This window comes from Agromyces mangrovi (genome assembly GCF_030296695.1).
Classification (GTDB): Bacteria; Actinomycetota; Actinomycetes; order Actinomycetales; family Microbacteriaceae; genus Agromyces; species Agromyces mangrovi.
In genome coordinates, this window is record NZ_AP027737.1 from 3,351,021 (window position 1) to 3,579,585 (window position 228,565).

Below are 228,565 nucleotides of genomic sequence, written 5' to 3' on the forward strand. Positions count from 1 at the left end.
GAGAACGCCGGGCCGAGGGCTGCGCCCAGCATGACGTCGCCGCCGAGCCCGCCGCGCCGGTAGCCCGCGTCGAGCAGTCGGCCCCCGCCCGCCTGGAGGCCGGTCGCGAGCTGGATGCGCTCCCACGTGCGCGGCATCGCGAGGGTCAGGCCGAAGACGGCGACGATCACGCCCGAGATGAGCTGCCAGACGAGCAGGGGCACGCCGAGGAGGGCGGTCGTGGCCTTGAGCAGCATCGTGAACGCCACGACCGAGACGGCGAGGCTCGCGGCGATGACGAACGGGCGGTACCAGGAGCGCTCCGCCGTCGCCGCATCCGACGAGGTGCGCACCACGGAGCCGCCGACGATCACCGGCAGCAGGGGCAGCACGCACGGGGCGAGCACGGTCAGCACGCCCGCGGCGAACGAGGCGAGGGTGAGGGCGAGCACGGGGTGTCGTCAGCTCCCGGCGATGCCGAGCGCGGCGAGCGACGGCGCGAGCACCGGCTGCTCGTAGGCGACGTAGCGGTCGATCAGCGCGCCCGAGTCGTCGACGTGCACGAGCGTGGTCTGCAGGGTGACCCCGTACTTCGCCCGGAGGTCCTGGTTCGAGTCGTAGTCGACCTTGAGCACCGTCACGCCGTCGGGCACGCCCGCGCCCTGGATGTCGGCCTCGAGCGCGCGGCACTGGGGGCACCAGGTCGCGTGGAAGAACAGCACCTTCTCGCCCTCCGCGGCCTCGAGCGTGGCGGGGGAGTAGTCGACGTAGGCGCCGGGCGTGGCGGCTGCCTCCTCGGACGCCTCCGCGGGCTCCTCGGTCGGGGCGGGCGACTCGGTCGCCGCGTCCTCGGTCGGGGCGGGCGCCTCGGCGGTGGCGCTGGGGCTCGCGGTGGACGCGGTATCGGTCGCGTCGCCGCCGGTGGAGGCGAAGACGACGGCGATCGCGACCCCGCCGGCGACGAGCGCGCCGACGACGATGAGGGCGATGTTCCGGGGGTTCACGGGGCCCATTCTGGCATCCGCTGCCGCGCGTTCCCGCAACGGCCGAGGGGCCGTCACCACCCCGTAAGGATTGGCGACGGCCCCTCGGGCACGTGCGTCGGACGCGTCAGGCGGTGCGGAACGCGGCGACTGCGTTGTGCCCGCCGAAGCCGAACGAGTTGCTGATCGCGAGCGCGTCGCCGTCGCCCAGCGGGCGGGGCTCGGTGACCACGTCGAGCGGGATCTCCGGGTCCTGCTCCGACAGGTTGATCGTCGGCGGCATGACCCGCTCGGACAGCGCGAGCACCGTGAACATCGCCTCGATCGCGCCCGCGCCGCCGAGCAGGTGCCCGGTGGACGACTTGGTCGCGGTGACGGCGATGTCGTCGAGCCCGTCGCCGAACACGCGGCGCAGGGCGTTGTACTCGGCGATGTCGCCGACCGGCGTGCTCGTGGCGTGCGCGTTGATGTGGCGCACGTCCGACAGCTCGGCACCGGCGTTGCGCACGGCGGCGATCATGGCGCGAGCGGCCGCCGAGCCCTCGGGGTCGGGCGCGGTGATGTGGTACGCGTCGCTCGTGATCGCTCCGCCGAGCACCTCGGCGTAGATGCGGGCGCCACGGGCCTTCGCGTGCTCCTCCGTCTCGAGCACGAGCGCGGCCGCGCCCTCGCCGAGCACGAAGCCGTCGCGGCTCACGTCGTAGGGCCGGGAGGCGACCGCGGGGTCGTCGTTGCGGCGCGAGAGCGCCTGCATGGCGGCGAACGAGGCGATCGGCAGCGGGTGGATGGCCGCCTCCGAGCCGCCGGCGATCACCACGTCGGCCAGGCCGTCCTGCAGGTGGTCGTACGCGTTGACGATGGCCTCGGTGCTCGAGGCGCACGCCGAGACGACGGTGCGGATGCCGGCGCGGGCGTGCAGGTCCATGCCGATCGCCGCGCCCGGGCCGTTCGGCATGAGCATCGGCACGGTCATCGGCAGCACGCGTCGCGGGCCGCGCTCGCGCAGGGTGTCCCACGCGTCGAGCAGCGTCCAGACGCCGCCGATGCCGGTCGACCAGTCGACGGCGAGTCGCTCGGGGGCGACCTCGGGGGCGCCGGCATCGGCCCAGGCCTCGCGGCCGGCGACGAGGGCGAACTGGCTCGACGGGTCGAGCCGCTTGGTCTCGTGGCGCGCCAGCACGTCGGCGGTCGGCACGGTCGCCTGTGCGGCGAAGGTCACGGGGAGCTCGTGCTCCGCGGCCCAGTCGGCCTCGATGGCGCGAGCACCGGAGGTGCCGGCGAGGAGGGCCTTCCAGCTGTCGACGGCGGTGCCGCCGAGCGGGGTGGTGGCGCCGATTCCCGTGACGACGATCTTCTTGGTCATGACGATGGACTCTCTCGGGGAGGGGGTGGCGGGGGCATGTCGTGGGGCCGGCCGACGAGCGGCCGGCCCCACTCGACGCGACTAGGCCTGGGCCTTGACGATGTAGCCGACGGCGTCGCCGACGGTCTTGAGGTTCTTGACCTCCTCGTCGGGGATCTTCACGTCGAACTTCTCCTCGGCGTTGACCACGATGGTCATCATCGAGATGGAGTCGATGTCGAGGTCGTCGGTGAACGACTTGTCCAGCTCGACCGTGTCGGTCGCGATGCCGGTCTCGTCGTTGATGAGCTCGGCCAGGCCGGCCAGGACTTCTTCGGTGGACAGTGCCATGGTGCGTTTCTCCTTGTGATGTCGCTCGTATGACCGGGGTTCAGTCTAGAGGGGGTGGATTGCGGCTCAGGGAAGAACCACGACTTGCGCGCCGAACACGAGGCCGGCGCCGAAGCCGATCTGCAGGGCGAGGCCGCCCGACAGCTCGGGGTGCTCGGTCAGCAGGCGGTGCGTCGCGAGCGGGATGGATGCGGCAGAGGTGTTGCCGGTGGTCTCGATGTCGCGGCCGATGACGACCGTGTCGGGCAGGCCGAGCTGCTTGGCGAACTCGTCGATGATGCGCATGTTGGCCTGGTGGGGGATGAAGGCGGCGAGATCGGATGCCTCGACGCCGGCGGCCTCCAGGGCCTGCTTGGCGACCTTGGCCATCTCCCAGACCGCCCAGCGGAACACCGCGGGCCCCTCCTGGCGCAGCGTCGGCCAGGCCGCGGTGCCGTCGCGGAACTCGGTGAGCTTGGCGTTCATCGAGACGACGTCGGCCTTCGAGCCGTCGGAGCCCCACACGGTGCGCGAGATGCCGGGCGTCTCGCTCGGGCCGATCACCGCGGCGCCGGCGCCGTCGCCGAGCAGGAAGGAGATCGAGCGGTCGGCCGGGTCGACGACGTCGGAGAGCTTCTCCGCGCCGATCACGAGCGCGTAGTGCGCGGCGCCGGTGCGGATGAGCGCGTCGGCCTGGGCGACCGCGTACGCGTAGCCGGCGCACGCGGCGTTCGAGTCGTAGGCCGCGGCGGGGTTCGCGCCGACGCGGTCGGCGACGATCGCGGAGATCGACGGCGTCTGCAGCGTGTTGCTGATCGTGGCGACGATGACGAGGTCGATCTCGGCGGGGTCGACGCCCGAACGTTCGATGGCCTCGCGGGCGGCCTCGGTCGCGAGGTCGACGGCGCCGATCTCGGCGCTGGCCCTCGTGCGGGTGACGATACCGGTGCGCTGGCGGATCCACTCGTCGGAGGAGTCGATCGGTCCGATCAGGTCGTCGTTCGGCACGATGCGGTCGCCGCGGGCCGCGCCCATCGCGAGGATGCGCGTGTACGCGGGGCCGGTCGCCTGCTTGAGGGTGGGGGTCGTCATGCGATGCTCTCTGGTCGGGGGCGGATGCCGGTCAGGCGGCGTCGAGGAGGTCGCGGGCCGCGGCCAGGTCGTCGGGCGTCTTCACCGCGACCGCCGGTACGCCGCGGAGTCCGCGCTTCGCGAGTCCGACCAGCGCGCCGGCCGGTGCCAGCTCGATGATGCCGGTCACGCCGCGGTCGGCGAACGACTCCATGCACAGGTCCCAGCGCACGGGGGACGAGACCTGGCCGACGATGAGCTCGAGGTAGCGGGCGCCCGAGTCGACGATCGTGCCGTCGTTGTTCGTCCAGAGCGGGAGGGCGGGGTCCTGCACCTCGAGCGACGCGGCCGCTTCGGCGAGCCGGTCGACCGCGGGGGACATGTACGCGGTGTGGAATGCACCGGCGACCTGCAGCGGCACGACGCGCGCGCCGCGCGGGGCGTCCTCGGCGAGCTTCGCGAGCGCATCGCGACTGCCTGCGACGACGACCTGGCCGCCGCCGTTGACGTTGGCGGGCGACAGGCCGAGCTCGGCGAGCTTCGCGTCGAGCGCGTCCGCCTGGCCGCCGAGCACCGCGCTCATGCCGGTCTCCTCGAGCGCCGCGGCCTCGGCCATGGCGGCGCCGCGCACCGCGACCAGGCGCATCGCATCCTGCTCCGAGAGCACGCCCGCGCCCGCGGCGGCCGTCAGCTCGCCGACCGAGTGGCCGGCGATGCCGCCGATGCGGTCGCGCCCGCCGTCGGCGGTGAGCGCGCGCAGCGTCATGAGGCCGGCGGCGACGATGAGCGGCTGCGCGACCGCGGTGTCGCGGATCGTGTCGGCGTCGCTCTCGGTGCCGTGGCGCACGAGGTCGACGCCGGAGGCATCCGACAGCTCGGCCAGATGGGCGGCGTACGACGGCTCTTCGAGCCAGGGCGAGAGGAAGCCGGGGGTCTGGGATCCCTGACCCGGGCACACGACGACGATCACCGTTCCAGTCTGCCAACGGCGCGCACGGCGCGAGTGTGCACTCTCGACAAGGCTCGGCACGGACCGTTGTCCGGATGCCACATGGTGCAGCGGGTCAGGTCAGGAGCGGCGCACGGGCGTGTCGTGGTCGCTCATGGACCCGATGATGAGCGCGGCCTGCAGGATGAGGGCCTCGCGCGCTCCGGTGGCATCCCACCCGATGACCTCCGAGACGCGCTTCAGGCGGTAGCGCACCGTGTTCGGGTGCACGAAGAGCTCGCGGGCCGTCGCCTCGAGCGAGCGGCCGTTGTCGAGGTAGCACCAGAGCGTCGTGAGCAGCTCGGTCGAGTGCGCTTGGAGCGGGCGGTAGATGCGGTGGACGAGCGTCGCACGGGCCAGCGGGTCGCCCGCGAGGGCGCGCTCGGGCAGCAGGTCGTCCGCGTGCACCGGGCGGGGGGCGTGTCGCCAGGAGCGGGCGACCGCGAAGCCGGCGAGTGCCGCGCGGGCGCTCTTCGACGCGTCGACGAGGTTCGGCACCTCGTGGCCGAGCACCAGGTGGCCGGGGCCGAAGTGCGGTTCGAGCGCCACCGCGATCTCCATGAAGCTGAGTGCCGCGGACGTGCCGATCTGCTCGTCGGCGTCGCGACTGCGTGGGTCGGCGCGCCCGACGACGAGCACGAGCCGGGAGCCCTGCACGCCGATGAGCACGTCGGCGGCCATGTGCCGCGCGGCCCGACGCACCTGATCGACGTCGAGCGACTTCGGTGTCGTACCCACGAGCACCGCGACTTCGCCGTGGCCGTGCCAGCCGAGCGCCGCGATGCGGCTCGGCAGCTCCTCGTCGTACTCGCCCGAGAGGATCGAGTCGACCACGAGCGCCTCGAGGCGCGCGTCCCAGAGGCCGCGCGCCTCGGCAGCACGGGCGTAGACGTCGGCCGCCGCGAAGGCGATCTCGCGCGAGTACAGCAGGATCGCCTCGCGCAGCGGCTCGCCGCCGTCCTTGACACGTTCCTCGACGACCTCGACGGTCACCCGGATGAGCTGCAGCGTCTGCTGCAGGCTCACCGATCGCAGCAGTTCACGCGGGGCGGCGCCGAACACGTCGGCGGCGATCCACGGCGTCGAGCGCGGGTCGTCGAACCAGGCGATGAACGAGGTGATGCCCGCCTGCGCGACGAGCCCCACGGCCGAACGGCGGCTCGGCGGCATGTCGCCGTACCACGGCAACGTGTCCTCGAGGCGCTTGAGCGTCGCGGTCGACAACTCTCCGGAGATCGTCCGCAGCCATGCGAGCGTCTCCGCCTTCGTCCGGTTGGGGGCCACTCGGCTAGCTCTCGCCCCCTGCGGTGCCGGTCGTGCCGGCGTTCACGTCGAGCAGGCGGTACTTCTCGATCGCCTGCGCCGGGATGCCCCGGTCGATCTCGCCGCGCTGGGCGAGCATCTCGAGCGTGCGCACCACGACCGACGGGCCGTCGATGGTGAAGAACCGGCGTGCGGCCGGGCGGGTGTCGCTGAAGCCGAAGCCGTCGGCGCCGAGCGTCGCGTACTCGCCGGGCACGTACGCGCGCACCTGGTCGGGCACCGCGTGCATGTAGTCGGTCACCGCGACGAAGGGGCCCTCGCTGCTCGCGAGCTTGCGCGTGAGGTACGGCACCTGCGGCGTGGCATCCGGATTCAGGAAGTTGTGCTCGTCGGCGGCGAGGCCGTCGCGGCGCAGCTCCGTCCAGGAGGTCACCGACCAGACGTCGGCCGAGACGCCCCAGTCGTCGGCCAGCAGCTGCTGCGCCTCGAGCGCCCACGGCACCGAGACGCCCGAGGCCATGATCTGCGCCTTCGGACCCTGCACCGAGGAACCCGAGATGCGGTGGATGCCGCGCTGGATGCCCTCGACGTCGACGCCCTCGGGCTCGGCGGGCTGCACGATCGGCTCGTTGTACACCGTGAGGTAGTACATGACATTCGGGTCGGGGTGCGAGCCGCCGTACATGCGCTCGAGTCCGGCGCGCATGATGTGGCCGATCTCGTAGCCGTAGGCCGGGTCGTAGGTGACGACCGCCGGGTTGGTCGAGGCCAGGAGCGGGGAGTGGCCGTCGGCGTGCTGCAGGCCCTCGCCGGTCAGCGTCGTGCGACCCGCGGTCGCGCCGATGATGAAGCCGCGCGCCATCTGGTCGCCTGCGGCCCACATGGCGTCGCCCGTGCGCTGGAAGCCGAACATGGAGTAGAAGACGTAGATCGGGATGAGGGGCTCGCCCTCGACCGAGTACGACGTGCCGACGGCGGTGAACGCCGCCATCGCGCCGGCCTCGTTGATGCCGACGTGCACGAGCTGGCCCTGCGGGCTCTCCTTGTACGCCAGCAGCAGCTCGCGGTCGACCGACGTGTAGTGCTGGCCGTTCGGGTTGTAGATCTTCGCGCTCGGGAAGAACGCGTCGATGCCGAAGGTGCGCGCCTCGTCGGGGATGATCGGCACGATGCGGTTGCCGAAGTCCTTGGCCCGCATGAGGTCCTTCAGCAGGCGCACGAAGGCCATCGTCGTGGCGATCTCCTGGTGGCCCGAGCCCTTCTTCGAGATCGCGTACGCCGAGTCCTCCGGCAGCGAGATCGCGGTGTGCTTCGTCCGTCGCTCCGGCAGGTAGCCGCCGAGCTCGCGCCGGCGCTCGTGCAGGTACTGGATCGCCTCGTCGTCCTCGCCCGGGTGGTAGTACGGCGGGAGGTACGGGTTCTCCTCGAGCTGCGCGTCCGAGATCGGGATGCGCATGGTGTCGCGGAACGTCTTGAGGTTGTCCAGCGTCATCTTCTTCATCTGGTGGGTCGCGTTGCGGCCCTCGAACGACGGGCCGAGCCCGTAGCCCTTGATGGTCTTGGCGAGGATGACGGTGGGCTGGCCCTTGTGCTCGGTCGCTGCCTTGAACGCGGCGTAGACCTTGCGGTAGTCGTGGCCGCCGCGCTTGAGGTTCCAGATGTCGTCGTCGGAGAGGTCCTTGACGAGCTCGAGCGCGCGCGGGTCGCGACCGAAGAAGTTCTCGCGCACGTAGGCGCCCGACTCGGCCTTGTAGGTCTGGAAGTCGCCGTCGGGGGTGACGTTCATGAGGTTGCGCAGGGCGCCCTCGTCGTCGCGGCCGAGCAGGTCGTCCCACTCCCGACCCCAGACGACCTTGATGACGTTCCAGCCGGCGCCGCGGAAGAAGCTCTCGAGCTCCTGGATGATCTTGCCGTTGCCGCGCACCGGGCCGTCGAGTCGCTGCAGGTTGCAGTTGATGACGAAGTTGAGGTTGTCGAGGCCCTCGTTGGCGGCGACCTGGAGCTGGCCGCGGCTCTCGACCTCGTCCATCTCGCCGTCGCCGAGGAACGCCCAGACCTGCTGGTCGCTCGCGTCCTTGATTCCGCGGTTGGTCAGGTACTTGTTGAGTTGCGCCTGGTAGATGGCGTTGATCGGGCCGAGCCCCATCGACACGGTCGGGAACTGCCAGAACTCGGGCTGCAGACGCGGGTGCGGGTAGGAGGGCAGCCCGTTCGGCGCGTGCGACTTCTCCTGGCGGAAGCCGTCGAGCTGGTCGGAGGTGAGCCGGCCCTCGAGGAAGGCGCGCGCGTAGGTGCCGGGGAGGCGTGGCCCTGGATGTAGATCTGGTCACCGCCGCCCGGGTGGTCCTGGCCGCGGAAGAAGTGGTTGAAGCCGACCTCGTAGAGCGCGGCCGACGACGCGTACGTCGAGATGTGGCCGCCGACGGCGATGCCGGGGCGCTGCGCGCGGTGCACGAGCATCGCCGCGTTCCAGCGGATCCAGGCCCGGTAGCGGCGCTCGAGCGCCTCATCGCCGGGGAACTCCGGCTCGTTCTCCGGGGCGATGGTGTTCAGGTAGTCGGTGGTGGGCACCATCGGCACGCCGAGGTGCAGCTCCTTCGAGCGCTTGAGCAGGCTGAGCATGATCTCGCGCCCGCGCTGGTGCCCCTGCGACGCGACCAGCGCGTCCAGGGACTCGGACCACTCGGCCGTCTCCTCCGGGTCGGAGTCCATCTGGGTGGCGGAGTACGGGTCCTGGTCGTTGACAGTCACACTCGACCTCTCTCTCGTGGCAGATCATGCCGGAATGCGCGCACGTACGGTCGGGTCACGCCGCGCGGCACACCTAGTCATCCTAGAGTCTCGTCGCAGGGCCGGCGCGAATCGAGTCCGTCGGACGCGGCGGCCGCCGCCGCCCGGCGGTAGACTCGTCCGGTCGCGCGAGCGACGAGGGCCTTTAGCTCAGTTGGTAGAGCGCCACGTTTACACCGTGGATGTCATCGGTTCGAGCCCGGTAGGGCCCACTCGAACGTCACGTCCGGGGAGGGGCAGGACTCATGGAACTCGGTGCATTCTCGGTGAGCCTGGCGGTGCGCGACCTGGCGGCGAGCCGCGACTTCTACGCGCGACTCGGCTTCGATGCCGTCGGCGGCGACGGCGAGCAGTGGCTGATCCTGCGCAACGGCACGACCACGCTCGGGCTGTTCCAGGGCATGTTCGACCGCAACACCCTGACGTTCAACCCCGGCTGGGACGCGCAGGGCGAGCCGACCGACGGCTTCACCGACATCCGCGAGCTGGAGCGACGGCTCGACGAGGCCGGCGTCGAGATCGTGCAGCGCACGGAGGCCGGCACCGAGGGCCCCGCGCACCTCATGCTGATCGACCCCGACGGCAACCCGGTGCTGCTCGACCAGCACCGCTAGCGGTCGGGGGCCCCGCGCTAGGCTGGCGATCGTGCCCATCACCCTCGCCGACGCCGTCTCCACCGCACACGGGCTCTGGCCGTTGGACGGGGCCGAACCGTGGGACGCCCCGGGCCTCGTCAGCGGGGATCCGCGCGCCGAGGTCGCGCGCGTGCTGCTCGCCGTGGACGCCGTCGAGTCGACCGTCGCCGAGGCGGTCGACGGCGGCTACGACCTGTTGCTCACCCACCATCCGCTGCTGCTGCGCGGGGTCACCTCGGTCGCCGAGGACCGCTACAAGGGCGCGCTGCTCGCCCGGCTGATCCGGGGCGGATGCGCGCTGCTCGGCGCCCACACGAACGCCGACGTCGTCGAGGAGGGCACGTCGGCGGTGCTCGCGACCGGGCTGGGCGTCGCGGACGCGCGACCGATCGTGCCGGGCGCGGACCCCGCCCGCGGCCTCGGCCGGGTCGGCGACCTCGCCGACCCCGTGCCGCTCGGCCGGTTCGCCAGGCGCGTGCTCGACCTGCTGCCCGCGACCGCGGGCGGCGTGCGCGTGGCGGGGGAGTACGACCAGCCCGTGCGACGCGTCGCGGTCTGCGGCGGTGCGGGCGACTCGCTGCTCGCGCACCCCGAGGTGCGCGCCGCCGACGTCTACGTCACCGCCGACCTGCGACACCACCCCGCCTCCGAGTCCCGCGAGGAGACCCTCGCCGCGGGCAGCGGCCCGGCCCTCGTCGACGTCTCGCACTGGGCGAGCGAGTGGCTCTGGCTCGACGCTGCCGCGGCGCAGTTCCGCGAGGCGCTGCCCGGCGTCGTCGTCGACGTGAGCGAGTCGCGGACCGACCCGTGGGACTTCGCCGTCGTACACTGACGACTCCGGGGCATCCGCCCGACCCGACCGAGGAGATCACGTGAAGGCCACTCCCGCAGCGCAGCAGGAGCTCCTGCGCCTCCAGGCGCTCGACACCCGACTCCAGCAGATCGCCCACCGGCTGGGCTCACTGCCCCAGGCGGAGCAGCTCGCCGAGCTCGGGCGGCGCGACGACGCGGCGCGACGACGTCGCACCGAGGCGTCCGGCGCGCTCGACGACGCACGGGCCGAGCTGAAGCGGGTCGAGTCGGACGTCGACGTGGTCGAGGCGCGCATCGTGCGCGACGACGCGCGGCTCGCCGCGAGCACGTCGGTCAAGGACGTCGCCGGCCTCGAGTCGGAGCTCACCTCGCTGCGGAAGCGGCTCAGCGACCTCGAGGACATCGAGCTCGCGGTGATGGAGCGCGTCGAGGAGCTCGAGCGCGACGTGCACGGCATCGACGACGAGCGCGAGGACATCGGGAGCGAGGTCACCCGCGTCTCAGACGAGCGCGACGAGGCGGCCGGCGCCCTCACGACCGAGCGCGACCAGGCCTCGCGCGACCGCGCGGCAATCGCCGAGGGGCTGCCCGACGACCTCGAGGCGTTCTACGAGCGGCGTCGCGTCGCCGGCGGCGGCATCGGCGCCGCGCTGCTCCGACAGCGCACCTGTGGCGGCTGCACGATCACGCTCACCGGGTCCGACCTCGAGGACGTGCGGCGCGCCGCCGACGACGAGGTGCTGCAGTGCCCCGACTGCGACCGCATCCTCGTGCGCACGGACGAGTCCGGCCTCTGAGCGCCCGGCGCACCCGCGGGCGGTACGCTGGTGGGTGCGAGCGGGTCGGCAAGACGGTCGCGTCGCCCGAGCGATCGGGCGCCGAGGAACGTCCGGGCTCCGCAGGGCAGGACGGTGGGTAACACCCACCCGGGGCAACCCGCGAGACAGTGCCACAGAAAGCAGACCGCCACGGGCTCCGGCCCGCGGTAAGGGTGAAACGGTGGGGTAAGAGCCCACCAGCGGCCGCGGTGACGCGGTCGGCTCGGCAAACCTCGTCCGGAGCAAGGCCAGACAGGGAACCATGGGGCTGCCCGTCCCGTTCCCGGGTGGGCCGCTGGAGGGCCGCGGCAACGCGGCTCCGAGAGAGATGGCCGTCCAGCCGGTGTCGCGCAAGCGCCCGGTGAACAGAACCCGGCGTATCAGCCGGCCCGCTCGCCCCTCAGTCGTCCGACGGTCCGGCGCCCGCGGCCCACTCGGTGCCGTACTCGACCGCCATCGCCGCGGCGCCGAGGATGCCCGCGTTGTTGCGGTGCACCGCGGGCACGATCCGCGTCTGCAGGTCGAGCAGCGGCAGGAAGTGCTCGTGCTTCTTGGAGACCCCGCCGCCCACGATGAACAGGTCGGGGGAGAAGAGGAACTCGACGTGCGAGTAGTACCGCTGCAGGCGCTTCGCCCAGTGCTCCCAGCTCAACTCCTTGCGCTCCATCGCGGAGTACGCGGCGCGATGCTCGGCGTCCTTCCCGTCGATCTCGAGGTGGCCGAGCTCGGAGTTCGGGATGAGCACGCCGTCGTAGATGAGCGCCGACCCGATGCCGGTGCCGAGCGTGGTCATGATGACGAGCCCGCGTTCGCCGCGAGCCGCTCCATAGCGCGACTCGGCGTAGCCGGCGGCATCCGCGTCGTTGATGAAGTGGATGGGCACGCCCAGCTCCTGCTCGAACATCGCCTCGGCCGGCAGCCCGATCCACTCGTCGGAGATGTTCGCGGCCGACATGGTGCGGCCGTGGTGCACGATCGCGGGGAAGCAGACCCCGATCGGGATCTCGCCGTCGTGCCCGAGCGTGCCGAGCAGGTCGCGCGTCGCGTCGAGGATGTCCTTCGGCTCACCGCCCGCCGGGGTCGCGACCTTCACCCGGTCGGAGACGAGTTCGCCGGCCTCGACGTCGACGATCGCCCCCTTGATGCCGGTTCCGCCGATGTCGATGCCGATGGCCCGTACGTCGCCCATGTGAGCACCATAGCGCGCAGCCGTCGACGCCGGGGAGGGGCGTGGCGGGCGGGCGTAGGATCAGGGGTATGACGTCCCAGGGGGAAGATCAGTACTGGTACAACATGAAGACCGGCGAGGTCGAGCACGGGTTCGTCTCGCCGTCGGTCGATCGGGTGGGCCCGTTCCCCACGGAGGGGAGGCCGCGATGGCCCTCGAGATCCTGCGTGCGAACAGCGCGAAGTGGGCCGAGGAGGACGCCGCCGACGACGCCTGAGACGGATGCCCCGGGGCGGCCCGGCTCTTGGGAGCAGCTACTCGTAGCTGTGCTCGGGCCCGGGGTACTCGCCGGAGTCGACGTCGGCCCGCCACGCGCGCGCCGCGTCGCCGAGCGTCTGCGCGAGGTTCGCGTACTGGCGCACGAACTTCGGGATGCGCCCGGTCGTGAGGCCCGCCCAGTCTGTCCAGACGAGGAGCTGGCCGTCTGTGTGCGGCCCGGCGCCGACGCTGATCGTCGGGATCGCCAGCGTCTCGGTCACGCGCTTCGCGGCATCCGCCGGCACCATCTCGAGCACGACCGCGAACGCGCCCGCCTCCTGCACCGCGACCGCGTCGTCGACGAGACGGTCGGCCGCGTCGCCCCGACCCTGGATGATGTGGCCGCCCAGCCCGTGCTCCGACTGCGGCGTGTAGCCGACGTGTCCCATCACCGGGATGCCCGACTGCACGATGCGCTCGATCTGCGGGGCGCTGCGCCGACCGCCCTCGAGCTTGACCGCGTGCGCGCCCGACTCCTTCATGAAGCGCACCGCGGTGTGCAGCGCCTCCTCCGGCCCCGACTCGTACGAGCCGAACGGCATGTCGGCGACCACGAACGCGCGCGTCACGGCCTTCGCCACGGCGCGGGTGAGCGGCATGAGCTCGTCGACCGTCACCGGCAGGGTCGTGTCGTAGCCGAGCACGTTGTTGCCCGCGGAGTCGCCGACGAGCAGGAAGTCGATGCCGGCCTCGTCGAAGATGCGCGCGGTCAGCTGGTCGTAGCTCGTGAGCCCCGTGATCGCGATGCCCTGCTCCTTCGCGTTCTGGAAGTGCCGGGTGCGCACGCGACGCGGGCCGGCCGCGCGGGCCGCCCCACCGCCGTAGGGGTTCTGCTCGCCCCCGGCGGACGAGGCGTCGACGTTGGGCTCGGGCAGCTCTGGCATGCGGCAAGTCTAGCCACGCGGCGGAGGCGCTCGGCCGGCCGGAACGGGTGGGCGGGACGTGCCGACGCGCTCCCCGAGGTGGCTCGTGGGCGGGCAGTGGAGCCAGTAGCCTAGACGGAGCGAGAGAGGGTGTTGATGGACAAGCAGCGGGACTTCGTGCTCCGGACCATCGAGGAGCGGGGCGTCAAGTTCGTCCGGCTCTGGTTCACCGACGTGGTCGGCACGCTGAAGTCGGTGGCGATCGCGCCGGCAGAGGTGGAGGGGGCGTTCACCGAGGGGCTCGGCTTCGACGGCTCCGCGATCGAGGGGCTCACGCGCAGCTACGAGTCCGACCTCCTCGCGCATCCGGACCCCACGACGTTCCAGACGCTGCCCTGGCGCGGCGACATCGACCCCACGGCGCGCATGTTCTGCGACATCACGACGCCCGACGGCGAGCCCGCTGTCGCCGACCCGCGCAACGTGCTGAAGCGCACGCTCGAGAAGGCGGCCGACGCCGGGTTCACCTTCTACACGCACCCCGAGATCGAGTTCTACCTGCTGAAGTCGTCGAAGTTCGGCACCGAGGGTCCGCAGCCCGTCGACTCCGCCGGGTACTTCGACAACGTGCCCGGCGGCACCGCACACGACTTCCGCCGCCGGTCGGTGCGCATGCTGGAGGACCTCGGCATCTCGGTGGAGTTCAGCCACCACGAGGCGGGCCCCGGCCAGAACGAGATCGACCTGCGCTACGCCGATGCGCTGGCCATGGCCGACAACATCATGACCTTCCGCACGGTCGTCAAGGAGGTGGCGATCGAGCAGGGCGTGTACGCGACGTTCATGCCGAAGCCGTTCTCCGACCAGCCGGGGTCTGGCATGCACACGCACATGTCGCTGTTCGAGGGCGACTCGAATGCGTTCTTCCAGCAGGGCGCGCAGTACCAGCTGTCGACCATCGGCCGGCAGTTCATCGCGGGGCTGCTCCGCCACGCCAGCGAGATCAGCGCCGTCACCAACCAGTTCGTCAACTCCTACAAGCGCCTCTGGGGCGCCGACGAGGCGCCGAGCTTCATCACCTGGGGCCACAACAACCGGTCCGCTCTCGTGCGCGTGCCGCTGTACAAGCCCAACAAGGGCCAGAGCGCCCGGGTCGAGTACCGCGCGATCGACTCCGCGGCGAACCCCTACCTGGCCTTCTCGCTCATGCTCGCCGCCGGTCTCAAGGGCATCGAGGAGGGCTACGAGCTCCCCGAGGAGGCCGAGGACAACGTGTGGTCGCTCACGGATGCGGAGCGCCGGGCGCTCGGCTACCGGTCGCTGCCGGCGAGCCTCGACCACGCGATCGAGTACATGGAGGGTTCCGAGCTCGTCGCCGAGACGCTCGGCGAGCAGGTCTTCAACTACGTGCTCGCGAACAAGCGCCAGGAGTGGCGCGAGTACCGGAGCCAGGTGACCCCGTACGAGCTCCAGCGCAACCTGGAGATCCTCTAGCGACGGCGTCGGAGACACGGATGCGCGGCAGGAGCCAGAGCCTCACCGCACTCGCCCGGCTGGGTTTCGACGACCTGAGCGCGGGAGCCGAACGCCTCACCGCGGTCGGTGAGCTGCTGGGCGTCGACGAGGACGCCTGCATCGAGGTCGTGCGGCATGCCGCCGACCCCGACCAGGCGTTGGGGCTGCTGCAGGACATCGCCGAACGCGGAGTCGACCGCGTCGCGGCGCTCGTCGCCGACCCGACCGCCGCGGCCGCGCTCGGACGCCTGCTCGGCGCATCACGAGGGCTCGGGCAGTTCTTCGAGCGGCATCCGGAGGAGCTCGAGCTGCTGCGCGCGCGTCCCGTGCCGCCGGCGACCGCCGCCGAGTATCGCGAGCGGATGCTGGAGGCCATCGACGGGCTCGGCTACGGCGGCCTCGACGACGCGGAGACGGCGTGGCCCGCCCTGCGCACGCGCTATCGCCGGCTGCTCGCACAGATCGCGCTCTACGACCTGAGCTCCGCCGACGCGGTCGACGTGCTCGACCGCGTGGCCGCCGGGCTCGCCGACCTCGCGGGCGCCACGATCGACGCGGCGCTGGAACTCGCCCGACGGGCGCACTCGCGCCGCGACGGCGACCCTGCAGCGCCCGCGCGCTTCCCCGAGGCATCCGTCGCCGCCACCCGGCTCGCCGTGATCGGCATGGGCAAGGCCGGCGCGCGCGAGCTGAACTACGTCAGCGACGTCGACGTCATCTTCGTCGCCGAATCGGCAGACGAGGAGGCCGTGGCGGGGCCGGTCGCGATCGACATCGCCACGCGCCTCGCCATGACCATGATGCGGGCGCTGAACGGAGCATCCGTGGAGCCCCCGCTCTGGGAGGTCGATCCGAACCTGCGCCCGGAGGGCAAGGACGGCGCGCTCGTGCGTTCGCTCGAGTCGCACCTGACCTACTACGACCGCTGGGCCAAGACCTGGGAGTTCCAGGCGCTGCTCAAGGCGAGGCCGATCGCCGGTGACGCCGAACTCGGCGCCAGGTACGTCGCCGGGGTCGCCCCGAAGGTGTGGTCGATCGCCTCTCGCGAGAACTTCGTCGAGTCGGTGCAGAAGATGCGCGAGCGGGTGACCGAGCACATCCCCGATGACGAGGTCGACGTGCAGTTGAAGCTGGGGCCCGGCGGCCTGCGCGACATCGAGTTCACCGTGCAGCTCCTGCAGCTCGTGCACGGCCAGGCGGACGACACCGTGCACCAGCGCGGCACGGTCGCGGCGCTCGATGCGCTCGCCCTCGCGGGCTACGTGGGTCGCGTGGAGGCAGCCGAGTTCACCCGCGACTATCGCGTGCTGCGCGTGATGGAGCATCGCCTGCAGCTCGCGCGCCTGCGACGCACGCACCTCATGCCGCGCTCGGACGAGGAGATGCGGCTGCTCGCACGCGCGACCGGTCTCGCATCCACCGCCGAGGAGCTGCGCCGTCTCTGGCAGGCGACGCGGTCGCGCGTGCGCGGCCTGCACGAGCGGCTCTTCTACCGTCCACTGCTGTCTGCCGTCGCCGCGCTGCCCGAGGAGGGGCTCGAGCTCACGAGCGAGCAGGCCGCGGCCCGCCTGCAGGCGATCGGGTTCCGCGATCCCACCGGGGCGCTCGCGCACATCGCCGCACTCACGAACGGCGTGTCGCGGCGCGCGGCGATCCAGCGCCACCTGCTGCCGGTGCTGCTCGAGTGGTTCGCCGATGGCGCCGACCCCGACTACGGCCTGCTGGCGTTCCGGCGGCTCAGCGACCGGCTCGGCACCGCCCACTGGTACCTGCGGTTCCTGCGCGACTCGACAGCGGCGGCGCTGCGGCTCACCCGCGTGCTCTCGGGCTCGCGATTCGTCGGCGAGCTCCTCGACCTCGCGCCGGAATCGGTGGTGTGGCTGGACGACGCCGACGAGCTGCGACCCCGCACGATGGCCGACCTCCGCGAGGAGGCGCAGTCCGTGCTGGCGCGCCACTCCGACCCCGAGGCGGCGGCGAAGGTGCTGCGCACCATGCGCCGTCGCGAGGTGCTCCGGCTGGCCTTCTCGGCCATCGTCGGCACCTGCACCGTCGACGAGCTCGGCTACGGACTCGCCGACGTCACCCAGCAGCACCTCGAGGCGGTGCTGGAGGCGATCCGTCGCCCGGCGGGCGAGCAGGGTGACGGCATCGAGTTCGGCGTGATCGCAATGGGCCGGTTCGGCGGGCGCGAGCTCGGCTTCGGGTCGGATGCCGACGTGATGTACGTGTTCCGTGCCGCCGGGGCCGAGCCGCAGGAGGCGCAGCAGCGCGCCCAGTTCCTGGTGTCGGAGCTGCAGCGGTTGACGGCGGACGCGCGGCTGCCGCTGGACCTCGACGCCGACCTGCGACCCGAGGGCCGCAACGGCATCATGGCGCGCTCCCTCGACGCCTACCGCGCGTACTATGCGCGCTGGTCGCTGACCTGGGAGGCTCAGGCGCTGCTGCGCGCTCGCGGCGCCGCGGGTGACGCGGCGCTGCTCGCGGAGTTCGAGGAGCTCGCCGACGCGATCCGGTACCCGGCCGTGATCGGTGAGCAGGAGGTGCGCGAGGTGAAGCGCATCAAGGCGCGCGTCGAGAGCGAGCGCCTTCCGCAGGGCGCCGACCCGGTGCGCCACCTGAAGCTCGGACGCGGGTCGCTGAGCGACGTGGAGTGGTTCGTGCAGCTGCTCCAACTGCGCAAGGCGACCGATGAGCCGTCGCTGCGCACGACTTCGACGCTGGAGGCCCTCGCGAGCGCCGCTCGGGCCGGATTCGTCACCGACCACGACGCCGGGATCCTCCGCGAGGCGTGGATCATCGCGTCGCGTGCGCGCTCGGCGCTCACGCTCTGGCTGAACAAGACCACGGATGTGCTGCCCGTCGAGCGCACGCAGCTCGAAGGCGTCGCCCGCCTGCTGGAGTACCCGCCCGGCTCGGCGAGCCAGCTCGAGGAGGACTACCTCTCGGCCACCCGTCGCGCCCGGCGCGTGTTCGAGCGCGGCTTCTACGGCGAGCCCGAGCGGCGCCAGCCGAGCACGGGCTGAGCCGGTCGCATCCGCCCGCGTACCCCGTCATCGAGTCGCCCGGGGAAACGCCGACGGGCCGTACCACCGAAAGTGGCACGGCCCGTCGGGGATGTCAGGCGATCAGACGCCGAAGTACAGCTCGTACTCGAACGGGTGCGGCCGCTGCGCGAGCGGCTTGATCTCGTTCTCCATCTTGTAGTCGATCCAGGTCTCGATGAGCTCCGGCGTGAAGACGCCGCCCGCGAGGAGGAACTCGTGGTCGGCCGCGAGGGCCTCGAGCGAGTCCTGCAGCGAGTTCGGGACCTGGGGGATGTTCTTGGCCTCCTCGGGCGGGAGCTCGTAGAGGTCCTTGTCGACCGGCTCGTGCGGCTCGATGCGGTTCTTGATGCCGTCGATGCCGGCCATGAGCTGGGCTGCGAACGCGAGGTACGGGTTGCCCGATGCATCCGGTGCCCGGAACTCGATGCGCTTGGCCTTCGGGTTCGTGCCGGTGATCGGGATGCGGACGGCGGCCGAGCGGTTTCCGGCCGAGTAGACCAGGTTGACCGGTGCCTCGAAGCCCTTGACCAGCCGGTGGTAGCTGTTCAGCGTGGGGTTCGTGAACGCGAGCACCGAGGGAGCGTGGGCGAGGATGCCGCCGATGTACCAGCGCGCGATGTCGGACAGTCCGCCGTAGCCGGCCTCGTCGTAGAACAGGGGCGAGCCCTCGTTCCACAGCGACTGATGGGTGTGCATGCCCGAGCCGTTGTCGCCGAACAGCGGCTTCGGCATGAAGGTCGCGACCTTGCCCCACTGGTTGGCGGTGTTCTTCACGATGTACTTGAACTTCAGGATGTCGTCCGCGGCGTGGACCATCGTGTCGAACCGGTAGTTGATCTCGGCCTGGCCACCGGTGCCGACCTCGTGGTGCGCACGCTCGAGCACGAGACCCGACTCGATGAGCTTCAGCGAGATGTCGTCGCGCAGGTCGGCCTGCTTGTCGACGGGCGAGACGGGGAAGTAGCCGCCCTTGTAGGGGGTCTTGTTGCCGAGGTTGCCGCCCGGCTCCTCGCGACCGGTGTTCCAGGCGCCCTCCTCCGAGTCGACGGAGTAGAAGCTGGAGTTCTGCTTCACCTCGTAGCGCACGTCGTCGAAGATGTAGAACTCGGCCTCGGGGGCGAAGTACGCGGTGTCGGCGATGCCGGTCGACGCGAGGTACTTCTCCGCCTTCTTCGCGACCTGACGCGGGTCCTTCGCGTAGATCTCGCCGTTGCGCGGGTTGTAGATGTCGAACACCATGATGAGCGTGCGCTCGGCGCGGAAGGGATCGATGTAGGCCGTGCTCACGTCGGGGATGAGCTGCATGTCGGACTCGTGGATGTTCGCGAAACCGCGGATCGACGAGCCGTCGAAGAGCTGGCCGACGGTGAAGAAGTCCTCGTCGACGGTCGACGCCGGGATGTTGAAGTGCTGCTGCACACCCGGGAGGTCGGTGAAGCGGATGTCAAGGAACTTGACGTCCGTCTCCTTGATGAACGAGAGCACTTCGGACGAATCACTGAACATGTGGCGTTTCTCCAAGTTGGGGGAGGGGACCGGACGACTACCTCGGTGCAGCCGATCCGACGCTATCGACCGGCGGTTTCCCGGCCATGACACTAATGTTTCCGGCATGTTACGTGGAGGGCAACCGTCTAGACTCGTCCGGTGCCCCAGAACCCCGCCGCAGCCAGCGAGATCCCACCCAGCGAATGGCCCGGCGAACGGCTCGGACTCCCGGAGTCGGGCACGGGCTCGGTGGGGCGCGTCGGGCGGCGCATCCTCGCCCTCTGCATCGACTGGGCGATCGCCAACCTGATCCCGCTCATCTGGGCGTCGTACGCGACGAACGTGCACTCCTGGTCGACGCTCGCGCTGTTCGCGATCATGCAGGTCGCGTTCATCCCGACCATCGGCGGCAGCATCGGCCACCGGATCACCGGCATGCGCGTGATCGCGCTCGAGGGTGGCTGGGTCGGCCTGCGCAGGCCGCTCGTGCGCACCCTGCTGCTGGTCATCGTCATCCCGGCGCTCGTCTGGGACTCCGACCAGCGCGGCTTCCACGACAAGGTCGCCGGAACGGTGCTCGTCCGCTCCTGAGGCTCGGCCTCCGGCTCAGCGCACCTTGCCGCGCTGCGGACGGGCCTTCATCGGGTCGATCCCCTTGGGGATCGGCAGCTGCGTCTGCAGCGACGTGAGGCGGTTGTTCACCGCGACGACCTCGGCCTTGGTGAGCGACTTCTTGAGCGACTTCAGCGACTTGGGCAGGCGGTGCAGCGGGATCGCGCCGTCCTCGCGTCCCACGCTCAACTGCGTGATCGGCACGTTCGGGAGGATGCGGGCGACCTTGCGCTGCTCGTCGTCGAGCATGCGCTTCGTGCGCGAGGGGGCACCCTCGGAGATGAGCGCGACGCCGCCCTTGCCGACGGCCCGGTAGATCGCGTCCTGGGTCTTGCCGTTCACCGCGACGGGCATCTCGTTGCCCACCCACCCGCGGCGGAGGCCCGACTTGAGGACGGCCCCCACTGCCCCGGGCTGCCCCTCGATCTGCGAGTAGGCGGCGCGTTCGGCTCGGCGGCCCAGGATGACCAGTGCGACGAGGATGCCGCCCAGCACTCCGGACAGGATGAACATCGAGATGGTGAACCAGTTGCCGTTGCCCAGGAAGAGCGAGAGCACCACGGCGACCAGCACCGGCAGCAGGAACCCGAGCAGGATGAGCCACGGCGCCGTCGAGTCGTGCCGGCGGGTCATCTGGAAGACCTGCCACATCTGCTTGAGCCGGCCCGGCTCCTTCGTCGACGACTTCTTGCTGCGTGCCATGGTCTCTAGGATACCGGCGCGCGGGAGTGGCGCCGACCGCGGCCGAGGGCGTCCGGCGACGCCCTCGGCGAACAGTCAGACGACGGCCTGCTCGAAACCGAGCGCCGCATCCGCGAGGTGCTCGAGCTCGGGCGGGATCTCCCGTCCGCTGCGACGCATCGACTGCGCCCAGAGCCGCCCCGCCCGGTACGACGAGCGCACCAGCGGGCCCGCGAGCACCCCGAGGAATCCGATCTCCTCGGCCTCGTCGCGGATCTCGACGAACTCCTCCGGACGCACCCACCGGTCCACCGGCAGGTGACGCGGGCTCGGTCGGAGGTACTGGGTGATCGTGATGATGTCGGTCCCGGCGGAGAACAGGTCGCGCAGGGCCTCCGACACCTCGTCGCGCGTCTCGCCCATGCCCAGGATGAGGTTCGACTTCGTGATGAGCCCCGCGTCGCGCCCCTGCGTGAGCACGTCGAGCGAGCGCTCGTAGCGGAAGGCGGGGCGGATGCGCTTGAAGATGCGCGGCACCGTCTCGACGTTGTGCGCGAAGACCTCCGGTCGGGCCGAGAACACCTCGTTCAGATGCTCGGGGCGTCCGGAGAAGTCGGGCACGAGGATCTCGACGCCGGTACCGGGGCTCTGCCGGTGGATCTCGCGGATCGTCTCGGCGTAGAGCCAGGCGCCCTCGTCGGGCAGGTCGTCGCGCGCCACGCCCGTGACGGTGGCGTAGCGCAGGCCCATGGTCGAGACCGATTCCGCGACGCGTCGCGGTTCGTCGGTGTCGTAGTCGGCGGGCTTGCCCGTGTCGATCTGGCAGAAGTCGCACCGACGGGTGCACTGGGACCCGCCGATGAGGAACGTCGCCTCGCGGTCCTCCCAGCACTCGTAGATGTTCGGGCAGCCGGCCTCCTGGCAGACCGTGTGCAGGTCCTCGCTCTTCACGAGCGACTGGAGCGATCGGAACTCGGGCCCCATCTTGGCGCGGGTCTTGATCCACTCGGGCTTGCGCTCGATGGGCGTCTGCGCGTTGCGGACCTCGAGTCGGAGCATGCGACGGCCGTCGGGGGCGGTGCTCATGCGACCACCTCCTCGCGCTCGAACTCGGCGACGAGCCGGTCGCGCACGGCGTCCACGAGGTCGGACGGATGCGTCGGATGCCCGATCACGCGCGAGATCGTCGTCACGCCGGCGTCGCGGATGCCGCAGGCGACGATGCGCCGGTACGGCTCGAGCGAGTTGCTGCAGTTGAGGGCGAACCCGTGCATGGTGACGCCCTCGGCGACCCGGACGCCGATCGCGGCGATCTTGTCCTCCGCGCCGGGCGGGCCGACCCAGACGCCGGACCTGCCGTCGACGCGACGACCGTCGACGCCGAGCGGGGCGAGCACGTCGATCAGCACCTGCTCCAGGCGGCGGACGTAGCCGACCACGTCGATCGGCTCGGCCAGCCGGATGATCGGGTAGCCGACCAGCTGGCCGGGCCCGTGCCAGGTGATCTTGCCGCCGCGGTCCACGTCGACGACGGGGGTGCCGTCGACCGGTCGCTCGTCGGGAGACGTGCGCTTCCCGGCGGTGTAGACGGACGGGTGCTCCAGCAGGAGCGCGGTGTCGGGGCGTTCGCCCGCGACCACCGCTCGATGGACGGCGCGCTGAAGGTCGAGACCCTCGATGTACGGCACGGAGTTGGCGCTTAGCCCCGCGACGATGACGTCGAGCATGCTCACAGTCTAGGTGCCGTGTCCTCCACACCGGCCGGTACGGGCGGATGCGTGCGAAGTCGTTGCGTCCGCGAGCCCGCCCGCGTGCGCGCCGGAACGCTGGTGCGCATGGAACGGACGGAGCCGGCGCTCGCGGGCGGGTACCGCCTGGTGCGTCGCTTGGCGACCGGCGATCGCTGCGTCGCGTGGCTGGCATCGCCGGGAGCGGACGACGCGGATGCCGACGGGCCCGTCGTCGTGCGCGCCTATCCGCCGGGGCACGCACCCGACGCCGTCGCGCTCGAGGCGGAGGCGATGGCGCGCACGCCCGGCGGCGTGCTGCCGGCCCTGCTCGATGCGGCGAGCGATGGCGAGTCCGCGTGGCTGGTGGTGGAGCAGCTCGAGATCGGCCTCCCCGAGCTGCTCGAGCGACGCGCGTGGGCACCCGGTGAGGCGGTGACCCTGCTCGCGGGCGTGCGGGAGGCGCTGCTGGCGCTCGACCGGGCCGGGCTCGCGCTCGCTCGGCTCGCACCGGGGCAGGTCATGCTCGACCGAGCTGGTCGTCCGCGCCTGATCGGGCTCGGTGCGCTGCGTCGGGCGGGCGACGCCGCCGGCGGGGGATCGGTGCCCCTGCGACGCGAGGCCATGGCCGCGTACGCCGGACTGGTGCGCGCGCTCGCGGCACGGGTCGCGAGGCCGGACGGGCTCGACGGCCTCGCGGCCTGGTGCGACGCCGTCGCGTCGTCCCGTCCGTTCGCACGCGACGACGCCGCATGGGAACGCGCGGTGTTCGCGGTCGCCGCGCCGGCGCCCATCCGGCTCGACGCCTCCGCAGGGCTCGGTCGAGCGGATGCTCCGCTCCAGCCCTCGGCCGTCGAGCTCGACGGCCCCCGGTCCGCGGAGTCGCCGACGGCGGTGGAGGCGGCGCCGGACGACGGTTCCGGCGGCCACGCGGCGGCATGGGCCGGCATCCTCCAGCTGCCCGAGGAGTCGGCGGCGGCGTGGGAGCGGGCACTCGACGACGGAATCGCAGGCCGAATCCGCACCGCGCTCCGTGCACGACGGCGCCCGCTCGTCGTCGGCGGGGCCGTCGCTGCGTCGGCCCTCGTGCTCGCCCTCACCCTGCTGCCGCCCGTGGGAGCGGCCGACGCGGTGCCCGGTGCGGGGGAGGAGGTGTCGGTCGTCCCGGACGGTGGGCCTGTGACAGGCGAATGGTCGGACGACGGTGCGTGGCAGCCGCCGGGCCCCGACGTCGAGGCGGCCGCGGCAGCCCGATCCCTGCTGGAGGAGCGCATCCGCTGCCTCGCCGCACGCTCGGCGGGGTGCCTCGGCCGGGTGTTGCAGCCGGGATCGGCCCTGGAGCGCGACGACCTCGCCGCGCTCCGCTCGGCGGACGACGGCGCGGAGCTGCACGCCTCCCTGCTCGTGCCGCCCGCCGAGGTCGTCGTGGTGGACGAGCTCGGCGACGTCGTGCTGGTGCAGGTGACGTCGACCGTCCCGGACACGCCACCGGCCTCGGCCCTCGTGGTGAGGGGCGAGGCCGGGTGGTCGTTGCGGTCGATCTGGGGCTAGATGCCGAGGTCGCCCTCGAAGTCGCCCTCCTCCAGGCGGTCCTTGACCGCGGTGAGGAAGCGGGCCGCGTCGGCGCCGTCGATGATCCGGTGGTCGTACGACAGCGCGAGGTACACCATCGAACGCACGGCGATGGCGTCGGTGCCGTCCTGGCTGACGACGACCGGGCGCTTGACCACGATGCCGGTGCCGAGGATGGCGGTCTGCGGCAGGAACACGACGGGGGTGTCGAACAGCGCGCCGCGCGAACCGGTGTTCGTGAGCGTGAACGTGCCGCCGGCCAGCTCGTCGGGCTTCAGCTGGTTGTTGCGGGTGCGCTCGGCGAGGTCGGCGATCTGGGCCGAGAGGCCCGCGATGTCGTGCTCGCCGGCGTTCTTGATCACCGGGGTGAGCAGGCCGCGCTCGGTGTCGACCGCGATGCTCAGGTTCTCGGTGTCCGGGTAGACGATCGAGTCGCCGTCGACGGTCGAGTTGATGATCGGGTACGCGCGCAGCGCCTCGATCGCCGCGAGGGCGAAGAACGGCATGAACGACAGCTTGTTGCCGGTCTCCTCGAGGAACGCCGCCTTGGCCTGGTCGCGCAGTCGCGCCACCTTGGTGACGTCGACCTCGACCACGCTCGTGAGCTGCGCGGTCGACTGCATCGACACCACGGCGCGCTCGGCCACGACCTTGCGCAGGCGGGTCATGGCCTGCGTCGTGCCGCGCAGCGGCGACGGCTCGGGGCGCGGCTTCGGCGCTGCGGCCGCGGGAGCGGCGCCAGCGGTCGAGCGCGCGTCGAGCACGTCCTGCTTGCGGATGCGGCCGCCGACGCCCGTGCCGGTCACGGTCGAGAGGTCGACGCCCTGCTCGTTCGCGAGCTTGCGGACGATCGGCGTGACGTAGCCGCTGCCGGCGTGTGCGGGAGCCGACGACTCCGAGGCGGCGGGTGCGGCCGGAGCAGCCGGGGGAGCGGGCGGGGCCGCGGGTGCCGCAGGCGCAGCGGGTGCGGCCTTGGGCTCCGGCTCGGGCTCCGGCTCAGCCTCCGGCTCCGGCTCCGGCTCCGGCTCTGCTTCAGGCTCGGGCTCAGCCGCGGGCTCAGGCTCGGGCTCCGCCGCGGGCTCCTCGGCGGCCGGCTCGGATTCCTCGGCGGACGCGCCCGCACCCGAGCCGTCCCCGATCGTCACGAGCGGCGTGCCGACCTCGACCGTCTCGTCCTCCTGGACGAGGATCTCCTCGATCGTGCCCGCGACCGGCGAGGGGATCTCGGTGTCGACCTTGTCGGTCGAGACTTCGAGCAGCGGCTCATCCACCTCCACCTGGTCTCCGACGTTCTTCAGCCATCGGGTGACCGTGCCTTCGGTGACACTCTCACCGAGTGCCGGGAGGCTGACGGATTCGCTCATGCGATTGACTCCTTCACAGCGTGTGCGCTTCTTAGCTTATTGGTGTGTCTCGGGCCGCGCGGGGTCACATCGCGTGGAGCGGCTTGCCGGCGAGCTTGAGGAAGGCCTCGCCGAGCGCCTCGTTCTGCGTCGGGTGCGCGTGCAGCAGCGGGGCGACGTCCTCGGGGTACGCCTCCCAGTTGACGGCCAGCTGGGCCTCGCCGATGAGCTCGCCGACGCGGGCGCCGATCATGTGCACGCCGACGACGGGGCCGTCTTCGACGCGCACGACCTTGATCGAGCCGCTCGTGCCCAGGATGTGGCTCTTGCCGTTGCCGCCGAGGTTGTACTCGTAGCTCGACACCTTGTCGTCGCCGAACTGCTCCTTGGCCTTCGCCTCGGTGTAGCCCACCGACGCGACCTCGGGGTCGCAGTACGTGACCTTCGGGATGTTGACGTCGTCGACGACGATCGGGTTCTGGCCGGCGAGCTCCTCGGCGACGAAGATGCCCTGCTGGAACCCGCGGTGCGCGAGCTGCAGGCCGGGCACGATGTCGCCCACGGCGTAGACGCCGGGCACGCTGGTCTCGAGGCGGTCGTTCGTGAGCACGAAGCCGCGGTCCATCTCGATGCCGACCTCCTCGTACCCGAGGTTGTGGGTGGCGGGGCCGCGGCCGACCGCGACGAGCAGCAGGTCCGCCTCGACGGTCGAGCCGTCCTCGAGGGTCACGACGACGCCGCTGTCGTCCTGGGTGACGCCCTGGAAGCGCGTGCCGAGCTTGTACTCGATGCCCCGCTTGCGGAACGCCCGCTCGAGCTGCTTCGAGACCGACTCCTCCTCGTTCGGCACGAGGTGGGGGAGCGCCTCGATGATCGTCACGTCGGCGCCGAACGAGCGCCAGACGCTCGCGAACTCCACGCCGATGACGCCGCCGCCGAGCACGGCGACGCGACGGGGCACCCACTCCAGCTGCAGCGCGGTCTCGCTCGTGATCACGCGTCCGCCGATCTCGAGGCCCGGCAGCGTGCGCGAGTAGGAGCCGGTCGCGAGCACCACGTTCTTGCCGGTGATGGTCTGGTCGCCGACCTCCACGGTGGTCGGCGAGGTGAGACGGCCCTCGCCCTCGACGACCGTGATGCCGCGCGCCTTGACGAGGCCCTGCAAGCCCTTCCACTTGCTCGAGACCACGCCGTCGCGGTAGGCGTTCACGGCGGGCATGTCGATGCCCTCGAACGACGCCTTGACGCCGAACTTCTCGGACTCCTTGGCGCCGTCGGCGATCTCGGCCGCGTGCAGCAGGGCCTTGGTCGGGATGCAGCCGCGGTGCAGGCACGTGCCGCCGAGCTTGTCCTTCTCGATGAGCGCGACGCTGAAACCGAGTTGCACGGCGCGCAACGCCGCGGCGTACCCTCCGCTGCCTCCACCGAGAACGACGATGTCAAAATTCTGCTCGGACACCCGGATATCTCCCTTGCGCACCAGATCTGCGACACGGTCTGCCGCACGGATCGATGGCCCGCCGACAGGCTGCACGGGCGAGTCGTTCTCGCCCCACACGACCTTACTACCCGTCGGAGGGGGCGGCGCGCGGTGCGGCATGCACGCGAAGTGTTCGCTCTGGGCATGGTCGCACGCGGTGCCGACGGGCGGCCCGCGGCATCCGCGTCGTTAGCATTGAAGGCATGCGAGACCCCCGCGAACTGTACGAGCTGGTGGCCGGCGTCGAGGTCCCCGAGGGCTCCCGCTGGTCGCGGGGCTCACCGGCTTCGCCGACTCGGGCGCGGCCGTGTCGCAGTTCACGACGTACCTCGTCGACACGCTCGACACCGAGCTGGTGGCCGAGTTCGACGTCGACGAACTGCTGGACTATCGCGCCAGGCGCCCGGTGATCACCTTCGACCAGGACCACATCTCCGACTACGAGCCCCCGCGACTGCGACTGCACCTCGCCGCCGACGAGCTCGGGCGTCGCTTCCTGCTGCTTACGGGCTTCGAGCCCGACTTCCAGTGGGAGCGGTTCGTCCGGGCGGTGCTCGACCTCGTCGACCGGTTCGGTGTCGAGACGGCGACCTGGGTGCACGCCATCCCCATGCCCGTGCCGCACACCCGCCCGATGGGCGTGACGGTGAGCGGCAACCGGGAGGACCTCGTCGAGTCGATGTCGATCTGGCGCCCGCACACGCAGGCCCCGGGCAACGCCCTGCACCTGCTGGAGTACCGGCTTCGCGAGCGCGGGATGCCGATCGCGGGCTTCGTGCTGCTCGTGCCGCACTACCTGGCCGACACCGAGTACCCGCTCGCCGCCGTGTCGGCGCTCGAGAGCATCAGCGCCGCGACCGGCCTGATCTTCCCGACCGATGCGCTGCGCGAGCAGGGCCGCGAGTTCGTCGGGCGCATCGACGAGCAGGTGGGGGAGAACGGCGAGCTCGCGAAGCTGGTCGGCTCCCTGGAGGAGCGACACGACGCGTACATGGAGGGCACGTCGCTGCGATCGCCGCTGACCGACGAGGCCGGCGAGGTGCCGAGCGCGGACGACATCGCGGCCGAACTGGAGAAGTTCCTCGCCTTCCGTCGCACGCGCGACGACGACACGCCGCGCGGATAGGCGGCCGAGGGGAATCCGCCGCCCCGAGAGCGGGTTATAATTGTAGGAAGGACCCGGTCAAGTCGGCCCGTTCGCGTTGCCCCCGGCCTCGCATCGACTTGACATGGGCCTTTGTAATGTCCGAAACGATCGTGCGGCCCGAGAGTCGGGCCCGGCGGCGTGCCGTCGCATCGATCGGACCCGAGAGGTTTCCGCATGGCACAGACCGAAGCGAAGCAGGACGCGCCTGCCACGAACGCGAAGTCGACCGCAGCGACCAAGTCGCGCAGCACCACGGCGACTGCGGGCGGCACCGCGAAGAAGGCGCCCGCGAAGCGCACGACGACCAAGTCGACCGCCGCGAAGTCGACCGCATCCAAGTCCACCGCGGCCAAGGGCACCACCAAGCGCACGACCGCGAAGGCCGCGGAGGAGACGCCCGCCACCGAGAAGAAGGCACCCGCGAAGCGCGCGGCGACCGGCACCCGCCGCAAGGCCGCGCCGAAGGACGCCGACGAGGACGAGGTCGACGCTCCCGACGCGGAGGACGCGCACGACGGCGACAACGACTCGGACGACGGCGACGCCAAGGCGCCCAAGGTGGAGGCGCACCCGACGGGTGCCATCGTGCTCCGCGCCGTGGACGAGGACGACGACGTGCCCGTCTACTCGACCCAGATCACGGGTGCGACCGCCGACCCGGTGAAGGACTACCTGAAGCAGATCGGCAAGGTCGCGCTCCTGAACGCGGCCGAGGAGGTCGAGCTCGCGATGCGGATCGAGGCGGGCCTGTTCGCCGAGGAGAAGCTGTCGCACATGTCCAAGGAGGAGCAGCGCAGCCAGCTCGGCCGCGAGCTCGCCTGGGTCGCGAAGGACGGCCAGCGCGCGAAGTCGCACCTGCTCGGCGCGAACCTCCGCCTCGTGGTCTCGCTCGCGAAGCGCTACACCGGACGCGGCATGCAGTTCCTCGACCTCATCCAGGAGGGCAACCTGGGCCTCATCCGTGCGGTCGAGAAGTTCGACTACACGAAGGGCTTCAAGTTCTCGACCTACGCGACGTGGTGGATCCGCCAGGCGATCACCCGTGCCATGGCCGACCAGGCCCGTACCATCCGCATCCCGGTGCACATGGTCGAGGTCATCAACAAGCTCGCCCGCGTGCAGCGCCAGATGCTGCAGGACCTGGGCCGCGAGCCCACGCCCGAGGAGCTGTCGAAGGAACTCGACATGACGCCCGAGAAGGTCGTCGAGGTGCAGAAGTACGGCCGCGAGCCGATCTCGCTGCACACCCCGCTCGGCGAGGACGGCGACAGCGAGTTCGGCGACCTCATCGAGGACACCGAGGCGGTCGTGCCGGCCGACGCGGTGGGCTTCACGATGCTCCAGAAGCAGCTCGAGAGCCTGCTCGACTCGCTCTCCGAGCGCGAGGCGGGCGTCATCCGCATGCGCTTCGGCCTCGGTGACGGCCAGCCGAAGACGCTCGACCAGATCGGCGACACGTTCGGCGTGACCCGCGAGCGAATCCGGCAGATCGAGTCGAAGACGATGGCGAAGCTGCGCCACCCGTCGCGTTCGCAGTCGCTCCGCGACTACCTCGAGTAGGCCGCGGGTGCGCTACGCGCCGGCGATCCTCGTCGGCCGGTTCGTGCGATTCCTCGCCCGGCTCCGAAAGCCCGGCGGGGGATCGGCGGTGCCCGGCCTCGTGGTCAACCGCATCGCCCCCGGCTACCTCCCGCACGCGCTCGGCGCATTCCCCGACGGCCTCGTGGTCGTCTCCGGGTCGAGCGGGAAGTCGACCACGACGAAGATGCTCGTCGCGGTGCTGCGCGCGCACGACCGCTCGGTCTTCACGAACCCGTCGACGGCGAACATCGCGCAGGGCCTGACCTCGGCGCTGCTCGAGCGGGCCGACGTGCGCGGGCGCGTTCCCGGCGACCTCGCCGTGCTCGAGATGGACGAGGGCCACGGCGCGCGCGTGACGGCGGACCTGCATCCCGACGTGGTCGTGCTCACCAACGTGATGGTCGACCAGATCGACCGGTTCCACGACTCCGAGGCGGTCGCGGGGATGCTCGCTCGCATCGCGTCCCGCGCGACGAAGTCGATCGTGCTGAACGCCGACGACGCGTATCTCGTGCAGGTCGCCGCGGCGGCCGAGCGCGGCGTCGCGGTCGAGCGCTTCGGCGTGAGCGCGGAGGTGCTGGCGGCCGCCCCGCGCGGGCTCGGCAACGCGCGCACCGCAGGTGAGCGACTCGCGGCGGGCGACGGCGTGCGCATCGTCGGCCTCGCCGGCGACGTGACGACGCTCGAGCTGCACGGACGCGCGGTCGACGTGCGGCTGCCCTCGCGGGGCATCCACTACGCCGTCGACGCCGCCGCCGCGGTCGCGGGCGCACGGGCGATCCTGGGTCGCGACTTCGACCTCGACGCCGCGGCGCGCGCCGTGAGCGAGATGCCGGCCGTGTTCGGGCGCGGCGAACGCGTGACCGTGCGCGGCACCGAGGTGGAGTTCGTCCTCGTGCAGAATCCTTCGAGCTTCCAGCTCAACGTCGACGGCATCGTGCCGGGCACCGAGCAGATCCTGTTCGCGATGGGCTCCGACGTGCGCGACCCGTCGTACTTCTGGCCGGTCGACGCGTCGGGCCTCGGCTCGGTGCGCGTCGTCTCGGGGTCGAAGGCGCTCGAGGCGGCGCTCCAGCTCGCCTACGACGGCGTCGAGGTCGGCCGGGTCGAGCCCGACCTGCCGACGGCCCTCGACGAGTTCCTCGCGCTTCCCGCGCCCGAGCACGGCGTGAAGACCATCGTCTTCACCGCCGACTCGATGCGCCGCACCCGCGCCCACCTCGGCCTCGCCGAGGCGAAGGAGGACGCATGACGACGCTGTCGGTCGTGAGCCTGTTCCCGAGCCTGCTGAACGTCAACGGCGATGCCGAGAACGGTGACGTGCTCGCCGCCCGCGCACGCTGGGCGGGGCTCGACGCCATGCACCTGCGCGTCGAGGAGGTCGGTGCGCTGCCGGTCGAGCCGGACGTGATCGTGGTCGGTTCGGGCACGGATGCCTCCGCCGAGGCCGCGATCGAGCGCATCGCACCGCTGCAGGACGAGCTGCGGCGCTGGGCGACCGAGGGCGTGCCGATCCTGGGCGTCGGCACCGGCATGGAACTGCTCGGCTGGGGCATCGAGTTCGCCGACGGTCGCACGATCGAGGGGCTCGGCATCGTGCCGGGTCGAGCGGTGCCCCGCGAGTCCCGCGTGAGCGACGACCTGGTCGTGCGCACGAAGCACGGCCTGCTCGTCGGGTACGAGAACCACGCGCGCGACTACGTCGGTGCGGAAGGCTCGCCGCTCGGGCGCGTCGTGCGCGGCAGCGGCAACGGCCGCGACTCCGGGCAGGAGGGCGTGGTGATGGGCTCCGTCATCGGGACGCACCTGCACGGCCCCGTGCTCGCGAAGCAGCCGGCCCTGGCCGACGCGATGCTCGCCGCGGCGGCCGAGCGGCGCGGGGTCGCCTACGCCACGGGCGGGCCGGCCTCGGAGGCGGACGGCTACGCCGAGCGAGCGCGCGCGATCATCCTCGAGCGACTGGGCGTCTCCGAGCGCTGAGCGCGTGCCGCGCGATCCGGCGTAGGAACGACGGCGGCCCGCCGACGATCTCGTGATCGCCGACGGGCCGGGTGGGTCGTGGTGCGCGCTACGGGCGCGACTCCGAGACGAGGCGGCTCGACTCGTCGTGCCAGCTGTGCGCGATCTCGGACAGCTTCTCCTGGTGCTTGCGGCCGTGGTGCGCGCAGAACAGCAGCTCGCCGCTGTTCACGACGACGCGGATGTAGGCCTGCGCGCCGCAGCTGTCGCAGCGGTCCAGTGCGGTGAGCTCGTACGACGGCTCGAGCTCATCGACCGCACCATCGGTCTCCGGGTATCGGGTCATGGCTCCTCCTTAGTACGTGCACCGAATTCCTAGGGTGCATCCATGAAAGCACGGCCGACCTGTGCGTTCGTCCTGCAGCGGCGGTATTTCGCTCAACGCGTACAGTCGGCGAGCGGATGCCCCGAGGCGGGGTGTCGGCGTCGGCCCGGCGCCCGGCGCGCGGGTAGTCTGGACGGTCGTGAGCGCAGACTATTCCGCCAGGCACCTCTCCGTACTCGAGGGTCTCGAGGCGGTGCGCAAGCGCCCGGGCATGTACATCGGCTCGACCGATTCGCGCGGCCTCATGCACTGCCTGTGGGAGATCATCGACAACTCGGTCGACGAGGCGCTCGCGGGTCACGGGTCGGAGATCGAGATCGTGCTGCACCGCGACGGCAGCGTCGAGGTCCGCGACCAGGCGCGCGGCATCCCGGTCGACGCGGAGCCGCGCACCGGGCTCTCCGGCGTCGAGGTGGTCTTCACCAAGCTGCACGCCGGCGGCAAGTTCGGTTCGGGCTCGTACGCCGCCTCGGGCGGACTGCACGGCGTCGGGGCATCCGTCGTCAACGCACTCTCGGAGCGTCTCGACGTCGAGGTCGACCGCGACGGCCGCACCTGGGCGATGTCGTTCCACCGCGGCGAGCCGGGCGTGTTCGACGACAACGGGATGAAGACGCCCGACGCACCGTTCACGCCGTTCGAGCTCTCGAGCGAGCTGCGCGTGGTCCGCAAGGTCGCCAAGAAGACGACCGGCACCCGCGTGCGGTACTGGGCCGACCGGCAGATCTTCACGCGCGACGCCGCGTTCCTCGCCGAGGAGCTGATCGGGCGCGCCCGGCAGACGGCGTTCCTCGTGCCGGGCCTCGGCATCTCGATCCGCGACGAGCGCGGCGAGGAGCCGGAGACCACGCACTTCAAGTTCGACGGCGGCATCTCGGAGTTCGCCGAGTACCTCGCGACCGACCCGGCCGTCACCGACGTCTGGCGGCTCGAGGGCTCGGGCACCTTCACGGAGACCGTGCCGGTGCTCACCGAATCGGGCGCGATGGTGTCGACCGAGGTGGAGCGCGAGTGCGTGGTCGACGTGGCGCTGCGCTGGGGCAACGGCTACGACACGACCGTGCGCAGCTTCGTGAACATCATCGCGACGCCGAAGGGTGGCACGCACCTCGCCGGGTTCGACCAGGGGCTCATGCGGGTCATCCGCGCCCAGGTGGAGCAGAACGCCCGCCGGCTCAAGGTCGGCAACGACAAGCTCGACAAGGACGACGTGCTCGCGGGGCTCACCGCAGTGGTCACCGTGCGCCTGGCCGAACCGCAGTTCGAGGGGCAGACCAAGGAGGTGCTCGGCACGCCGGCCGTGCGCGCGATCGTCACGAACGTCGTCGCGACGGCGCTGCGCGAGCGGTTCGCCTCGACCGCGCGCCCCGACAAGTCGCAGTCGGCCGCGCTTCTCGAGAAGGTCGTCGCCGAGATGAAGGCGCGCATCTCCGCGCGCACCCACAAGGAGACCCAGCGGCGCAAGAACGCGCTCGAGAACTCGACGCTGCCGGCGAAGCTCGTCGACTGCCGGTCGAACGACGTCGCGCACAGCGAGCTGTTCATCGTCGAGGGCGACTCGGCGCTCGGCACCGCGAAGCTCGCGCGCGACAGCGAACACCAGGCCCTGCTGCCGATCCGCGGCAAGATCCTCAACGTGCAGAAGGCGTCGATCGCCGACATGCTCGGCAATGCCGAGTGCGCCTCGATCATCCAGGTGATCGGCGCCGGTTCGGGCCGCACCTTCGACATCTCGATGGCGCGCTACGGCAAGGTCATCATCATGAGCGACGCCGACGTCGACGGCGCGCACATCCGTACGCTGCTCCTGACCCTGTTCTTCCGCTACATGCGCCCGATGATCGAGGAGGGGCGCGTCTTCGCGGCCGTGCCGCCGCTGCACCGGGTCGTGGTCATGCATCCCGGTTCGAAGCCGAACGAGACGATCTACACGTACTCCGAGCCCGAGCTCGACGCCGTGCTGAAGGGCCTCGCGCGCAAGAACCGGAAGTACCAGGACCCGATCCAGCGCTACAAGGGCCTCGGCGAGATGGACGCCGACCAGCTCGCGGTGACGACCATGGACCCGAGCCACCGCACGCTGCGCCGGGTCGGCATCCGCGACGCCGAGCAGGCGGGCCGCGTCTTCGAGCTGCTCATGGGCAACGAGGTCGCGCCGCGCAAGGAGTTCATCGTCGAGAGCGCGGCCGCTCTCGACAAGGAGCGCATCGACGCCTGAACCGGCCTCGGCCGGGTGAGGGCGACGGATGCCCCGTGGCATCCGTCACCGTCTCTGCGCGTTCGAGCGAGGACCGCCGGATCAGCCGACGCGGCGGCCGATGGCGCCGACGACCTTCTCGAGCGGGGTGCCCGAGGCATCGCGCTTGGCGCCCGGCTCGGGCAGCGTGCGGGTCGACCCGTCGGTGCCGACGGCGAGCGCCGGCTCGGGCCCGACCCACGCGACCGACAGCTCGGACTCGCCCTTGAGGAAGCGCTGCGCGCGCACACCGCCGGTGGCCCGCCCCTTGCCGGGGAACTCGGCGAACGCGCTGACCTTGCCGGAACCCGGATCGGTGCCCATGAGCGTCTCGCCGCCTGCCGCGACGGTCGCCACGATCGCCCGCTCGACCTCGTCGGGCGCGAGCGCGGTGAAGTGCACCACGCGTGCGTCGGCGCCGAGCTTGATGCCGGCCATGCCGCCGGCGGCCGCGCCCTGCGGGCGCACGGCGGAGGCGGGGAAGTGGAGCAGCTGCGCGTCGGACGCGACGAACACGAGCTCCGCGTCGTCGGGCGCGGGGACGGCGGCGACCAGCGCGTCGCCGGGCTTCAGGGCGATGACCTCGAAGTCGGGCTTGTTCGGGAACGCCGACGGCACCACGCGCTTGACGACGCCCTGGGCGGTGCCGAGCGCGATCGGCACGTCGCCCGCGAGCGGCACGACGGCGAGGATCCGCTCGGAGCGGTCGGGGAGCGCGAGGTAGTCGTGCACCCGCACGCCCGCGCCGAGCTGCACGGAGTTCGGCGGCAGACCGGGCAGCTCGAGCGGCGAGAAGCGCACCAGGCGGCCGCGCGAGGTGATCGCGCCGATCTCGGTACGGCTCGTGGTGTCGAGCGACGAGCGCACGGCGTCGTGCTTGCTGCGACGCTTCGGCTCGGTGATCACGGGCGGGCCGTCCTCGCCGACGGGCAGGTCGACGCGCGCGATGCGGTCCGTCGCGCCGAGGAACACGCGGCACGGCACGTCGGCGTGCTCGAGGTCCTCGGGAGCCTGCTTGCGCCGCTTCGCGCCAGCCGGCTGCTGCTTCGCCTCGGTGAGCAGCGTCCGCCTGGGCGACCCGTACTTCTCGGCGACGTCGCCGAGCTCGTCGGCGACGAGCGTGCGGATCGCGAGTTCGCTCGCGAGCAGTTCCTCGAGCTCGGCGATCTCGGCGAGGAGGGTGTCGCGTTCGGCCTCGAGCTCGATGCGCGAGAACTTCGTGAGGCGGCGCAGGCGCAGCTCGAGGATGTACTCGGCCTGCAGGGTGCTCAGGTCGAACACGTCGATCAGTCGGCTGCGCGCCTGCTCCGTGTCATCCGACGTGCGGATCACCTGGATGACCTCGTCGATGTCGAGGATCGCGATCAACAGGCCCTCGACCAGGTGCAGGCGGTCCTTGCGCTTGGTGAGGCGGTACTGCGAGCGACGAGTGACGACGCTGACGCGGTGCCCGATGTACACCTGCAGCAGCTCGCGCAGGCCGAGCGTCTGCGGCTGGCCCTCGACGAGGGTCACGTTGTTGATGTTGAACGAGTCCTCGAGGGGAGTCAGCCGGTACAGCTGCTCGAGCACGGCCTGCGGGTTGAACCCGGTCTTCACGCCGATCACGAGGCGCATGCCGCGCTTGCGGTCGGTGAGGTCGGTGACATCCGAGATGCCCGTGATCTTCTTGGCGTTGACCCCGTCCTTGATCTTCTCGATCACGCGCTCGGGGCCGACCAGGTAGGGGAGTTCGGTGACGACGAGGCCCGACTTGCGGGCGGTGAGCTGCTCGACGCTGACCTTCGCACGGGTCTTGAACGAGCCGCGGCCGGTGGCATAGGCGTCGCGGATGCCGCCCAGGCCGACGATCGTGCCCCCGGAGGGGAAGTCGGGGCCGGGCACGAACTCCATCAGCTCGTCGAGGCTCGCCTCCGGGTTGGCGATGAGGTGCTGCGCCGCCGCGGCGACCTCGTTGAGGTTGTGCGGGGCCATGTTGGTCGCCATGCCGACCGCGATGCCGCTCGCGCCGTTGACGAGCAGCCCGGGGATGGCCGCGGGCAGCACCTCGGGCTGCAGGAACGAGTTGTCGTAGTTCGGCACGTAGTCGACGACGTCCTCGTCGAGGCTCTCGACCATGGCCAGCGCCGGCGGGGCGAGGCGCGCCTCGGTGTAGCGGGGCGCCGCGGGGCCGTCGTCGAGCGAGCCGAAGTTGCCGTGCCCGTCGACGAACGGCACGCGCAGGCTGAACGCCTGGGCCATGCGCACGAGCGCGTCGTAGATCGCGGCGTCGCCGTGCGGGTGCAGGCGGCCCATGACCTCGCCGACGACGCGCGCCGACTTCACGTGCCCGCGGTCGGGCCGCAGGCCCATCTCGCTCATCTGGAACAGGATGCGGCGCTGCACGGGCTTCAGTCCGTCGCGCGCGTCGGGCAGCGCGCGCGAGTAGATGACGGAGTAGGCGTACTCGAGGAACGAGCCCTGCATCTCGGAGGAGACGTCGACGTCCTCGATGCGTTCGGCGATCTGGTCGTCTGCGGGCAGGTCAGGCGTTCGGGACATCCGTGCTCTCGGTCGGGCGTGCCGGGTCGGCACGGTCGTTCGCGGGGGTCGCGCCGGGCTGTGCGAGACTGGGCGCGATGCGAGCCATGCTACCCGTCGCCGCCCCCGATGCCCCGCGGCTCACCGACGTGCTGGCGAGTGCGATCGCGAGCGTGCGCGGCGAGCCGAACCGGCTGGCGCTCGGCCCCGCCGAGGTGGCGATCGTGGTGCTCGTCGACGGGCTGGGCGCGCACAACCTGCGTGCTCGCGCCGGCCATGCCCGCCGGCTCTCGTCGAGCTTCGGCAAGCGCGACGTGGTGCGCACGGTGTTCCCGTCGACGACCGCGGCGGGCATCACCTCATTCACGACCGGACTCGAGCCGGGGGAGCACGGCATCATCGGGTACCGCGTCTTCGACGCCTCCGCCGATCGCACGGTGAACCTGCTGAGCGGGTGGGAGGCCGATCGCACCGACCCGCTCGCCTGGCAGCCGCACGCGACGCTGTTCGATCGGTCCGTGGAGCAGGGCGTGCGGGCCGTGGCCGTCGGCCCGGGCCGCTATCGCGCGTCGGGCTTCACGCGGGCCGCGCTGCGGGGCGCCGAGTACCGCGCCGCCGAGTCGATCGAGGACCGCTTCGCCGCCGCGCGCGAACTCGCCGAGGAGGGCGGGCCGGCGGTCGCCTACGTGTACGTGCCCGAGCTCGACATGGCCGCGCACGCGGTGGGCTGGGAGTCCGACCGCTGGCTGGCCGAGCTCGAGCGCGTCGACGCCGCGTTCGGCGACCTCGAGCGCGGGATGCCCCGGGGCACGGGCCTGCTCGTCACCGCCGACCATGGCGTCGTCGACGTCGCCGCGCACAAGCACGTGCTCATCGACCGGGACCCGGCGCTCGTCGACGGCGTGCGCCACGTGGCGGGCGACCCGCGGTGCCTCTACCTGACGTTCGAGCCCGACCTCGATGCGGCTGGGCGCGAGGCGCTCGTCGCGCGCTGGCGCGCAGCGGAGGAGCACCGCGCGTGGGTGCTCACCCGCGAGGAGGCGATCGCGTCGGGCGCGTTCGGACCCGTGGCATCCGCCGCCCTGGCCCGCATCGGCGACCTCGTCGTCGCCGCGCGGTCGCTGGTGGCGTACTACGACGGGCGCGACCCGAACCCGGGGCCTCGTGCGATGGTCGGCCAGCACGGCTCGGCCACCGATGAGGAGGTGCGGGTCCCGCTCATCCGTGCGGGAGCGTACGCCCGCTGAGGCGACTCAGCTCGGGTACTGGCCGCGCTTGACCTGCGGCTTCGGCAGGCGCATGGGGCGCAGCTGGAGTGCGCGCATGGCCGCGTACCAGCGGATGCCGCGCTCGACGCGCGTCTCGCCGAACTTCGCGGCCAGCTTCTTGCGCAGCGACCGGCCGAGCCAGAGCACGTCGAGCACCGCGGCGATGAAGAACACCCACAGGCCGAGGGTGCCGATGACCTGCGTCTCGTAGCTCGGGATGAAGGTCAGGATGATGACGAGGAACATCACGGGGATGAGGATCTCGCCCAGGCTGAAGCGCGCGTCGACGTAGTCGCGGATGTACTTCTTCTGCGGCCCGCGGTCGCGCTGCGGCAGGTAGCGCTCGTCGCCGGCGGCCATGCCCACGCGGGCCCGCTCGCGCGCCTCGGCGGCCTTCGCCTTCTGGATGCGGGCCGCCTCCTTGCGGTCGTTCGGCACGAGCGGCCGCTTGCGCGCGGCCTCCTGCTCGCGGCGGGAGGGAGTGGGTACGCCCTTGCCCTTGGTCACCGGCGCCTGCTCGGCGTCGTCGCCGGTCGATGCCTGGTCGGTCTCGTTGCTGGGGGTCTTGGCCACGTCTGATCCTCGGATTGCTGGTGGCCTTAAGATTACCCGCATGCACCAGCCTGCCCCGAACGGGAGCGACCAGCCGTCCGCCGACGACCGCGAGGAGCGCATCCGGGAGGCGGTGGACGCCGGCTTCCCGACGACCGTCGCCGAGCTGTCGGGGCTCGTGCGCATCCCCTCGGTCGCGTGGGCGGGGTTCGATCACGCGCACGTCGCCGCGAGCGCCGAGGCGGTCGCCGAGCTGCTGCGCGGAGTCGACGTGTTCGAGACCGTCGAGATCGCGCGGGCGCCGATGGAGGGCAGCGCCGAGCTCGGCCAGCCCGCGGTGCTCGCCCGCCGCGCGGCGCGCAACGGCCGCCCGACCGTGCTGCTCTACGCGCACCACGACGTGCAGCCGCCCGGCGACGACGCCGGCTGGGACTCGCCGCCGTTCGAGCCGACCGCGCGCGGCGACCGCCTGTACGGACGCGGTGCCGCCGACGACAAGGCCGGCATCATGGCGCACGTCGCCGCGATCCGCGCGCTGGTGGCTGCGGGCGGCGACCCCGACCTCGGCATCGCGCTGTTCATCGAGGGGAGGAGGAGGACGGCTCGCGCTCGTTCGCCAACTTCCTCGAGCTGCACCGCGACGCGCTGGCCGCCGATGCGATCGTCGTGGCCGATTCCACGAACTGGGACGCCGAGACGCCGGCGCTCACCGTCGCCCTCCGCGGCAACGTCACCTGCCGGGTCACGGTGTCGACCCTCGCGCATGCCTCGCACTCGGGCATGTTCGGCGGCGCCGTGCCCGACGCGATGATGCCGATGGTGCGCCTGCTCGCGTCCTTGCACGACGACGACGGCGCGGTCGCGGTCGAGGGCCTGCGGTCGATCGACATGGAGACCCCGCCGTACGACGAGGCGCAGCTGCGGGCCGAGGCGGGACTGCTCGACGGCGTGACGCCCGTCGGCCGCGGCACGATCCCGCAGCGCCTCTGGGCGCAGCCGGCGATCACGGTCACCGGCACCTCGGCGCCGCGCCTCGTCGACGCCTCGAACACGCTCTCGCCGTCGGTGACCATGAAGCTGAGCGTCCGGGTCGCGCCCGGCCAGTCGGCGACGGAGGCCGCCGAGGCGCTCGAACGCCACCTGCGCACCCACGTGCCGTTCGGCGCGCACGTCGAGATCGACGAGGTCGTCACGGGCGACCCGTTCCTCGTGGACACCGACGGCTGGGCGGTCGACGCGGTGCTCGAGGCGATGGCGGATGCCTGGGGGAGGGCGCCCGTGCAGACCGGCATCGGCGGCTCGATCCCGTTCATCGCCGACCTCACGCGCGTGTTCCCCGAGGCGCAGATCCTCGTGACGGGCGTCGAGGACCCCGACTCGCGCGCGCACAGCCCGAACGAGTCGCTCCACCTCGGTGCGTTCAAGCGGTCGGTGCTCACCGAGGCGCTCTTCCTGGCGCGCCTCGACGCACGCGGCGCCTGAGCGCGAACCGGGACCCCGCGGCATCCGCCCGGGGTAGAATCGCAGCGGACACCACGTCAGCCGCGATCGATCGAGGAGCACCATGACGCAGACCATCCCCGCCGAGACGGCCGCCCATGGCGTCAGCCTGAGCGACAACGCCGCAGCCAAGGTGAAGAGCCTGCTCGAGCAGGAGGGTCGCGACGACCTGCGCCTGCGGGTGGCGGTGCAGCCGGGCGGATGCTCCGGGCTGATCTACCAGCTCTACTTCGACGAGCGGCTGCTCGACGGCGACGCCACGGTCGACTTCGACGGCGTCGAGGTGATCGTCGACCGCATGTCGGTGCCGTACCTCGACGGCGCGGCGATCGACTTCGAGGACACGATCCAGAAGCAGGGCTTCACGATCGACAACCCCAACGCGCAGGGCAGCTGCGCGTGCGGCGACTCGTTCCACTGACCTGAACCCACCGAAGCGGGGGCGGCCCGAGGGCGCCCCCGCTTCGTCATGCCCGCATGCGCCCCGGCCGGTCGCGACGCGGCAGCCTACCGTGCACACGGCAGGCGGCGCGTCGGAGTAGGCTAGGGGACGATCACCACTTCACTGAGAAGTGCCTACGAATCTCCCGAAAGGTCACCGGTGCGCCAGAACCGCCGTCTCCGATGGGCTGCTCTTCCGATCGCAGCGACACTCACAATCGTCCTCGCCGGATGCACGCAGGCGCAGTTGAACGGTTTCCTCCCGGGCTTCATCGAGGGTGAGGCGCCCACGACGAACCAGACCGAGCGCATCTCGGGCCTGTGGGTCACCTCGTGGATCGTGCTGCTGGTGGTCGGCGTCATCACGTGGGGCCTCACGATCTGGGCGGTCGTGGTGTACCGCCGCCGCCGCGGCCAGACCGGCCTGCCGGTGCAGCTGCGCTACAACATGCCGATCGAGGTGTTCTACACCGTCGTGCCGCTCATCCTGGTGCTCGGCTTCTTCGCCTTCACGGTGCGCGACCAGAACGAGATCGAGGCGCGGTTCGAGAACCCGGACGTCACGGTCGAGGTCATCGCCAAGCAGTGGGCGTGGGACTTCAACTACGTCGACGAGAACGTGTACTCGCCCGGCATCCAGGGCCAGCCCGAGGAGGACGGCTCGCTGGTGGAGTCGGAGGTGCCGACCCTCGTGCTCCCGGTCAACCAGCAGATCGAGATCGAGCTGGAGTCGCGCGACGTGATCCACTCCTTCTGGGTCGTCGACTTCCTCTACAAGAAGGACATGTACCCGGGCAAGACCAACTACATGTCGATCGAGCCGATGCGCGAGGGCACCTACGCCGGCAAGTGCGCCGAGCTCTGCGGCGAGTACCACTCGCTGATGCTCTTCAACGTCGAGGTCGTCTCGCAGGCCGAGTACGACGCCTACATCGACTCGCTGCGCGCGGCCGGCCAGGAGGGCCAGCTGTCGAGCGAGTACGACCGCAACCAGAACCTGCCCGGCACGGGCGCGCCCGAGCTCGTCGAGCACGAAGAGGAGAACTGAGCGACATGAGCACCACTGCCGCACCGGCCAAGCCGAGCGCGAGTCCGTCGCCGTTCGGCCCTCCTCCGCGGAGCGCAAGGGCAACATCCTCGTCAAGTGGATCACCTCGACCGACCACAAGGTCATCGGGTACCTGTACCTGATCACGTCGTTCATCTACTTCTGCATCGGCGGCGTCATGGCGCTGATCATCCGCGCCCAGCTGTTCGAGCCCGGCCTCGAGATCCTGCAGACCCGTGAGCAGTACAACCAGCTGTTCACCATGCACGGCACGATCATGCTGCTGATGTTCGCGACCCCGCTCTTCGCCGGCTTCGCGAACGTGCTCATGCCGCTGCAGATCGGCGCGCCCGACGTCGCCTTCCCGCGACTGAACGCGCTGGCGTACTGGCTCTTCAACTTCGGCTCGCTCATGGCCGTGGCCGGCTTCCTCACCCCGCAGGGTGCGGCGTCGTTCGGCTGGTTCGCGTATCAACCACTCGCATCCACGACGTTCTCACCGGGTATCGGAGGAAACCTCTGGATGCTCGGGCTCGGCCTCTCGGGCTTCGGCACGATCATGGGTGCGGTCAACTTCATCACCACGATCATCACGATGCGCGCGCCCGGCATGACCATGTTCCGCATGCCGATCTTCACGTGGAACACCCTCGTGACGTCGATCCTGGTGCTGCTCGCGTTCCCGGTGCTCGCCGCCGCGATCCTCGCCGCCTCGGCCGACCGCATCTTCGGCGCGCACATCTACGATCCCGCCAACGGCGGGGTGATCCTCTGGCAACACCTGTTCTGGTTCTTCGGCCATCCGGAGGTCTACATCATCGCGCTGCCGTTCTTCGGCATCGTGTCGGAGATCTTCCCGGTGTTCAGCCGGAAGCCGATCTTCGGGTACAAGACGCTCGTGTACGCGACCATCGCCATCGCCGCGCTGTCGGTCACGGTGTGGGCGCACCACATGTACGTCACCGGCTCGGTGCTGCTGCCGTTCTTCGCGCTGTTGACGATGCTGATCGCGGTACCGACGGGCGTGAAGATCTTCAACTGGATCGGCACGATGTGGCGAGGGTCGATCACGTTCGAGATGCCGCTCGTCTGGTCGCTCGGCTTCCTCATCACGTTCGTGTTCGGCGGCCTCACCGGCGTCATCCTCGCCTCGCCGCCGCTCGACTTCGCCGTCTCCGACAGCTACTTCGTCGTGGCGCACTTCCACTACGTCGTGTTCGGCACGGTCGTGTTCGCGATGTTCGCGGGCTTCTACTTCTGGTGGCCGAAGTGGACGGGCAAGATGCTCAGCGAGCGCCTCGGCGCCTGGCACTTCTGGCTGCTGTTCATCGGCTTCCACACGACCTTCCTCATCCAGCACTGGCTGGGCGTGGTGGGCATGCCGCGCCGGTATTACTCGTACCTGCCCGAGGACAACATCACCTGGATGAACCAGCTGTCGACCATCGGCGCGATGATCCTGGCCGTGTCGATGATCCCGTTCTTCCTGAACGTCTTCATCACCGCCCGTCGTGCGCCCAAGGTGACCGTGAACGACCCGTGGGGCTACGGCCGCTCGCTCGAGTGGGCGACCAGCTGCCCGCCGCCGCGGCACAACTTCACGTCGATCCCGCGCATCCGCTCGGAGTCGCCGGCGTTCGACCTGAACCACCCCGAGGCCGCCCTTCCGATCGGCATCGGGCCGGCCAAGGACGCACCGGATGCTCCGACCTACGAGGTCACCGAAGGGAAGGTCAAGTAGATGCGGGCCAATGTCGCCATCTTCTGGGTGATCGGTGCGTTCTTCGCACTCGCCGATGTCGCGTACATCGTGTGGTCGATCCTCGAGACCGGCGAGCCGGAATGGGTCGGCCTGGTCGCGATCGCACTGAGCGCGGTACTGGCGGCGTTCATCGCCTTCTACCTGGGCCGCGTGCACAAGGCCCAGGGCGGCGAGCTGCCCGAGGACCGCGTCGACGCGAACATCGACGACGGTGACGCCGAGCTCGGCTTCTTCAGCCCGTGGAGCTGGTGGCCCATCATGCTCGCGGCCGCCGCAGCGCTCGGCTTCCTCGGCCTCGCGGTCGGGTTCTGGATCACCTTCATCGCGCTGCCCGTGGTCGTCCTCAGCCTCGTCGGCTGGACCTACGAGTACTACCGCGGCAACTTCGCCCGCTGAGCGGGGAGCGCACGTCGTACGCGTGTCGCCCCGACCGGAATCGGTCGGGGCGACACGCGTTTCGCGTCTCAGCCTGCGCGGGTGAAGACGAGGAGCTCGACGTCGACCGTGACGGGCCCCGCGAACCGCGCAGGTCGGCCCGTGGAGGCGTGATGGGCGGACGGACCCATCTGCACCAGGTCGTCGGCGAGGGGCGTCGACGCGGGCAGCTCGCCGGCCACGCGGGTCGCGTCGTGGAGGCGGAGGCCGGCTTCTGCGGCATCCGACCGCACCTGCTCGCGCTTGCCCGACTGCACGTCGATCATGCCTCCGGCACCGCGCAGCTCGGCCAGGTGACTCGGTGACGGGATCACCGTGATCAGGCGCCCGCCCGGCGCGAGCACCCGTGCGAACTCGGGCAGGTTGCGCGGCGCGAACACGTTCAGGGCCCGGTCGACGACCCCCGTCGCGATCGGCAGCGGCGACCAGAGGTCGAGCACGACACCGAGGGCGGGGGCAGCGGATGCCTCGCGCACGCGCCGTACGGCCGCCCTGACGGCCTCGGGGGAGAGGTCTGCGACGAGTGCCGTGGCGGGCGCCTGCAGGCCCGCCAGCGACGTGGAAGCGTACTGACCGGTGCCGCAGCCCAGGTCGGCGAGCACCGCGCCCTCCGGCGCGCCATCGGCGACCGCGTCCGCCACCGCGCCTCGCAGCTGGCGGTACGGTTCGCTGTCGAGCACGCGCTCGCGCGCAGCGAGCATCTCCGCGGTGTCGCCGCGCACATTCGGGCGCTTGCGCGGGAAGAGCGTGAGGTAGCCCCGTCGGTTCGCGTCGAATGCATGGCCGTCGGCGCAGCGGACGGTGCCGTGCACGTCGCCCCCGAGCGGGGAGACGCAGAACGGGCACCGCAGCAGATCGACGATGGGTCGATCGGTCATGCGGTGCCCGATCCGGGGTGGTGCGACTAGTGGTGGTCGGAGTGCGACGCCTCGAGCTCGGCCCGCGTGACCGGCGCGATGCGGTCCTCGAAGAACCAGCGCGAGAATCCGGCGCGCATCTTCTGCCAGACCGAGATCTTGCCGCGGGCATCCGGGCGGATCATGAGCGGCGCGTAGCTCTCGTAGCTCACGAGGCGCCAGCGGTCGTACTCGTCGAGGGGCTGGTGCACCTCGATGAACTCGCCGCCGGGCAGCTTCACGATGCGGCCGGACTCGTAGCCGTGGAGGACGACCTCGCGATCCTTCTTCTGCAGGGCGAGGCACACGCGCTTCGTGATGAAGTACGCCAGGAACGGCCCGAGGATGACCACGGCCTGGAGGGAGTGGATGACTCCCTCCATCGTGAGCTTGAAGTGCGTCGCGATGAGGTCCGAGCTCGCCGCCGCCCAGAGGCCGGCGTAGAACGTGACGCCCGCGGCACCGATGGCGGTGCGGGTCGGCGCGTTGCGCGGACGGTCGGCGATGTGGTGCTCGCGCTTGTCGCCGGTGATCCACGCCTCGATGAACGGGTAGATGAACACGAGGCCGAGGAACACGAGCAGGCCCACGAGCGGCACGAGGATGTTGAACGACCACGTGCGCTCGAGCCAGACGAACTCCCACCCCGGCGGGATGAGCCGCAGGGCGCCGTCGGCGAAGCCGATGTACCAGTCGGGCTGGGTACCGGCCGACACGGGGGACGGGTCGTACGGGCCGTAGTTCCAGATCGGGTTGATCGTGAACAGCGACGCGATCAGCGCGAGGACACCGAAGACGATGAAGAAGAAGCCACCGGCCTTCGCGGCGTACACCGGGAGGATGGGCGGGCCGACCGCGTTCTGCTGCGTCTTGCCGGGTGCGGCGTACTGGGTGTGCTTGTGCACGACCACGAACAGCAGGTGCACCGCGATCAGCGCGACGATGATGGCCGGCAGCAGCAGGATGTGCAGCGTGTACAGGCGGCCCACGATCGCCGTGCCGGGGAACTCGCCGCCGAACAGCAGGAACGAGGTCCAGGTGCCGATCACCGGCATGCCCTTGATCATGCCGTCGATGATGCGGAGGCCGTTGCCCGAGAGCAGGTCGTCGGGGAGCGAGTAGCCCGTGAAGCCCTCGCCCATTGCGAGGACGAAGAGCACGAAGCCGATGACCCAGTTCAGCTCACGCGGCTTGCGGAACGCACCCGTGAAGAAGATGCGGAGCATGTGCAGGCCGATGGCCGCCACGAACAGCAGCGCCGCCCAGTGGTGCATCTGGCGCACGAAGAGGCCGCCCCGCAGGTCGAAGGAGATGTCGAGCGTCGACGCCATGGCGACCGACATCTCGATGCCCTTGAGCGGCACGTACGAGCCCTCGTAGTGCACCTCGGCCATCGACGCCTGGAAGAAGAACGTCAGGAAGGTGCCCGAGATGAGCACGACGACGAAGCTGAAGAGCGCGATCTCTCCGAGCAGGAAGGACCAGTGGTCGGGGAAGGCCTTGCGGCCGAGCTCCTTGACGACGGTCGAGATGCTCGTGCGCTCGTCGATGTAGTTCGACGCGGCCGCCGTGAAGCCGCCCTTGCGCTTCTCGGGGGCGCTGGTGGTCGGTGCTGCGGTGCTCAATGACGCTCCCAGAAGCTCGGGCCGACGGGTTCGGTGAAGTCGCTCTGCGCGACGAGGTAGCCCTCGTCGTCGACCGCGATGGGCAGCTGGGGGAGCGGCCGCTTCGCCGGGCCGAAGATGACCTCGCAGTGGTTCGCGACGTCGAACTGCGACTGGTGGCAGGGGCAGAGCAGGTGGTGCGTGTGCTGCTCGTACAGAGCCACGGGGCATCCGACGTGCGTGCAGATCTTGGAGTACGCCACGATGCCCTGGTACGACCAGTCGGCGCGGTCGGGGGCCTCGTTGAGCTCCTCCGGGTTGAGGCGCATGAGGAGCACGGCCGCCTTGGCCTTCTCCTCGAGCTTGTGGTGCTCGAGTTCGTTCAGGCCCTCGGGGATGACGTGGAAGGCGCTGCCGATGGTGACGTCGGACGCCTTGATGGGCACGCCCGACGGGTCGAGCGTCAGGCGCGTGCCCTGTGCCCACATGGTGTGGCTGAGCAGCTCCACCGGGTCCTGGTCCTGCGGCGCGAGCCCGCGGAAGAGCACGACGGCGGGCAGCGGGAAGACCACGAGCGCACCGATGAGGCTGTTGCGGATGACGGAGCGGCGGCTGAAGCCCGACTCCTGGTCGGCGTCCTGGAACACCTTCACCGCGCCCGCGCGGGTCTCCTCGGAGCCGCGGACCGGGTGACGCTCATCGACGAGTTCGACGTCGTGCATGAGCGCCTTGGCCCAGTGCACCGCGCCGAAGCCGATCGCGAGCAGGGCGAGCGAGACGCCGAGGCCGAAGAACAGGTTGTTGAGACGGACGTCGAAGACGTTGTTCGACTCCATCGGGAAGATCATGTACGCGGCGATCGCCCACACGCTGCCGACGATCGACAGGTAGAACATCGTGTAGACGGAGCGCTCCGCCGACTTCGCCTTCTTCGGGTCCTCGTCGGTGACCCGCTTGCGGTGCGGAGGGAATCCGGGGTTCTCGAATCCGTCCGCGACGACCACTGCGGTCCCGGGGGAGGCGGCGACCTCCTGCTCGTGCGATGACGAGCCGGCAGCGGCGATGTCGGTACCGCCGTTGTCGTCCTGTGCCATGGTTCTCCTTCTTACGCTTCCTCGTCGCCCGTGCGCCTAGTTCGACTTCGCCGTGATCCACACGGTGATCGCCACGATGGTGCCGAGACCGAAGATCCAGATGAAGAGTCCCTCGGACACGGGGCCGAGCGAGCCGAGCTCGAATCCACCCGGGGAGCGGTTGTCCTGGATGTACTGCAGGTAGGTGATGATGTCGCGCTTGTCTTCCGGCGTGATGTTCAGGTCGTTGAACACCGGCATGTTCTGCGGGCCCGTGACCATGGCCTCGTAGATGTGCACGCCCGAGACGTCGTTCAGCGCGGGGGCGTACTTGCCCTCGGTGAGTGCGCCGCCGGCGCCGGCGACGTTGTGGCACATCGCGCAGTTGATGCGGAACAGCTCGGCGCCGTTCGCGGCGTCGCCGCCGCCGTTGACCAGGCTGTCTGCGGGGATGTCCGGGCCGGGGCCGAGGGATGCGACGTAGTAGGCGAGCTGCTTGGTCTGCTCATCGGTGAACTGGACCGGCTTCTGCTCCGCCTGCGGGCCCTGCATCTGCATGGGCATGCGGCCGGTGCCGACCTGGAAGTCGACCGCGGCGGCGCCGACGCCGACGAGGCTCGGGCCGGCCTCCGTGCCCTGGGCGTCGAGGCCGTGGCACGTGGCGCAGTTCGCCTGGAAGAGCTTCTTGCCCTCCTCGATGGTCTGCTGCGACGTCGCCTCGACCTCGGCCTGTGCGGTACCCGTGCTGAAGGCGGCGTACGCGCCGCCCGTGAACACGAGGCCCAGGGCGAGCAGTGCCACGGTGGCGAGCGGGGAACGTCGTCCCGTCCGACGCTTCGAGCTGGTCATCGTTCTCTTCCTGTTGCGGTGCATGCGGATGTTCGTGGGCTCCCCGAGCGTCATTTGAGGACGTAGATGACGAAGAAGAGGCCGATCCAGACGACGTCGACGAAGTGCCAGTAGTACGACACGACGATCGCGCTCGTCGCCTCCTTGTGCCCGAAGTGCGAGACCGCGTAGGCACGGCCGACCACGAGCAGCATGGCGATGAGGCCGCCGGTCACGTGCAGGGCGTGGAAACCGGTGGTGAGATAGAAGGCCGAGCCGTAGGCGTTCGAGTCGAACGCGATGCCCTCGGAGACCAGCTGCGCGTATTCGAGCACCTGGCCCGACACGAAGATGGCGCCGAGCACGTAGCTCAGCAGGAACCACTCGACGAGGCCCCACTTCATCAGGTTGAACGGCCCACCGGTGCGGCGCGGCTGGAAGCGCTCCGCAGCGAAGACGCCGAACTGCGCCGTGAACGAGGAGGCGACCAGGATCGCCGTGTTGATCGCGGCGAACGGGACGTTCAGGCGGTCGGCCTCGAAGTTCCAGAGCTCGGGTGACGTGGACCGCAGCGTGAAGTAGATCGCGAAGAGGCCGGCGAAGAACATCACCTCGCTGCCGAGCCAGACGATCGTGCCCACCGCGACGGTGTTGGGCCTGTTGATCACGGGCGGTGTGGCCGCAGGGGCGATTGAAGAGCTCGTCACGCTCCCCATTATGGCCGATTTCCGAGGGCGGTTTTGAGCAGGGTGGCGGACGTGTCTCCGAAACGCATGGGAACGACCCCTGAATCCCGCCGTGAACGGCCCGTGAATCCGCAGGGAATCGGCTCTGGCTAGGATCGTGGCATGCCCGAGACCCCCACCTGGCCGTCGGTCCTGACCGCCCTCCTCGACCGCGAGGACCTGAGCGTCGCCGATGCGGCGTGGTGCATGGAACAGGTGATGACGGGCGACGCCACACCCGCCCAGCTCGCCGCCTTCCTCGTGGCGCTGCGTGCGAAGGGGAGACCGTCGACGAGGTCGTCGGGTTCCGCGACGCGATCCTCGACCACGCGGTCGCGCTCGACGTCGACCCGATGGCGCTCGACATCGTGGGCACGGGCGGCGACCGCGTCGGCACGGTGAACGTGTCGACCATGGCATCCATCGTCGCGGCGGCATCCGGAGCCCCCGTGGTCAAGCACGGCAACCGCGCCGCCAGCTCGGCGTCGGGGTCGTCCGACGTGCTCGCCGCGCTCGGCGTCGACCTGGGCATCGACCCGTCGCGCGTGGCATCCGTGCTCGACGAGGTGGGCATCACGTTCGTCTACGCGGCCGCGTTCCACCCCGGCTTCCGGCACGCGGGCCCCACGCGCGCCGACCTCGGCATCCCGACCGTCTTCAACATCCTCGGACCGCTCTGCAACCCGGCCCGCGCCGAGGCGTCGGCGGTCGGGGTGGCGCAGCTCGACCGGGTGCCGCTCATCGTCGGCGTCTTCCAGACCCGCGGCGCGACCGCACTCGTGTTCCGCGGCGACGACGGGCTCGACGAGCTGACGACGACCGGGCACAGCCACATCTGGGAGGTCTCGGGCGGCACGGTGCGCGAGCACGACCTGGACCCGCGCGAACTGGGCATCGCCCGCGCCGACATCGCCGACCTGCTGGGCGGCGATGCGGCGCACAACGCCGGCGTGGTACGCGAGGTGTTCGGCGGCGCCGCCGGGCCCGTGCGCGACATCGTGCTGCTGAACGCGGCGGCGGGTCTCGTCTCGTACGCGCTCGCCCGCGATCCCTCGCAGCTGCAGCGGAGCATCCTCGACCGGTTCCGCGAGCAACTCGCGGTCGCCGCGGAGGCGATCGACTCCGGTGCGGCCGCGGCCAAGCTCGACGCGTGGGTGCGGGCGACCGTCAGCTGACGTCCTCGTCGACCCAGTCGAAGGTCTTCGTCACGGCCTTGCGCCACTGGCGCATGAGGCGTGCGCGCTCCTCGTCGTCGATGGCGGGCTCCCAGCGGCGGTCCTCGCGCCAGTTCGCGCGGAGCTCGTCGAGGTCGCTCCAGACGCCGGTCGCGAGCCCCGCGGCGTAGGCGGCGCCGAGCGCGGTGGTCTCGGCCACGACAGGGCGCACGACGGGCATGCCGAGGATGTCGGCCTGGAACTGCAGCAGGGTGTCGTTGGCGGTCATGCCGCCGTCGACCTTCAACTCCGTGGGCGGGGTGCCCGTGTCGGCGATCACGGCGTCGAGCACCTCGCGCGACTGGAACGCGGTCGACTCGAGCACCGCACGGGCCAGGTGCCCCTTGTTGACGAAGCGGGTGAGGCCGACGAGCGCGCCCCGGGCGTCCGGGCGCCAGTACGGGGCGTAGAGGCCGGAGAAGGCGGGCACGAAGTACGCGCCGCCATTGTCGTCGACGGTCTTCGCGATGGTCTCGATCTCAGCGGCATCCGAGATCAGGCCCAGGTTGTCGCGCACCCACTGCACGAGCGAGCCGGTGACCGCGATCGACCCCTCGAGCGCGTAGTGCGGCGGCGCATCGCCGAGGCGGTACCCGACCGTGGTGAGCAGGCCGTTGGCCGAGCGCACGATCTCCTCGCCCGTGTTCACGATCAGGAAGTTGCCCGTGCCGTAGGTGTTCTTGGACTCGCCCGCGTCGAACGCCGCCTGCCCGAAGGTCGCCGCCTGCTGGTCGCCGAGGATGCCGGCGATGGGCGTCTCGCGCAGCAGGCTCGACGGTGCCGCGGTGCCGTAGACCTCCGACGACGAGCGGATGTCGGGCAGCATCGCCCGCGGCACGTCGAACGCCTCGAGGATCTCGTCGCTCCACTGGAGCGTCTCGAGGTCCATGAAGAGGGTGCGGCTGGCGTTCGTGACATCCGTGGCGTGCACCCCGCCCGTGGGGCCGCCGGTGAGGTTCCAGAGCAGCCAGGTGTCGATCGTGCCGAACAGCAGCTCGCCCGCCTCGGCGCGCGCCCGGGCGCCGTCGACGTGCTCGAGGATCCACGCGAGCTTCGTGCCGGCGAAGTACGTGTTGAGCGGCAGGCCGGTCGTCGCGGCGAACCGGTCGCGGCCCCCTCCGCGGCCAGCCGGTCGACGATCGGCTGCGTGCGCGTGTCCTGCCAGACGATCGCGTTGTACACCGGGAGCCCGGTGGTGCGGTCCCACACCACGGCCGTCTCCCGCTGGTTCGTGATGCCGATCGCGCGGATGTCGTGACGGGTGATGCTCGCCTTGCCGAGGGCCTGGCCGATGACCTCGCCGGTGTTGCGCCAGATCTCGATGGGATCGTGCTCCACCCAGCCGGCGCGGGGGAGGATCTGCCGGTGCTCCAGCTGGCCGGTCGAGACCGTGCTCCCGTCGCGGTCGAACACCATCGCACGCGTGCTCGTGGTGCCCTGGTCGATCGCGATCACGTACTCGCCCATCAGCGTGCCTCCCGGTCGCGCATCGACGCGCGGCATCCACGATACCGACGCGGCCCGTCGCCCGACAGCGTCGGCTTCGGGGCTGACGCCCCGCCCGCAGGCGGCGTAGGTTGGGCTCGGGTGCCGCATCGCCGCGCAGCGCCCGCGGCGCACGAGGGGAGGGCCATGAAGAAGCTGATCAACGACCCGGTCGACGTGGTCGCGGAGTCGCTGGCGGGGTTCGGCACGGCGCACGCCGACATCGTCCGCGTGGTGGCCGACCCGCTGCACGTGGTGCGGCGCGACGCGCCGGTGGCCGGGAAGGTGGCGCTCGTGAGCGGCGGGGGCAGCGGCCACGAGCCGCTGCACGCCGGATACGTGGGCCACGGCATGCTGGACGCCGCCGTGCCCGGCGCGGTGTTCACGTCGCCCACGCCCGACCGCATCCTGGCGGCGATGCAGGCGGTGGACGCCGGCGCGGGCGTGCTGCTCATCGTGAAGAACTACACCGGCGACGTGCTGAACTTCGAGACCGCGGCCGAGCTCGCGGTCGCGCAGGGCATCGACGTCCGCACGGTGATCACCGACGACGACGTCGCCGTGACGGACTCGCTGTACACGGCCGGGCGCCGGGGCACGGGCGGCACCGTCCTCGTGGAGCGCATCGCGGGCGCGGCGGCGGAACGCGGCGACGACCTCGACGCGGTCGCGTCCATCGCCGCGGGCGTCAACGCGGACGCCCGGTCGATGGGGGTCGCGCTGACGCCCTGCACCGTGCCCCACTCGGGCGAGCCGAGCTTCACCCTGGCCGAGGACGAGATGGAGTTCGGCATCGGCATCCACGGCGAGCCGGGGCGCGAGACGCTTCCGATGGAGGCTGCCGACCGGATCGTCGACCGGCTCCTCGACGTGATCCTGCCCGACCTGCCCTTCGCCTCGGGAGACCGCGTGCTCCTCATGACCGACGGCATGGGCGGCACGCCGCTGGCCGAGCTGTACATCGCGCACCGGCGCGCGTCGGAGCGACTGGCGGAGGAGGGCATCGAGGTGGCGCGATCGCTCGTCGGCGACCACGTGACGGCGCTCGAGATGCAGGGTTGTGCACTGACGGTGCTGCGCCTCGACGACGAGCGCATCGAGTTGTGGGATGCTCCCGTGCAGACCGCGTCGTTGCGGTGGCGGCGCTAGCGGCGGCGCCGAGAGTGAGGAGTGGCATGGACGTTGACAGCAACTGGGCGACCGACTGGGTGCGACGGAGCGCCGACGCCGTCGCCGCGCACAAGGCCGACCTCGCCGCGCTCGACCGCGCGATCGGCGACGGCGACCACGGCGAGAACCTCGACCGCGGCTACCAGGCCGCGCTCGCGGCGCTCGACGGGCTGGGCGACGACGCGACGCCGGCCGATGCGCTCATGCTCGTCGCGACCACGCTCATCTCCAACGTCGGCGGTGCGGCCGGCCCGCTGTACGGGACGGCGTTCCTGAAGGCATCGGGCGCCGCCCAGGGGCTCGACGAGCTCGGGCCGTCGGACGTGGTTGCGATCCTCACCGCGGCACGCGACGGCATCGTGCTGCGCGGCAAGGCCGAACCGGGCGACAAGACGATGGTCGATGCGTGGACTCCCGCGGTCGAGGCGGCGAGCGCCGCCGCTGCGGCCGGGTCGGACGTGCGAGCGGTGCTGGAGGCCGCGGCGGGTGCGGCCGAGCAGGGCGCGGCCGACACCGAGCCGCTCGTCGCCCGGAAGGGGCGGGCGAGCTACCTGGGCGAGCGGTCGGCCGGGCACCGCGACCCGGGGGCCGAGTCGACCGCGCTGCTGCTGCGCGCAGCGGCCGAGGCGGCGGCGGATGCGGCGGAGCGCCGTGGCAGCTGACCCGAACGCGCCCAGGGTCGGGCTCGTGTTCGTCTCCCACTCGGCGGCCATTGCCGACGGATTGGTGGAGCTCGCCCGTCAGATGGCGGAGGACGTGGTGCTGGTCGCCGCGGGCGGCACCGACGACGGCGGCATCGGCACGAGCTTCGCGAAGGTCTCGGAGGGCATCGCGCGTGCGGACGCGGGCAGCGGCGCCGCGGTCCTGTTCGACCTGGGCAGCGCGGTGCTGACCGCCGAGACGGCGCTGGACTTCGTCGAGGACGACCAGCGGGCGCGCGTGCGTGTGGTGGATGCGCCGCTGGTCGAGGGCGGTGTCGCCGCGGCGGTGGCGGCGCAGACGGGCGGCACGCTGGACGAGGTGGTCGCGGCCGCGAGCGGCGCGGCGCGCGGCGAGGCGGCGGGCGAATCGCCGCCCGCCGACCCGGGCCGGCCGCGATACGAACGCACCGTCACGCTCCGCAACGAGGCGGGCCTGCACGCCCGCCCCGCGGCCGAGTTCGTACGCCTCGCGAGCACCTTCGACGCGCACGTGTTCGTCGACGGGAAGGACGCGAAGAGCCTGTTGGCGATCATGTCCCTGGGGGCGGTGCGCGGCGACGACGTCACCATCTCGTCCGACGACACGCGGGCGCGCTCCGCGGTCGACGCGCTCGCGGAGCTCGTCGAGTCGGGCTTCGGCGAGGCGTGACCGGGGTCAGTTGCCGCCCGCGACGCGGATGTCGGCACCGGTCGTGTACGACGCGTCCGTGCTGAACAGGTAGGCCACGGCTCCGGCGATCTCGTGCGGCTCGCCCGCTCGGCGCATCGGGATGTTCGGCGCGCGCTCGTCGGGCGCGTTCGGCCGACCGGCATCCGCGTGGATCTCGGTGTGCGTCGTACCGGGCGAGACCGTGTTCACGCGCACGCCGACCGCGGCGAACTCCTTGGCGAGCCCGGTCGTGAGCGCGTTGAGCGCCGCCTTGCTCATGGCGTACGGCACGTAGGTGTGCGGCGCGCCGCTCGTCGCGGCGCCGGAGGAGATGTTCACGATGCATCCGCCCTCGCCGCCGCGGTCGGTCGCCATGTGCGCGATCGCGTCCTTCGCGAGCAGGAGCGGCGCGAGCACGTTGACGTCGAGCACGAGCTGCGCCTCGTCGTCGTCGACGTCGAGGAACTCGCCGATGCGGCCGGTGATGCCGGCGTTGTTGACGAGTCCGGTGATGCGCCCGAAGTGGTCGAGCACCGACGGCACGAGGGCCCGCACCTGCGCGAGGTCCGCGAGGTCTGCGTGCAGCACCGCCACCTCGCTGCCCGCAGCGCGGCACTCGTCGGCGACCTCGCGTACCTCGTCGGCGCGCACCCGGTAGGTGAGCGCGAGGTCGTGCCCGTCGGCGGCGAGCCTGCGGGCGATCGCCGCGCCGATGCCGCGTCCGCCGCCGGTGACGAGGGTGACGGGGCGTGGGGCGGATGCTGCGGGGTCGGCCATGCGCCCACGATATGCCCGAACGCCGGGGCCGGAGAACTGCACGAGGAACGTGCCGACCGCCACGACGCCGAGCGCCGCCCACTGCAGCGGGGCGAGTTGCTCGGCGAGGAAGATCGCCGCGAGCATCGCGATCTGGATGAGCATCGTGTTGTTGATGGCCGCGGACGGCGCGGCGCGGAGGGTGCGCAGGGTGTGGTTCCAGAGGGTCCACGCGATCGCGGTGTTGACGACGGCGAGGACCGCGATGATCGCCCACGCCCGGGCGGAGACGACCGGAGGTCCCTCGACGGCGAGTCCCGTGCCCAGCAGCGCGAGCGCGCCGATGGTCATCGACGGTGCGGTGATCGCCAGCGCCGAGGCGTGCGCACCTGCGTTCACCGCTCGGCCGAGCACCGATGCGGCCGCATTGGCGAGCAGGCCGACGACGGCGACGGCGATGCCGGCGACGGTGGCGCCCGCGCCGCCCCCGGCGGCGAAGTACGTGACGCCCCCGACGACGGTCAGGGCGAGGCCGAGGAGTCCTCCGCGCCCGACCCGCTCGCCGAGCGCGAGCAGCGCGCCGATCGCGACGGCGACCGGTGTCAGCGAGTAGAAGAGGCTGAGGGTGGCGGCCGGCAGGAGCGCGAGCCCGACGAACTGGGCGCCCTGGGTGATCGCGTACATCACGAGGCCGAGCACCGCGAGCTCGCCCCACTGGCGCGGGGTGAGCGCGCGGAGGTCGGCCCGGACGCGCGGACGCGCGAGGGCGACGGCGAGGAGGATGACGGCGGCGAGCCCGTAGCGCAGTCCGGCGAACGTGAGCGGCGGCAACGCGTCGTCGAGTCCGATGCGGATGAGCACCCACGACGACGACCAGAGGACGGTGACGAGGAACGCCTGCGCCGTGGCGACGAGCACCTGTCGTCGCATCCGATCGCGCTCCCGTCCCGGGCGTCGCGCCCGACAGCCCCAGAGTAGGGTGTCGCACATGGTTGAGGCGTCGGTGGTGCTCGTGCGCTTCGTCGCGCTCGTCGCCGACGTGCCGGCCGCCGTCGCGGAGGGCGTCGGGTTCGCCGCTCCGCACGCCCTGCTGCTCGCCGTCGTCTCGGTCGTCGCGGTCGCGACGGTCCTCGTCGTGCTGCGGCGACTCGACGTCGAGGTCGACGCGGGGGCGCTGGTCTTCCGCGGGCAGACCGTCGACCCCTCGCGCCTCCTCGCGCAGTGCGACCCGGATGCGGCGGGCAGCGTTCGCCCGAGGGCTCCGGGCCGCCGGTCGACGGCCGCGTGACGTCGCGCAGCGGACTCGGGCGCCGAGTGCCCGCCCGCTGACGCACGGCTCGCAGCCGATACGGACCCCATCCGTCATCGACCTCGAGGACACCATGAACCCCTTCGACCTGCCCCTGCTCGCCACCATCGTCGATCACGCCGCGACCGCGCTGCTGCGCCTGGCCGACCTGCTCGACCCGTTCGCCGGACCGGCGAGCGCCGCCCTCGCGATCGTGCTGGCGACCGCGCTCGTCCGCACCGCGCTGGTGCCGCTCGGCGTGGCCCAGGCGCGCGCCGACCGGGACCGGCGACGGCTCGCCCCGCGTGTCGCCCGAATCCGCGAGCGGTACCGCGACCAGCCCGAACGTCTGCAGGCCGAGCTGCGCTCCTCTACGCGGCCGAGGGCGTGTCGCCCGCGGCGGGCTGCCTCCCCGCCCTCGCGCAGGCGCCCGTGCTCTCGTTCGCCTACGCGACGCTCGTGCTGCCCACGATCGCGGGACACCAGAACGTGATCCTGAGCGCGACGGCGTTCGGCGTGCCGCTGGGCGACTCGTTCGCGGCGGCAGCCACGGCATCCGCCCTGTCGCCGACGCTGATCGCGATCACGCTCGTGCTGGTCGCGGTCGCACTGCTCGCGGGAGAGCTCTCGCGACGGGCGTTCGCCCCGGACGACCCGGCCCTGCCGGCGTGGGCGCGCCGCTCCACCGGCCTGCTGCAGTTCCTGACGGCGGCGATCGTGCCCTTCGTGCCCGTCGCCGCCGGCATCTACCTCGCCGCGACGGTCACCTGGACGCTGGGGCAGCGGCTCGTGCTGCAGCGCGTGTTCGCGGCGCGCGCGTGAGGCATGTCAAGTCAACTTGACTAGCTCGGCTGCGCTGACCTACCGTGTCAAACACACTTGACACGAACGCGGGAGGCAGGCGCATGGCATCGGAGCAGTCGTCCGGGGCGGCGAGGCAGTGGAGCGCGACGGGATGGCTGTTCGCGTGGACGCTCGCGTGGCTGGTCTCCCTCGCGGTCGCGCGATTCGGACCGGAGCTGGTCTGGGGCGAGAACGCCATAGCGGGCTGGATCGCGGTCGGTGCGAACCTCGCCGTGGGCGTCGGCTGGATCATCGCGTTCCGCCGGTATCTCCGCTCCATCGACGAGCTGCAGCGGAAGATCCAGCAGGATGCGCTGGGCATCACGCTCGGCATCGGCTGGATCGTCGGCTTCGCGAGCTTCGTCGCCGCCGATGCCGGGTTGCTTCCCGGGGGCGGGCTCGACGTGGCCGTCTTCACGGCCGGTCTCGGACTCGTCTACCTCCTCGCCGTCGGCATCGGGATGGTGCGCTACCGATGAGGAATCGCATCGCGTCGCTGCGCGCCGACCGCGGGTTGACCCAGGCCGCGCTCGCCCAGCGCATCGAGGTGTCCAGGCAGACGATCAACGCGATCGAGACGGGGAAGTTCGACCCGAGCCTGCCGGTCGCGTTCCGGCTCGCGCGCGAGTTCGACCTCGCCATCGAGGAGATCTTCCTCGCCGACTGACGAGGGCTGGGGACGGATGCGTCCGGACCTCCGTGATCGCGGCAGTATTGCAGCTATGCCGAACAACCCCTCGCGGCCCCCGGGCGAACGCGCGTTCATCGGGCGGGTGGCCGGCGCCGGGACGAGCCGGGCGATCCGCGTCGGCCTCGCGTCGATCACGATCCTGCTGCTCGCGATCGCCGCGATCCGCGCCCTCGCGGACGACACCGCCGCGTTCGGCGTCATCACGGCCTCGCTGCTGTTCCTGGGATGCGCGGCGGCGGGGCCCCTGTTCGGCGATGGGCTGAAGGAGTCGAGCGTCGCCGCGCGCTGGCTCGGGGTGCTCGTCGTCGCGTGGGTGGTGTGCGTAGTGGTCTCGCCGGAGTTCGTCTGGATGGCGTTCCCGCTCTGGCTGCTCGCGGGGTTCATCCTGTGGCTCCCTGGTGCGCTCGTGCTGAGCGCGGTGATCCTCGCGATCGTGATCGTCGCGCCGGTGCTCCACGGGGGCGACACCTCGTACGCCGAGGTGATCGGCCCGCTCGTCGGGGGCGCGTTCGCGGTGGGCATCTCGCGCGGGTACCTCGAGTTGCTGCGCGATGCTCGCGACCGTCGCCGCCTCATCGAGTCGCTCACCACGGCGCAGCGGGAGACCGCCGAGCTGCAGGACGAGCTGGCACGCGCCCAGCGCGACAGCGGTGCGGGCATGGAGCGCACGCGGCTGTCCCGCGACATCCACGACACGGTCGCGCAGAGCCTCACCTCGATCGCGATGCTCGCCCGCACGGCACAGGCCGGTGGCTCGCAGCACGAGGCGCAGCTCGCGCAGATCGAGCTGCTCGCGCGCGAGGGGCTCGCCGACACGCGCCGCATCGTGCACGCGCTCGCGCCGGGCGAGCTGGACGGCTCGGGACTGGGCGACGCGCTGCGACGCCTGCTCGGGAGAGTGGAGGCCGAAGCGGGCATCCGCACCGACCTTCGGGTTGATGCCGACCTGCCCGCACTGTCGACCGCGGCCGAGATCGCCGTGCTGCGGACGGTGCAGTCCGCACTTGCGAACGTGCGTACCCACTCGAGCGCGAAGCGGGTGGTCGTGAGCCTGTCGGATGCGGGGGACGACGTGCGCCTCGACGTCGTGGACGACGGGGTCGGGTTCGATGCGAAGCGCTGGAAGACCCGCGGCACGGCCGGTGCGGGCGGGGGATACGGGCTCGTCGCGATGCGCGCACGCATGCGCGAGCTGGGCGGCGACCTCGACGTCGAGAGCGCACCGGGGGACGGCACGGCGCTGTCGGCGTCGCTGCCGCGGGTCGCGACCGGGGTGCGCGAGTGAGCGCGGTGCGCGTGCTGCTCGTCGACGACCATCCGGTCGTGCGGGCCGGCCTGCGCGCGGTGCTCTCGACGGCAGGCGGCATCGACGTGGTGGGCGTGGCCGCCACGGGGGAGGAGGCGGTCGTGCTGACCCGGCTGCGGAAACCCGACGTCGTGCTGTGCGACCTGCGCCTGGGGGAGGGGATGGACGGCATCGGCACCACCGCGGCACTGCGCGCAGCCGACCCGGCGGTCGTCGTGGTGATCCTGACGACCTTCGACCGCGACGCCGAGGTGCTGGGAGCGATCGAGGCGGGGGCATCCGGCTACCTGCTCAAGGACGCATCGCCCGAGCAGATCGTCTCCGGCGTGCGGCGGGCCGCGGCCGGCGGCACCGTGCTCTCGCAGTCGCTGAGCGCTCGGGTGGCTTCGGCGAAGCGTGCGCCGCGCATCACCCTCACGCAGCGCGAAGTCGACGTGCTGCGTGCGCTCGATACCGGTGCGTCGAACCGCGAGATCGCGAAGCGCCTGTTCGTGAGCGAGGCGACCGTGAAGACGCACCTCGTGCACGTGTACGAGAAGCTCGGCGTCGACTCGCGCACGCGCGCGAGCGCCGTGGCTCGCGAGACCGGGCTGCTGTGACACGCGAGGAAGCCGCAGGTCCGCTACGTTGACGGCCATGCCCTTCGCCCTGGTGCTCACCGTCGTGCTCGTCCTGCTCGCCGTCTTCCAACTCGCACTCGTGTTCGGAGCGCCGCTCGGCCGCTTCGCCTGGGGCGGGCAGCACCGCGTCCTGCCTGCGCGACTCCGGGTCGGGAGCGCGGTGTCGATCGTGGTCTACGCGTTCATCGCCGCGATCGCGTGGGATCGGGTGGGCCTCATCGACGTGTTCGGCGATCCGTTCGCGGAGATCGCGATGTGGGTCGTGTTCGGGTACTTCGCACTGGGCATCCTCGCGAACGCCGTCTCGCGAAGCGTGGCGGAGCGCGCGGTCATGGTGCCGGTGTCGATCGTGCTCGCGGCGCTCTCGCTGCTCATCGCGCTGGGGTCCGGCGAGCTCGCGCTCGCGGCCTGATCTCATCCGTTCGGTTGATCCGCACGGACGCGCGCCGGGGAGGCTGTCACGGCAACCTCGAAAGGAATCACCGTGCGCCGTCTCTTCACCGCCTCGTTCGCCTACCTGATCGCCGGAGTGCTCTCGGGCCTCTTCTACCGCGAGTTCACGAAGCTCAACGGCTTCCCCGAGGGGGAGTCCACGCAGCTCGGCCTCGCGCATACGCACCTGCTCACGCTCGGCTTCCTCGTCCTACTGGTCGTGCTGGTGCTCGAGCGCCTCTTCGCGCTCTCACGCAGTCGCCTGTTCGGCTGGTTCTTCTGGACCTACAACGCCGGCGTCCTGCTGACCTCGGCAGTGCTGATCTTGCACGGCTCGCTGACGGTGCTGGGGGAGGAGTCTGGGGCGATGATCGCCGGCATCGCCGGTCTCGGCCACATGCTGCTCACCACGGGCCTGGTGCTGCTGATGTCGGCGCTCGGCCGTGCCATCGGTCGAGAGCGAGCGGATGCCCCTGAGGCGGCCGCGCTCGTCGCGTGAACGCGCCGAATCGTCTTCAGTTGCCGGGTTCCCACCTGAATACGTAGGCCGCAGCGCCGCAGAGCGCCTCGCCGCTGAGCTGTTGCACGGTCACCCTGACTTCGCCGGTACTGCCCGGCTGGTTGGCCCGGGTCAGCCTGATCACGAGCCAGCCCTCCGGGGTGAGGGTGGTCGCATTCACCGGAAAGACCTGGGGGAGATTCGTGTCCCCACCGATGCCGTTGAACGCCTGGCCCTCGATGGCCGTGATCTTCACGACCATTCCCGCCGCGATCGCTGCGGACGCCCGCCCGGCGTAATCGAAGTAGATCGTCATGTCGTTGTCGGTCGAGACGTCGACGCCGGTGCCCTCGAAGAGCACGCAGACCGGCGCCGGTTCGCTCGCGGCGGCGACGGGAACCGTCGCAGCGAGTGCGATCGTCGGGAGTGCCCAGGCCGCGCCGGCGACGATGCCCCGTCGCGAGAGCGGAGCGGGCTCGTCGTGACGGTCGGTCTGGCTTCGGTCGGGCGTGCTCGGCGACATCGTGCTCCTTCGGCGGCTGGGCTGGCGAGCGGAGCCGCCGCGAAGCGGAAGCGGACTGCGGCGACAGGTTCAGGCTAGCGGTGCCGACACCACCGCGATAGGGCGTATCTCGTCGACCTCGCCCGAGAACCTGGGCAGAGTTGGCGGGGCGGTGCTACTCCGACCTCGGCAGGGCTGGGAGTCTCCGCAGCGGGCCGAAGCGCGTCCGGGGTACGGTCGGGGAAGCGTTGGCGCACCGAGCGGCGCGCCGCAGGCACACGGAGGTGTCCCGTTGGTGATCCCGATTCCAGTCAGTGTGCGCGGCGCATGCCCGCACGACTGCCCGGACACCTGCGCCTGGCAGGTCACGGTCGAGGACGGCCGGGCGACCAAACTCGCCGGCGATCCGGAGCATCCGTATTCCCGAGGCACCCTGTGCGCGAAGGTCAACCGCTTCCTCGATCGCGTATACGCCGACGAGCGCGTGCTGCACCCCCTGCGGCGGGTCGGGCCGAAGGGCTCGGGGGAGTTCGAGCGGGTGTCGTGGGCGACTGCACTCGAGGAGATCGCCGCCGGCCTCACGGAGCGCATCGAGCGCCACGGCAGCCAGACGGTGCTGCCGTTCAGTTACATGGGAACGCAGGGACTGCTGCAGGGGAGCGGGGCGGGCGACCGGTTCTTCGGGCGCATCGGGGCGACGCAACTCGTGCGTGCGGTGTGCGCCTCGACCGGGTCGACCGGCGTATCGCAGGCGATCGGCACGAACGTCGGCATCATGCCCGAAGAGATCCGGCACTCGCGCTTCATCATCCTCTGGGGCACGAACACCATCGTCACGAACGTGCACCTCTGGCCGTTCATCCGCGAGGCGCAGTCGGCGGGGGCGCGTGTCGTCGTGATCGACCCGGCGGCGACGCGCACCGCGCGTTCCGCCGACTGGCACGTGCAGCCGCTCCCCGGCACCGACACGGCGCTGGCGATGGGCCTCATGCACGTGATCGTCCGCGACGGGCTGCAGGACGACGACTACCTCGAGCAGCACGCGAACGGATTCGAGGACTTCGCGGCGCGCCTCGAGGAGTTCACCCCGGAGCGGGTGGCGGCGACCTGCGGCGTGCCTGCGGACGAGATCGAACGACTGGCGCACGCCTACGCGACCTCGTCGGCCTCCTGCATCCGACTGCTCGTGGGGATGGAGCACCGCGAATCCGGTGCCGAGACCTTCCGCACGATCGCATACCTGCCCGTCGTGACCGGTGCCTGGCGCAACCGCGGGGAGGGCTGCTCTTCCTGACGGCCGCCATGCACTGGGACGCGATGCACGTGGCGCCGCTGGAGCGCCTGGACCTGGTTCCTCCCGGCATCCGCTCGGTCAACATGGTGCAGCTCGGCCGGGCGCTCACGGATGCCTCCGTGGACCCGCCGATCACGGCGATGATCGTGCACGGCTCCAACCCGGTCGTCACCATGCCGAACCAGACGCTCACGGTCGAAGGCCTGCAGCGAGACGACCTGCTGACCGTCGTGCACGAGCAGTTCCTGACCGACACTGCGCAGTTCGCCGACTACGTGCTGCCCGCAACGACGCAGGTCGAGCACCTCGACCTCATGTGGGCGTGGGGGCACGACGTGATCGCGGTCAACCAGCCGGCGATCGCTCCCGTCGGCGAGGCCGTGTCGACCACCGAGTTCTTCCGCCGGCTCTCCACGGCGATGGGCCTCGACGACGCCTACCTGCACCTCAGTGACGACGAGATGCTCGAAATCGCGATGGACAGCGACGCGTTCCGGGAGATGGACATCACCCGCTCGCGACTCGAGGGAGAGGGGTGGGCGCGGCTCGCCGACGATCGCGGGCCGACGCCCTTCGCCGACGGAGGCTTTCCGACCGACGACGGCAGGTGCGCGTTCGTCGCGCCCCTGGCATCCGTCGCCCTCGACCGGGACGAGCGGTGGCCGCTGCACCTGATCAGCGCGAAGGGGTCGCTGCGGTTCCTCAACTCCAGCTACGCGCACGTGCCGTGGCACGTGCGCGCCGAGGAACTCACGGTCGCGATGCATCCCGAGGACGCCGCGGCTCGTGCGATCGCGGACGGGGACCGGGTCGAAGTCGTCAACGAACGCGCGACGGTGCCCGCGACGGCGCGACTGGGGGACGTGCGGCAGGGAGTCGTGGCGCTACCGTCGGGATGGGCGCGCGGTGCCCGCGGCACGTCGGCCAACGCGCTGACCCCGGACGGGCTCAGCGACGCCGGCGGCGGAGGCGCGTTCCACGACGCCTTCGTCGAGGTGCGCGTTGCCGGCGACACCTCGCTCGAACACTAGCGGGAGCGTGCCCGGCGGAGCGCGAGCCCGAGCGCCGCCACGCCGATCGCGACGACCAGATGCGGCAGCACGAGCGCGGGTTGCAGGAGCGCCATGCGGGCGACGTCGACGAGCGCGCCACCGATCGACGAGGGGTCGTACAGGAGCACCCTGCTGCCGAAGGCGTAGGCGACGCCCGTGGCGAGCGCAGGGATCACCCAGAGGAGGAGCAGTGAGCAGACGGCTGCAACGATGCGACCGGCGGTCGCCAGGCCGCACCAGGCGATGGCGAGGCCCACCAGCACCGGCGGAGTCCAGCGGAGGATCGGGCTCAGCCACGTGTACGCGTTCGTGACCGAGAGGGCCACCGGATCGAGCGCCGTGCCGACCCACGACGACACCATCAGCGCCGCGAGAGTGAGGCCGATGAGGGCGCCGGCCCGCGGACCCCAGGCGACGAACGGAAGGACCACCAGTCCCGCGACGAACGAGACGAGCGCCGCGCCGCCGATCACGCTGAGGTAGAGCGCCGAGTCCGCATCGCCACGCAGCCCGTTCGCGACCACGACGGTCGTCTGCACGAGCGCGACGCCCTGGACGACGACCACTCCGAGCACGAGCGCGAGTCGCGCGTGTCGTCCGGCCCGGGCCCGGAGCGCACGGAAAGCGATTCCCGACGCGACCGCGCCGATGCCGAGCAGCGCGGCGACCGACTGGAGGAAGTACTGGCTGAACGGCAGCAGCGTGCGGGGCATGTCCTCCGGCATCGTTTCGGAGCCCCAGAGGTTCTGCAGGGGGAGTCGTGCACCTGTCACGAGCCACGGCAGCAGCCCGAAGACGGCTGCTGCCGCGCCGATTGCGAACCAGGACCAAGCCGGGAACGGTGCGCGTGCCGTCGCTGGCGATTCGATCGGTGCGGCCTCCGACGCAGCTGCGGTCGACTGGTCGGGCAGGGCGTCGTCGTCGGAGTGCATCCGGCAATTCTGGCGATCGGCCCGAGCGAGGGGAAGGGGGTGGACCGCACCCGCCGTGCGCCTCTCCCGTCGTGAACTGACATAATGTGCATTATCGGACTAGACGTGGGTCGTCGGGACGACCGTTCTCGACCGACGTCTAGATGGCGGCATGGACGTCCGTGTGGGTGAAGTCATCACCCTTGTACAGCAGGGGCATGCCGAGGTGTCGTGCGAGCGCGTACGAGAAGCAGTCGCCGAAGTTCAGGCCGGCGGCGTGCCGTCCCTTGCCATAGCGTTGCCACGCCGCTGTGGCAAGCGATGTCTGCTGAGCGTCGAACGGAACGATCGCTGCGGAGACCTGGTCGAGCAAACGGGCCAGGTCTTGGGTTCCACTCGAGCCTTGACGACTCTCGATCACGATCCGTGCTTCCAGAACGGTCGCCGCGCTGATGTGGACGTCACCGGCGTGCGCGATGAGCGCCTCCCCGAAGGCCAGGGCATCGGGCTCGCCAAAGACGATCGCCGCCACCGCTGATGTGTCGACGACGAGTGCCATCAGCTCGGAAGGCCGTGCTCGTCGTAGCCGATGATCTCTTCCGCGCTGCGATCGTCGAGGACTGCTCGCGCTCGACCTCGCGCGATGATCGCTGCGATCTCGTCGCGGACCGCGCGTTGGGCGTCGGTCGCTCGTACGCGCCGCAGGCGCTCCTCCATGGCGATGCGGGCGGCGACCGTGATGCTCTCCCCCGTCGCGTCCGCGAGTTCGCGGGCGATCCGGTCGGTCTCCGGATCCTTGATGTTCAGGGCCATGCACGCATTCTACCCCACTAGGAAGAAAGGTATATATCTAGGAAGAAATCCGTGTCCGGGCTTCCCTGCGAAGTCGCCGCCACTGCGGCAGAATGGCGCCATGCGCTCCAAGGTCGCGTACGTCCTCGGAGGCGGCGGCGTGCTCGGCGCGGGCCAGGTCGGCATGCTGCGGGCACTGCTCGAGCGCGACATCCGGCCGAGCCTCATCGTCGGCACGTCGATCGGCGCGGTCAACGGCGCCATCATCGCCGCCGACGTCGACGCCAGCCTCGAGCGGCTCGAACACGCCTGGTCGTCGAAGGATGCCCGTGGGCTGACGAGCGGCACGGGCATCCGCCTCGGCAGATCGCACGTGATGACGATGGCGCCCGTGCGACGTCTGCTCGAGGGCGGTCTGGGGGCGCCACGAGCTTCCGCGACCTCGACGTCGAGTTCCGGTGCTGCGCCGCGAGCATCGAACGCGCCGCCGAGCACTGGTTCTCCAGCGGTCCCCTGGTGCCCGCGGTGCTCGCGTCGGCGTCGCTTCCCGGAGTGTTTCGTCCGGTACGCATCGGCGACGAGCACTTCGTCGACGGTGGGCTCGTCAACTCGATCCCGGTCGGCGAGGCGGTGAGCCACGGTGCGACCGACATCATGGTGCTGCAGGTGGGGCGCATCGAGCATCCCCTGAGTGCCCCGCAGTCGCACCTCGGCACGGCGCGGATCGCATTCGAGATCTCGCGCCGGCACCGGTTCGCCCGCGACTCCGCAACCCTCCCGAAGGGCGTCCGCATGCACGTCCTGCCGACCGGCACCACCTCGTCGCGCGACAACCGCGTGGTGAAGCACCTCTCCATCGCGGCGCTCCAACGGCGCATCGACAACGGCTACGAGGCATCCGTCGCCTATCTCGACGAGCAGGCGAAGCTCGGCACGCTCCCGGGACGGCGCGGCTGATGCGTCTGCCACCGGTGTGGGTACGGCGAGTCGTCGTCGCCCCGCTCGTGGTGGTGCTCGCACTCGCAGTGACGGTGACCCTGCCGGTGTGGCTGTTCATCGGCGTCGTCGCGTCGCTGCTCATGGGGTGGCGGTTCCGGCTCCCCCGGCTGCTCTGGATGATCACCGTCTACCTGCTCTGGGAGGCGACCGCGCTGGTGGGGCTGTTCGCGCTGTGGGTCGCGTCGGGGTTCGGCCGGCGGATGCACCGGGCCCGCACGCAGCACGTGCACTACCGCTTCGTCGCCTGGATGCTCCGGACGCTGTTCTGGAACGCGCACTGGGTGCTGCGGCTCGACATCGACGTGCGCGTTCCGCCGGGGTTCCACGACGACGCCAAGCCCTGCGTGATCGCGAGCCGGCACGCCGGGCCGGCCGACTCGTTCGTGCTCATCCACGCGGTGCTCAACTGGTTCGACCGCTCCCCCGCATCGTGTTGAAGGACACGATGCAGTGGGACCCGGCGGTCGACGTCGTGCTCAACCGCCTGCCGAACCGATTCATCGCCCCGCCGCCGTTCACCGGCCGGCGACGCGAGCGCGCCCATGAGGGGCTGCACGACCGCATCCGCGAGCTCGCGAGCGGCATGGGCACCGGCGACGCGTTCGTCATCTTCCCCGAGGGCGGCAACTTCACGCCCGAGCGCCGCGAACGCGCGATCGAGCGGCTGCACGCGGCGGGCCTGCACAAGGCGGCCGAACGGGCGGAGCGCATGATGCACGTGATGGCGCCGCGTCCCGGCGGCCTGTTCGCCGCGCTCGACGGTTCCCCCGACGCCGACGTGTACTTCGTGGCGCACACCGGACTCGATCGCATCCGCAACGTCGGCGACATCTGGCGCGAGCTGCCGACCGACAAGCGCATCGTCATGCGGTTCTGGACGGTGCACCGGCCGGCGATCCCCACCGATCACGACGAGCGTGCCGACTGGCTCATGGACGAGTGGCAGCAGATCGACGACTGGATCGACCGGCACGCGCCGACGGCCGCCTAGCGGCCCTGTTCAGGCGTCGAGCCCGACCACCCGGAACACCGGGAAGTCGGCGGCGATGCCGGCGAAGTCGGTGACGGGAGCCCGTCGGTCGAGCGGCACGTGCGGTCGCGCGCCGGGCGCCACGTCGAGGTACCGCTTGAGGATGCGCGGGCGATCGGCGGTCGGCACCTCCTCGAGCGTGACCTCGGTCGCGTCGCCGTGCCGGATCGTGGCCCTCCCCTCGTCCGCGCGCACGTTCCGCACCCAGTTCGCGTGGTCCCCCAGCATCGACACGAGGTACCAGGAACCGTCGAGGTCGGCCATCACGACCGGCGACGCGATCGTCCGTCCGCTCGAGCGGCCCCGCACCTCGAGGGTGACGTCGCGATCGCGTGCCAGGCTGCTCCCGCCGGCGTACTGCTTCGCCCAGAAGCGATTCAGCACGCGCGCGATCGGCCCCGGCCGGTCGCCGCGATACACGGCGCGCTTGACCCAGTACACGCTCCGGAAGGTGTCGCCGCCCCGCTCGGCCATGGCGACAGGATGCTCCGACGTGTCGCGTCGGCGCAACGCCCCAGTTCTGGTGCCCGACACGGCTCCCCCGGCTCGTGACTCCGGTCATCATCTGGGAATAGTCTGTGAGCGCATCGACCCCAGTCGAAAACCGTCGTAGGAGGCGCACATGTCCACTCCCCAGCCGACCCCGATGTTCGCGTCGTTCACGCTCGACGCCGACGCGCTCACCAAGCAGGCCGTGAACGGCGTGCGGGCCGCACTCGGCATCAGCGGCGTGGTCGCGCTGATCCTGGGCATCCTGATCACCTTCTGGCCGAAGGGCGCGGCGGTCGGCATCACGGTGATGCTCGCGATCTACCTGCTCATCGCGGGCCTGGTCTACCTGGGGATCGGCATCTTCTCGCGCGGCCTCAAGGGCGGGGCGAGGGCGCTCGACCTCATCCTCGGCGTGCTGTTCGTCGTGGGCGCCGTGCTCGCGTTCGCCAACCTCGCCGCGACCGCCGAGTTCCTCGCGATCTTCATGGGCGTGCTCATCGGCATCGTGTGGATCATCGAGGGCATCGTCGCGCTCGCACAGGCCGGTGACACGTCCTCCAAGGGCTGGACGATCTTCTTCGGCATCCTGAGCGTCGTCGCGGGCATCGTGCTGCTGTTCTCGCCGCTGTGGGGCGCGCTGCTGCTGTTCCTCATCGCCGGCATCAGCCTGATCATCCTCGGCATCGTGCAGATCGTCCGCGCGTTCACCTTCGGGCGCGGCGCCACCGCCTGACCGTCACGCCCGGCTACGGGCTCAGAACGACTCGAGCCCGTAGCCGGCGATCACGACGCCGATCAGCAGCACGATCACCGCGGTGACCGCACCGCTGTTGCGCGCCATCCACTCGCGCACCCGCACCAGACGCGGCGTCATGCGCTCCGGCGCGGCGAGCGTCAGCACGATCGGCACCGCGACCGTCGAGGCCGAGATCACCGTGTAGACCACGATCACGATCGCCGCGTCGGCCAGGGCCAGGTCGTCGCCGCGGATACCCAGGCCGGCGGCGACCGCCAGCAGGATCGCCTTCGGGCGCAGGTTGAGCACGAGCGCGACGCCGAGCGACGACCACGGCCCGAGCGACGACACCGCCGAGAGCCAGCGCGGCATCTCGTACGTGGTGCTGCGGTACGACTGCCGGAGCCGCACGATGCCGAACACCACGAGCGCGAGACCCACCACGAGCTCGGCGATGCCCACGGCGACGTCGGGCTGCCGGTCGAACCTCGGACTCGGCAGCGCCTGCGCGCCGAGTGCCGCGAGTGCGACGACGACCGCGAGGCCCACGACCCAGCCGATGAGGAACGGCAGTGCCGAGCGCTTCCGGTTCGGCGACAGCAGGATGAGGATCGTCGCCATGATCGGCACCGAGCTGAAGGCCATGGCGACCGCCACCGGCAGCACGTGACCGATCGCATCGAGCATGGCGCTCCTCCCGCTCCCCCGCGCCCGGTGAGCCGGCGCGCCCGATCGTTACTCCGCTGCGAACCCCGAGACGTCGCCCACGTACCGGGTGTGCTGCTCCGGCACGGGATCGACCGCGGCCGACGCCACCTCGGCGGCGAACTCCGACACGTTGTAGAGGCGACCGGCCTGCTCCTTGCGGGCGTCGATCGCGCCCGGGTTCGCGCGCTCGAGCAGCGTGGCGGTGATGGTGCCCTCGATCATGTCGCCCGAGACCACGACGAACTCGACGCCCGCCTCGGTGAGCGCGGGGATGCGCTCGCGCAGGGCGTCCTCGCCGGCACGCTTCGAACGCGCGACCGGCTCGTACTCGGGCATGGTCGGCGTCGTGCGGATGAAGTGCGCCTGGTGGCTCGTCACGAACACGATGCGCGCGCCGTCGTTGAGCACGGGCAGCGCGTTGTCGACCACGTTCACCTGCGCATCGCGGTTCAGCACCATCGCGTAGTCCTCCGCCATGCCCGATTCCATGCCGCCGGACGCATTGAGCACGAGGACGTCGATGCCGCCGAACGCATCCTTCGCCTCCTGCATCATGCGGGCGACCGACTCCGGGTCGGTCAGGTCGGCGCCGATCGCGATGGCACGCCCGCCGGCCGCGGTGAGCTCGTCGACGAGCTTGCGCGCCCTCGCCTCCTTGTTGCGGTAGTTCACGACGACGTTCGCGCCCGCGCCCGACAGGTAGCGGACGGTGTCTGCGCCGATGCCGCGCGAGGATCCGGTGACGAGTGCGGTCATGCCGGTGAGGGAACCGGGAGCCAGGGGATTGTTCACAGGAAGACCCTACCAACGCGCCCATTCGCCGCCCCGCCGGTGATAGCTTCGACACAGGCGTCGAAGGGGCGGGTACATGGTCGATCTCACCCAGTATCTGTGGCTCGTCTGGCTGATCTTCATCGTCGTCTGCATCATCATCGAGCTGCTCACGCTCGAGTTCACGTTCCTCATGATCGCCTTCGGCTCCATCGCCGGGCTGGGCGCCGATCTCCTCGGGTTCCCGTGGTGGGTGCAGTTCCTCATCGCGGCTGCGGTGTCGGTGCTGCTGATCCTCACCATCCGCCCCGTGCTGTTGCGGTACATGCGCAAGGGCGAGGATCCGACGCCGAGCAACGTCGCCGCCCTGCTCGGCATGACCGGTCGCGTGCTGAGCCCGGTCGAGGCGAACTCCGGCCTCGTGAAGCTCGCCAACGGCGAGACCTGGACCGCCCGCCTCTCCCCCGCCACCGAGCAGCGCACCGTCACTCCCGGCGAGACCGTGCTCGTGACCCTCGTCGACGGAGCCACCGTCGTCATCATCCCCACCGAACGCGCCGTCTCCTGAGCGACCGGCGCACCCGACAGGAGCCCTCATGTCCAGTGCGGTGACCGACTTCGTCGGTCAGATCTTCCTCATCGTCCTGCTGGTCGCGGTCGGCGTCTTCGTGATCGTCGTGCTGGTCCGCGCCATCCGGATCATCCCGCAGGCCTACGCGGGCGTCGTCGAGCGCCTCGGCCGTTACCACAAGACCCTCACGCCGGGCCTGAACATCCTCGTGCCGTTCATCGACCGCGTACGCCCGCTCGTGGACATGCGCGAGCAGGTGGTGTCGTTCCCGCCGCAGCCGGTCATCACCGAGGACAACCTCGTCGTGTCGATCGACACCGTCGTCTACTTCCAGGTGACCGACGCACGGGCGGCGACCTACGAGATCGCCAGCTACCTCGGCGCGGTCGAGCAGCTCACCACCACCACGCTCCGCAACGTGGTCGGCGGCCTCAACCTCGAGGAGGCGCTGACCAGCCGCGAGGAGGTCAACTCGAAGCTGCGCATCGTGCTCGACGAGGCGACCGGCAAGTGGGGCATCCGCGTCTCCCGGGTCGAGCTCAAGGCGATCGACCCGCCCGTGTCGATCCAGGACTCGATGGAGAAGCAGATGCGCGCCGAGCGCGACCGCCGCGCCGCGATCCTCACCGCCGAGGGCACCAAGCAGTCCGCGATCCTCGAGGCCGAGGGCCGCCGGCAGGCGTCGATCCTCAAGGCCGAGGGTGACGCGAAGGCGGCGGTGCTCCGCGCGCAGGGCGAGGCGGAGGCGATCACCACGGTGTTCGACGCGATCCACCGCGGCGACCCCGACCCGAAGCTGCTCGCGTACCAGTACCTCCAGATGCTCCCGGAGGTCGCCCGCGGCGACGCGAACAAGCTCTGGATCGTGCCGAGCGAACTGACCGAGGCGCTCAAGGGCGTCAGCTCCGCATTCGGCGCGGGCCGGGGCACTCCCCGTCCGGCGGCCACGCCGCGCCGCGCGACTGACCGAGCGGATGCTGCTGGAGGGACCGCCCCCTCGGGTGCTCGCGCACCGGGGGCTGGCGCTCGATGCGCCCGAGAACACGCTCGCAGCCTTCCGTGCGGCGCTCACGACGGGCATCCGCATCATCGAGACCGACGTGCACGTCTCGGCCGACGGCATCGCGATGATCGCGCACGACGCCGACCTGCGCCGTGTCGCGGGTATCGATCGCAGCGTCGCCGACCTCACGGCCGACGAGCTCGCGGCCGTGGACCTCGGCGGCGGCCACGGCGTGCCGATGCTCGCCGAGGCGCTGGCCGAGTTCCCCGACGCGCGCTTCAACATCGACCTGAAGGTCGAGGAGGTGGTGGCGCCCGCCGTCGCCGCGGTCGGTGCGGCCGGGGCATCCGATCGCGTCCTGCTGACGTCGTTCGACGAGGGCCGCCGGGTCCGCGCCGCGCGCGCGCTGCCGGGCGTCGCCACGTCGCCGGGCTCGCTCGGGGTGCTGCGGGTGCTGATCGCGACGTGGCTGCGCAGCGAGCGGTCGATCCGTCGGATGCTGCGGGGCGCCGTCGCGGTGCAGGTGCCCGAGTCGGTGCGCGGCGTGAAGATCGTGACCCCCGGTTCGTGCGCCGGGTGCAGGCGGCGGGCGCCGAGGTGCACGTCTGGACGATCAACGACCCGGCCGACATGCGCCGCCTCCTCGCGCTGGGCGTCGACGGCATCGTCACCGATCGGGCCGACCTCGCCATGGACGTGCTGCGGGAGCGCTCGCCCGGCTGAGAATCGTCTGGCAATCACGCAGGCCGCGGGAAGGGAACGCCCAGCTTGGTCGTCTATAACGGTTCGGAGACGATCGAGGGAAGGAGTGCGTCATGGCTGACCGGAGTCTGCGAGGAATGCGCCTCGGAGCACAGAGCCTGCAGAGCGAAGAGGGCGTCGTATTCGCCGAACGCGCGGAGTACACCTACCTCTGCGATGACTGCAACCGCGAGACGGTGATGGTCTTCTCGACCGAGGCCGAGATCCCCGAGACGTGGGAGTGCCGCAACTGCGCGCACCAGGCCACGCTGCTGGTGGACTCGAAGCCCGTCGAGGTGGACCGATCGGCCGAGAAGACCGGCCGCACCCACTGGGACATGCTGCTCGAGCGCCGTACGCGCGCCGAGCTGGAGGAGCTCCTCGAGGAGCGACTCGCGGTCCTGCGCGCACGTCGTGGCGAGGCACAGGAGCACAAGATCGGCGCCTGAGCCGCCGACACGCACATCGAACCGGCCCGGCCCCTAGGGGTTGCGGCCGGTTCGTCGCGTCCGGAGCCATCCGAACGCGAGGCCGGCGAGGCCGAGCATGGTCAGCGTCCACGGCACCCAGCCGCCGAGCATGACGGCCGGCGTGAGCCCGTCGCGCAGCTGCACGTCGGTGACCATCGCGCCCGCCTCGTAGGCCGGGAGCGAGTCGACCGTCCGGCCGTCGGCCGCGATCACCTGGCTCGTTCCCGTCGTCGAGAGGTTCACCACGGGACGGCCGGTCTCGATCGCGCGGAGCCGGGCGAACGCGAGCTGCTGGAGGTTCTCGTCGGTGCCGCGGAAGTCGGCGTTGTTGGTCTGCAGCAGGTAGACCTGCGCGCCGTCGCGGGCACCCTCCCAGATGAGGTCGTCGTAGATCACGTCGAAGCAGATCGCGAGGCCCGCGAGCACGCCGTCGATGTCGAACACCGGCGAGTTCGTGCCCGGGCTGTAGCCCCGCTGCACGAGGCCGACGAGATCTGGCGCGAGCGCGTAGTAGAAGTCGCGGTCGGGGATGTACTCGCCGAACGGCACCGGGTTGCGCTTGTCGAACTGGGCGACCGCCCCTCCCCCGCGACCCACAGCAGCGAGGAGTTGAAGAACTCGTCGCCGGTGGTCGTGACGGTGTTGAGCAGCACCGGCGCGTCGGCGCGGATGGCGAGGTCGTCGAAGATCGCCGCGGTCGTGGCATCCCGCGTCGGGTCGATGTCGGAGCCGCCCTCGGGCCAGAGCACGACGTCGATGCCGGGTTCGTCGACGACCGGCGCGGTCGCCTCGAGCTGGGCGCGCAGCACGTCCCCGCGCTCGCGCTGGTCGAAGTAGCCCGACGGTCCGTTGCCCTGCACGCCGGCGACACGGAACGAGCCCGCATCGACGGTCGGCCAGGCGGGAACGAGCGCTGCGACGAGGAGCACGACGGCGACGGGCAGAGCGCGGCGCGGCCTGCGCCACCCCCGCAGGCGCGCGAACTCGATGAGCGCGGCGACCACCCAGACCATGACGAACGACAGCCCGGTGAACCCCACCCACGAGACGAGCGGGGCGAAGGGGCTCTCCGACTGGCTCGCCGCCGCACGCGCCCACGGGAACCCGCCGTACGGCATCGTGCCGGCCGCGAACTCGCGGGCGACCCAGAGCCCGGCGACGACGAGCGGCAGCACCACGAGCCGCACCCAGCGCGACGAGCCGAGCGCGGGCACCCAGCGGTAGGCGAGCGCGATCGCGAGCGCGCCGACCGCGACGAACAGCGACTCGAACAGCGAGAGCGCCAGCCACGGCACGGGCCCGAGGTACAGCGACGTCCAGCCGACGTGGGTGAGCCAGAACGCCGCGCCGAAGGCGTAGCCGACGCCGAGAGCGCCCCAGGCGCCGCGCCCGATGAGCGAGACCAGCGCCATGGCGATGCCGACGAACGCGAGCGGCCAGATGCCGACGTCGGGGAATCCGAGGTCGTACACGAGCCCGCCGGCGATCGCGACGGCGAAGGCGGCCCAGAGCGGCAGCAGCGGTCGGGCGACGGATGCCGCTTCCGACGACCGCTCCTCGGCGCGGACTGCGCTCATGCCAGCGTCCCGTCGGCGACCACGCCGCGACGGATCCCGTCGATGGCGCGACGAGCGGTTCCGCCGATCGCCGGGTCGGCGGCCGTGCCGAGCTGGTCGAGCAGGTCGACCACCTGCTTGGCCCAGCGCACGAAGTCGCCCGCGGCCAGGTCGGCGATCTCGAGCACCGCGCCGAGCGAGTCGCCCCGCGTCCACGCGTGCATGGCCGTGCAGAGTGCGGTCGCGAGCGGCTCGCTGCCCGCGAGCCGGTGCTCGCGCTCGATGTCGTCGAGCTCGCTCCACGCGTCGCGCGTGCGGTCGAGCGCGATGCGGAAGGCGCCGCGCGGCAGCATCCGCTCGTCTGCGTCGATGAGATCGCGACGCGGCTCGTAGACGATCGCCGCGGCGATGGCGGCCAGCGACGGGGCGTCGAGCTGCGTCCACAGCCCGCGGCGCAGCGACTCGTTCACGAGCAGGTCGCGTTCGCCGTAGATGCGGCGCAGCGACCGACCCGCCGCGGTCAGCGCGACCCCGGCCGACGTCTCGCGCACGTAGTCGAGCTCGAGCAGCACGTCGGTGACGCGGTCGAACACCTTGCCGATCGCGCCGGTGCGCGTGCGGATCTGCCCGGTGAGCTTCTGGTTGTCGCGGTGCAGGCGCCACCAGCGCTCCGCCCAGCGCGAGTGCGCCTCGCGGTCCGCGCAGCCGTGGCAGGGGTGTCGGCGCATCTGCTTGCGCAGCTCCCCAGCTCGCGCTGGATCTGCTCGCGCTCGGCGTGCGACGAGCCGCCGCGCGAGTTCTTGCGCTCGAGGTCGCTGATGTCGCGCCGGATGCGCGCGTACTCGGCGAAGTCGCCCAGGTGGCACTCCATCGCCTCGGCGTAGCCGGCGAGCGACTCCTCCTGCTTGCGCACGGTGCGCGCGAGGTCGACCACGGCGCGGTCGGCCTGGAACTGCGCGAACGACGACTCGAGGATCTCGCGCGTGCGCTCGCGGCCGAACCGGTCGATGAGGTTCACGGCCATGTTGTACGTGGGCCGGAAGCTGGAGTTCAGCGGGTAGCTGCGGCGGGATGCCAGCGAGGCGACCGCCTGCGGGTCGAGGCCGTCGGTCCACTGGATGACGCTGTGCCCCTCGACGTCGATGCCCCGTCGGCCGGCGCGACCGGTGAGCTGGGTGTACTCCCCCGGCGTGATCGGCACGCGCGCCTCGCCGTTGAACTTCTCGAGCTTCTCGAGCACGACCGTGCGCGCGGGCATGTTGATGCCGAGCGCCAGCGTCTCGGTCGCGAACACGACCTTCAGCAGCTTCTGCTGGAAGAGGTCCTCGACGACCTCCTTGAAGGCCGGTAGGAGTCCGGCGTGGTGCGACGCGACGCCCCGTTGGAGGCCCTCGAGCCACTCGTAGTAGCCGAGCACGGCGAGGTCCTCGTCGCGCAGCGTGCGGCAGCGCTCCTCGACGATCTCGCGGATCTCCTCGCGCTCCGACGCGTTCGTGAGCCGCAGGCCCGAGCGCAGCACCTGGCGCACCGCCTGGTCGCAGCCCGCGCGCGAGAAGACGAACACGATCGCGGGCAGCAGGTGCGTGTCGTGCAGCTGCTGGATCACCTCGGAGCGGTCGAGGCGGCCGGTCGGCGCCTGGCGGGCGTGCCACCTGCCCCGGTCGCTGCCGCGACGCCCGCGCGAGGAGCGGCCCTGCAGCGACCGTCCGCCCGCCTGCGCCAGCCGGACGAGCTCGGGGTTGACGCGGTGCGTCGCCGCGCGACCCGAGGAGTCGAACAGGTCGAGCATCTTGCTGCGCACGAGCACGTGCTGCTCGAGCGGCACCGGGCGCTCCTCCGAGACGATCACGTCGGTGTCGCCGCGCACGGCCTGCAGCCAGTCGCCGAACTCCTCGGCGTTCGAGACGGTCGCGCTGAGGGAGACGAGCCGCACCTCCTCGGGCAGGTGGATGATGACCTCCTCCCACACCGCGCCGCGGAACCGGTCGGCGAGGTAGTGCACCTCGTCCATGACCACGAACGCCAGGTCTTCCAGCAGCGGAGAGCCCGCGTAGAGCATGTTCCGCAGCACCTCGGTCGTCATCACGACGATGCGCGCGCTCGAGTTGACGTTCGTGTCGCCCGTGAGCAGGCCGACCTCGGACGGCCCGTAGACCGACTGGAGCTCCTGGAACTTCTGGTTGCTGAGCGCCTTCATCGGCGCCGTGTAGAACACCTTGGCCCTCGCGTCCTGCATGGCGAGGTGCACCGCGAACTCGGCGACGATCGTCTTGCCGGCGCCGGTCGGCGCGGCGACGAGCACGCTGCGCCCCTCGTCGAGGGTCGCGCAGGCGGCGCGCTGGAACGGATCGAGGTCGAAGCCGAGTCGGCCGGCGAACTCGGCGACGCGCGAGCCCGCCCGCTGCTGCCGGGACCGCTCGTACCGCTCCGCGGGGCTCAGGGTCATCACGCCTCCAGCCTAGGCAGCCAGACCCTCCTCGAGCTCACGCAGGCGTTTCGCCACGCGCTTGTCGTGCAGGTACGAGATGAACCAGGCGACGAAGTAGAGCACGATCATCGGGATCGCCAGCAGGAACATCGAGATGACGTCGGCCGCGGGCGTCGCAAGCGCCGTGAACAGCACGATCACGAGGATCGCGATGCGCCAGGACTTGATGAGCGTCTCCGCGCTCAGGATGCCGACGAAGTTCAGCAGCACGAGGAACACGGGCACGACGAAGCCGATGCCGATCGCCAGCACGAGCTTCAGCACGAAGTCGAAGTAGATCTTCGCGTCGAGGTAGCTCACGTCGTCGCTCGGCACGAAGCTCGTCATGAGCGCCACGATGTTCGGCAGCACGTACCAGCCCGCCGCGCAGCCGATGAAGAACAGCGGCACGGCAGTGAAGAAGAACGCGAAGGTGTACCGACGCTCCTTCTTGTTGAGCCCGGGCACCAGGAACGCGAAGACCTGGTAGAGCCACACGGGGCTCGCGATCACGATGCCGAGCGTGAACGCGATCTGCAGGCGCAGGTCGAATGCGCCCGTGATCGTGGGGTACGTGATCTCGGCGTCGCGCGACTGCGACTCCACGATCTGCTGGACCGGCTCGCGCAGCGCGTCCCAGACCCACTCGGAGAGGATCCAGCCCACGACGGCGGCGAGCACGATCGCGATGGCCGAGATGAACAGCCGGTTGCGGAGCTCGATGAGGTGCTCACCGAGCGACATGCGCTTCTCGCGGTTGGATCCGCGAGTTCGTCTCGCGGCCACCGCGTCAGGAACTCGTGCCGGAGTCGGTGCGCTTGGTCGTGGAGTCGTCCTGCGTCGTCGCCGTCGACTCGGCGGTGCCGGCGTCGTCCTTCTTCGCGTCCTTGTCGGCGTCGTCGCCGTCCTGGCGGACCTCGCTCTTCAGGATCTTCATCGACTGCCCCAGGCTCCGTGCCAGTGCGGGGAGGCGCGGCGCGCCGAACAGAAGGAGGATGACGACCAGGATGATCAGGAAGTGCCATCCGGTGAGGTTTGCGAACATGAGCTCTCGTCTTTCGGCGGGAAGTGTGCCGTCAGTCTAGCCTGAGCGGCGCGGGCCGAGGGCGCCGGTGCAGGCGCCGGACTCAGTCCGTATCCGAATCGTTCCCATCGTCGTAACGGGCGAGTCCCGCCGTGGCCCACTCGCGCACGGCTCGACGGGCGTCCTCGGGCGCGAGCACCGAGATCAGGCCCGGCAGTCCGGCCACGAGCCGCTTGAGGCCGTGGAAGTGGGCGACGCGGATCGACGCCCGCACGCGCTCGGCACCGGACGCGACTCGATCGACGTCGACCAGGTAGTCGCCGAGCAGCGGCAGTGCGCTCACTGCGACGTCGACCGTGATGACGAGGTCGTCGTCGCTGCCCTGGAAGAGCTGGTCGGGCAGGGCGACGTCGCTCGCGCGGAACGCGATGGGCTCGTCGGTGACGACGAGGTCGCTCATGCGGTCGATGCGGAACGTGCGCACCGCCTCGCGCAGGTGGCACCAGCCCCGCACGTACCAGTCGACGTCGGAGGACTCGATGCGGAGCGGATCGACGCGGCGTCGCTCGCGGTCGCCGCGCGCATTCAGGTAGTCGAACTCGATCTGCCGCTCGGAAGCCACCGCGTCGCGCACCAGCGTGAGCGCGGCATCCGTGTCGCCGCCGGCCACCGCGACCGAGCTCGGCGTCGACGACGCCCCGCGCGCGAGCTTGGCCATGAGGGAGCCGATGCGCTCGCGGTCGAGGTTCTCGGGCACGGCCGAGAGGTACTGCAGCCCCGCGATCAGCGCGGCCGCCTCGCGGGCGGAGAAGCGCGGCGAGTCGTCGATGGCGACCTGCTGCACGATCACGATGCGGTCGTGGTCGAGGAACTCGTCCCAGGAGATGTCGAACAGGTCGCCGTGCTGGTACGCATGCGTGTCGCCGGGCACGCCCGACACGGCGATGAGGCGCACCGCCTGCCGGATCGACTCCTCGTCGACCGCGAAGTGCTCGGCCGCCTCGGCGACGCTCACGCGCCCGTGGTCGAGCAGGTACGGCACGAGCGACAGCAGGAACGCGAGCTTGTCCTGCGCCTTCAGGGGCTGCGGCTTGGCCATCAGGCCCCTCCCTCGGCATGGGCGGATGCCACGCGCTCGAGGCGCGTGCGCACGCCCTCGGCCAGGGCCTCGGGCGAGACGACCCGCACCTCGGGGCCGAACGCGGCCAGCTCGTCGGCGACGATCTCGGCGTCGGTGTAGTGCAGCCGGTACCCGCTGCCGTCGGCGGTCGCGCCGCGCCGCCGCGCGAGACGCACCGCCGCGTCGCTGCCCTGCTCGACCTCCAGTTCGGCGACCTGCTCCTGCCACAGGGCATCGAGCTCGGCCAGCGCCTGCTCGGCCATGCCCGGCTCGGGCGCGTCGAACGTGCTGCCCGGCACGACCGTCACGTCGCCGACGATGCGGGACAGGAGGAACGTGCGCGTCGCGCCGACCTCGCGGTCCCACGCGTACAGGTGCCAGCGGCCCTCGTGCAGCACCACGGCCCACGGTGCGACCGTGCGGCGGCGCGGGGCGGAACGGCCGGGCCGCAGGTAGTCAAAGCGCACGACCTGCCGGCGGTCGAGCGCGTGGCTGAGCGGTTCGAACGCGGCATCCCGCACCCGCAGCCGCGGCGCGTAGCCGATGACCGGCTCGCGCGGCTCGACGCCGAGCGAACGCAGCTTCGTGAGCGCCCGACGCGACTCGCCCGACAGGCTGCCCTCGCGCCACACGGTCGCCGCGAGCGCCAGGAGCGCCGACTCCTCGGGCGTGAAGGTGACGTCGTCGGGCAGGTCGTACAGCCCCTTCGGGATGCGGTACCGCAGCGCCTGGTTGTCACCCGGGCGGTCGGGCGATTCGGCGGTCTCGATCGGGATGCCGAGCTCGCGCACGTCGTCCTTGTCGCGCTCGAACTGACGCTCGAGCGCCTGGTTCTTGCCGCCGCGGTCGTACCGCTGGCGGTAGCCCTGCACGGTCGAGAGGATCTCGGACTTGGTCAGCCCCGCCTCGGTCGCGAGCAGCGCCAGCACGAGGCTGAAGAGGCGCTCCTCGACCGACACGCGGTCCTGGTTCGCGGAGGCTGACGACGGCACAGCAGCGATCATACCGACGGCAGGCAGCGGGTCAGTCGATGCCCAGGATGTCGATCACGAACACGAGTGTCGCGTTCGGCGGCACCGCGCCGGAGCCCTGCTCGCCGTACCCGTCCTCGGGTGCGATGGTGACGATGACCTGGCTGCCGACCTGCTGGCCGACGATCGCCTCCGAGAACCCGGGGATGACGTCGGCGCCCTCGCCCACCGTGAAGGACGCGGGGCTGCCCGACTCCCAGCTCGAGTCGAACACCTCGTTGTCGTCCCAGAGCACGCCCGTGTAGTGCACGGTCACCGAGTCGCCCGATTCGACGGTCTCGCCACGGCCCTGCTTGAGCACCGCGACCTCGGTCTCGGCGGGGGCGTCCGCGCTCGGCACGGTGATGCCGGGGCGGCCGTCGGGGCCGAGCACCACGGCCGGGAACCCGCGGGTGCCGGGCCGGTCGGTGCCGTTCGCACGCGGGAGGTAGGCGCGGTCGACGTCGACCACGAAGAAGAGGGTGTCGTCGGGCGCGATGCCGAGCTGCACGCTGCCGGCGTCGCCGAAGCCGTCGGCGGGCGGCACCGCGATCACGACTCGCGACCCCTCAGACGCGCACTGCAGGCCGGCGAAGAGGCCCGGCAGCAGTGCGCCCTCGTCGAGCACGGCGGGGATCGGGTCGGCGCTGCGGTCGGCCTCCTGGATCGTCGCGCCGGTCGAGGCGTTGTAGACCGACAGCTTCACGAGCGCCTTCTGGCCGGGCTCGAGCGTGTCGCCGGTGCCCTCGATGAGCACGTCGCACTCGGTCTCCTCGGCGATGACCGGCGTCGGGAAGCTCACGCGCGGCGTGGTGCCGAACGACCCGGTCACCTCGACGAGGTCGGTCGCCGGCCCGGGGCCCGTAGCTGCCTCGTCGGTGGTCAGCCCGGCGCATCCGGTCAGGGCGAGCGCCAGGGCGCCTCCGGTCGCGATGAGCGCGAGAGTCCTTCGCACGGGTCCTCGTTTCGTGGTCTCGTTCGGGTGGCGGTCGGCGAGTGCGGCCGGAAGCATCCTACCCGTCGTCGGAACCGCGCCTCTGCGCCAGTTCCGCAGCCGTGCCCGCCTCGCGCACGCGCTTGCGGAGCGCCTTGTCGCTGACGACCCGCTCGCCCAGCGCACCGGGCGTCCAGGCCTCGACGTCCTCGTCGCTGAAGTCGGACTTCGATGCGCGGCGCTTGAGGTCGGGCAGCACCACGCCGGGCGCGAGCCGCCGTGCGGTGATGAGGAACCCGGTGTGCGCGACCATGCGGTGGTCGGGGCGCACCGCGAGGCCCTCGACGTGCCAGCCGCGCACCATGGTCTCGCTCGACGCGGGGTTGGTGTAACCGCCGGTCGCTCGGATCGCCTCGGCGACGCGCGACAGCTGCGTCGCGGTGGCCACGTAGCAGAGCAGCACGCCGCCGGGCTTCAGCGCGGTGGACACGGCATCCAGGGTCTCCCACGGCGCGAGCATGTCGAGCACGACACGGTCGACGGATGCCTCGCCAGCGACCTCCGGCAGGGTGTGCGCGAGGTCGCCGGCCGTGACGCTCCAGTTCTCGGGCACGTGCCCGAAGTAGGTCTGCACGTTGCCGCGGGCCACGTCGGCGAACTCCTCCCGGCGCTCGAACGACATGAGCCGCCCGTCGCTGCCGATCGCGCGGAGCAGCCAGAGTGAGAGCGCGCCCGACCCGACGCCGGCCTCGACCACGGTCGCCCCGGGGAAGATGTCGGCCTGGGCGAGGATCTGCGCGGCGTCCTTCGGGTAGACGATCGCCGCCCCGCGCGGCATCGACATCACGAAGTCGGCCAGCAGCGGGCGCAGCGCGAGGTACTCGATGCCGGCCTGGTTCACGACGACCGAGCCGTCGGGCAGCCCGATGAGGTCGTCGTGCGCGATGCCGCCCTTGTGCGAGTGGAACACCTTGCCGGGCTCGAGCGTGATGGTGTGCAGGCGCCCCTTGGGGCCGGTCAGCTGCACCCGGTCGCCGACGGTGAACGGCCCGCTGGGCTGCGGGGCGGATGCCGCGGTCATGCGTGCTCCCCGCTCGCGCCGCGGCGAACACCGCGGCCAGGTCGTCGACCGTGCGACCGTCGAGGCTCGCCCAGCGCTCGTGCGCCGGCTCGTCGTCGAGCGGCAGGATGTGCGGCACGCCGAGCGTCACCGCGCCCGCGGCCATCGCCGAGGCGAGTCCGGTCGGCGAGTCCTCGATCGCGAGGCAGTCGGCGATCGGCACGCCGAGCAGCTCGGCGCCGCGTGCATAGGGCTCGGGGTGCGGCTTCGCGTGGGCGACCTCGTCGCCCGTGACCACCGCGTCGAAGGCGTCGAACCCCATCGCGGCGACGACGTCCTCGGCCATGGAGCGGATCGACATGGTCACGAGGGCGGTGCGGATGCCCCGTGCCCGCACGGACTCGAGCAGCTCGCGTGCGCCGGGCTGCCACGGCACCCCTTCGCGCGCGAGCAGGCCGCGCACCTCCTCGGTCAGCCCGTGCACGATGCGGTCGGCGGGCAGGTCGACGCCGTACCCCTGGAGAATCTCGGCGGACGCCCAAAGGCCGCTGCCGACGAGCTGGAGCGCGTCCTCGTGCGTCCAGCTGCCGCCGAACGACTCGACGAGCTCGGTCTCGGCCCGGATCCAGTACGGTTCGCTGTCGACGAGGGTGCCGTCCATGTCCCAGAGGATGGCGGCGGGAAGCGCTTGGTTCACGGCCGTCAAGTCTACGTGCAGCGCCTATTGTGGACCTGAGGGCGGCGCGAGCCGCCCGGAGGGGAACGCACAGGCGTAGTGGCGGACGAACACGGCATCAACGGCGGCAGGATCCTCGTCGTGGCATTCGAGGGCTGGAACGACGCCGGCGAGGCTGCGTCGGGAGCGGCGCAGGCCCTGATCGACCACCTCGACCTGGTGGAGATCGGCGCAGTGGACCCCGAGCTCTACTACGACTACCAGTTCACCCGGCCGACCGTGGCGATGGGCGACGACGGCGTGCGCCGGCTCACCTGGCCGGGTGCCCGGCTGCTCGGCCCGTCGGGCCTCGGCCCGTCGGGCCTCGGCACGGGCGACGACGGCGTCACCGGACCGGGCGCCGACCAGGTGCACGTGCTCATCGGCGCCGAGCCGGCCCGCACCTGGAAGGGGTTCGCCTCGGAGATCATCGACGGGGCCCTCGCTGCGGGCGTCGAGGTCGTGATCTTCCTGGGCGCGATGCTGGCGGATGCCCCGCACACGCGTCCGCTCTCGGTGTTCGTGTCGAGCGACAACGGCGAGGTGCGCGACGAGCTGGGCATCGACCGTCCGAGCTACGAGGGGCCGGTCGGCATCCTGAGCGTGCTGTCGGATGCGGCGGAGCGCGCCGGCATCCCGACCCTGTCGCTCTGGGCGTCGGTGCCGCACTACGTGCACAACTCCCCCTCGCCGAAGGCGGTGCTCGCGCTGCTGTCGAAGCTCGAGGACATCACGGGCCTCAGCGTGCCGCGCGGCTCGCTCGAGTCGGACGCCGCCGCGTGGGAGGCGGGCGTCGACGCGCTCGCCGCCGACGACGAGGACATGGCCGCCTACATCGACCAGCTCGAGCAGGCCCGCGACACCGTCGACTCCCCCGAGGCGAGCGGCGAGGCGATCGCGCAGGAGTTCGAGAAGTACCTCAGGCGTCGCGGCGACGGGCGCAGCGACACCCGCGGCGAGGAGCCCTGGCGGCCGCGCGACTGAGCGTCGCCCTGGGGCATCCGCTCGCCTCTCGCGACGCCCGCCGTCAGGCGTCGATCGTGCCCGTCGCGAGCAGCACCATGATCGTGCCGCCGAGCAGCACGCGGTAGATCACGAACGGCAGGAAGCTGCGCTTCGAGATGTAGCTCATGAAGAACGCGATCACGAGCAGCGCGACCACGAACGCGACCAGCGTCGCTGCGGCCGTCTCGACCGGGCCGTAGACGCCGGGCTCGCCCCAGCTCTTGAACAACTGGTAGAAGCCCGAGCCGAACACCGCGGGGATCGCCAGCAGGAACGCGTAGCGGGCGGCGGCGGCGCGCTCGTAGCCCATCAGGAGGCCTGCGGTGATCGTGCCGCCCGAGCGCGACACGCCCGGGATGAGCGCGAGCGCCTGCGCGAACCCGTAGATGACGCCGTGGGGGTAGGTGAGGTCGTCGAGCTTGCGGCGCTTGGCGCCGATCCAGTCGGCCATGCCGAGCAGGATGCCGAAGACGATGAGGGTCGTCGCGACGATCCAGAGCGAACGCAGCGTGGTCTCGATCTGCTCCTGGAAGATGAGGCCGAGCACCACGATCGGGATCGAGCCGAGGATGATCAGCCAGCCCATGCGCGCGTCGGGGTCGTTGCGGGGCACGCGGCCCCAGAGCGCGAGCCACCAGCGCGAGACGATGCGCACGATGTCGCGCCAGAAGAAGACGACCACCGCCGCCTCGGTGCCGATCTGCACGATCGCGGTGAACGCCGCGCCCGGGTCGGCGGCGTTCGGGAGGAACTCGCCGAGGATGCGCAGGTGCGCGCTGGAGGAGATCGGCAGGAACTCGGTGAGTCCCTGCACGAGTCCGAGGATCAGCGCTTCGATCATGCCGGGGCTCACCTTCCGCCCCGCGCGGCGGGGCCGCGTTCAGTGCGGTGGGTCGCTCAGTACTCGAGCAGCAGGTCCTTCAGGACCCGGCTTCCGAAGACTAGCGCGTCCAGCGGCACCCGCTCGTCCACCCCGTGGAACATGGCCGGGAAGTCGAGGTCGGCGGGCAGGCGGAGCGGCGCGAAGCCGTAGCCGGCGATGCCGAGGCGGCTGAGCGCCTTGTTGTCGGTGCCGCCCGAGAGCAGGTACGGGAAGACGGGTACGCCCGGGTCGTGGCGCTCGAGGGTCGCCTTGACCGTGTCGACGAGCGGGCCGCTGAACGGCGTCTCGAGGCCGACGTCGCGCACCACGGTCTCGATCTCGATGTCGTCGCCGACGATCTCGCGCACGCGGGCGAGCACGGCGTCCTCCTCGCCGGGGAGCGTGCGGATGTCGATCAGCGCCTCGGCCCGGTCGGGGATGACGTTGTGCTTGTACCCCGCCTGCAGGAGCGTCGGGTTCGTCGTGGTGCGCAGGGTCGCGCTGAGGAAGCCGGCCGCGGACGTGCGGAGCACGAGCTCGTCGGGCGACACCTGCTGCGGATCGGCGCCGGTCACGCGGGCGATCTCGGCGAGCAGGGCGCGCGTGGTGTCGACCAGGTGCAGCGGCCACTCCTCGCGTCCGAGCGCGGCGACCGCCTCGGCGAGACGGACGATCGCGTTCTCGCGCACGAGGCGCGAGCCGTGCGCGGCCGGGCCCCGGGCGACGAGGCGGATCCAGACCAGCGCCTTCTCCCCCGTCTGGAGCAGGTAGGCGCGCTGCCCGCCGAGGTGCACCGAGTAGCCGCCGACCTCGCTGATCGCCTCGGTCGCGCCCGCGAACACCTCCGGGTGGTGGTCGGTCATCCAGTGCGAGCCGTAGATGCCGCCCGCCTCCTCGTCGGCGAAGAACGCCAGCACCAGTTCGCGCTCCGGCTGCCGCCCTGAGGCGAGGATGTCGCCGACCGCGGTCAGGATCATCGCGTCCATGTCCTTCATGTCGACCGCTCCCCTGCCCCAGAGCAGCCCGTCGCGCACCTCGCCCGCGAACGGGTCGACGGTCCAGTTGTGCGGGTCGGCGGGCACGACGTCGAGGTGCCCGTGCACGACCAGGGCGGGCTTGTCGGGGTTCGCGCCGGGGACGCGGGCGACGACGCTGGTGCGCCCGGGAGCGGCGTCGTAGAGCCTCGGCTGGAGGCCCATGCCCGCCAGGTGCGCCTCGACGTACTCGGCCGCCTCGGTCTCCCCTCCGAGCGCCCCTCGCCGTGGTTCGTGGTGTCGAACCGGATCAGGTCGCGGGCGATCCGAGCGGTCGGTTCGAGCTCGTCGATGGCTGCCTGGCCCGGGTGGGCGGATGCGTCGGACATGCCACTCACGCTACCCCGGATGCGTCGGCGCGCCCGGGGCTCGGTGGACGGGGGCGTGGTTCGGCGGAGCATCCGATTCGTGGTAGTGTCTTCTCTCGGGCCTGCGGGAGATCGCGGGTTCGCAACACACGCGCGGGTGGCGGAATTGGCAGACGCGCTAGCTTGAGGTGCTAGTGCCCGTATTAGGGCGTGGGGGTTCAAGTCCCCCCTCGCGCACGGTGTGAGAACGGCCGGATCGACAAGATCCGGCCGTTCGTCGTTTCCGGGGTTGTCGTACCCGCGTGCCACCCTCGAGCCCAGCCCTCGAGTCGTCATGAAGTGTCGCTATTCGGTGCCTCGAAGCGACACTTCATGACGACTCGCGGAATGCGGGCGGGGGTGGGACGAGTGGCATCCGCCGCTTGACTCATTCGAACATACGTTCGAACATGGGGTGTGGCACTCACCGCTCCCCTCCGGCCGTCCCGCGTCTCCGCGGGCGAGGCCCGCGAACGCGCCGACGCGCTGCGCGCGCGCATCGCCGACATGCAGTCCACGCGGCTCGAGGGGCGGGCGATCCCCACGCTGCCGGCGCTGCACGACCTGCTGCCGGGCGGGGTGCTGCGCGAGGGCGGCGCGTACGGGGTCGAGGGGTCGACGAGCCTCGTCATGGCGATGCTCGCGGGCGCGTCGGGCGCCGGGTCGTGGTGCGCCGTGGTCGGCGTACCCGGGTTCGGGGCCGAGGCCGCGCGGCTCGCGGGGCTCGACCTCGACCGGCTCGTGCTCGTGCCCGCGCCGGGGCGGCACTGGCTCGCGGTGGTCGCCGCGCTCGTCGACGTGATCCCCGTCGTGGCGGTGCGCCCGCCCGAGCAGGTGGGGGCGACGGATGCCTCGCGGCTCGGAGCCCGGCTGCGCCAACGCCGTGCGGCGCTCGTGGTCGACGGCACCTGGCCGCAGAGCGAGGTGCAGCTGCGGGTCGCCGAGAGCCGGTGGACCGGGCTCGGCGACGGGCACGGTCGGCTCGCCGCGCGCGAGGCGGTCGTCACCGCGTCGGGCCGGGGCGGGTTCGGCCGGGCGAGCACCGCGCGGCTGCTGCTGCCGGGGGTGGGCGCGGCGGCCGAGCGGGTCGACGAGGGCGGTGCGACCGGCGCAGCCGACGGGTTCGACGCGCACGCCGAAGCGGAGCAGGCGCCGCCGCTGCGGAGGGTCGCCGGATGAGCGCCGTGCCCGAGGCATCCGACCCCCGGCGCACCATCGTGGTGTGGTGCCCCGACTGGCCCGTCATCGCGGCCGCGCGCGAGGCCGGACTCTCGCTCGGGTCGCCGCTCGCGCTGGTCGAGAAGGGGCTCGTGTTCGCGTGCTCCGCCGCGGCCCGGCGCGACGGGGTCGCGCGTGGGCTGAAGCTGCGCGAGGCGCAGTACCGCTCCCCGCGCTCGAGCTGCTCGACTACGACGCCGCGCTCGACGCGCGCGCGTTCGAGCCGGTCGTGCGGCAGGTCGAGGAGACCACGCCCGGTGTGCAGCTGCTGCGCCCCGGTGCGCTCGCAGTGCGGGCGCGTGGGCCCGTGCGGTACTACGGCGGCGAGGCCGAGGCCGCCGAGGCGCTGCGGGCCGCGGTGGGCGGGTTCGGGCTGCCGGTGCGGGTGGGCGTCGCCGACGGGCCGTTCGCGGCCGAGCAGGCGGCGCGCGCGACCTCAGATTCCTCGCCGGTGCGGCGCGTCGAGCCGGGCGGGTCGGCCGCGTTCATCGCGCCGCTGCCGGTGGGCGTGCTCGTCGACCCGCGCACCGCGACGCTGCTGCACCGCCTCGGCGTGCGCCGGCTCGGCGAGTTCGCCGCGCTGCCCGCCGACGACGTGCTGCGCCGGTTCGGGCCGACGGGGGCGCTCGCGCACGATCGCGCAGCCGGCCGCGACGGCGCTCGCGTGCTCGCGCGCACGCCACCGCCCGAGTGGGACGAGCAGGTCGAGTTCGAGCCGCCGCTCGACCGCATCGACCAGCTCGCGTTCGCGTTCCGCACCCGGGCCGAGTCGTTCATCGAGCGGCTCACCGCCGCGAAGCTCGTCTGCACCGCCGTGCACGTCGAGATCGTCGACGACGAGGGCGGCGTCTCGGCGCGCGACTGGCTGCACCCGCGCTGGTTCACGCCGGGCGACGTGGTCGACCGCATCCGCTGGCAGCTGCAGGGGTCGGGCAGCGCCGACGCCGGACTGCGCTCGCCGATCGCGCGCGTGCGCGTGCACCCCGAGCGCCTCGACTCCACCGGCAACCACGAGGAGGGGCTCTGGGGCACCGGCCCCGACGAGCGCGTGCACCACGGCCTCACCCGCGTGCAGGGCATGCTCGGGCACGAGGGGGTCGTCACCGCGACCATCGGGGGCGGGCGCATGCTGGCCGACCGCGAGGTGCTCGTGCCGTGGGGCGACCGGCCGCCGGAGGGGGCATCCGACCGCCCCTGGCCCGGGTCGCTGCCGTCGCCGCTGCCCGCCACCGTGTTCCGCGAGCGGGTGCCGGCCGGGCTCGTCGACGCCGACGGGGCCGTGGTCACCGTCGACGAGCGCGGGTCGATCAGCGCGCCGCCCGCTGCCTTCACGGTCGCGGGGCTCGCGCCGGGCGGGCAGCGCCGGGTGCGCGCGTGGGCCGGTCCGTGGCCCGTCGTCGAACGGTGGTGGGACGAGGCGACCGCCCGGCGTGCGCACAGGTTCCAGGTGGTCGACGACGACGGCGCGGCCTGGCTGCTCGTGCGCGACGCCGACGAGTGGCGCGCCGAGGCGAGGTACGACTGATGGGCTGGAACAACCCGCCGATCCCGTGGTCGGAGCTCGAGCGCACCCTGTCGGACGCGAGCCGCCCCGGGCCGCCCCGGCCGATCGCGGACGGCGGCGACGGTCCGGCGTTCTCCCGCAAGCGGCATCCGTACCGCCCGCCCGCCGACGAGGCGGCGGCACCCGAGGCGACGGTGCCGTACGCCGAACTGCACGTGCACTCCGCGTTCAGCTTCCTCGACGGTGCCAGCCAGCCCGAGCGGCTCGTCGAGGAGGCGCACCGGCTCGGTCTCGCAGGCCTCGCCCTGACCGACCACGACGGGTTCTACGGCATCGTGCGCTTCGCCGAGGCCGCCGAGGCGTTCCCCGAGCTCGCGACCGCGTACGGCGCGGAGCTCTCGCTCGGCCTCACCACACCGCAGATGGGCATGGCCGACCCCGAGGGCGACCACCTGCTCGTGCTCGCGCGCGGCGAGGCCGGCTACCACCGGCTCGCGTCGGCGATCACGGCCGGGCAGCTCGCGGGCGGCGAGAAGGGCCGCCCCACCTACGACCTCGACGAGCTCGGCGAGCGGGCGGGCGGCGACTGGGCGGTGCTGAGCGGATGCCGCAAGGGCACCGTGCGCCGTGCGCTCGAGACGGGCGGGGCGGATGCCGCGGGGCGCGAGCTCGAACGCCTGGCCGAGCGCTTCGGGCGTGGCAACGTCTTCGTGGAGCTGTTCGACCACGGGCATCCGGGCGACCAGGACGCCAATGACCTGCTCGCCGGGCTCGCCGCCCGTCACGGCATGCCGGTGCTCGCGACCAACGCGGTGCACTTCGCCACGCCGCCCGAGCACCGGCTCGCCTCCGCCGTCGCCGCCGTGCGCGCGCGCCGCAGCCTCGACGAGCTCGACGGCTGGCTGCCCGCGACCGGCACCGCGCACCTGCGCTCCGGCGCGGAGATGGCCGAGCGCTTCCGGCGCTACCCCGGCGCGGTCTCGCGCACGGTCGAGCTCGCGGGGCAGCTGTCGTTCCGGCTGCGGAGCGCCAGGCCGCGCCTGCCGCGCCAGGAGGTGCCCGAGGGGCACTCGCCCATGAGCTGGCTGCGCGAGCTCGCCTGGCGGGGCGCCGCCGAACGCTACCCGGGCGACCCCGCGCACGTGCGCGCGAGGATCGCGCAGGAGCTCGACGTGATCGAGCAGAAGGACTTCCCCGGCTACTTCCTCATCGTGCACGACATCGTGCGGGAGGCGCGCTCCCGGGGCATCCTCTGCCAGGGCCGCGGATCTGCCGCGAACTCGGCCGTCTGCTACGTGCTCGGCATCACCGCGGTCGACTCGATCTTCTACGAGCTGCCGTTCGAGCGGTTCCTGTCGAGCATGCGCGACGAGGAGCCCGACATCGACGTCGACTTCGACTCCGACCGGCGCGAGGAGGTGATCCAGTACGTCTACGAGAAGTACGGCCGGCAGAACGCCGCGCAGGTCGCGAACGTGATCAGCTACCGGCCGAAGGTCGCGGTGCGCGACATGGCGAAGGCGCTCGGCTACTCCACCGGCCAGCAGGACGCGTGGTCGCGGCAGGTCGAGCGCTGGGGGTCGGTCGTGTCGACCGACGACCACGACATCCCGCAGCCGGTCGTCGAGCTCGCCGAGCAGGTGCTGGGCTTCCCGCGGCACCTCGGCATCCACTCGGGCGGTATGGTGCTCACCGACCGGCCCGTGGGCGAGGTGTGCCCCATCGAGCACGCGCGCATGGAGAAGCGCACCGTGCTGCAGTGGGACAAGGACGACTGCGCCTGGATGGGCCTCGTGAAGTTCGACCTGCTCGGCCTCGGCATGCTCGCCGCGCTGCAGTACGCGATCGACCTCGTGCGCGCCGCGACCGGCGAGGAGTGGTCGCTCGCCACCCTGCCGAAGGAGGAGCAGGCGGTCTACGACATGCTCTGCCGGGCCGACTCGATCGGGGTGTTCCAGGTCGAGTCCCGCGCGCAGATGGGCACGCTCCCCCGGCTGCAGCCCCGCCGGTTCTACGACCTCGTCGTCGAGATCGCGCTCATCCGCCCGGGGCCCGTGCAGGGTGGCGCGGTGCACCCGTACATCCGCCGCGCGACCGGGCAGGAGGAGGTCACCTACCTGCATCCGAAGCTCGAACCCGTGCTCTCGCGCACCAAGGGCGTGCCGCTGTTCCAGGAGCAGCTCATGCAGATGGCCGTCGCCGTCGGCGACTGCACCGCCGAGGACGCCGACCTGCTGCGCCGCGCGATGGGCTCCAAGCGCGGCATCGAGCGCATCGATTCGCTGCGCGAGAAGCTCTACGCCGGCATGGCGCGCAACGGCATCGACCAGGAGACGGCCGACGCGATCTACGGCAAGATCCAGGCGTTCGCGAACTTCGGCTTCGCCGAGAGCCACGCGATCAGCTTCGGCCTGCTCGTGTATGCCAGCTCGTGGTTCAAGCTGCACTACCCTGCCGCGTTCCTCGCCGCGCTGCTGCGCGCGCAGCCGATGGGGTTCTACTCGCCGCAGACGCTCACGGCCGACGCCCGCCGGCACGGCGTCGAGGTGCTGCGGCCCGACGTGCAGCGGTCGGGCGCCGAGGCGGTGCTCGAGCCGCTTGCGGGCGAGGGGCTGGGCGGGTCGGATGCCGCGAGGCGGCCCGCCACCGGGCGCGACGGATGCCTCGACGACGTGCAGCCGCCGGTCGGGCCGTTCGAGCGGTCGGCGCCCGACGAGTCCGCGGCGCACCGGCGCGACGGGGCGTTCGCGGTGCGGCTCGGGCTCGCCGAGATCCACTCGATCGGGGATGCGGTGGCGGCGCGGATCGTGGACGAGCGCGAGGCCCGCGGGCTCTACCGCGACATGGCCGACGTCGCCCGCAGGGTCGGGCTCGACACCGAGCAGCTCGAGGCGCTCGCGGCCGCCGGGGCGTTCGCGGGGTTCGACCTCGACCGGCGGCAGGCGCTCTGGCTCGCCGGCGAGGCCGCGCAGGACCGCCCCGACACGCTCGCAGGCTCGGTCGTCGTGGTGCAGCCGCCGCTGCTGCCGATGCTGACCGACGCCGAGCAGGTCGTCTACGACCTGTGGGCGACGGGCGTGTCGACCGACGACCACCCCATTCGGCACGTGCGCGAGTACCTCGACGCGCGCGGGGCGCTGCGCATCGACCGGCTCGGGGCGGCCGAGAACGGTCGGCGCATCGAGGTGGGCGGGGTCGTCACGCACCGGCAGCGGCCGGCGACCGCGAGCGGCATCACGTTCCTGAATCTCGAGGACGAGTCGGGCACGCTCAACGTCATCGCAGGGGTGGGCGTCTGGACCCGGTTCCGCCGGGTCGCCCGCGAGGCACCCGCCATGGTCGTGCGCGGCGTGCTCGAGCGCTCACCCGAGGGCGTGACCAACCTCGTCGCCGACCGCTTCGAGTCGCTCGCCGTGTCGGCCGCGAACCGCTCGCGCGACTTCCGCTGACGCGGGCTCGCCTCGGGCATCCGCCCCCAACGACCGAGACCCGTCGAAAGACTGCGCTCTGGTGGCCCAGAGCGCAGCTTTCCGACGGGTCTCGGAAGCGGGGTGCGGACTAGGAGTCGTGCGAGCCGTTCTTCGAGAGCGCGGCCTCGGAGACGCCGGCGCCGATGCCGCGGCCGACCGCCTGGCCCTGGATGATCGCGGCGATGTCGAGGCCGGTGGCCGCCTCGACGCTGTCGAACACCGAGCGCATCGCCTTCGCGCTGTCGCCGCCGACGACGCCGCTCGCGCCGTCGTCGCTGCCGCCGATGATCGAGACGCTGCCGATCGCCGAGTAGCCCTTCGCGAACTCGGCCATGATCGACGGCAGCACCTCGAGCACGCGCTGCGACAGGAATGCCTCCTGGTTCGACGCGATGGCCTGCGCCTCCGCCTCGACGGCGGCGGCACGGGCCTCGCCCTCGGCGCGGATCGCGTCGGCCTCGGCCTGCGCGCGAAGACGACGGGCGGATGCCTCGGCGTCCGCGAGCTCACGCAGCGCGCTCGCCTCACCGGCCGACTTGGCCTCGGCCGCCGCGGCCTCACCGGTCGCGCGGGCCTTGTCGGCCTCCGCCTGCTGCTCGGCGATGCGCGTGCGCGCCTCGGCCTGCTTCACCTGCTCGATCGCCGCAGCCTCGGCCGAGCGCTCGCGCGTGTACAGGTCGGCCTGCGCGCGGGTCTCCGCCTCGTAGCGCGAAGCGTCGGCGACGCGCTTGACCTCGGCGTCGAGCCGGGCCTGCGTGTTCTCGGCCTGCTGCTGCAGCACGGCCTGCTCCGCGCGGGCGCGCGCGAGGTGCTCGGCCTGCTCCGCCTCGGCGCGGGCGCGACCGACGCCGGCGTCCGCGTTGGCGGTGTTGGTGTCGAGCGCCGTCTGCTCGATCAGGTTCGCCTCCTGGTTGGCGATGATCTTCTGGTTGATCGCGCGGTCGGCGTTCGTCTGCGCGATCTCGGCGGCCTGGCGCTTCGCCTGGATCTCGGGGGCGCCGAGCGACTGGATGTAGCCGACCTCGTCGGTGATGCCCTTGATCTGGAACGAGTCGAGGATGAGCCCCTGCTCGGCGAGCTCGTGCGAGACGTCGGCGGCGATCTGGTCGGAGAACTTCTTCCGCTCGCGCATCAGCTCGACGACCGACAGCGTGGCGACGATGCCACGGAGGGCGCCCTCGAGCTGCTCCGTCGTGAACTGCTCGATCGCCTTGTCCTGCGACGCGAAGCGCTCCGCCGCGCGGCGGACGAACAGCGGGTCGGAGCCGATCTTCACGATCGCCACGCCGTCGACGTTGAGCGTGACGTTGTCGAGCGACTGCGCCTCGGCGTTCAGGGAGACCTGGCGCGAGCGGAGCGAGATGATCTCGTGGCGCTGCGTGATCGGGTTCACGAGCGACTTGCCGTTGACGATCACGGTGACCGGCGACTCCGACAGCTCGGAACGCGTCGTGCCGTCCGCGCCGATGACGCTGGCCTGCACCTTCTGCTTGCGGCCCGAGATGACGAGGGCCTCGTCGGCTCGTGCGACCTTGATCCAGCTGCGGGCGAACAGCAGCACGATCAGCCCGATGACCACCGCGGCGACGACCGCGATGCCGACGATGACCAGGATGCCGAAGACTCCGGCGATCTCCATGAACGACTCCTTCGAGGTGCGGCGCCGTGCCCGGTGCACGGACGCCGGAATCGACCCTCTCAGACTCGCGACCGGAGACCCGACCACGACGCGGTTCTGTGGATACCGTGCGGGAGTAGCGTGGGCGACGTGATGCGCCCGACCGCGGCGTCACCGACCGGGAGGTGGGGCAATGTCCTCGGTACCACCGGCACCGCTGTACACCCGAGCCTTCATCGCGCTCACCGCGACCGAACTGCTCTACTTCACCGCGGTCGGCATGGCGCTGTTCGCACTCCCGCTCTTCGTGACCGGTCCGCTCGGCGGCGACGAGGCCGGCGCGGGCATCGCCATCGGCGCGTTCGCCGCCAGCGCACTGGTGCTGCGCCCGTTCGCCGGGCGACTGAGCGATCGCATCGGACGACGGCCCCTCATGCTGGGCGGCGCGCTGCTCGCGGCATCCGCCCTGGGTCTGCTGCTCGTCGCCGACGACCTGGTCGTCGTAGTGCTGCTGCGCCTGCTCGCCGGCGTCGCAGAGGCGGCGTTCTTCGTCTCGAGCTTCGCCGCGCTCGCCGACATCGCCCCGCCCGAGCGCATGGGCGAGGCGCTCTCGATCAATTCGCTGGGGCTCTACCTCGGGCTCGCGTTCGGTCCGCCACTGGCTGAGGCGCTCATCGGCGTGGGTGACTTCGCCGCCGTGTGGATCGGGGCGACCGGGCTCACGCTCGTCGCCGCAGCGCTCGCGCTCGTCGTCGGCGAGACGAGCACCGAGCGCACTCCCCGGATGCACCGCTGCGGATCCTCCATCGTCCTGCGCTGCCGATCTCGCTCGCCTTCCTCACGGTGCTCATCGCCATGGGCGGCTACCTCGCGTTCGCGTCGATCCACGCCGTGCAGGTCGGCGTCGGCAACGCCAGCGTCGCGCTGCTGACCTTCGGCACGGTGGTCGTGGTCTGCCGCATCGCATTCGCGCGGGTGCCCGATCGACTGCCGTCGCTCCCGCTCGGGGCGGCGTCGCTCCTCGCGATCGCAGCGGGCCTCATCGTGGCGGCCCTGTGGATCGACGTGATCGGCCTCGTCGTGGGCGCGGTCATCCTCGGCGTGGGCGTGGCGTTCAGCACGCCGGCGTTCTTCTCCGCGGTGTTCGCGACGGCCTCACCGGCCGAGCGCGGCCTCGCGTCGGGAACCGCGAGCGCCGCGATCGACCTCGGGCTCGGCCTCGGGCCGATCCTGCTGGGGTTCGTGGCCGCGTCCTCGGGCATCCCCTGGGCATTCGCCGTCGGTGCGCTCGTCGCGCTCGCCGGGGCTGCCTGGACGCTCGGCCTCGCCCGTCGCGTGCGCTCCACACCCGCCGCGTGATCGACGCGGGGTGTCGGGGCGGGTCGGGTGTACGCCTCGGCTAGCCTCGTGCGGTGCCATTCGACAGCGACCCCCACGACCGGTACGGCAGCGACGTGCTCGCGGGAGACTGGCGGGCCCGCGGGCGCCGCACGATCCCCGAGGTTCCGGCCGAGCGCGACCTCGTCGTCGAGCGCGCCGACACCGGATGGTGCGGCGCCGTCGTCGGATTCGAGCACCGCAACGTCGTGCTCGAGGACCGACACGGCGCCCGCCGGCTCTTCCCGCTCGGCACCGGATTCCTCGTCGAGGGAGAACCGGTGAAGCTGACCGCACCCGCGATGCGGGCACCGGCCGGGCGAGCTCGCACCGCGTCGGGCTCGTTCGCGCCCGAGCAGCGGCGTGCTCGCACCGCGCGGGCGAGCCGCATCTTCGTCGAGGGGCGGCACGACGCCGAACTCGTCGAGAAGGTCTGGGGTGCCGACCTGCGCGCCGAGGGCGTCGTCGTCGAGTACCTGGAGGGCGTCGACGACCTCGACGCGATCGTGCGCGACACCGCGCCGTCTGCCGGGAAGCGGATCGGCGTACTCGTCGACCATCTCGTGGCGGGCTCGAAGGAGCAGGCGATCGCCGACCGCGTCGCCCGCGGACCGTACGGCGCGCACGTGCTCGTGGTGGGGCACCCGTACGTCGACGTCTGGCAAGCGGTGAAGCCCGCACGCCTCGGCGTGCGCGAGTGGCCGGTGATCCCGCGCGGCATGTCGTGGAAGCACGGCGTGTGCGCCGCCTTCGGCTGGCCGCACGACGACCAGGCCGACATCGCGCGCGCGTGGCAGCGCATCCTCGGCGCGGTGCGCGACTGGAACGACCTCGAGCCCGCTCTGCTCGGGCGCGTGGAGGAACTCATCGACTTCGTCACCGCCGGCGACGACGCCTGAACGCGGCCCGCACCGCGCCGTTGCGCGTCAGCCGATCGTCGTGCCGAAGAGCAGGCCGAGCACGTAGGTGACCGCCGCCGCGCCGAGGCCGATCGCGAGCTGCCGCAGCGCGCGCTTCAGCGGCGACGCGCCCGACAGGATGCCGACCACCGCGCCGGTCGCGAGCAGCGCGACGCTCACGAGCACGAGCGCGACCACCAGCGCCACCGCGCCATCGGCGCCGAACAGGTACGGCAGCACCGGGATCAATGCCCCGGAGGCGAAGAAGCAGAAGCTCGAGATCGCCGCCGACATGCCCGTGCCCACGGCCTCCGCGTCGTCGTGTGCGGTCGGGATGGCGGTCGACGTCGCATCGCCCTGTGCGCGCACGCCCGCGATCACGCGGCCGGCGTGCTCGGTCGCCTCCGCCGCATCCATGCCCCGCGCCCGGTAGACGAGCGCGAGCTCGTTCGCGTCGACGTCGAGGTCGGGCAGCGCGGCCCTCGCCGCGGGGTCGGGGGCGGATGCCTCGAGCAGCTCGCGCTGCGAACGCACCGAGACGTACTCCCCCGCGCCCATCGAGAGCGCGCCCGCGAGGAGGCCGGCGATGCCGGTGAAGAGCACGACGCTGCGATCGACCCCGGTCGCCGCCATGCCGAGCACCAGCGCGAGGTTCGACACGAGGCCGTCGTTCGCACCGAAGACGGCCGCGCGGAACGTGCCCGAGAGCCGTCGGCGGCCGCGGGCAGCGAGGCCGCGCACGACCTCCCCGTGGATCTTCTCGTCGGCGGCCATCGCGCGCGTGGCATCCGGGTCGTCGGCGTAGGGCGAACGGGCCTCGGCCTGCTGCGCGAGGGCGAGCACGAAGATCGACCCGAACCGGCGAGCCAGCGCGGCGAGCAGGCGGGTGCGCAGGTCGGCCCGAGGCATCCGCCCGTCGTCATCGCCGAGCAGCCGCACCCAGTGCGCCTCGTGCCGGCGCTCGGCGTCGGCGAGGGCGAGCAGGATCTCGCGCTCCTCGCCCGTGCGGCGCTGCGCGAGCTCGCGGTAGACGGCGCCCTCGGCCCGCTCGTCGGCGAGGTAGCGGCGCCACCTGGCGCGTGCGGCGGCGTCGGATCGTGCATCCTGCGGCATCGAGCCTCCCTCAGTCGGCCCGTGCGGCCCCGACCACGCTAGCCGCGGGTCGCGGCCGATCCGGTGCCGGAGGGCCGGATTGGCAGCATTTCGGAGCGCCGAACCGCGCCGCGGGCGGCTCAGCGCACGCGGGGCAGCTCAGCGCACGAGCTCCTGCCACCCGTCGCCGTCGGCGTACTCGAAGATGAGGTTCGTCTCGGTGTGCGCGACAGCCGGGTGCCCGGTGAGGTAACTCAGCACGAACTCGCGCAGCTCGCTCGCGTCGCGCGCGGCGACGTGCAGCAGGTAGTCCTCCGCACCCGCCATGTGGAACAGTCCGAGCACCCCCGGGAAGTGCGTCGCCGCAGCGCGGAACTCGTCGATCTCGCTGCGCGCGTGCTTCACGAGGCGCACCGCGATGAGCGCCTGGAGCGACGCGCCGAGCGCCTCGAGGTCGATGTCGACGTGGTAGCCGCGGATGTAGCCGCCCGCCTGGAGCTTGCGAATGCGCAGCGAGACGGTCGACTCCGCGACGCCCACCTCGGCGGCGAGGGCGGAGCCGGACGCGCGGGCGTTGCGCGAGAGCGCACGCAGCAGCTCGCGGTCGATGCGGTCGAGTTCGGGCGGGTTGGTCGCCATGGGAGCTCCGTCGGGTCGGGCGGATCAGGGTCGTGGGGCGTCGGGCGGGTCTGCAGCGGGCGTCGGGGGAAGCGACGTCGGTCCGGTGGCGGGCCCCTCCGCGGCATCCGCCACCAGCGCCTCGACCCGCACCGGTTCCGGGCGGTTCGTGATGCCGAGCGCCGAGATGACGCCGCCGATCGCGAGCATGATCGCGGTGGCGATCGCCGCGCGGTGGTAGCCGACGACGTCGAGTGCACTGCCGACGATCACGCCCGAGAGCGCGACCGCCACGAGTCCCGCGATGCGTGCGATCGCGTTGTTCACGGCCGAGCCGATGCCCGCGTGCGACGGGTCGACCGCGCCCAGGATCGCCGACGTCAGCGGCGCGACCGTGATCGCCATGCCGAGCCCGAGCAGCAGCACGCCCGGGAAGAACTGGGTCCAGTAGAACGCGTCGGCGTCGACCGCGAGCGTGAGCAGGAAGCCGACGGCGGCGACGAGGGGCCCGACCGCCATGAACAGGCGGGGGCCGAACCGTCCGGAGAGCCCGCCGAACCACGACCCGAGCAGCACGAGCATGATGGTCGGCGGCAGCGTCGCGAGGCCGGCCTGGAACGCCGTGTACCCGCCGATCTCCTGCACGAAGATCGTGATGGCGAACGGCCCGAGCGCGAACCCCGCATAGACGAACCACGTCGACAGGTTGCCGACCGCGAAGTTGCACGCGCGGAACAGCGCGAGCGGCAGCATGGGGGCCGTGACCCGCCCCTCCCACCAGATGAAGAGCACGAGCGCGACGACGCCGGCGACGAAGGGCACGAGGATCACTGGCGAGCCCCAGCCGAACCGGCCCTGCTCGATGAGCGCGAACACCGTGCCGCCCAGCCCGACCACGCCGAGCACGGCGCCGAGCCAGTCGACGCGGGGCCGGTCGAGCAGCGGCTCGTCGCGCCCCAGCGGACGCATGAGCACGAGCACGGCCACGATCGGCAGGATGTTGATCGCGAAGATGAGCCGCCACGACACCGCATCCACGAGCAGCCCGCCGAGGAGCGGCCCGACGAGGAACGCCGACGTGGTCCACGCCGTCCAGCGGCCGATGGCGCGCCCCTGCTCGGCGCCGGAGAACGTCGAGACGATGAGCGCGAGCGAACTCGGCACGAGCAGGGCGCCGGCCGCCCCCTGCAGTGCGCGCGCGACGACGAGGATCTCCCCCGTGGGTGCGACGGCGCAGAGCAGCGACGTGACCCCGAACCCGTACAGCCCGATGCGGATGATGCGCAGCCGCCCGAACGAGTCCGAGAGCGACCCGGCGATGAGGATGAGCGACCCGAGGGTGAGCAGGTACGCGTCGACCACCCACTGCTGCAGCACGAGGCCCCCGCCCATCTCCTCGGAGATGGCGGGCAGGGCCACGTTCGTGATCGCGCCGTCGAGGAACGCGCAGAACGACACGATGACCGCGACGACGAGCACCCGGGTGGATCGGCTCACGTGCTCACCCTAGCCGCGGCGGGCGTCAGTGCGACGAGAGTCGTGATCGCAGCAGGTCGATGCGCGACTGGAGCTGCGTGACGCTGGCCTTCGCGACCTCCGGCCCGCCGCATCGGCGCCGCAGCTCGGCGTGGATGAGCCTGTGCGGCTCGCCCGACAGCTTCGACCACATGCCGACGAGGCTGTTGAGCAGCGTGCGCTGCTCCTTCAGCGTGCGGTAGAGCGCGACCGGCTGCTCGGGCTCGGTGGCGGGGGCGGATGCCTCGCCCGAGCGTCGCCGGTGCCGGGCCCGCCGTTCCTGCCTGGCCTGGCGGTGTCGCAGCAGGTCGGAGACCTGTTCCGGTTCGAGCAGCCCGGGGATGCCGATGAAGTCGAGCTCCTCGTCGCTGCCCGGCTCGGCGAGCGTGCCGAACTCGGTGCCGTCGTACAGCGCGCGGTCGAAGGTGGCGCTCGAGCCGAGCGCCTCGTACGTCCACTCCGACGCGAGCTCGTCGGAGGCCTTGTCCTCGCGGTTCGCGGCGTCGAGCAGCCCGTCGTCGAGCCCCGGATCGTCGTCATCGCCCGTGCGGCGGTCGAGCGCGTGGTCGCGCTGCTTCTCGAGCTCGCTCGCGAGTCCCATGAGCCCGGGCACGTTCGGGAGGAACACCGAGGCGGTCTCGCCGCGACGCCGGGCGCGCACGAAGCGGCCGATCGCCTGCGCGAAGAAGAGCGGCGTCGACGCGGACGTCGCGTAGACGCCCACCGCGAGGCGCGGCACGTCGACGCCCTCCGACACCATGCGCACGGCGACCATCCAACGCTGCGTGCCGGCCGAGAACTGCTCGATCCGCGCGCTCGCCTCGCTCTCGTCGGAGAGCACGACCGTGACCGGCTCCCCCGCGATCTGCTCGAGGATGGCCGCGTAGGCCCGCGCGGTCGACTGGTCGGTGGCGATCACCAGCCCACCGGCATCCGGAATCGCGTGCCGCACCTCGGTCAGTCGACGGTTCGCGGCCTGGAGCACCGCGGGGATCCAGTCGCCGGACGGCTCGAGCGCGGTGCGCCACGCGGCGGACGTGATGTCCTTCGTGTTGTCCTCGCCGAGGCGCGCCTCCATCTCGTCGCCCGCGCTCGTGCGCCAGCGCATGTGGCCGGCGTAGACCATGAAGATGACGGGGCGCACGACGCCGTCGGCGAGGGCCCGGCCGTAGCCGTAGTCGTAGTCGGTGCGCGAGACGCGCACGCCCTGCGCGTCGGGCGCGTAATCGACGAACGGGATGGGCGCGGTGTCGGAGCGGAACGGCGTGCCCGTCAGCGACAGCCGCTTCGTCGCGCGCTCGAACGCCTCGCGGATCGCGTCGCCCCAGCTGAGCGTGTCGCCGCCGTGGTGCACCTCGTCGAGGATCACGAGCGTGCGCCCCGAGAGCGTGAGCTCGCGGTGCAGGGCCGGCCGCATCGCGACCTGCGCGTAGGTGACGGCCACCCCGTGGAAGTGCCGGGCCTGGCTGCCGTGCGCGTTGCGGAACCCGGGGTCGAGTCGGATGCCCGCGCGGGCGGCCGCGTCCGCCCACTGGCGCTTGAGGTGGTCGGTGGGCGCCACGACCGTGATGCGGTCGATCTCGTGCCGCGCGCGCAGCTCGGCTGCCAGGCGCAGCGCGAACGTCGTCTTGCCGGCGCCGGGCGTCGCTGCGGCGAGGAAGTCGCGCGGCATGGCCTCGAGGTAGCGGTCGAGCGCTTCGGCCTGCCAGGCGCGCAGCTTGCTCGCGGTGCCCCAGGCGGCGCGCTCGGGGAACGAGGGTGAGAGGTGCTCGGCGGCCGACGTGCCGGGCAGGTGTCCGGGTGGGGTCGCTGTGCTCACTCGACGAGAATCTACCGGCATCCGGTGACACGCTCCGAATCCGCTGCGCGCATGCGAGCGCGCTGCGCCCGGGGGCTCGTGTGGACGGCAGAATGGGACGCATGGTCACCCAGCAGCATCCGTGGTCGCGGTACGTGGCGATCGGCGATTCCTTCACCGAGGGCATCGGCGATCCGGAGCCGGGCGTGCCCGGTGGGCACCGCGGCTGGGCCGACCGCGTGGCGGAGGTGCTCGCGCGCGGCAGCGACGACTTCGCCTACGCGAACCTCGCCATCCGGGGCCGGCTGATCCAGCAGATCATCGACGAGCAGGTCGAGCCGGCCCTCGCGCTCCGCCCCGACCTGATCACCATCTCGGCGGGCGGCAACGACGTGATCCGCCCCGGCACCGACCCCGACGAGATCTCGAGCCGCTTCGAGTACGCCATCCAGCGGCTCAGCCGCGATCGCGCGACGATCGTGCTGTTCACGGGCGTCGATGTGGGCTTCTCGCCGGTCTTCCGGGGCATCCGCGGCAAGGTCGCGATCTACAACGAGAACCTGCGCTCGATCGCGGCCGCCCACGACTGCATCGTGGCCGACCAGTGGGCGCTGCACGAGATCCAGGACCAGCGCATGTGGGCGCCCGACCGCCTGCACCTGAACGAGCTCGGCCACCACACGGTCGCGCGCATGGTGCTCGAGGCGCTGAACGTCGAGAACGACCTGGAGCCCATGCAGCCCGAGCCGCTCGAACTGCGGCGCTGGCGGCAGGCGCGCGTCGAGGACCTCCAGTGGGCGCGCGAGTACCTCGTGCCGTGGGTGGTCCGCCGCATCCGCCACCAGTCGTCGGGCGACCTGGTCAGGGCGAAGCGTCCCGAGGCCGGTCCCTACTCCGCCGACCCCGCCGGTTCGAGGACGCGCGCCGACGACTGAGGGTCGAGCCCACCGGGGTTCGACAGGCGCCACCAGGTGCCCGGGTCCTCGAGGTCGCCGTCGAGCGTGAGGGGCACCTCGACGACCTCGTCGCCGGCGACCACGGTGATGCTGCCCGCGTCCGCGCCGTCGGCGGCGAGGGCGAGCGGCCGCGCGTCGACCTCGACGGTGATCGGGGTGTCGCTCCAGACCAGCACGGATGCCTCGCCGTCGGCGCGCGCCACGGCCCGGTCGCCCCACGCCGTGGCGTAGGACGCGAACTCGTCGCCCGCGTCGATCACGTCGACCTCGTGGAAGCCCGCGGCGGTCGTGTCGAGCAGCCCGGCGATCTCCTCGTTCAGCTCGGGGTGCGTGTCGGCGCCGAGCGCGACGCCCACGAGCGTGACCGTGCGCGAGCCGACCTCGTAATCGCCCGAGAACAGCAGGCAGGCGCCGGCCTCGACGGTCGTGCCGGTCTTGATGCCGTCGACGCCGTGCGTGCCGAGCAGTTCGTTCGTGTTCTCGATGAGGCCGACGGCGGGCAGTTCGGACTGCTCCTGCGCCACGATCTGCGCGAGCGCCGGACTCTGCAGGGCCAGGCGGCCCAGCTCGACGAGGTCGCGCGGGGTGCTGCGGGAGTCGGGCGAGAGCCCGCTCGTGTCGACCACCACCGTGTCGTGCAGGCCGTTCGCGTCGAGCCAGTCGCGTGCCGCGTCGAGGTACGCCTGCTCGGAGCCGTACGCCCAGATGGCGAGCGACTTGGCGTAGTTGTTCGCCGACGGCAGCATGACCGCCTCGAGGCTCTGCCGCTGGCTGAGCGTCGACCCCTCGTAGACCGGGGCGTTCGACCCGTTCTCGGCGATGGTCTGCCAGTAGATCTGCACGTCGGCCGCGGTGTACGAGATGGCGGGCCCCTGTTCGTCGGCGCCGAGCGGCCTGGCGTCGAGCACGACGAGCGCGGTGACCACCTTCGTGATGCTCGCGATCGGCACGGACTCGTCGGCGTCGGATGCCGCGAGCAGTTCGTCGTCGTCGAGCTCGCCGATCGCGTAGGCGGCGACCTCGGGGGCGTCGAGCTCGACCGCGGGCGCGGCGGCGACCTCGGGCACCGACACGGTCGCGGCGACCTCCGGCACCTCGGCGTTCAGCGCGTCGGCGGTGTAGACGCCCCCGGCGGTGACCGCGGCGACGAACAGGGCGAGCACGCCGAACACGACGATGCGCCTGCGACGGTAGACGCGTCGGGACGGACGTGGGGACTGCGGCACCGCGTCAGCCTAGCCGGGTCGCCCCGGCGTCCGGCGCAGCGGTGGAGAGCGCGTAGAGCGCCACCGCGCCCGCGGCGGCGACGTTGAGGAGTCCACGCCGTGCGCCATGGGGATCGTCACGACCCGGTCGGCCGCGTGCACCGCGTGCCGGCTGAGCCCGTCGCCCTCGGCGCCGAGCAGGATCGCGACCCGCTCGGGGCGGTCGCCCGCGTACTCGCGCAGCCCGGTCGCGTCGTCGGCGAGGGCGAGGGCGGCGATGTCGAATCCGGCGGCGTGCAGCACCTCGCGCGTCGCATCCCACTCCCCGACCCGGGTCCAGGGCACCTGGAACACGGTGCCCATGCTCACGCGCACGCTGCGCCGGTACAGCGGGTCGGCGCACCGCGGGGTCACGAGCACGGCGTCGGCGCCGAGGCCCGCCACGCTGCGGAACACCGCGCCGACGTTGGTGTGGTCGACGATGTCCTCGAGCACGACGACGGTGCGGGCATCCGCCAGCAGTTCGGCGGGGTCGGCGAGGGCCGGGCGGTGCATGGCCGCCAGGGCGCCGCGGTGCACGCGGTAGCCGGTGACCTGCTCGACCAGTGCGGGCGTGGCGACGAGCACGTCGACGTCGAGCGGTGCGAGCACGGGTTCGAGGTCGGGCAGCCACTTCGGCTCGAGCAGCACCGAACGGGGCCGGTGGCCCGCGGCGATCGCACGGCGGATGACCTTGGCCGACTCGGCGATGTAGAGCCCTTCGGCCGGTTCGCGCACCGACCGCAGCGCCACGTCGGTGAGGTCGGTGTAGTCGGCGAGCAGCGGATGCCCCGGGTCGGCGACCTCCTGCACGCGCATGCCGCACCCCTTTCGTCGACTCCAGCCTGCCAGTCGCGGAAACATTCCCGAAAACTCGTTCTGTCTAGACTGCGAGCATGGAGTGCGAGCGAGCATGAGTGCCGCGGTGGGGACGCACGGCGTGCGCGACGCGGGGCTCGACGAGGCCCTCGCGCTGCTGCGCGATGCCCGCATCGGCGTGCTCACCGGGGCGGGCGTGAGCACCGACTCGGGCATCCCCGACTACCGGGGCGAGGGCGCGCCGGTGCGCAACCCGATGACCTTCAGCGCGTTCCAGTCGTCGGAGCTCGCGCGCAAGCGCTACTGGGCCGGCAGCCACCTCGGCTGGCGCAGCTTCGGCACCGCGACCCCGAACGCCGGGCACGGGGCGCTCGTCGACCTCGAGCTCGCCGGGCACGTGACCGGCGTCATCACCCAGAACGTCGACGGGCTGCACCACCGTGCGGGAAGTCGCCACGTGGTCGACCTGCACGGCAGCATGGACCGCGTCGTCTGCCTCGACTGCGGCCAGCAGTACTCGCGCTTCGCCATCGCCGACCGCCTCGACGAGCTGAACCCGGCCTTCGCCAGACCCGGTGCGGTGCGCCTGGCGCCCGACGGGGACGTCGAGGTCGAGGACGTCGAGGCGATCGTCATCCCCGAGTGCGAGGTCTGCGGCGGCACCCTCAAGCCCGACGTGGTGTTCTTCGGCGAGTTCGTGCCGACCGACGTGTTCCAAGCCGCCGCATCGATCGTGCGCAGCTCGGACGTGCTGCTCGTGGCGGGCTCCTCGCTCGTCGTGAACTCGGGCATGCGCCTGCTCGAGCAGGCGCGTCGCGCGCGCATGCCGATCATCGTGATCAACCGCGGCATCACGAAGGGCGACAGCCGCGCGACCGTGAAGCTCGACGCGGGCACGACCGAGACGCTGACCGGCATCGCCCGGCACCTGCTCGGCGACTGAGCGCGGCCGCCCTCAGCGGCCCGCGACGCGCCTGCCCGAGGAGCGCCGCCCGGCCGAGCGGCCGCCGCCGAGCCCGATCGCAGCGAGCGACCCCGTGGTCGGCGCCGAGCGCGCGCGCCGGCGACGGCCTCCGCCGACGACCTCCCCCATGAGGTCGAGCAGTCGTGCGGCCGACCGGTCCCACCCGTACGCCTCGGCACGCGCGAGGGCGGCGGCGGACCGGCGCTCCCACTCCCCCGGCGCGTCGAGCGCGAGCACCTGCGCCGCGAGCCCGTCGGGGTCGTCGGGTGCGAAGAAGCGGGCGGCGTCGCCGCCGATCTCGCGGAAGATCGGGATGTCGCTGACCACGACGGGAGTTCCGAGCCGCATCGCCTCGACCAGCGGGATGCCGAAGCCCTCGGCGTTGGAGGCGTGCACGAGCGCCGTCGCTCCGGCGAGGAGCTCGCCGTACTCGGCGTCGCCCACGCCGTCGTGGAAGACCAGTCGCGCCTGGGGCGCGAGCGCGGTGAGGCGGCGGCGCTCGGCGTCCGTGACGCGGCTGAGCAGGTGCAGCTCGTGGTCGGGCAGCCGCGCGGCGGCGCGCACGAGCGTGTCCACGCCCTTGTACGGCATGAACGACCCCATGTAGACGAGCCGTCCCCGGGTGGGCGCGCGCCTGGGCTGCTCGACCTGGACGAGCGCATCGGCGGCGTTCGGCACGACCGCGACGGGCCGCTCGGTCAGGTCGTGCTCGGCGATCAGCGAGGCGGTCGTGTCGGACACGGTCACGACGGCATCGGCGCGATTCAGGAGCATCCGCTGCGGCCACCAGGCGAGGTGGTACAGGCGCCAGAGGACGCGCACGAACGCCGGCAGGTCGCGCGGCGGGGTGGGGTGCTCGTAGTAGATGAGGTCGTGCAGCGTGAGCAGCAGGCGGTAGCGGCGCCCCCAGGAGCCCATGGTCTGCATGGGCGAGAACACGACGTCGGGCTGCATGCGGTTGATCGTGCGGGCGATGAAGGGCTCGAGCACGCTCGTCGGCGAGCCGACGACGACCCACGGCAGGTCGGGCAGCAGGTCGAGCTGCCGGCGGTCGCTGATCAGCATGGTCACCGGGTGCAGCTTCGCGAGCTCGGTGACGATGCCCGCCGTGTACCGGCTGATGCCGTCGTGCCGGCCGATGCGGGTGTACCGGCAGTCGACGACGACCCTCACGCGGCGTCCCCGCGGGCCGTGCGCGCGTCGAGCCCGGCGAGGAAGGCGCGGATGTAGCCGGCCGCCGCGCCGGGGGTCTCGTAGTGGATGAGGTGGCCGACGCCGTCGATCACGCGCAGGCGCGAGTCGGCCAGCTGCGCGGCGAGCCGGTGCTGCGCCTCGACCGGGGTGATGTCGTCGCGCTCGGCGGCGACGAGCAGCACGGGCACCTCGATGCCGTCGGCGAAGTCGGAGACGTCGTGCTCGACGCTCGCGCGGAACGCCTCGAGCAGCATGTCGCGGTCGTGGAACACCGAGAAGTAGCGGTCGTGCTGGCCGTGGATGAACCGGCGCAGCCCGCGGTCGCGCGTCTTCGCCATGCTGACGCTCATCACGCGCACGATCGCGCGGTTGCGCAGCAGCGCGTAGCCCATGCCGCGGGGCAGCAGCGCGGCGAGCCGGTAGTAGGCGATCGCGCCCTTGGTCAGCATGGCGCGGGGCCCCTCGAGGGCGGGAGCGGCGATGGGGTTCACGAGCACGACGGCGGATGCCTCGAGGCCCCCGCGACCGCGGCGGAAACCACGATCGAGCCGAACGAGTGCCCGAGCACCACCGGCGGCTCGGCCAGGTCGAGGTGGGCGACGAACGCGCGCAACCACTGGGAGTAGCCGTCGATGTCGTGCCGCACCGGCAGCGGACCCGACGCGCCGAACCCCGGCAGGTCGGGGGCGAGGATGCGCACGCCGTCGAGCTGCGCCACGACCGGCTCGAGTCCGTGGTGGTCGCCGCGGAAGCCGTGCACGAGCACCAGCGTGCGGTCGGCGTGCGGGTCGCCGTAGTCCCACCAGCGCATCCGGGACCCGCCGATGGTGGCGGTGCGGCGCCGGACCGGGATACGCCGGAGCCCGGCGGCGTACGGCGAGTCGACGATCATCGCACCCAGTGTAGGCGGGCGCGGGCGGGGGTCCGGACGGGCGCCACTCCGCTGTGGGTACCGGTCGATGTGGGCGCCCGCTCGTAGGGTGACGAACGTGGAGACCCTGCGACGCACCTGGACCGACCGACTCGCCGTGTTCGACCTGGAGACGACGGGCGTCGATCCCGACACGTGCCGCATCGTCACGGCGCACCTCGGGGTGCTCGACGGCGAGGGGCACGTGATCGGCGCGCACGACTGGCTGCTCGATCCCGGCGTGGAGATCCCCGCTGAGGCGTCCGCGATCCACGGCGTCACGACGGCGCGTGCGCGGGCCGAGGGCATGCGCGCGCACGAGGGCGTCGCGCAGCTCGTCGACGCGATCGCCCACCTGCTCTCGACCGGCGTGCCGCTCGTGGCGTACAACGCCGCCTACGACCTCACCGTGCTCGACCGCGAGGCCCGCCGGTACGCGGTGCCGCCGCTCGACGCTCCGGCCCCCGTGATCGACCCGTACGTCATCGACAAGGCGCTCGACCGCTACCGTCGCGGCAAGCGCACGCTCTCGGTCACCGCGGCGCACTACGGCGTCGACCTCGACGCCGCGCACGAGGCATCCGCCGACGCCATCGCCGCGGGCCGCGTCGCCCTCGCGCTCGCCGGGGCGTTCCCCGAGCTGCTCGCCGTCGAGCTGCCCGAGCTGCACGCGCGTCAGGTCGGGTGGGCGCGCGACCAGGCCGCCAGCTACCAGGCGTGGCGTCGCGCGAACGGCAGCCCCGAGTTCACGACGTCGGGCGCCTGGCCGCTCCGCTGAGCCGCCACCGGACCGCCAAGCGCGCCGGTCGCCCGTTTCCGGGCATGCCGAAGGGCCGGGCGGTCGAGACCGCCCGGCCCTTCGCGGCGTGACTACTTGCCGAAGTTCTTGAAGCGCTGGTTGAACTTCTCGACGCGGCCGGCCGAGTCGAGGATGCGCTGCTTGCCCGTGTAGAACGGGTGCGAGGCCGAGGAGATCTCGACGTCGATGACCGGGTAGGTGTTGCCGTCCTCCCACTCGATCGTCTTGTCGCTCGAGACGGTCGAACGGGTGAGGAACGTCGCACCCGACGAGAGGTCGCGGAAGACCACCGGAGCGTAGTCGGGGTGGATGTCAGTCTTCATCAGTGTTCCTTGCTGGTGGATTGCGGGGATCTGCCGCCGGAACGGCGCAGAAGCGTGTGGGCCCGTCGGGGCCAGCTATCGATCTTAGCAGATTCGGGCCGGATGCCCGTCACTCGGCGCGCGCGAAGTAGCGCCCGTCGCGCTCCTCGAGCGTGATGTCCATGCCGAACGCGCGCGAGAGGTGCTCCCCCGTGAGGGTCTCCTCGAGCGGCCCGGCCTGCACGACGCCGCCGTCGGCGAGGAGCATGGCGTGGGTGAACCCGTTCGGGATCTCCTCGACGTGGTGGGTGACCATGACGATCGCCGGGGCGGCCGTCGAGCTCGCGTACCCGCCGAGCAGGTGCACGAGCTCCTCGCGGGCACCCAGGTCGAGGCTCGCGGCGGGCTCGTCGAGCAGCAGCAGTTCGGGATCGGTCATGACCGAGCGGGCGATCTGCACGCGCTTCTGCTCGCCGTCGCTCAGGCTGCCGAAGCGGCGGTCGGCGAGCTCGTCGAGCTTCCACTCCGACAGCACGCGCTGCGCGCGGCGGGTGTCGATGTCCTCGTACTCCTCGTTCCAGCGGCCGGTGACCGAGTACGCCGCGGTGAGCACGACGTCGAGCACCGTCTCGTTCTTGGGCACCTTGCGGGCCATCGCCGTGGAGGCGAAGCCGATCATGGGGCGCAGCTCGAACACGTCGACCTTGCCGAGCTGCTCCTGGAGGATCTCCGCGGTGCCCGACGAGGGGTGCATGGCGGCTGCGGCGATCTGCAGCAGCGTGGTCTTCCCGGCGCCGTTCGGGCCGAGGACGACCCACCGCTGGTCCGACTCCACCGTCCAGTCCACGCCGTCGAGGATGGTGTTGCCGTCTCGGACGACCGAGACGTCGGTGAGCTGGAGCACGGTGGTCGCCATGCCTCAATGCTATCCATCCCGCGCGGGTGGTCCGTGCCGCCGGGAGGGGTCGGTGGATGCCCGGGTCAGCCGGATGCGGCCAGCACCTCGGCGTAGATCTCGCGGGTGCGATCCGCGATGGCGGCCCAGTCGAACTGGCGCTCGGCACGCTCTCGCCCGGCGCGACCGTACTCCGCGGCGCGGGCCGGGTCGTCGACCACCTCGGTCAGCGTCGCGGCGAGGTCGGCGACGAACCGGTCGGGGTCGACCGGGGTGCCCGTGCCGTCCTGCACCTGCTCGATCGGCACGAGCCGACCGGTGACCCCGTCGTCGACGACCTCGGGGATGCCCCCGGTGGCCGTGCCGACGACCGCGATGCCGCAGGCCATGGCCTCGAGGTTCACGATGCCGAGCGGCTCGTACACCGATGGGCACACGAACGTCGTGCCCGCGCTCAGCACCGCGGAGAGTTCGGGCTGCGGCAGCAGCCGCTCGATCCAGACCACGCCGTCGCGCTCGGCGCGGAGCTCCTCGACGAGCCCGGTGACCTCCGCCATGATCTCGGGCGTGTCGGGCGCGCCGGCGCAGAGCACGAGCTGCACGTCGGCGGGCAGCGCCCGCGCCGCGCGGAGCAGGTACGGCAGGCCCTTCTGCCGCGTGATGCGCCCGACGAACACGACCGAGCGGCGGTCGGGGTCGATGCCGAGCGCACGCACGGCGTCGGGATCGTCGCGCGGCGTCCAGCGCTCGAGGTCGATGCCGTTGTAGACGACGCGCACGTCGGCGGGGTCGAGCGCCGGGTAGCTGCGCAGGATGTCGCGCCGCATCCCCTCGCTCACCGCGATCACCGCGTCGGCGGACTCGAAGGCCGTGCGCTCCGCCCAGCTCGAGACGCGGTAGCCGCCGCCCAGCTGCTCGGCCTTCCAGGGCCGGAGCGGCTCGAGGCTGTGCGCGGTGACGACGTGCGGGGCACCGTGCAGCAGCTTCGCGAGGTGCCCGGCGGAGTTCGCGTACCAGGTGTGGGAGTGCACGACGTCGGCCTCACCGGCATCCTGCGCCATCGCCAGGTCGACGCCGAGCGTGCTGATCGCCGGGTTGGCCCGCTCGAGCCCGCCCGGTACCGCGTACGCCACGGTGTCGGGTTCGTCGCGGGGTGCGCCGAAGCACCGCACGGTCACGTCGATGTCGCGCCGCAGGGCTCGCACGAGCTCGGCGACGTGCACGCCGGCGCCCCCGTAGACCTCCGGCGGATACTCACGAGTCATCAGGTCCACGCGCATGTCGCCAACCTAGCGCAGTCGCATTGCGACATCCGTCGTCAAACCCCTACGGTTCGGGCGACGACCTGACTACGCTGGGGCCATGACCCCGCGCAAGATCTTCGGCATCGTTCTCGCAGGCGGCGAGGAAGCGGCTCATGCCGCTCACGGAGGATCGGGCCAAGCCCGCGGTGCCGTTCGGCGGCCAGTACCGGCTCATCGACTTCGCGCTGTCGAACCTCATCAACTCGGGTCTCACCCAGATCGTCGTGCTGACCCAGTACAAGTCGCACAGCCTCGACCGCCACGTCTCCCAGACCTGGCGCCTGAGCGGTCTCCTCAACTCGTACGTGGCGTCCGTGCCCGCGCAGCAGCGGCTCGGCAAGCGGTGGTTCTCCGGCTCGGCGGATGCGATCCTGCAGAGCCTCAACCTCATCCACGACGAGAACCCCGACATCATCGTCGTGGTCGGCGCCGACCACGTCTACCGCATGGACTTCCGCCAGATGATCGACGCGCACATCGAGTCGGGGCTCGACGCGACGGTCGCGGCCATCCGCCAGCCGATCTCGCTCGCCGACCAGTTCGGCGTCATCGAGGTCGACGACGCGCACCCCGGGCGCATCAACCGGTTCCTCGAGAAGCCGAAGGACCCGCAGGGCCTGCCCGACGCCCCGCACGAGGTGCTCGCCTCGATGGGCAACTACGTCTTCAACGCCGACGCCCTCATCGACGCGGTGCTGCGCGACGGCGAGCTCACCGACTCGAACCACGACATGGGCGGCGACATCGTGCCGGCGTTCGTCTCGCAGGGTCGCGCCGGCGTCTACGACCTGCGCGGCAACTCGGTGCCCGGCTCGACCGACCGCGACCGCTACTACTGGCGCGACGTCGGGACGATCGACTCGTTCTTCGAGGCGCACCAGGACCTCATCTCGGTGCTGCCGGTGTTCAACCTGTACAACCGCGAGTGGCCGATCTTCAGCCAGCAGCTCAACTCGCCGCCGGCGAAGTTCACCCGCGACGCGCGCGGCACGCTCGGCACGATGATCGACTCGATCGTCTCGCTCGGCTCGGTCATCTCGGGCGCGCACGTCGAGCGCAGCGTGCTCGGGCCGTGGGCGACCGTCGGCTCGGGCGCCCACGTGGCCGACTCGATCGTGTTCGACCGTGCGAGCATCGAGGCCGGTGCGACCGTGCGTCGCGCCATCCTCGACAAGGACGTGGTCGTCGAGGCCGGCGCGCAGGTGGGCGTCGAGCCCGAGCTCGACCGCTCACGCGGGTTCATCGTGACCCCGAGCGGCATCACCGTCGTCGGCAAGGGCTCGCGCGTCAGGCGAGCGGGCTGACGTGACCGACGGCACCGAGCGGCGCGCGGGCGCCGCGTTCGTCGTCGTGCTCGACGCCGACTCGACGCTGCTCGTCGACGAGGCGATCGAGCTGATCGCGGATGCCGCGGGCACGCGCGCGCACGTCGCCGACGTGACCGAGCGGGCCATGCGCGGCGAGCTCGACTTCGCGGCGAGCCTGCGCGAACGGGTCGCGACGCTCGCCGGCCTGCCCGTCGCAGCGCTCGACGAGGTGCGCACGCGGGTCGAGGTCACCCGGGGCGCGCAGGAGCTCGTCGACCGCGTGCACGAGCGCGGCGGACGCGTCGGCGTGGTCTCGGGCGGGTTCCACGAGCTGCTCGACCCGATCGCCGAGCGGCTCGGGCTCGACCACTGCCGGGCGAACCGGCTCGAGGTGCAGGACGGCGTGCTCACGGGCCGCGTGACGGGCGACATCGTCGACGCGGCCGCGAAGGAGCGGGCGCTGCACGAGTGGACGGCTGCGGCCGGCCTCGACGCGTCGCGCGCGATCGCGGTCGGCGACGGCGCGAACGACCTGCAGATGCTCGGCGCCGCGGCGCTCGGCGTCGCGTTCCGCGCGAAGCCGGTCGTGCGCGCGCGGGCCGACGTCGCGATCGACGAGGCGGACCTCTCGACGGTGCTCGCGCTGCTCGGCCTGCGCGGCTGAACCCGAGCGGATGCCGGTGGGCGCGCGTGGCCTCAGGGGCATCCGCTCGCCCTCACCGCATGGGTCGCGCCGGGGTCAGTGCCCCATGCCGAGGCCGCCGTCGACCGGGATGACCGCGCCGGACACGTAGCCGGCGTCGTCGCTCGCGACCCAGGAGACCACGCGCGCGACCTCGTCGGGCGTCGCGAACCGGCCCGCGGGGATGTTCGCCTTGTACTGCGCCTGCTGCTCCTCGGGGAGCGCGGCGGTCATGTCGGTCTCGATGAACCCGGGCGCGACGACGTTGGCGGTGATGCCGCGGCCGCCGAGCTCGCGCGTGACCGAGCGGGCGAAGCCGACGAGCGCCGACTTCGACGAGGCGTAGTTCACCTGGCCGGCCGAACCGTACAGGCCGACGACGCTCGAGATGAGCACGATGCGGCCGTAGCGGCCCTTGAGCATGCCCTTCGACGCGCGCTTGACGACGCGGAAGGTGCCGGTGAGGTTGGTGTCGACGACGCTCGTGAAGTCGTCCTCGCTCATGCGCATGAGCAGCATGTCGCGCGTGACGCCCGCGTTCGCGACGAGCACCTCGACCGGCCCGAGCTGCTGCTCGACCTCGGTGAAGGCGGCGTCGACGGAGGCCTGGTCGGTGACGTCGGCGCGCACGGTGAGCGTGCCCTCGGGGCCCTCGCCCGAGCGGGCGGTCACGGCGACGCGGTGCCCCAGCTCGACGAAGCGCTGGGCGATGGCGTAGCCGATGCCCCGGTTGCCTCCGGTCACGAGTACGGTGCGGCTGTCGGTCATGGTTCTCCGTTCCTCGGGTGCGGGCCGCGTCTCAGCATAGGGCGTCACCCATGCGCTCCGACGGACGTACCCTTGAGGGAGGGGCTCTCGCCCCGCACATCATGATGAAGCATCCGCAATCGGTCACCGCGCTCCCCCAGTCTCCCGACGACGAGCGGCGATCGCGCATGCGCAAGTACACGATCGCCATGTCGATCCGCGTCGTCTGCGTCGTGTGCATGATCTGGGCCGAGGGCTGGTGGCTCGCGGTCTGCGCCGCCGGCGCGATCTTCCTGCCCTACGTCGCGGTCGTGCTCGCGAACGTGAACATGTCGCGGCCGGGTGCCGTGGAGCGGCCCGGCGCGATCCTGCCGACGGCGCCGCGCGAGCGGACGGACGAGACGCCGTGATCGGACTGGACGCCCCCGCGGACGTGCAGACCTGCTCGAGGGCCGGATGCCGCGAGCACGCGACGCACCGCATCGACTGGCGCAATCCGCGCATCCACGCCGAGGATCGGCGGAAGACGTGGCTCGCCTGCGACGAGCACGTCGGTTTCCTGCGCGACTTCCTCGCCGCGCGCGACTTCCCGCTCGAGGTCTCCCCGCTCGAGGACGCTCGCGTGCCTGACGACGCTCCGCTGCCCGACGACGACACGACGGCGGAGACGCGGTGAGCGACTGGGGGTTCCTGCTCAGCAGGCGCTGGGCGGGGTACCTGGCACTGACGGTCGTGTTCGCGATCGTCTGCTGCTGCCTGGGCGCGTGGCAGCTCGCGCGACGCGCCGAGGCGCTGACCGAGGTCTCGCGGATCGACGCGAACTACGACGCCGAGCCCGTCGCGATCGACGAGGCGCTGCCCGAGCCGGGCGAGTTCGACGAGGACCTCAAGTGGCTGCCCGTGGCGGTGAGCGGCGAGTGGATGCCCGAGGAGGAGGTGCTCGTGCGCAACCGGCCCTACTCCGGCGCGACCGGGTACGAGGTGATCACGCCGTTCCGTCTCGACGACGGCACCGTGTTCATGATCGACCGCGGCTGGGTGAGCGCGCCGGTCGACGGCACCGCGGTCGACGTGCCCCCGTTCCCGACGGCCGGGTCGAGGTCGCCGCTCGGCTGAAGGCCGGCGAGGACGTCATCGCCGGGCGCAGCTCGACCGACGAGCTGCTCGCGACCATCGACCTCGACGAGCTCGCCGATCGCGTCGACGCGCCCGCGTACACGGGCGCGTACGGACTGCTCGTGCAGTCGGGCGCAGAGGCGAACGAACCGCCGCTGCCCGCGACCCGCCCGGTGCGCGACGAAGGCCCGCACCTGTCGTACGCGTTCCAGTGGTTCGTGTTCGCGCTCATGGCGTTCATCGGCCTCGGCTGGGCGGCGCGCCAGGAGCGGCGCGCGCTCACCCTCGACGACGACGAGGCCGAGACGCCCGAACCCCAGCCCCGTCCGCGGCGCCGCGCGCCCAGCGACGACGAGGTCGAGGACGGCATCCTCGACGGCACGCGCTGACGGGCGGAGCGTCGCCCCGGGGCATCCGCCCGGCCTCGCCTATGCCAGCTCGATGAGCTCCTGGTACTCGGCGCTCCAGTGGTCCTCCACGCCGTCGGGCATGACGAGCACGCGCTCGGGGTTCAGGGCCTCGACCGCGCCCGGGTCGTGGCTCACGAGCACGACCGCGCCCTCGTAGTGCGCGAGCGCGTCGAGGATCTCGGCGCGGCTGGCCGGGTCGAGGTTGTTCGTCGGCTCGTCGAGCAGCAGCACGTTCGCGCCCGACACGACGATCATCGCCAGCGCGAGGCGCGTCTTCTCGCCGCCCGACAGCACCCCGGCGGGCTTGTGCACGTCGTCGCCCGTGAACAGGAACGAGCCGAGCACCTTGCGCGCCTCGGTCTCGGTGAGGTTCGGCGATGACGACACCATGTTCTGCAGCACCGTGCGGGCCACGTCGATGGTCTCGTGCTCCTGCGCGTAGTAGCCGATGCGCAGCCCGTGCCCCGGCTCGATGCCGCCCGTGTCGGGCGCGTCGACGCCGCCCAGGATGCGCAGCAGCGTCGTCTTGCCTGCGCCGTTCAGGCCGATCACGACGACCTTCGAGCCGCGGTCGATCGCGAGGTCGACGGCGGTGAAGATCTCGAGCGAGCCGTAGCTCTTCGACAGGTCGCTCGCGGACAGCGGCGTGCGCCCGCACGCGGCGGGGGTCGGGAAGCGGAGCTTCGCCACGCGGTCGGCCTGGCGTACCTCCTCGAGCCCGGAGAGGAGCTTCTCGGCGCGCGCGACCATCTGGTGGGCGGCGGCCGCTTTGGTGGCCTTCGCCCCGAACTTCGCGGCCTGCTGGCGCAGCGCGTCGGCCTTCTTCTCGGCGTTGACGCGCTCCTTCTTGCGGCGCTCCTCGTCGGCCACGCGCTGGCGCTGGTAGTGCTTCCAGCCCATGTTGTAGATGTCGATGACCGAGCGGTTGGCGTCGAGGTAGAAGACGCGGTTGACCGTCTCGCCGACGAGCTCGACGTCGTGGCTGATCACGATGACGCCGCCGCGGTACGACTTCAGGAACTCGCGCAGCCAGATCACCGAGTCGGCGTCGAGGTGGTTCGTCGGTTCGTCGAGGATCATCGTCTGGGCGTCGGAGAACAGGATGCGCGCGAGCTCGATGCGGCGGCGCTGGCCGCCCGAGAGCGTCTTCAGCGGCTGGTCGAGGATGCGGTCGGGCAGGTTCAGGTTCGACGCGATCGACGCCGCCTCGGCCTCGGCCGCGTACCCGCCGAGCGCGGTGAAGCGGTCGGTGAGATTCGCGTACCGGCGCATGGCCTTCTCTGCCACGGCCGGGTCCTCGCTGCCCATGGCCTCGGACGCCCGGTGCAGGTCGATCACGAGCGAACCGAGTCCGCGCGCGTCGAGGATGCGCGTGCGCGCGAGCTGCTCGGGGTCGCCCGAGCGGGGGTCCTGGGGCAGGTAACCGATCTCGCCGGAACGGTCGACGCGTCCGTCGGTCGGCAGGGTCTCCCCGCGAGCACCTTGGTCAGGGTGGTCTTGCCGGCGCCGTTGCGCCCGACGAGGCCGATCTTGTCGCCGTCGGCCACGCGGAAGTTCACGTGCTCCATGAGCACGCGCGCACCGACGCGGATCTCGAGATCGTGGACGGCGAGCACGTTGGAACCCTTCGTGAGGTGGTGTGAGGCGGGGATGCGAGCGGCGACGGCGCAGCGGCCCAGTCTACGCGGTCGCGGCGGGGTCGCCGCGCGGGGTGCCCGCCGCGTCGGCGGGTCGCGGAAGAATCGGGGCATGGCCTCCTCACGTGCCGAGCGTGCCCTCGTGGCGGCGCGTGCGCGCGCGCACGGCCTCGCGGTACCCCTGGCGACGCCCCGCGAGGTGGTCGAGCGGCTCTGCTGCGTGCAGGCCCAGGACCTGCCGGCGGCGAAGTGGGCGATCGGGGCGAGGGCGAGCGGATGCCTCGAGGCCGACGTCGACCGCGCCCTCGACGACGGCGCCGTTGTGCGCACCTGGACCATGCGCGGCACGCTGCACCTCGTGCTCCCGGAGGACGTGCGCTGGCTGCTCGGCCTCACCGCCGAGCGCATGCGACGCGCCTCCGCGCGGCGGCGGGAGGAACTCGGGCTGACCGACGGCGACGCGGGTCGTGCTGCCGACGCCGCTGCAGCAGCGCTCGGCGGCGGGCGCTCGCTCGACCGCGCCGGGCTGTTGGAGGCCTGGAACCGCGCCGGAATCGATACGTCCGGCCAGCGGGGCTACCACCTCATCTCCCTGCTCGCGATCGACGGGCTGCTCGTGCAGGGTCCGGCCGACGGCCGCGCGCAGCGGTTCGTGCTGCTCGACGAGTGGGCGCCGCAGCAGCGTTCCTACGAGGGCGACGAGGCGCTCGCCGAGCTCGTGCGTCGCTACCTGCGCGGCCACGGGCCGGCGGGCGAACGCGACCTCGCATGGTGGGCCGGGCTGCCGGTCGGAGCGGTGCGTCGCGGCATCGCGGAGCTGGGCGACGCGATCGAGCGGGACGCCGACGACCGCCTCGCGCTCGCCGATGCGCCCGCCGCGGCGCCCGGGCCGCTCCCCCACGCCGCGCTCCCCGCGTTCGACGAGTACTACCTGGGCTACGCCGACCGCGACGCGATCGCCGCGCCCGGCACGTTCGAGCGCATCGTGCCCGGCGGCAACGGCGTGTTCCGCCCGGTGGTCGTCGCGTCCGGTCGGGTGTCGGGCACGTGGCGCGCGGCCCGCACGCGCGGGCGCGCGGACGTCGACATCGACGCCTTCCGTACGCTGTCGGGGCGGGAGCGCACCGGCCTCGCGGCATCCGTGCGCCGTTGGGGGCGCTTCACCGGTATCGACGCCGAGCTGCGGGACTCAGCCGGCGTCGACGGCGAGTGACCGCCGCAGCGTGAGCACGCGCGCGACCGACTCGTCGAGCGAGTCCTGGTCGATGCGTCCCGACTCGACCGCGGCGGCGATGCCGGCGATCAGCGCATCGACGTCCACGCCGACGGTGGACGGGTCGGCGGGCAGCACGTAGAGCAGCAGGTCCTGCCCGGCCTCGAGGGCGCGCACGGCGTTCTCGACCGGGTCGGCGAACTCCGCGTCGCCCGAGCGCTGGAGCATGAGCATGTCGTCGGTGATCGCGACCCCGTCGAAGCCCAGGTCGTCGCGGAGCACGTCGATCCATTCGGCCGACATGGTCGCGGGCGCGTCATCCACGGCGGTGAATCGCAGGTGGCCGAACATCACGAGTTCCGCGCCCGCGTCGATGCCCTCCCGGAACGGCACGGCGTCACGCGCCTCCCAGTCGGCGAATGCCAGATCGGTCTGCGGGATGGAGGTGTGCGAGTCGCCGGGCGCCGCCCCGTGGCCCGGGAAGTGCTTCAGGGTGCTGTACACGCGCCCCTGCTCGGCGCCCACGGCCGCCGCGACGCGCTCGCCGGCCGCGGCCGGGTCGGTGCCGAGCACGCGCGGGTAGATGAACGAGCCGGAGTCGGCCGTCACGTCGGCGACGATGCCGAAGTTCACGCTCACGCCGGCGTCGTCGAGCAGGCCGGCGCGCACGTCGAACGCCTCGGTCGTCGCCTCGACGGGCTGCCCCTTCAGGATGTCGGGGCCGGCCGCGACGTCCCACGGCAGGCGCCGCACGATGCCGCCCTCCTCGTCGATCGCGACGAGGGGCGGCAGGTCGGGGTCGACCTCGAGCCCGTCGGTCAGCGCGCGCAGCGACGCCGGGTCGGCGGGCACGTTGTCGCCCATGAGGATGACGCCGCCCAGGCCGTACTGCTCGATGTCGGCGCGGATCGGCGCCGGGTCCAGCCCCGGGCGATGCAGCATCAGCAGCGACGCGGCCTTCTCCTCGACGCTCATGCCCGCCATCGCCGCCTGCACGTACACCGCGACCGGATCGAAGGGCTCGGGCGTGCTCGCCTCCGCGGGCACCGGACGCGGCTCGGGGGTCGGCGTCGGCGAGGCCTCGGGTGCGGACTGCGCCCCGGAGCATCCGCTCAATGCGACGATCGCGAGGATCGCCGGCGCGACGATGCGGAGCGGGCTCATGGCCGCCGAGTCTAGCCGCCGCACGCGACCGTCGAGCGAATGCGACCGGTCGTCCGAGCGTCTGCGACGCTACGCTGAGAGCAGGCCGCTTGGGGAGGGGGCGATGACGCAGCAGTCGAACGGCTCGGACCGCACACCGATCGATGCCATCGACCGGCGCATCGTCGCGGAGTTGAGCCGGGACGGCCGCCTGTCGGTCCGCACCCTGGCCGAGCGCGTGCACATCTCGCGCACCTCCGCCCACAACCGTGTGCAGTCGCTCGTGCGCCGCGGCGTCATCACCGGGTTCGGCGCGCAGGTCGACCGCAAGGCGATCGGGCTCAACGTCACCGCACTCGTCGTGGTGCGCATCCAGGACGCGCCGTGGGAGCGCATCGCGGAACAGCTCGCGCAACTGCCGTTCGTCGAGAAGGTGCAGGCCGTCTCGGGCGACATCGACATCATGCTCACCGTGAGCGCGCCCGACCACGAGCAGCTCAGCCAGGCGATCCTGCGCGACATCCACGACCTGCCGGGGGTCGTGTCGACCCGGTCGCACCTCGTGCTCTACGAGAGCGACGGGCGGCCCCCGCGCAGTCGCTCGACATCTGGCAGTAGGGGTCGGATGCCCCTGGCGTAGCGCCCGGCCTAGAAGAACTCGTCGGGCGTGCCCGCGGCCCGCTCCACGTCCTTCGTGTCGGCGCCCGCACTGCGGAGCTTCGCCACCGCGACGCGCAGGCCCGACTCCATCTGGGCCGACCACGCGTCCGACTCGCGCGCCGTCGCCTCGGCGGCCCGTGCCCGCTCCTCCGCGACCTCGGCCGCGGCACGTGCGGCGTCGACCTGCTGCATGGAGAGCGACACGGCGTAGTACGCCGCGACCATCGTCGCGATCGGCACGGAGATCACGGCGAGGGCGCTGATCGCCTCGCCGCTCACGTTGAAGGCGATGAGGAGTGCGAACGCGAGGAAGAGCGCCACCACGCCGGCGAGGACGATCACCATGAACCGCAGGTTCGTGGGCCACTCCGGCGCCGAGCGCTTCTTGGGTGCTGCCGCGGACACGTCGTCCTGCTCGGCCTGGTACGCGTCCGCGTCGTCCTCCCGTACCTCGGGCTCGGGCGCGGTGCGACCGGCGATGGTCGGACGGGAAAACTCTGCTGACATGTCTGACTCCCCTCGACGTCACGACAGACGTACTCGACAAGTCTGGTTCTCCCCCGTCCGGGGGTCAAGGCGACGCGCTCGAATGCTCACGAGACGTGCCGCGTGCGGAATGGACGCCGCCGGGCTGTGTGGAAGCCTTCCGGTCGCCCGCCCTGCACGTGCTCACTTGGCGATCAGGTTGAGCCGGGCGTTCAGCGCCGCCACCTGCTCGGCGGGTACGCCGCCCGCTTCCCGGATGAGCTTCTCGACTGTCATCCGGTCCACGATCGCCTGCATCGCGGGCGGGATCTCGACACCCTTCCCCACCTCGCCGCGGCTGGTCGCCACCGCCTCCAGCACGGAGGCGATCACACGGGCGCCGTCCTCCGACCGCTTGATGTCGCCGAGCGAGTCGCGGATGGAGTAGAACCCGGCGGGGCTCGGCAGCTCGGCGTCGTCGAACCAGTTCGCGATGGTCGTGGTCGGTGCGACACTCGCGGCGTGCACCTCCTCGACCTTGCGCAGGGTGATCGTGTCGCTGAGCTCGCCCGACCGGGCGGTCACCTCGTGGGCCCCGGTGAGGGGAACGCGGAAGCGGAAGACACGCGTGCCCGTGACGGTGCCGACCTCGACGCCGTCGACGACCAGCGTGACGCGGTCCTGGTTGGAGTAGACGATGACCTCGGTCACGTCCTCGGCACGCTCCGCACGGCGGCGTCCGGCCACGTGCACGAACGGTTCGGTCGACCAGGCCGCCTTGTACACGTAGAACGCGTCCTTCCTGAGCGTGCGGTCGAAGGACACCAGTCCCTTCTGGTTGCGACCGGCGACGCCGCCCTCGTCGCGACCGGCGGAACCGAAGTCGGCGAGGTTCCAGACGTGGGTGGCCCACAGCCATGGACGTGCCTCGATCATCTCGAGCATGTGTTCGTGGTACCGCGCCTGGTAGCCCTCCGTGTAGTCGCCCTTCTCGGGATCGGGCGACTGGTACCGCGGGTTCGCGTCCGCGCCGTACTCGGCGAGTCCGATCGCGATCCCGGGGTTGGCCGCGTGGAAGTCGTCGAGCCAGGTGTCGTTGTCCTCGACGTCGCCCACGTACCAGCCGAAGTAGAGGTTGTACGACATGACGTCGGGCAGGCCGATCAGCGGATGGTCGGTCTCGAGCAGGAACAGGTTCGCCATCGCCGTGAGGCGGGTGGGGTCCAGCCGGTGGGCGAGGCCGTTCAACTCACGGTGCGCGGCCACGACCTCATCGCCGGAGCCGGCGAGCGTGATCTCGTTCGAGAGTCCCCAGCACACGATGCTCGCGTGGTGCCGGTTCTGCACGATCAGCTCGGTCAGCTGGTCGCGTGCGTTGTCGGTCGCGCCGGGGAGGAACACGGTGATCTGCGGGATCTCGGCCCACACGACGAGACCCGCCTCATCGCACAGGTCGTAGAACAGTTGGTCGTGTTGGTAGTGCGCGAGGCGCACGGTGGTCGCCCCGATCTCGCGCAGCAGCGCGAGGTCCTGCCGCCGCATCTCCTCGGTGATGGCGTTGCCGACGCCGGCGAAGTCCTGGTGTCGGGAGACGCCGCGAAGGGGTACGCCTCACCGTTCAGCAGGAATCCCCGTTCCGGGTCGACGGCGAACTCGCGGCAGCCGAAGCGCAGCTCCACCGCGTCGAGCACCGTGTCCCCGTCGAGCAGTTCGGCGCGCGCGGTGTAGAGGTGCGGGTCGCGCAGGCCGTGCCACCGACGCACGTCCTCGATGCGCACGGAGGCCTGCGCCCGCCCGTCGCGCACGGCGACGGTCGCCCCGCCCTCGCCGTCGATGGTGAACCGCACCGCAGTGGCCGGCGTTACGCCCGCCACACCCGCGTGGAGCGCCACGTCGGCCCGGGTGCCGTGGAGCGTCGGCGTGGCCGACAGGCCCGGACCACCGTGATCGTCGAGTGCGAAGTGGTCGCGTCCGACGCTGATGAGACGCACCTCACGGTAGATGCCGCCGTAGAAGGTGAAGTCCGCCTGCTGCGGGTAGACCCGCTCGTTCGCGGCGTTGTCGACGATCACGAGCAGCGTGCCCGCGCCTGCGCCCGCGACCAGGCCGTCGGTCAGGTCCGCGCGGAACGTCGAGTAGCCGCCGTCGTGCCGTGCGAGCAGACGCCCATCCAGGTAGACCTCCGCTGAGGAGTTCACGCCCGCGAACTCGACCCAGGTCTCGCCGTCGGCGACCTCTGCCTCGATCCTGTGCGCGTACGTGGTTCGGCCGCGGTGGTACTCGCCGCCCGCCTGCCCGTCGACGGCATTCCAGGTGTGCGGCAGCACGACCTGCTCCCCGCCGACGCGACGTCCTGCCAGCTCGCCGTCGTCGGGAGCTCGAACGGCGCGAACGCCCAGCCGTCACGGAGTGACACCACCCGGCGCGGGATGGATGAGTCGGTCTGCGTCATGGGTGTCTCCTTCGACGTGCGGCGCGGGCGCGAGTGCGTGCGCCGCCCCACGCTACGGAGGAGCAGCAACAGGGTGATAGAACTGGAAGCGCACGACCAGAACCGATCCGGCAGCACGTGCGCTGCCAGATGGAATGCCGCTCATGTCGACGGAGACGCAGCCCGCGCACAGCGCAGGCGAATACGCCCAGCTGGTGACCGCACTCGCCGACGTGCTGAGCTGCCCGGTGGAGCTCACGACCGACACCCGCGCCGCGCTCGACGCCTTCGAGGCGGCGCACTGCTTCGACGCGCGATTCCAGCCGGCGTTCAGCGCCACCGTGCTGGGCGGCTTCGTGCGCGAGATGACACCGCAGGTGGTGCACGAGATCACGGAGCCGCTGGGCATGGCGATCGCGGTCACGCGATGGGGCGAGTACCTGCTCGTCATCGGCCCCTACACGCACGAGCCATTGCACGCGGGGGCGGCGGAGGAGGCACTCAGCCGGCTGGGCGTGCCGAGCGCCCGCCTGTCGGCGTACACGCTGTACCGCACGAGGTACCCGATCGTGGACGCCGGATACGCCTACCGCGGTGCCGTCGCGCTCATGCGTGCAGCGGGCGGTGAAGACCGCCTCGGCAGCCTCCGGGAGGTGCGCGCGGCCGGCGGAACCATCGCACCGGGCGACGGCGACGCGCCGCACTCCGCGGCGCTCGCGGTGGTCGAGGAGCGGTACCGCCTCGAGCAGGAGTTCATGGATGCGATCAGCGACGGTTCGTCGGAGCGTGCGCTCGCGGTGCTGCAGCGAATGGGGCGGATGCCTCGCACGATCAGCTACCTCGACACGCCCTTCCTCGGCATGACGATCCTGCGGATCATGGCTCGGGTCGCAGCCCAGCGCGGTGGCCTGCCGCCCGTCGCCATCGACGCCGTCTCCCAGGAGTACGCGCAGCGGCTGCACCGGATCGGCCACAGCTCCGACCCGCAGCACGGCGTCGCGTTCATCGCGCAGATGGTCGGCGAGTTCTGCCGGCAGGTGCGACGGCACCGCCAGCGCGACTACCCGCGACTCGTCCGGCAGGTCGCCGACGACATCGAGCTCCATCTCAGCGACCCGGTCTCCACGACAGAGCTCGCCGATCGGCTCGGCGTCTCCGCCTCGACGCTCGCCCGGCGATTCAAGGCCGCGACCGGGGTGACGATTGCCGCCTACGCCGCCAGGCAGCGCGTCGAACGGGCCGCTCGACTGCTCGCGACGACCAACCAGAGCGTGCGCGACATCGCGCTGTTCGTCGGCTACGACGACGCGAATTACTTCGTGAAGGTGTTCCGCGCCGAGCACGGCATGACGCCGACGGCGTACCGCGAGGCACACACGGCCTGACCCCGATGGCCTCCGCTCCCGGCGGAGCCGGGGCCATCGGGTCGGCGGCTGCTCCGCGCCGTCAGGCGAGCGCGTCCGCGGACTCGGCCTGGAGCGCTTCCTTCCGTGCCGCCACGCGCTTCTGCACGGCGATCATCTCGTGGCGGTCGAGCTTGTAGCCGCGCATGGCGATGAGCGTGCACGCCCAGCCGAGGATCGGCAGGCCGAAGAAGAGCAGCAGGCTCATCAGCAGGATCGCCGTGGTCGGACTGTCCGTGGGCTGCGGCATGACCGTCGTGAACCCGATCAGCGCCACGGCGCCGAGGGCGAGCGTCGCACCGAGCGACGAGATGACCTGGTCGACGATGTTGTAGGTGGCGGACACCGTCGCCGGCAGGAACTTGCCGGAGCGGTCGAGCTCGTAGTCGACGACGTCGGCCCGCATGGCCCCGTTCGCGACGGTGACGACCATCGAGGCGCCGTTCATCAGCAGGTACACGAGGAAGAACACGATCGTGAGGGTCAGGCTGCCGAGGATCGAGCCCATGTCGACCACCAGGCAGAACGCGATCAGCACGCCGGCCAGGATGAGGCAGATCCACGTCCAGGTCACGGTCGCCGCCTTCGCGCCGTGCTTACCGGTGTAGCGGGCGCCGAAGATCGCGAACACGATGCCCGGGAGGATCGCGATGAGGCCGAGCACGGAGCCGAGCTGCATGTTGCCGAGCAGGATGCCCCACATGAGCGTGGCGATCACGGCCTGCGATCGCACCACCTGGGCGAGTTTGTCGGAGGCGCCGCTGATCAGGTAGCGCTGGAAGGGCCCGTTCCGGGTGAGCAGGTTCCACATGTCGCGCATCGAGACCGCAGCCTTCGTCCGGTCGACCGAGAGGTGCGCGAAGTTCTCGGGCTTGTCGATCCTGGCGACGCCGACGCAGGCGAGGATCTGGAGCACGAAGGAGCACGCGACGTACGTGATCGCGGTCTCGCTGAGCATCTCCAACGTGAACTGGTTGCCGTGCCGGGGCAGGAACACGACCGTCGAGAGGATCGAGAAGATCGCGGGCACGAAGTACGCATAGACCGTGGACCACACCTGCACGGCGGGGCGCTGCCTGGGGTCGTTGGTGAGCACGGGCCCGGTCATCTGTCCGGCGATGTCGTTCATCGACGAGCCGATGATGTACACGCAGAACATCGCGATGAAGAACACGGCGCCGAGACCGGTGTCGGAGGCCCAGACGAAGAGCATCAGGATCGCGAGCGATCGGATGAGCCATCCGCCCAGCATGAAGAAGCGCAGCTTGCCGAACCGGAAGTCCACCTTCTCGATGATCAGCGCGAGCAGCGGGTCGACCAGGCCGTCGAAGACGCGGGTGAACGTGAGGATGAGCCCCGCCGCCGCGACGGCGATGCCGTAGCCGGCGTTCTGCAGGTAGCTCATGAGTCCGACGAGGACGTAGAAGATCATCGCCGAGCCGTTGTTCATCTGGGAGAAGGCGATCTCCCACGTTCGGGCGCGACGGTACTCGACACCGTCCGCCTGGCTGGCCGTCTGCTTCGGGTTGCGCGCCATTGCGTCTTCACTCCTTCGGGAAATCCGCCCGTGGCCGGGCGGTGGGGTGACCGCCCGCTGCCACGTGAGGTGACGGCAACGCTACGAGGTTGCCTCACGTGCCTGATAGAACGAACCGGGCGAATGCAGCAAGGATTCGGCAGGGATACGCGCTGTGCCGCCCGCTCGCGCGGTGCGAGTCGTCAGTCGATCCGGATCGCGGCACCGGGCGTGACGCCCGCTCCGTTGAAGCTGTCGACGGCGAACCAGTACGGATGCCCTGCGTTCAGTGATCCGATCTCGAGGTCGGTGCGGTCGTACACCAGCCACGAGTGGTAGAGCTTCTCGGGTGAGATGCCGTAGCGCACGTTGTAGCCGACGGCGCCGTCCGCCGCGTCCCAGCGCAGCGACGCGGTGCGCGGGTCGACCCGCTCGCCGGCGGCCTCGACGGTGCCCGCAGGCGCCCCGTCACCATGGCCGAACACGCGCAGGCCGCTCACCGCGAAGGCGCCGCCGAACGGCATCGCAGCGGCGGTGACCCGCACGTGCCGGGCACGCTGCGCCTCGGGCAGCACGATGAATGCGTGCGGGGCATCCTCTCGAGTGCCGATGGTGTCGTGGACGACCGCCCAGTCATCGCCGTCGAGCGAGAGTTCCACGCGGAACTCGGTCGGCTGCGAGTCCGGGAAGACCGCGCGCCTGCCGAACGTCGCCTTCGCGAGGTCCCGGCGCTTCGGCGCCCGCTGTGCCAGCTCGTGATCGGCGAGGTTGACCTGGAGCGCGTTGACGGTGGCCTCCGCGCCGAGGTCGAGTTGCAGCCACTCCCCGGCCGGTCCGACCCGGCCACCCACCAGGTGCGCACCGACTCGTCGGTCGCGAGCGCCGGCTCGTGCCCGGTCGCCGAGGACGACGCGATCGCGGCCGCGCGGTGCGACAGCAGCATCCAGCCGGGCGACGCCTCGTTCCACGGGTCGAACGGACCGTCGGGCACCCGCATCGGGAAGTCCGCGAAGTTCTGGTTGCAGAACAGCACGCCGTCCTCGTCGAACCCTGCCGGGAACAGCCCGATCCGCCGCTCGAAGTCGGCGTTCACCGAGACGCGCATGGTCGCGACGTGCCACCAGTTCCCGTGTCCGTCCTGGAAGGTGCTGCCGTGGCCGGCCCCCGTGATGAAGCCACCGGGCTTCGAGGAGAACGGGCTGTGCGGATCGTACTCGAAGGGGCCGAGCGGGCCGTCGCCGACGTAGCATCCGTCGGCGTAGGTGTTGAACTGCGTGCCCGGGCCGGCGTACTGCAGGTAGTAGCGATCGCCGACGCGGTTCATGTACGCGCCCTCGATGAACGGCGCGTCGCCGATGTAGGCGTCCATGATCTTGCCGCTCAGGCCGCTCCGCACCTCGGGCACGTAGTCGTCGCCCGTGCGCTCCCATCCCCTGGTCGCCGTGTCCGCCGAGATCAGCGGCACCGGCTCGCCACGACTCTGCAGCGTGGTCCGGTCGAGCTCGACGCCGCTCACGGGACGGTTGTGGGAGCAGCCCCAGTAGAGGTAGAGTCGGCCGTCGTCGTCCTGGAACGTGTCCGGGTCCCAGAAGGCGATGTCGCTCGGCGCGACCTCCTCGAAGTCGTCAGTGAGCGGGTCGACGCTGCGGAAGAAGCGTCCCTTGGTCTTCCGCGAGGCCGTGAACAGCAGCGCGCCGTCGACCTCGCGGACATCGGGCGCGTAGTCGATCGCGGGAATCGTCTCGCTCGGCTGCAGCGTCCACTCGACGAGGTCCTCGGAGTGCCAGAACCCGCGCGTCATCGAGGCGAACATGTAGTAGCGGTCGCGGTAGAAGACCACCGTCGGGTCGGCCGCCTCGCGGTGCACGCTGCGACCCACGAACGGGGTGCGGATGTCCTGGTAGCGGTACGCGAGGTCGAGCGGGTTGCAGACGATGCGCGAGGTCATGCGTGCACCTCCGTCGCATCCGCCCGGTGCTCCGCGCCCGCCCGCAGGTGCGCGATCGAGGCCGCGATCGCCGCGAACGCGTCGCCGTCGACGTGGTCGAACTCGATGACCGGGATGCAGGTTCCGGGGGCGGCCGCGAGCGCGGCGCCATTCTCCAGGCGTCCGGACCCCAGCGCGCACTGCGTGAGCACTGCAGGGTCGTACCCTTCGCCGCCGACGAAGACGTCCACGGCCTCCTGCCCGTCCTTCAGGTGCAGCGCGCGCACGCGCGTGCCGAGACGCTCGATGAGTGCGGGCACGTCCTGCCCCGCCGCAGTCGCCCAGTAGACATCGACCTCCAGCGCGACGCGCTCGTCGAGGAGCGAGACGAAGTGCTCGTAGACGGTCACGTCGCCGACGCGGTGGTGGAACTCGAAGGAGTGGTTGTGGTGGGCCAGCACGAGGCCCTCGGCGGCAGCCGACTCCACGAGCGCGTTCATCCGGTCCGCGGTGCGGGCGACGTCGTCGGCCGTGCGCCACCGCTCCGCGTCGACCATCGGGTCGATCACGATCTCGGCGCCGAGCGCGCTCGCTGCGGCGAATGCGGCGGCGGGCGGCGGGACGGCGAGGTCCCGACCGCCGATCCGCACGGTGTCCGACAGCAGCGGAGCGTGCGCGGTCGGGATCGAGAGCCCGTTCGCCGCAGCCGCGGCCGCGAGCTCCGCCGGGCGGTCGTACACCGAGAAGGGCTCGATGGCCTGCGCGCCCAGGGCAGCGAGGCGTCCGAGCGTCGCGTCGAGGTCCGCGAGGTCGTGGCGTACCGAGTACAGCTGGACGCTGATCGTGGGCATCGTCGCGGAACCCATCAGAGCGTCTCCCCCGCGTCCGCCAGGAGCGTGCTGCCCGTCATGATCATCGACAGGTCGCTCGCGGCGAAGAGCACGACGCGCGCGATGTCGTCCGGCGTGCCCATGCGGCCGATCATGCTGGACTGCATCACGTCGAGCGGCGGCGTCTCGATGCCGGCCGCGGCGGCCGCCTCGGCGCCCGCCTTCGCGGCGGCGATGTTGCCCTCCGTGGGCACGAAGCTCGGTGCCACGCCGAGCACGCGGATCCCGAGCGGGGCCAGGTCGACGGCGATCGACTTCGTCATGCCGAGCGCGGCATGCTTCGAGCCCACGTAGGCGGCCATTCCGGGGAACGCCACCTGCACGCCCGCGGTCGAGATGATGTTGACGATCACGCCGCCCGATCCGTCCGCGGACATGCGGCGAGCCGCCTCGCGCGAGCCCAGGAACACGCCGCGCGCGTTGACCGCGAACGTCGCGTCCCACATCTCATCGGGCATGTTCGTCACGGGCGCGTTGGGGAAGATCCCGGCGTTGTTGACCCAGACGTCGATCCCCCGAGTTCCGCGACCGCCAGGTCTGCGGCCTCCGCGACCGAGGCCGCATCGGTGACGTCGGCGCGCGTGCTCGCCACGCGCACGCCGTAGCGGTCGGCGAGCTCCCCGGCGGCCACGCGTGCGGCGTCCGCGTTGAGGTCGATCAGCAGGAGGTCTGCGCCGGCCTCGGCCAGGCGCGCCGCGATCGCCCTGCCCAGCCCCTGGGCGGCACCGGTGACCACGGCCCGACGGCCGGCGAGCGAGAGCAGGTCTGCGAGGGGGCGGGCCGAGACGTCGGCGAACGGGAAGCTCACGCTGCGGCCTCCGTCGACTCGAGTGCGTTGCGTTCGGCGACCCGGCCGAGCCACGCCAGGCTGGGCTTCGGGGTGCGGGCGAACGTCTCGCGGTCGACCGCGACCAGGCCGAACGTCGGCTCCCAGTGGCCCCACTCGAAGTTGTCGAGCAGCGACCAGTGCAGGTAGCCGCGTACGTCGATGCCGTCGTCGATGGTCGCGGCGAGGCCGCGGAGGGCCTGGTCGGTGTAGCGGATGCGCTGCGCGTCGTCGGCCGTCGCGATGCCGTTCTCGGTCACCAGGATCGGCGTGTGCTCGCTGATCTCCCACGCGTGCCGCACCGCCATGGCGAGCGAGTCGGGGCGGTATGCGGTGCCGACGAGTGTGTTGTCGGGGTGCGGCGGGTGCGGCACGAGCCCGTTCGCATCGACCTGCTGGCTGGAGTACGCCTGCACGCCGACGAAGTCGTCGCCGCGGCTGCCCTCCCAGTAGACGTCCTCCTTGCCGAACCGGATCTGCGCCAGCTTCTCGTCGCCGCCGGGTGCGGCCGTGAGCGCGCCCGCGGCGATCGTCCAGCCGACCTTCGCACTCGTGCGCTCCCGCACGATCGCGCGAGCGGCGTGGTGCACGCGTGTGAACATGCGGCCGATCTCGGGGTCGGCGTAGGTGAGGAAGTCGCTGTGCGTCTGCTGCTCGCCGTCGCCGTCGCCGTCGGCCTCGACGGTGGGGCTGGTCCAGTCGCCGCCGGAAGCCGCGAGGTGACGCATGGCGGTCATGATCGCGGCCTGCATGTTCGGCTCGTTCATCGTGACGACCCACTCGACGCCGTCGAGGATCGTGCACGCCTGCTCCACGTACGCGCAGAACAGCTCCTGCGCCTCGGGGCCGTCCCATCCGTCCGCGCCGGCGAACCACTGCGGTGTCGTGAAGTGCTGCAACGTCACCACCGGCGTCACGCCGCGCGCCAGGCACGCGTCGATCATGCGCCGGTAGTGCGCGAGTTCGGCGCGCGAGAACTGCCCGCGGATCGGCTCGATGCGCGACCACTCCAGGCTGAACCGGTAGGAGTCCAGTCCGGCATCGGCCAGCAGAGCGATGTCCTCCGCATACCGGTGGTAGCTGTCGCACGCGTCGCCGGACGACTCCATGCCCGGCATCATCTGCTCGCGCGCCCACCAGTCGCTGTTGACGTTGTTGCCCTCGATCTGGTGGCCCGCGGTCGCGGCACCCCACAGGAATCCGTCGGGGAAGGTGATCATGGGAATGTTCCTCTCGTTGTGGTCGTCGTCGACTCGGGTCGGGGTCGGCTCGTCTCAGGCGCCGGCCGTCGCGGGTTCGGTCGTCAGCGGGGCGGATGCCGCGACGCGTCCGGGTCCGACACGCTGCTCGGTGCCGTCGGGCAGCACCACGAGCGCGGTCGTGCCCGATGGGATCTCGGCATCCAGGTGCATCCGATCGCCTTCGATGCGCCACGCGACGGCGATCGTGCCCTGGGGGCCGTCGTGTGAGCCGCGTGCCCAGGTCATGCCGGGTGCCGGCACCGGTGCGATGACGACCTGTTCCCATGCCACGGATTCGTCGGGCTGGCGCAGGCCGAGCGTGTGGGTGTGCAGGAAGCGGATGACCGCGCCCTTGCTGTAGTGGTTCAGCGACTCGTGGGCGTCGCCGTGCTCGTCGATGCCCTCCCAGTCCTCCCAGATGGTCGTGGCGCCCCGGTCGACCATGTACAGCCACGACGGCGCGCTGCGCTGTGCGAGCAGTTCGTAGGCGAGGTCGGAGCGGCCGGCGTCCGCGAGCACGGGCAGCAGGTCGCCGGTGGCGAGGAAGCCGGTGCCGAGGTGGGTGCCGGCGTCGCGGATCAGCGTGACCAGCCGGTCCACGGCCGCGGTGCGGTGCTCGTCGGGGATCAGCCCGAACGAGAGCGCACGCACGTACGCGGCCTGCGTGTCGCCCGCGGTCGTGCCGTCGGGTCGGAGGTACGCCTGCCGCCACGCGTCGGCGATGCGCTCGGCGACCTGCGCGTAGGAGCGCTGCTCGTCGTCGCGGCCGAGGACGCCGGCGATCGCTGCCAGGGTCGCCGTCGAGCGGTGCAGGTAGGCCGTGCCGACCTCGCCCTTGTCGGCCATGAACCAGGCCATCGGGTCGTGCTTGATCGGGTCGATCCGGTTGCCGTCGGCGTCGCGCTCGCGCGGTTCGGTCCACTCGCCCCAGTGGAACGTGCCGTCCCAGAGGTACTGCTCGAACGGCTCGGGCTCGGGCGAGGCCTGCACGCGTGCGTGGTGACGGGCCGACCGCGCCTGCTCGAGCGCCCACTCGACCCAGCGCACCATGGCGTCCCAGTTCTCGGCGAGCACGTCGCGGTCGCCCGAGGTGCGGTACAGCTCCCACGGCACCGCGACGATCGCGTCGCCCCACCCGGAGGAGCCGGTCATCATCGCGAACTGATCGTCGAGGTGGTGCTTGATGCGCCGCCCGTCGGGCGAGAAGTTCGCGATGCGCCCGTCGTCGAGCTGATCGTCGCGCACCGACTGCAGCCACTTCCGGCTGAAACCCAGCACGTCGTACAGCCGCGTCGCGGTCGGCGCGAAGACCTGGTAGTCGCCGGTCCAGGCCAGCCGCTCGCGCGTCGGGCAATCGGTCGGCACGTCGACGGCGTTGCCGCGGAAGCTCCAGTCGGCGATCTCGTGGAGACGGTTCAGGTCGTCATCGCTCGACGCGAACTCCCCGACCCGACGCAGGTCGGTCTGCACCACCCGCATCTCGACGCTCGCCGGGTCGAACGGCGCACCCGTGCGAGTCACCCGCACGTACTGGAACCCGTGCACCGTGTGCCGCGGCTCGAACACGTCGTCCCCATCGCCGGCGACCACCTCGTCGCGCTGCACGAACGGCAGCGGCGCCTCACCGGGACGCTCGGAGTCCAGGTGTGACGTGGACAGGTCGCCGTCGGCGCCGACGAACTCGCCGTAGTCGACGACCGTGCGCGTCCCGGCCGCGCCCAGGTCCGTCATCCGCAGCCAGCCCGACGCGTTCTGCCCGAAGTCGAGCACCCAGACGCCGTCGGACACCTCACGGGCCGACACCACCGGTCGCGTCTCGACCACGCGCACCGGTGGCGCCGGCGACCACGTCACCGGCGGCGCATCCCGCACGACGCCCACGCGCACCGGCGCCTCCTCGCCGACGGGCTGCGAGTGGTCGACCGTCTGCCCGGCCATCAGGTCGGCGCGGGTGATGCACGATCGGATGCTGCGCCAGTCGCCGTCGCTCCGGATGACGCGCGTGCTGCCGTCGGCGAGTGCGACGTGCAGTTCGACGCGCGCCGCGGTCGTCGTGCCCCAGCCGGCCGGGAGCCGGAACGCGCCGACCTGGCCGCGGTACCACCCGTCGGAGAGCTCGACCTCGATGCGATTGCGCCCCCGGCGCAGCGCTTCGGTCACGTCGTACGCCTGCGCGTACAGCGTGCGGTCGTACGACGTCGAGCCAGGTGCGAGTTCCGCGCCGCCGGCGCGGCATCCGTTCACCGTGGCCGTGTACACGCCGAGTGCGGTCGCGTAGAGCCGCGCGTGCACTACGCCGTCCGGCAGGTCGAACGCGCCCGCGAGCCGGTGCGCGGGGCGCTCGCCGTAGCCGGGATCGTCGGCCTCGACCGGGGAGATCCAGTCGGCCGTCCAGTCCTGGTCGAGCAGCCCGACCTCGAACGAGGACCATTCCGACCAGGACGACTCCGCCACGGCGGCGCGGACCCGCCACCGCACCCGGGCGCCGCTGGCGAGTGCGCCGAACGGCCAGGCAGCGAAGCGTCGGGACGCGAGGGTTGCGGTCGATGTCACGCCGTCCACGTCCGCCTCGAGCTCGTACGCCGTTCCGACGGCTCGCTCGAGCGGGTCCTTCCAGGACAGCCGCGGAGCAGGTCCGGTGACGATGAACTCGTCCCCGCCGCTGTCGACGGTCAGGTCGTGGGGTGCGTTCGGCTGCATGGTGGGTCCTTCGTGGTCCAGGTGTCGGTGGTCCGGCTCGCTCAGCGCACCGACTTGACCTTGAGCAGGATGATGAGGCCGCCGATGAGCGCGAACACCGCGCCGCTCAGGTACAGCAGCGTGTAGTTCTTCACGTCGCCCACGGCGCCGATCGTGATCACGACGCCCGCGATGAGCGGCGCGATCGCGCTCGGGATCTTCTGTGCGAACTGGACGACCGCCATGTACCGGCCGACCTGGTCGCGTTCGGGGATGATCGCGAACACGATCGCCTGGTCGACCGTGGCGAAGACCGCGATCGCGAGCTGCATGAGCACGGCGCCGACGATGATCTGCGGCAGGTTCCACGCGGTCGCCTCGACGACCGCCCCGACCACGAAGAGCAGTGAGGCGATCATGACGAACAGTCGCCTGCGCTGCAGCTTGTCGGACAGGAACCCGCCGACCAGCGCGCCCGCGGCCGCGGCGAGCACGCCGATCATCCCGACGGTGGCGACGATGCCCGCGACCTCCCGGACGGGCAGGTCGAGCCGCTGGGCGTAGAAGAACGTGCCGAACGTCGTGTTGAAGTAGAGGCCGATGAAGAACACGAAGCGGCCGAGCCAGTTCCAGGCGAAGTCGGGGTACTTCCGCACGTCGAAGCCGTAGCTCGTCACGACCGACTTGAGGGTCACAACGTCGTTCCGCGGGAGGTGCTTCGAGCTTCCTCGGGCTTGATGAGCGGGAAGATCGCGAGCATCAGCGCACCGATGATGCCGGGAACGAGGAACACGAGCGTGGTGTTGGACGACACGGCGTAGGCGACGCCGATGCCCAGCACCGGCGCGATCTGGGTCATCAGCCCGGTGAGGGCCGACACCTTGCCGCGCTGGGACTCGGGGAGCTTGTCGGCCATGAGCAGCTGGAGGGGCGCACCGGCGATCGACCAGCCGGACATGCCGAGCACCCAGCCCGCGCCGACGATCAGCAGGTTCGGCGCGAACGAGATCACGACCAGGCCGAGGAGGCCGATCACGATGCCGAGGTAGATGAAGGGCGTGCGTCGCCCGAACCTCGACCGCGTGCGGTCGCTCCAGATGCCGATCATCGGGCTGATGATCAGGTACACCGCCTGTGCGGTGCCGGTGATGTAGCCGAGCACCTCCTCGCGGCCCGGCGCGAGTTCGCTGATCCGGACGGCGATGCCGTAGGCCAGCGGCACCATCATCGCCATCGAGACGCCGAAGCTCGCGAGCATCAGCCAGAAGATGTAGCTCCGGCTCATCGGCTGCTGGGGCTCGGCGACGCCGTCGGCCGCGGTGGACTGCTGCGCGTCGGCCACGGCGATGCCCGCGGCGTCTGCTGCGGCCGGCTCGTTCCTCGTCACCATTGACTCCTTCTTCGGTGGATCCGGCCCGCGGTTCGACCGCGGCGCGGACTGGGGATGCCCAAAAAGTAACCACTCTGGTTACATCTGCGGTAACTGTAACCACTTCGGTTACTATTGACAAGTCCGGACGCGGACCGGGTCTGCCAGACTCGGCGGATGGACGACCCGGGAGGCGACATGGACGGTTCGACGACGACGGTCGGGACGGCACGCCCGAACCGACGCGGCCCCTATGCGAACACCGCGGCACGACGAGCCGAGATCGTTCGCGCAGCCCTCGCGAGCTTCGCGGAGCACGGGTACGAGCGCGCATCGCTGCGCGACATCGCCGCTCGCGCGAACCTGACGCACGCGGCCCTCCTCCGGCACTTCGCGAGTAAGGACGACCTGCTCCTCGCGGCGCTCGCCCAGCGGGACGCCGACGACGAGGAACTCGCGCGTCGCATCATGCAGTCGAAGGTCTCGGCCGAACGCGTGCTCTCCACGGTGCTCGCCGACGACTTCGCGCACCCCGAGCGCCAGCGGAACTGGCTCGCGATCACCGTCGCGGCGACGAACCCGGAGCATCCGGCTCACGAGTTCTTCATCGCACGTCGCGATCGCATGCGGACGAACTTCTCGAGCGGCCGCCTCACGACCGCCCACGACGGCGAAGAACTCACCGCCGACGACAAGACCACCATGCTCCTGGCCATGATCGACGGCCTCCGCATCCAGGCACTGCTCGATCCGACGCGCGACACGCTGCCGCTGCTCGAGACCTTCATGCGACTGATCGCCACCGACGACGACGCGACGCGCTGATCACCGCGTCCGGTCGCGCGCCGAGCCCATCCCGATCCACGTGGCAGCTCCCGCGCGCCGGACCCACTCCTGACGCGGCTCACTCCACTCGCGTGCGACGTCGCGCAGCCAGATCGTCGAGTCGGGCTGGCACGACGAAGCCCCCGGGTGTCGGTCGACTCCCAGGGGCTCGCTGGGTGGATCTGAGGGGACTCGAACCCCTGACCCCCTGCATGCCATGCAGGTGCGCTACCAGCTGCGCCACAGACCCGTTCGCCTCATCGGAGGCAACTCGACAAGCTTACAACATCTTCCCGAGCGCGGAGAAATCGAGGGGCCTCAGGCGCCGTTCGGCAGCAGCGACGCGACGTCGATCACCGGGCAGTCGCGCCAGAGGCGCTCCAGGCCGTAGTACATGCGCTCCTCCTCGTGGAACACGTGCACGACCAGGTCGCCGAAGTCGAGCAGCACCCAGCGGCCCTCGGCACGCCCCTCCCGACGCACCGTGTGCACGCCGTGCTCGCGCAGCGCGTCCTCGACGCCGTCGGCGATCGCGACGACGTTGCGCTCCGAGCGGCCTGAGACGAGCAGGAAGATGTCGGCCAGCGGCAGCGGCTCCGAGACGTCGAGGGCGACGAGATCGGTGCCGCCCTTCTCGTCTGCGGCGGCCGCGGCGATGCCCAGCAGGTGGCGGGCGTCGTCGGTTGCGGTCATCGTGCGGGATGCCCCTCTCAGAACAGGTTCAGGACGTAGCCGGCCACGAGCGTGCCGACGACGCCGAGCGCGAGGACGCCGGCGGTCACCGCGAGCACGAGCGGCACGTTCACGCCCTCCTTCTTGGGCGGCGTGATGACCCCGCGCTGCGAGGTCTGCGTGCTCACCGCACGGGCGGCCGAGATGGGGGCGACGCCGCCGCCCGTGTCCTCCATCTGGTCGAACATGCTGTCGAGGTCGGGCGAGTCGATGTGGCTCGGGTGGGCGCCGGTCGAGCCGTAGCTGCGCGGCAGGTCGATCGACCCGGTGACCATCACCTCGCCCGTCGCCGGGTGCGTCATCGCCCCGGGGTTCGGCAGGCTCGGCAGGATGAGCGCGTTCGTGGTCGTGGAGCCGCCGCGGCCCGAACCACCGCGTGCGAGCAGCTGGTCGAACGGGGTGGGAGCCTCCGGCTCGTCCTCCGCCATCTGGAGGCTCCAGTGCCCCGTCGGGGTGGAGGTTCCCGCCGGAGTCGGGGTGTCGACCGAGACGGGCTCGAACGAGGGCGCCGGGGCCTGGTTGGCGGCGTGGTGCGAGGTCATCGCGACCGGGGTCGCGGAGCGCTCGGCCGCGGGTGCCTGCCGGGCCGGCGGCGCCGGCGGCAGCGATGGTGCGTCGAGTTCGTCCTGGGTGCTCTCGCCCTGGCTCTCGAGGAGCGCGCGCAGCTCGCGTCGGGTCAGCGTGCGCTCGGGAGCGGACTCGCGGGCTGCGGGAACGGGCGGCTGCGGGGTGGACTCGGCCGCCGGGCGCACCGGGGGCGCCGGCGGCGGAGTCGCCTGCGACGACCATGCGGGCGCGGCGGGAGTCGCCTGCACGGGCTGCGGGAAGCTCGGCTGCGGAGCCGGCTGCACCGGCGGCGCGGGGGCGGCGGCCTGCGGCGGCACGGGGTCCGGCGCAGCCTGCTCGGGCGCTGCGGCGGGGGCATCCGGGGTCGACGACGCGGCCTGCTGTGCCAGCAGGCGCTCGCGCTCACGAGCTTCGCGGCGCGTCAGTGGCGGATCCTGCCACGACGTCATTCGAGACTCCGATACAGACGGTGCTTGGAGATGTACTGGACGACCCCGTCGGGCACCAAGTACCACACCGGGTCACCCCGGCGCACCCTGTTCCGGCAGTCGGTGGACGAGATCGCAAGTGCCGGAACCTCCAGCAAGCTTACGTCCGCCTCGGGCAAACCCGAAACGGAGAGCACATGTCCCGGACGACTCACAGCAACGAAGTGCGCCTGCTCCCAGAGTTCGCCGACGTCCTTCCACGAGAGGATCTGCGCGACGGCGTCGGCGCCGGTGATGAAGAAGAGCTCGGCATCGGGTCGTTGACGGCGGATGTCGCGCAGCGTGTCCGTCGTGTAGGTCGGCCCCGCACGGTCGATGTCGACGCGGCTCACGGTGAACCGCGGATTCGACGCGGTCGCGATCACCGTCATGAGGTAGCGGTGCTCGGCCTCGGTGACCGCGTCCTTGTGCGAGGGCCGGCCGGTCGGGACGAAGACGACCTCGTCGAGGCCGTACGAGTGCGCCACCTCGCTCGCGGCGACGAGATGGCCGTGGTGGACCGGGTCGAACGTCCCGCCCATCACGCCGATACGCGGGCGCCCCGCCTCGTCGGCCACGGTGGTGCCGATGCTAGTGGTGGTCCGGTTCCTCGCCGGCGGCCACGCGGGCGGCGTACGCCTCCGCCTTCTCGCGGTGACGGTTCGCGACGTCGCGGTACGACCAGGTGACGAAGCCCAGCGCGATGAAGATCACGAGGGCGATGAGCCCGTAGACGATCGGGTCGATCGGGAGCTCGCGGGCGAACTCCGTCTCAGCGAGCACCGTGGTCAAGACCTGCATCAGCCATTCCTCCATCTTGCGCGTCGGGAGCGCGCGTCACCCAGTCTAGCGAGGCCGTCGCGGTCAGCCGCGCACCTGCCCGTCGCCGCGCACGAGCCACTTGGTGCTCGTGAGCTCGGGCAGCCCCATCGGTCCGCGCGCGTGCAGCTTCTGCGTCGAGATGCCGACTTCGGCACCGAACCCGAACTCGCCGCCGTCGGTGAAGCGCGTCGAGGCGTTCACCATGACCGCGGCCGCGTCGACCTCGGCGAGGAAGCGCTCGGAGGCGGCGAGGTCGTCGGTCACGATCGCCTCGGTGTGGCGGGTCGAGAAGCGGTCGATGTGCTCGAGCGCCTGGTCGAGGTCGTCGACGACGCGCGCCGAGATCTCGAGCGCCATGTGCTCGGCCGCGTAGTCCTCGTCGGTCGCGGGGAGCACCTCGGGCCGCACCGACTGCACGGCCTCGTCGCCGCGCACCGTCACGCCCGCCTCGAGCAGTCGATCGAGCACCGCGGGCAGCAGGCGCTCGGCGGCCGCCCGGTGCACGAGCACGGTCTCGAGCGCGTTGCAGACGCTCGGCCGCTGCACCTTGGCGTTGTGCACGAGCTCCACCGCGCGCTCGAGTGGTGCGCTCTCGTCGAGGAACATGTGCACGACGCCCGCGCCGGTCTCGATGACGGGCACGGTCGACTCGGACACCACGGTCTCGATGAGCCCGGCGCTGCCGCGCGGGATCAGCACGTCGATGCGGCCACGCGCGTGCATCATGGCGCGCGCGCCGTCGCGACCGAAGTCGTCGACGGTCTGCACCGCTCCCTCGGGCAGGCCCGCCGCGGAGAGCCCCTCGCGCAGCACGCCCACGAGCACGGCGTTGGTGCGCTCGGCGGCCGAACCGCCGCGGAGCACCACGGCATTGCCGCTCTTGATCGCGAGCGCGGCGATGTCGACCGTGACGTTCGGCCGCGCCTCGTAGATCGCGCCGACCACGCCGAGCGGCACGCGCACCTGCTCGATGCGGATGCCGTTGGGCAGGCGCCGTCCGCGCACCGACTCGCCGACCGGGTCCTCGAGGCGCACGACGTCGCGCACCGCATCGGCCAGCGCTGCGACGCGCTGCGACGTCAGCGTGAGGCGGTCGAGCAGGCCGTCGCCGAGGCCGTTCGAGCGGCCCGCCGCGATGTCCTGCTCGTTCGCGGCGAGAATGGCGGGTTCGTGCGCGAGCAGCGCGTCGGCGATCGCGTCGAGCGCGGCATCCTTCACGCCCGTCGGCCGGGTGCCGAGCACCCGCGCTGCGGTGCGCGCCTCGTCGAATCGGGAGGCGAGCACGGGGTCGATGGCGACGGTCGACTGCATGGGGCAAGCCTATGCGAGCCGGGAGCCCTCCGGGGCGGGGCCGGGTGCGAACCAGGTGCCGACGGATGCGGCCGTGAGCGCCTCGCCGACGAGCGACGTCGCGGTGATGAGCACGGCGGTGCCGGCTTCTGCGGCGATGCGCGCCGCGCTCACCTTGGTCTCCGCTCCGCCGGTGCCGACGCCCGAGCGGCCGGCGTTGCCGATCTCCACGCCGTCGAGCGGGTCGCCGAACGGCACCTCGTCGATGCGCTCCGCGCCCGGCAGGTGCGGGGGCATCGTGTAGAGCGCGTCGACGTCGGAGAGCAGCACCAGCAGGTCGGCGCCGATGAGTTCGGCGACGAGCGCCGCGAGCCGGTCGTTGTCGCCGAAGCGGATCTCGTGCGTCGCGACCGTGTCGTTCTCGTTGACGATGGGCAGGATGCGCAGGCCGAGCAGCCGCTCCATCGCGCGCTGCGCATTGCTGCGCGGCGTCGCGTGCTCCAGGTCGCCCGCGGTCAACAGCACCTGCCCGGCGATGATGTCGTACCGGTCGAGCGCGTCCTGGTAGCGGAACACGAGCAGGTTCTGACCGACGGATGCCGCGGCCTGCTGCGTCGCGAGATCGGTCGGCCGCTCGTCGAGACGCAGGTAGGGCATGCCGGTCGCGATGGCGCCCGACGACACGAGCACGACCTCGACGCCGCGCCCGTGCGCGGCGGCCAGCGCATCGACGAGCGGGGCGATCTGGCCGGCCTGGTCGCCGCTGATCGACGACGAGCCGACCTTGACCACGATGCGGCGCGCGACGCCGATGTCGGTGCGGTGCAGGGGCGTCATTCGTCCTCGTCCCACATGCCCGACTCGCGCTCGCGCTCCAGCTCGGCGCGTGCCTCGGCCTTCGCGTCCATGCGGTCGTGGTAGTCGCTCCTGCGCTCGGCGCGGGTCGCGCGCCGGCTCTCGTCGAGGCGCGGGTCGGCGCCGCGCGGCGCGACCATGATCTCGGCGGCCGACGTGAGGGTCGGCTCCCAGTCGAAGACGACGCCCGAGCCGGGACCGATCACGACGGTCGAGCCGGCGACGGCACCCGCGCGCACGAGCGCGTCCTCGACGCCCAGGCGCGCGAGACGGTCGGCCAGGTAGCCGACGGCCTCGTCGTTGGCGAAGTCTGTCTGGGCGACCCAGCGCTCGGGCTTCGCACCCAGCACGCGGTAGAGCGTGCCGTAGGTGCCGCCCTCGGGCTTCACGGTGAACTCGACGCGGTCGACCGCCTTGGGCCGCAGCACGATGCGCTCCGGCTCGGGCTCGGCTGCAGCCGCCTCGCGGGAGGCGGCGACGAGCTCGCCCAGCGCGTAGCCGAGCACCTTCAGGCCCTCGTGGCTCACGGTCGAGATCTCGAAGACGCGGAATCCGCGCGCCTCCAGCTCGGGGCGCACGAACTCGGCCAGCTCGCGCGCCTCGGGCACGTCGACCTTGTTGAGCGCGACGAGCTGCGGACGCTCGAGCAGCGGCGTCTGCCCCTCGGGCACCGGGTACGCGCCCAGCTCACCGAGGATCACGTCGAGGTCGCTGATCGGGTCGCGACCCGGGTCGAGGGTCGCGCAGTCGAGCACGTGCAGCAGCGCCGAGCAGCGCTCGACGTGGCGCAGGAACTCGAGGCCGAGGCCCTTGCCCTCGCTCGCGCCCTCGATGAGGCCGGGCACGTCGGCCACGGTGAACCGCGTCTCGCCCGCCTGCACGACGCCGAGGTTCGGGTGCAGCGTGGTGAACGGGTAGTCGGCGATCTTCGGCCGCGCCGCGGACATCGCCGCGATGAGGCTCGACTTGCCGGCCGACGGGTAGCCGACGAAGGCCACGTCGGCGATGGTCTTGAGTTCGAGGACGACGTCGCCCTCCCAGCCGGGCGTGCCGAGCAGCGCGAAGCCCGGCGCCTTGCGCTTGACCGAGGCCAGCGCGGCGTTGCCGAGACCACCGAGGCCGCCGGACGCCGCGACGAACCGCATGCCGGGCGAATCGAGGTCGGCGAGTTCGACGCCCTGCTCGTCCTTCACCACGGTGCCGACCGGGACGGGAAGCTCGAGCGGCTCGCCCGTCGCGCCGGAACGGTTGTCGCCCATGCCCGGGGAGCCGTTCTCCGACGAGCGGTGCGGGCGGTGGTGATAGCCCAGCAGCGTGGTGACCTGGGTGTCGGCCACGAGCACGATGTCGCCGCCGTTGCCCCCGTTGCCGCCGTCGGGGCCTGCGAGCGGCTTGAACTTCTCGCGGCGCACCGAGACGCAGCCGTTGCCGCCGTGGCCGGCGCGCAGGTGCAGCGTCACCTCATCGACGAAGCTGACCATCTCGGCTCCTCCCCCGTGTGGAAATGCGTGAGGGCGAGCCGAAGCCCGCCCTCACGTGTGATCTGTCCGACTACTCGGCGGCCGCCACGATGTTGACGACCTTGCGGCCGCCCTTCGTGCCGAACTCCACCGCGCCCGCCTGGAGGGCGAACAGCGTGTCGTCCCCGCCGCGGCCGACGCCGGCGCCGGGGTGGAAGTGCGTGCCGCGCTGGCGGACGATGATCTCGCCCGCGCCCACGACCTCGCCGCCGAAGCGCTTCACGCCGAGGCGCTGCGCGTTCGAGTCACGACCGTTGCGAGTGGAACTCGCACCCTTCTTGTGTGCCATCGCTGTCTCCTCTTGGCTCTACTTGATGCCGGTGACCTTGACGCGCGTGAGCTCCTGACGGTGGCCCTGGCGCTTCTTGTAGCCGGTCTTGTTCTTGAACTTCTGAATGACGATCTTGGGGCCGCGGAGGTCGCCGAGGACCTCTGCCGTGACCGTGACCTTCGCGAGCTTCTCGGCGTCGGAGGTGATCGTCTTGCCGTCGACCAGGAGGACGGCGGGCAGCACGACGTTGCCGTTCTCGTCTGCCGTCACTCGGTCCATCGTGACGATGGTGCCGACCTCGACCTTCTCCTGCCGGCCGCCGGCGCGCACTACTGCGTAAACCACTACTCGTACCAATCTCCAGGGAGCCTCATCGGCTCCATCGTGTTGTTGAGGATGTCACTGCGCGGAAGACCCCAGCGGGAAGGAGGGTCGTAGCTGCCAGAAAACCTTGGGCGGACCCGGGATAAGCGGAGACGCACCAACAGACGATTCTACGTGACGCGAGGCGGGCGGTCAAACGGACGCCGTCGGCGCGTCGCCCGTAGACTCGACCGCATGGCCGTGCTGATCGATCGCCCGATGTGGCCGGCCCACGGCACCGTCTGGTCGCACCTGGTCAGCGACACCTCCCTCGACGAGCTGCACGCGTTCGCACGCGCGGCCGGGATCCCCCGAGGGCGTTCGACCTCGACCACTACGACGTGCCCGCCGAGCGCTACGACGACCTGGTCGCGGCGGGCGCGGAGCCCGTCGGCAACCGCGACCTGGTCCTGCGCCTGCGCGCGAGCGGCCTGCGCGTCACCCAGCGCGCGCGGCGCGGGCGCTGACCGACCGCGTCACTCCGACGGCGCGTCCCGCCGGGTCACGATCGGCTGCGCCGCGTTGCCCTGCAGCGCGGCCGTGGTCACGCGGCGCGACTTGGCACGCCCCTCCCCCGGCTGCTTCGGCTGCGGGAGTGCGTCGAGCACCGAACCGAGCAGGTGCTCGGCGTCGGCATCGGGCAGGCGGCGCTTGGGCCGCGACTGCCCCTCGACGGGGATGTCGAGGATCTGCACGCGCTCGGGCGCCGATTCCTCGGCCGGGGGCGCCGCGGGCGACCCCTGCGAAGTCTCCGCCTCGGCGACGGCGGGCGCGTCCTCCTCGTGCCGCTCGTGCGCGAGCGTGGAGGCCGCGATCTGCGCGAGCGCGTGCTTGGCGTCCTCGGTGATGCCGTGGGTGCCGGTGTGGCCGTTCGACTTCTGCTCGCCCTTGCCGCCGCCCTGCTGCGACTGGCCGCCGCCGTTGCCACCGCCACCGCCGCCGCGCCCGCGACGACGCTCGGGCTGCTGCGACGAACGGTGCTTGGCGATCGGCTCGTGGTGCACGATGATGCCGCGCCCGGCGCAGACCTCGCACGCCTCGCTGAACGACTCCAGCAGGCCGAGGCCGAGCTTCTTGCGGGTCATCTGCACGAGGCCGAGCGAGGTGACCTCGGCGACCTGGTGCTTGGTGCGGTCGCGCGAGAGGCACTCGACGAGCCGGCGCAGCACGAGGTCGCGGTTGGACTCCAGCACCATGTCGATGAAGTCGACGACGATGATGCCGCCGATGTCGCGCAGGCGCAGCTGGCGCACGATCTCCTCGGCCGCCTCGAGGTTGTTCTTGGTGACGGTCTCCTCGAGGTTGCCGCCCGAGCCGACGAACTTGCCGGTGTTGACGTCGATGACCGTCATCGCCTCGGTGCGGTCGACGATGAGCGAGCCGCCCGAGGGCAGCCAGACCTTGCGCTCGAGCGCCTTCTCGATCTGCTCGGTGATGCGGTACTCGTCGAACGCGTCGCGGTCGCCCTCGTACTTCTCGACGCGCTCGAGCAGGTCGGGCGCCACCTGGCGCAGGTATCGCTCGATGGTCGACCGGGCGTCCTCGCCCGAGATGATCATCTTCTGGAAGTCCTCGTTGAAGACATCGCGCACGATCTTGATGAGCAGGTCGGGCTCGGAGTGCAGCAGCGCGGGCGCCTGCGCCTTCTCGAGCTGCGAGCTGATGTCGGCCCACTGTGCGGTGAGGCGGTTCACGTCGCGCGTGAGCTGCTCCTCGGTCGCACCCTCGGCCGCGGTGCGGACGATGACGCCGACGTTCTCGGGCAGCACGTCCTTCAGGATCTTCTTCAGGCGCGCACGCTCGGTGTCGGGGAGCTTGCGGCTGATGCCGTTCATCGAGCCGTTCGGCACGTAGACGAGGTAACGACCGGGCAGCGAGACCTGGCTGGTGAGGCGCGCGCCCTTGTGGCCGACGGGGTCCTTGGTGACCTGCACGAGCACGCGGTCGCCCGGCTTCAGCGCGAGCTCGATGCGGCGCGGCTGGTTCTTCTCGCCGTTCTCGGCGGCGGCCTCCCAGTCGACCTCGCCCGAGTAGAGCACCGCGTTGCGACCGCGGCCGATGTCGACGAACGCCGCCTCCATGCTCGGCAGCACGTTCTGCACGCGGCCGAGGTAGACGTTGCCGATGAGCGACGCGTCCTGATTGCGCGCGACGTAGTGCTCCACGAGCACGCCGTCCTCGAGCACGCCGATCTGGATGCGGCCGGCCTTCGCCCGCACGACCATCTGGCGGTCGACGGCCTCGCGTCGCGCGAGGAACTCGGCCTCGGTCACGACGGCGCGGCGTCGACCCGCGTCGCGTCCGTCGCGACGGCGCTGCTTCTTCGCCTCGAGGCGGGTCGATCCCTTGACCTTCTGCGGTTCGGTGATCGGCTCCTGCTCGCGGGCCTTGCGCACCTTGACGACGGTGTTCTCGGGGTCGTCCGATCCGGGCGCGCGGTCCTCGCCGCTGCGGCGGCGTGCCCGGCGGCGCTTCGACGAGCCCTGGCGGGGCTCCTCGTCGTCCTGCTCCGGGCGGCGGCCGGGGCGCGCGGGCAGCGGCGTCACGTCGGGGGCGTGGAAGATGAGCGACGTCGTCGTCAGCGAGTCCGGGATCGGGCTCGGCGCGGGCGCGTCGGTCTCCTCGGAGCCGGCGGCGTCCTCGGCGGCCGTGTCCGATTCGGCGGCGGATGCCTCGGGGCTCGCGTCCTCCGCGGGCGTGTCCGCCTCCGCTGCCGGCGTGTCCGCCTCCGCGGTCGGAGCCTCCGCCTCGGCGGGCGGAGTCTCGTCCTGCGGAGCAGGCGTCTCGTCCTGCGGAGCAGGCGTCTCGTCAGCCGCGGCCTCCTCGGCCGCCGGCGACTCGACGACCGGGGTCTCCGCGTCCGCAGCGACCTCCGCCGCCTGCGGCGCCGTCGTCTCGGCCTCGGGCTCGCCCGGGGCATCCGTCACCGTCTCGGGCGCCTGCTCGACCGCCTGCTCCTCGGCGCGTCGTCGCCCGCCGAACAGTCGGGCCCGTCGCTCCTGCGGCTGGTTCGTCTCGTTGGTCTGCTCGTTCGTACCTTCCACCATCGCTGGTGCACTCCTACACCGGGTGGGTGACCGCGTCACCCTCCCGGTACTCTCTCGAGCGGCGACCCCTCGTGGGTCTCCGCGAATCCTTCGCTTCGCAGCCGGACCGGTGTCCTGGCTGCCACATCTTCCGGTCGTCCGACCGCCATCCGGATGCCCCTGCACCCGCAAACCTTCGTCAGCGCCACCGGACGCGGTCCGGACGGCTGGCTCGATTATCGCATGGACGCGGGCGCCCGCGCTGACGGACGCGTGACATAATCGCCCGGTGACCGCGACCGCAGACACCGACCGCACCGAGACCGAGGCTCCATCCCGGCCGATCGCGCTCGCCGTCTTCCTCGTGATCGCGGGCGTCACGGGCCTCATCGCGGCGTTCGAGCTGATGGTCGAGAAGATCGCGGTGCTCGAGGATCCGACGCACTCCGTGTCGTGCGACTTCAGCGTGCTCGTGGGCTGCTCGACGAACCTCGCGTCGGAGCAGGGCGCCGTGTTCGGCTTCCCGAACCCGATCATCGGGCTGGTCTGCTGGCCCGTCGTCATCACCATCGGCATGGCGCTGCTGTCGGGCGCCCGGTTCTCGCGCTGGTTCTGGATCGGCTTCAACGTCGGGGTCACCGCCGCGCTCGCGTTCGTGTGCTGGCTCATCTTCCAGAGCATCTACGTGCTCGACGTGCTCTGCCCCTGGTGCATGCTCACCTGGGCGGTGACGATCCCCACGTTCTGGGCGGTCACGCTGCGCAACGTCGCCGAGGGCGTGTTCGGCGGCGGGGCATCCGTTCGCCGCGTCGGTGCCGCACTCGCGGGCTGGATCCCGCTCATCACCGTCGTCTGCTACCTCGTGGTGGTGCTACTCGCGCAGCTGCGCATGGACGCGATCCCGCGCATCTGGTTCGACCTGTTCGCCTGACCGCACGCACGCCGCGCCGGCCCGGGTGGCGAAGGCGAGCGGATGCCGCTGGCGGACGTGGGCGGCCGGTGGCATCCTGCCGCCATGGGAACGCTCGTCTACTCGACCATCGGTTCGCTCGACGGCTACGTGAACGACGCGCGGGGCGCGTTCGACTGGGCGGAGCCGCCCGACGACCTCGTGGGCAGCATCAACGACGTGCTCGAGGGCGTCGACACGTACGTCTACGGCAGACGGATGTACGAGGTCATGCACGTCTGGGAGACCGACCCCGATTTCGATGGCCCCGGGCTGTCACCCGAGACGGCGCGGTTCTCGCGGGGCTGGCGCGCCGCCGAGAAGGTCGTCTTCTCGGCGACGCTCGCCGAGCCGGTGACGGCCCGCACCCGCATCGAGCGGGCCTACGGCGCCGGCGCCGTCCGTGCCGTCGTCGACGCCACGGACGGCGCCGTCACCATCGAGGGGCCGACGCTGGCCGCGCACGCGCTGCGCGACGGGCTGGTCGACGAGGTGCACCGGTACGTCGCCCCCGTGCTCGTCGGCGGCGGGACGCCCGTGTTCCCGGCAGACGTCCGACTCGACCTCGAGCTGGTCGAGCAGCGCCGGTTCGACCGCGGGTTCGCGCTGCTGCGCTACGCCGTGCGCTAGTCGAACCAGAGCGCGAGCTCGCGCTCGGCCGACTCGGGCGAGTCGGAGCCGTGCACGAGGTTCTGCTGCACCGGGAGTCCCCAGTCGCGCGCGAGGTCGCCGCGGATCGTGCCGGGCGCGGCCGTGGTCGGGTCGGTGGTGCCGGCGAGCGACCGGAAGCCCTCGATCACGCGGTTGCCGGCGACGCGCATGGCGACGGTCGGGCCCGACTGCATGAACTCGACGAGCGGCTCGTAGAAGGGCTTGCCCTCGTGCTCGGCGTAATGGGCGGCGAGCAGCTCGCGGTCGGCCTGCAGGAGGCGCACGTCGACGAGCGAGTAGCCCTTCGCCTCGATGCGGCGGAGGATCTCGCCGGTCAGGTTGCGGGCGACGCCGTCGGGCTTGACGAGGACGAGGGTCTCTTCGATGGGCGTGGTCATGCGGATTCCTTCCGTTGGCGGTCGATTCGTGCCCCGGCGACCATGGCGTACCACCACATGCCGCCGAACAGGGCGCCCACGAAGAACATCGCGGGGTTGAGGAAGCCGGTCGCCAAGAGGATCCCCTGCAGGACCCAACCGGCGACGTACGCGCCCTCGTAGCGCAGCAGCGCCATGATCGCGAGCAGCCCGACGAGCAGCACGCCGCCGCCCACGAGCGCCCACCAGCGCGGAATGCCGTCGTCGCCGAACGGCGCGGGCGACAGCCCGAAGATCGTCAGCGACGCGAGCAGCACGATGAACAGCTCGAAGCCGAGCACGATGCTCGCGAGGCTGCGCCGGATGGAGCGCGGCTCGGGCGCGGGACCATCGGGCTGCTCGGGCAGCCCCGGCTCCGCCGCGGTCACGGCTTCCACTCCCGGTCGTCGGCGAACGCCATGGCCTCGGCGACGAGCGTGATCGAGCCGGTGACCACCACGGCACGGCGCGGCGCTTCGGCCGCCCAGTCGTGCGCGGCCTCGAACGCGTCCTCGGCCCGGTCGTACGAGCTGATGCGCTCCGGGCCGATGACGGCCGCCGCCTGCTGCGCCAGCGCCTCGGCCGGGATCGCACGATCGGACTCGGACGCGGTCACGAGCAACACGTCGGCGATGGCGTCGAGCTCGCGCAGGATGCCCGCGGCATCCTTGTCGCCGAGCACGCCCACGACCACCGCGATCTCGTCGAAGTCGAACACCTGGCGCACCGCCTCGACGAGCGCGTGCGCGCCGTGCGGGTTGTGCGCCGCGTCGACGAGCACGGTCGGCTCGACGCCGACGAGCTGCATGCGCCCGGGCGAGGTGGTGGTCGCGAACGCCTCCTCGACGACCTCGCGCGAGAGCGCGTGCTCGCCCGAGCCGAGGAACGACTCGACCGCGGCGACCGCGACGGCCGCGTTCTGCGCCTGGTGCGCGCCGAGCAGGGGCAGGAAGACCTCGGCGTACTCCCCCGCGATACCGCGGATCGACAGCAGCTGCCCGCCGACCGCGACGGTCGCCGCGGTGGTCTCGAAGGCATCGCCCTCGATGGCGAGCGTCGCCTCGCTGAGCCGGCTTGCCGTGGCGAGCACGTCGGTCGCCTCGGGCGACTGGCGGGCCGAGACGACGGATGCCGCAGGCTTGATGATGCCCGACTTCGTGCGCGCGATCTGGGTGACCGTCGAGCCGAGGCGCGACATGTGGTCGAGGTCGATCGGCGTGAACACGGCGACCTGGCCGTCGGCGACGTTGGTCGAGTCCCACTCGCCGCCCATGCCGACCTCGATCACCGCCACGTCGACGGGCGCGTCCGCGAAGGCGGCGAACGCGAGCGCCGAGAGCGCCTCGAAGTACGTCAGCGGCACGTCGCCGGCCTGCTCGAGCTCGGCGTCGACCATCTCGACGTAGGGCGTGATGTCGTCCCAGTTGCGGGCGACCGCCTCGTCGGAGATGGGCTCGCCGTCGACGAGGATCCGCTCGGTGAACCGCTCGATGTGCGGGCTCGTGAGGAGGCCCGTGCGCAGGCCGTGCGCGCGCAGCAGGCCCTCGATGAGCCGGCTGGTGCTGGTCTTGCCGTTCGTGCCCGTGACGTGGATCACCGGATACGCGCGCTGCGGGTCGCCCAGCAGGTCCATCAGGCGGCGCGAGGGGCCGAGCCTCGGCTGCGGCGCCTGCTCGCCGATGCGGTCGAGCAGGGCGGAGAACACGGCGTCGGCCGCGTCGCGGAACTCGTCCGTCATGCCCGGGTCACCTCCACCGCGAGCTTCGCGCCACCGGCGAGCTTGGTCGCGTCGTCGCCGAGGCCGTCGACGGCCACGTCGAACGCGACGGCGAGCGTCTCGTCGGCGATGAGCGCGCGGTGCGCGTCGAACGCCGGCGCGGCGTGCGACTCGGTGACCAGGCGCAGGCGGATGCGGTCGCTGACCTCGAGCCCGGCGGCCTTGCGGGCGTCCTGCACCGCGCGCACCGCGTCGCGCGCGAGGCCCTCGGCCTCGAGCTCGGGCGTCGTCGAGGTCTCGAGCAGCACGAAGCCGTCGCCCGGCAGCAGGCCGATCGCACGCGAGTCGGCGTCGGCATCGCTCGAGACCAGCGCGAGCTCGTACTCGCCCTCGGCCAGCTCGATGCCGCCCGCCACGACGACGCCGTCCTGCTCGGTCCAGTCGCCCTCGCGCGCCGCGCGGATCGCGGCCTGCACCTGCTTGCCGAGGCGCGGACCGGCCGCGCGGGCGTTGACGGAGAGTCGACGCGAGATGCCGTACGCGTCCGCGCTGCCCTCGTCGAGGGTCACGAACTCGACGGCCTTGACGTTGAGCTCGTCGCGCAGGATGCCCGCGTACGGCGAGAGCCCCGAGGCATCCGCCGCCACCACCGTGAGCGACGCGAGCGGCAGGCGCACCCGTCGCCCCGCCTGCTTGCGCAGCGCGAGCGCGGTCGAGCTGATCTGGCGCACGGCGTCCATGGTCGCGACGAGCTCGGGGTCGGCGGGGAACTCGTCGGACGTCGGCCAGTCGGCCAGGTGCACGCTGCGACCGCCCGTGAGCCCGCGCCAGACGGTCTCGCCGACGAGCGGCACGAGCGGGGCGGCGAGGCGGCAGAGCGCCTCGAGCACGGTCCAGAGGGTGTCGAACGCCTCCCGGCCCGTGCCGTCGTCGGCGACGCCGTCCCAGAACCGGTCGCGCGATCGGCGCACGTACCAGTTGGTAAGCACGTCGGCGAAGTCGCGCAGCTTGGCCGACGCCATCGTCGCGTCGAATCGCTCGAGGTCGTCGGTCACGCCGGCGACGAGGTCGTGCAGCTTCGCGAGCAGGTACCGGTCGAGCACGTCCTCGGAGTCGGTGCGGCGCTCGGCCTCGTACCCCGATGCGTTGGCGTACAGCGAGAAGAAGTACCAGGTGCTCCACAGCGGCAGCATGAACTGCCGCACGCCCTCGCGGATGCCCTCCTCGGTGACGATGAGGTTGCCGCCGCGCAGCACCGGGCTCGCCATGAGGAACCAGCGCATCGCGTCGGACCCGTCGCGGTCGAACACCTCGTTCACGTCGGGGTAGTTGCGCAGCGACTTCGACATCTTCTGCCCGTCGCTGCCGAGCACGATCCCGTGGCTGATGACGTTGCGGTAGGCCGCCCGGTCGAACAGCGCCGTCGACAGCACGTGCATGACGTAGAACCAGCCGCGGGTCTGCCCGATGTACTCGACGATGAAGTCGGCCGGGTGGTGGGTGTCGAACCACTCCCGGTTCTCGAACGGGTAGTGCACCTGCGCGAACGGCATCGAGCCCGAGTCGAACCAGACATCGAACACGTCGGGGATGCGGCGCATGGTGGACTTCCCGGTCGGGTCGTCGGGGTTCAGACGGGTCAGCTCGTCGATGTACGGGCGGTGCAGGTCGGGCTCGCCGTCGGCGTTCAGCGGCAACCGGCCGAAGTCGCGCTCGAGCTCCTCGAGCGACCCGTAGACGTCGACGCGCGGGTACGCGGGGTCGTCGCTCTTCCACACCGGGATGGGCGATCCCCAGTACCGGTTGCGGCTGATCGACCAGTCGCGCGAGCCCTCGAGCCACTTGCCGAACTGGCCGTCCTTGACGTTCTCGGGCACCCAGCCGATGCCCTGGTTCAGCTCGACCATGCGGTCGCGGAACTCGGGCACCCGCACGAACCAGCTCGAGACGGCGCGGTAGATGAGCGGATTGCGGCAGCGCCAGCAGTGCGGGTACGAGTGCTCGTAGCTCGCCTGGCGGAGCAGGCGCCCCTCGGCCTTCAGCAGCTGCGTGAGCGGCTTGTTCGCGTCGGACCACAGCTGCCCCGCGACATCCGTCACCGCAGGCAGGAACCGACCGCCCTCGTCGAGCGAGATGACGACCGGGATGCCCGCGGCCTCGCAGACCTGCTGGTCGTCCTCGCCGTAGGCGGGCGCCTGGTGCACGATGCCGGTGCCGTCGGAGGTCGTGACGTAGTCGGCCACGAGGATGCGCCAGGCGTTCTGGAGGCCGTACGCCTCGACGTCCGCGTAGTAGTCGAACAGGCGGTCGTAGGTGACGCCGTCGAGGTCGGCACCGCGCACGGTGCGCGAGATCGCGGCGACCGCGTCCTCGGGCGACTCGTAGCCGAGGTCCTTGGCGTAGTTGCCCACGAGGTCGCGCGCGAGCAGGTACTCGCCGCCCAGCACCTCGGTGTCGCTCTCCCCCGCGCGCTCGCGCAGGACGGTCGCGTCGGGCGTGCCGGCGGGGCCCGCGGGCACGACGGCGTACTCGATCTCGGGGCCGACGGCCAGCGCGAGGTTCGTCGGCAGCGTCCACGGCGTGGTCGTCCATGCGAGCGCACGCACCGCGGTGAGCCCGAGCGCCTCGGCCTTCGCGCCCGTGAGCGGGAAGGTGACCGTGACGGTCTGGTCCTGGCGCATCTTGTAGACGTCGTCGTCCATGCGCAGCTCGTGGTTCGACAGCGGCGTCTCGTCGCGCCAGCAGTACGGCAGCACGCGGTAGCCCTCGTAGGCGAGGCCCTTCTCGTGCAGCTGCTTGAACGCCCACACGACCGACTCCATGAAAGTCACGTCGAGGGTCTTGTAGTCGTGCTCGAAGTCGACCCACCGCGCCTGGCGGGTGACGTACTCCTGCCACTCGCGGGTGTAGCGCAGCACCGACTCGCGGGCGGCGGCGTTGAACGCCGCGATGCCCATCTCCTCGATCTGGCTCTTGTCGGTGATGCCGAGCTGGCGCTCCGCCTCGAGCTCGGCGGGCAGGCCGTGGGTGTCCCAGCCGAACCGGCGGTGCACCTGCCTGCCGCGCATGGTCTGGAAGCGCGGGAACAGGTCCTTGGCGTAGCCGGTCAGCAGGTGGCCGTAGTGCGGCAGGCCGTTGGCGAACGGCGGGCCGTCGTAGAAGACCCACTCCTCGGCGCCCTCGCGCTGGTCGATCGAGGCCTGGAACGTGTCGTCGCTCGACCAGAACGCGAGCACCTGCTGCTCGAGTTCCGGGAAGTTCGGGGAGGCTTGGACCTCGCCGCGGTCGTTCGGAGTGCGGGGATACAACGGGTCTCCTGGGAGGACGTGCGTTCGGCCCGAGGACGTCGGTCGCCCCTCGGACGCCGTCGCGGTACCACCTCGATTGCCCCGGTCGCCCGGTGCCACTCGTTCCTTGGCTGTGACGGGCCAGCCCCGTCCGGTTCTAGTGACGGGCGGATGCTGCGCACCAGCCCGCGTTCTTCCGGAGACTCCCCGGTGATGGCCGGATCGACGTCGTTGGCCACCAGTGTATCGCCCGCCCCGAGGCATCCGTCACCCGCACTGGGGGTGGGCCGACTGTGCACAGGCCGCCCACCGGACCGCACGCTCCCCTACCCTCGGACGCACGAGCGGATGAGACGGTACCCGACACGGAGGACGCCATGAGCGACGACGGAACGAACCGCCCCGAGGACCCGGACGCCACGCGCCCGATCGACCACGCCGAGACGGTGCCGATGGCCCCGGTGCAGGCGGATGCCGCCACGGACGAGTCGCCCGAGAGCGGCGGGCGCCGCACCGCGCTGATCCTCATCTCCATCCTCGCCGGCGTGCTGCTCATCGCCGTGATCGTGCTCGTGGTCGTGCTGCTCACCGGCGGGTCCGACGAGGAGGAGCCGGTGGCCGCACCGACGCCCACGGCCACGGAGACCCCCGAGCCCGAGCCGACCGAGTCGGAGGAGCCCGAGGGCGAGACCGAGGACGACGGCGACGGCGGCGACGGCGGCTCGACCGACGGCGGCGGTTCCACGGACGGCGGCGGCGAGACGACGCCCGCTCCCGTCTTCACGACGACCGCGTTCGAGCCCGAGGTCGCGCCGTGCGACGGCGTCTCGTCGGTGCCGCTGCGCTTCCAGTGGATGTCGGACGGCGCCGAGCAGGCCTGGTTCGGAGTCGGCACGACCGACGCCAAGGCGGCGCCCTTCGAGGAGGTCTCCCCGAACGAGGAGGTCTACGAGGGCGTGAGCTTCCAGTGCTCGGAGGCGAGCGAGATCTACACGGTCACCCTCGAGGGCCCGGGCGGCATCACGAGCCACACGTGGGAGGTCGTTCGCGGCTGACCGGCCGCGAGGCCTCGCGGCGCGCGTAGGATGCCGGGCGTGACGAACGCACCTGCCGCACCCGCATCCGACCTCGACCGCGCCCCACGACCCGTCCGCCGGGTCGCGATCGCGTCCTTCGTGGGCACCGCCCTCGAGTCGTACGACTTCTACGTCTTCGCGTACTTCGCGGCGTTCTTCGTCGGGCCGCTGTTCTTCGAGCCGCTCGGCGTGTTCGGCGGCACGCTCTCGGCGTTCCTCTCCATCGCGCTGGCGTTCGTCGTGCGGCCGCTCGGCGCGATCGTGTTCGGCCACCTCGGCGACCGCATCGGCCGCCGCAGCACCCTCATCGTCACCATCACGCTCATGGGCGTCGCGACCGGCCTCATCGGCGTGCTGCCCGATTACGCGACCGCCGGCTGGCTCGGGGCCATCGGACTGGTCGTGCTGCGCATCCTGCAGGGGCTCTCGCTCGGCGGCGAGTGGGGCGGCGCGGTGCTGCTCGCGACCGAGCACGCCGACCCGCGCCGTCGCCCGTTCTTCGCGGCGATCCCGCAGCTCGGCTCCCCCGTCGGCTCCATCCTCAGCGCCACGGTGTTCCTCGTCATGACCACCCTCCTCACGACCGAGGACATGGTCGCGTGGGGCTGGCGCATCCCGTTCCTCACCGCGATCCCACTGCTGCTCGTGTCGCTGTACCTGCGCTGGTCGATCGACGAGACGCCCGTGTTCCGCGAGCTCGTCGCCGAGCGCCGCCGCGACCGGGTCCCGTTCCTCGCGATGTTCGCCCGCCAGCCCGTCGCGATTCTCGTCGCCGTCGGCGCGGCGCTCCTCGGCATCGGCTCGTACTCGCTCATGAACACGTACACCGTGAACTACGGCGTGACCGAACTCGGCTTCAGCTTCCAGGACCTGCTGGTCGCGACCACCATCGGCGGCCTGCTCCAGCTCGTCACGATCCCGACCTTCGGCTGGCTCGCCACCCGCGTCGGCTCCGCTCGTGTCGTCGCGTGGGGCGCGCTCGGCACGCTGCTCATCACGTTTCCCATGTACTGGCTGCTGCAGTTCGCCACGTTCCCGATCCTCGTCGGCACGATGATCATCGGCGGCATCCTGCCCACCATGGCCTGGGCGAGCCTCGGCGGGCTCATGGGCGACCTCTTCGACGACCACTACCGCTACTCGGCGCTGTCGTTCGCGTACAGCATCGCGGCCGTGATCTCGGGCTTCGTGCCGGCGCTCACGCTCGCACTCGGCGAGGCGACCGCGTTTGAGTGGTGGCACCCGGGCGTGGTGCTCGCGGTCATGTCGGCGATCACGCTGGGCTCGGCCCTCGCCGCGGGGGCGATCGCCCGGAGCCGGGCGGCCGCGCCCGCCGCGGACTGACGCGCGCCGACGCACGGCCGGCTCCCCGTGGCATCCGGCTAGAATGCACTGCAATCGCACACTCAGGCACCTCCACATTGACTCGGTGCCGCACATATCGAACCGGAGTTCCCACATGACCGCGCCGCGCATTCCCGACAAGCCCGCCCTCGAAGGACTCGAGCAGAGCTGGGGCACCGTCTGGGAGGACCAGGGCACCTACCGGTTCGATCGTGAAGGTGCGACGAAGGAGACCATCTACTCCATCGACACGCCCCCGCCTACCGCGTCGGGCTCGCTGCACATCGGCCACGTGTTCTCGTACACGCACACCGACGTGGTGGCGCGCTTCCAGCGCATGCGCGGACGCAGCGTGTTCTACCCGATGGGGTGGGACGACAACGGCCTGCCGACCGAGCGCCGCGTGCAGAACTACTACGGCGTGCGCTGCGACCCGTCGCTGCCGTACGACGCCGACTTCACTCCGCCGCACGAGGGCACCGAGGGCAAGACCATCAAGCCGGCCGACCAGGTGCCGATCTCGCGCCGCAACTTCATCGAGCTCTGCGAGCGGCTGACGGCCGAGGACGAGCAGCACTTCGAGGACCTCTGGCGCACGCTCGGCCTCTCGGTCGACTGGACCCAGACGTACCGCACCATCGCCGACGAGGCCATCACGACCTCGCAGCGGGCGTTCGTGCGCAACGTGGCCCGCGGCGAGGCGTACCAGGCGCTCGCGCCCACCATGTGGGACGTGACGTTCCGCAGCGCCGTGGCGCAGGCCGAGCTCGAGGACCGCGAGCAGCCCGGCCACTACCACCGGGTGACCTTCCACCGCCCCGACGGCGGCACCATCGAGATCGAGACCAGCCGGCCCGAGCTCATCGCCGCGTGCGTGGCCCTCGTGGCGCACCCCGACGACGAGCGCTACCAGCCGCTGTTCGGCCAGACCGTGACCACTCCGGTGTTCGGCGTGGAGGTGCCGATCGTGGCGCACCACCTCGCGCAGAAGGACAAGGGCACCGGCATCGCCATGATCTGCACCTTCGGCGACGTGACCGACGTGACCTGGTGGCGCGAGCTGAACCTGCCGAACCGCGCGATCATCGGCTTCGACGGACGCATTGTGGCGGATGCCCCCGAAGCGATCGACTCCGAGGCCGGCCTCGCCGCGTTCGGCGAGCTCGCCGGCAAGACCGTGTTCAGCGCGAAGAAGGCCATGGTCGACCTGCTGCGCGAGTCGGGCGACCTGCTCGGCGAGCCGAAGGCCATCACGCACCCGGTGAAGTTCTACGAGAAGGGCGACCGCCCGCTCGAGATCGTGTCGACCCGGCAGTGGTACATCGCCAACGGCGCGCGCGACGAGGCGCTCCGCGACCGGCTCGTGGAGCGGGGTCGCGACATCGACTGGCACCCCGACTTCATGCGCGTGCGGTACGAGAACTGGGTGGGCGGCCTCTCGGGCGACTGGCTCATCTCGCGCCAGCGCTTCTTCGGCGTGCCGATCCCGGTCTGGTACCCGCTCGACGCCGACGGCGAGCCCGTCTTCGACGAGCCGATCGTGGCGACCGAGGACCTGCTGCCCGTCGATCCGTCGTCGCAGCCCGCGCCCGGCTTCGCGGAGTCGCAGCGCGGCCGGGCGAACGGCTTCATCGGCGAGCTCGACATCATGGACACCTGGGCGACCTCGTCGCTCACCCCGCAGCTCGCGGGCGGCTGGGAGCGCGACCCGGAGCTGTTCGACCTCGTGTTCCCGTACGACCTGCGCCCGCAGGGCCAGGACATCATCCGCACCTGGCTGTTCTCGTCGACGCTGCGCGCCGAGCTCGAGCACGGGGTGGCCCCGTGGGGCAACGCCGCGATCTCGGGCTTCATCGTCGACCCCGACCGCAAGAAGATGTCGAAGTCGAAGGGCAACGTGGTGACCCCGGCGGGCCTGCTCGAGCAGCACGGCTCCGACGCGGTGCGCTACTGGGCGTCGTCGTCGCGCCTCGGCACCGACGCCGCGTTCGACCCGCAGAACCCGACCCAGGTGAAGATCGGCCGCCGCCTCGCGATCAAGGTGCTGAACGCGTCGAAGTTCATCCTCGGCTTCGAGGGCACGGCGGATGCCCCCGTGACCGAAGCGCTCGACCGCAGCATGCTCGCCACGCTGCAGGGTGTCGTCGCGCAGGCGACGGCCGCGCTCGAGGCGTACGACCACGCGCGGGCGCTCGAGCTCACCGAGACGTTCTTCTGGACCTTCTGCGACGACTACCTCGAGCTCGTGAAGGAGCGCGCGTACGGCGAGGCCGGCGCCGAGCAGGCCTCGGCGGTGGCGGCCCTCAACCGCGCCCTGTCGACCCTGCTGCGCCTCTTCGCCCCGGTGATCCCGTTCGCGACCGAGGAGGCCTGGTCGTGGTCGCACGAGGGGTCGGTGCACCGCGCCGCGTGGCCGACCGTCGACGAGCTCGCGCTCGACGAGGCCGGCGACCCCGAGCTGCTCCGGCTCGCGAGCGCCGCCCTCACGGGCATCCGCCGCGCCAAGACCGACGCGAAGGCCTCGCAGCGCACGCCGGTCTCGCAGGCCCGCATCGGCGGACCGGCCGCCGAGATCGCGGTGCTCGCGCAGGCCGCCGGCGACCTCCGCGCGGTGGGTCGCATCGAGACGCTCGACTTCGACGAGGCCGACGAGCTCGCCGTGCGCGAGGTCGTGCTCGCACCCGCGGAGGCATGATGCAGCTCGGCACCCGTTGGCCCGCCGGTACCGCCGCACCCGCGTCGGTGCCGGAGCCGGTGCGCGCCGCGATCGCGGACGCCGAAGCCGCCACCGCGTCGCTCGAGGGGCAGTACTGGACCCTCACCTGGCTCGAGGGTCTCGCGATCGCGACGCTCGACGACGGCACGCGGGTGCGGCAGCGGCCCGGTGGTCTCGCGCCGATCACGGAGCCGGCCGAGCCGGAGGCGAACGCCGACGACGACTGGTGAGTCGGGTGCCCGAGGCCTCCGGCCCGTTCAGCGCATGCCCACCCCGACGCGGATGCGGAACTCGGCCTGCTCGGCCTCGGTCTGACGCCGTGACGTCGTCGGGATCATCGCGGCGCGTCGCGCCCGTCGCCGGCTCGCCCAGCGGGTGAGCTCGACGCCGAGGCGGGTGGCGAGGCGTTCGATGCGGTCGGCCGGCACGCGACGGGTGCCGCGGATCGGCAGTGCGGTGGCGGTCATTGCGGGAGTTCCTCTCCATCGACGAGCGGGAATGCGTTGAGCTGCAGTTCGACCGGGCGCGACCCGGGCAGGTCCAGGCCGCGGTAGCGGGCGACGATCGCCTCGACCGCGTGCGCGAGCTCGCTCGACGCCTCGTCGAGCTGTTCGCACGTGAGTCGCAGGTGCGCCGTGGACATGACGCTCGCGTGGAGCCACTCGTCGGGCAGGTCGCGCATGCCGCGGTCGAGGAACTCGCGCAGGTGCGACTCGCGCTCGTGCTGCACGTGGTCCATGACGACCTGGGCGGCGGCCTTCACCGCCGGATCCGAGGCGTGGTCGGGCGGCACGGTGAGCCCGCCGGGCGTGCGCTCCCACCAGCGTTCGCGCGCGGTGCCGCGGCCGACGACCTCGCGCACGAGGTCGTACTGCGCGAGCTGCCGCAGGTGGTAGCTCATCGCACCGCTCGACTCCCCCAGCCGCTCGGCGAGCATGCTCGAGGTGGCGGCGCCGTGCAGCGACAGCGCGTCGAAGATCTGCATGCGCAGCGGGTGCCCGAGGGCCTTCAGCGTGCCGAGGTCCGCGATGCGCGGGGGCGGCGCGTCGGCCGCCGATGCTGCGTGCTCGGGAGTGCTCATACCCGAGACGATACTCTTGCAAAGAACTCTTTGCAAGTATTTCTTTGCAATGAAATCTTTGCATCAGGTGGGCGGCGGATGTCGCGGAGCATCCGCCCCCGTCCCGCTCACCCGTGCGCGATGATCTCCCCGTGCGGCATGAGCAGCCAGCCGTCGTCGTGCGCCGCCCACTCGCGCCACCCCGCCGCGATCTCCTTCAGGTCGCCCCAGTCGGCGTGGCCCGACTCGATGGCATGCGCCGCGAAGGTCGACTCGACCGCGCGCTCGGCCCAGGACCCGCCCCACCATTCGCGCTCGGCGGGGCTCGAGAAGAGCCAGACCGACGCGCTCACGTCGACCCGCGAGAAGCCGGCGTTCACGGCCCAGTGCTTGAGCGTGCGGCCCGCCAGCGGGTCGCCGCCGTTCCACACGTGCACCCGTCGGTACACGTCGAGCCACTTGTCGAGCGCCGGTACCAGCGGGTACCAGATCACGCCGCCGTAGTCGACGTCGCGCACCCCGGCCACCCCGCCCGGCTTCAGGACGCGCCGGAACTCGCGCAGCGCGTCCTCCGGCCGACCGAGGTGCTGCAGCACCTGGTGCGCGTGCACCACGTCGTACGTGTCGTCCTCGGCGTCGAGCCGATACGCGTCGTCGACCGCGAACTCGACGTTGTGCACGCCGTTGTCGGCCGCGAGGCCGGCCGCCTGCGCGACGATCTGCGCCGAGGCGTCCACGCCCCGCACCGGTGCCGGATCGACCCGCCGGGCGATGTCGATCGTGATGCTGCCGGGCCCGCTGCCCACGTCGAGCACCAGGGCGCCCGGCTGCAGGTGCGGAATGAGGTACTCGGCCGAGTTCGCCACCGTGCGCCAGGCGTGCGTGCGCACCACGCTCTCGTGGTGCCCGTGCGTGTACTCGTCCCGTGGCGCGACCTCCGACCGGTCGATGTCCGTGTCCATGACACGAGCCTAGAACCGCTGGTCGGCCCCCGTGCCGCCTACGCTGGACGGATGGCCCAGACCGTCAATCCGCTGCTCACGCCGAGCACGCTCCCCTACCAGCTGCCGCCCTTCGCCGAGATCTGCGAGGAGCACTACGGCCCCGCCCTCGAGCAGGGCATGGCCGAGCAGCTCGCCGAGGTGCGCGCCATCACCGAGCAGCTCGACCCGCCCACGTTCGCGAACACGATGCTGCCGCTCGAGCTCAGCGGGCAGACGCTCCGCCGCGTGCTCGAGGTGTTCTCCAACCAGAGCTCGGCCGACTCCACCCCCGCCACCGACGCGCTCGAGGAGGAGTTCGCGCCGCGCCTGGCCGCGCACGAGGACGCCATCCGGCTCGACCCGGCGCTCTACCGCCGCATCGACGCCCTGCACGCCGACATCGACGCGCAGGGCCTCGACCCCGAGTCGCGCTACCTGCTCGAGCGCACGCACCGCGAGTTCACGCTCGCGGGCGCCGCGCTCTCCCCCGACGAGACCGATCACCTCAAGGAGCTCAACCAGCGACTCGCCGCCCTCGCAACGCGCTTCGAGAAGCACCTGCTCGCCGACACGAACGACCTCGCGGTGCAGGTGACGGATGCCTCCGAGCTCGACGGTCTCTCCGACGGCGAACGTTCGGCCGCAGCGGCCGCCGCCGCCGACCGCGGGCTCGACGGGTACCTCGTCACGCTCGTGCTGCCGACGGGGCATCCGTGGCTCGCATCGCTCACGAGCGAGGCCACCCGCGACCGCGTCATGGCCGCCTCCCGCGCCCGCGGCGCACGCGGCAACGCGCACGACACCCGCGCGACGGTGCTCGAGATCGTGCGGCTCCGCGCCGAGCGCGCCCGGCTGCTCGGCTTCGCCGACCACGCCTCGTACATCACGGCCGACCAGACCGCGGGCAGCCCCGAGGCGGTCGCCGACATGCTCGGCTCGCTCGCGCCGGCGGCGGCGCGCAACGCCCGCGCCGAACGCGAGCGCCTCGCCGCGGTCGTGGCCGAGACCCCGGGCGCACGGCCGCTCGAGGCATCCGACTGGCCCTACTACTCGGAGCAGGTGCGCGCCCGCGACTACGCGGTCGACACGGCAGCGATGCGCCCCTACTTCGAAGCCGAGCGCGTGCTGCACGACGGGGTGTTCTTCGCCGCGACCGAGCTCTACGGCATCACGTTCACCGAGCGTGACGACCTCGTCGCCTACCACCCCGACGCGCGGGTCTTCGAGGTGCACGAGGCCGACGGCTCCCCCGTCGGACTCTTCGTGTTCGACCTCTACACGCGCGACTCCAAGCGCGGCGGCGCCTGGATGAACCCGATCGTCACCCAGTCGACGCTGCTCGGCACGCTGCCCGTCGTGGTCAACAACCTCAACGTGCCCAAGCCCGCCGCGGGCGAGCCGACGCTGCTCACCTACGACGAGACCCGCACGCTGTTCCACGAGTTCGGGCACGCGCTGCACGGGCTCTTCGGGAGCACGACGTACCCGAAGCTGTCGGGCACGAGCGTGCACCGCGACTTCGTCGAGTTCCCGAGCCAGGTGAACGAGATGTGGATGCTGTGGCCCGAGGTGCTCGCCAACTATGCGGTGCACCACGAGACGGGCGAGCGGATGCCGCAGGAGCTCGTCGACCGCCTCCTGGCCGCCGAGCAGTGGGGCGAGGGCCACGCGACCGTCGAGTACCTCGCCGCCGCGCTGCTCGACCAGGCGTGGCACCGGCTGACCGCCGACGACGTGGTCGACGACGTCGCCGCGTTCGAGGCGCGGGCGCTGGCCGACGCGGGCCTCGACGACCCGCTCGTGCCGACGCGCTACTCGAGCACTTACTTCGCGCACACCTTCTCCGGCGGCTACAGCGCGGGCTACTACTCGTACATCTGGAGCGAGGTGCTCGACGCCGACACGGTCGAGTGGTTCCGCGAGCACGGCGGACTCACGCGCGAGAACGGCGAGCGGTTCCGCCGGCGCCTGCTCGGCGTCGGCGGCGGCGGCGACCCGCTCGAGGCGTACCGCGACTTCCGCGGGCGCGACGCCGAGCTCGAGCCGCTGCTGCGGCGCCGCGGGCTCGACGCGTAGGACGCGCTCACGCGAACGCGCCGCCACCCGTCGGGGTGGCGGCGCGTTCGAACGTCGCGTGGTGCGTGCGGCTGACGGTCAGATCGCGAAGCCGAGGGCGCGCATCTGGTCGCGGCCGTCGTCGGTGATCCGCTCCGGACCCCACGGCGGCATCCACACCCAGTTGATGCGGAACGCGTCGACGACCCCGTCGAGGGCCTGCGCGGTCTGCTCCTCGAGCACGTCGGTCAGCGGGCATCCGGCGCTCGTGAGCGTCATGTGGATGATCAGCGCGTCGTGCTCGTCGTCCCAGCCGAGGTCGTAGATCAGGCCCAGGTCGACGACGTTGACCCCCAACTCGGGGTCCATGACGTCCTTCAGCGCCTCTTCGACCTGATCGAACTTCTCGGGTGCCAGCGTCGAAACCATGGGATCAGCTTACGACCGCACCGTCGAGATAGCGATCGTAGCCCTCCTCCTCGAGACGCTCGGCCAGCTCGGGGCCGCCCTCCTCGGCCACGCGTCCGGCGACGAACACGTGCACGTAGTCGGGCGTGATGTAGCGGAGGATGCGGGTGTAGTGCGTGATCAGCAGCACGCCGAGGCCCGTCTGCTCCTTGGCGCGGTTGACGCCCTCGGAGACGATCTTGAGCGCGTCGACGTCGAGGCCGGAGTCGGTCTCGTCGAGCACCGCGAAGTCGGGCTTCAGCAGCTCGAGCTGGAGGATCTCGTTGCGCTTCTTCTCGCCGCCCGAGAAGCCCTCGTTGACGTTGCGCTCCGCGAAGGCGGGGTCCATCCGCAGGTTCGCCATCGACTCGCGCACGTCCTTGACCCAGCCGCGCACGGCGGGAGCCTGACCGTCGATCGCGGTCTTCGCGGTGCGGAGGAAGTTGGTGACGGTGACGCCGGGGATCTCGACCGGGTACTGCATGGCGAGGAACAGGCCCGCGCGGGCGCGCTCGTCGACGCTCATCTCCAGCACGTCCTCACCATCGAGGGTGATGGAGCCGGAGACGACGGTGTACTTGGGGTGGCCGGCGATCGTGTAGGCCAGCGTGGACTTGCCCGAGCCGTTCGGGCCCATGATCGCGTGGATCTCGCCCTTGCGGATGGTCAGGTCGACGCCGCGCAGGATCTCGCGGGTGCCCTGCTCGGTCTCGACGTTGACGTGGAGGTCCTTGATCTCGAGGACAGACATGGTTCGTTGCGTTCACTTCCCGGCGCTGACGCGCCGTGGTCGGGGGTTCAGACGTTCAGGGTGACGGTCGGGTCGATGAAGACGCCGCCGTCGGCGAGCTCCACCCGGTACACCGGGACGGGCTCGTAGGCGGGGAGGGTGAGGGGCTTGCCGGTCTTGAGGGAGAACTTCGACCCGTGCGCCCAGCACTCGAGCGTGTCGTCCTCCACGAAGCCCTCGGCGAGCGAGATGTCGCCGTGCGTGCAGGTGTCGCCGATGGCGTGCACGTCGCCCGCGGCATCCTTCACCACGGCGATCGGGGTGCCCTCGACGACGAAGCGCTGGGCCTGGTCGGCCTCGAGCGCGTCGACGTCGCAGACGCGGACCGCGCTCACGAGGGGAGCACCCCGCCCGCGAGCTCGGCCTCGATCGCCTCGGCGAGGTGCGCCTCGAGGTCGGGCACGCCGATCTTCTGCACGATCTCGGCGAGGAAGCCGATGACGACGAGGCGCCGGGCCTCGTCCTCGCGGATGCCGCGCGCCTGCAGGTAGAACAGCTGCTCGTCGTCGAAGCGTCCGGTCGCGCTCGCGTGGCCGGCACCCTGGATGTCGCCCGTTTCGATCTCGAGGTTCGGGATCGAGTCGGCGCGCGCGCCGGGCGTGAGCACCAGGTTGCGGTTCGCCTCGTACGAGTCGGTGCCGACGGCGTCGCGCCCGATCAGCACGTCGCCGATCCACACGCTGCGTGCCGTCTCGCCCTGCAGCGCGCCCTTGTAGAGCACGTCGCCGCGCGTGTGCGGCCCCTTGTGGTGCAGGAACACCTGGCTCTCGAAGTGCTGCCCGGCGTCGGAGAAGCTGAGCCCGTAGAGCTCCGCCTCCGAGCCCTCGCCCGCGAGCTCGACGCTCGGGTTGAGGCGCACGACCCCGCCGCCGAACGACACGACGACGTGGCGGAGGTAGGCGTCGCGGCCGACGCGCGCCTGGTGCGCGGCGGCGTGGATCGCGTCGTCGGCCCACTCCTGCACGCTCACGACCGTGAGGTTCGCGCCCTCGCGGACGAGCACCTCGACGTTCTGGGCGAACGTGGTGCTGCCGGCGTGGCGGAGCACGATCGTGCCACGCGAGTTGGGCTTGGCCTCGATCACGACGTGGCCGTTGGCCCGGCGCTCCGCGCCGTTGCCCGTGAGCTGCACGACGACGGGCCCGTCGAGCTCCACGCCGTCGGGCACCACGAGGTGCAGGGCCTCGTCGGTGTGCTTCCAGGCGAGGGCGCTCGGGAGGTCCTCGGGGGTGAACGCCTCACCACGCGGGGCCTGGCCGACGGCCAGGGTGCCCAGCTCGATCGCGTCGGCGCCGGTGACCTTCCAGTCCACGGCGGCGTCGCCGGCGCGGTCGTCGGTCGCCTCGTCGGCGAAGACGCCCGCGATGCGCGCGATCGGGGTGTGCTTCCAGTCGACCTCGGTGCCCGCGGGCACGCCGAAGTCGGCGGGGTCGTAGGAACGCGTGCGCTCGGTTCGGGTCTGCACCGGCACGAATGCACCGGCTCCGTCGCTGTGCGCCCTGCTACCGGGGGCGACGGGTGGCGTCTGGATTGCGGACGTCATTCAGCCGACGGATCCTTCCATGCTCATCTCGATCAGTTTGTTGAGTTCCATCGCGTACTCCATGGGGAGCTCGCGGGCGATCGGCTCGATGAAGCCGCGCACGATCATCGCCATGGCCTCGTCCTCCGGCAGGCCGCGCGACATGAGGTAGAACAGCTGCTCCTCGCTCACGCGCGACACGGTCGCCTCGTGACCCAGGTGCACGTCGTCGACGCGGATGTCGATGGCCGGGTACGTGTCGGACCGGGAGATCGTGTCGACCAGCAGCGCGTCGCAGCGCACGGTGTTCGCGGAGTGGTGCGCGTTCGCGTCCACCCGCACCTCGCCGCGGTAGCCCGCTCGGCCGCCGCCGCGTGCGATCGACTTGGAGACGATCGACGACTGCGTGTGCGGCGCCATGTGGATCATCTTCGCGCCGGCGTCCTGGTGCTGGCCGGGGCCCGCGAACGCGACCGACAGGGTCTCGCCCTTGGCGTGCTCGCCCATCAGGAAGATCGACGGGTACTTCATCGTGACCTTCGAGCCGATGTTGCCGTCGATCCACTCCATGGTGGCGCCCTCGGCGGCGGTGGCCCGCTTGGTGACGAGGTTGTAGACGTTGTTCGACCAGTTCTGGATCGTCGTGTAGCGCACGCGGGCGTTCTTCTTCACGATGATCTCGACGACCGCGGAGTGCAGCGAGTCGCTCTTGTAGATCGGCGCCGTGCAGCCCTCGATGTAGTGCACGTACGAGCCCTCGTCGGCGATGATGAGCGTGCGCTCGAACTGGCCCATGTTCTCGGTGTTGATGCGGAAGTACGCCTGCAGCGGGATCTCCACGTGCACGCCCGGCGGCACGTAGACGAACGACCCGCCCGACCACACGGCCGTGTTCAGCGCGGCGAACTTGTTGTCGCCGGCCGGGATGACCGTGCCGAAGTACTCCTCGAAGAACTCCGGGTGCTCGCGCAGCGCCGTGTCGGTGTCCATGAAGATGACACCCTGCGCCTCGAGCTGCTCGTTGATCTGGTGGTAGACGACCTCGGACTCGTACTGCGCCGCGACGCCCGCGACGAGGCGCTTGCGCTCCGCCTCGGGGATGCCGAGCTTCTCGTACGTGTTCTTGATGTCCTCGGGCAGGTCCTCCCACGTCTGGGCCTGCTTCTCGGTGGAGCGCACGAAGTACTTGATGTTGTCGAAGTCGATGTCCGACAGGTCGGCGCCCCAGCTGGGCATGGGCTTGCGGTCGAACAGCTGGAGGGCCCGCAGGCGACGCTTGCGCATCCACTCCGGCTCGTCCTTCAGGTTCGAGATGTCGGCCACGACCTCGGGCGAGAGCCCGCGTCGCGCAGACGCTCCGGCCACGTCGGAGTCGGCCCAGCCGAACTCGTACTGGCCGAGGCCCTCGAGCTCCGGTCGGTCGATGAGGACGTCGGTCATCGTTCTCCTCTTCTCCACCCCCGGCTATCAGTCCGGCTCGCTCCCCTCTCCGCGTTCGAGGCGCAGCGCGGTTCGGGAGCGATGTGCGGGTGGCTGCAGTGCGTACCTAAGATGGAAGCCGAGCATCGGCCGCATTCCTGCGTCCTGCGCGCCTGCGCATGCTCGTCAACCACCCAAGTCTATAGGGTCGCGAACCCTCAGGGGCAGGACTCCCAGCGCCGTCCCAGACCGTCGCGTCCGGATCGAGTACCGTGAACCGTTTCGTCGCCTGGCTCCCCGACCACGTCGACCGCCGCATCCGCATCACCGCATGGATCTCGTTCGTGCTCAACGTGCTCATCATCGCGACCGGCGGCGCGGTGCGCCTCACCGCCTCCGGACTCGGCTGCAGCGACTGGCCCGTGTGCGTGCCCGGGTCGCTCACGCCGACCCCCGAGATGGGCATCCACGGCGTGATCGAGTTCGGCAACCGCACGATCAGCGGGCCCCTGCTGATCGCCGCACTCCTCGTGCTGCTGTTCACGTGGCGCCTGCGCCGCGAGCGGAAGGACCTCTTCCGGCTCGCGCTGCTGGTGCTCGTACTCGTCGTCGTGCAGGCGCTGGTGGGCGCGTTCGTCGTCTGGCAGGAGCTCGCGGCCGCGCTCGTCGGCTTCCACTACACGGTCTCGGTCGTCATCGTGTGCATCGCCGCCGCGTACCTCGTGCGCATGCACGCGCCAGCGGGGCCGCGCGAGCTCGCGGTGCCGAGGCCGTTCGCGATCCTGACCCACGTCACGACCCTCGCCCTGGCCGTCACCGTCGTCGTCGGCGTCATGACCACCGCGTCGGGCCCGCACTCGGGCGACGACGACGTCGTGCGCACCGGGGTGGACGCGACGCTGCTCGCGCACGTGCACTCGTGGCCGGGCTACGTGCTCGGCGCACTCCTGGTCGCACTCGTCGCCTGGGCCGCGGCGGCCCGCCTGCGTCCGCTGAAGTGGCTGCTCGTGCTGACCGCCGTCGTGCTGGTGCAGATCGCCGTGGGCGTCTTCCAGGCCCGCAACGGCCTGCCCCCGCTCGCGGTCGGCGTGCACATGGTGCTCGCGGCCCTCTCGGCCGCCGCGATGACCACGGTCGTCCTCAACCTGAAGGCGCCCGTCCGGGTCGTCGCCGACTCCCCCGCCCCCGCCGAGGCCGTCCGCGGCTAGAAGGGCAGCAGCGGGTCGATGCCGACCGCGAGGAACAGCAGCGACAGGTACGCGATCGACGAGTGGAAGACGCGCATGCCCGATGCCGGCTGGTTGCGGATCGCGAGCCCGTACAGGCGGTGCGTCTCGGCGACGAACCAGCCGCCCGTGACGAGGGCGACGGCCGTGTAGACGAGGCCCATGTCGGCGACCGGAATGAGCAGCAGCGAGCACGCGAGCGTCGCCCAGGCGTAGAGGATGACCTGGAGGCCCACCTGCGCCCGGCCGCGCACGACGGCGAGCATCGGCACCCCCGCCGCCGCGTAGTCCTCGCGGTACTTCATCGACAGCGGCCAGTAGTGCGGCGGCGTCCAGAGGAAGATGATCAGGAAGAGGATGAACGGCGCCCAGCTCAGGTCGCCGGTCACGGCGGCCCAGCCGATGAGCACGGGCATGCAGCCCGCGACGCCGCCCCAGACGATGTTCTGCGACGTGCGGCGCTTGAGGATGAGGCTGTAGAAGACCACGTAGAGCAGGATCGCCGCGAGCGAGAGGGCTGCGGCGAGCCAGTTGGCGAACACGCCGAGCCAGACGATGGACGCCGCGCCCAGCGCATAGGCGAACACGAGCGCCTCGCGGTCGGTGAGCTCCCCGGTCACGAGCGGGCGGTTGCGCGTGCGGCGCATCACGCGGTCGATGTCGCGGTCGATGTAGCAGTTGAACGCGCCCGCGGAGCCGGCGCTCATCGCGCCGCCGATCAGCGTCGCGAGCAGCAGCCAGAGGTCGGGCAGGCCGCCCTGCGCCAGGATCATCGTGGGCGCGGTGACGACGAGGAGCAGCTCGATGACCCGCGGCTTCGTCAGCGCCAGGTAGGCGGCGGCCTTGCGACGGAACCCGATGGCGGTGCGCGGCTCTCGGGTGCGTACGGCTTGGTCCATCGTTCCTTCTCGGTTGCGCGCACGGGCTCGGCTGCGCGATCGTCCCGGTCAAGTCTAGGCGATGCGATCCGCCCGTCGTGTCGCCGCCCGCACGGCGTCCCGCGCGGGGTTTCCGGCGGCTCACAGCGACCCGGTTACGCCGTGAGCGTCACGCAATCTCAGCGGAACACGCTGCTCGCTATGCTGAGGGTGCTCGCCTCGACGCGGCATCCACCCCCTTCCGTCCCGACGGATCGCGTGCTGCCCGTCGACGTGGCACTTCACGAGGGGTGCAGGCGGAGTGCCCCGGCCTCACGCGAATGATCGAAGGGATCAGAACAAGGTGGCAGCACTGCAATGGCAGCCGATCGACGACAAGGCCGTGGACACCGCTCGTGTCCTCGCAGCGGACGCGGTGGAGAAGGTCGGCAACGGCCACCCCGGCACCGCGATGAGCCTCGCGCCGGCGGCGTACCTCCTCTTCCAGAAGGTGATGCGCCGGGACCCGTCCGACCAGCACTGGCTCGGACGTGACCGCTTCATCCTCTCCGCCGGACACAGCTCGCTCACGCAGTACGTGCAGCTGTACCTCGGCGGCTACGGCCTCGAGCTGGAGGACCTCGAGTCGCTCCGCACCTGGGGCTCCAAGACCCCGGGCCACCCCGAGTACGGGCACACCGACGGCGTCGAGATCACGACCGGTCCGCTCGGCCAGGGCCTCGCCTCCGCCGTCGGCTTCGCGTACGCCGCACGCTTCGAGCGCGGCCTGTTCGACCCCGACGCGCTGCCCGGCGAGAGCCCGTTCGACCACCACGTCTACGTGATCGCGTCCGACGGCGACCTGCAGGAGGGCGTGACCAGCGAGGCATCCTCGCTCGCCGGCCACCAGCAGCTCGGCAACCTCGTGGTGCTCTACGACTCGAACCAGATCTCGATCGAGGACGACACCGACATCGCCTTCACCGAGGACGTCGCGGCGCGCTACGCGGCCTACGGCTGGCACGTGCAGACCGTCGACTGGAAGCAGACCGGCGAGTACGTGGAGGACGTGCAGGAGCTGCACGCCGCCATCGAGGCCGCGAAGGCCGAGACCGGGAAGCCCTCGATCATCGTGCTGAAGACGATCATCGGCTGGCCCGCCCCGAACAAGCAGAACACGGGCAAGATCCACGGCTCCAAGCTCGGCGCCGAGGAGCTCGCGGCGACCAAGGAGGTGCTCGGCTTCGACCCCGAGCAGCACTTCGCGGTCGACCCGGAGGTGCTCGCCCACACGCGGCTCGCCGTCGACCGCGGCGCCGTCGAGCGCTCCGAGTGGGAGCTCTCGTTCAACACCTGGGCCGAGGCGAACCCCGAGCGCAAGGCGCTGCTCGACCGCGTGCTCGCGGGCGAGCTGCCCGAGGACATCGCCGACGCGCTGCCCGTGTTCGAGGCCGGAAAGGACGTCTCGACGCGTGCCGCGTCGGGCAAGGTCATCAACGCGCTCGCCGCGCAGCTGCCCGAGCTGTGGGGCGGCTCGGCCGACCTCGCCGAGTCGAACCTCACGACGATCAACGGCGCCGAGTCGTTCATCCCGACCGAGCACTCGACGCACGAGTTCCACGGCACCCCGTATGGCCGCGTGCTGCACTTCGGCATCCGCGAGCACGCGATGGCGGCGATCGTCAACGGCATCGTGCTGCACGGCCCGACCCGCGCGTTCGGCGGCACCTTCCTCATCTTCAGCGACTACATGCGCCCCTCGGTGCGCCTTGCGGCGCTGATGGACATCCCGTCGATCTACGTGTGGACGCACGACTCGGTCGCGCTCGGCGAGGACGGCCCGACGCACCAGCCGATCGAGCAGCTCGCGTCGCTGCGCGCCATCCCGAACATGACGGTGGTGCGCCCCGGCGACGCGAACGAGACCGCGCACGCGTGGCTCGAGATGCTGAAGCGCCGCGGCGGGCCCGCCGGCATCGCGCTGACCCGCCAGAACATCCCGGTGTTCGAGCGCGGCGAGGGCGAGGCATCCGGCGACACCCTCGCGTCGGCCGCAGGCGTCGCCAAGGGCGCCTACGTCATCGCCGAGGCGCCGAACGGCACCCCCGACGTGATCCTCATCGCGACCGGCTCCGAGCTGCAGCTCGCACTCGCGGCGCGCGAGACGCTCGCCGCCGACGGCGTGCAGGCTCGCGTCGTCTCGGCACCGAGCCTCGAGTGGTTCGAGGAGCAGGACGCCGAGTACCGCGAGCACGTGCTGCCCGCAGCCGTCACCGCCCGCGTGTCGGTCGAGGCCGGCCTCGCGCTCACCTGGGGCCGCTACGTGGGCGACCGCGGACGCAGCGTCTCGATCGAGCACTTCGGCGCCTCCGCCGACTACCAGACCCTGTTCCGCGAGTTCGGCATCACGGCCGAGGCCGTCGTCGCCGCGGCGAAGGACTCGCTCGCGTCCTGACGCGGGCAGAAGGAGAGAGAACCACCATGGCAAGCACTCCCACCGCAGCACTCTCGGAGGCCGGCGTCAGCATCTGGCTCGACGACCTCTCGCGCGAGCGGATCGCCTCGGGCGGGCTCGAGGCGCTCATCGCCGACCGCAACGTCGTCGGCGTGACCACCAACCCGACGATCTTCGCGGGCGCGCTCGCGAAGGGCGACGCGTACGCGGAGCAGGTCGCCGCGCTCGCGGCCGACGGCGCCGACGTCGACCGCGCGGTCTTCGAGATCACCACCGACGACGTCCGCGCCGCGGCCGACGTGTTCCGCCCCGTCTACGACGCGACCGCCGGCTTCGACGGCCGCGTCTCGATCGAGGTGGCCCCGAACCTGGCGAACGACACCGACGCCACCATCGCCGAGGCCAAGCGGCTCTGGGCGAAGGTCGACCGGCCGAACACGATGATCAAGATCCCCGGCACGAAGGCCGGGCTCCCCGCGATCACCGAGGCGATCGGCTCGGGGATCAGCGTCAACGTCACGCTGATCTTCTCGCTGCAGCGCCACGCCGAGGTCATCGACGCGTACCTCGCGGGCCTCGAGCAGGCGAAGGCCGCCGGCATCGACCTGTCGACGATCCACTCGGTCGCGTCGTTCTTCGTCTCCCGCGTGGACACCGAGATCGACAAGCGGCTCGATGCGATCGGCGGCGACCAGGCCACCGCGCTGCGCAGCAAGGCGGGCGTCGCCAACGCCCGACTCGCCTACCAGGTGTACGAGCAGGCGTTCGCGAGCGACCGCGCGCAGGCGCTCGTCGCCGCCGGCGCGAACCCGCAGCGTCCGCTCTGGGCGTCGACGGGCGTGAAGGACCCGAGCCTGTCCGACACGCTCTACGTGACCGAGCTGGTCGCCGAGGGCGTCGTGAACACCATGCCCGAGAAGACGCTCGAGGCGACGTTCGACCACGGCGTCGTCACCGGCGACACCGTGACCGGCGCCTACGCCGAGGCCCAGGGCGTGCTCGACGCCCTCGCCGCCGTCGGCGTCGACTACGACGACGTCACCGCGACCCTCGAGTCGGAGGGCGTCGACAAGTTCATCGTCTCGTGGAACGAACTGCTCGAGACCGTCTCGGGCGCACTGGAGGGGGCACGATGAGCGTCCGCATCTCCGTCGGCGGCGCGGCCGCCGACGCCGTCCGCAGCACGGTCCCGACGCTCGTCGCCGACGGCGTCGCCTCGAAGATCGCCGCGCACGACGCCACCCTGTGGGGCGAGGCCGCCGTCGACGAGGCGAGCAAGCGCCTCGGCTGGACGCACGCCGTCGAGGTCTCGCGGCCGCTCGTGCCCGAGATCCTCGCGCTGCGCGACGAGCTCCGCGCGGCCGGCGTCGAGCACTTCGTGCTCGGCGGCATGGGCGGCTCCTCGCTCGCCCCCGAGGTCATCACGCGCACCGCCGGCGTCGAGCTCACCGTGCTGGACTCGACCGACCCGGGCCAGGTGCGCGCCGCGCTCGCGGATCGCCTCGCAGCATCCGCCATCGTCGTGTCGTCGAAGTCGGGCTCCACCGTCGAGACCGATTCGCAGCGCCGCATCTACGAGCAGGCGTTCCGAGAGGCGGGCATCGACCCGACCGGCCGTATCGTGATCGTGACCGACCCGGGCTCGCCGCTCGACGCGTCGGCACGCGAGGCGGGCTATCGCGTGTTCAACGCCGACCCGACCGTCGGCGGACGCTACTCTGCGCTGACCGCGTTCGGACTCGTGCCGTCGGGGCTCGCCGGCGTCGACATCGCCGGGCTGCTCGACGATGCGGAGTCGGTCGAGGCCGCGCTCGGCGTCGACTCCGAGGACAACCCCGGCCTCGTGCTCGGTGCCGCGATCTCCGCGACGAAGCCGCTGCGCGACAAGCTCGGCATCATCGCCGACGGCACGCACATCCTGGGCTTCGCCGACTGGGCCGAGCAGCTCATCGCCGAGTCCACCGGCAAGGAGGGCACCGGCATCCTGCCCGTCGTGCTCGACACCGAGTCGCCCGAGGTGACCGCCGGCCTGCCCGACGTGCAGCTCGTGCGCCTGGTGGCGGATGCGGGTGAGCAGCCGTTCCACGACGGCGACGAGATCCGCGTCTCGGGCTCGCTCGGCGCGCAGCTCGTGACCTGGGAGGTCGCCACGGCGGTCGCCGGTCGTCTGCTCGGCATCAACCCGTTCGACCAGCCCGACGTGGAGTCGGCGAAGATCGCCGCGCGCGGCCTGCTCGACTCCCGACCCGAGCCCGCCCCCGCGGCGTTCGTGTCGGAGGGCATCGAGGTGCGCGGCACGCCCGACGTGATCGGCGCCGCCAGCGACCTGCCGTCGGCCATCGAGGTGCTGCTCGAGGAGGTGCCGTCGGACGGCTACATCTCGGTGCAGGCATACGTCGACCGGCTCGCGCTCCCCCAGCTCGCCGAGCTCCGCGACGTGCTCGCGGCGCGCTCCGGACGACCCGTCACGTTCGGCTGGGGTCCGCGCTTCCTCCACTCGACCGGCCAGTTCCACAAGGGCGGACCCGCCGTGGGCGTGTTCCTGCAGATCACCGCCGTGCCGACCGAGGACCTCGCGATCCCCGACCGTCCGTTCACCTTCGGCGAGCTGATCGCGGCGCAGGCCTCGGGCGACGCGAGCGTGCTCGCCGACCACGGCCGGCCGGTGCTGACGCTCACCCTCACGGCCGACGCGCAGCCGGGCACCCTGCTCGGCGCCGCGGGCTGAGCGGAGGAACCGGATGCAGCCGGCCCCGATCGCCAAGGGACAGAACCCGCTCCGTTCGCCGAAGGACTACCGACTCAACCGCATCGCCGGGCCGAGCGGCCTGATCATCTTCGGCGTGACGGGCGACCTGTCGCGCAAGAAGCTGATGCCCGCCGTGTACGACCTGGCGAACCGCGGGCTGCTCCCGCCGGGCTTCGCGCTCGTCGGGTTCGCCCGTCGCGACTGGGAGGACCAGGACTTCGGCAAGGTCGTGCACGACGCCGTCAAGCAGTACGCGCGCACCGAGTTCCGCGAGGAGGTCTGGCAGCAGCTCTCGCAGGGCATCCGCTTCGTGCCGGGCACCTTCCAGGACGACGAGGCGTTCGAGCGCCTGCGCAAGACCGTCGAGTCGCTCGACCGCGAGCGCGGCACGATGGGCAACCACGCGTTCTACCTGTCGATCCCGCCGAAGTCGTTCCCCATCGTCACCGAGCAGCTCCGGCGCTCCGGCCTGACGAAGCAGGAGGACGGCCAGTGGCGACGGGTCGTCATCGAGAAGCCGTTCGGTCACGACCTCGAGTCGGCACGCGAGCTCAACGACGTCGTCGCATCCGTGTTCCCGCCCGACTCGGTGTTCCGCATCGACCACTACCTCGGCAAGGAGACGGTCCAGAACATCCTCGCGCTGCGGTTCGCCAACCAGCTGTACGAGCCGATCTGGAACGCCAACCACGTCGACCACGTGCAGATCACCATGGCCGAGGACATCGGCGTGGGCGGTCGCGCAGGCTACTACGACGGCATCGGCGCGGCGCGCGACGTCATCCAGAACCACCTCCTCCAGCTGCTGGCCCTCACGGCCATGGAGGAGCCGGTGACGTTCGATGCCGCCGACCTCCGCACCGAGAAGGAGAAGGTGCTCTCGGCCGTGCGGCTGCCCGCCGACCTCGCCACCGGCACCGCCCGCGGCCAGTACGCGGGCGGCTGGCAGGGCGGCGAGAAGGTCCCCGGCTTCCTCGACGAGGACGGGATGAACCCCGAGTCGACGACCGAGACCTACGCGGCCATGAAGCTCGAGATCGGCACCCGCCGGTGGGCCGGCGTGCCGTTCTACCTCCGCGCGGGCAAGCGCCTCGGCCGACGCGTCACGGAGATCGCCGTGGTGTTCAAGCGCGCCCCGCAGCAGCTGTTCGAGGACAGCCAGACCGCGCAGCTCGGCCAGAACGCGCTCGTCATCCGCGTGCAGCCCGACGAGGGCGTGACCATCCGGTTCGGCTCGAAGGTGCCCGGGGCCGGCATGCAGGTGCGCGACGTCACCATGGACTTCGGCTACGGCCACGCCTTCACCGAGGCGAGCCCCGAGGCCTACGAGCGACTGATCCTCGACGTGCTGCTCGGCGACCCGCCGCTGTTCCCGCGTCAGGAGGAGGTCGAGCTCTCCTGGAAGATCCTCGACCCGATCGAGGAGTTCTGGGCCACGCAGGGTCAGCCGGAACAGTACGCTCCGGGGTCCTGGGGGCCCGACTCCGCTGATGAACTGCTCGCCCGCGACGGCCGGACCTGGAGGCGCCCATGATCGTCGACCTTCCCGACACCACCACCGCGAAGGTCTCCAAGGCCCTCGTGAAGATCCGCGAGGAGGGCGGCGCCGTCGCCCTGGGCCGCGTGCTGACCCTCATCATCGAGACCGAGGCCGGGTACGAGGAGGACGCGATCGAGGCGGCCAACGACGCCTCGCGCGAGCACCCGATGCGCGTCATCGTGATCTCGGTCGACGCGCCCGACGCGGAGGCGCGGCTCGACGCGCAGATCCGCGTGGGCGGCGACGCCGGCGCGAGCGAGGTGATCGTGCTGCACGCCAAGGGCGGCACGGCGAGCGACCCGCAGGGACTCGTCATGGGCCTGCTGCTGCCGGATGCCCCGGTGGCGGTGTGGTGGCCCGGCAGGGCGCCCGAGGTGCCCGGGCGCTCCCCGCTCGGCCGCATCGCCCAGCGCCGGATCACGGATGCCTCCACCCAGCCGGACCCGCAGGCCGCGGTGCACGCCCTCGAGGGCCGCTACACGCCGGGCGACACCGACTTCGCCTGGACCCGGCTGACGCTCTGGCGGGCGCAGCTCGCCGCGGTGCTCGACCAGCCGCCGTACGAGCCGGTCACGCGCGTCGAGGTCGTGGGCGCGATCGACTCGCCGTCGACCACGCTGCTCGCCGCCTGGCTCGGCATGCAGCTCGGAGCGGAGGTCGAGCTCGTGCTGACGCCGGTCGAGGAGGGCTCGCACGGCATCCGCGGCGTCGTCCTGCACCGCTCGACCGGTCCGATCGAGCTGCTCCGCGACGTGCCGTCGGTGGCGAAGCTGCGGCAGCCGGGCCAGCCCGACCACGACGTGGCCCTCCCGCGGCGCAACCTGCGCGACTGCCTCGCCGACGAGTTGCGGCGTCTCGACCCCGACGAGCTCTACGGCGACGTGCTCGTCGACGGGCTGCCGCTCTGCCACCCGGAAGGATCCGCTGCATGACCAACGACCGCCGCGTCCTCGTGCACTCCGGCAAGCCGGCGCTCGCGAGCGCCGTCGCCGCACGGTTCATCACCAAGGTGCTGGACCTGCTCGACGAGAAGCCGGAGCTGCACATCGCGCTGACGGGCGGGTCCATGGGGATCGCCGTGCTCGACGCGATCCGCCACTCCCCCGCATCCGACACCATCGCGTGGGATCGCCTGCACTTCTGGTGGGGCGACGACCGGTGGGTGCCGGGCGGCGACCGCGAGCGCAACGACGCCCAGGCGTGGGAGGCGCTGCTCGACCACGTGCCCGTGGACGCCGCGAAGGTGCACGCCATGCCCGCGTCGGACTCCGGGCTCGACCTCGACGCCGCCGCCGACGCCTACGCGGCCACGCTGCGCGAGTTCGCCACGGGAGACGACGAGCACCCCGTGTTCGACATCGCGTTCCTCGGTGTCGGCCCCGACGGGCACATCGCGTCGCTGTTCCCGCACCGGTCCGGCATCGGGGTGACCGACCGCACGGTCGTCCCCGTGCGCCGCTCGCCCAAGCCGCCGCCCGAGCGACTCAGCCTGACGCGCCCGGTGCTGAACGCCGCCGACCGCATCTGGATGGTGCTGGCCGGCAGCGACAAGGCGTCGGCCCTGGGCCTCGCCCTCGCGGGCGCGAGCCGCGACGAGGTGCCCGTCGCGGGCATCAAGGGGCGCCGTCGCACGGTGTTCTTCGTCGACGGGGACGCGGCGGCCGAGGTGCCGCCGCAGCTCATCGCACCCGACTACTGAGTCGCGGCGACCGCCGTAGACGCCGACGGCCCGACCGGATCATCCGGTCGGGCCGTCTCGTCGTTCGGGGGTCGTCAGGACCCGGAGGTCTGGCCGCGGCGCGCGCGCAGCTGCTGGAGCGCGTCGTCGAGCAGCTGCTCGGCCTCGTCGTCGCTCCGGCGCTCCTTCACGTACGCGAGGTGCGTCTTGTACGGCTCCGCCTTCTGCTCGCTCGGCGGGTTGTCCTTGTCGCGGCCCGCCGGCAGGCCGGTCGACGGGCTGTCGATGACCTCGGGGATCTCCTCGTCGGGCAGCGACGCCGCGAAGTACCGGACCGTCTCGTTGCCGAGGGCGTCCCAGTAGCTCACGGCCACGCGCTCGGCGTGGTAGCCGTGGTCCTGCTCGCCCATGGGGCCCGCGCCGACGCGCGAGCCGCGGATTGCGCTGTTTCCCGAAACCACAAGGGCCTTTCGTCAGATGCCGGTGTCGAACTTGGTGATGAGTCCCAGGACCACGATGCACGAGACCCAGACGAGCCCGAGCACCACGGTGATGCGATTGAGGTTCCGCTCCGCGACGCCGGAGGCGCCGAGGCTCGAGGTCATGCCGCCGCCGAACATGTCGGAGAGGCCGCCACCGCGACCCTTGTGCAGCAGGATGAGCAGCGTCAGCAGGAGGCTGGTGAGGCCCAGGAGGACCTGCAGCACGACCTGGAGAATATCCACGAAGAACCCTTTCCGAGGCGCGGCGGTGCCGCGCAGACATCAGTCGATCATAGCAAGGCGCGGGCGTCGCGCCCGCAGCCCGCGCTCAGACGCCGACGTGCTTCTGGAATCGCGCGATGCTCGAGAACTCGTCGATGTCGAGGCTCGCCCCGCCGACCAGCGCACCGTCGACGTTCGGCTCGCGCATGAACCCCGCGATGTTCGCGGACTTCACGGAACCGCCGTAGAGGATGCGCGTCTTCGCGGCGACGTCCTCGCCGAGCACCTCGGTCAGCGTCGAACGCAGTGCGGCCGCGACCTGCTCGGCCTGCTCGGGCGTCGCCGCCTGGCCGGAGCCGATCGCCCAGACCGGCTCGTAGGCCACCACGATGTCCGCCGCCTCCGAGACGCCCGCGAGGGCGGCCTTCAGCTGCGCGACCGGCACCGCACTGGGTCCGTGCTGCTCCAGGTCCTCCGCGGTCTCGCCGACGCAGATGATCGGCACGAGGTCGTGCCGGAGCGCCGCCTGCACCTTCGCCGCCACGACCTCGTCGGACTCGGCGTGCAGCGTACGCCGCTCCGAGTGGCCGATGATGACGTAGCCGCAGTCGAGCTGCTTCAGGAACCCGCCGGGGATCTCTCCCGTGTAGGCGCCCGAGTCGTGCGCGGAGAGGTCCTGCGCGCCGTACGCCAGCGGCAGCTTGTCGGCCGCGATCAGCGTCTGCACCGACCGCAGGTCGGTGAACGGCGGGAACACGGCCACCTCGACCGAGGCGAAGTCGTGCTTCGCGTCGGCGAGGCTCCAGGCGAGCTTCTGCACGAACGCGATCGCCTGCAGGTGATCGAGGTTCATCTTCCAGTTGCCCGCGATGAGCGGGACACGGCTCACTGCCATCCGAGGACCTCCAGTCCGGGGAGCTTCTTGCCCTCGAGGAACTCGAGGCTCGCGCCTCCGCCCGTCGAGATGTGCCCGAAGGCGTCGTCGTCGAATCCGAGCGCGCGCACGGCAGCGGCGGAGTCGCCGCCGCCGACCACGCTGAGCCCGTCGACCTCGGTCAGCGCCTGCGCGACGGTCTTCGTGCCGGCCGCGAACGGCGCGAGCTCGAACACGCCCATCGGGCCGTTCCAGAACACCGTCTTCGACGACCGGATGACCTCGGCGAACGCGGCCGCGGTCTCCGGGCCGATGTCGAGGCCCAGGCCGGACGCGCCGAACGGCGTGTCCTCGATGGCATCGGCCGGCCGCACGACGTGCTCGGCGTCGGCGCTGAACGACGCCGCGACGACCACGTCGGTGGGCAGCACGATCTGCACGCCGAGGCGCTCGGCCTCCGCGAGGTAGCCCTGCACGGTCTCGATCTGGTCGCTCTCGAGCAGGCTCGAACCGACCTTGTGCCCCTGCGCGGCGAGGAACGTGAAGAGCATGCCGCCGCCGATGAGCAGGCTGTCGACCCGCGGCAGGAGGTGCTCGATGACGCCGAGCTTGTCGGACACCTTCGACCCGCCGAGGACGACCGCGTACGGCCGCTCGGGGGTCTCGGTGAGGCGGTCGAGCACGTCGAGCTCGGCCGCGATCAGCAGGCCCGCGGCACTCGGCCGCGACTCGACGAGCTCGTACACGCTCGCCTGCTTGCGGTGCACGACGCCGAAGCCGTCGGAGACCACCGCGTCGGCGAACTCCGCGAGCTTCCCGGCGAACCCGGCGCGCTCGTCGGCGTCCTTGCTGGTCTCCTCCGCGTTGAAGCGGAGGTTCTCGAGCACGAGCACCTCGCCGTCGCCGAGGGCGGCGACCGCTGCCGACGCCGATTCGCCGACCGTGTCGGTGGCGAACGCCACCGGGCGGCCGAGCAGCTCGCCCAGCCGCGCGGCGGCCGGTGCGAGCGAGTACTTCGGGTCGGGCGCGCCGCCGGGGCGGCCCAGGTGCGAGATCACGATCACGCGGGCGCCCTGCTCGAGCAGTGCGGTGATCGTGGGGACCGAGGCGCGCACGCGCCCGTCGTCGGTGATCCTGCCGTCCGCGAGCGGAACGTTCAGGTCACACCGGACGACGACGCGTGCACCGCCGAGCGGACCGAGCGAGTCGATGGTGCGCAGCGACATGCGGAACCGTCAGAGACGCTCGGCGACGAACTCGGTGAGGTCGACGAGGCGGTTCGAGTAGCCCCACTCGTTGTCGTACCAGCTCGAGAGCTTCACCTGGTTGCCGATGACGCGCAGGAGCCCCGCGTCGAAGATCGACGAGTGTGGGTCGGTGACGATGTCGCTCGACACGATGGGGTCCTCGGTGTACTTCAGGATGCCCTTGAGCGGGCCCTCGGCGGCGGCCTTGTACGCGGCCTTGACCTCGTCGACGGTCACCTCGCGCGACGCGGTCACGGTGAGGTCGGTGATCGAGCCGGTCGGCACCGGCACGCGCAGCGCGAAGCCGTCGAGCTTGCCGACCAGCTCGGGCAGCACGAGGCCGATCGCCTTCGCGGCACCGGTCGAGGTCGGCACGATGTTCACGGCGGCGGCGCGTGCACGACGGAGGTCCTTGTGCGGGCCGTCCTGCAGGTTCTGGTCGGCCGTGTAGGCGTGCACCGTGGTCATGAGGCCGTGCTCGATGCCGAAGGCGTCGTTGAACACCTTCGCCAGCGGGGCGAGGCAGTTCGTGGTGCACGACGCGTTGGAGATGATGTTGTGGGCGGCCGGGTCGTACTCGTCCTCGTTCACGCCGAGCACGAAGGTCGCGTCCTCGCCCGTGGCGGGTGCGGAGATGAGCACCTTCTTGGCGCCCGCGTCGATGTGCTTCTTCGCGTCGGCGGCCTTGGTGAAGAAGCCGGTCGACTCGATGACGATGTCGACGCCCAGGTCGCCCCAGGGCAGGTTCGCGGGGTCGCGCTCCGAGAAGACCTTGATCGCGTTGCCGTTGACGATGAGGTTCTCGTCGTCGAACTCGACGGTCGCGTCGAGGCGGCCCGTGATCGAGTCGTACTTCAGCAGGTGGGCGAGGGTCTTGTTGTCGGTGAGGTCGTTCACCGCGACGATCTCGAGGTCGGCGCCCTGTGCGAGGGCTGCGCGGAAGTAGTTGCGGCCGATCCGGCCGAAGCCGTTGATCCCGATCTTGACGGTCACGAAGGTTTCTCCTGTTGCTTCTGGCCTCTGCGGCTCGTGGTGGATTGAGGAGTCGGAACGACGCGGTCCCCGGGCAGGGCCCGGGGACCCTGCGTTCGCTATGACAGTAGCAGCAGCCCCGAGGTCTTCTCGCGGGCCGTCGCGAAGCGCTGCTGCACGTTCGCCCAGTCGACGATGTCCCAGAACGCCTTCACGTAGTCCGCGCGGACGTTCTTGTAGTCGAGGTAGTAGGCGTGCTCCCAGACGTCGAGCATGAGCAGCGGCACGATGCCCGCCGGGAGGTTGGCCTGCTGGTCGAAGAACTGCAGCACGACGATGCGCTCGCCGATCGAGTCCCACGCGAGCACGGCCCATCCGGAGCCCTGCACGCCCATCGCGGTCGCCGCGAAGTGCGCCTGGAACGCGTCGAACGAGCCGAAGTGGTCGTCGATCGCGGCCGCCAGCTCGCCGGTCGGCTTGTCGCCGCCGTCGGGCGACATGTTCGTCCAGAAGATCGAGTGGTTCACGTGACCGCCGAGGTTGAACGCGAGGTCCTTCTCGAGCTTGTTCACGTTGGCGAGGTTGCCGGTCTCGCGCGCCTCGGCCAGCTGCGCGAGCGCCGTGTTCGCGCCCGTCACGTACGCCTGGTGGTGCTTCGAGTGGTGCAGCTCCATGATGGTGCCGCTGATACTCGGGGCGAGTGCCGAGTAGTCGTAGGCGAGATCGGGCAGTGTGTAGTCAGCCATTGCTTCTCCTTGTCAGATGCCGGCACGCCGTACGCGAACCGGCTTCGAGCGACCCGTTCGAGTCTATTCACGTTCCCCGGCGCACCGGGGCCCGTGACGTCATCTCACACGTCGTCGAGATCGGGCGGCAGGCTCGCCTCGGTGTCCGGTACGCCGAGATCGGCGGCCTTCTTGTCTGCCATCGCGAGCAGGCGACGGATGCGACCGGCGACCGCGTCCTTGGTCATCGGCGGGTCGGCGTGGTGGCCGAGCTCGTCGAGGCTCGCGTCGCGGTGCGCGAGGCGCAGCCGGCCGGCGTAGCCGAGGTGCTCGGGCACGTCGTCGCCGAGCAGCTCGAGCGCGCGCTCCACGCGCGCGCACGCCGCCACGGCCGCCTGGGCGGACCGCCGCAGGTTGGCGTCGTCGAAGTTCACCAGCCGGTTGGCCGTCGCGCGCACCTCGCGGCGCTGGCGCAGCTCCTCCCAGTTGCGCACCGTGCCCGCGGCGCCCATCTCGGCGAGCATCGCCCCGATCGCCTCGCCGTCGCGGATGACGACGCGGTGCACCCCGCGCACCTCGCGGGCCTTGGCCGGGATGGACAGGCGACCCGCGGCCCCGACGAGGGCCATCGCCGACTCGTTGCCCGGGCAGGTGATCTCGAGGGCCGCCGAACGGCCCGGATCGGTGAGGCTGCCGCGCGCGAGGAACGCGCCGCGCCAGACGCCGGCGACCTCTTCACGCGAACCCGTCGTGAGGCGGTTCGGCAGCCCGCGCACGGGCCGGCGGCGCGCATCGAGCAGGCCGGTCTGGCGCGCGAGGGTCTCTCCGCCGTCGAGCACCCGCACGAGGTACTGGTCGCCCCGGCGCGATGCGCCCGAGGACGTCACCGAGACGTCCGCCCGCACGCCGTAGAGCTCCGCGAGGTCGCGTGCGGCGCGCCGCGCGATCGCCACAGAGTCGACCTCGGCCTCGACCGCGATGCGGTTCGAGATCACGTGCAGTCCGCCCGCGAATCGCAGCAGCGAGGCCAGCTCGGCCGCGCGAACGCTCGTGCGACTCACCTCGAACCGGGCCAGCTCGTCCTTGACGTCGGCTGTCAGCGCCAATCGTGTGTCCATCCTGTCGATCGCCTCGATTCGGGCGTGGTGTTTCCTATTCGCGGCCGAGGTCGCGGTGCCTGATGCTCACCGCGAGCCCGGGCACCGCCCGCAGCCGCGTCGCCAGCGCCTCGGCGATCGCCACCGAGCGGTGCTTCCCGCCGGTGCATCCGATCGCCACGGTCGCGTGGCGCTTGTTCTCGCGCTGGTACCCGTCGAACACGGTGCCGAGGACACGAGCGTACCCGTCGAGGAACTCGCCGGCACCCTCCTGCTCCAGCACGTAGCGTGCCACGGCGTCCGCCTCGCCCGTCAGCGCGCGCAGGTCGGGCTTCCAGAACGGATTCGGCAGGAACCGCGCGTCGGCGACCAGGTCGGCGTCGGGAGGCAGCCCGTACTTGAACCCGAAGCTCATGACGGTCACGCTCAGCTCGGCGGCGTCGGCGGCCGCGAACGAGTCGCGGATCGTGGACGCGAGCTGGTGCACGTTGAGCTCGCTCGTGTCGATGATGACGTCGCTCGACGCCTTGAGCTCGGCCACGCGCGTGCGCTCGGCGGTGATGCCGTCGAGGATGGTGCCGTCGCCCTGCAGCGGGTGCGGGCGACGCACCGACTCGAACCGGCGCACCAGCGCCGCATCCGTCGCGTCGAGGAAGATGACCCGCAGGTTGAGGCCCGTGCGGAGCGCCTGCACGATGTCCTGCAGCTCCGAGAAGAAGTCGCCGCCGCGGATGTCGACGACCGCGGCGATGCGGGGCAGGGTCGCGCCGGCGCGCTCGACCAGCTCGACGAGCGGTCGCAGCATCTGCGGCGGGAGGTTGTCGACGACGTACCAGCCGAGATCTTCCAGCGCGTTCGCGACGGTGGATCGGCCGGCCCCGGACATGCCGGTGACGATGAGCATCTCCTGGCGTACCCGTTCGTCGCTCATGCGGTCCCGGTCCCCCTCTCGTCCACCGCGTCCCAGCCTACCGACCGGCGACCGCCTCGGGGTGCAGGTGCCGGTGCACGGCCTCCGCGGTGGCCGGACCCACGCCCTTCACCTCGGCGATCTCGTCGGGCGTCGCCTGCCGCAACCGGGTCACCGACCCGAAGTGGCGCAGCAGCTCCTTCACGCGTGCGGGGCCGAGGCCCGGCACCTCCGCGAGCACCGAGCCGATGTCGCGCTTGCGCCGCTGGCGCTGGTGCGTGATCGCGAACCGGTGGGCCTCGTCGCGGATGCGCTGGAACATGAACAGCGCCTCGCTGTTGCGCGGCAGCACGACCGGGAACGGCGACTCCGGGGTCCAGATCTCCTCGAGGCGCTTGGCGATGCCGCAGACCCGGATGCCTCGGACACCGCTCTCCTCGAGCGCACGCGCGGCCGCGGCGACCTGCGGCTCGCCCCCGTCGACGATCAGCAGGTTGGGCCGGTAGGCGAACTTCTTGCGTCGCCCCGTCGTCGCCGGGTCGTCGTCCACGGGCGGCGAGCCGTCGAGCGGCGGCTCGCCGGAGGCATCCGTCGCCCCATCGCCCACGCCCGCACCGGTGTCGTCGCCGTCGCGCAGGTACGCGAGGCGCCGGGTCAGCACCTGGTGCAGGGCCTCGGTGTCGTCGGCGTACTCGGGGATGGTGAAGCGCCGGTACTCGTCCTTGCGGGGCAGGCCGTCCTCGAACACGACCATCGACGCGACGATGTTCGTGCCGGAGAGGTGCGAGACGTCGTAGCACTCCATGCGCAGCGGGGCATCCGCCATGTCGAGTGCCTCCTGGATGTCCTCCAGCGCCTGCGACCGCGCCGTGAAGTCGGCGCTGCGGCGCGTCTTCGCCAGCATCAGCGCGTGCGCGGCGTTCTGGCGAGCGGTCTCCAGCAGCGCCGCCTTGTCGCCGCGCTGCGCGACCTTGAGGCGCACCCGGCGGCCGGCGATGGTCTCGAGCCACGCCTGGAGCGCCTCGACGTCGTCGGGCAGCTCGGGCACCACGACCTCGGCCGGCGGCGTCTCGACCCCGCCGTACACGTTCTGCAGCACCGAGTCGACGAGGTCGCCGAGGTCGACGTCGAGCTCCTTGTCGACCGTCCACGCGCGCACGGCCCGGATGCGTCCCCTGCGCACCCGGAAGAGCTGCACCGCCGCCGAGAGCTCGTCGTGCTCGATGCCGAACAGGTCGACGTCGACCGAGTCGCGCAGCACCACCGCGGTCTTCTCGAAGAACGACCGTGCCGCCGACAGCTGGTCGCGACGGCGTGCGGCCTGCTCGTAGTCCTGCGCGGCGGACGCCTCGCGCATCTGCCGCTCGAGCTCGTCGATGATGCGGCTGTCCTGGTTCTGCATGAAGGCGACGAACTCGTCGACGTGGTGCCGGTGCTCGGCGATGCCCACGGTGCCCGAGCACGGCCCGAAGCAGCGCCCGATCTGGCCGAGGAAGCAGGGCTTCCCGGTCGCCATGGCGCGCTTGTAGTCGGAGTCCTTGCAGGCCCGGGTCGGGAAGATCGTGCGCAGCAGGTCGAGGGTCTCCTGCGCCGCCCACACCTTCGGGTACGGGCCGAAGTACTTCGCGCCCGGGATGTTCGCGCGCCGCGTCACGATGGCGCGCGGCGCCTCGTCGGCGAGCGTCACCGCGATGTACGGGTACGACTTGTCGTCGCGGTACTTGACGTTGAACGGCGGGTCGAATTCCTTGATCCAGGTGTACTCGAGCTGGAGCGCGTCGACGTCGCCGCCGACGACGGTCCACTCCACCGAGGCCGCCGTGAGCACCATGCGCCGGGTGCGCTCGTGCAGGCTGCGGAGCGGCACGAAGTAGTTCGACAGCCGGGCCCGGAGGTTCTTGGCCTTCCCGACGTAGAGCACCCGCCCGTTCTCGTCGCGGAACCGGTACACCCCGGGCCGGGTCGGGATCTCCCCGCCTTCGGCCGGTACGGGACGGTGTCGCGCATGCCGCTCAGCTTGCCGCCTCGACGCGGGCCGCGGGCGCCTCCTCGAGGATCTCGGCGAGGAACCGGCCCGTGTGGCTCTCCTCGACCGCGGCGACCTCCTCGGGCGTGCCGGTCGCGACGATCGTGCCGCCCCCGGAGCCGCCCTCGGGGCCGAGGTCGATGACCCAGTCGGCCGACTTGATCACGTCGAGGTTGTGCTCGATGACGATCACGGTGTTGCCCTTGTCGACGAGCTTGCCGAGCACCTTCAGCAGCTTCTGGACGTCCTCGAAGTGCAGGCCCGTCGTCGGCTCGTCGAGCACGTAGACGGTGCGGCCGTTCGAGCGGCGCTGGAGCTCGGTCGCGAGCTTCACGCGCTGCGCCTCGCCGCCGGAGAGCGTGGTGGCGCTCTGCCCGAGCTGCACGTAGCCGAGCCCGACGTCGACGAGCGTCTTCAGGTAGCGGTGGATCGCCGAGATCGGCTCGAAGAACTCCGCCGCCTCGCTGATCGGCATCTCGAGCACCTCGGCGATGTGCTTGCCCTTGTAGTGCACCTGGAGGGTCTCGCGGTTGTACCGCGCTCCCCGCACACCTCGCACGCCACGTACACGTCGGGCAGGAAGTTCATCTCGATCTTGATCGTGCCGTCGCCCGAGCACGCCTCGCAGCGCCCGCCCTTGACGTTGAAGCTGAACCGGCCGGGCAGGTAGCCGCGCGCCTTGGCCTCGGTCGTCTCGGCGAACAGGGTGCGGATGCGGTCGAAGACGCCCGTGTAGGTCGCGGGGTTCGACCGCGGCGTGCGCCCGATGGGCGCCTGGTCGACGTGCACCACCTTGTCGAGGTTGTCGAGCCCCTCGACCCGCAGGTGGCGGCCCGGCACCTTGCGGGCGCCGTTCAGCCGGTTCGCGAGCACCCGGTACAGGATGTCGTTCACGAGCGACGACTTGCCGGAGCCGCTCACGCCCGTCACCGCGGTGAACACGCCGAGCGGGAAGGTGACGTCGACGGCCTTGAGGTTGTTGGCGGATGCTCCGCGCACCGTGATCTCGCGATCGTGATCGACGGCCCTGCGAATCGCGGGCACCGCGATGCTCCGGCGGCCGGCCAGGTAGTCGCCCGTGACCGAACGCCGGTTCTCGACGAGCTCGCGGTAGCTGCCCGAGTGCACGACCTGGCCGCCGCCCACGCCGGCGCCGGGGCCGATGTCGACGATCCAGTCGGCGGTGCGGATCGTGTCCTCGTCGTGCTCGACGACGATGAGCGTGTTGCCCAGGTCGCGCAGGGCGACGAGCGTCTCGATGAGTCGGCGGTTGTCGCGCTGGTGCAGGCCGATGCTCGGCTCGTCGAGCACGTAGAGCACGCCCGTGAGGCCCGACCCGATCTGCGTGGCGAGCCGGATGCGCTGCGCCTCACCGCCCGAGAGCGTGCCCGCGGCACGCGCGAGGTCGAGGTAGCTGAGCCCCACGCGGATCAGGAAGTCGAGCCGGAGCTTGATCTCGCGCAGCACCTGCGCCGCGATCGCCTGCTCGCGCTCGGTGAGCTCGAGGCGGTCCATGAACTCGCGCGCGTCGTCGAGGCTCAGCAGCCCGACGTCCGCGATCGAGTGGTCGTGGATGAGCACCGAGAGCACCTCGGGCTTCAGGCGCTTGCCGTCGCAGACGGGGCACGGCACCTCCCGGAGGTACTCGGCCCAGCGGGCGCGCTGCACGTCGGACTCGGCCTGCAGGTACTGGCGCTCGATGTACGGCACAACGCCCTCGAAGCCCGACGTGTACGACAGCTCGCGCCCGTAGCGGTTGCGCCAGCGCACCTTCACCTCGAAGTTGTCGCCGTGCAGCACGGCGTCCTGCACCGCGGCCGGCAGCTCGTTCCACGGGGTGTCGAGCGAGAAGTCGAGGTCGCGCGCGAGGCCGTCGAGCAGCTTCTCGTAGTAGTTGTAGAGGCTCTTGCCCTGGCTGGTCCACGGCAGGATGACGCCGCCGGCGATGCTCAGCTCGGGGTCGCCGAGCAGCAGCTGGTCGTCGACCGACATCCTCGTGCCGAGGCCCGTGCACTCGGGGCAGGCGCCGAACGGCGCGTTGAACGAGAAGGTGCGCGGCTCGATCTCGGTGAGCTGGATCGGATGCTGGTTGGGGCACGACAGCTTCTCGGAGAACGTCTGCCAGGCATCGTCTCCCTCGCGGTCGACGAAGTTGATGCGCACGAGGCCGTCGGTGAGGCGCAGCGCCGTCTCGAGCGAATCGGTGAGCCGGCCGAGGATCTCGGGACCGGCGACGAGCCGGTCGATGACGACCGAGATGTCGTGCTTGACCTGCTTCTTGAGCTTCGGCGGGTCGGTGAGCTGGATCATCTCGCCGTCGACGAGCGCGCGCGAGTACCCCTGCGCCGCGAGCTCGGCGAAGAGGTCGACGAACTCGCCCTTCTTCTGGCTCACGACCGGGCTCAGCACCTGGTAGCGGGTGCGCTCCTCGAGCTCCATGAGCTGGTCGGCGATCTGCTGCACGGTCTGGCGCTGGATCTTCTCGCCGCAGACCGGGCAGTGCGGCACGCCGATGCGCGCCCAGAGCAGGCGCATGTAGTCGTAGATCTCGGTGATCGTGCCGACCGTCGACCGCGGGTTGCGGTTGGTCGACTTCTGGTCGATGGAGACCGCGGGGCTGAGCCCCTCGATGAAGTCGACGTCGGGCCGGTCGACCTGGCCCAGGAACTGGCGCGCATAGGCCGAGAGCGACTCGACGTACCGTCGCTGGCCCTCGGCGAAGATGGTGTCGAACGCGAGTGACGACTTACCCGAGCCGGAGAGCCCGGTGAACACCACGAGCGAATCGCGCGGGAGCTCGACGTCGACGTTCTGGAGGTTGTGCACGCGAGCGCCGCGCACGCTCAGGCGCGCGCGGGTCTCGAGATGGGAGATTGCCACCACTCGAGTCTAGGCACGCCCACCGACACTGAGGCACGCGCTCAGCTCAGATGCCCGGCCTTCTCCATCTGGCGCAGCTCGCGCTTGAGCTCGGAGACCTCGTCGCGCAGGCGCGCCGCGAGCTCGAACTTGAGCTCGGCCGCCGCCTCGAGCATCTGGCCGTTCAGGTCGGCGATGAGCTCCTCGAGGTCGTTCGCGCCCGACGCGGCGATGCCCTCGCGCTTGAGGTTCGGCACCGGCGACTTCTTGCTTCCCGCGCGGCCCGCGAGGAGCGCGGCCGTGTCCGCCTCCTCGCGCGCGAGCACCGCCGTGATGTCGGCGATGCGCTTGCGCAGCGGCTGCGGGTCGACCCCGTTGGCTCGGTTGTACTCGACCTGCTTCTCGCGGCGCCGGTTCGTCTCGTCGATCGCCAGGCGCATCGAGTCGGTGAGCACGTCGGCGTACATGTGCACCTGGCCCGACACGTTGCGGGCGGCGCGCCCGATGGTCTGGATGAGCGACGTCGACGAGCGCAGGAACCCCTCCTTGTCGGCGTCGAGGATCGCCACGAGCGACACCTCGGGCAGGTCGAGTCCCTCGCGCAGCAGGTTGATGCCGACGAGCACGTCGTAGACGCCCGCGCGCAGCTCCGTCAGCAGTTCCACGCGGCGGAGCGTGTCGACGTCGGAGTGCAGGTACCGCACCCGCACGCCGGCCTCGGTGAGGAAGTCGGTGAGGTCCTCCGCCATGCGCTTGGTGAGCGTGGTCACGAGCACGCGCTCGTCGCGCTCCGCCCGCGCCCGGATCTCCTCGAGCAGGTCGTCGATCTGCCCCTTGCTGGGCTTCACGACGATCTCGGGGTCGACGAGGCCGGTCGGGCGGATGATCTGCTCGACCACGCCGTCGGCCATGCCGAGCTCGTAGCGCCCCGGGGTCGCGGACAGGTACACGGTCTGGCCGACGCGCTCGGAGAACTCGTCCCACGTGAGCGGGCGGTTGTCGAGCGCGCTCGGCAGGCGGAACCCGTGCTCGACGAGCGTGCGCTTGCGCGACGAGTCGCCCTCGAACATCGCGCCGATCTGCGGCACCGTCACGTGCGACTCGTCGATCACGACCAGGAAGTCATCGGGGAAGTAGTCGAGCAGGCAGTGCGGCGGCTCCCCCGCCTCGCGCCCGTCGATGTGCCGCGAGTAGTTCTCGATGCCCGAGCAGAAGCCGATCTGCTCCATCATCTCGAGGTCGAACGTGGTGCGCATGCGCAGCCGCTGCGCCTCGAGCAGCTTACCCTGCCGCTCGAGCTCGGCCAGCCGCTCCTCGAGCTCGGTGCGGATCGTGCCCACCGCGCGGTCAATCACCTCGGTGCTCGCGACGTAGTGCGACCCGGGGAACACCGGGACCGAGTCGAGCTGCGCCACGACCTCGCCGGTGAGCGGATGCAGGTGGTAGAGCGCCTCGATCTCGTCGCCGAACATCTCGATGCGGATCGCGAGCTCCTCGTACACCGGGATGATCTCGATCGTGTCGCCGCGCACCCGGAAGGTGCCGCGCGAGAACTCGATGTCGTTGCGCTGGTACTGCATCGAGACGAACTTGCGGATCAGCCAGTCGCGGTCGAGCCGCTGGCCCACCTGCAGCGGCATCATCGCTGCGAGGTACTCCTCGGGCGTGCCGAGCCCGTAGATGCACGAGACCGTCGAGACGACGACCACGTCGCGCCGGCTGAGCAGCGAGTTCGTGGTCGAGTGCCGCAGACGCTCCACCTCGGCGTTGATCGACGAATCCTTCTCGATGAAGGTGTCCGTCTGCGGCACGTACGCCTCGGGCTGGTAGTAGTCGTAGTACGAGACGAAGTACTCGACGGCGTTGTTCGGCAGCAGCTCGCGGAACTCGTTGGCGAGCTGCGCGGCGAGGGTCTTGTTGTGCGCGAGCACGAGGGTCGGCCGTTGCACCGCCTCGATGAGCCACGCCGTCGTCGCCGACTTGCCGGTGCCCGTGGCGCCGAGCAGCACGACGTCGGTCTCGCCGGCGTTCACGCGGCCGGCGAGCTCCGCGATGGCGGCCGGCTGGTCGCCGCTCGGCGAGTACTCGCTGACCACCTCGAACGGGCGCACGGAACGGGTCGACTGCATGGCGACAAGTCTAGGTTCGGCCGCCGACACCGGGGCCGGGCGCGGCTACGACCGGGCGCGCAGCTCGCGGAGGCGGGCCCACAGGTCGTCGACCTGACCCATCGTGTGCGAGAGCGTGCCGCCGGTGTCGATCACGACGTCGGCGACCTCGCGGCGCTCGGCGTCGCTCGCCTGCGCGTCGACGCGTGCCTGCGCGTGCCCGCGCTCGAGCCCGCGCTCGTCGACCAGGCGGTCGACACGGGTGGCGGCGGGCGCCTCGGTGACGACGACGAGGTCGAACGGGTGGTCGACGGATGCCTCGACGAGCAGCGGCACGTCGTAGACGACGACCGCGTCGGGGTCGCGCCGCTCCGCGTCCGCCATGCGCTGGGCGGACAGCTCGCGCACGCGCGGGTGCACGATGGCGTTGAGGCGCTCGCGCGCGGCGGCGTCGCCGAACACCACTTCGCCCAGGCGCGCCCGGTCGAGCGAGCCGTCGGCGCGCAGGACGCCGTCGCCGAACGCCTCGCGGATCTCGGCGAGGCCGCTCGTGCCCCGCCCGACCGCCTCGCGGGCGAGCAGGTCGGCGTCGATGTGGACGGCGCCGTGCTCGACGAGCCGGCGCGCGACCGTGGATTTCCCCGAGGCGATGCCGCCCGTTAGGCCGATGAGGTACACGCCTCCAGCCTACCGATCCGGCGGCGGGACGCGTGCCGGAGACGGCGACGGCCGGGCACCCTCGCGGGTGCCCGGCCGTCGCTCGGTCCGATGCGGACTAGGAGTTGCTCGAGAGCTTCTCGCGCAGTGCAGCGAGCGACGCGTCGTCGGCGAGCGTGCCGGCGCCGGCCGCCTCGCTCGTGAACGAGCTGCCGCCGAAGTCGGCCTCGGCGGCGTCCTTCGCGTTGGCAGCCGCGACCTGCTTCTTGTGCGCCTCCCAGCGAGCCTGGGCTGCAGCGTAGTCCTGCTCCCACTTCTCGCGCTGGGCGTCGAAGCCCTCGCGCCACTCGTTGGTCTCCGGGTCGAAGCCCTCGGGGTACTTGTAGTTGCCCTGCTCGTCGTACTCGGTGAGCATGCCGTAGAGCGCCGGGTCGAACTCGGTGCCCTCGGGGTCGACGCCCTCGTTGGCCTGCTTCAGCGACAGCGAGATGCGGCGACGCTCGAGGTCGATGTCGATGACCTTGACGAACACCTCCTCGCCCACCGAGACGACCTGCTCGGCCAGCTCGACGTGCTTGCTCGACAGCTCCGAGATGTGCACGAGGCCCTCGATGCCGTCCGCGACGCGCACGAACGCGCCGAACGGGACGAGCTTGGTGACCTTGCCCGGTGCGACCTGGCCGATGGCGTGGGTGCGGGCGAAGACCTGCCACGGGTCCTCCTGCGTCGCCTTGAGCGACAGGGAGACGCGCTCGCGGTCGAGCTCGACGGAGAGCACCTCGACGGTGACCTCCTGGCCGACCTCGACGACCTCGCTGGCGTGCTCGATGTGCTTCCACGACAGTTCGGAGACGTGCACGAGGCCGTCCACGCCGCCGAGGTCGACGAACGCGCCGAAGTTGACGATCGAGGAGATGACGCCCTTGCGGACCTGTCCCGGGTGGAGGTTCGCGAGGAACGTCGAACGGGTCTCCGACTGGGTCTGCTCGAGCAGCGCGCGGCGCGAGAGCACCACGTTGTTGCGGTTCTTGTCGAGCTCCAGGATCTTCGCCTCGAGCTCCTGGCCGAGGTACGGCGTCAGGTCGCGCACGCGGCGCAGCTCGATGAGCGAGGCGGGGAGGAAGCCGCGGAGGCCGATGTCGACGATCAGGCCGCCCTTGACGACCTCGATGACCGTACCGGTGACGACACCGTCGGTCTCCTTGATCTTCTCGACGTCGCCCCACGCGCGCTCGTACTGCGCGCGCTTCTTCGACAGGATGAGGCGGCCTTCCTTGTCCTCCTTCTGGAGAACGAGGGCCTCGACGGTGTCGCCGACGCCGACGACCTCGCTGGGGTCGACGTCGTGCTTGATGGAGAGTTCGCGGGAGGGGATGACACCCTCGGTCTTGTAGCCGACGTCGAGGAGGACCTCGTCGCGGTCGATCTTCACGACCTGGCCCTCGATGAGGTCGCCGTCGTTGAAGAACTTGAGCGTCTTCTCGACCGCGGCAAGGAAGTCTTCAGCAGAACCGATGTCGTTGATTGCGACCTGCTTGGTTGCCTTGGTCGTTGCGGTTGTCATGTAGTAGGTGCTCCGTAATGGACAGGGTCGGGCCCGACGCGCGATGCTTTCGTATTGGTGTTCCGCGAAGGGCGTGCGGATAGGACGTCACAAACGTGACATTCCATCCTAGCGGCGCGGCTGCCCGTCGGTCAAACGGCCCGACCCACCGCGATCAGGCGCCCAGGATCGCCGACTTCAGCGTGTCGAGGCCGACCCCGCCCATCGCGAGCGCCTTGCCGTGGAAGTCCTTGATCGAGAACGCATCGCCCTCGCGCTGCCGCACCTCGTCGCGCAACTGCTCCCAGATGCGCTGGCCGACCTTGTACGACGGCGCCTGGCCCGGCCAGCCGAGGTAGCGGTTGACCTCGAACCGCACGAAGCCCTCGTTCATGTTCACGTTCCGCGACATGAACTCGAACGCGTAGTCGGCCGTCCACGGGCCCGAGCCGTCGGGCAGCGTCTTCTCGAGGTGCACGCCGATGTCGAGCACGACGCGGGCCGCCCGCATCCGCTGCCCGTCGAGCATGCCGAGCCGGTCGGCCGGGTCGTCCAGGTACCCGAGCTCCTCCATCAGCCGCTCGGCGTACAGCGCCCAGCCCTCCGCGTGGCCGGAGGTGCCGGCGAGCAGCCGACGCCACGAGTTGAGCGTGTCGGACTGCACCACGGCCTGGCCGATCTGCAGGTGGTGGCCGGGAACGCCCTCGTGGTAGACGGTCGTGAGCTCGCGCCAGGTGTCGAACTCGGTCACGCCCTCGGGCACCGACCACCACATGCGCCCGGGACGCGAGAAGTCCTCGGTCGGGCCGGTGTAGTAGATGCCGCCCTCCTGCGTGGGGGCGATCATGCACTCGAGCGTGCGGATCTCCTCCGGGATGTCGAAGTGCGTCGCGCCGAGCTCCTCGACGGCCCGGTCGCTCGTCTCCTGCATCCACGCCTTGAGTGCGTCGGTGCCGTGCAGCTTGCGGCTCTGGTCGTTGTCGAGGAACGAGATGGCCTCGAGCACGGATGCCCCGCGCTTGATCTCGTTCGCGATCGACTGCTGCTCGGACACCATGCGGGCGAGCTCGTCGAGCCCCCACTCGTAGGTCTCGTCGAGGTCGATCTTCGCGCCGAGGAACTCGCGCGATCGCAGCTCGTAGATCTCCCGGCCGACCGCGTCCTTCTCGGCCGCGGCCTCGACCAGCTCCGACTCGAGGAAGTCGGCGAACTGCTGGTAGGCGACGGCGGATGCCACGGCGCCCTGCTCGAGCTCGGCGCGAAGCGACTCGGGCAGCTCCCCGTCCGAGACGCCGGCCGAGGCGACGAACTCGCCGAAGAATCCCTCGGGTCGCGCGTTCTTGCGCGCCTGCGCGGCCACCTCGCGCACCTGGCGCCGCGCCGGCGTGATGCCGCGCGCGATGCCCTCGCGCAGGGTCGCGACGTAGCCCTCCATCGCCCCCGGAAGGGCGGCGAGGCGCTTCGAGACGGACTCCCAGCCCTCCACCGAGTCGGTCGACATGAGGTCGAACACCTCGCGCAGCTCCTGCGACGGGCTCGCGATCACGTTCAGGTCGCGCAGGTGGAGCCCGGCGTCGTAGCTCTCGATCGCGAGCTCGAGCTGGCTGCGCAGGTCGGTGCGGGTGATGCGGTCGACGTCGTCGACCTCGTCGGCCGCCTCGAGCTCCGCGAGCGTCGCACGCGCCGACGCGACCAGCTGGGCGTCGCCGTCGGGCGAGTAGTCGCCGTAACCGCCGTCCTCGGACTCGCGGCCGATGTAGGTGCCGACGGCCGGGCGCAGCTCCACCAGGGTGTCGACCCAGCCCTCCGCGACGCGGTCGATCTCGGTGGGGGTGCGTGCGGGCTCGGAAGTCATGGGAGCGAGCCTATCCGCTGCGCGGGACGGCACCGTGCACGCCGCCGCGGGCGCTGTGCACAGTGCGCGGCAGTCGAGCGCGGCTCAGGATCAGTGCGCCGCCGCGTCCCAGTTCGGGCCGTGCCCGAGCTGCACGTCGAGCGGCACCTGCAGGTCGGCCGCGGTCGCCATGCGCCGCTGCACGATCTCCTCGAGCTGCTCGCCCTCGCCCGCCGCGACCTCGAAGATGAGCTCGTCGTGCACCTGCATGAGCATGCGCGACGCGAGCCCCGCATCGGCGACGTCGCGCTCGATGCCGAGCATGGCGATCTTCATGATGTCGGCCGCGGAGCCCTGGATCGGCGCGTTCAGCGCCGCGCGCTCCGCGTTCTCGCGCAGCACCCGGTTCGGGCTCGACAGGTCGGGGAACGGGCGGCGCCGCCCGAAGATCGTCTCGGTGTAGCCGTCGACCTTCGCCTGCGCCACGACGTCGCGCAGGTAGTCGCGCACCGCGCCGAACCGCGCGAAGTAGTCGACCATGAGCTGCTTCGCCTCGGACTGCTCGATGCGCAGCTGCTTGGAGAGCCCGAATGCGCTCAGCCCGTAGGCGAGCCCGTACGACATGGCCTTCACCTTGGTGCGCATCAGCGGGGTCACGTCGGCCGGCTCGACGCCGAAGATGCGTGCGCCGACGAACCGGTGCAGGTCTTCTCCCGCGTGGAACGCCTCGATCAGGCCGGGGTCGCCCGAGAGGTGCGCCATGATGCGCATCTCGATCTGCGAGTAGTCGGCGGTCAGCAGGGTCTCGAACTCGGGCCCGTGGCGGAACGCCTCGCGGATGCGCCGCCCCTCCCCCGTGCGCACCGGGATGTTCTGCAGGTTCGGGTCGGTCGACGCGATACGCCCCGTGCTCGTGCCGATCTGCACGTAGGTCGTGTGGATGCGACCGTCGCCGCCGATCGACTTGTCGAGCGACTCGACGATCTGCCGCAGCTTCGTCGCGTCACGGTGCTCGAGCAGGAGGCCCAGGAACGGGTGCGGGCTCTTCTCCTGGAGGTCGGCCAGCGCACCGGCATCCGTCGAATACCCCGTCTTCGTCGCACGCGTCTTCGGCATGCCGAGCTGGTCGAAGAGCACCTCCTGCAGCTGCTTGGGCGAGCCGAGGTTGACCTCTCGGCCGATCTCGGCGAACGCGCGGGAGGCGATGTCGGCGGCGCGATCGCCGAGCTGGCCGGAGAGCGCCGACAGTTCGTCGTGGTCGACGGTGACTCCGCGCAGCTCCATGTCGGCGAGCACCCCCAGGATGGGCATCTCGATGTCGGTGCAGACCGGCAGCGTCGACGCGGGCAGCTCCGCGAGCACCACGGGCGCCGCGCGGAACGTGTACCAGGCGAGCTCGGCCGGGCCCGCGGCTCGGGTCTCGTCGGGCACGAGCTGGGCCGGGTCTGCCGTCGGGAGCGTCTCGCCGAGGTAGCGGAAGACGACGTCGGCGAGCCCCTTCTCCTGCGCCAGCGGGTTGACGAGCCAGGTCGCGACGAGCGTGTCGAGCGCGAGCCCGCCGAACGCCAGCCCGGATCGGCGCATGGCCTTGACCTGCGGCTTCGCGTCGGTCATGACCTTCGGCGCGTCGCCCGCGAGCCACGCCTCGAACGGCGCGTAGTCGCGCCGGCCGGGCTGCCAGGGCAGGAACACCGACTCCTCGGCGCCCGAGACGCCCGCGCCGATGACCTTGCCGTCGAGCATCTCGATCGTGAGACCGAGGCCGTCCGGGTGCGCGGCCACCTGCCGGTCGAGCCACACGTCGAGCTCCTCGTCGAGGAGCGTGCGCGGCGCAGGCGCCGTCGGCGCGGCGGATGCCGCCGGAGCGGGCGTGCCGGCAGCGGCATCCGCCCCCTGCTCCTCGCCCGCGAGCTTCATCACGCGCTCCAGCAGCGTGCGGAACTCGAGGCGGGAGAAGATGGCGGTCACCGCATCGGTGTCGATCGGCTTCGCGGCCAGTTCGTCGAGGGTCACATCGAGCTCGAGGTCGTCCACGAGGCGGTTGAGGCGCCGGTTGCGCACCGCGTTGTCCATCTCGGCGCGCAGGTTGTTGCCCGCGACTCCCTTGATCTCGTCGGCGTGCTCGAGCACCCCGTCGAGGTCGCCGAACTGCTTCAGCCACTTCACGGCCGTCTTCTCGCCGACCTTCGTGATGCCGGGCAGGTTGTCGCTCGTCTCGCCCACGAGCGCCGCGATCTCGGGGTACTGGGCGGGGGCAGGCCGTAGCGCTCCTCGACCGTCGCGGGGTCGTAGCGCTTCAGCTGCGACACGCCCTGGCTCGACGGGTAGAGCAGCGTCACGTCGTCGTTCACGAGCTGGATCGTGTCGCGGTCGCCCGACACGAGCAGCACCTCGTACCCGTCGCGTCGCCCCTCGGACGCGAGCGTCGCGAGGATGTCGTCGGCCTCGAAGTCCTCCTTCTCGAGGGTGCGCACGCCCATCGCCGCGAGCGCCTCCTGCAGCAGCGGCACCTGGCCCTTGAACTCCTGCGGCGTCTCGGCGCGGTTGCCCTTGTACTCCTCGTACTCGCGCGTGCGGAACGAGTGGCGGGAGATGTCGAACGCGACCGCGAGATGGGTCGGCTTCTCGTTCTTCAGCAGGAGCAGCAGCATCGACAGGAAGCCGTGGATGGCGTTCGTGTGCTGCCCGTCGCGGGTGCGGAAACTGTCGACCGGGAGCGCGAAGAACGCCCGGAACGCGAGGGAATGGCCGTCGATGACCATGAGGGTGGGCTTTACTGGTTCCGTCACCCCGCAAGCCTATAAGCGGCCGCCGACGCCGCCTGACGACCCGATCGGATGCGACGCATGACCCACGAGCAGACCGCCGACGCCCTCGACTACATCCGCACCCGCGGCATCGGCGAGCTCGCCGAGCGGATGGGCATCGAGTTCACGGAGTTCACCGTGGAACGCGCGGTCGCGACCATGCCGGTCGCGGGCAATACCCAGCCCGCCATGCTGCTGCACGGGGGCGCGTACGTGGTGCTCGGCGAGTCGCTCGGCTCGATGTCGGCGAACCTCTGGGCCGGGCCCGGGCGGCTCGCAGTGGGCGTCGACATCAACGCGACGCACACGCGCTCGGCCACCTCGGGCAGCGTCACCGGCACCTGCACGCCGCTGCACCTCGGTCGCACCATGACCGTGCACGAGATCGTCGTGACCGACGAGCAGGGCCGCCGGTGCTCGACCGTGCGGATCACGAACTTCATCAAGGACCTGCCGACGACCTGACGGCGTCGGCGGTCCCACGCATCGGCGAACCGGGCGGCGTCAGCCCTTCTTGGGCGCCAGCTGCTCGATGATCGCCTGCGCGACGTCCTTCATGGTGAGGCGGCGGTCCATCGACGCCTTCTGGATCCAGCGGAACGCCTCGGGCTCCGAGAGGCCCATCTTCTCGTTCAGCAGGCCCTTGGCCCGGTCGACGAGCTTGCGCGTCTCGAAGCGCTCGACGAGGTCGCCGACCTCGGCCTCGAGGGTGAGGATCTGGGCGTGCCGTGCGAGCGCGATCTCGATCGCCGGCAGCAGGTCGTTCGGAGTGAAGGGCTTCACGACGTACGCGAGGGCGCCGGCCTCGGTGGCGCGCTCGACCAGTTCCTTCTGGCTGAACGCGGTGAGCAGCACGACCGGGGCGATGTGGCCCTCGCTCAGGCGCTTGGCCGCCTCGATGCCGTCGAGCTGCGGCATCCGCACGTCCATGACGACCAGGTCGGGACGCAGCTCGGTCGCGAGCGCGACGGCCGTTTCGCCGTCACCGGCCTCGCCGACCACCTCGAACCCGTTGTCGCGGAGCGTCTCCACCACGTCGAGCCTGATGAGCGATTCGTCCTCGGCGACCACGACGCGACGCGGCGCGGCCTGGGTGTTCTCGGTGTCTGTCACGCCTGAAAGCCTACGGTATTCTGATCGCGGTCTCGTGCGCCGGTGTGGCGGAATGGCAGACGCGGAGCACTCAAAATGCTTTGCCCGAGAGGGCGTGTGGGTTCGACCCCCACCACCGGCACGACTCGGAAACGACGAACGGCCGGCCCCTGGCGGGGCCGGCCGTTCGTCGTCGAGGACCCTCAGAGGACCTCGCCCACGTTGTGCACGCGGATGTCGTTGGTGGTGCCGGGGATGCCGGGAGGGGACCCGGAGATGATGACGACCTTCTCCCCCTCGACGGCCAGGCCCTCGCGGCTCAGCACCTCGTCGACCTGGGCGACCATCTGGTCGGTGTGGGTCACGCGCGAGACGACGAACGACTGCACGCCCCAATAGAGCGCCATGCGGCGGCGGATCGCGGGGTCGGGCGTGAAGGCGAGGATCGGGATGTCCGAGCGGATGCGGGTCATGCGGCGCACCGACTCGCCCGACTCGGAGAACACGCAGAGGAACTTGGCCTCGACGAAGTTCGCGACGTCCACCGCGGCGAGCGTGATCGCACCCGACTGGGTGCGCGGCCGGGTGCCGAGCGGCGGCACGCGGTCGAGGCCGTGCTGCTCGGTCGAGGCGACGATGCGCGCCATGGTCTCGAGCGTGACCGTCGGGTACTCGCCGACGCTCGTCTCGCCCGAGAGCATGACCGCGTCCGCGCCGTCGAGCACGGCGTTCGCGACGTCGGAGGTCTCGGCGCGCGTGGGCACCGGGCTGTGGATCATCGACTCGAGCATCTGGGTCGCGACGATGACGGGCTTGGCCATGCGGCGCGCCGCCTCGATCGCGCGCTTCTGCACGATCGGCACGGCCTCGAGCGGCAGCTCGACGCCGAGGTCGCCGCGGGCGACCATGAGGGCGTCGAACGCGTCGATGATCTCGTCGAGCGCCTCGACGGCCTGCGGCTTCTCGATCTTGGCGACCACCGGCACGCGGCGGCCGACCTCGTCCATGATCTCGCGCACGCGCGAGACGTCGGCGGCGTTGCGCACGAACGACAGCGCGATGAGGTCGGCGCCGAGCTCGAGGCCCCAGCGCAGGTCGGCCTCGTCCTTCTCCGACAGCGCGGGCACGTTGACCGCCACGCCCGGGAGGTTGATGCCCTTGTTGTCGGAGACGGGTCCGGCGACCACGACCTCCGTGCGCACGCGGGTGCCGTCGGTGTCGAGCACGCGGACGCGGACCTTGCCGTCGTCGATCAGCAGGAAGTCGCCCGCGGAGACGTCCTGCGGGAGGCCCTTGAACGTCGTCGAGCAGATCTCCTTGGTGCCGGGGATGTCCTCGGTGGTGATCGTGAAGATGTCGCCCTCGGCCAGCTCGTGCGGGCCGTCCGCGAACTTGCCGAGGCGGATCTTCGGCCCCTGCAGGTCGACCAGCACGGCGACGGCCCGGCCGGAGTCGTTCGCCGCCTTGCGGATGTTCTGGTAGACGCCCTCGTGCACGTCGTACGAGCCGTGGCTCAGGTTCATGCGGGCCACGTCGAGGCCGGCGTCGATGAGCGCACGGACCCCTTCGTAGCTCGCGGTCGCGGGTCCGAGCGTGGCGACGATCTTCGCGCGTCTCATGTTCTCTGTGCTCCGTGTTCCTCGCGCCGGGGCGCGGTGATCGTGGTGGTGGGGATGAAGGGCCGGTCGGTCAGATCGAGATCGCCTGCGCGGAGGCCGGGATGGGGCTCGGGAGGTGCGTCTCACCCTCAAGGTACCGGTCGACGGAGGCGGCCGCAGCACGTCCCTCGGCGATGGCCCACACGATGAGCGACTGCCCGCGTCCGGCGTCGCCGGCGACGTAGACGCCCGGGACGCTCGTCGCGTACGAGTCGTCGCGCTCGACGTTGCCGCGCTGCGTGAACGCGGCGCCGAGCTGGCCCGAGAGGTCCTGCGACTCGGGGCCCGTGAAGCCCAGCGCGAGCAGCACGAGGTCGGCCGGGATCTCGCGCTCGGTGCCCGCCTTCGGCACGCGACGGCCGTCGAGGTACTCGGTCTCCGCGACGCGGATCGCCCGCACCTCGCCGACGTCGTTCGAGACGAACTCGACCGTCGACGCGAGGTACTGGCGGGTGCCGCCCTCCTCGTGCGCGGTCTGCACCTCGAACAGGTTCGGGTGCATCGGCCACGGCTGGGTGTCGGGTCGCGCGATGCCCGGCTTCTTGCCGATCGCGAGGTTGGTCACCGACAGCGCCCCCTGGCGGTGCGCGGTGCCGATGCAGTCGGCACCGGTGTCGCCGCCGCCCAGGACCACGACGTGCTTGCCTTCAGCGGTGATCTGCTCGGGCACCGTGTCGCCCGCGACCGCGTGGTTCGACTGCACCAGGTACTCCATGGCGAAGTGCACGCCCGGCAGGTCGCGTCCAGGGATCGGCAGGTCGCGGGGCACCATCGCGCCGGTCGCGATGACCACGGCGTCGTACCGCTCGCGCAGCGCGTCCCACGAGATGTCGGTGCCGATGTCGACGCCCGCGCGGAAGCGGGTGCCCTCGGCCGTCATCTGGGCGATGCGCTGGTCGAGGTGGCGCTTCTCCATCTTGAAGTCGGGGATGCCGTAGCGCAGGAGCCCGCCGATGCGGTCGTCGCGCTCGTAGACCGCGACCGTGTGCCCGGCGCGCGTGAGCTGCTGCGCCGCGGCGAGCCCGGCCGGGCCCGACCCGACGACCGCGACGGTCTTGCCGGTCAGTCGCCCCGGCGGGTGCGGCTGCACCCAGCCGTTCGAGAAGGCCTGGTCGATGATCGAGACCTCGACCTGCTTGATCGTGACGGCCGGCTGGTTGATGCCGAGCACGCACGACGACTCGCACGGCGCGGGGCAGAGCCGGCCCGTGAACTCCGGGAAGTTGTTGGTCGCGTGGAGTCGCTCGATCGCCGCGCGGCCCTCGCCGCGGTACATGAGGTCGTTCCACTCGGGGATCAGGTTGCCGAGCGGGCAGCCCTGGTGGCAGAACGGGATCCCGCAGTCCATGCAGCGTCCGGCCTGCCGGCGCAGCTGCGCGGGGTCGCCCTGCTCGTAGACCTCCTTGAAGTCCATGATGCGCACGGGCACCGGCCGCCGCTTGGGCAGCTCGCGCTCGGTCGTCTTGAGGAAGCCCTTCGGGTCAGCCACCGGTCACCTCCAGGATGCGGCCCCAGACGACGTCGCCGTCGGGGTCCAGCCCCTCGTCGACGGCGTTCTGCCGGGTCTTCAGGACGGCCGCGTAGTCGCGCGGGAGTACCTTCACGAATCGCTCCATGGTGTCGGGGGCCTCGAGCAGGCGCTCCGCGAGCGCGGACCCCGTGTGCTCCAGGTGCTGTCGGAGGAGGTCGAGCACGATCTCGTGGTCGGCGCTGCCGAGCTCGTGCAGCTGCAGCTCGCCGGTGGCGAGCGCGTCGCGGTTGATGCGCTCCTTGGGCAGGTCGAACACGTACGCCGTGCCGCCGGACATGCCCGCGCCGAGGTTGCGGCCGGTCGGGCCGAGGATGAGCGCGAGCCCACCCGTCATGTACTCGAGCGCGTGGTCGCCCACGCCCTCGACCACGGCGGTCGCACCCGAGTTGCGCACGAGGAAGCGCTCGCCGACGATGCCGCTGATGAACATGCTGCCCTGCGTCGCGCCGTAGCCGATCACGTTGCCGGCGATCACGTTGCGTTCGGCCGGGAAGGTGCTCGAGCGGTCGGGCCGCACGATCACCTGGCCGCCGGAGAGGCCCTTGCCGACGTAGTCGTTGGAGTCGCCCTCGAGGCGCAGCGTGATGCCCGCGGGCAGGAACGCGCCGAACGACTGGCCGGCGGACCCGGACAGGGTCACGTCGATCGACCCGGCGGGCAGGCCGTTGACGCCGTGGCGCACGGTCACCTCGTGGCCGAGCATGGTGCCCACGGCGCGTTCGGTGTTGCGGATCGGCAGGGTGATCTCGACGCGGCCGCCGTGCTCGAGCACGTCGGCGGACGCCTCGATCAGCTGGTTGTCGAAGTGCTCGTCGAGCTCGTGGTCCTGCGGGCGCGCGTTCCGACGCGGCTCCGAGTCGGAGAAGTCCGGGCCGACCAGCACGGGCGACAGGTCGAGCCCGCTCGCCTTCCAGTGGTCGACGGCGCGGTCGATGTCGAGCATCTCGCGGCGGCCGATCGCCTCGTCGAGGCTGCGGAAGCCGAGCTCGGCGAGGTACTCGCGCACCTCCTGCGCGATGAACTCGAAGAAGTTCACGACGAACTCGGGCTTGCCGCTGAAGCGCTTCCGCAGCTCCGGGTTCTGGGTGGCGACGCCGACCGGGCAGGTGTCGAGGTGGCACACGCGCATGAGCACGCAGCCCTCGACGACCAGCGGTGCGGTCGCGAAGCCGAACTCCTCGGCACCGAGCAGCGCGCCGACGATCACGTCGCGGCCCGTCTTCATCTGGCCGTCGACCTGCACGACGACGCGGTCGCGCATGCCGTTCAGCATGAGCGTCTGCTGCGTCTCGGCGAGGCCGAGCTCCCACGGCGTGCCGGCGTGCTTGAGCGAGTTCATCGGGCTCGCACCGGTGCCGCCGTCGTGGCCGGAGACCAGGATGACGTCGGCCAGCGCCTTGGCGGTGCCGGCCGCGACCGCTCCGATGCCCGACTGGCTCACGAGCTTCACGTGCACCCGGGCGCCCGGGTTCGCGCGCTTCAGGTCGAAGATCAGCTGCTTGAGGTCTTCGATCGAGTAGATGTCGTGGTGCGGCGGCGGCGAGATGAGGCCGACGCCGGCGGTCGCGTGGCGGGTGCGGGCGACCCACGGGTACACCTTGGTCGGCGGCAGCTGGCCGCCCTCGCCGGGCTTCGCGCCCTGGGCGAGCTTGATCTGGATGTCGTCGGCATGCGTGAGGTACATGCTCGTGACGCCGAAGCGGCCGGATGCCACCTGCTTGATCGCGCTGCGGCGCTCGGGGTCGAGCAGGCGATCGAGGTCCTCGCCGCCCTCGCCCGTGTTCGAGCGCGCGCCGAGGCGGTTCATCGCGATCGCGAGGGTCTCGTGCGCCTCCTTCGAGATGGAGCCGTAGCTCATCGCGCCGGTCGAGAACCGCTTCACGATCGACGAGACCGGCTCGACCTCGTCGATCGGCACGGGCGGCCGCGCGCCCGTGCGCAGCGCGAACATGCCGCGCAGCGTCATCAGGTTCTCGGCCTGACCGTCGACCATCGAGGTGTACTCGCGGAAGATGTCGTACCGCCTGCTGCGCGTCGCGTGCTGCAGTCGGAACACCGTCTCGGGGTTGAACAGGTGCGGGGCGCCGTCGCGGCGCCACTGGTACTCGCCGCCGGTCGCGAGCCGCTCGTGCACGGTCACCGCGACGTCGTCGGGGTACGCGCCCTTGTAGCGGCGCGCGTTCTCGGTGGCGACGACGTCGAGGCCGACGCCGCCGAGCTTGGTCGTGGTGCCGGTGAAGAACTCGTCGACGAACTCCTGGCTGAGGCCGACGGCCTCGAACGCCTGTGCGCCCGCGTAGGACGACATCGTCGAGATGCCCATCTTCGACATGATCTTCAGCACGCCCTTGCCGAGCGCCTTGATCACGTTCTTCACGGCCTGCTCGGGCGAGACGCCGGTGATGACGCCCGAGCGCACGAGCTCCTCGCAGGTCTCCATCGCGAGGTACGGGTTGACCGCTGAGGCGCCGTAGCCGATGAGGAGCGCGACGTGGTGCACCTCGCGCACGTCACCGGTCTCGACGACGATGCCCACCCGCATCCGAGTCTCGGAGCGGATGAGGTGGTGGTGCACGGCCGCCAGCATGAGCAGCGACGGGATGGGCGCGAGCTCCGAGGTCGTGTCGCGGTCGCTCAGCACGAGGAAGCGCGCACCCGCGGCGATGGCGCGGTCGGCCTCCTCGCACAGCGCGGTGAGCCGGGAGCGGAGCCCCTCGGTGCCCTCCTCGACCCGGTAGAGGCCGCGCAAGGTCGTGGTCGTGGCGCTGTCGGGGCGCGGGTCGATGTGCTGGATCTTCGCGAGCTCGTCGTTGTCGATGACCGGGAACGAGAGCGTCACCTGGCGGGTGTGCTCGGGGCCCGAGCTCAGCAGGTTGTGCTCCGGCCCGAGCGACGTGCCGAGCGAGGTCACGACCTCCTCGCGGATCGAGTCCAGCGGCGGGTTGGTGACCTGCGCGAACTGCTGCGTGAAGTAGTCGAACAGCAGGCGAGGGCGCTCGCTCAGCACGGCGATCGGGGTGTCGGAGCCCATGGCGCCGAGCGGCTCCATGCCGGTGCGGGCCATGGGCGTGAGCAGCACCCGCACCTCCTCCTCCGTGTAGCCGAAGGTGCGCTGACGGCGGCGGACGGATGCCGGCGGGTGCACGATGTGCTCCCGCTCGGGCAAGTCGGCGAGTCGGATGCGACCGGACTCCAGCCACTCCCCACGGCTCGGATGCTGCGAGCTCGGACTTGATCTCGTCGTCCTCGATGAGGCGGCCGGCGACCGTGTCGACCAGGAACATGCGACCGGGCTGCAGGCGGCCCTTGCGGACCACCTTCGACTGGTCGATGTCGAGGACGCCGATCTCACTCGCGAGCACGACCAGGCCGTCGTCGGTCACGACGTAGCGGCCCGGGCGCAGCCCGTTGCGGTCGAGCGTGGCGCCCACGAGCGAGCCGTCGGTGAAGACGATCGCGGCCGGGCCGTCCCACGGCTCCATGAGCATCGAGTGGTACTCGTAGAACGCGCGCCGGGCCGGGTCGATCTCCGTGGCGTTCTCCCACGCCTCGGGCACCATCATCATGACCGCGTGCGGCAGGCTCCGGCCCGACAGGCTCAGCAGCTCGACGACCTCGTCGAACGACGCCGAGTCGCTCGAGCCCGGCGTCACGACCGGCAGGATCGGCGCGAGGTCGCCCAGCAGCTCGGACTCGAGTTGCGACTGGCGCGCGCGCATCCAGTTGCGGTTGCCCTGCACGGTGTTGATCTCGCCGTTGTGCGCGATCATGCGGAACGGCTGCGCGAGCGGCCACGACGGGAACGTGTTGGTCGAGTACCGGGAGTGCACGAGCGCGAGCTTGGAGGTGAACCGCTCGTCGGAGAGGTCCGGGTAGAACGGCTCGAGCTGGAGGGTCGTGACCATGCCCTTGTAGACGAGGGTGCGACAGGACAGCGACGCGAAGTACAGCTCGATCTCCCGCTCGGCGCGCTTGCGCAGGCGGAAGGTGAGGCGGTCGAGCGCGATGTCGGAGAGGGGCGCGCCCGCCTCGGTCTCGTCGACGCTGCGTACGTAGACCTGCTGCACGTCGGGCATGGCCGCACGGGCGAGCGTGCCCAGCTCGTCGGGGCGCACGGGAACCTCGCGCCAGCCGATGATCTCGAGGCGCTCCTCGGCGGCGATCTCGCGGAAGCGGCGCTTGACCGCGCTGCGCTGCGTGGGGTCGGTGGGCAGGAACGCGTTGCCGACCGCGTAGCGGCCCGGTGCGGGCAGCTCGAACGAGACGACCTCGCGCAGGAACGCGTCGGGCACCTGCGTGATGATGCCCGCGCCGTCGCCGGTGCCGGCGTCGGAGCCGACCGCACCGCGGTGCTCCAGGTTGCGCAGCGCGTCGAGCGCCGCCTGGATGATGTCGTGACCTGCGGTGCCGCGGAGCGTGGCGACCATCGCGAGGCCGCAGGCGTCCTTCTCGTGGGCCGGGTCGTACATGCCCTGGGCAGCGGGGACCGCCCCGAATCGTGCATGGGTCGGAGTCATCGCCACAGTGACCGTCCTCGTGAAATCAGTGAACCAGCGCGGGACGCCTTCGGCCCATCGGAATGTCGGATGTGCGCCCCAAAGGTGCGGGGACGCATTCGGGGCTCGGGCCGGATCGCCCGGACTAGGAGGTCGTCTCGCGTGTGCTTGTGGCTGCGGCTGCCTCCGTGTCGCCCTCGTCCTCGGCGTCGTCGCCGATCGTGTCTCGGTCGGACTCGGTGTCGTCCGAGTCTACAGCGTCGGCCCCGGGCCACTCGCGGCCGGGCACGTACGGGCTCGGCTCCTGGCCGGTGTGGCGACGCGTCTGCACCACGAGGATGATCACGCCGATGAGGATGGCGGCGAACGACGCCCAGACGTTGGAGCGGATGCCGAGGAAGATCTCGCTCGGGTCGACGCGGATCGACTCCAGGAAGCTGCGGCCGATGCCGTACCAGATGAGGTACACGGCGAACGCCTTGCCCCAGCGCAGGCGGAACTTCCGCTCCAGCCAGAGCAGCACCGCGACGCCGAGGAGGTTCCAGATGATCTCGTACAGGAACGTGGGGTGGAACAGCGTGCCGGGCTCGAGGCCGGCGGGGAACGCGGGGTTGGTCGACTCGATCTCGAGGCCCCACGGCAGCTCCGTGGGCAGGCCGAAGAGCTCGTGGTTGAACCAGTTGCCGAGACGGCCGGCGGCCTGCGCGACGAGCATGCCCGGCGCCAGCGCGTCGGCGAACGACCAGAAGCGGATGCCGGTCATGCGGCAGCCGATCCAGACGCCCAGCGCGCCGCCGATCAGCGCGCCGTAGATGGCGTTGCCGCCCTCCCAGATCGCGAACACCTTCCAGAGGTCGGCGCCCTCGTAGAAGTAGTCGCCGGGGTGGGTGGCGACGTGGTAGAACCGCGCGAAGACGATGCCGAGCGGCACGGCCCACAGCGAGATGTCGAGCACGACGCCCGGCTCGGCGCCGCGCTTGGTCAGGCGGTGCGACGTGATCCACACGGCGAGCACGATGCCCAGCAGGATGCACAGGGCGTACGCGTGGATGGTGAGGGCGCCGCCCCACGGAAGCGGGATCTCGAAGGAGCTCCACTCCGGGCTGGGGATGCTGAGCGGTGCGATCACGTTCGTTCGGTGCCTTTCGTCCAGGTCGCGGGTTCGGGCCCGCGGGCGGCCTCGGCCAGCGTACTACCCCGCCGGGCGGGTGCCGCGCGCGAGCTCCGCGGCGAGGGCGGCGACGCCCTCCACGCCCCCGTCGGCGAGGGCCTTCACGAGCGCGGAGCCGACGATCGCGCCGTCGGCGTACGAGACGACCTCGCGCACCTGCTCGGCCGTCGAGATGCCGACGCCCACGCACGACCGCGGGCTGCCCGCGGCGCGGAGGCGCTCGACGAGCGTGCGTGCGGCGCGGTCGACGTCGGCGCGCGCGCCCGTGATGCCCATGGTCGACACCGCGTACACGAACCCGCGGCTCGCCTCGACGGTGCGCGCCAGCCGGGCATCCGATGAGCTCGGAGCGGCCAGGAACACTCGATCGAGGCCGGTGCGGTCGGATGCCGCGAGCCACGCGTCGCCCTCGTCGGGGATGAGGTCGGGCGTGATGAGGCCCGCGCCGCCCGCCGCGGCGAGGTCGTCGGCGAAGCGGTCGACGCCGTACTGCACCACGGGGTTCCAGTAGGTCATCATGAGGATCGGCGCGTCGACCTGCTCCCGGATCGCCCGCACGGCCTCGAAGCCGTGGGCGAGCCGGAAGCCGTTCGCGAGGGCCGCCTGGGTCGCGTCCTGGATGACGGGGCCGTCCATCACCGGGTCGGAGTACGGGATGCCGAGCTCGAGCGCGTCGACCCCGTTCTCGACGAGCGCGACCGCCGCGTCGACGCTCGCGCCGAGCGACGGGAAGCCCACCGGCAGGTAGCCCACGAGTGCGCCGGTGCCGGCCGCCACACGTGCGTCGATGGTCTCGCCGACGCTCATGCGCCCTCCTCGCCGTCGATCAGCTCGAACCACTTGGCTGCCGTCTCCATGTCCTTGTCGCCGCGCCCGGAGAGGTTCACGAGGATGCTCGCCTCCGGACCGAGCTCGCGGCCGAGCTCGAGCGCACCCGCGAGCGCGTGCGCCGACTCGATGGCGGGGATGATGCCCTCGGTGCGCGACAGCAGGCGGAGCGCGTCCATGGCGGCGGCATCCGTCGACGCCCGGTACCGGGCGCGCCCCACGTCGGCGAGCCACGAGTGCTCCGGGCCGACGCCCGGGTAGTCGAGCCCCGCCGAGATCGAATGCGACTCGATGGTCTGGCCGTCCTCGTCCTGCAGCAGGTAGCTGCGGGCGCCGTGCAGCACGCCCGGTCGGCCCTTGCCGATGGTGGCGGCGTGGCGCTCGGTGTCGACGCCCTCGCCCCCGGCCTCGAAGCCGTAGAGGGCGACGTCGGCGTCGTCGAGGAAGGCGTGGAAGATGCCGATCGCGTTCGATCCCCCGCCGACGCACGCGGCCACCGCGGTCGGCAGCGCGCCGGTGCGCTCGAGCATCTGCGCGCGCGCCTCCTCGCCGATGACCTTCTGCAGGTCGCGCACCATCGCCGGGAACGGGTGCGGGCCCGCCACGGTGCCGAAGATGTAGTTGGTGTGGCCGACGTTCGTGACCCAGTCGCGCATCGCCTCGTTGATCGCGTCCTTGAGGGTGCGCGAGCCGTGCGTCACCGGGATCACCTCGGCGCCGAGCAGCCGCATGCGGGCGACGTTGAGCGCCTGGCGCTCGGTGTCGACCTCGCCCATGTAGATCACGCACTCGAGGCCGAACAGCGCTGCGGCGGTCGCGGTGGCGACGCCGTGCTGGCCGGCGCCGGTCTCGGCGATCACCCGGGTCTTGCCGACGCGCTTGGTGAGCAACGCCTGCCCGAGCACGTTGTTGATCTTGTGCGAGCCGGTGTGGTTCAGGTCTTCGCGCTTGAGGAACACGCGGGCCCCGCCGGCGTGCTCGGCGAAGCGGCGCACCTCGGTCAGCGGCGACGGGCGCCCGACGTAGTCCCGCAGCAGGCCGTCGAGCTCGTCGTGGAACGCCGGGTCGAGCTTGGCGAGCTGCCAGGCCTCGTCGAGCTCGTCGAGCGCGGCGATGAGCGACTCGGGCACGAAGCGCCCGCCGAAGTCGCCGAAGTACGGACCGGTCTCGGTGCGCAGGGACATCTACTCCCCCAGGAATCTCGCGAGCGTCTCGCGGGGCTCGCTCGTGACGAGCGCCTCCCCCACGAGGACCACGTCGGCGCCCGCGGCGCGGTACGCGGCGACGTCGTCGGCCGTGGAGACGGCCGACTCGGCCACCTTGACGGCGCCGTCGGGGAAGCTCGGGGCGAGTCGCCCGAACAGCTCGCGGTCGAGCTCGAAGGTGGACAGGTTGCGTGCGTTCACGCCGATCAGGCGTGCGCCGACGTCGGCGGCGCGCGCCAGTTCGTCGGCGTCGTGGGTCTCGACGAGCGCGGTCATGCCGAGCTCGCCGATGAGTGCGTGCAGCTCGGCGAGGTCGCGCTGCTCCAGCGCGCCCACGATGAGCAGCACGAGGTCGGCGCCCGCGGCGCGCGCCTCGAACACCTGGTACGGCGTGGCGATGAAGTCCTTGCGCAGCACGGGCAGCGACACCGCGGCGCGCACGGCCTCGAGGTCGGCGAGCGACCCCAGGAACCGGCGTCCCTCGGTGAGCACGCTGATGGCGCTCGCACCGCCCGCCTCGTACTCGCGCGCGAGTGCGGCCGGATCGGGGATGTCGGCCAGCGGGCCGCGCGACGGGCTCGCGCGCTTGACCTCGGCGATGATCTTCACCCGGTCGGCGGGTGCGAGCGCCGCGAGGGCGTCCAGCGCGGCGGGTCGCTCGCGGGCGGCCCGCTCAACCTCGGCGAGCGGCCGATCGGCGCGCCGGGCCTCGGCGTCCGCGACCGCGTTCGCCGTGAGCTCGGACAGCACGTCGGTCAGTGCTCCACTGCGGGGACGCGGGCGCCACCCACGCCGTAGCCCGCCTTCGCGAGCGCCCAGCCGACGATCGCGCCGAGCACGAGGAGCACGGCAGAGGCCCAGACGAGCCACTCGACGGCGAAGAAGAAGGCGACGGTGCCGATCGAGAACGCGACGAGCATGATCACCACGGCAATCCAGGCTGCGGGCGAGTGTCCGTGGCCCGGGTCGCTGATGTCAGTGCTCATGATGCTCCTTCTGGTTCGGGGACGGAGGAAGTCTATCGGCTGGCCGCGGTCAGTCCCGACCCGGCTCGGTGGGGTCCTCGCCGCGCGAGAGCTCGTCCCATTCGTCGACGGCGCCCGCGGAACCGCCGTCGGCGCGCTCGACCTGCACGGCGCGGTAGCGGCGCGACGACTCGGGCCACCGCGACGAGGTCGCGAGCACCGCGATGCCGGCCGCGGCCAGCACGACGCCCGACGCGGCGCCCAGCCACGGCCAGGCCGTGCCGGCGACCGACGTCACGAGCGCCGCGGCCGAGTCGCCGGCGATGCCGGTGGCCTCGGTCACGACCGGCGCCGCGGCCGCCGCGGGGTCGACCAGCGCGAGCCAGGCCGACAGGACGACGCACGCGCCGAGCACGACGGCGAGCACGCCCAGCACGAGCCGTGCCACGCGACCGGCGATCGCGAGCGCCGCGCCGAGGGCGAGTCCGGCGAGGGCGAGCGCCGCCAGCGCGGCATCCGCCACCTCGCCCGGGACCGCGTGCGCGTCGCCGGTGTCGAGCGTGATCGTGAACCAGGTCTGGGTCCACGCGACGAGGCCCAGCCCCGAGGCGCCGAGCACGGCGAGCACCAGGGTGAGCTTGAGGCGGCGTGCGGGCACGTCAGCCCAGCGTCCGCATGGCGTTGGCGACCGCGACCGCGCGCAGCGGTGCGGCGGCCTTGTTCTGCGACTCCTGGAACTCCGACTCGGGGTTCGAGTCGGCCACGAGGCCGCCGCCGGCCTGCACGCGCGCGACGCCGCCGCGGATCGTGGCCGTGCGGATCGCGATGGCGAGGTCGGCGTCGCCGCCGAACCCGAAGTAGCCGACGACGCCGCCGTAGACGCCGCGCTGCACGGGCTCGAGCTCGTCGATGATCTCGAGTGCACGCGGCTTCGGCGCCCCCGAGAGCGTGCCGGCCGGGAAGGTCGCGCGGAACACGTCGATCGCGTCGGCGGTGGGCAGCAGGTCGCCCTCGACGGACGAGACGAGGTGCATGATGTGGCTGAACCGCTCCACGCGCATGAACTCGGTCACCTCGACCGAGCCGGCCGCGCACACCTTCGCGAGGTCGTTGCGGGCGAGGTCGACGAGCATCAGGTGCTCGGCGCGCTCCTTCGGGTCGCGCGAGAGCTCGGCCTCGAAGTCCGCGTCGGACTCCGGGGTGGCGCCGCGCGGCTTCGACCCGGCGATCGGATGCGTGTACACGCGTCCTTCCTGCACCTTCACGAGCGCCTCGGGCGACGAGCCGACGATCCAGTACGGCTCGCCGTCCGGATCCTCGAGACTCAGCAGGTACATGTACGGGCTCGGGTTGAGGCTGCGCAGCACGCGGTAGACGTCGATCGGCGCAGCCGTGCACTCCTGCTCGAAGCGCTGCGAGATGACGACCTGGAAGATGTCGCCCTCGCGGATGTACTCCTTGCTGGTCACGACCGCGTCGAGGAAGTCCTGCTTCTCGGTGCGCGAGGTCGGCGCCGCGGGCGTGGCCAGGTCGACCACGGCGAGGTGCGCCTCGGCGGGGGCGGCCATGGCACGCTGCATCCGATCGAGGCGCTGCTGCGCATCGGCCCAGAGCGCATCGGCGTCGTCGACCCCGTCGTTCAGCGCGCTCACGATGAGCTGCACGGTGCCGCGCCGGTGGTCGAGCACGACGAGCTCGGAGACGAAGCTCAGCGCCTGGCCGACCACCGCGCCCTCGGCCGGCGGGCGGTTCGGGAGCCGCTCGATCTGGCGGATCGCCTCCCAGCCGATGAAGCCCACCAGCCCGCCCGTGAGCGGCGGCAGGCCGGGCACCGGCTCGGTGTGCCAGCGCGAGTACAGCGCCGAGACGGCGGCGAGCGGTCCCCCCGGGGCATCCGCCCCCAGCGCTCGCCCGGCGTCGAGGCCGTAGTCGAGCCACTCCGCGACGTCGCCGCGCTGGGTCAGCACGCCGTACGAGGCGGAGCCGACGAACGAGTAGCGCGACCAGATGCCGCCCTGCTCGGCCGACTCGAGCAGGAACGTGCCCGGGCGGCCGTCGGCGAGCTTGCGGTAGATGCCCACGGGCGTCTCGCCGTCGGCGAAGAGCTCGCGCGTGACGGGCACGACCCGGCGGCCGGGCAGCAGCGCGTCGAAGTCGGCGCGACCGGTCGTGCCGGTCTGCTCGGCGGTGGTCGGCATCGTGCTCCTCGTGGCGCGGGTGGGCGGGGACTCAGGCGGGTGCGTGGCCTGCGACGACCTCGAGCGGGTCGCCGTCGAAGCAGGTGCGTGTGCCCGTGTGGCAGGCGACGCCGACCTGGTCGACGCGCACCAACAGCGTATCGCCGTCGCAGTCGAGAGCGGCCTCGCGCACGTACTGCGCGTGGCCCGACGTGTCGCCCTTGCGCCAGTACTCCTGCCGGGAGCGCGACCAGAACGTCACGCGCCCCTCGGTGAGGGTGCGCCGCATCGCCTCGCGGTCCATCCAGCCGAGCATGAGCACCTCGCCGGTGTCCCACTGCTGGATGACCGCGGGCAGCAGCCCGTCGCCGTTGAACGCGGCACGGTCCATCGGCGACGCGCCGGGCGCCCAGGGCTCAGCTTCGCGCTCCAGCTCCTCGTCTTCGCGGTCGGTCATCGTCGCACCGTCCTCCCGTCGGCGGCGAGGGCGTCCTTGACCTCGCCGATCGTGAGCTCTCGATTGTGGAACACGGATGCCGCCAGCACGGCGTCGGCCCCCGCGGCCACCGCCGGGGCGAAGTGCTCCACCGCGCCCGCCCCGCCGGAGGCGATCACGGGCACCGACGACAGCTCGTGCATGAGCGCGACCAGCTCGGCGTCGAAGCCCTGCTTGGTGCCGTCGGCGTCGATGGAGTTGACGAGCAGCTCGCCCACGCCCAGCTCGATGGCCTGCGTCGCCCAGGCGAGCGCGTCGAGCGTCGTCTCGGTACGGCCGCCGTGGGTCGTCACGACGAACCCCGACTCGGTGGCATCCGACCGCTTCACGTCGAGCGACAGCACGAGCACCTGCGAGCCGAACCGGTCGGCGATCTCGCCGATCAGCGCGGGGCGGGCGATGGCGGCGCTGTTCACGCCCACCTTGTCGGCACCGTGGCCCTGCAGGCGCGCGACGTCCTCGACCGAGCGGATGCCGCCCCCGACCGTGAGCGGGATGAACACCTGCTCCGCGGTGGCCTGGACCACCTCGTACGTGGTCGAACGGTCGTCGACGGTCGCCGTGACGTCGAGGAAGCACAGCTCGTCGGCGCCCTGCTCGCCGTACAGCCGCGCGAGCTCGACGGGGTCGCCCGCGTCGCGCAGGTCGCGGAAGTTGACGCCCTTCACCACGCGGCCGCCGGCCACGTCGAGGCACGGGATGACGCGGACCGCGACGGACATCAGAGCCTCGCCGCGTGGATGGCGCTGACGAGGATCGCCCGCGCGCCGAGCTCGTAGAGCGCGTCCATCACGTGGTTCGTGTCGGTGCGCTTGATCATGACCCGCACGGCCGCCCACTCGCGGTCGTGCAGCGGCGAGACGGTCGGCGACTCGAAGCCGGGCGCCACCGCGGTCGCCTGCTCGAGCAGGCTCATGGGCACGTCGTAGTCGAGCATCACGTACTCGCGCGCCACGATCACGCCGTTGAGGCGTCGCACCAGCGTGGTCGTGCCCGGCGCGTGCGTGCCCGAGCCGATGAGCACGGCGGTCGAGTCGAGGATCACCGGGCCGAAGATCTCCAGGCCCGCCTTGCGCAGCGTGCCGCCGGTCGAGACGACGTCGGCGACCGCGTCGGCGACGCCCAGGCGCACGGCCGACTCGACCGCGCCGTCGAGGCGCACGAGGTCGGATGCCACGCCGTGGCGCTCGAGGAAGGCGCCGACGAGGCCCGGGTAGCTCGTCGCCACGCGCACGCCCTGGAGGTCGGACAGCTCGGAGAACGCGCCGGGCGTGCCGGCGAAGCGGAAGGTCGAGCCGCCGAAGCCGAGCTCGGCGATCTCGGAGGCATCCGACCCCGAGTCGAGCAGCAGGTCGCGACCCGTGATGCCGACGTCGAGCGCGCCCGAGCCGACGTACGTGGCGATGTCGCGCGGGCGGAGGTAGAAGAACTCGACGTCGTTGCGCGGGTCGGCGACGACGAGCTCGCGCGAGTCGCGACGACCGGTGTACCCGGCCTCGTGCAGCATCTGCGCGGCGGTCTCGGAGAGGGAGCCCTTGTTGGGCACTGCGATTCTCAGCATGGAACGGCTTTCGCTCGTGGACGATCGGGGTGGCTGGGGCGATCGCTCACAGATGTCGGTAGACGTCCGCCGGCTCGAGGCCGCGCGCCAGCATCAGCACCTGCAGGTGGTACAGCAGCTGCGAGATCTCCTCGGCCGTCTCGTCGTCGCTCTGGTACTCCGCGGCCATCCAGACCTCGGCCGCCTCCTCGACGACCTTCTTGCCGATCTGGTGCACGCCGGCGTCGAGCGCCGCGACCGTGCCCGAGCCCTCGGGACGGGTGCGGGCCTTCTCGCTCAGCTCGGCGAACAGGGCATCGAACGTCTTCACGTCCTACAGGCTACCGGTGCGCGTGGGTGTGCTTCGCCGCCTCGGCGCGCAGCTCCGCGATGCGCGCCGTCGGGTCGCCGCCGTACACCGCCGAGCCGGCGACGAACGTGTCCGCGCCCGCCTCGGCGGCGATGCCGATCGTGTCGGCCGCGATGCCGCCGTCGACCTGCAGCCACACGTCGAGCCCCGACGCGGCGACCGCGTCGGCGACGCGACGCAGCTTCGGCATGGTCTGGGGCATGAACGACTGGCCGCCGAAGCCCGGCTCGACGGTCATGACGAGTACCTGGTCGAACTCGTGCAGCACCTCGAGCACGTCGTCGGGCTCGGTGCCGGGCTTCAGCGCGATGCCGGCGCGCGCACCGATCGCGCGGAGCCGCCGGGCGAGCGCGACGGGGTCGGCCGCCGCCTCGGCGTGGAACGTGACCGACGCGGCGCCCGCCTCCGCGTAGCCGGGCGCCCAGGCGTCGGGATCGTCGATCATGAGGTGCACGTCGAGCGGGATCGGCGACACCTGCTGCAGGCGCTCCACCATGGTCAGGCCGAACGTGAGGTTCGGCACGAAGTGGTTGTCCATGATGTCGACGTGCACGAGGTCCGCCGTCGCGATGCGCCCGAGCTCGCGCTCGAGGTTGGCGAAGTCGGCCGCGAGGATGCTTGGGTTGATCCGCGTGGTCATGACTGCGAGCCTATCGACGCCTCGGGCTCGCGCTTCGCCAGCAGTGCGATGAACATGGCGTCGCATCCGTGCCGGTGCGGCCAGAGCTGCGCCTCCCCCGCATCGCCCGTGAGCTCGAGCGGATGCAGCGCCACATCGCCGAGCACGGCGTGCACGTCGGCCCGCTCGAGGTCGTCGTGCCGGCGGAGCGCCTGGCGCACGATCGCCCGGGTCTCGGCCGTGTGCGGGGAGCAGGTCACGTAGGCGAGCAGCCCGCCCGGCGCGAGCGCGGCGACGGCCGAGTCGACGAGCTGGGACTGCAGTGCGGTGAGCTCGGCGACGTCGTCGGGCGACTTCCGCCAGCGCGCCTCGGGACGGCGACGGAGCGCACCGAGGCCCGTGCAGGGCGCGTCGAGCAGGATGCGGTCGAACGCGCCGGGGTGCTCGTCGCCGTACACGCGCCCGTCGCGCTCGTGCACCTCGACCGCGTCGTCGACGCCGTCGAGGGCTCGGCGCACGAGCTGCGCTCGGGCCGGCACCACCTCGTTCGCCTCGAGCACGGCCCCGCCCGCGCGGGCCTCCGACGCGAGCACCGCCGTCTTGCCGCCAGGCCCCGCGCAGAGGTCGAGCCAGCGCTCCCCCGCCCGCACCGCGCGGGCACGGGTCAGCGCGAGCGCCGCGAGCTGCGAGCCCTCGTCCTGCACGCGCACGCGACCCTCGTGACCCGCGAGCGCCCGGGTCGGGTCGCCGCCGGTCGACGTGAACCCGATCGGCGAGAACCGGTCGGGGTCGCCGAGGGTGGCCGGCTTCGCGGCATCCGCCCCGCCCAGCACCGCGTAGTTCACCGCGGGCGCGGCGTTGTCGGCGGCGAGCAGCTCGTCGAGCTCGTCGGCGCGGTGCTCGTGGTCGAGCGAGGTGCGCAGCGCGCGGACCACCCATGCCGGGTGCGACGACAGCGCCGCGAGCGCGTCGTCGGGGCCGTCCGCCGCCTCGCGCACGCGAGTCGCCCACGCGTCGGCCGAGACGCGCGAGATGCCGCGCAGCACGCCGTTGACGAAGCCGCTCGCCGCCGGCGCGCCCATGGCACGCACCAGGTCGACGGACTCGTTCACGGCGGCGTGGGTCGGCACGCGCGTCGCGAGCAGCTGGTGGGTGCCGAGGCGCAGCACGTCGAGCACGGCCGGGTCGATGCGGTCGATCGCGCGACCCGCGGCGATGGCGATGATGCGGTCGTAGTACCCCGACATGCGGAGCGTGCCGTACGTGAGCTCGGTCGCGAGGCCCGCGTCGGCCTCGGAGAGCCCGGCCCGCGCGATGCGCGTCGGCAGCAGCAGGTTCGCGTACGCGTCGGACTCGCGCACCGCGAGCAGCACCTCGGCCGCGACGAGGCGGGCGGGCGAGACGCGCGTGGCCCGGCCGCCGCCGTCGCGCCGCGAGCCGTCGCGGCGCTGCCGGCCGCCGCTCATCGGGCCACCACGTCGGCGGCGCCCCGACCGCGCAGCCAGTCGGCGGCGGACATCGCCTTCCCGCCCGCGGGCTGCACGCGCACGAGGTGCAGCGCCTCGGTCGACGTGCCGACCAGCGCCCGCTTTCCGACGAGCGCCATGCGCCCGGGCGGGAGGTGCTCGGCGGACCCCGCCGGCGCGAGCTCGAGCACTTTCAGGCGCGCGCCGTCCACCTCGGTGTGCGCGCCCGGCTCGGGCGTGACGCCCCGGTAGCGGTCGAGCACGCGGGTCGCGGGTGCCGTCCAGTCGACCCGGCCGTCGGCCAGGGTCAGCTTCGGCGCGAGCGTCGGAGCTCCTCCTGCGGGCGCGCCACCGCCGTGCCGGCCGCGATCGCGTCGGCCGCGGTGACGACCAGGTCGGCGTCGTCGCGGGCGAGGCGCGCGAGCAGTTCACCCGCGGTCTCGCCGTCCGCGACCTCCGTGCGGCGCTCGACCAGCACGTCGCCGGCGTCGAGTTCGGGCACGAGGCGGAACACGCACGCGCCGACCTCGCGGTCGCCCGCCATGAGCGCGCGCTGCACCGGTGCGGCGCCGCGCCAGCGCGGCAGCAGCGAGAAGTGCAGGTTCACCCAGCCGTGGCGCGGCGCCGAGAGCAGCGGTTCGCGCACGAGCCCGCCGTAGGCGACGATCACGCCGAGGTCGGCACCCCAGGCGATGATGCGCTCCGTGGCCTCGGCATCCAGCCGATTCGCCTTCACGACGGGGAGGCCGAGGCGCTCCGCGGCCGCCGCGACGGGAGACGGGGTCAGCACGCGCTTGCGGCCGAGCGGTGCGTCCTGGCGGGTCACGACGCCCACCACCTCGTGGTCCGATGCGGCGAGGGCCTCCAGCGACGGGACGGCCACCTCCGGGGTGCCCGCGTACACGATGCGCATCTAGCCGAATGCCTCCTGGTCGTCGAACCTCACCCTGAGTGTAGGCGGGCGTCGCACGGGCTGGCCCTGCACCGGCCGCCGTCGCTCGGTCGCGACCCGGATCATCGAGGCGCGCAGCGACGCCGCGACCGCCTGCGCCCGGCCGTAGTCCATGCGCACGACCACGCGCTCGAGCCCGTCGTCGACGGGCACCGGGCCGAGCACGTCGACGCCGTCGCCGAGCGCCCGGACCTCGGCCACTGGCCGCTCCAGCACCGGCCCGCGGGCCTTGACCGTCGCGACGCGCACCGCGGGCGGGAAGCGCAGCTCCCGGCGGGCGGCGAGCTCCTCCTCGGCCCAGCGGGCGAGCTGCCAGGTCGCGAGCGCGGTGGCGATGCGCCCGCGCACGCCGACCAGGTGCACGGGGGCGTCGTCGGCGGCGAGCGCGGCGGCGTCGGCCCACCAGCGCACGCAGTCCTCCGACACGCGGAGCGCCTCGCGCAGCAGCATCCGCTCGCCGTCGAGCAGCAGCACCGCGCGGTAGCCGCCGGCTGCGACCGGCTCGGCTCCCCGCGTGGCGATCACGAGTGCGGGCTCCGACCCGACCTCGGTGAGCGGGCGCTCACCGTCGGAGACGATCACCCGCGTGCCCGGGAACGCGCGTCCCAGCTCCTCCGCCGTGCGCTCGGACCCGACCGACACCATGCGCAGGCGGTCGCCCTCGCACTCGGCGCACCGGAACCCGTTGGCGTGCGTGCCGCACACCCGGCAGGTCGGCGCGGCGCGCGGACCGCGCTGCTCGAGACCGCCGCCGCACGCCGCGCAGGTCGCGGGCGACCCGCACCGCGCGCAGGCGAGCGCGGCCGCGTACCCCGGGCGCGCGACCTGCAGCAGCACCGGGCCCTCGCGCGAGGCGTCGCGCGCGGCTCGCCAGGCGGCAGAGGGGATGCGCGCCGTGCCCGGGTCGCTGCCCGCCTCGTCGACGACCACGCGCGGACGGGCCAGCCGTTCGGGCTCGACCTGCCGGCACCAGCCGAGCCCGACCAGCCGCTGCACCTCGGTGCTGCGCGCGTGCGCGGCGAACACCAGCGCGGCACCCGACTGCTCCTGCCGCACGAGCGCCGCGTCGCGCGCGTGCACGCCCGGGCTGAGCGGCTCGGCGAACAGCGGATCGCCGTCGTCCCAGAGCGCGATGAGGCCCAGCCGCGTCGCGGGCGCGTACGCGGCGGAACGATTGCCGATGATCACGCGCGCGGTGCCGTCGAGGCAGTCGAGGAACCCGCGGTAGCGGGCGGCTCCGGTCTGGCCTGCGTCGACCCGGGTGATGCGCTCCTCGGGCACGACGTCGCGCAGCGCGTGCTCCAGCTGCGCCAGGTCGCGGTGGTCGGGCACCGCGACGATGGTGGTCTCGCCCTGGGCCAGCACGTGCGCCGCCGCGGTGGCGAGGGTGACCGCCCAGCGGCCGACCGTCGCGCCGCCCGACAGCATCTCGACCCCGGGCAGCGCCTGGAGCGCGATGCGGGCGCGCTGGGCCACCGCCTGGTCGAGCGCGTCGGGCTCGCCCGGGGCATCCGTCGCCTCGGGCGCAGCCGAGGGCTCCGCAGCGGGCGGATGCTCCTTCACCCACGCCTTCTCGGCCCGCACGTAGCGCGAGGGGATCGCCAGCCGGAGCACGTCGCTCGCGGAGCCCGCCGCCCGGTCGGCGACGCGGCGCGCGAGCGCCCACACCTCGGGCGCGAGTACGGGAACGAGCGTCGTGACCTCGTCGATCTCACTGAGCCGGCCGTCGAAGTCGCTCTCGTCGGCGAGCTCGACGATCCAGCCGCGCGCGAGCCGGCCACCGCTGCGCAGCGGCACCCGCACCGCGGCGCCCTGGACCGCCCGGTCGGCGAGGGCCTCGGGAACGGCGTAGTCGAACAGCTGGTCGAGCTGCGGCAGGGGCGAGTCGATCGCGACCCTGGCGACGCGCCCGCCGGGCATCAGAGCCGTGCGGCGCTGCGCAGGTCGTCGACGCGGTCCGTGCGCTCCCAGGTGAAGTCGGGCAGCTCGCGGCCGAAGTGCCCGTAGGTCGACGTCTTCGCGTAGATCGGCCGCAGCAGGTCGAGGTCGCGGATGATCGCGGCCGGACGCAGGTCGAACACCTCGCGAATCGCGCCGATGATGCGCTCCTCGGGCACGTGGGCGGTGCCGAAAGTCTCCACGTAGAGGCCGACGGGCGCGGCCTTGCCGATCGCGTAGGCGACCTGCAGCTCGAGCCGGTCGGCGAGGCCCGCGGCGACCGCGTTCTTCGCGACCCAGCGCATGGCGTACGCGGCGGAGCGATCGACCTTCGACGGGTCCTTGCCGCTGAACGCACCGCCGCCGTGTCGGCTCGCGCCGCCGTAGGTGTCGATGATGACCTTGCGGCCGGTGAGCCCGGCGTCGCCCTGCGGGCCGCCGATCTCGAAGCGACCCGTCGGGTTGATGAGCACCTTCACGTTCGTCGCGTCGAGGCCAGTGCGCTCCACGACGGGGCGGATCACGGTCTGCTCGACCTCGGCGCGGAGCGTCGCGGTGTCGACCTTCGGCGAGTGCTGCGTGGACAGCACGACCGTGTCGATGGTGCGCGCGACGTCGCCCTCGTAGCCGACCGTGACCTGCGTCTTGCCGTCGGGGCGCAGGTAGTCGAGCTCGCCCGAACGACGCACCGCGGCGAGCCGCTCGGCGAGGCGGTGCGCGGTCCAGATCGGGATCGGCATGAGTTCGGGGGTCTCGTTGACCGCGTAGCCGAACATGATGCCCTGGTCGCCCGCGCCCTGGCGGTCGAGCTCGTCGATGCTGGCACCCTCGCGGGACTCGAACGCCTGGTCGACGCCCACCGCGATGTCGGGCGACTGCCCGCCGATCGAGATCGACACACCGCACGAACGGCCGTCGAACCACACGTCGGACGAGTCGTACCCGATCGACGTGATGCGCTCGCGCACGATCGCGGGGATCTCGACGTACCCGGTCGTGCGCACCTCGCCCGCGACGTGCACGAGGCCCGTGGTCACGAGCGTCTCCACCGCGACCCGGCTGTGCGGGTCGACGGTGAGCAGTGCGTCGAGGATCGAGTCCGAGACCTGGTCGCAGATCTTGTCGGGGTGCCCCTCGGTGACCGACTCGGAGGTGAACAGGCGGAGTTCGCTCATGCGGTTGGTTCGATGTCCCTTCGTGGCGCACGGACGCCGCGGGCGCGGCATCCGTCGGTCTCAGACAACCATGTCGAGGATGCCGTGCGCCACCGACAGCTTGTCCCCGTGTACGCGTGTGACGACCTCGCCGCCTGCGCCGATGACGACGACGGCGTTGTCGGGCGTGCCGAAGCCCTCGCTCCAGCCCACGCGGTTCACGACGAGCAGGTCGCAGCCCTTCGCCTCTCGCTTGGCACGCGCCACCTCGAGCAGCCGATCGTCGTCGGGCTCGGTCTCGGCGGCGAAGCCCACGAGCAGCGTGCCCTCGTGCGGCTCGTGGCCCAGTTCGGCGAGTATGTCGGGGTTGCGCACGAGCTCCAGGGTCATCCCGTCGCCCGAGTCATCCTTCTTCAGCTTCAGCTCGCTGACCGCCGCCGGACGGTAGTCGGACACCGCCGCCGCCATCACGACGACGTCGGCGCCCGCCGCGGCCTCGCGCACCGCGGCACGCAGCTCCGCGGTGGTGGAGACGTCGCGCACGTCGCATCCGTCGGGCCGCTCGACCTCGAGGTTGGCGGCGATGAGCGTCACCTCGGCGCCGCGCGCACGGGCCGCGTCGGCGATCGCGACGCCCTGGCGGCCGCTCGAGCGGTTGCCGAGGAAGCGCACCGGGTCGAGCGGTTCGCGGGTGCCGCCCGCGGTCACGACGACGCGACGGCCGGCGAGGTCGCCGACCGGTGCCGTCACCCGGGCGAGTGCGGCCGACACGATCGCGGGCGGCTCCTCCATGCGACCCGGTCCGCTGTCGGCACCGGTGAGCTGGCCGACCGCGGGGCCGACGATCGTCACGCCGCGGGAGCGCAGTGTCGCGATGTTCGCCTGCGTGGCGGGGTTGCGCCACATCTCGGTGTGCATGGCAGGCGCGATCACCAGCGGCGCCTCCGAGGCGAGCACGGTGTTGCCGAGCAGGTCGTCGGCGAGGCCCGCCGCGAGCCGCGCGATGGTGTTCGCGGTCGCCGGGGCGATCACGATGAGGTCGGCGGCCTGGCCGATGGCGACGTGCCGCACCTCGGCGACGCCCTCGTAGAGCTCGTCGTGCACCGGGTTGCGGCTGATCGCCTCGAGCGTCGGGCGACCGACGAAGCGCAGCGCCGACTCGGTCGGGACGACGTGCACGTCGTGCCCGGAGAGCACCAGCTCGCGCACGACGCCGACGGCCTTGTACGCGGCGATGCCGCCGGTGATGCCGACGACGACGTTCAACGGCGCCACCTCGACGCGGCCGGCTACTCGCCGGCCGGGGTGATCTTGAGCTTGTCCTCGTTGATCTCGTGCAGCGCCACCGACAGCGGCTTGTCGTCGATCGTCGAGTCGACAAGGGGCCCGACGTTGTCGAACAGGCTGCCCTCGTGCAGGTCGGCGTAGTAGTCGTTGATCTGGCGCGCGCGCTTGGAGGCGAAGATGACGAGTGCGTACTTCGACTCGACCTTCGACAGCAGGTCGTCGATGGGCGGGTCGATGATGCCGGTCAGCTTGTCTGCCATGGCGTGCTCCTTCTGGGTGCGTGGGTCGCGCGGACGGTTGCGCGGAAGATCGAGAATGCGGGCAGGCTACCGCCCGCGGGCCCGAGGCCGCATCAAGTCTACGACGTTCTGCGCGGCCTCGGCGACGTCGTGGTTCACGACCGTGTGGTCGAACTCGTCCACTGCTGCGAGTTCCACCCGTGCCGTCTCGAGCCGGCGCTGCTGCTCGGCGGGCGATTCGGTGCCCCGTCCGACCAGCCGCCGCACGAGCTCGTCCCAGGTCGGCGGCAGCAGGAAGATGAGCGTCGCCTCAGGCATCGCACGCCGCACCGACCGCGCACCCTGGATGTCGATCTCGAGGAGCACGCTGTTGCCGTCGGCGATGGCGCGCTCCACGGGCGCCTTCGGGGTGCCGTACCGGTGCGCGTTGTGCACGACCGCCCATTCGAGCAGTTCGTCCTCCGACACCAGCCGGTCGAACTCGGCGTCGTCGACGAAGTAGTAGCTCTGCCCCTCGACCTCGCCGGGGCGGGGCGCACGCGTGGTGGCCGACACCGACAGCATGACGTCGGGGTGATTGCGGCGGATGTAGGACGCGACCGTACCCTTGCCGACCGCGGTCGGGCCGGCGAGCACCACGAGGCGGTTGCCGATCCCGCCGTGCGCGGCGATCCAGTCGGCGAGGAAGGCGCGCAGCGCGAGCCGCTGGCGCCGGCCGAGGCCGCCGAGCCGCTTCGCGTCGGCGATGCCGAGCTCGCGCATGATGCGCACGCGCTTGGTCTCGCCGATCGCGGGCACGGAGGTGAGGAACTCGGTCGCGCGCAGGGTGGCCTCCGGCGTGGAGGCGTCCTCGAAGGCGACGCGCAGCACGTCGAGCGGGCTGCGGCTGCCGTCGGCGACGGACGCCTTCACGGCGGCGCGGGCGCGCCGTGCCGCGACCGCTGCGCGCGAGGCGGCGACGCGGTCGACGTCGGGCGGCGCGGGCGGACCGCTGCGCGCGGGCTCAGCCACGGGCCACCGCCGTGGCCTCGGCGCGACGCGCGATCGCGTCGCGGATGCCGTCGGGACCGGCCGCCAGGATCGAGCGCGACTCGTTCGCGATCACGCCGCCGGCAAGTGCTCCGAACGTGTCGCGCAGGTCGGCGAGCTCGGCGCCCTGGTGGCCGAACCCGGGTGCGAGCACCGGCGTGCGCGGGGTCGACGCATCGTCCGGGTCGATGCCGGCCGCCCGCAGGTCGACGGTCGCCCCGATCACCACACCGGTCGAGCCGAACGCCTGCTCGCCCGCATCCGGCTCCTCGGCGTTCCAGGTCGCGACACCCGAGCAGATCGCGGCCGAGACCGTCGACCCCTCCCGGCTGCTCTGCTGGAGCACCGAGCGCTGGATCGCGGCGGCCTCGGGATTGGAGGTCGCGGCGAGCACGAACAGGCCCTTCCCGTGCCGCTCGGCGAGGCGGTGCGTGCCCGCCAGCGCGCCGAGGCCCTGGAACGGGTTCACGGTAAGTGCGTCCGCCTCGAGCGGCGAACCGGGCTCGAGCCACGCGCGTGCGTACGCGTCCATGGTCGAGTCGATGTCGCCGCGCTTGGCGTCGGCGATGACGAGGATGCCCGCACCGCGCGCCTCGGCGAGCACGCGCTCGAGCCCGGCGATGCCCGCCGAGCCGAACCGCTCGAAGAACGCCACCTGCGGCTTGCAGATGCCGGCGCGCCCGGCCATCGCGTCGACGACGCGCAGGCCGAACTCGCGCACGCCCGCACCCGACTCCGGGAGCCCCCACGCGTCGAGCAGCCCGGCGTGCGGGTCGATGCCCACGCAGAGCCGGCCGAACCGGTCGAACGACTCCCCCAGTCGCGTGCCGAACGATGCCACGTCAGACCGCCTTCCGCGCCAGCTCGTAGTCCTGCAGGCTCGTGACCTCGAACCCGCGGCGCACCGAGTCGATCGACGCGACCGCCGCCGAGAGCTCGGCGATGGTCGTGAACAGCGGGATGTCGGCCGCGACCGCCGCCGCGCGGATCTCGTAGCCGTCGGCGCGCGAGGAGCGGCCGCTCGGCGTGTTGATCACGACGTCGACCATGCCCTGGTGGATGAGCTCGACGACCGAGGTGGGCGCGTCGTCGGTCTTCTCGTTGAACTTCAGCACCACGCCCGCCTCGATGCCGTTGCGGCGCAGGATCTCGGCCGTGCCCTCGGTCGCGACGACCGAGTAGCCGAGCTCGCGCAGGCGCAGCACCGGCAGGATCACGGCGCGCTTGTCGCGGTCGGAGACCGAGACGAACACCGTGCCCTGCAGCGGCATGCCGCCGTACGCGGCGAGCTGCGACTTGGCGAACGCGCGCGGGAAGTCGCGGTCGATGCCCATGACCTCGCCGGTCGAGCGCATCTCCGGCCCGAGCACCGAGTCGACGATGTCGCCCTCGCGAGTGCGGAACCGGTGGAACGGCAGCACGGCCTCCTTGACCGCGACGGGCGCGTCGAACGGCACCGTCGAGCCGTCGGTCTCCGGCAGCAGCCCCTCCGCGACGAGCTCGGCGACGGTCGCGCCGACCATCACGCGCGACGCGGCCTTCGCGAGCGGGATGCCGAGCGCCTTCGACACGAACGGCACGGTGCGGCTCGCGCGCGGGTTGGCCTCGAGCACGTAGAGCACCCCGGCGCCGATCGCGAACTGCACGTTCAGCAGCCCGCGCACGCCGACACCCTGCGCGATCGCGAGCGTCGCGTCGCGCACTCGGTCGATCTGCGCCTTGCCGAGCGTGACCGGCGGCAGGGTGCAGCTCGAGTCGCCGGAGTGGATGCCGGCCTCCTCGATGTGCTCCATGATGCCGCCGACGTACAGCTGCTCGCCGTCGTAGAGCGCGTCGACGTCGATCTCGATCGCGTCGTCGAGGAAGCGGTCGACGAGCAGCGGATGCGACGGGCCGACGATGCCCTGGTCTGCGATGCGCTCGAAGTAGTCGACGAGCGAGGGCGTGTCGTACACGATCTCCATGCCCCGACCGCCGAGCACGAAGCTCGGGCGAACGAGCACCGGGTAGCCGATCTCCTCGGCGACCGCGACGGCCCCCGCGAGCTCGGTGGCGGTGCCGTTGCGCGGCGCGAGGAGCCCGGCGTCGTCGAGGATGCGCGAGAACTGGCCGCGCTCCTCGGCGAGGTCGATGGCCGAGGGGCTCGTCCCGAGGATCGGCACGCCGGCGGCTTCGAGCCCGGCGGCCAGGCCGAGCGCGGTCTGCCCGCCGAGCTGCACGACCACGCCCACGAGCTCGCCCGACTGCGACTCGGCGTGGATGACCTCGAGCACGTCCTCGAGCGTGAGCGGCTCGAAGTAGAGCCGGTCGCTCGTGTCGTAGTCGGTCGAGACCGTCTCGGGGTTGCAGTTGATCATGATCGTCTCGAACCCGGCGTCCGACAGCGCGAACGACGCGTGCACGCACGAGTAGTCGAACTCGACGCCCTGGCCGATGCGGTTCGGGCCCGAGCCGAGGATGACGACCTTGCGGCGGTCGCTCGGCGCGACCTCGGTCTCGAGGTCGTAGCTCGAGTAGTGGTACGGCGTGAGCGCGGGGAACTCCCCGGCGCACGTGTCGACGGTCTTGAACACCGGGCGGATGCCCCGGGCGTGGCGTTCGGCACGGGCATCCGCCTCGTCGATGCCCCGCAGCTGGCCGATCTGCGCGTCGGAGAAGCCATGGTCCTTCGCGAGCCGCAGCAGCGACTCGTCGAGCTCCGAAGCGGATGCCACGGCGTCGGCGACCTCGTTGATGAGCACGATCTGGTCGAGGAACCAGGGGTCGATCTTCGTGGCATCGAAGAGCTGCTCGACCGTGGCGCCCTTGCGGAGCGCCTGCTGCACGGCCACGATGCGGCCGTCGGTCGGCGTCTGCACGACCTCCAGCAGCTCCTCGACCGAGCGCGGCTCGTCGCCCCAGTGGAAGCTCGACCCGCGCTTCTCGAGCGAGCGCAGCGACTTCTGCAGGGCCGACGCGTAGTTGCGGCCGATCGCCATGGCCTCGCCGACCGACTTCATGGTGGTCGTGAGCGTCGGGTCGGCGGCCGGGAACTTCTCGAACGCGAACCGCGGCACCTTCACGACGACGTAGTCGAGCGTGGGCTCGAAGCTCGCCGGGGTCACCCGCGTGATGTCGTTCGGGATCTCGTCGAGGCGGTAGCCGATGGCGAGCTTCGCCGCGATCTTCGCGATCGGGAAGCCCGTGGCCTTCGACGCGAGCGCCGACGAGCGCGAGACGCGCGGGTTCATCTCGATGACGATGATGCGGCCGTTCGACGGGTCGACGGCGAACTGGATGTTGCAGCCGCCGGTGTCGACGCCAACGGCGCGGATGATGTCGATGCCGATGTCGCGCAGCCGCTGGTACTCGCGGTCGGTGAGGGTCAGCGCCGGGGCGACCGTGATGGAGTCGCCCGTGTGCACGCCGACCGGGTCGACGTTCTCGATCGAGCAGACCACGACCGTGTTGTCGGCCGTGTCGCGCATGAGCTCGAGCTCGTACTCCTTCCAGCCGAGGATGGACTCCTCGAGGAGCACCTCGGTCGTGGGCGAGTCGTGCAGGCCCGCGCCGGCGATGCGGCGGAGGTCGGTCTCGTCGTACGCGAAGCCCGAGCCGAGGCCGCCCATCGTGAACGACGGGCGCACGACGAGCGGGTAGCCGAGGTCGTCCGCGGCTGCGAGCACCTCGTCCATCGTGTGGGCGATGTGCGAACGCGCGACGTCGGCGCCGCACTCGACCACGAGCTCCTTGAAGAGCTGGCGGTCCTCGCCCTTGCGGATGGCGTCGACCTTCGCGCCGATGAGCTCCACGCCGTGCTTGGCGAGGATGCCCGCCTCCTCGAGCGCGATCGCGGCGTTCAGCGCGGTCTGGCCGCCGAGCGTGGGGAGCACCGCGTCGGGGCGCTCCTTGATGATGATCGACTCGAGGATCTCGGGGTTGATCGGCTCGACGTAGGTCGCGTCGGCGAAGCCGGGGTCGGTCATGATCGTCGCCGGGTTGGGGTTCACCAGGATGACCCGCACGCCCTCCGAGCGGAGCACGCGGCAGGCCTGGGTGCCCGAGTAGTCGAACTCGGCCGCCTGGCCGATGACGATCGGGCCCGACCCGATGACGAGGACCGAATTGATGTCGTCGCGCTTGGGCATCAGTTGCCGTTCTCCTTGCTCGCGATGACCATGTCGCGGAACCGGTCGAAGAGGTAGTTCGCGTCGTGCGGGCCGGCCGCCGACTCGGGGTGGTACTGCACCGAGAACGCGGGGATGTCGAGGCAGTTCAGGCCCTCGACCACGTCGTCGTTCAGGTCGATGTGGCTGACCTCGACGCGGCCGAAGCCCTCGCTCGACTCGGTCACGCCCTCGCGGGGCGCGTCGACCGCGAACCCGTGGTTGTGCGCGGTGATCTCGACGCGGCCGGTCGCGCGGTCGAGCACGGGCTGGTTGATGCCGCGATGGCCGAACGGCAGCTTGTACGTGCCGAAGCCGAGCGCACGGCCGAGCAGCTGGTTGCCGAAGCAGATGCCGAAGTACGGCAGGCCGGTGCGCAGCGCGGCGCGCAGCAGCTCGACATGGTGGTCGGATGCTCCGGGGTCGCCGGGGCCGTTCGAGAAGAACAGCGCGTCGGGCGACAGCGCCAGCAGTTCCTCCACGGTGACGGTCTGCGGCAGCACGTGCACGTCGAAGCCGCGCTCGGCGAGGTAGCGGAGCGTGGAGGTCTTGACGCCCAGATCGAGCACCGCGACCGAGCCGACGCGCTCGCCCTCGTGGGCGAGCGAGTAGCCCTCGGTCGTGGAGACCTCGCCGGAGAGGTTGCGGCCGGTCATCTCCGCGCCGCCGCGGACGAGCGCGAGCTGCTCGTCGTCGGAGAGCGACGCGTCCGCTCCCGAGAAGATGCCCGCGCGCATCGCCCCGTCGGCGCGGATGTGGCGGGTGACCGCGCGCGTGTCGATGCCGCTGATGCCGACCACGCCGCCCGCGACGAGGTCGTCGTCGAGGCTGCGCTGGGCGCGGAAGTTCGACACCACGCGGGAGGGGTCGCGCACGACGTAGCCGGACACCCAGATGTGCGAGGACTCCATGTCCTCGTCGTTCGCACCGGTGTTGCCGATGTGCGGCGCCGTCATGAGCACGATCTGGCCCGCGTACGACGGGTCGGTCAGCGTCTCCTGGTACCCGGTCATGCCGGTGGCGAACACCGCCTCGCCGAGCGTGCGGCCGGTCGCGCCGTAGGCGCGTCCGGCGTATCGGGTGCCGTCCTCGAGCACGAGGACCGCAGGGCCCGCGTCCTTCCCGGGGATCGCCATGTCAGGCCTCGCTTCCGTTGTCGCCGCCGGTGGCCGCTGCGGCCCCGGCGAGTGTGCTGAGGGCGTCCACGATGCGGGGGGCGTCGCCGACCCGCTGGGCCCTGAGATAGGTGTCGACGACGAGGTCGTCGGATGCCGCATCGGCGTCGGTCGTCCCCGCCCGCCAGGCGACGGAGATGAGCCCCTCGGGCTCGACGCCGCGGTCGATCGCCCAGCTCGCGGTCGTCACCTCGACGAGCGCATCGGCGGGCAGGTAGACCGGCGCCTCGCCGGCCAGGTCGAGCAGCACGCCGTCCTCGCGCACCTCGATGCGTCCGGTGGCGCGAAACCCGAGCCCACGCGGGGCGAGTCGCTCGACCGGCCGCCGGTGAGGCGTGGTCGCCACGTGCAGGACGGGCGCCTCGAGCACGAGCGTGCCCGGCTCGGCCGGCTGCGGGTGGTCGACGATGCGGGCGTCGCGGCGGCGGCGCCCACGCCACGACAGCAGCATGAGCGCGACGGCAACGAGGACGACGAGCCCGACGACGATGGCGCCGATCGCGTAGTTATCCACGGGCACCTCCTGCGACCTCGTCGGCCGGACGCACCTCGCCATCGAGCACCGTCGGCACGCCGCGGTGGAACGTCGCCACCACGCGCCCCGGCAGGGTGCGACCGAGGTACGGCGAGTTGCGGCTGCGGCCCGCGAGCGAGCCGACGCCGAACTCGGCACGCACCTCCGGGTCGTAGAGCGCGAGCTCGGCGGGCGCGCCCGTCTCGAGCGCGTGCCCGTGGCCGGCCAGGCTGCCGATCCTCGCGGGAGCGGACGACATCACGCGCGCCACGTCCTCCCAGCCGAACCGGCCGGTCTCGACCATGGCCTCGTGCACGACCGACAGGGCGGACTCGAGCCCGACCATGCCGTTCGCCGCGGCATCCCACTCGCACTCCTTCGACTCGGCGGGGTGCGGGGCGTGGTCGGTCGCGACGATGTCGATCGTGCCGTCGGCCAGCGCGTCGCGCAGCGCCTCCACGTCCTCGGCGGTGCGCAGCGGCGGGTTGACCTTGTAGCGGGCGTCGTAGCTGGCGACCAGGTCGTCGGTGAGCAGCAGGTGGTGCGGGGTGACCTCGGCGGTGATGCGGATGCCCCGGGCCTTCGCCCAGCGGACGACCTCGACCGACCCCGCGGTGGAGAGGTGGCAGACGTGCAGGCGGCTGCCGACGTGCTCGGCGAGCAGCGCGTCGCGCGC

Annotated in this window: 193 protein-coding genes, 4 tRNA genes, 1 other RNA gene and 23 pseudogenes (2 of these 221 only partly in view); 82 read left to right on the forward strand and 139 right to left on the reverse strand. The window is 71.6% G+C overall.

Features of this window, described 5'->3' with window-relative positions; genetic code table 11:
* The 8 genes and pseudogenes from QUE38_RS15995 to aceE all read right to left on the reverse strand — a co-directional run.
* Positions 1–431, reverse strand: partial view of a cytochrome c biogenesis CcdA family protein gene (locus tag QUE38_RS15995; protein ID WP_286309311.1) — the 5' portion only. 319 nt of this gene lie to the left of the window's left edge; the window shows 431 of its 750 coding nt (coding positions 1–431); the start codon lies at positions 429–431; the stop codon falls past the left edge of the window.
* A gap of 9 nt (positions 432–440) precedes the next feature.
* On the reverse strand, positions 441–983 hold the full coding sequence (locus tag QUE38_RS16000; RefSeq protein ID WP_286309313.1) for a thioredoxin family protein: 543 nt from the start codon (positions 981–983) through the stop codon (positions 441–443).
* 106 nt (positions 984–1,089) lie between these two features.
* On the reverse strand, positions 1,090–2,325 hold the full coding sequence (locus QUE38_RS16005; protein WP_286309315.1) for a beta-ketoacyl-[acyl-carrier-protein] synthase family protein: 1,236 nt from the start codon (positions 2,323–2,325) through the stop codon (positions 1,090–1,092).
* Positions 2,326–2,406: 81 nt separating this feature from the next.
* Complete coding sequence (locus QUE38_RS16010) at positions 2,407–2,655, reverse strand: acyl carrier protein (RefSeq protein ID WP_281886825.1); 249 nt, start codon at positions 2,653–2,655, stop codon at positions 2,407–2,409.
* 66 nt (positions 2,656–2,721) lie between these two features.
* Positions 2,722–3,726 carry a beta-ketoacyl-ACP synthase III gene (locus QUE38_RS16015; protein ID WP_286309318.1) on the reverse strand — a complete coding sequence of 335 codons (1,005 nt, stop codon included), beginning with the start codon at positions 3,724–3,726 and terminating at the stop codon, positions 2,722–2,724.
* A gap of 31 nt (positions 3,727–3,757) precedes the next feature.
* Positions 3,758–4,675 carry an ACP S-malonyltransferase gene (locus QUE38_RS16020; protein ID WP_286309319.1) on the reverse strand — a complete coding sequence of 306 codons (918 nt, stop codon included), beginning with the start codon at positions 4,673–4,675 and terminating at the stop codon, positions 3,758–3,760.
* A gap of 99 nt (positions 4,676–4,774) precedes the next feature.
* A complete protein-coding gene (locus QUE38_RS16025; RefSeq protein ID WP_286309320.1) occupies positions 4,775–5,977 on the reverse strand; it encodes a PucR family transcriptional regulator in 1,203 nt (400 codons plus the stop codon).
* Positions 5,978–5,981: 4 nt separating this feature from the next.
* Positions 5,982–8,707 (reverse strand): annotated as a pseudogene (aceE, locus tag QUE38_RS16030) (pyruvate dehydrogenase (acetyl-transferring), homodimeric type).
* 178 nt (positions 8,708–8,885) lie between these two features.
* On the opposite strand from aceE, the gene QUE38_RS16035 reads away from it, so the two are divergent.
* The 5 genes from QUE38_RS16035 (at position 8,886) to rnpB (ending at position 11,408) form a co-directional block, all read left to right on the forward strand.
* A tRNA-Val gene (locus QUE38_RS16035) sits at positions 8,886–8,958 on the forward strand.
* Positions 8,959–8,991: 33 nt separating this feature from the next.
* Positions 8,992–9,360, forward strand: a complete 369-nt coding sequence (locus tag QUE38_RS16040) for a VOC family protein (RefSeq protein WP_286309321.1) — start codon at positions 8,992–8,994, stop codon at positions 9,358–9,360.
* Positions 9,361–9,391: 31 nt separating this feature from the next.
* Positions 9,392–10,213, forward strand: coding sequence for a Nif3-like dinuclear metal center hexameric protein (locus QUE38_RS16045; RefSeq protein ID WP_286309322.1), 822 nt, complete (start codon positions 9,392–9,394; stop codon positions 10,211–10,213).
* A 40-nt stretch (positions 10,214–10,253) separates the two neighbouring features.
* Positions 10,254–10,991, forward strand: coding sequence for a zinc ribbon domain-containing protein (locus QUE38_RS16050; protein ID WP_286309323.1), 738 nt, complete (start codon positions 10,254–10,256; stop codon positions 10,989–10,991).
* 41 nt (positions 10,992–11,032) lie between these two features.
* Positions 11,033–11,408: RNase P RNA component class A (rnpB, locus tag QUE38_RS16055), an RNA gene on the forward strand.
* Between the two features lie 4 nt (positions 11,409–11,412).
* Here rnpB and ppgK read toward each other — a convergent pair.
* Positions 11,413–12,201, reverse strand: coding sequence for a polyphosphate--glucose phosphotransferase (gene ppgK, locus QUE38_RS16060; protein WP_286309325.1), 789 nt, complete (start codon positions 12,199–12,201; stop codon positions 11,413–11,415).
* 293 nt (positions 12,202–12,494) lie between these two features.
* Positions 12,495–13,382, reverse strand: a complete 888-nt coding sequence (gene panB / locus QUE38_RS16070; protein ID WP_286309327.1) for a 3-methyl-2-oxobutanoate hydroxymethyltransferase — start codon at positions 13,380–13,382, stop codon at positions 12,495–12,497.
* Between the two features lie 135 nt (positions 13,383–13,517).
* Between panB and glnA (QUE38_RS16075) the strand changes: the two genes are divergently transcribed.
* Complete coding sequence (gene glnA, locus QUE38_RS16075; protein ID WP_286309328.1) at positions 13,518–14,855, forward strand: type I glutamate--ammonia ligase; 1,338 nt, start codon at positions 13,518–13,520, stop codon at positions 14,853–14,855.
* A 20-nt stretch (positions 14,856–14,875) separates the two neighbouring features.
* Entirely contained in the window at positions 14,876–17,902 is a 3,027-nt protein-coding gene (locus QUE38_RS16080) for a bifunctional [glutamine synthetase] adenylyltransferase/[glutamine synthetase]-adenylyl-L-tyrosine phosphorylase (RefSeq protein ID WP_286309329.1), read from the forward strand.
* A 102-nt stretch (positions 17,903–18,004) separates the two neighbouring features.
* On the opposite strand, the gene glnA (QUE38_RS16085) is transcribed toward QUE38_RS16080, so the two are convergent.
* Entirely contained in the window at positions 18,005–19,429 is a 1,425-nt protein-coding gene (gene glnA, locus QUE38_RS16085; protein ID WP_286309330.1) for a type I glutamate--ammonia ligase, read from the reverse strand.
* A gap of 141 nt (positions 19,430–19,570) precedes the next feature.
* Here glnA (QUE38_RS16085) and QUE38_RS16090 point away from each other — a divergent pair, with 141 nt between their 5' ends.
* A complete protein-coding gene (locus QUE38_RS16090) occupies positions 19,571–20,002 on the forward strand; it encodes an RDD family protein (RefSeq protein WP_286309331.1) in 432 nt (143 codons plus the stop codon).
* Between the two features lie 15 nt (positions 20,003–20,017).
* On the opposite strand, the gene QUE38_RS16095 is transcribed toward QUE38_RS16090, so the two are convergent.
* The 3 genes from QUE38_RS16095 to lipB all read right to left on the reverse strand — a co-directional run bounded on the left by QUE38_RS16095 (position 20,018) and on the right by lipB (position 22,431).
* On the reverse strand, positions 20,018–20,725 hold the full coding sequence (locus tag QUE38_RS16095; RefSeq protein WP_286309332.1) for a DUF4191 domain-containing protein: 708 nt from the start codon (positions 20,723–20,725) through the stop codon (positions 20,018–20,020).
* 75 nt (positions 20,726–20,800) lie between these two features.
* Entirely contained in the window at positions 20,801–21,790 is a 990-nt protein-coding gene (gene lipA, locus QUE38_RS16100) for a lipoyl synthase (RefSeq protein ID WP_286309333.1), read from the reverse strand.
* Positions 21,787–22,431 (reverse strand): lipoyl(octanoyl) transferase LipB, encoded by a 645-nt coding sequence (lipB, locus tag QUE38_RS16105; RefSeq protein ID WP_286309334.1) that lies wholly within the window; start codon positions 22,429–22,431, stop codon positions 21,787–21,789. Before lipB ends, lipA begins: the two co-directional genes overlap by 4 nt.
* 108 nt (positions 22,432–22,539) lie before the next feature.
* Here lipB and QUE38_RS16110 point away from each other — a divergent pair, with 108 nt between their 5' ends.
* A complete protein-coding gene (locus QUE38_RS16110; RefSeq protein WP_286309335.1) occupies positions 22,540–23,982 on the forward strand; it encodes a protein kinase family protein in 1,443 nt (480 codons plus the stop codon).
* Here the strand turns inward: QUE38_RS16110 and sucB are convergent.
* The gene (gene sucB / locus QUE38_RS16115; RefSeq protein ID WP_286309336.1) at positions 23,979–25,367 is read right to left on the reverse strand and encodes a 2-oxoglutarate dehydrogenase, E2 component, dihydrolipoamide succinyltransferase; all 1,389 of its coding nucleotides are present in this window, start codon (positions 25,365–25,367) and stop codon (positions 23,979–23,981) included. The genes QUE38_RS16110 and sucB overlap by 4 nt on opposite strands.
* A gap of 64 nt (positions 25,368–25,431) precedes the next feature.
* Positions 25,432–26,805, reverse strand: a complete 1,374-nt coding sequence (lpdA, locus tag QUE38_RS16120; protein WP_286311874.1) for a dihydrolipoyl dehydrogenase — start codon at positions 26,803–26,805, stop codon at positions 25,432–25,434.
* A gap of 328 nt (positions 26,806–27,133) precedes the next feature.
* Here lpdA and QUE38_RS16125 point away from each other — a divergent pair, with 328 nt between their 5' ends.
* The 4 genes from QUE38_RS16125 to QUE38_RS16140 all read left to right on the forward strand — a co-directional run bounded on the left by QUE38_RS16125 (position 27,134) and on the right by QUE38_RS16140 (position 31,534).
* Positions 27,134–27,952 carry a proteasome assembly chaperone family protein gene (locus QUE38_RS16125; protein WP_286309337.1) on the forward strand — a complete coding sequence of 273 codons (819 nt, stop codon included), beginning with the start codon at positions 27,134–27,136 and terminating at the stop codon, positions 27,950–27,952.
* Positions 27,953–28,147: 195 nt separating this feature from the next.
* Positions 28,148–29,533 (forward strand): RNA polymerase sigma factor, encoded by a 1,386-nt coding sequence (locus QUE38_RS16130; protein ID WP_286309339.1) that lies wholly within the window; start codon positions 28,148–28,150, stop codon positions 29,531–29,533.
* Between the two features lie 7 nt (positions 29,534–29,540).
* Positions 29,541–30,806 carry a Mur ligase family protein gene (locus tag QUE38_RS16135; RefSeq protein WP_286309340.1) on the forward strand — a complete coding sequence of 422 codons (1,266 nt, stop codon included), beginning with the start codon at positions 29,541–29,543 and terminating at the stop codon, positions 30,804–30,806.
* Complete coding sequence (locus QUE38_RS16140) at positions 30,803–31,534, forward strand: type 1 glutamine amidotransferase (protein WP_286309341.1); 732 nt, start codon at positions 30,803–30,805, stop codon at positions 31,532–31,534. Before QUE38_RS16135 ends, QUE38_RS16140 begins: the two co-directional genes overlap by 4 nt.
* Before the next feature lie 88 nt (positions 31,535–31,622).
* Here QUE38_RS16140 and QUE38_RS16145 read toward each other — a convergent pair whose 3' ends face one another.
* Positions 31,623–31,859 carry a DUF7455 domain-containing protein gene (locus QUE38_RS16145; protein WP_286309342.1) on the reverse strand — a complete coding sequence of 79 codons (237 nt, stop codon included), beginning with the start codon at positions 31,857–31,859 and terminating at the stop codon, positions 31,623–31,625.
* A 178-nt stretch (positions 31,860–32,037) separates the two neighbouring features.
* Here QUE38_RS16145 and QUE38_RS16150 point away from each other — a divergent pair, with 178 nt between their 5' ends.
* Positions 32,038–34,116 (forward strand): DNA gyrase/topoisomerase IV subunit B, encoded by a 2,079-nt coding sequence (locus QUE38_RS16150; RefSeq protein WP_286309343.1) that lies wholly within the window; start codon positions 32,038–32,040, stop codon positions 34,114–34,116.
* An 81-nt stretch (positions 34,117–34,197) separates the two neighbouring features.
* Here QUE38_RS16150 and QUE38_RS16155 read toward each other — a convergent pair whose 3' ends face one another.
* Positions 34,198–36,675: a DNA gyrase/topoisomerase IV subunit A gene (locus QUE38_RS16155; protein ID WP_286309345.1), complete on the reverse strand. Its 2,478-nt coding sequence runs from the start codon at positions 36,673–36,675 to the stop codon at positions 34,198–34,200.
* Positions 36,676–36,752: 77 nt separating this feature from the next.
* On the opposite strand from QUE38_RS16155, the gene QUE38_RS16160 reads away from it, so the two are divergent.
* Positions 36,753–37,901: an alkaline phosphatase family protein gene (locus QUE38_RS16160; RefSeq protein WP_350227494.1), complete on the forward strand. Its 1,149-nt coding sequence runs from the start codon at positions 36,753–36,755 to the stop codon at positions 37,899–37,901.
* 6 nt (positions 37,902–37,907) lie between these two features.
* Here QUE38_RS16160 and QUE38_RS16165 read toward each other — a convergent pair whose 3' ends face one another.
* Positions 37,908–38,537 carry a DUF3043 domain-containing protein gene (locus QUE38_RS16165; protein ID WP_433996923.1) on the reverse strand — a complete coding sequence of 210 codons (630 nt, stop codon included), beginning with the start codon at positions 38,535–38,537 and terminating at the stop codon, positions 37,908–37,910.
* On the opposite strand from QUE38_RS16165, the pseudogene QUE38_RS16170 reads away from it, so the two are divergent.
* The 5 genes and pseudogenes from QUE38_RS16170 to ctaF all read left to right on the forward strand — a co-directional run bounded on the left by QUE38_RS16170 (position 38,536) and on the right by ctaF (position 43,621).
* Positions 38,536–39,956: pseudogene (locus QUE38_RS16170) on the forward strand (M20/M25/M40 family metallo-hydrolase). The gene QUE38_RS16165 and the pseudogene QUE38_RS16170 overlap by 2 nt on opposite strands.
* Before the next feature lie 82 nt (positions 39,957–40,038).
* The gene (erpA, locus tag QUE38_RS16175; protein ID WP_286309348.1) at positions 40,039–40,395 is read left to right on the forward strand and encodes an iron-sulfur cluster insertion protein ErpA; all 357 of its coding nucleotides are present in this window, start codon (positions 40,039–40,041) and stop codon (positions 40,393–40,395) included.
* 180 nt (positions 40,396–40,575) lie between these two features.
* Complete coding sequence (ctaC, locus tag QUE38_RS16180) at positions 40,576–41,463, forward strand: aa3-type cytochrome oxidase subunit II (protein ID WP_286309351.1); 888 nt, start codon at positions 40,576–40,578, stop codon at positions 41,461–41,463.
* 85 nt (positions 41,464–41,548) lie between these two features.
* Positions 41,549–43,204 carry an aa3-type cytochrome oxidase subunit I gene (ctaD, locus tag QUE38_RS16185; protein ID WP_286311878.1) on the forward strand — a complete coding sequence of 552 codons (1,656 nt, stop codon included), beginning with the start codon at positions 41,549–41,551 and terminating at the stop codon, positions 43,202–43,204.
* Positions 43,205–43,621 (forward strand): aa3-type cytochrome oxidase subunit IV, encoded by a 417-nt coding sequence (ctaF, locus tag QUE38_RS16190; RefSeq protein WP_286309353.1) that lies wholly within the window; start codon positions 43,205–43,207, stop codon positions 43,619–43,621.
* A 68-nt stretch (positions 43,622–43,689) separates the two neighbouring features.
* Here ctaF and QUE38_RS16195 read toward each other — a convergent pair whose 3' ends face one another.
* Genes QUE38_RS16195 through ctaE form a run of 5 tightly spaced genes read right to left on the reverse strand, consistent with a single transcriptional unit; the run spans position 43,690 to position 48,777 of the window.
* Entirely contained in the window at positions 43,690–44,538 is an 849-nt protein-coding gene (locus tag QUE38_RS16195; protein WP_286309355.1) for a putative RNA methyltransferase, read from the reverse strand.
* 26 nt (positions 44,539–44,564) lie between these two features.
* Positions 44,565–46,181, reverse strand: a complete 1,617-nt coding sequence (gene qcrB / locus QUE38_RS16200) for a cytochrome bc1 complex cytochrome b subunit (protein ID WP_286309356.1) — start codon at positions 46,179–46,181, stop codon at positions 44,565–44,567.
* A complete protein-coding gene (qcrA, locus tag QUE38_RS16205) occupies positions 46,178–47,254 on the reverse strand; it encodes a cytochrome bc1 complex Rieske iron-sulfur subunit (RefSeq protein ID WP_286309357.1) in 1,077 nt (358 codons plus the stop codon). Before qcrA ends, qcrB begins: the two co-directional genes overlap by 4 nt.
* Before the next feature lie 36 nt (positions 47,255–47,290).
* On the reverse strand, positions 47,291–48,082 hold the full coding sequence (qcrC, locus tag QUE38_RS16210; protein ID WP_286309358.1) for a cytochrome bc1 complex diheme cytochrome c subunit: 792 nt from the start codon (positions 48,080–48,082) through the stop codon (positions 47,291–47,293).
* 50 nt (positions 48,083–48,132) lie between these two features.
* Positions 48,133–48,777, reverse strand: a complete 645-nt coding sequence (gene ctaE / locus QUE38_RS16215) for an aa3-type cytochrome oxidase subunit III (RefSeq protein WP_286309359.1) — start codon at positions 48,775–48,777, stop codon at positions 48,133–48,135.
* 132 nt (positions 48,778–48,909) lie between these two features.
* On the opposite strand from ctaE, the pseudogene trpD reads away from it, so the two are divergent.
* Positions 48,910–49,961: pseudogene (trpD, locus tag QUE38_RS16220) on the forward strand (anthranilate phosphoribosyltransferase).
* Here trpD and glpK read toward each other — a convergent pair.
* Positions 49,954–51,467 (reverse strand): annotated as a pseudogene (glpK, locus tag QUE38_RS16225) (glycerol kinase GlpK). The pseudogenes trpD and glpK sit on opposite strands and share 8 nt — an antisense overlap.
* Positions 51,468–51,632: 165 nt before the next feature.
* On the opposite strand from glpK, the gene dhaK reads away from it, so the two are divergent.
* The 3 genes from dhaK to dhaM are packed head-to-tail and all read left to right on the forward strand — an operon-like array spanning position 51,633 to position 54,005.
* Positions 51,633–52,634, forward strand: a complete 1,002-nt coding sequence (gene dhaK / locus QUE38_RS16230; protein WP_286309360.1) for a dihydroxyacetone kinase subunit DhaK — start codon at positions 51,633–51,635, stop codon at positions 52,632–52,634.
* Between the two features lie 26 nt (positions 52,635–52,660).
* Positions 52,661–53,317, forward strand: coding sequence for a dihydroxyacetone kinase subunit DhaL (gene dhaL / locus QUE38_RS16235; RefSeq protein WP_286309361.1), 657 nt, complete (start codon positions 52,661–52,663; stop codon positions 53,315–53,317).
* Complete coding sequence (gene dhaM, locus QUE38_RS16240; RefSeq protein WP_286309362.1) at positions 53,307–54,005, forward strand: dihydroxyacetone kinase phosphoryl donor subunit DhaM; 699 nt, start codon at positions 53,307–53,309, stop codon at positions 54,003–54,005. The genes dhaL and dhaM overlap by 11 nt, the downstream gene beginning before the upstream one ends.
* Before the next feature lie 6 nt (positions 54,006–54,011).
* Here the strand turns inward: dhaM and QUE38_RS16245 are convergent, their stop codons facing one another.
* On the reverse strand, positions 54,012–55,691 hold the full coding sequence (locus QUE38_RS16245) for an SDR family oxidoreductase (protein WP_286309363.1): 1,680 nt from the start codon (positions 55,689–55,691) through the stop codon (positions 54,012–54,014).
* Positions 55,692–55,749: 58 nt separating this feature from the next.
* Here QUE38_RS16245 and QUE38_RS16250 point away from each other — a divergent pair, with 58 nt between their 5' ends.
* From QUE38_RS16250 to QUE38_RS16290, 8 genes and pseudogenes are all read left to right on the forward strand, one after another.
* The gene (locus tag QUE38_RS16250; protein WP_286309364.1) at positions 55,750–56,049 is read left to right on the forward strand and encodes a DUF6412 domain-containing protein; all 300 of its coding nucleotides are present in this window, start codon (positions 55,750–55,752) and stop codon (positions 56,047–56,049) included.
* Between the two features lie 94 nt (positions 56,050–56,143).
* Positions 56,144–56,871, forward strand: a pseudogene (gene yidC / locus QUE38_RS17765) (membrane protein insertase YidC).
* Positions 56,872–56,954: 83 nt separating this feature from the next.
* Positions 56,955–57,371 carry a hypothetical protein gene (locus tag QUE38_RS16265; protein ID WP_286309367.1) on the forward strand — a complete coding sequence of 139 codons (417 nt, stop codon included), beginning with the start codon at positions 56,955–56,957 and terminating at the stop codon, positions 57,369–57,371.
* Complete coding sequence (locus tag QUE38_RS16270) at positions 57,368–57,559, forward strand: helix-turn-helix transcriptional regulator (protein ID WP_286309368.1); 192 nt, start codon at positions 57,368–57,370, stop codon at positions 57,557–57,559. Before QUE38_RS16265 ends, QUE38_RS16270 begins: the two co-directional genes overlap by 4 nt.
* A 55-nt stretch (positions 57,560–57,614) precedes the next feature.
* A complete protein-coding gene (locus QUE38_RS16275; protein ID WP_286309369.1) occupies positions 57,615–58,868 on the forward strand; it encodes a sensor histidine kinase in 1,254 nt (417 codons plus the stop codon).
* Positions 58,865–59,488, forward strand: coding sequence for a response regulator (locus tag QUE38_RS16280; protein ID WP_286309370.1), 624 nt, complete (start codon positions 58,865–58,867; stop codon positions 59,486–59,488). The genes QUE38_RS16275 and QUE38_RS16280 overlap by 4 nt, the downstream gene beginning before the upstream one ends.
* Before the next feature lie 37 nt (positions 59,489–59,525).
* The gene (locus QUE38_RS16285; protein ID WP_286309371.1) at positions 59,526–59,921 is read left to right on the forward strand and encodes a hypothetical protein; all 396 of its coding nucleotides are present in this window, start codon (positions 59,526–59,528) and stop codon (positions 59,919–59,921) included.
* Between the two features lie 72 nt (positions 59,922–59,993).
* Positions 59,994–60,440: a DUF2871 domain-containing protein gene (locus tag QUE38_RS16290; RefSeq protein WP_286309372.1), complete on the forward strand. Its 447-nt coding sequence runs from the start codon at positions 59,994–59,996 to the stop codon at positions 60,438–60,440.
* Between the two features lie 16 nt (positions 60,441–60,456).
* Here QUE38_RS16290 and QUE38_RS16295 read toward each other — a convergent pair whose 3' ends face one another.
* On the reverse strand, positions 60,457–60,963 hold the full coding sequence (locus tag QUE38_RS16295) for a hypothetical protein (RefSeq protein ID WP_286309373.1): 507 nt from the start codon (positions 60,961–60,963) through the stop codon (positions 60,457–60,459).
* On the opposite strand from QUE38_RS16295, the gene QUE38_RS16300 reads away from it, so the two are divergent.
* Entirely contained in the window at positions 60,950–62,236 is a 1,287-nt protein-coding gene (locus QUE38_RS16300) for a molybdopterin-dependent oxidoreductase (protein WP_286309374.1), read from the forward strand. The two genes, QUE38_RS16295 and QUE38_RS16300, sit on opposite strands and share 14 nt — an antisense overlap.
* An 8-nt stretch (positions 62,237–62,244) precedes the next feature.
* Positions 62,245–63,267: a molybdopterin-containing oxidoreductase family protein gene (locus QUE38_RS16305; protein ID WP_286309376.1), complete on the forward strand. Its 1,023-nt coding sequence runs from the start codon at positions 62,245–62,247 to the stop codon at positions 63,265–63,267.
* On the opposite strand, the gene QUE38_RS16310 is transcribed toward QUE38_RS16305, so the two are convergent.
* The 3 genes from QUE38_RS16310 to QUE38_RS16320 form a co-directional block, all read right to left on the reverse strand.
* Positions 63,264–64,220, reverse strand: coding sequence for a hypothetical protein (locus tag QUE38_RS16310; RefSeq protein ID WP_286309378.1), 957 nt, complete (start codon positions 64,218–64,220; stop codon positions 63,264–63,266). The two genes, QUE38_RS16305 and QUE38_RS16310, sit on opposite strands and share 4 nt — an antisense overlap.
* Positions 64,221–64,359: 139 nt before the next feature.
* Positions 64,360–64,758, reverse strand: a complete 399-nt coding sequence (locus QUE38_RS16315) for a type II toxin-antitoxin system VapC family toxin (RefSeq protein ID WP_286309379.1) — start codon at positions 64,756–64,758, stop codon at positions 64,360–64,362.
* Positions 64,758–65,012: a type II toxin-antitoxin system VapB family antitoxin gene (locus QUE38_RS16320; RefSeq protein WP_286309380.1), complete on the reverse strand. Its 255-nt coding sequence runs from the start codon at positions 65,010–65,012 to the stop codon at positions 64,758–64,760. Before QUE38_RS16320 ends, QUE38_RS16315 begins: the two co-directional genes overlap by 1 nt.
* Positions 65,013–65,112: 100 nt before the next feature.
* Here QUE38_RS16320 and QUE38_RS16325 point away from each other — a divergent pair, with 100 nt between their 5' ends.
* Genes QUE38_RS16325 through QUE38_RS16340 form a run of 4 tightly spaced genes read left to right on the forward strand, consistent with a single transcriptional unit; the run spans position 65,113 to position 66,981 of the window.
* On the forward strand, positions 65,113–65,625 hold the full coding sequence (locus tag QUE38_RS16325; protein ID WP_286309381.1) for a patatin-like phospholipase family protein: 513 nt from the start codon (positions 65,113–65,115) through the stop codon (positions 65,623–65,625).
* Complete coding sequence (locus tag QUE38_RS16330) at positions 65,517–65,948, forward strand: patatin-like phospholipase family protein (protein ID WP_350227495.1); 432 nt, start codon at positions 65,517–65,519, stop codon at positions 65,946–65,948. The genes QUE38_RS16325 and QUE38_RS16330 overlap by 109 nt, the downstream gene beginning before the upstream one ends.
* Complete coding sequence (locus tag QUE38_RS16335) at positions 65,948–66,427, forward strand: hypothetical protein (RefSeq protein WP_286309384.1); 480 nt, start codon at positions 65,948–65,950, stop codon at positions 66,425–66,427. Before QUE38_RS16330 ends, QUE38_RS16335 begins: the two co-directional genes overlap by 1 nt.
* An 8-nt stretch (positions 66,428–66,435) precedes the next feature.
* Positions 66,436–66,981: a hypothetical protein gene (locus QUE38_RS16340; protein ID WP_286309385.1), complete on the forward strand. Its 546-nt coding sequence runs from the start codon at positions 66,436–66,438 to the stop codon at positions 66,979–66,981.
* A gap of 9 nt (positions 66,982–66,990) precedes the next feature.
* Here the strand turns inward: QUE38_RS16340 and QUE38_RS16345 are convergent, their stop codons facing one another.
* Entirely contained in the window at positions 66,991–67,494 is a 504-nt protein-coding gene (locus tag QUE38_RS16345; protein ID WP_286309386.1) for a nitroreductase/quinone reductase family protein, read from the reverse strand.
* 148 nt (positions 67,495–67,642) lie between these two features.
* On the opposite strand from QUE38_RS16345, the gene QUE38_RS16350 reads away from it, so the two are divergent.
* The gene (locus QUE38_RS16350) at positions 67,643–68,245 is read left to right on the forward strand and encodes an HdeD family acid-resistance protein (protein ID WP_286309387.1); all 603 of its coding nucleotides are present in this window, start codon (positions 67,643–67,645) and stop codon (positions 68,243–68,245) included.
* Positions 68,246–68,266: 21 nt separating this feature from the next.
* Here the strand turns inward: QUE38_RS16350 and QUE38_RS16355 are convergent, their stop codons facing one another.
* The gene (locus QUE38_RS16355) at positions 68,267–68,935 is read right to left on the reverse strand and encodes a GAP family protein (RefSeq protein WP_286309388.1); all 669 of its coding nucleotides are present in this window, start codon (positions 68,933–68,935) and stop codon (positions 68,267–68,269) included.
* Between the two features lie 48 nt (positions 68,936–68,983).
* A complete protein-coding gene (locus tag QUE38_RS16360) occupies positions 68,984–69,712 on the reverse strand; it encodes an SDR family oxidoreductase (RefSeq protein ID WP_433996924.1) in 729 nt (242 codons plus the stop codon).
* A gap of 112 nt (positions 69,713–69,824) precedes the next feature.
* Here QUE38_RS16360 and QUE38_RS16365 point away from each other — a divergent pair, with 112 nt between their 5' ends.
* The 5 genes and pseudogenes from QUE38_RS16365 to QUE38_RS16385 all read left to right on the forward strand — a co-directional run bounded on the left by QUE38_RS16365 (position 69,825) and on the right by QUE38_RS16385 (position 72,491).
* Positions 69,825–70,295 (forward strand): NfeD family protein, encoded by a 471-nt coding sequence (locus tag QUE38_RS16365; protein ID WP_286309390.1) that lies wholly within the window; start codon positions 69,825–69,827, stop codon positions 70,293–70,295.
* Positions 70,296–70,323: 28 nt separating this feature from the next.
* Positions 70,324–71,250: pseudogene (locus QUE38_RS16370) on the forward strand (SPFH domain-containing protein); the annotation flags it as partial.
* Between the two features lie 22 nt (positions 71,251–71,272).
* Positions 71,273–71,626 (forward strand): annotated as a pseudogene (locus QUE38_RS16375) (glycerophosphodiester phosphodiesterase); the annotation flags it as partial.
* A 272-nt stretch (positions 71,627–71,898) separates the two neighbouring features.
* Positions 71,899–72,024 carry a glycerophosphodiester phosphodiesterase family protein gene (locus QUE38_RS16380; RefSeq protein ID WP_286311880.1) on the forward strand — a complete coding sequence of 42 codons (126 nt, stop codon included), beginning with the start codon at positions 71,899–71,901 and terminating at the stop codon, positions 72,022–72,024.
* A gap of 92 nt (positions 72,025–72,116) precedes the next feature.
* Positions 72,117–72,491 carry an RNA polymerase-binding protein RbpA gene (locus QUE38_RS16385; RefSeq protein WP_286309391.1) on the forward strand — a complete coding sequence of 125 codons (375 nt, stop codon included), beginning with the start codon at positions 72,117–72,119 and terminating at the stop codon, positions 72,489–72,491.
* A gap of 33 nt (positions 72,492–72,524) precedes the next feature.
* On the opposite strand, the gene QUE38_RS17770 is transcribed toward QUE38_RS16385, so the two are convergent.
* The 10 genes and pseudogenes from QUE38_RS17770 to QUE38_RS16435 all read right to left on the reverse strand — a co-directional run.
* On the reverse strand, positions 72,525–73,610 hold the full coding sequence (locus QUE38_RS17770; RefSeq protein ID WP_350227654.1) for an apolipoprotein N-acyltransferase: 1,086 nt from the start codon (positions 73,608–73,610) through the stop codon (positions 72,525–72,527).
* A pseudogene (locus QUE38_RS16395) lies at positions 73,568–74,089 on the reverse strand (apolipoprotein N-acyltransferase); the annotation flags it as partial. The gene QUE38_RS17770 and the pseudogene QUE38_RS16395, both read right to left, overlap by 43 nt.
* Positions 74,086–76,514 (reverse strand): annotated as a pseudogene (locus tag QUE38_RS16400) (DEAD/DEAH box helicase). The pseudogenes QUE38_RS16395 and QUE38_RS16400, both read right to left, overlap by 4 nt.
* A 12-nt stretch (positions 76,515–76,526) precedes the next feature.
* Positions 76,527–77,279 (reverse strand): twin-arginine translocase subunit TatC, encoded by a 753-nt coding sequence (gene tatC / locus QUE38_RS16405; protein ID WP_286309393.1) that lies wholly within the window; start codon positions 77,277–77,279, stop codon positions 76,527–76,529.
* A 46-nt stretch (positions 77,280–77,325) separates the two neighbouring features.
* A complete protein-coding gene (gene tatA / locus QUE38_RS16410) occupies positions 77,326–77,580 on the reverse strand; it encodes a Sec-independent protein translocase subunit TatA (protein ID WP_286309394.1) in 255 nt (84 codons plus the stop codon).
* Between the two features lie 82 nt (positions 77,581–77,662).
* Positions 77,663–78,658 carry a helix-turn-helix transcriptional regulator gene (locus QUE38_RS16415; protein WP_286309395.1) on the reverse strand — a complete coding sequence of 332 codons (996 nt, stop codon included), beginning with the start codon at positions 78,656–78,658 and terminating at the stop codon, positions 77,663–77,665.
* On the reverse strand, positions 78,658–79,671 hold the full coding sequence (locus tag QUE38_RS16420; protein ID WP_286309396.1) for a helix-turn-helix transcriptional regulator: 1,014 nt from the start codon (positions 79,669–79,671) through the stop codon (positions 78,658–78,660). The genes QUE38_RS16415 and QUE38_RS16420 overlap by 1 nt, the downstream gene beginning before the upstream one ends.
* 31 nt (positions 79,672–79,702) lie before the next feature.
* Positions 79,703–80,644, reverse strand: coding sequence for an FKBP-type peptidyl-prolyl cis-trans isomerase (locus tag QUE38_RS16425; protein ID WP_286309397.1), 942 nt, complete (start codon positions 80,642–80,644; stop codon positions 79,703–79,705).
* Positions 80,645–80,702: 58 nt separating this feature from the next.
* Positions 80,703–81,704: a tRNA (adenine-N1)-methyltransferase gene (locus tag QUE38_RS16430; RefSeq protein ID WP_286309398.1), complete on the reverse strand. Its 1,002-nt coding sequence runs from the start codon at positions 81,702–81,704 to the stop codon at positions 80,703–80,705.
* A 10-nt stretch (positions 81,705–81,714) separates the two neighbouring features.
* Positions 81,715–82,344: pseudogene (locus QUE38_RS16435) on the reverse strand (HAD family hydrolase); the annotation flags it as partial.
* A 114-nt stretch (positions 82,345–82,458) separates the two neighbouring features.
* Between QUE38_RS16435 and QUE38_RS16440 the strand changes: the two are divergent.
* Complete coding sequence (locus QUE38_RS16440; protein ID WP_286309399.1) at positions 82,459–83,382, forward strand: PAC2 family protein; 924 nt, start codon at positions 82,459–82,461, stop codon at positions 83,380–83,382.
* A gap of 43 nt (positions 83,383–83,425) precedes the next feature.
* Here QUE38_RS16440 and QUE38_RS16445 read toward each other — a convergent pair whose 3' ends face one another.
* Positions 83,426–84,244, reverse strand: coding sequence for an undecaprenyl-diphosphate phosphatase (locus QUE38_RS16445; RefSeq protein ID WP_286309400.1), 819 nt, complete (start codon positions 84,242–84,244; stop codon positions 83,426–83,428).
* 56 nt (positions 84,245–84,300) lie between these two features.
* Positions 84,301–85,628 (reverse strand): annotated as a pseudogene (locus QUE38_RS16450) (M20/M25/M40 family metallo-hydrolase).
* A 130-nt stretch (positions 85,629–85,758) separates the two neighbouring features.
* On the opposite strand from QUE38_RS16450, the gene QUE38_RS16455 reads away from it, so the two are divergent.
* The 4 genes from QUE38_RS16455 to QUE38_RS16470 all read left to right on the forward strand — a co-directional run bounded on the left by QUE38_RS16455 (position 85,759) and on the right by QUE38_RS16470 (position 91,817).
* Positions 85,759–85,844 (forward strand) — tRNA-Leu (locus QUE38_RS16455).
* Positions 85,845–86,063: 219 nt separating this feature from the next.
* On the forward strand, positions 86,064–86,825 hold the full coding sequence (locus tag QUE38_RS16460) for a hypothetical protein (RefSeq protein ID WP_286309401.1): 762 nt from the start codon (positions 86,064–86,066) through the stop codon (positions 86,823–86,825).
* 139 nt (positions 86,826–86,964) lie between these two features.
* A complete protein-coding gene (locus tag QUE38_RS16465) occupies positions 86,965–88,389 on the forward strand; it encodes a DNA polymerase Y family protein (RefSeq protein WP_350227496.1) in 1,425 nt (474 codons plus the stop codon).
* Positions 88,389–91,817 (forward strand): error-prone DNA polymerase, encoded by a 3,429-nt coding sequence (locus QUE38_RS16470; RefSeq protein ID WP_286309402.1) that lies wholly within the window; start codon positions 88,389–88,391, stop codon positions 91,815–91,817. The genes QUE38_RS16465 and QUE38_RS16470 overlap by 1 nt, the downstream gene beginning before the upstream one ends.
* 109 nt (positions 91,818–91,926) lie before the next feature.
* Here the strand turns inward: QUE38_RS16470 and QUE38_RS16475 are convergent, their stop codons facing one another.
* Positions 91,927–93,477 (reverse strand): SPFH domain-containing protein, encoded by a 1,551-nt coding sequence (locus QUE38_RS16475; RefSeq protein WP_286309403.1) that lies wholly within the window; start codon positions 93,475–93,477, stop codon positions 91,927–91,929.
* Positions 93,478–93,649: 172 nt separating this feature from the next.
* Here QUE38_RS16475 and QUE38_RS16480 point away from each other — a divergent pair, with 172 nt between their 5' ends.
* From QUE38_RS16480 to QUE38_RS16490, 3 genes are read left to right on the forward strand one after another with little or no spacing between them, the layout of a single operon-like run.
* Entirely contained in the window at positions 93,650–94,387 is a 738-nt protein-coding gene (locus tag QUE38_RS16480; RefSeq protein ID WP_286309404.1) for an MFS transporter, read from the forward strand.
* The gene (locus QUE38_RS16485; RefSeq protein WP_286309406.1) at positions 94,300–94,815 is read left to right on the forward strand and encodes an MFS transporter; all 516 of its coding nucleotides are present in this window, start codon (positions 94,300–94,302) and stop codon (positions 94,813–94,815) included. The genes QUE38_RS16480 and QUE38_RS16485 overlap by 88 nt, the downstream gene beginning before the upstream one ends.
* Positions 94,816–94,868: 53 nt before the next feature.
* Entirely contained in the window at positions 94,869–95,732 is an 864-nt protein-coding gene (locus QUE38_RS16490) for a DUF3097 domain-containing protein (protein WP_286309407.1), read from the forward strand.
* Between the two features lie 27 nt (positions 95,733–95,759).
* Here QUE38_RS16490 and QUE38_RS16495 read toward each other — a convergent pair whose 3' ends face one another.
* The 4 genes from QUE38_RS16495 to QUE38_RS16510 form a co-directional block, all read right to left on the reverse strand.
* Positions 95,760–96,845 carry a VIT1/CCC1 transporter family protein gene (locus QUE38_RS16495; RefSeq protein WP_286309408.1) on the reverse strand — a complete coding sequence of 362 codons (1,086 nt, stop codon included), beginning with the start codon at positions 96,843–96,845 and terminating at the stop codon, positions 95,760–95,762.
* 138 nt (positions 96,846–96,983) lie between these two features.
* Positions 96,984–97,463 carry an Lrp/AsnC family transcriptional regulator gene (locus tag QUE38_RS16500; RefSeq protein ID WP_286309409.1) on the reverse strand — a complete coding sequence of 160 codons (480 nt, stop codon included), beginning with the start codon at positions 97,461–97,463 and terminating at the stop codon, positions 96,984–96,986.
* Between the two features lie 24 nt (positions 97,464–97,487).
* Positions 97,488–98,939, reverse strand: a complete 1,452-nt coding sequence (locus tag QUE38_RS16505) for an MFS transporter (protein WP_286309410.1) — start codon at positions 98,937–98,939, stop codon at positions 97,488–97,490.
* Between the two features lie 25 nt (positions 98,940–98,964).
* The gene (locus QUE38_RS16510; RefSeq protein ID WP_433996925.1) at positions 98,965–100,797 is read right to left on the reverse strand and encodes a DEAD/DEAH box helicase; all 1,833 of its coding nucleotides are present in this window, start codon (positions 100,795–100,797) and stop codon (positions 98,965–98,967) included.
* Between the two features lie 80 nt (positions 100,798–100,877).
* Between QUE38_RS16510 and QUE38_RS16515 the strand changes: the two genes are divergently transcribed.
* On the forward strand, positions 100,878–101,690 hold the full coding sequence (locus tag QUE38_RS16515) for an SGNH/GDSL hydrolase family protein (RefSeq protein ID WP_286309412.1): 813 nt from the start codon (positions 100,878–100,880) through the stop codon (positions 101,688–101,690).
* Here QUE38_RS16515 and QUE38_RS16520 read toward each other — a convergent pair.
* Entirely contained in the window at positions 101,645–102,937 is a 1,293-nt protein-coding gene (locus QUE38_RS16520) for a D-alanyl-D-alanine carboxypeptidase family protein (RefSeq protein ID WP_286309413.1), read from the reverse strand. The genes QUE38_RS16515 and QUE38_RS16520 overlap by 46 nt on opposite strands.
* Positions 102,938–102,941: 4 nt before the next feature.
* Positions 102,942–103,774: pseudogene (locus QUE38_RS16525) on the reverse strand (TrmH family RNA methyltransferase).
* A 94-nt stretch (positions 103,775–103,868) separates the two neighbouring features.
* Here QUE38_RS16525 and QUE38_RS16530 point away from each other — a divergent pair.
* Entirely contained in the window at positions 103,869–104,717 is an 849-nt protein-coding gene (locus QUE38_RS16530) for a Sir2 family NAD-dependent protein deacetylase (protein ID WP_286309414.1), read from the forward strand.
* Between the two features lie 12 nt (positions 104,718–104,729).
* Here QUE38_RS16530 and QUE38_RS16535 read toward each other — a convergent pair whose 3' ends face one another.
* Together QUE38_RS16535 and QUE38_RS16540 are read right to left on the reverse strand one after the other, a co-directional pair.
* Positions 104,730–105,911, reverse strand: coding sequence for a glycosyltransferase family 4 protein (locus QUE38_RS16535; protein ID WP_286309415.1), 1,182 nt, complete (start codon positions 105,909–105,911; stop codon positions 104,730–104,732).
* A pseudogene (locus tag QUE38_RS16540) lies at positions 105,908–106,824 on the reverse strand (alpha/beta fold hydrolase). Before QUE38_RS16540 ends, QUE38_RS16535 begins: the two are co-directional and overlap by 4 nt.
* Positions 106,825–106,921: 97 nt before the next feature.
* On the opposite strand from QUE38_RS16540, the gene QUE38_RS16545 reads away from it, so the two are divergent.
* Positions 106,922–107,620 (forward strand): 3'-5' exonuclease, encoded by a 699-nt coding sequence (locus QUE38_RS16545; protein WP_350227497.1) that lies wholly within the window; start codon positions 106,922–106,924, stop codon positions 107,618–107,620.
* A gap of 92 nt (positions 107,621–107,712) precedes the next feature.
* Here QUE38_RS16545 and QUE38_RS16550 read toward each other — a convergent pair whose 3' ends face one another.
* The 3 genes from QUE38_RS16550 to glgA all read right to left on the reverse strand — a co-directional run bounded on the left by QUE38_RS16550 (position 107,713) and on the right by glgA (position 110,118).
* Positions 107,713–107,964 (reverse strand): type B 50S ribosomal protein L31, encoded by a 252-nt coding sequence (locus tag QUE38_RS16550; RefSeq protein ID WP_286309416.1) that lies wholly within the window; start codon positions 107,962–107,964, stop codon positions 107,713–107,715.
* Between the two features lie 109 nt (positions 107,965–108,073).
* Positions 108,074–108,859, reverse strand: coding sequence for an ABC transporter ATP-binding protein (locus tag QUE38_RS16555; RefSeq protein ID WP_286309417.1), 786 nt, complete (start codon positions 108,857–108,859; stop codon positions 108,074–108,076).
* A 65-nt stretch (positions 108,860–108,924) separates the two neighbouring features.
* Entirely contained in the window at positions 108,925–110,118 is a 1,194-nt protein-coding gene (glgA, locus tag QUE38_RS16560) for a glycogen synthase (RefSeq protein WP_286309418.1), read from the reverse strand.
* Between the two features lie 82 nt (positions 110,119–110,200).
* Between glgA and QUE38_RS16565 the strand changes: the two are divergent.
* Positions 110,201–111,446, forward strand: a pseudogene (locus QUE38_RS16565) (glucose-1-phosphate adenylyltransferase).
* 1 nt (position 111,447) lies between these two features.
* Positions 111,448–112,113, forward strand: coding sequence for a phosphoserine phosphatase SerB (serB, locus tag QUE38_RS16570; protein WP_286309419.1), 666 nt, complete (start codon positions 111,448–111,450; stop codon positions 112,111–112,113).
* A gap of 75 nt (positions 112,114–112,188) precedes the next feature.
* Here serB and QUE38_RS16575 read toward each other — a convergent pair whose 3' ends face one another.
* A complete protein-coding gene (locus QUE38_RS16575; protein ID WP_286309420.1) occupies positions 112,189–112,899 on the reverse strand; it encodes a beta-ketoacyl-ACP reductase in 711 nt (236 codons plus the stop codon).
* A 167-nt stretch (positions 112,900–113,066) separates the two neighbouring features.
* Here QUE38_RS16575 and QUE38_RS16580 point away from each other — a divergent pair, with 167 nt between their 5' ends.
* From QUE38_RS16580 to QUE38_RS16595, 4 genes are read left to right on the forward strand one after another with little or no spacing between them, the layout of a single operon-like run.
* A complete protein-coding gene (locus QUE38_RS16580) occupies positions 113,067–113,288 on the forward strand; it encodes a DUF3099 domain-containing protein (RefSeq protein ID WP_286309421.1) in 222 nt (73 codons plus the stop codon).
* Positions 113,288–113,554 (forward strand): hypothetical protein, encoded by a 267-nt coding sequence (locus QUE38_RS16585; protein ID WP_433996979.1) that lies wholly within the window; start codon positions 113,288–113,290, stop codon positions 113,552–113,554. Before QUE38_RS16580 ends, QUE38_RS16585 begins: the two co-directional genes overlap by 1 nt.
* Positions 113,551–113,994: an SURF1 family protein gene (locus QUE38_RS16590; protein ID WP_286309423.1), complete on the forward strand. Its 444-nt coding sequence runs from the start codon at positions 113,551–113,553 to the stop codon at positions 113,992–113,994. The genes QUE38_RS16585 and QUE38_RS16590 overlap by 4 nt, the downstream gene beginning before the upstream one ends.
* The gene (locus QUE38_RS16595) at positions 113,991–114,383 is read left to right on the forward strand and encodes an SURF1 family cytochrome oxidase biogenesis protein (protein WP_350227655.1); all 393 of its coding nucleotides are present in this window, start codon (positions 113,991–113,993) and stop codon (positions 114,381–114,383) included. Before QUE38_RS16590 ends, QUE38_RS16595 begins: the two co-directional genes overlap by 4 nt.
* A gap of 39 nt (positions 114,384–114,422) precedes the next feature.
* On the opposite strand, the pseudogene QUE38_RS16600 reads toward QUE38_RS16595, so the two are convergent.
* Positions 114,423–116,020: pseudogene (locus tag QUE38_RS16600) on the reverse strand (ABC-F family ATP-binding cassette domain-containing protein).
* 133 nt (positions 116,021–116,153) lie between these two features.
* Between QUE38_RS16600 and QUE38_RS16605 the strand changes: the two are divergent.
* Complete coding sequence (locus QUE38_RS16605; RefSeq protein ID WP_286309425.1) at positions 116,154–117,254, forward strand: winged helix DNA-binding domain-containing protein; 1,101 nt, start codon at positions 116,154–116,156, stop codon at positions 117,252–117,254.
* Here QUE38_RS16605 and QUE38_RS16610 read toward each other — a convergent pair.
* A complete protein-coding gene (locus tag QUE38_RS16610) occupies positions 117,231–118,418 on the reverse strand; it encodes a glycoside hydrolase family 3 N-terminal domain-containing protein (protein ID WP_286309426.1) in 1,188 nt (395 codons plus the stop codon). The two genes, QUE38_RS16605 and QUE38_RS16610, sit on opposite strands and share 24 nt — an antisense overlap.
* A gap of 103 nt (positions 118,419–118,521) precedes the next feature.
* Between QUE38_RS16610 and QUE38_RS16615 the strand changes: the two genes are divergently transcribed.
* Entirely contained in the window at positions 118,522–119,037 is a 516-nt protein-coding gene (locus QUE38_RS16615) for an Lrp/AsnC family transcriptional regulator (RefSeq protein WP_286309427.1), read from the forward strand.
* Between the two features lie 8 nt (positions 119,038–119,045).
* Here QUE38_RS16615 and QUE38_RS16620 read toward each other — a convergent pair whose 3' ends face one another.
* From QUE38_RS16620 to QUE38_RS16630, 3 genes and pseudogenes are all read right to left on the reverse strand, one after another.
* Entirely contained in the window at positions 119,046–119,564 is a 519-nt protein-coding gene (locus tag QUE38_RS16620; protein ID WP_286309429.1) for a hypothetical protein, read from the reverse strand.
* Positions 119,565–119,726: 162 nt separating this feature from the next.
* Positions 119,727–121,064 carry a glycoside hydrolase family 2 TIM barrel-domain containing protein gene (locus tag QUE38_RS16625; RefSeq protein WP_286309430.1) on the reverse strand — a complete coding sequence of 446 codons (1,338 nt, stop codon included), beginning with the start codon at positions 121,062–121,064 and terminating at the stop codon, positions 119,727–119,729.
* 125 nt (positions 121,065–121,189) lie between these two features.
* Positions 121,190–121,849 (reverse strand): annotated as a pseudogene (locus QUE38_RS16630) (sugar-binding domain-containing protein); the annotation flags it as partial.
* Between the two features lie 268 nt (positions 121,850–122,117).
* Here QUE38_RS16630 and QUE38_RS16635 point away from each other — a divergent pair.
* The gene (locus tag QUE38_RS16635) at positions 122,118–123,338 is read left to right on the forward strand and encodes a helix-turn-helix domain-containing protein (RefSeq protein ID WP_286309431.1); all 1,221 of its coding nucleotides are present in this window, start codon (positions 122,118–122,120) and stop codon (positions 123,336–123,338) included.
* Positions 123,339–123,399: 61 nt separating this feature from the next.
* Here QUE38_RS16635 and QUE38_RS16640 read toward each other — a convergent pair whose 3' ends face one another.
* The 9 genes and pseudogenes from QUE38_RS16640 to QUE38_RS16685 all read right to left on the reverse strand — a co-directional run bounded on the left by QUE38_RS16640 (position 123,400) and on the right by QUE38_RS16685 (position 133,822).
* A complete protein-coding gene (locus QUE38_RS16640) occupies positions 123,400–124,893 on the reverse strand; it encodes an MFS transporter (RefSeq protein ID WP_286309433.1) in 1,494 nt (497 codons plus the stop codon).
* A 182-nt stretch (positions 124,894–125,075) separates the two neighbouring features.
* The gene (locus QUE38_RS16645; protein WP_286309434.1) at positions 125,076–125,396 is read right to left on the reverse strand and encodes a fibronectin type III domain-containing protein; all 321 of its coding nucleotides are present in this window, start codon (positions 125,394–125,396) and stop codon (positions 125,076–125,078) included.
* Positions 125,369–126,820 (reverse strand): family 43 glycosylhydrolase, encoded by a 1,452-nt coding sequence (locus QUE38_RS16650; protein ID WP_286309436.1) that lies wholly within the window; start codon positions 126,818–126,820, stop codon positions 125,369–125,371. Before QUE38_RS16650 ends, QUE38_RS16645 begins: the two co-directional genes overlap by 28 nt.
* Positions 126,817–127,665, reverse strand: coding sequence for a sugar phosphate isomerase/epimerase family protein (locus tag QUE38_RS16655; RefSeq protein ID WP_286309438.1), 849 nt, complete (start codon positions 127,663–127,665; stop codon positions 126,817–126,819). Before QUE38_RS16655 ends, QUE38_RS16650 begins: the two co-directional genes overlap by 4 nt.
* Positions 127,665–128,551 (reverse strand): annotated as a pseudogene (locus QUE38_RS17775) (SDR family NAD(P)-dependent oxidoreductase). Before QUE38_RS17775 ends, QUE38_RS16655 begins: the two are co-directional and overlap by 1 nt.
* The gene (locus QUE38_RS16670) at positions 128,494–129,735 is read right to left on the reverse strand and encodes a glycoside hydrolase family 1 protein (protein WP_286309442.1); all 1,242 of its coding nucleotides are present in this window, start codon (positions 129,733–129,735) and stop codon (positions 128,494–128,496) included. Before QUE38_RS16670 ends, QUE38_RS17775 begins: the two are co-directional and overlap by 58 nt.
* Before the next feature lie 54 nt (positions 129,736–129,789).
* The gene (locus QUE38_RS16675; protein WP_286309443.1) at positions 129,790–132,456 is read right to left on the reverse strand and encodes an alpha-L-rhamnosidase; all 2,667 of its coding nucleotides are present in this window, start codon (positions 132,454–132,456) and stop codon (positions 129,790–129,792) included.
* A 41-nt stretch (positions 132,457–132,497) separates the two neighbouring features.
* Positions 132,498–133,130: an MFS transporter gene (locus QUE38_RS16680; RefSeq protein WP_286309444.1), complete on the reverse strand. Its 633-nt coding sequence runs from the start codon at positions 133,128–133,130 to the stop codon at positions 132,498–132,500.
* Positions 133,127–133,822 (reverse strand): MFS transporter, encoded by a 696-nt coding sequence (locus tag QUE38_RS16685; protein WP_286309445.1) that lies wholly within the window; start codon positions 133,820–133,822, stop codon positions 133,127–133,129. The genes QUE38_RS16680 and QUE38_RS16685 overlap by 4 nt, the downstream gene beginning before the upstream one ends.
* Positions 133,823–133,981: 159 nt before the next feature.
* Between QUE38_RS16685 and QUE38_RS16690 the strand changes: the two genes are divergently transcribed.
* A complete protein-coding gene (locus QUE38_RS16690) occupies positions 133,982–134,629 on the forward strand; it encodes a TetR/AcrR family transcriptional regulator (protein ID WP_286309447.1) in 648 nt (215 codons plus the stop codon).
* 177 nt (positions 134,630–134,806) lie between these two features.
* On the opposite strand, the gene QUE38_RS16695 is transcribed toward QUE38_RS16690, so the two are convergent.
* The 10 genes from QUE38_RS16695 to rplU form a co-directional block, all read right to left on the reverse strand.
* A tRNA-Ala gene (locus tag QUE38_RS16695) sits at positions 134,807–134,879 on the reverse strand.
* A gap of 68 nt (positions 134,880–134,947) precedes the next feature.
* A complete protein-coding gene (gene rsfS, locus QUE38_RS16700; RefSeq protein WP_286309448.1) occupies positions 134,948–135,322 on the reverse strand; it encodes a ribosome silencing factor in 375 nt (124 codons plus the stop codon).
* A gap of 17 nt (positions 135,323–135,339) precedes the next feature.
* Entirely contained in the window at positions 135,340–136,377 is a 1,038-nt protein-coding gene (locus QUE38_RS16705) for a hypothetical protein (protein WP_286309449.1), read from the reverse strand.
* Complete coding sequence (gene nadD, locus QUE38_RS16710) at positions 136,374–136,937, reverse strand: nicotinate-nucleotide adenylyltransferase (RefSeq protein WP_286311883.1); 564 nt, start codon at positions 136,935–136,937, stop codon at positions 136,374–136,376. Before nadD ends, QUE38_RS16705 begins: the two co-directional genes overlap by 4 nt.
* Positions 136,938–136,986: 49 nt before the next feature.
* On the reverse strand, positions 136,987–137,196 hold the full coding sequence (locus tag QUE38_RS16715; RefSeq protein ID WP_286309451.1) for a hypothetical protein: 210 nt from the start codon (positions 137,194–137,196) through the stop codon (positions 136,987–136,989).
* A 63-nt stretch (positions 137,197–137,259) separates the two neighbouring features.
* Positions 137,260–138,528 carry a glutamate-5-semialdehyde dehydrogenase gene (locus QUE38_RS16720; RefSeq protein WP_286309452.1) on the reverse strand — a complete coding sequence of 423 codons (1,269 nt, stop codon included), beginning with the start codon at positions 138,526–138,528 and terminating at the stop codon, positions 137,260–137,262.
* 9 nt (positions 138,529–138,537) lie between these two features.
* The gene (gene proB, locus QUE38_RS16725) at positions 138,538–139,344 is read right to left on the reverse strand and encodes a glutamate 5-kinase (RefSeq protein WP_286309453.1); all 807 of its coding nucleotides are present in this window, start codon (positions 139,342–139,344) and stop codon (positions 138,538–138,540) included.
* The gene (gene obgE / locus QUE38_RS16730) at positions 139,341–140,843 is read right to left on the reverse strand and encodes a GTPase ObgE (RefSeq protein WP_286309454.1); all 1,503 of its coding nucleotides are present in this window, start codon (positions 140,841–140,843) and stop codon (positions 139,341–139,343) included. Before obgE ends, proB begins: the two co-directional genes overlap by 4 nt.
* Before the next feature lie 70 nt (positions 140,844–140,913).
* Positions 140,914–141,171 carry a 50S ribosomal protein L27 gene (rpmA, locus tag QUE38_RS16735; RefSeq protein ID WP_281886619.1) on the reverse strand — a complete coding sequence of 86 codons (258 nt, stop codon included), beginning with the start codon at positions 141,169–141,171 and terminating at the stop codon, positions 140,914–140,916.
* An 18-nt stretch (positions 141,172–141,189) separates the two neighbouring features.
* Positions 141,190–141,498, reverse strand: coding sequence for a 50S ribosomal protein L21 (gene rplU / locus QUE38_RS16740; protein WP_286309456.1), 309 nt, complete (start codon positions 141,496–141,498; stop codon positions 141,190–141,192).
* A gap of 213 nt (positions 141,499–141,711) precedes the next feature.
* On the opposite strand from rplU, the pseudogene QUE38_RS16745 reads away from it, so the two are divergent.
* Positions 141,712–141,983, forward strand: a pseudogene (locus tag QUE38_RS16745) (DUF4031 domain-containing protein).
* 9 nt (positions 141,984–141,992) lie between these two features.
* Here QUE38_RS16745 and QUE38_RS16750 read toward each other — a convergent pair.
* Positions 141,993–144,563, reverse strand: a complete 2,571-nt coding sequence (locus tag QUE38_RS16750; protein ID WP_286309458.1) for an Rne/Rng family ribonuclease — start codon at positions 144,561–144,563, stop codon at positions 141,993–141,995.
* Positions 144,564–144,831: 268 nt separating this feature from the next.
* Here QUE38_RS16750 and QUE38_RS16755 point away from each other — a divergent pair, with 268 nt between their 5' ends.
* Positions 144,832–145,473 carry a vitamin K epoxide reductase family protein gene (locus QUE38_RS16755; RefSeq protein WP_286309459.1) on the forward strand — a complete coding sequence of 214 codons (642 nt, stop codon included), beginning with the start codon at positions 144,832–144,834 and terminating at the stop codon, positions 145,471–145,473.
* Positions 145,474–145,557: 84 nt separating this feature from the next.
* A complete protein-coding gene (locus QUE38_RS16760; protein ID WP_286309460.1) occupies positions 145,558–146,121 on the forward strand; it encodes a dihydrofolate reductase family protein in 564 nt (187 codons plus the stop codon).
* On the opposite strand, the gene ndk is transcribed toward QUE38_RS16760, so the two are convergent.
* The 4 genes from ndk to ileS are packed head-to-tail and all read right to left on the reverse strand — an operon-like array spanning position 146,118 to position 151,583.
* A complete protein-coding gene (gene ndk / locus QUE38_RS16765) occupies positions 146,118–146,540 on the reverse strand; it encodes a nucleoside-diphosphate kinase (protein ID WP_286309461.1) in 423 nt (140 codons plus the stop codon). The genes QUE38_RS16760 and ndk overlap by 4 nt on opposite strands.
* Entirely contained in the window at positions 146,537–146,947 is a 411-nt protein-coding gene (locus QUE38_RS16770; protein WP_286309462.1) for a DUF4233 domain-containing protein, read from the reverse strand. The genes ndk and QUE38_RS16770 overlap by 4 nt, the downstream gene beginning before the upstream one ends.
* A complete protein-coding gene (locus QUE38_RS16775) occupies positions 146,944–148,296 on the reverse strand; it encodes a bifunctional folylpolyglutamate synthase/dihydrofolate synthase (RefSeq protein WP_286309463.1) in 1,353 nt (450 codons plus the stop codon). Before QUE38_RS16775 ends, QUE38_RS16770 begins: the two co-directional genes overlap by 4 nt.
* A complete protein-coding gene (gene ileS, locus QUE38_RS16780; RefSeq protein WP_286309465.1) occupies positions 148,293–151,583 on the reverse strand; it encodes an isoleucine--tRNA ligase in 3,291 nt (1,096 codons plus the stop codon). Before ileS ends, QUE38_RS16775 begins: the two co-directional genes overlap by 4 nt.
* A 356-nt stretch (positions 151,584–151,939) precedes the next feature.
* Here ileS and QUE38_RS16785 point away from each other — a divergent pair, with 356 nt between their 5' ends.
* The 4 genes from QUE38_RS16785 to QUE38_RS16800 all read left to right on the forward strand — a co-directional run bounded on the left by QUE38_RS16785 (position 151,940) and on the right by QUE38_RS16800 (position 156,928).
* The gene (locus tag QUE38_RS16785) at positions 151,940–152,617 is read left to right on the forward strand and encodes a hypothetical protein (protein ID WP_286309467.1); all 678 of its coding nucleotides are present in this window, start codon (positions 151,940–151,942) and stop codon (positions 152,615–152,617) included.
* A gap of 39 nt (positions 152,618–152,656) precedes the next feature.
* Positions 152,657–153,982: an MFS transporter gene (locus QUE38_RS16790; RefSeq protein ID WP_286309468.1), complete on the forward strand. Its 1,326-nt coding sequence runs from the start codon at positions 152,657–152,659 to the stop codon at positions 153,980–153,982.
* Positions 153,983–154,097: 115 nt separating this feature from the next.
* Entirely contained in the window at positions 154,098–156,677 is a 2,580-nt protein-coding gene (gene valS / locus QUE38_RS16795) for a valine--tRNA ligase (protein WP_286309469.1), read from the forward strand.
* Positions 156,674–156,928, forward strand: coding sequence for a hypothetical protein (locus QUE38_RS16800; protein ID WP_286309470.1), 255 nt, complete (start codon positions 156,674–156,676; stop codon positions 156,926–156,928). Before valS ends, QUE38_RS16800 begins: the two co-directional genes overlap by 4 nt.
* A 27-nt stretch (positions 156,929–156,955) precedes the next feature.
* On the opposite strand, the gene QUE38_RS16805 is transcribed toward QUE38_RS16800, so the two are convergent.
* From QUE38_RS16805 to QUE38_RS16815, 3 genes are all read right to left on the reverse strand, one after another.
* Positions 156,956–157,165 (reverse strand): hypothetical protein, encoded by a 210-nt coding sequence (locus QUE38_RS16805; RefSeq protein WP_286309471.1) that lies wholly within the window; start codon positions 157,163–157,165, stop codon positions 156,956–156,958.
* On the reverse strand, positions 157,162–157,779 hold the full coding sequence (locus tag QUE38_RS16810; protein WP_286309472.1) for a winged helix-turn-helix domain-containing protein: 618 nt from the start codon (positions 157,777–157,779) through the stop codon (positions 157,162–157,164). The genes QUE38_RS16805 and QUE38_RS16810 overlap by 4 nt, the downstream gene beginning before the upstream one ends.
* Before the next feature lie 107 nt (positions 157,780–157,886).
* Positions 157,887–158,720, reverse strand: a complete 834-nt coding sequence (locus QUE38_RS16815; RefSeq protein ID WP_286309473.1) for a methyltransferase domain-containing protein — start codon at positions 158,718–158,720, stop codon at positions 157,887–157,889.
* A 51-nt stretch (positions 158,721–158,771) separates the two neighbouring features.
* Between QUE38_RS16815 and QUE38_RS16820 the strand changes: the two genes are divergently transcribed.
* Positions 158,772–160,817, forward strand: a complete 2,046-nt coding sequence (locus QUE38_RS16820) for a M3 family metallopeptidase (RefSeq protein ID WP_286309475.1) — start codon at positions 158,772–158,774, stop codon at positions 160,815–160,817.
* Between the two features lie 78 nt (positions 160,818–160,895).
* Here QUE38_RS16820 and QUE38_RS16825 read toward each other — a convergent pair whose 3' ends face one another.
* The 5 genes from QUE38_RS16825 to sufB are packed head-to-tail and all read right to left on the reverse strand — an operon-like array spanning position 160,896 to position 164,995.
* Positions 160,896–161,225, reverse strand: coding sequence for a metal-sulfur cluster assembly factor (locus QUE38_RS16825; RefSeq protein WP_281886587.1), 330 nt, complete (start codon positions 161,223–161,225; stop codon positions 160,896–160,898).
* Between the two features lie 4 nt (positions 161,226–161,229).
* On the reverse strand, positions 161,230–161,994 hold the full coding sequence (gene sufC, locus QUE38_RS16830) for a Fe-S cluster assembly ATPase SufC (protein WP_281886585.1): 765 nt from the start codon (positions 161,992–161,994) through the stop codon (positions 161,230–161,232).
* Between the two features lie 47 nt (positions 161,995–162,041).
* Positions 162,042–162,368 (reverse strand): non-heme iron oxygenase ferredoxin subunit, encoded by a 327-nt coding sequence (locus tag QUE38_RS16835; protein WP_286309477.1) that lies wholly within the window; start codon positions 162,366–162,368, stop codon positions 162,042–162,044.
* Positions 162,365–163,576 carry a Fe-S cluster assembly protein SufD gene (sufD, locus tag QUE38_RS16840; protein ID WP_286309478.1) on the reverse strand — a complete coding sequence of 404 codons (1,212 nt, stop codon included), beginning with the start codon at positions 163,574–163,576 and terminating at the stop codon, positions 162,365–162,367. Before sufD ends, QUE38_RS16835 begins: the two co-directional genes overlap by 4 nt.
* Entirely contained in the window at positions 163,577–164,995 is a 1,419-nt protein-coding gene (gene sufB, locus QUE38_RS16845) for a Fe-S cluster assembly protein SufB (RefSeq protein ID WP_286309480.1), read from the reverse strand.
* Positions 164,996–165,246: 251 nt separating this feature from the next.
* On the opposite strand from sufB, the gene QUE38_RS16850 reads away from it, so the two are divergent.
* Positions 165,247–166,182, forward strand: coding sequence for a COX15/CtaA family protein (locus QUE38_RS16850; RefSeq protein WP_286309481.1), 936 nt, complete (start codon positions 165,247–165,249; stop codon positions 166,180–166,182).
* Here QUE38_RS16850 and QUE38_RS16855 read toward each other — a convergent pair.
* On the reverse strand, positions 166,179–167,099 hold the full coding sequence (locus QUE38_RS16855) for a heme o synthase (protein WP_286309482.1): 921 nt from the start codon (positions 167,097–167,099) through the stop codon (positions 166,179–166,181). The genes QUE38_RS16850 and QUE38_RS16855 overlap by 4 nt on opposite strands.
* Before the next feature lie 322 nt (positions 167,100–167,421).
* Here QUE38_RS16855 and tkt point away from each other — a divergent pair, with 322 nt between their 5' ends.
* Genes tkt through pgl form a run of 6 tightly spaced genes read left to right on the forward strand, consistent with a single transcriptional unit; the run spans position 167,422 to position 175,500 of the window.
* Positions 167,422–169,512: a transketolase gene (tkt, locus tag QUE38_RS16860; protein ID WP_286309483.1), complete on the forward strand. Its 2,091-nt coding sequence runs from the start codon at positions 167,422–167,424 to the stop codon at positions 169,510–169,512.
* A 26-nt stretch (positions 169,513–169,538) separates the two neighbouring features.
* Positions 169,539–170,648 (forward strand): transaldolase, encoded by a 1,110-nt coding sequence (tal, locus tag QUE38_RS16865; RefSeq protein WP_286309484.1) that lies wholly within the window; start codon positions 169,539–169,541, stop codon positions 170,646–170,648.
* Complete coding sequence (locus tag QUE38_RS16870; RefSeq protein ID WP_286309485.1) at positions 170,645–172,240, forward strand: glucose-6-phosphate isomerase; 1,596 nt, start codon at positions 170,645–170,647, stop codon at positions 172,238–172,240. The genes tal and QUE38_RS16870 overlap by 4 nt, the downstream gene beginning before the upstream one ends.
* A gap of 13 nt (positions 172,241–172,253) precedes the next feature.
* Positions 172,254–173,795, forward strand: a complete 1,542-nt coding sequence (zwf, locus tag QUE38_RS16875) for a glucose-6-phosphate dehydrogenase (RefSeq protein ID WP_286309486.1) — start codon at positions 172,254–172,256, stop codon at positions 173,793–173,795.
* Positions 173,792–174,733, forward strand: a complete 942-nt coding sequence (locus QUE38_RS16880; protein WP_286309487.1) for a glucose-6-phosphate dehydrogenase assembly protein OpcA — start codon at positions 173,792–173,794, stop codon at positions 174,731–174,733. The genes zwf and QUE38_RS16880 overlap by 4 nt, the downstream gene beginning before the upstream one ends.
* Entirely contained in the window at positions 174,730–175,500 is a 771-nt protein-coding gene (gene pgl, locus QUE38_RS16885; protein WP_286309488.1) for a 6-phosphogluconolactonase, read from the forward strand. Before QUE38_RS16880 ends, pgl begins: the two co-directional genes overlap by 4 nt.
* Positions 175,501–175,574: 74 nt before the next feature.
* Here pgl and QUE38_RS16890 read toward each other — a convergent pair whose 3' ends face one another.
* The 15 genes and pseudogenes from QUE38_RS16890 to polA form a co-directional block, all read right to left on the reverse strand.
* Positions 175,575–175,889, reverse strand: a complete 315-nt coding sequence (locus tag QUE38_RS16890; protein ID WP_433996926.1) for an RNA polymerase-binding protein RbpA — start codon at positions 175,887–175,889, stop codon at positions 175,575–175,577.
* Positions 175,890–175,952: 63 nt separating this feature from the next.
* Positions 175,953–176,204, reverse strand: a complete 252-nt coding sequence (gene secG, locus QUE38_RS16895; protein WP_281886560.1) for a preprotein translocase subunit SecG — start codon at positions 176,202–176,204, stop codon at positions 175,953–175,955.
* A gap of 85 nt (positions 176,205–176,289) precedes the next feature.
* Positions 176,290–177,078 carry a triose-phosphate isomerase gene (gene tpiA, locus QUE38_RS16900; protein WP_286309490.1) on the reverse strand — a complete coding sequence of 263 codons (789 nt, stop codon included), beginning with the start codon at positions 177,076–177,078 and terminating at the stop codon, positions 176,290–176,292.
* Entirely contained in the window at positions 177,069–178,283 is a 1,215-nt protein-coding gene (locus QUE38_RS16905) for a phosphoglycerate kinase (RefSeq protein ID WP_286309491.1), read from the reverse strand. The genes tpiA and QUE38_RS16905 overlap by 10 nt, the downstream gene beginning before the upstream one ends.
* Positions 178,284–178,292: 9 nt before the next feature.
* Positions 178,293–179,297 carry a type I glyceraldehyde-3-phosphate dehydrogenase gene (gap, locus tag QUE38_RS16910; protein WP_286309492.1) on the reverse strand — a complete coding sequence of 335 codons (1,005 nt, stop codon included), beginning with the start codon at positions 179,295–179,297 and terminating at the stop codon, positions 178,293–178,295.
* Positions 179,298–179,395: 98 nt separating this feature from the next.
* Positions 179,396–180,022 (reverse strand): superoxide dismutase, encoded by a 627-nt coding sequence (locus tag QUE38_RS16915; RefSeq protein WP_286309493.1) that lies wholly within the window; start codon positions 180,020–180,022, stop codon positions 179,396–179,398.
* 104 nt (positions 180,023–180,126) lie between these two features.
* Positions 180,127–181,107 carry a DNA-binding protein WhiA gene (gene whiA / locus QUE38_RS16920; protein WP_286311885.1) on the reverse strand — a complete coding sequence of 327 codons (981 nt, stop codon included), beginning with the start codon at positions 181,105–181,107 and terminating at the stop codon, positions 180,127–180,129.
* 46 nt (positions 181,108–181,153) lie between these two features.
* The gene (gene rapZ / locus QUE38_RS16925; RefSeq protein ID WP_286309494.1) at positions 181,154–182,029 is read right to left on the reverse strand and encodes an RNase adapter RapZ; all 876 of its coding nucleotides are present in this window, start codon (positions 182,027–182,029) and stop codon (positions 181,154–181,156) included.
* Positions 182,030–182,066: 37 nt separating this feature from the next.
* Positions 182,067–184,015, reverse strand: a pseudogene (gene uvrC / locus QUE38_RS16930) (excinuclease ABC subunit UvrC).
* A 5-nt stretch (positions 184,016–184,020) separates the two neighbouring features.
* Positions 184,021–186,914: pseudogene (gene uvrA, locus QUE38_RS16935) on the reverse strand (excinuclease ABC subunit UvrA).
* Between the two features lie 41 nt (positions 186,915–186,955).
* A complete protein-coding gene (uvrB, locus tag QUE38_RS16940) occupies positions 186,956–189,022 on the reverse strand; it encodes an excinuclease ABC subunit UvrB (RefSeq protein ID WP_286309495.1) in 2,067 nt (688 codons plus the stop codon).
* Between the two features lie 45 nt (positions 189,023–189,067).
* A complete protein-coding gene (gene coaE, locus QUE38_RS16945) occupies positions 189,068–189,679 on the reverse strand; it encodes a dephospho-CoA kinase (RefSeq protein WP_286309496.1) in 612 nt (203 codons plus the stop codon).
* 97 nt (positions 189,680–189,776) lie between these two features.
* Positions 189,777–191,222 carry a 30S ribosomal protein S1 gene (rpsA, locus tag QUE38_RS16950; protein ID WP_286309497.1) on the reverse strand — a complete coding sequence of 482 codons (1,446 nt, stop codon included), beginning with the start codon at positions 191,220–191,222 and terminating at the stop codon, positions 189,777–189,779.
* A gap of 154 nt (positions 191,223–191,376) precedes the next feature.
* On the reverse strand, positions 191,377–193,056 hold the full coding sequence (locus QUE38_RS16955; protein WP_286309498.1) for a DUF885 domain-containing protein: 1,680 nt from the start codon (positions 193,054–193,056) through the stop codon (positions 191,377–191,379).
* 90 nt (positions 193,057–193,146) lie between these two features.
* Positions 193,147–195,824: pseudogene (gene polA / locus QUE38_RS16960) on the reverse strand (DNA polymerase I).
* A gap of 57 nt (positions 195,825–195,881) precedes the next feature.
* On the opposite strand from polA, the gene QUE38_RS16965 reads away from it, so the two are divergent.
* Entirely contained in the window at positions 195,882–196,307 is a 426-nt protein-coding gene (locus QUE38_RS16965; RefSeq protein WP_286309499.1) for a hotdog fold thioesterase, read from the forward strand.
* 39 nt (positions 196,308–196,346) lie between these two features.
* On the opposite strand, the gene QUE38_RS16970 is transcribed toward QUE38_RS16965, so the two are convergent.
* Positions 196,347–196,955 carry an ANTAR domain-containing response regulator gene (locus QUE38_RS16970; RefSeq protein WP_281886535.1) on the reverse strand — a complete coding sequence of 203 codons (609 nt, stop codon included), beginning with the start codon at positions 196,953–196,955 and terminating at the stop codon, positions 196,347–196,349.
* 38 nt (positions 196,956–196,993) lie between these two features.
* Between QUE38_RS16970 and QUE38_RS16975 the strand changes: the two genes are divergently transcribed.
* Positions 196,994–197,076 (forward strand) — tRNA-Leu (locus QUE38_RS16975).
* 61 nt (positions 197,077–197,137) lie between these two features.
* Here QUE38_RS16975 and pyk read toward each other — a convergent pair.
* The 27 genes and pseudogenes from pyk to QUE38_RS17110 all read right to left on the reverse strand — a co-directional run.
* Positions 197,138–198,553, reverse strand: coding sequence for a pyruvate kinase (gene pyk, locus QUE38_RS16980; protein ID WP_286309500.1), 1,416 nt, complete (start codon positions 198,551–198,553; stop codon positions 197,138–197,140).
* 70 nt (positions 198,554–198,623) lie between these two features.
* Positions 198,624–200,081 carry a glutamate synthase subunit beta gene (locus QUE38_RS16985; protein WP_286309501.1) on the reverse strand — a complete coding sequence of 486 codons (1,458 nt, stop codon included), beginning with the start codon at positions 200,079–200,081 and terminating at the stop codon, positions 198,624–198,626.
* Positions 200,074–204,640, reverse strand: a pseudogene (gltB, locus tag QUE38_RS16990) (glutamate synthase large subunit). The gene QUE38_RS16985 and the pseudogene gltB overlap by 8 nt, the downstream one beginning before the upstream one ends.
* A gap of 124 nt (positions 204,641–204,764) precedes the next feature.
* Positions 204,765–205,748 carry a prolipoprotein diacylglyceryl transferase gene (gene lgt / locus QUE38_RS16995; RefSeq protein ID WP_286309502.1) on the reverse strand — a complete coding sequence of 328 codons (984 nt, stop codon included), beginning with the start codon at positions 205,746–205,748 and terminating at the stop codon, positions 204,765–204,767.
* Positions 205,749–205,811: 63 nt separating this feature from the next.
* Positions 205,812–206,597 carry a tryptophan synthase subunit alpha gene (gene trpA, locus QUE38_RS17000; protein ID WP_286309504.1) on the reverse strand — a complete coding sequence of 262 codons (786 nt, stop codon included), beginning with the start codon at positions 206,595–206,597 and terminating at the stop codon, positions 205,812–205,814.
* Positions 206,594–207,802: a tryptophan synthase subunit beta gene (gene trpB, locus QUE38_RS17005; protein ID WP_286309505.1), complete on the reverse strand. Its 1,209-nt coding sequence runs from the start codon at positions 207,800–207,802 to the stop codon at positions 206,594–206,596. Before trpB ends, trpA begins: the two co-directional genes overlap by 4 nt.
* The gene (gene trpC, locus QUE38_RS17010) at positions 207,803–208,573 is read right to left on the reverse strand and encodes an indole-3-glycerol phosphate synthase TrpC (RefSeq protein ID WP_286309506.1); all 771 of its coding nucleotides are present in this window, start codon (positions 208,571–208,573) and stop codon (positions 207,803–207,805) included. It lies immediately after the preceding gene.
* A 5-nt stretch (positions 208,574–208,578) separates the two neighbouring features.
* On the reverse strand, positions 208,579–208,809 hold the full coding sequence (locus QUE38_RS17015; RefSeq protein ID WP_286309508.1) for a DUF6704 family protein: 231 nt from the start codon (positions 208,807–208,809) through the stop codon (positions 208,579–208,581).
* A 49-nt stretch (positions 208,810–208,858) separates the two neighbouring features.
* Complete coding sequence (locus tag QUE38_RS17020; protein WP_286309509.1) at positions 208,859–209,446, reverse strand: Trp biosynthesis-associated membrane protein; 588 nt, start codon at positions 209,444–209,446, stop codon at positions 208,859–208,861.
* Between the two features lies 1 nt (position 209,447).
* Positions 209,448–210,986, reverse strand: coding sequence for an anthranilate synthase component I (locus QUE38_RS17025; protein ID WP_286309510.1), 1,539 nt, complete (start codon positions 210,984–210,986; stop codon positions 209,448–209,450).
* Positions 210,987–211,017: 31 nt separating this feature from the next.
* Complete coding sequence (gene hisI, locus QUE38_RS17030; RefSeq protein ID WP_286311886.1) at positions 211,018–211,356, reverse strand: phosphoribosyl-AMP cyclohydrolase; 339 nt, start codon at positions 211,354–211,356, stop codon at positions 211,018–211,020.
* Positions 211,357–211,418: 62 nt separating this feature from the next.
* Entirely contained in the window at positions 211,419–212,183 is a 765-nt protein-coding gene (hisF, locus tag QUE38_RS17035) for an imidazole glycerol phosphate synthase subunit HisF (protein ID WP_286309512.1), read from the reverse strand.
* On the reverse strand, positions 212,183–213,022 hold the full coding sequence (hisG, locus tag QUE38_RS17040) for an ATP phosphoribosyltransferase (protein WP_286309513.1): 840 nt from the start codon (positions 213,020–213,022) through the stop codon (positions 212,183–212,185). The genes hisF and hisG overlap by 1 nt, the downstream gene beginning before the upstream one ends.
* Positions 213,023–213,068: 46 nt before the next feature.
* Positions 213,069–213,332 carry a phosphoribosyl-ATP diphosphatase gene (locus tag QUE38_RS17045; protein WP_286309514.1) on the reverse strand — a complete coding sequence of 88 codons (264 nt, stop codon included), beginning with the start codon at positions 213,330–213,332 and terminating at the stop codon, positions 213,069–213,071.
* 10 nt (positions 213,333–213,342) lie between these two features.
* Positions 213,343–214,011 carry a ribulose-phosphate 3-epimerase gene (rpe, locus tag QUE38_RS17050; RefSeq protein ID WP_286309515.1) on the reverse strand — a complete coding sequence of 223 codons (669 nt, stop codon included), beginning with the start codon at positions 214,009–214,011 and terminating at the stop codon, positions 213,343–213,345.
* Complete coding sequence (locus QUE38_RS17055) at positions 214,008–215,456, reverse strand: RsmB/NOP family class I SAM-dependent RNA methyltransferase (RefSeq protein ID WP_286309516.1); 1,449 nt, start codon at positions 215,454–215,456, stop codon at positions 214,008–214,010. The genes rpe and QUE38_RS17055 overlap by 4 nt, the downstream gene beginning before the upstream one ends.
* Positions 215,453–216,369, reverse strand: a pseudogene (gene fmt, locus QUE38_RS17060) (methionyl-tRNA formyltransferase). Before fmt ends, QUE38_RS17055 begins: the two are co-directional and overlap by 4 nt.
* Positions 216,370–218,328 (reverse strand): primosomal protein N' family DNA-binding protein, encoded by a 1,959-nt coding sequence (locus QUE38_RS17065; protein WP_286309517.1) that lies wholly within the window; start codon positions 218,326–218,328, stop codon positions 216,370–216,372.
* On the reverse strand, positions 218,328–219,521 hold the full coding sequence (gene metK / locus QUE38_RS17070) for a methionine adenosyltransferase (protein WP_286309519.1): 1,194 nt from the start codon (positions 219,519–219,521) through the stop codon (positions 218,328–218,330). Before metK ends, QUE38_RS17065 begins: the two co-directional genes overlap by 1 nt.
* A gap of 60 nt (positions 219,522–219,581) precedes the next feature.
* Positions 219,582–220,766, reverse strand: a complete 1,185-nt coding sequence (gene coaBC, locus QUE38_RS17075) for a bifunctional phosphopantothenoylcysteine decarboxylase/phosphopantothenate--cysteine ligase CoaBC (protein ID WP_286309520.1) — start codon at positions 220,764–220,766, stop codon at positions 219,582–219,584.
* Positions 220,767–220,789: 23 nt separating this feature from the next.
* Positions 220,790–221,047, reverse strand: a complete 258-nt coding sequence (gene rpoZ, locus QUE38_RS17080; RefSeq protein WP_281886498.1) for a DNA-directed RNA polymerase subunit omega — start codon at positions 221,045–221,047, stop codon at positions 220,790–220,792.
* A gap of 66 nt (positions 221,048–221,113) precedes the next feature.
* A complete protein-coding gene (gmk, locus tag QUE38_RS17085; RefSeq protein WP_286309522.1) occupies positions 221,114–222,037 on the reverse strand; it encodes a guanylate kinase in 924 nt (307 codons plus the stop codon).
* Positions 222,030–222,896, reverse strand: a complete 867-nt coding sequence (pyrF, locus tag QUE38_RS17090) for an orotidine-5'-phosphate decarboxylase (RefSeq protein WP_286309523.1) — start codon at positions 222,894–222,896, stop codon at positions 222,030–222,032. The genes gmk and pyrF overlap by 8 nt, the downstream gene beginning before the upstream one ends.
* A 1-nt stretch (position 222,897) precedes the next feature.
* Complete coding sequence (gene carB / locus QUE38_RS17095) at positions 222,898–226,182, reverse strand: carbamoyl-phosphate synthase large subunit (protein ID WP_286309524.1); 3,285 nt, start codon at positions 226,180–226,182, stop codon at positions 222,898–222,900.
* Positions 226,182–227,336, reverse strand: coding sequence for a glutamine-hydrolyzing carbamoyl-phosphate synthase small subunit (carA, locus tag QUE38_RS17100; protein WP_286309526.1), 1,155 nt, complete (start codon positions 227,334–227,336; stop codon positions 226,182–226,184). The genes carB and carA overlap by 1 nt, the downstream gene beginning before the upstream one ends.
* A gap of 1 nt (position 227,337) precedes the next feature.
* Positions 227,338–227,889 (reverse strand): PH-like domain-containing protein, encoded by a 552-nt coding sequence (locus tag QUE38_RS17105; protein ID WP_286309527.1) that lies wholly within the window; start codon positions 227,887–227,889, stop codon positions 227,338–227,340.
* A protein-coding gene (locus QUE38_RS17110) for a dihydroorotase (RefSeq protein WP_286309528.1) crosses the window boundary here: on the reverse strand, positions 227,882–228,565 show its 3' portion. 636 nt of this gene lie beyond the right edge of the window; 684 of the gene's 1,320 nt are visible here — the last part of the coding sequence; its start codon lies beyond the right edge, outside the window — the gene reads right to left on this strand; the stop codon is at positions 227,882–227,884. The genes QUE38_RS17105 and QUE38_RS17110 overlap by 8 nt, the downstream gene beginning before the upstream one ends.

Excerpts from the sequence above, each read along its gene's own strand:
- QUE38_RS16635 (WP_286309431.1), top strand. The coding sequence starts at position 122,118 with ATGTCGACGGAGACGCAGCCCGCGCACAGCGCAGGCGAATACGCCCAG.
- QUE38_RS16010 (WP_281886825.1), bottom strand. The coding sequence starts at position 2,655 with ATGGCACTGTCCACCGAAGAAGTCCTGGCCGGCCTGGCCGAGCTCATC.
- lipB (WP_286309334.1), bottom strand. The coding sequence starts at position 22,431 with ATGCTCGACGTCATCGTCGCGGGGCTAAGCGCCAACTCCGTGCCGTAC.
- trpA (WP_286309504.1), bottom strand. The coding sequence starts at position 206,597 with ATGAGCGTCGGCGAGACCATCGACGCACGTGTGGCGGCCGGCACCGGC.
- tatC (WP_286309393.1), bottom strand. The coding sequence starts at position 77,279 with ATGTCGCTCGGTGAGCACCTCATCGAGCTCCGCAACCGGCTGTTCATC.
- QUE38_RS16530 (WP_286309414.1), top strand. The coding sequence starts at position 103,869 with ATGAGTGCCGCGGTGGGGACGCACGGCGTGCGCGACGCGGGGCTCGAC.
- dhaK (WP_286309360.1), top strand. The coding sequence starts at position 51,633 with ATGAAGAAGCTGATCAACGACCCGGTCGACGTGGTCGCGGAGTCGCTG.
- QUE38_RS16325 (WP_286309381.1), top strand. The coding sequence starts at position 65,113 with ATGCGCTCCAAGGTCGCGTACGTCCTCGGAGGCGGCGGCGTGCTCGGC.
- rapZ (WP_286309494.1), bottom strand. The coding sequence starts at position 182,029 with ATGAGCGACGAACGGGTACGCCAGGAGATGCTCATCGTCACCGGCATG.
- QUE38_RS16870 (WP_286309485.1), top strand. The coding sequence starts at position 170,645 with ATGAGCGTCCGCATCTCCGTCGGCGGCGCGGCCGCCGACGCCGTCCGC.
- QUE38_RS16810 (WP_286309472.1), bottom strand. The coding sequence starts at position 157,779 with ATGAGCACTCCCGAGCACGCAGCATCGGCGGCCGACGCGCCGCCCCCG.
- QUE38_RS16760 (WP_286309460.1), top strand. The coding sequence starts at position 145,558 with ATGGGAACGCTCGTCTACTCGACCATCGGTTCGCTCGACGGCTACGTG.
- QUE38_RS16915 (WP_286309493.1), bottom strand. The coding sequence starts at position 180,022 with ATGGCTGACTACACACTGCCCGATCTCGCCTACGACTACTCGGCACTC.
- QUE38_RS16825 (WP_281886587.1), bottom strand. The coding sequence starts at position 161,225 with ATGGTTTCGACGCTGGCACCCGAGAAGTTCGATCAGGTCGAAGAGGCG.
- QUE38_RS16625 (WP_286309430.1), bottom strand. The coding sequence starts at position 121,064 with ATGCGGCGGCAGGACCTCGCGCTGCTGCGCGAGATCGGGGCGACCACC.
- QUE38_RS16555 (WP_286309417.1), bottom strand. The coding sequence starts at position 108,859 with ATGGCGACCACCGTGCTCCAGCTCACCGACGTCTCGGTCGTCCGAGAC.
- QUE38_RS16160 (WP_350227494.1), top strand. The coding sequence starts at position 36,753 with ATGCGAGCCATGCTACCCGTCGCCGCCCCCGATGCCCCGCGGCTCACC.
- QUE38_RS16890 (WP_433996926.1), bottom strand. The coding sequence starts at position 175,889 with ATGGGCGAGCAGGACCACGGCTACCACGCCGAGCGCGTGGCCGTGAGC.
- pgl (WP_286309488.1), top strand. The coding sequence starts at position 174,730 with ATGACCAACGACCGCCGCGTCCTCGTGCACTCCGGCAAGCCGGCGCTC.
- carA (WP_286309526.1), bottom strand. The coding sequence starts at position 227,336 with ATGGCGATCCCCGGGAAGGACGCGGGCCCTGCGGTCCTCGTGCTCGAG.
- QUE38_RS16430 (WP_286309398.1), bottom strand. The coding sequence starts at position 81,704 with ATGACCGCGGCATCCGCCCCGCAGCCCAGCGGGCCGTTCACCGTCGGC.
- QUE38_RS16155 (WP_286309345.1), bottom strand. The coding sequence starts at position 36,675 with ATGTCCCGAACGCCTGACCTGCCCGCAGACGACCAGATCGCCGAACGC.
- sufB (WP_286309480.1), bottom strand. The coding sequence starts at position 164,995 with ATGACCGACGTCCTCATCGACCGACCGGAGCTCGAGGGCCTCGGCCAG.
- QUE38_RS16335 (WP_286309384.1), top strand. The coding sequence starts at position 65,948 with ATGCGTCTGCCACCGGTGTGGGTACGGCGAGTCGTCGTCGCCCCGCTC.
- uvrB (WP_286309495.1), bottom strand. The coding sequence starts at position 189,022 with ATGCAGTCGACCCGTTCCGTGCGCCCGTTCGAGGTGGTCAGCGAGTAC.
- tpiA (WP_286309490.1), bottom strand. The coding sequence starts at position 177,078 with ATGGCAGTGAGCCGTGTCCCGCTCATCGCGGGCAACTGGAAGATGAAC.
- QUE38_RS16145 (WP_286309342.1), bottom strand. The coding sequence starts at position 31,859 with ATGACCCGATACCCGGAGACCGATGGTGCGGTCGATGAGCTCGAGCCG.
- carB (WP_286309524.1), bottom strand. The coding sequence starts at position 226,182 with ATGCCCAAGCGCGACGACATCAATTCGGTCCTCGTCATCGGGTCGGGC.
- QUE38_RS16965 (WP_286309499.1), top strand. The coding sequence starts at position 195,882 with ATGACCCACGAGCAGACCGCCGACGCCCTCGACTACATCCGCACCCGC.
- QUE38_RS16785 (WP_286309467.1), top strand. The coding sequence starts at position 151,940 with ATGAGCGACGACGGAACGAACCGCCCCGAGGACCCGGACGCCACGCGC.
- proB (WP_286309453.1), bottom strand. The coding sequence starts at position 139,344 with ATGACGCCCCTGCACCGCACCGACATCGGCGTCGCGCGCCGCATCGTG.
- rpe (WP_286309515.1), bottom strand. The coding sequence starts at position 214,011 with ATGACCACGCGGATCAACCCAAGCATCCTCGCGGCCGACTTCGCCAAC.
- rpoZ (WP_281886498.1), bottom strand. The coding sequence starts at position 221,047 with ATGGCAGACAAGCTGACCGGCATCATCGACCCGCCCATCGACGACCTG.
- QUE38_RS16640 (WP_286309433.1), bottom strand. The coding sequence starts at position 124,893 with ATGGCGCGCAACCCGAAGCAGACGGCCAGCCAGGCGGACGGTGTCGAG.
- QUE38_RS16295 (WP_286309373.1), bottom strand. The coding sequence starts at position 60,963 with ATGTCGCCGAGCACGCCCGACCGAAGCCAGACCGACCGTCACGACGAG.
- QUE38_RS16475 (WP_286309403.1), bottom strand. The coding sequence starts at position 93,477 with ATGGAGATCGCCGGAGTCTTCGGCATCCTGGTCATCGTCGGCATCGCG.
- glnA (WP_286309328.1), top strand. The coding sequence starts at position 13,518 with ATGGACAAGCAGCGGGACTTCGTGCTCCGGACCATCGAGGAGCGGGGC.
- sucB (WP_286309336.1), bottom strand. The coding sequence starts at position 25,367 with ATGAGCGAATCCGTCAGCCTCCCGGCACTCGGTGAGAGTGTCACCGAA.
- QUE38_RS16705 (WP_286309449.1), bottom strand. The coding sequence starts at position 136,377 with ATGACGTCGTGGCAGGATCCGCCACTGACGCGCCGCGAAGCTCGTGAG.
- QUE38_RS16580 (WP_286309421.1), top strand. The coding sequence starts at position 113,067 with ATGCGCAAGTACACGATCGCCATGTCGATCCGCGTCGTCTGCGTCGTG.
- qcrA (WP_286309357.1), bottom strand. The coding sequence starts at position 47,254 with ATGGCACAGGACGACAACGGCGGTACCGACATCGCCGCTGCCGGCTCG.
- QUE38_RS17025 (WP_286309510.1), bottom strand. The coding sequence starts at position 210,986 with ATGCCGACCACCGCCGAGCAGACCGGCACGACCGGTCGCGCCGACTTC.
- QUE38_RS16080 (WP_286309329.1), top strand. The coding sequence starts at position 14,876 with ATGCGCGGCAGGAGCCAGAGCCTCACCGCACTCGCCCGGCTGGGTTTC.
- sufC (WP_281886585.1), bottom strand. The coding sequence starts at position 161,994 with ATGTCTGTCCTCGAGATCAAGGACCTCCACGTCAACGTCGAGACCGAG.
- valS (WP_286309469.1), top strand. The coding sequence starts at position 154,098 with ATGACCGCGCCGCGCATTCCCGACAAGCCCGCCCTCGAAGGACTCGAG.
- QUE38_RS16715 (WP_286309451.1), bottom strand. The coding sequence starts at position 137,196 with ATGCAGGTCTTGACCACGGTGCTCGCTGAGACGGAGTTCGCCCGCGAG.
- obgE (WP_286309454.1), bottom strand. The coding sequence starts at position 140,843 with ATGGTCAGCTTCGTCGATGAGGTGACGCTGCACCTGCGCGCCGGCCAC.
- zwf (WP_286309486.1), top strand. The coding sequence starts at position 172,254 with ATGCAGCCGGCCCCGATCGCCAAGGGACAGAACCCGCTCCGTTCGCCG.
- hisG (WP_286309513.1), bottom strand. The coding sequence starts at position 213,022 with ATGCTGAGAATCGCAGTGCCCAACAAGGGCTCCCTCTCCGAGACCGCC.
- tal (WP_286309484.1), top strand. The coding sequence starts at position 169,539 with ATGGCAAGCACTCCCACCGCAGCACTCTCGGAGGCCGGCGTCAGCATC.
- erpA (WP_286309348.1), top strand. The coding sequence starts at position 40,039 with ATGACGCAGACCATCCCCGCCGAGACGGCCGCCCATGGCGTCAGCCTG.
- QUE38_RS16805 (WP_286309471.1), bottom strand. The coding sequence starts at position 157,165 with ATGACCGCCACCGCACTGCCGATCCGCGGCACCCGTCGCGTGCCGGCC.
- QUE38_RS16675 (WP_286309443.1), bottom strand. The coding sequence starts at position 132,456 with ATGCAGCCGAACGCACCCCACGACCTGACCGTCGACAGCGGCGGGGAC.
- QUE38_RS16340 (WP_286309385.1), top strand. The coding sequence starts at position 66,436 with ATGCAGTGGGACCCGGCGGTCGACGTCGTGCTCAACCGCCTGCCGAAC.
- QUE38_RS16905 (WP_286309491.1), bottom strand. The coding sequence starts at position 178,283 with ATGTCGCTGCGCACCATCGACTCGCTCGGTCCGCTCGGCGGTGCACGC.
- QUE38_RS16320 (WP_286309380.1), bottom strand. The coding sequence starts at position 65,012 with ATGGCCCTGAACATCAAGGATCCGGAGACCGACCGGATCGCCCGCGAA.
- QUE38_RS16165 (WP_433996923.1), bottom strand. The coding sequence starts at position 38,537 with ATGCGGGTAATCTTAAGGCCACCAGCAATCCGAGGATCAGACGTGGCC.
- ndk (WP_286309461.1), bottom strand. The coding sequence starts at position 146,540 with ATGACCACGCCCATCGAAGAGACCCTCGTCCTCGTCAAGCCCGACGGC.
- ctaF (WP_286309353.1), top strand. The coding sequence starts at position 43,205 with ATGCGGGCCAATGTCGCCATCTTCTGGGTGATCGGTGCGTTCTTCGCA.
- sufD (WP_286309478.1), bottom strand. The coding sequence starts at position 163,576 with ATGACGTCCGCAATCCAGACGCCACCCGTCGCCCCCGGTAGCAGGGCG.
- QUE38_RS16095 (WP_286309332.1), bottom strand. The coding sequence starts at position 20,725 with ATGGCACGCAGCAAGAAGTCGTCGACGAAGGAGCCGGGCCGGCTCAAG.
- QUE38_RS16815 (WP_286309473.1), bottom strand. The coding sequence starts at position 158,720 with ATGGACACGGACATCGACCGGTCGGAGGTCGCGCCACGGGACGAGTAC.
- QUE38_RS16470 (WP_286309402.1), top strand. The coding sequence starts at position 88,389 with ATGGGCTGGAACAACCCGCCGATCCCGTGGTCGGAGCTCGAGCGCACC.
- QUE38_RS16360 (WP_433996924.1), bottom strand. The coding sequence starts at position 69,712 with ATGACCGCACTCGTCACCGGATCCTCGCGCGGCATCGGCGCAGACACC.
- panB (WP_286309327.1), bottom strand. The coding sequence starts at position 13,382 with ATGCCAGAGCTGCCCGAGCCCAACGTCGACGCCTCGTCCGCCGGGGGC.
- QUE38_RS16670 (WP_286309442.1), bottom strand. The coding sequence starts at position 129,735 with ATGATCACCTTCCCCGACGGATTCCTGTGGGGTGCCGCGACCGCGGGC.
- QUE38_RS16250 (WP_286309364.1), top strand. The coding sequence starts at position 55,750 with ATGGTTGAGGCGTCGGTGGTGCTCGTGCGCTTCGTCGCGCTCGTCGCC.
- QUE38_RS16620 (WP_286309429.1), bottom strand. The coding sequence starts at position 119,564 with ATGTCAGCAGAGTTTTCCCGTCCGACCATCGCCGGTCGCACCGCGCCC.
- QUE38_RS16365 (WP_286309390.1), top strand. The coding sequence starts at position 69,825 with ATGGTCGATCTCACCCAGTATCTGTGGCTCGTCTGGCTGATCTTCATC.
- lipA (WP_286309333.1), bottom strand. The coding sequence starts at position 21,790 with ATGAGCACCGCCCCCGACGGCCGTCGCATGCTCCGACTCGAGGTCCGC.
- QUE38_RS16550 (WP_286309416.1), bottom strand. The coding sequence starts at position 107,964 with ATGAAGACTGACATCCACCCCGACTACGCTCCGGTGGTCTTCCGCGAC.
- QUE38_RS16285 (WP_286309371.1), top strand. The coding sequence starts at position 59,526 with ATGCCCTTCGCCCTGGTGCTCACCGTCGTGCTCGTCCTGCTCGCCGTC.
- rsfS (WP_286309448.1), bottom strand. The coding sequence starts at position 135,322 with ATGACCGCAACCGACGACGCCCGCCACCTGCTGGGCATCGCCGCGGCC.
- rpmA (WP_281886619.1), bottom strand. The coding sequence starts at position 141,171 with ATGGCACACAAGAAGGGTGCGAGTTCCACTCGCAACGGTCGTGACTCG.
- ctaE (WP_286309359.1), bottom strand. The coding sequence starts at position 48,777 with ATGGGGAGCGTGACGAGCTCTTCAATCGCCCCTGCGGCCACACCGCCC.
- hisI (WP_286311886.1), bottom strand. The coding sequence starts at position 211,356 with ATGGACCGTGCCGCGTTCAACGGCGACGGGCTGCTGCCCGCGGTCATC.
- QUE38_RS16415 (WP_286309395.1), bottom strand. The coding sequence starts at position 78,658 with ATGGCCAAGCCGCAGCCCCTGAAGGCGCAGGACAAGCTCGCGTTCCTG.
- QUE38_RS16800 (WP_286309470.1), top strand. The coding sequence starts at position 156,674 with ATGATGCAGCTCGGCACCCGTTGGCCCGCCGGTACCGCCGCACCCGCG.
- nadD (WP_286311883.1), bottom strand. The coding sequence starts at position 136,937 with ATGGGCGGGACGTTCGACCCGGTCCACCACGGCCATCTCGTCGCCGCG.
- QUE38_RS16955 (WP_286309498.1), bottom strand. The coding sequence starts at position 193,056 with ATGACTTCCGAGCCCGCACGCACCCCCACCGAGATCGACCGCGTCGCG.
- QUE38_RS16270 (WP_286309368.1), top strand. The coding sequence starts at position 57,368 with ATGAGGAATCGCATCGCGTCGCTGCGCGCCGACCGCGGGTTGACCCAG.
- QUE38_RS16495 (WP_286309408.1), bottom strand. The coding sequence starts at position 96,845 with ATGCCGCAGGATGCACGATCCGACGCCGCCGCACGCGCCAGGTGGCGC.
- QUE38_RS16310 (WP_286309378.1), bottom strand. The coding sequence starts at position 64,220 with ATGCACTCCGACGACGACGCCCTGCCCGACCAGTCGACCGCAGCTGCG.
- QUE38_RS16315 (WP_286309379.1), bottom strand. The coding sequence starts at position 64,758 with ATGGCACTCGTCGTCGACACATCAGCGGTGGCGGCGATCGTCTTTGGC.
- rpsA (WP_286309497.1), bottom strand. The coding sequence starts at position 191,222 with ATGACAACCGCAACGACCAAGGCAACCAAGCAGGTCGCAATCAACGAC.
- QUE38_RS16750 (WP_286309458.1), bottom strand. The coding sequence starts at position 144,563 with ATGGTGGAAGGTACGAACGAGCAGACCAACGAGACGAACCAGCCGCAG.
- QUE38_RS16195 (WP_286309355.1), bottom strand. The coding sequence starts at position 44,538 with ATGACCGATCGACCCATCGTCGATCTGCTGCGGTGCCCGTTCTGCGTC.
- QUE38_RS16610 (WP_286309426.1), bottom strand. The coding sequence starts at position 118,418 with ATGAGCCCGCTCCGCATCGTCGCGCCGGCGATCCTCGCGATCGTCGCA.
- QUE38_RS17055 (WP_286309516.1), bottom strand. The coding sequence starts at position 215,456 with ATGAGCGGCGGCCGGCAGCGCCGCGACGGCTCGCGGCGCGACGGCGGC.
- hisF (WP_286309512.1), bottom strand. The coding sequence starts at position 212,183 with ATGTCCGTCGCGGTCCGCGTCATCCCGTGCCTCGACGTGGCCGGCGGC.
- QUE38_RS16385 (WP_286309391.1), top strand. The coding sequence starts at position 72,117 with ATGGCTGACCGGAGTCTGCGAGGAATGCGCCTCGGAGCACAGAGCCTG.
- QUE38_RS16480 (WP_286309404.1), top strand. The coding sequence starts at position 93,650 with ATGTCCTCGGTACCACCGGCACCGCTGTACACCCGAGCCTTCATCGCG.
- QUE38_RS17065 (WP_286309517.1), bottom strand. The coding sequence starts at position 218,328 with ATGCCCGGCGGGCGCGTCGCCAGGGTCGCGATCGACTCGCCCCTGCCG.
- QUE38_RS16350 (WP_286309387.1), top strand. The coding sequence starts at position 67,643 with ATGTCCACTCCCCAGCCGACCCCGATGTTCGCGTCGTTCACGCTCGAC.
- QUE38_RS16650 (WP_286309436.1), bottom strand. The coding sequence starts at position 126,820 with ATGACCTCGCGCATCGTCTGCAACCCGCTCGACCTCGCGTACCGCTAC.
- QUE38_RS16245 (WP_286309363.1), bottom strand. The coding sequence starts at position 55,691 with ATGCGACGACAGGTGCTCGTCGCCACGGCGCAGGCGTTCCTCGTCACC.
- QUE38_RS16015 (WP_286309318.1), bottom strand. The coding sequence starts at position 3,726 with ATGACGACCCCCACCCTCAAGCAGGCGACCGGCCCCGCGTACACGCGC.
- QUE38_RS16880 (WP_286309487.1), top strand. The coding sequence starts at position 173,792 with ATGATCGTCGACCTTCCCGACACCACCACCGCGAAGGTCTCCAAGGCC.
- tatA (WP_286309394.1), bottom strand. The coding sequence starts at position 77,580 with ATGTTCGCAAACCTCACCGGATGGCACTTCCTGATCATCCTGGTCGTC.
- QUE38_RS16140 (WP_286309341.1), top strand. The coding sequence starts at position 30,803 with ATGACGACGCTGTCGGTCGTGAGCCTGTTCCCGAGCCTGCTGAACGTC.
- pyk (WP_286309500.1), bottom strand. The coding sequence starts at position 198,553 with ATGAGACGCGCGAAGATCGTCGCCACGCTCGGACCCGCGACCGCGAGC.
- trpB (WP_286309505.1), bottom strand. The coding sequence starts at position 207,802 with ATGTCCCTGCGCACCGAGACCGGTCCGTACTTCGGCGACTTCGGCGGG.
- QUE38_RS16005 (WP_286309315.1), bottom strand. The coding sequence starts at position 2,325 with ATGACCAAGAAGATCGTCGTCACGGGAATCGGCGCCACCACCCCGCTC.
- QUE38_RS16615 (WP_286309427.1), top strand. The coding sequence starts at position 118,522 with ATGACGCAGCAGTCGAACGGCTCGGACCGCACACCGATCGATGCCATC.
- QUE38_RS16110 (WP_286309335.1), top strand. The coding sequence starts at position 22,540 with ATGGAACGGACGGAGCCGGCGCTCGCGGGCGGGTACCGCCTGGTGCGT.
- QUE38_RS16820 (WP_286309475.1), top strand. The coding sequence starts at position 158,772 with ATGGCCCAGACCGTCAATCCGCTGCTCACGCCGAGCACGCTCCCCTAC.
- QUE38_RS16855 (WP_286309482.1), bottom strand. The coding sequence starts at position 167,099 with ATGGACCAAGCCGTACGCACCCGAGAGCCGCGCACCGCCATCGGGTTC.
- QUE38_RS16445 (WP_286309400.1), bottom strand. The coding sequence starts at position 84,244 with ATGATCGAAGCGCTGATCCTCGGACTCGTGCAGGGACTCACCGAGTTC.
- glnA (WP_286309330.1), bottom strand. The coding sequence starts at position 19,429 with ATGTTCAGTGATTCGTCCGAAGTGCTCTCGTTCATCAAGGAGACGGAC.
- QUE38_RS16690 (WP_286309447.1), top strand. The coding sequence starts at position 133,982 with ATGGACGACCCGGGAGGCGACATGGACGGTTCGACGACGACGGTCGGG.
- QUE38_RS16040 (WP_286309321.1), top strand. The coding sequence starts at position 8,992 with ATGGAACTCGGTGCATTCTCGGTGAGCCTGGCGGTGCGCGACCTGGCG.
- QUE38_RS16645 (WP_286309434.1), bottom strand. The coding sequence starts at position 125,396 with ATGCCGTTCGGCGGCGCCTTCGCGGTGAGCGGCCTGCGCGTGTTCGGC.
- QUE38_RS16500 (WP_286309409.1), bottom strand. The coding sequence starts at position 97,463 with ATGGCGACCAACCCGCCCGAACTCGACCGCATCGACCGCGAGCTGCTG.
- QUE38_RS16515 (WP_286309412.1), top strand. The coding sequence starts at position 100,878 with ATGGTCACCCAGCAGCATCCGTGGTCGCGGTACGTGGCGATCGGCGAT.
- glgA (WP_286309418.1), bottom strand. The coding sequence starts at position 110,118 with ATGCGCGTGGACCTGATGACTCGTGAGTATCCGCCGGAGGTCTACGGG.
- QUE38_RS16720 (WP_286309452.1), bottom strand. The coding sequence starts at position 138,528 with ATGCAGTCGACCGTCGCCATCGACCCCGTGCTCGCCTCCCGATTCGAC.
- QUE38_RS16275 (WP_286309369.1), top strand. The coding sequence starts at position 57,615 with ATGCCGAACAACCCCTCGCGGCCCCCGGGCGAACGCGCGTTCATCGGG.
- QUE38_RS16355 (WP_286309388.1), bottom strand. The coding sequence starts at position 68,935 with ATGCTCGATGCGATCGGTCACGTGCTGCCGGTGGCGGTCGCCATGGCC.
- QUE38_RS16655 (WP_286309438.1), bottom strand. The coding sequence starts at position 127,665 with ATGGGTTCCGCGACGATGCCCACGATCAGCGTCCAGCTGTACTCGGTA.
- QUE38_RS16305 (WP_286309376.1), top strand. The coding sequence starts at position 62,245 with ATGCACTGGGACGCGATGCACGTGGCGCCGCTGGAGCGCCTGGACCTG.
- QUE38_RS16345 (WP_286309386.1), bottom strand. The coding sequence starts at position 67,494 with ATGGCCGAGCGGGGCGGCGACACCTTCCGGAGCGTGTACTGGGTCAAG.
- QUE38_RS17015 (WP_286309508.1), bottom strand. The coding sequence starts at position 208,809 with ATGAGCACTGACATCAGCGACCCGGGCCACGGACACTCGCCCGCAGCC.
- metK (WP_286309519.1), bottom strand. The coding sequence starts at position 219,521 with ATGAGCGAACTCCGCCTGTTCACCTCCGAGTCGGTCACCGAGGGGCAC.
- ppgK (WP_286309325.1), bottom strand. The coding sequence starts at position 12,201 with ATGGGCGACGTACGGGCCATCGGCATCGACATCGGCGGAACCGGCATC.
- QUE38_RS16775 (WP_286309463.1), bottom strand. The coding sequence starts at position 148,296 with ATGACGGACGAGTTCCGCGACGCGGCCGACGCCGTGTTCTCCGCCCTG.
- QUE38_RS16510 (WP_433996925.1), bottom strand. The coding sequence starts at position 100,797 with ATGCCGGTAGATTCTCGTCGAGTGAGCACAGCGACCCCACCCGGACAC.
- qcrC (WP_286309358.1), bottom strand. The coding sequence starts at position 48,082 with ATGACCAGCTCGAAGCGTCGGACGGGACGACGTTCCCCGCTCGCCACC.
- QUE38_RS16130 (WP_286309339.1), top strand. The coding sequence starts at position 28,148 with ATGGCACAGACCGAAGCGAAGCAGGACGCGCCTGCCACGAACGCGAAG.
- QUE38_RS16575 (WP_286309420.1), bottom strand. The coding sequence starts at position 112,899 with ATGACCGACAGCCGCACCGTACTCGTGACCGGAGGCAACCGGGGCATC.
- QUE38_RS16605 (WP_286309425.1), top strand. The coding sequence starts at position 116,154 with ATGGCCTCCTCACGTGCCGAGCGTGCCCTCGTGGCGGCGCGTGCGCGC.
- dhaL (WP_286309361.1), top strand. The coding sequence starts at position 52,661 with ATGGACGTTGACAGCAACTGGGCGACCGACTGGGTGCGACGGAGCGCC.
- QUE38_RS16265 (WP_286309367.1), top strand. The coding sequence starts at position 56,955 with ATGGCATCGGAGCAGTCGTCCGGGGCGGCGAGGCAGTGGAGCGCGACG.